Genomic DNA, 168,168 nt, shown 5'->3' with positions numbered 1-168,168 from the left:
ATGGACGGGCAGGACCGACAGGTCAGAACGAAGGCACTCGACCGAGGCCAGCAATGGCTCAGGTCAGGTCCTGCCCGGTGTACCGCCTGTGGCTTCAAACGGTACGACCCCAGACTGACAGCGATGGCTGACCCGACCGTGCCCGACCATGACCCGTACAACCTCCGCTCAGACGGCGAACCCGGGGTGGACGGCTACCTCGGCGACTTCCGGCGCGGGCCGGCGGTGTTCACCCTCTACCGGCTCGGCTCCGACCCGGGCCGGGCGCTGACGGTGACCGACTACCTCCTCGACGTCGACGACGGCGCGGGCCCGCGCGAATGCTGCCGCTTCAACGACGACCCCGAGGGCGTCCCGGAATGGTCCCCGGCCTGGGAAAGCGACGAGTGGTGCCCCTGGCTCATGGAGCAGTGCCTGGCCCTCATGGCCGAACCCGACACCACCTGAGCCCCTGAACCGCTTCGCGCCCGACCGGCTCGGCCGCGGAGCCCCCAAAGGGACGGCGGCGGCGGACCTGCGCACTTCCGCGGCGACAAGTCGCCAACAGCGCCGCCGCCGTCCCCGGGGGCCGGGCCGCCCTGGGACACAGGCCGACGAGTGGCCTGCGGCGGAACGCATCCGGCATGATCAGGCCGAGCCGTCCCGGTGTTCAGCCGGCTCCGCCCCTTCGCTGTCGAGTCCCCGCTCTGTCGCCGCCTTTCGGTACGCTGCTCGATATCCCTCGGCTGCGCCTCCGCATCACGCCCGAATGCCTCCGCGCGGTCTTCTGAGCACTTAGGGGTCGGCCGATGTCGGTTGTCGGAAGAGTCGTCGTCTCGATCCTCGGCCTGGCCGGCGTGCCCGCTGCCTGGCTCCTGATCCGGCAGAACCTCGCCGAGCCCTGGCTCGCCGTCGTCCTCTTCATACTCTTCGAAACCGTCGTCGCTCTCGGAGCCATGGTCATATCCGTCGCCCACCAGACGATCCGCCGGCGCCTCGAACAAGTGGCCAATGTCGTGGACCTCGCCCTGGGCCGCAGGGTCTCCCGCTACGCCCGCCACTACCGCCGCTACGTCCTCGAAGAGAACGCCCACCTCAACGCCCGCGACCTCGCCCACACCCCGAGCCACATCCCCGAGCTCGATGCGGTCTATGTGGACGTCGGCCTCGTTCCGGGCTCACCCTCGGCGAGGTCCGGCGGAATCCTTCCGCACACCCCCGACGACGGTCGCGAGCGCCGCCCGATCCACGAATTCCTCGACCGCAAGGAGCCCACCGTCCTCGCCGTCATCGGGGCCCCAGGCGGCGGCAAGACCACCCTGCTGCGCCACACCGCGAGCAGAGTGGCGAAGGCTCCCAAGCAGGAGCAGCGCCGCCGCATACCGGTGCTGGTGGCCTTGCGCGACTTCGCCGAGCTGATCTCCACCGACCGGCACCTGGATCTGGCCGGCCTGATCCGCGAAGCCGTCGGCAGGCTCGCCGTCGCCGAACCCGACGGCTGGTGGGAAGTCCAATTGCGCGAAGGGAACTGCGTCGTCCTCCTCGACGGCCTGGACGAAGTCGCCCGCACGGTCGACCGCACCGCCGTCTCCGAGTGGATCGAACGGCAGATCAGCAAGCACGCCGCCAACGACTTCGTGATCACCTCCCGGCCCCACGGATACCAGACCGCCGTCATCCCCCAGGCGACGGTCGTCCAGGTCCGGCCGCTGACCACCGGTCAGATCTGGCACTTCGTCCACACCTGGTGCCTGGCGTCGGAGCGGCTCGCCACCGGCAAGACCGGCCCCGAGATCGACCGCCGCGCCTCGGAGGAGGCCGAAGACCTGCTCGGCCAACTCGTCAGCGCCCCCGCACTCCAAGAACTCGCAGTCAATCCGCTGCTGCTGACGATGATGGTCCTGGTCCACCGCGAACGCCGGGCCCTGCCGTCAGGACGGGCCGACCTCTATAACCAGGTCTGCGATGTGATGCTCTGGCGCCGTATGGAATCCAAGAAGCTGGAGGTCAAGCCGAGCGGCGTCGTCCGCCAGCGCATCCTCGCCGCGCTGGCCTACGAGATGATGCTCGGCGAGACCCGCGACTTCCCCCGGGCAGAAGTCGTGGCGGTCTTCGACCGGATGCTGCAGAGCATCGACGCCGAAGTCACCGCGGAAGCCCTCCTCGAAAGCATCGTCGATTCGAGCGGCCTGCTGATCGAACGCGAACGCGACCTCTTCGCGTTCACTCACCACACCCTCTGCGAATATTTGGCCTCCGTCCACATTCGCTCGCAGGGGCTGGTCTCGGTGTTGATCCGCGAGATCGAGAACCCCTGGTGGCGCGAGACGATCCTGCTGTACGTCACGGACACCGATGCGAGTGCGATCGTCGAAGCCTGCCTCGAGCGCGACTCCGGCGCCGCACTCTCGCTGGCGTTCGACTGCATCCGCAACCACGGCCAGATCCACCGACACCTCCGCGAGCGGCTCGACGCGTTCCGGCGACAAGCCTTCGCCGACGACGCCACCCCCGAACACCGCCTCCGCGTCGCCCGGGCGCTGGCGACCGGTCACTTCAGGACGCTGGTCGCCCTCGAGAACGGCACCCTGGTCTGCTCGGAACCGGTCCCGGAGAACCTGTACTGGTTGTTCTGCAGGGACACCGGAATCTTGCTCCCCGATGGACTGCACTCCCTCAGCACCGACACCGACCGCCCGGCCCTGGGCATGTGGCGGGGCGAGGCCGAGCGGTTCGTCGCCTGGTTCAACGAGGCGGCCGCCGAGGAGAGCGGGTCGAGGTTCCGAATCGCGTCCGCCGACGAAGTCGCTGCGGTACCGAAGGAGCACTTCCGCAAGCTGACGGCCAATGCCGTCCTCAGTTTTCCGGAGGCTTCCGGCAGCGGGACTGCAGCGCCGGAGCGCATGCCGTTTCTTCACCAGGCCCGAGCCATCGCCTCGATCGAAGAAACCGAAGCAGCGGAGCTGCTGCCTGATGCGGGCAGGCTTGTGGTGGGCCTCTGTCTGGCCGAGGCGGTCGCACTCGGCCGCCACCTGTCCGATGCGAGATCTCTCGATTTCGATCAGATCGGCGACATCTGCGATCGAATGGACCTCCTCCTCTCCATCGCCAGGGTGATCTGCGGCTCGGAGTGGAATCGCGTGAACTCGGTGCTCGCCGGAAGGGTTCGCAGGTTGAGGGAGCTCAATGGAAGGATCCGAGTACTCTCAGTACAGAGGGACCCGAGGATTCAGGAACGGGTCAGCCAGCTCCTGGCAGGGCTCGTTGATTTCTATGGCGATGTCGATCCCACCGATGTCACCAATATTCTCGATCCGCTGCACCTGGATGTCGCCGACCGTAAGCCGATCAGGTCGGTGATGATGGGCCTGGCGCTGGACAGGGCGCTCACCGAAGTGGAAGCGGCGTATATCGGCGCAGGATCGGGTTCTGGATTCATGCCGAGCCATGATGTTTCGGCGGCGATCGTATCCCGCTTCGCCATCACGCTGTCTACTGCCGCGCGACTCGGTACCGGTCACCGCGACCTGGAGGGGTTGAGCAGGCTCGATCGTGGTCTCCGTGAGGCTCGAACGATCTTGAAATCCTCAGTCGGACCATCTGACTGGGCCGCCGTCGCTGCGGATCGACTGCTGAGCACGGCTCATCCGATCCTGTCGCGCCAGGTCCGCGCCTCTCGTCCCGAGCTCATCAGGATCCGGACCTCAGCGCTCGTGCTCGCCGCCGAATCCGAGCTTCTCGACTTTCCGGAAGAGGCTGAAGAATTCCGAATGGTCGCAGATGGAGCGTCCTTGCTCGAGGACCGCCTTTCAGGCCGAGCGCCGCTGGAGGTCCTCTTTCTTGCGCGCGAGTAGGGTCCTGCCGGAGATCCGTCCGGAGTTCCGTTCTGAGCGCTTCCGGGAACCGGGCGGGAATCGCAGGCAGGCCCGCTCTTCGAGTCGGGCCCGCCTGCGGTGCGGTGCCTTGCTGCGCCGTCAGCCGATCGGCATCACGCCACTGCCGTACCTTCGAGTTCGACCATCTGGCCCGGGATCGCCAGGCGGGTCACGCCGAGCATCGTGGTCGCCGGTGCGGCGCCGGAGGCGCCGAGCTTGCCCGCGAGCACGCCGTAGTGCTGGAAGAGCAGGTCCACGTCGGTGGTGTAGACGTTGAGCCGCACCAGGTCCGCCAGGGACATGCCGGCCTCGGCGAGGACGCCCTCCAGGTTGGCGAGCGCCAGCGCGAGCTGGCCGGCCATGTCGCCCTCGTGCTCGGGCTTGCCGTCCTCGCTCATCGCGGTCTGCCCGGAGCAGTAGAGGGTCCGGGTCTGCCCGGAGACGAGTTCGCCCTGGTTGAAGCCCATCTCCACCGACCACGTGACCGGGTTGACTGCCGTTCGTTCGATTGCCACTGCTGTTCCATTCGGTTCGTTGAAACGACGTCGTCGACGCCGCGTCCACGAGCCTGTCAGGAAATCACGACATCCTCGGTCAGGTTTTCCTGATAGATTTCCGCCATGCGTGCCGATCGTCTGGTGTCCCTGGTGCTGCTCCTGCGCCAGCGCGGCCGGATGACCGCGGACGCGCTGGCGGCCGAGTTGGAGGTCTCGACCCGCACCGTGCTGCGCGACATCGAGGCCCTCTCCGCGGCCGGCGTCCCGGTGTACGCCGAACGCGGCCGCAACGGCGGCTTCGCGCTCCTGCCGGGCTTCCGCACCGAGCTGACCGGGCTCAACCACGACGAGGCCCTCGCCCTGCTCACCGCGGGATCGCAACGCGGCGAACAGGTCTTCGGCCTGAGCGCCGCGCTCGCGTCGGCCATGCGCAAGGTCGTCGACGCGCTGCCCGAGCGCCACCAGGCCACCGTGAACGATGCGGCCCAGCGGTTCCTCGTCGAGCCCGAGACCGATCTCCTCTCGCGTCGGCAGGCCGTCGAGGACGTACCGGCCGAGACGATGATCGAGGTCCGCCGCGCCGTCCTCGACGGACGGCGGCTCCGCATCAACTACGCCGCCACCGGGCAGGACCCGGAATGGCGCACAGTGGACCCGATCGGCCTGGTCACCGTCAGGGACCGCGCCTACCTGCTCGCGACGAGGTCCGGGGCCGACCGCACCTACCGGCTGTCGCGAGTGCTCGCCGCCGAAGCCCTCGCCGAACCGGCCGAGCGGCCGAACCGGGTCGACCTCGAGCGGATCTGGCGCGACCGGTCCGCGCAGTTCCTCTCCGGCGGCGACCACCTCACCGCCCTGGTGCGCGTGAACCCCACCCGGCGCGAGGAGCTGCTGGACACCGCGCTGGCCGTCCGCGCCGAGGAACCGGACGCGGACGGCTGGCTGCGGCTCGCGGTGACGTTCCAAGATGCCCGCCATGCCGAGTGGGCGCTGTGGCAGCTCGAACTGGACGCGGAGGCGCTGTCCCCGAAGGCGCTGCGAACCGCGCTCCGCGACCGGGCCACCGCGCTCGCCGCCCGCTACGGCGGCCTCAGTCTCGGAGGCGAAGGCTCAACCCGAGGTTGACCGCCGCCGAGAGCGTCTGGGCCGCGATCGTCCAGGCGAACGCCTCGCCGATGCCGAGGCCCGGTTCGAGATGCAGGAACAGCGCGCCGAGGAGCGCGAGTCCGGAGGCCATCGCGATCTGCTGGCTCGTGCCCATCGCGCCGCTGCCCACGCCGGCCCGCTCCGGCGGCACGTCCGCCAGGACCACGCGGAACAGCACCGGCAGGTGCATGCCCTGCCCGAAGCCCACCACGGCCAGCGACGGCGCGAGCCAGAGCACCGTCGTCGCGGGCGCGGCCGTCGACCACGATGACGCCACCGTCCACACCAGACTGACGAGTCCGGCGACCTGGACGCCGATGCCGATCGTGACGGCGCGTCCTCCGAGCCGCGGCGCGAGGCGCGGCCCGAGGGTCGAGCTCGCGAAGAACGCGAGCGCATAGGGCACGAGGGCGCACCCGGCGGCCACCGGGCCCAGGCCGAGGCCGTTCTGGAGCGAGACCGCGGCGGTGAACAGGAACCCGCTGAAACCGGCCATCGACAGCATCATCACCGGGACGCCCCGGCGCATCCCCGGCAGCGCGAGGAGGCTGGGCGGCAGCAGCGGCACACGGCCCGACCGCTCGGCCCGCCGCTGCGTCGCCAGGAACGCCCCGGCCGCGACGGGGAACGCCGCCAGGCAGATCCACGACCAGGCCGGCCAGCCCGCGGCCCGGCCCTCGGTGAGCGGCGCGAGCAGCAGCACCATCGCCGCGCCGAGCAGCAGGGCCCCGAGCGGGTCGGGCGGCGCGGGCCGCTCCGAGCGGGTGTCGGGGACGCTGCGCACCAGCAGCACCGCGGCTACCGCCACGACCGGGACGTTGATGAGGAACGCGGCCCGCCAGCCGGTGCCGGCCACGTCGGCCGCCACGAGCAGGCCCCCGAGGATCTGCCCGAATGCCAGCGCCAGCCCGACGGTCGCCCCGAACAGGCCCATCGCGCGGGCCCGCTGCGGGCCCGACGTGGTCGCCTGGATGGTGGCCATGCCCTGCGGCAGCAGCAGGGCCGCGGCCGCGCCCTGCGCGACGCGCGCGGCCACGAGCATCGCCGGCGAGACCGCGAGCCCGCACAGCAGCGAGGCCGCGCCGAACCCGATGAGGCCCAGGACCATCATGCGGCGGCGGCCGTGCGCGTCGCCCAGCCGACCGCCGAGGACCATGAGCGCGGCGTACGAGGTCGCGTACCCGGCGACGACCAGTTCCAGGGCGGCCGGGTCGGCCCCGAGTTCGGCGCCGATCGAGGGCAGGGCGACATTGACGATGAACGCATCCATAGTGGAGAGCGTGGTGGCGAGGAGCACGGCGAACAGCCCCGCGCCGGAGAGCACGGGAGCGGGCGGCGCCTGCGGGGGCGCGGTCGAAATCTGCGTCATGCACCGAGCCTGGACCGCCGCCGGTCCCGGTACCTGATCGCCGTTATCCGGGGACCAGGACCACCTGGCTGCGGCGCGTTCAGCGAGGCATGCTGGAGCGATGGCAACGATGACCGCCGGATCCGTGCACACCGCCTCGCCGCGCCGGCGCGAACTGGCCGAGTTCCTGCGGTCCCGGCGCGAGCGCCTGACGCCCGAGCAGGTGGGCCTGCCGCCGGGCCGGCGGCGCCGCACCCCGGGGCTGCGCCGCGAGGAGGTCGCCCAGCTCGCCGCGGTCGGCGTCTCCTGGTACACCTGGCTCGAGCAGGGCCGCGACATCTCGGCCTCGGCGCAGGTCCTCGACGCGGTCGCCCGCGCCCTGCGCCTCGACCCCTCCGAGCGGGCGCACTTGTTCACGCTGGCGGGCGCGGTGGACCCGCTGCCGCGCGAGTTCCGCTTCGAGGTGCCCGAGTCGGTGCGCACCATCCTGGAGCAGCTCGAGCCGTTCCCCGCGTCGGTGCAGAACCTCCGCTACGACCTGCTCGCGTACAACCGCACGTTCGGGCAGCTCCTGTGCGACCTCGACCGGGTCCCGCCCGGCGACCGCAACTGCATGTGGCTGGCGTTCACCGACGCGGACTGGCGGGCGGCGCTGGTCGAACGCGAGGCGACGCTCGAACTCATGGTCGCGAACTTCCGCAACGCCGGCTCCGCGCACTTCGACGAGCCGCAGTGGAGCTCCATGGTGGACCGGCTGCGGGCGGCCTCGCCGGAGTTCTGCGAGCTCTGGAACCGCTACGACGTGGCCGCCGCAGTGAAGCCGGAGAAGGTCTTCCGCAACCGGATCGTGGGCGAGCTGCGGTTCGCCGCGGAGCGGATGTGGCTGCAGCCCGAGTACGGCGTCCGGATGACGGTCTTCACCCCGCTGGACGCCGCGACGACCGCGCGCGTCGCCGAACTGCGGGCCGCGATCGGCTGACCGCGCCTGTCGGACCCGGGCGGTACGGTCGGCGTATGCACCGATCGGAGCCGACCGTGACCGCCGCCGACGACCTCGCCTACTACACCGAACCCGGGCCCTTCACCGACGCCGGAGCGCACCTCGACGCGCTCCGCGAGCTGCCCAAGGACGTCCCCGCGCTCCTGGACGCCCTCCACGGCCTGCTCATCCACCAGCACCTCACCTGGGCCTACGAAGTGGAGCACCGGTCCGAGCACGGCGAGACCGCCAACCTCCGCCGCGCCGAAGCCCTCCTCGGGCGCCTCCTCGCCGACGGCCGGCCCCTCACCGAGGCCCGCGAGGCCGGCGAGCGGGTCGGAGGGACCTGCCGCGACTTCACCGTCCTGGCCGTCGCGGCCCTGCGCGCCCACGGCGTCCCGGCCCGCGCCCGCTGCGGGTTCGGCGCCTACTTCGGCGTGCCCGCCATGGAGGACCACTGGGCGGCCGAGTACTGGAACGCCGAGGAGCAGCGCTGGATCCTCGCCGACGCCCAGATCGACGCGCGGCAGCGCGAACTGTTCGGCACCGAGATCGACGTCACCGACGTTCCCCGCGACCAGTTCATCGTCGCCGGCGACGCCTGGCGGCGCTGCCGCTCCGGCGAGGACGACCCGAACCGGTACGGCCTCACCGCCGTCGACGAGTTCGGCGACTGGTGGATCGCCGCCAACCTCATCCGCGACGTGGCCGCATTGTCCAACATGGAGATGCTGCCGTGGGACGTCTGGGGCGCCATGCCCGAACCGGAGGACACGATCGGCCCCGACCTGGTCGAACTCCTCGACCGGCTCGCCGCGCTGACCGCCGACCCCGAGCAGGCCGCCGAGACCCGCGGCCTCTACGAGGACGAGCGGCTCCAGGTCCCGGCCACGGTCCGCAACGCGAGCCTCGGCCGCGACGAGCCCGTGCTCCCCGGGGACTGAAGGCAGCGGCCTCGCGCCGCTGGTCGTCTCGACCGCGCTCGACCTCGGCTGCTACGTCGAGCCCAACGTGTGGGTCGACCATCCGCTCGACAGGGGCTGACCCCGCGGCGGCCGACCGGGGGCCGCTCTAAGCTCGGTGCCTGTGACTGCCTCGAATTCGTCCCCCGTCCAAGCCGCCGCCGGCCACAGCGCCTCCAGAAACAGCGCCTCCCGCGACAATGCCGCCCTCAGCAACGCCGCCCGCAACAATGCCGCGCGCAACAATGCCGAGTGGTGCGCGTCGATGTGCAGGGCGCACGCGATGGCAGGAGAGTTCGAGGCCGACGCCTGGGCCTCGCCGGTGCGCACGCCGGTCTTCTACCCGGACGCGGTGACGCTGGCACCGGACGCCGACGCAGCGAAGCTGCTGGCGCGCATCGACGTCGGCGCAGGAGCCTCCGTCAAGGACAGCTTCGCCGACCTCGACCTGCGCCCGCACGGCTTCCGCGTGCTCTTCGAAGCGCAGTGGATCCACCGGCCGGCCGGAGCGCCCGCGGCACCGACCGGCTCGGCCTGGGCGGTGGCCGACGACCCGGACGCCCTGCGCGCCTGGGCGCTCGCCTGGGACGGCGGCGACGGGAACGCCGACCTGTTCCGGCCCGAGCTGCTCGCCGACCCGGACGTGTTCGTGGTCTCGGGCCTGTCCGCCGACGGGCGGGTGGCCGCCGGAGCGGTGCTGAACCGCAGCGAGGGCGTCGTGGGAGTCTCGAACGTCTTTGCGGCGCAAGGCGGCCCCGACGCCGCCTGGCCGGTGGTCCTCGAAGCCGTCCACCGGCTGTTCCCCGGCGTGCCGGCGGTCGGCTACGAGCACGGCGAGGACCTCGCAGCGGCCGTGCGGCACGGGTTCGAGCCGGTCGGGCCGCTGCGGGTATGGCTGCGCGGCTGAGTCGTCCGGACGCTACGCGGCGGCCACGAGCGCGGCGTCGTAGCGCTCGCGCGCCTCGATGATGTCGGGGCGGTGGCGCTCGGCCCAGTCGAGCAGGCCGGTGAGGTGCCCGTAGAGCTCGCGGGCGGAGTCGGTGGCGCTGTACTCGACCTTCGGCGGAACGGTCGGGTAGACCGTCCTGGTGAGGAGGCCGTCGCGCTCCAGGTTCCGGAGGGTCAGCGTGAGCATGCGCCGGCTGATGCCGGGGATGCTGCGCTCGAGCTCGGTGTAGCGGACCGGGTTGCGGATGGCCGCGACCAGGATCGACACGGACCACTTGCCGGCGACCCGGTCGATGATCTGGACGATCGGGCACGCCTCGACCTGGACGTCGGACATCGGGGCGTCGCCGCACTCGTCTTTCATGGCATGTGCTCCACTTCACTGCGAGGCGTACGCGGGGGATGGCCTGGAGAGGAACATCCGTGTATCCCCCGGTACATCAAAGTGCCTTCTTCCGGATTCCTCCATTGGAACACATGATGGCTCCAGGAACAAATCGTTCCCCATGAACGCAAGGAGCCCGCAATGTCCACCGAAACGAGCCGCAGCCGCCGCTGGCTCACCGTCTTGGTCCTGCTCGCCGCGCAGGTCATGATCATCCTCGACCAGAACATCGTGACGATCGCGCTCCCCGCCATCCGCGAGGACCTCGGCTTCTCCCAGTCGAACCTGGTCTGGACCGTCAACGCCTACGTGATCCCCTTCGGCGGCCTGCTGCTCCTCGCGGGCCGGCTCGGCGACCTGCTGAGCCGCAAGTGGGTGTTCATCGCCGGCCTGGCGCTGTTCACGCTCTCCTCGGCGGCCATCGGGTTCGCCGACACGCAGTCCCTGCTGCTCGCCGGCCGGTTCGTGCAGGGCATCGGCGGCGCGATCGCCTCCGCCGGGCTCCTGGGCATGGTCGTGATGCTGCTCCCCGAACCCGCGGAGCAGGCGAAGGGCATCGGCGCCTTCGGGTTCGCCTCGGCCGGCGGCGGCGCGCTCGGCAGCGTCATCGGCGGCGTCCTCACCGAATCCGTCGGCTGGGAGTCGATCTTCTTCATCAACGTGCCGCTCGGCCTCATCGTCGCCGTCCTCGCCTGGCGCCTGCTCGAGAACGACCGCGGCATCGGCCTGCGGGCCGGGGCCGACGTCCTCGGCGCGGTGCTCGTGACCGCCGGCGTCATGCTCGCCGTCTACACCCTGATCGAGGTCGAGCACCAGGGCTGGGACTCGGCCCGCACCATCGGCTTCGGCGCCTTGGCCGCGCTGCTCCTGGCCGGGTTCTTCGTCCGCCAGGCCAAGGCCGCGACGCCGCTGGTCCCGATGCGGATCATGTTCTCCCGCAGCGTGGCCGGAGCGAACATCGCCCAAGCCCTCATGGTCGGCGCCGCGTTCGGGTTCATGTACTTCACCGTGCTCTACCTCCAGCAGGTCCTCGAGTTCGACGCGCTGACCGCCGGCATCGCGTTCCTGCCCGCGCCGCTGGTCATCGCGGCGGTGTCCATGTGGGTCGCCCCGCGGCTGCTCACCCGCGTCGCACCGCGGAAGCTCGCCATCGCCGGCCTCACCGTCATGGTCGTCGGGTTCGTCCTCTTCGCGCAGATGCGCCCCGACGGCTCGTACCTGGTGGACGTGCTCCCCGGCATGATCACCGCCCCGCTCGGCTTCGGCCTGACCATGCCCGCCCTGATGACCCTCGGCATGGCCGACTCCAAGCCCGAGGACGCCGGCGTCACCTCCGGCCTGTTCAACACCGCCCAGCAGGTCGGCGGCGCGGTCGGGCTCGCGGTCATCAGCACCGCGGTCGCCGCCCGCACCGACGCGCTCCTGGACGGCGGCGCCGCCCAGGCCGAGGCCCTCACCGGGGGCTTCCGGCTCGGTTACGGCGTCGCCGCGGTCATGGTGGCCGTCGCCCTGATCGTCGCCATCGCCGTGATCCGCGTCCGCAGCACCGAAGCGGCCCGAGCGGAACCGGTCCCCGCCGCGGTCTGACCGCGCAGCTGAAATGGTCTAGCGCGCAGCGGAAAGGGGCCGCCGTCCTCGCGGACGGCGGCCCCTTCATGTCTGCGGGGCGGTGTCAGTCGGGGAACGCGATCGCCCAGGCCGGAACGTGATCGGTCAGCCAGACGCCGTTCTCCGACCGGAAGAACTCGTGGCCGTCCGCGGCCATGCGGCCCGCGGCGACCACCAGGACCACCGGCCTGCCGCGGCGCGAACCGACCCGCACGGCGGTCGCGTAATCGGGCGAGAGGTGCACGGCGTGGCGGGCCATCGCCTTCAGGCCCTCCTCGCGGATCGCGTCGACGTACCCCTCCGCGGTGCCGTGGAACAGCTCCGCGGGCGGCTTGACCGGCTCCAGGCCCAGGTCCACGTCGACCGTGTGGCCTTGGTTGGCGCGGATGCGGCCGTCGCGGATCGCATACCGCTGCTTGTCGTTGCGGGCCACGACCTCTTCGAGTTCCTGGCGCGTCAGGCTGAAGCGCTGCCGTTCGAGGGCCGCGAGCAGCACGTCCACATCGACCCAGCCCTGCTCGTCGAGTTCGATCCCGAGCCGCTGCGGGTCGTGCCGCAGGTGGCGCGACAGGTACTTCGAGACCTTCACCAGCCGCCGGTCGTCCATCGCGGCCTACTGCACCTGCTGCTGCTGGGCCGCGGTGACCGCCTGGAGCACCGGCGCCGTCTCCTCCGGCCGGCAGAGCCGCAGGTTCACGCGCTTCTGCTTTCCGTTGGGCAGGATCCGCAGCAGGTCGGTGCCGTCGAACCACAGCCGCTCGCCCTTCGGCGGGCCGTACGTCGCCGCCCGGAACCCGAGCGGCGAGTGGAGGTGCACCGCGCCGGTCGCGAAGTCGTACGAGAGGTACGGGTTCGTGAACGTCAGAATGCCGATGAGCAGGAACAGCGGCCCGGTCACGAGGCCGATCGCGAACGCGCCGGTCAGCAGGTTCAACACCCCGACCACGGCCCACACGGCGCCGACGACGGTGAGCGTCACGGGGTACCAGGTCTTGTACCGGACCTTGAGCACGTGCGGTTGGGCGGGCGGATAAGCCATGGGGGACTCCAGTCGTCGAGGGCACATCGCAGAGGGGCGCCGCCAGCCTACAAGATCACGGCTGCGTCACCGAGAAGACCAGTGCGAGCAGCGGAAACAGTCCCTGCTTGAGCGCCGCCGAGGCCATCGAGCGGTCCCGTGCGACCAGGACCAGCGCCGCCAGGAGCATCGAGCCGCACGCCGAGACGACGAGCGTCCAGCCGACCGCGGGCTCGGCCCGCACCAGCGCGGCGCCCAGGAGCGCCCCGATCGCGAGGAACAGGTTGTACCAGCCCTGGTTGTACGCCCACGGCGCGACCGCCGCGAGGTCGGCCGGGTCGGTCTTGAACGTGCCCTTGTGGACTTTTGGGTCGGCGAAGCGCAGGCTCTCCATCACGAAGATGGAGACGTGGACGAGCCCGGCGAGCGCCGCGAAGATCTGAACGACGAGAAGCATGGAAGCAGTCTCGCGGATCGGCGTTCCGAGCGCCGGGAATCGAGTCGAATGCGACGCGCGGCGGGGCCCCGTCGGCCGGGACCGGTCCCGGCCGGGTCGTGGTGTCCTTGGGGGACCGCCGATCGAGGAGTGTGCCGTGTACCCCGAGATGGAGCCGCCGCCTTCCAAGCCGCCGCCTTCCCAGCCGCAGCCGCCCCAGTCCTCGTCGCCGCCGTTCCCGAACGCGCAGGTGCCGCCCCCCGCGTTCCCGCCCTCGCAGACTCCGCCGCCGCTGTTCCCGCCTTCGCGGTTCCCGCCCGGCGAGGAGCCGACGCAGCTGTTCATGCCGGAGGTGCCGACCGAGCCGCTGCCGCCCCGGTTCGAACGGAAGCGGCGCTACGAGCGGAAGCCCCGGCTCGCGCAGCTCGGCAAGCGCCCCTCCGGCCCTCGGCCGGCGGACTCGATCGCCGCCGTCGCGGGGAACGCCACGGCATTCGGGCTCGGCTACATGCTCATGCTCCGCCCGCGCCTGTCCGCCGCGGCGATCACCGGAACGGCGATCCTCCTGCTCCTCCTCGCCACCGACCCCGGAAACCTGACCTGGCGGCTCCTGTTCGGACTCTGGTGGCTCGCGATGTGCATGCATGCCTGGTACCTCACGCGCGGGCACGACTCAAACCTGCTCGACACCGCCGGCCGCCGCCGCGAACGCCACCTCGCGGTCGGCGCCGCCGCGCTCGTCCTGCTCGGCCTCGTCGTACTGCGCACCGACGCCTGGCTCACAGTCCGCGACGCCGAGGGCGCACACGCAGCGGGCGACTGCGAGACCGCCGTCGACACCCTCGAAGGATTCGACGCCGGCCACCGCGTCGCATTCGGCGCCATGGTCATCGAAGGCAACGAGCAGCTCGAGGCGTGCCGCCTCCTGAACGAGGCCCGGGCCGCAGGGTCGATCGAAGGCGCCGCCATCATGGCGACCTACATGGACGACTCCGAAGCACTCTGGGACGGCGCCGGACCCGAGCGCGCCGCCATGCTCTTCGACGCCGCCCTCGACCGCGAGAACACCGAAGGCAGCCTGGACCACGGCTTCCAGCAGCTCGTCGCCACCCTCGACACCGAACCGGGCCAAGAGGACCGCGTCCGCGGCGCGGTCGAGGACCTGATGGCCGGCCTCGACGGCATCCCGCACTGCGACGCCGTCGCGATCGACGACTGGATCCGGACGCAGAGCTGGGAAGCGCCCGAGCTCACCGAGCCGGTCGCCGCGGCCGCCCCGGCCGTGCCCCTGCACCTCCTCGCTTGCGCCCGCGAACGAGCCCGGAACGGCGACCTCACCGGGGCGCAGCAGACCTACGAGCGCTTCCTCGCCGAGCACCCCGACCACGCTGAAACCGCGTTCGCCGTGGACGAGCTCTACGCCGTCGAGTCGCAGATCGAGTTCGAGCACGTCGAAGCACTCCTCGACGCCGGCACCTACTGCGAGAGCCCGGCCCCGTGGCGCGACGCGCCTCCGTACGGCGGACCCAGCCCGCATCCGATGCGGACGGTCGGCCTCTCACCCGACCAGTACGGCCTCCCCGACAGCTGGACCGCCGCGACCCTCGAAGAGACCGAGATCATCGTCTGCGTCGACGGGCCCAAGCGCGGCCGGTACCTCGAATCCTGCTACTACGAAGGCAACTTCAGCCCCTACATCAACGACGAGGTCAGCTTCTACGCCACCCGCTTCGACGTCACCGTCTACCAGCTCCGCACCGGCCAGGCGGTCGACTCGTACACCGTGCAGTTCAATGGGGACCCGTGCCCCGAGATCCTCCAGTACACCTACTACTACACCGATCTCGGCCCGCCCAGCGAAGTCGAGGCCGAGGTGAGCGATGCGGACGTCCGCAGCGTCTTCGAGCGCCTCCAGGACTGAGCGGCGCCCGTCTCCCGGCGCGGCCCCTTCAGTCGTCGCCGAGGATCCGCAGGTCCGGCGGGACCAGGGTCCGGGTGTGCAGCAGCTCGGTGATGAGGTTGTGGTTCAGCATGTTCCCGACCGGCTCGCCGACCTCCTCGCGGGTCAGGCCGGGGACCCCGGCGCCGGACAGGCGCTGGCGGACCTTCGCCACCAGGTGCTCGACCCGCTTGGGCCGCCAGTTGCCCTCGAAGCCGAGCTCGCTCAGCTCGGCCGCGACCTGCTTCCACGACACCGGCTGCGGATACGCCTCGTGCAGCAGGTACCGCTGCGCCAGGCACACCAGTGCGAGCCGCTCGTCGGCGTCGAGCCGCCACGGCCGGTCCTTCAGGGTGGCCGCACCGGGCGCGGGCGGCGGGAGCCGGCCGTCGTCGCCGGAGACGTACACCTCGACGAGGTGGCGGCGGCGGGCCGTACCGCTGATGAACACCGGCGTGTAGCCGGTCGGGATCGGGAACGGCTCGTCCTCGGGGAAGAGCGTGCGCGATCCCGGGAGCTGGATCGGCAGGTGACCGGTGTTGGTGAGCCACCAGTGGTCGCCGCGGCGGGCCAGGCGGCCGTGGCTGCGGCTGACGCGGCGGTCGTCCTCGCCGACGCACACGTGCACCTCGGGACGGTTCCGTCCGAAGAGGACGACCCTTTCCTCTTTGGGCCGGAAGCGCACCCCGCCGGAGACGGAGAGCGCGTAGATCGTGCCCGGGGTGGTGTCGGCGACCCCGAACGCGAGGCTCGCGTGGTCGGCCGGCAGGGGCTCCAGGCCCTCGGTCAGGGAGATGTCGGTCATGTCGTCCCTCCGGATCGCTTTCCGGTTCCACCCTGCCATGCGGTTCTCGGGACCACTCCCGAGCCGGCGGGAGGCGCGTTCTATGGCAGCGACGCCGCCGCGGGCTCGGCCATCGCGACGGCCAGCTCGCACATCGACTCCTGCGTGTCCTCGGCCTCGCCGAAGACCATGACGCGGACGTTCTCGGCGACGGTGGTGCCGTCGCCGTCCGGGCTGGGGTACCGGCGGTTGACGACCGTGACGAGGCACGTGCCCTCGCCCCAGTGGTCGCCCTCGACCACGGCCGTCCGGCCGGCGAGTTCGAGCAGGTCGCCGTCGTCGGCCGTCGGCGGGTCGTCGAAGTCGAAGTTGACGCGGAGCTTCCGGTCGCTCGTGGTCGAGTACCACTCGCACCGCCAGGAACCGAAGCCCCGGTACGGCTCGTGGGCGTTGACGCCCGGGAAGCGTTCGAGCGCCGCGTCGTCGAGCAGGCCGCAGGCGTCGAGGCCGAAGGTCGAAGCGGCATCGGGCAGCTCGGGGCGGCGGGGGACCGGGCCGTCGGCGAGGACCGCGAGCGCGCCGTCGGCGGCGGTGTCGGCGATGGCGCACAGGTCGGCGCCGCCGCTCTCGTCCTGGCCTGCGTCCACGGAGATGATGTTCGACCCGTCGGGCAGGATCAGGCTCCGCTCGCACTCCTCGTGGTCGCCTTCGTGGCGGATGAGGCCGATCGGGCCGACCATCGAGGTCTCGCCCTGCTCGGGCTCCTGCTCGCTGGTGTAGAAGTACAGCTCGACGTCGACGTATCCGGTGTCGGTGTCGATGAAGACGTTGCAGTGCTCCCAGCCGCCGTGGTTGGTGTCGACGCGGGTGCTCCCGTATGCGCCGAGCGCGTCGACGTCGAGCAGTGCGCACGGGTCGGCGGTCGCCGGGTCGCCGATGTAGTCCTCGACGACGCCCGTCGGCGGTTCGCCCGGTTCGCCGCCGGACTCGGCCGGCCGCAGCGCGGGCCACACGGCCGCCGCCAGCACGGCCAGCGCCGATGCGGCCGCCGCGGCCCAGATCCACCGGCGCCGCCGGCCCGGGATCCGCGCGGCCCCGGCCTCCGGCTGCCCGGAGATCCGGCCGAGCTCGACCCGCGCCGCACCGATGCCGATGCGCCGCTTCGGGTCCGGTTCGAGGAGTCGGTCGAGGACCGGCTCGAGCGCTCCAGTCCGCTTCGGCTCGACCCGCCGGCCCTGGGCGGTCCGCCACAGCAGCGAGTGCGCGTTCCCCTCCCCGAACGGCGAGGTGCCCTCGACGGCGTGGAACAAGGTGGCGCCCAAGGAGAACACGTCGGCGGCCGCGGTGTACTTGCCGCCGCGCACGACCTCGGGCGCGACGTACCCGGGGGTGCCGGTGACCGCCCCGGTGCCGGTGAGGGTCGGCTCGGCGTGGACCTGGCGGGCGATGCCGAAGTCGGCGAGCTTCGCCTGGCCCTGCTCGGTCACCAGGACGTTGGCGGGCTTGATGTCGCGGTGCAGGATCCCCTTGGCGTGCACCGCTTCCAGACCGCCGGCGAGCTGCGCCCCGTACCGGGCGGCCTCGGCGGCGGACACGGTGCCGATCTCGGCGAGCGAGCGGCCGCCGACGTACTCCATGACGATCCACCAGTCGCCGTCGTCGGGTTCCTGGAACGTGTCGTGGACGGTGACCACGTTGGGGTGGTTCAGGCTCGCGAGGGCCGCCGACTCCTTGCGGACCTTCGCCGCCGCGGCCGCGTCACCGCCGGTCAACGCCCGCTTGAGCGCGACGGCGCGGTCATGCAGCCGCATGTCCGCCGCACGCCACACCTCCCCCTGGCTGCCCGAGCCGAGGCGCGCCTCGAGCCGGTACCGACCGCCCACAACCTGCCCAGTGCGCAATTGGTCGCTCCCACTGAAAACCGAATCGCCCCCGTGTGACTGGCTCTACCCTAATGCACTGGAGCGACATGGTTACTCCCCAAACATGAGCGCAGGGCGAGCGGCTCGTCACGGGCTCCCGGTGGAGCCGCGGACGACGAGCTGGGTCGCCAGCTCCTCCCGGGGGGCGTCCCGCGGCGGGTCGGCCATGATCCGCAGCAGCATCCGCATCGCGGCCTCGCCCATCTCGGCGATCGGCTGGTGCACCGTCGTCAGCGCCGGCCGCAGCCACTGCACCTCGGGCAGGTCGTCGAAGCCGACGACGCTGACGTCCTCGGGGATGCGCAGGCCCAGCGACTCGGCGGCGTCGTACACGCCGGCGGCGATGTTGTCGGTGCACGCGAACAGCGCCGTCGGCCGGTCGGCGCCGCTCAGCAGTTCGGCCGCCGCCTCCGCCGCGCCGCTCTCGGTCCATTCGACGTGCCGCACCCGGACCGGTCTCGTTCCCGCCTGGGTTGCGGCCGAGCGGAACCCGTCGATGCGGGCCTGGCTGTACAGCGCCCCGCGATCGCCGCCGAGGACCGCGAGCCGGTCGTGGCCGAGTTCGATGAGGTGCTCGGCGGCGGCGCGCCCGCCGGCCCAGTTCGCGGCGCCCACGCTCGCCACGGTGCTCGGCGGCTGCGTCACCGGGTCGAGCAGGACGACCGGGACCTGCGCGGCGGCCAGCGTGGCGAGCTGCTCGGCGGTGACGTCGACCAGCGCGAGCACCGCGCCGCGCAGGTTCCGCTCCAGCAGCCGGGTCAGCCAGGCGCCGTCCCCGCGCGCCACCGAGACCACGAGGTCGACCCCGGCCGCCGTCGCGGCCCGCTCGACGCCGCTGAGCGCCCGGTTCGCCCACGTCCCTTCGACACCGCTCAAGACCAGGTCCACAAGCGAGGGACGGTCGATGCGCGGCACCGCGCCGCGTCCCGAGCGCCCGCGGTAGCCCAGCTCGGCCACGGCCCGCATCACGCGGGCCCGGGTCTCGGCGGAGACGTCCGAGCGTCCGCTGAGGACCTTCGAAGCGGTCGGCACCGTCGTGCCGGCCGCCTCGGCCACATCGGCGAGAGTCGTCCGTCGCTTCATGCCGAGAGCATACCGACCGGCCTGAAATTTGCGCAACATCTGACGGCGGATTGGCGGTGGCTATCGCGCGAAACTCTTGCAATAATGAACGCCAGGCGCCGGACCGGCGTTGAAGTTGCGCAACTTTTGGGAGCTGTCGCATGTCATCAGGCACCAAGCGCGCGCTCGTCGTGCGCGGCGGATGGGACGGGCACCAGCCCGTCGAGGCCACCGACTCGTTCCTGCCGTTCCTCACCGAGCACGGCTACGAGATCCGCGTCGAGGACACCACCGCCGTCTACGCCGACGCCGACTACATGGCGACGGCCGACGTCATCGTCCAGACCAACACCATGAACAAGATCGACGACGACGAGCTCCGCGGCCTCATCGCCGCCGTCGAGAACGGCGCCGGCATGGCCGGCTGGCACGGCGGCATCGCCGACTCCTACCGCAACAGCTCCGACTACCTCCAGTTCATCGGCGGCCAGTTCGCGACCCACCCCACCCGCGCCCCGCGCGAGGAGCTCAAGGGTGAGGCCGCCGACTGCTTCACGCACTACACGGTCAACATCGTGCCCGAACAGGCCGACCACCCGATCGTCAAGGGCATCAAGGACTTCGACCTCCACACCGAGCAGTACTGGGTCCTCTCGGACGAGTACAACGACGTCCTCGCCACCACCACGATCCCCGTCACCGCGTACCACCCGTGGCACCGGCCGGTCACCTGCCCGGCCGTCTGGACCCGCCTCTGGGGCCGGGGCCGCATCTTCGTGGCCACCCCCGGCCACGACATGGGCGTCCTCGCCGACGCGAACGTCCGCACCATCATCGAGAGGGGCATCCTGTGGGCCAGCCGCTGAAGATCGGCATCATCGGCGTCGGAGCGATCTCCGGCCAGTACCTGAGCGCCTTCGAACGGCTCGACGCCGTCCGGCTCACCGCCGTCGCCGACCTCGACGCCGAACGGGCGCAAGCCGTCGCGGCCGCCCAGGGCGTCCGCGCGCTGACCGTCGACGAGCTCCTCTCGGACGTCGACGTGGACGCCGTCCTCAACCTCACCATCCCCGCCGCGCACGCCGACATCGCGCTGAAGGCCATCGCCAACGGCAAGGACGTCTACGGCGAGAAGCCGCTCGCGGCCACCACCGCCGAAGCCGCGTCGATCCTGGAGGCGGCCCGCGCCGCCGGCGTCCGCGTCGGCTGCGCGCCCGACACCGTCCTCGGCACCGGCATCCAAACCGCCCGCAAGGCCATCGACGACGGCCTCATCGGCACCCCCGTCGCCGCCACCGCGACGATGATGACGCCGGGCCACGAGCGCTGGCACCCCAACCCCGACTTCTACTACCAGCCGGGCGGCGGACCCCTGCTCGACATGGGCCCGTACTACGTGAGCGCGCTCGTGACCCTCCTCGGCCCGGTCGCCTCGGTCATCGGCGCGGCGAGCCGCACCCGCGACACGCGCGTCATCGGCTCCGGCCCCCGGGCGGGCGAGACCGTCCCGGTCGCGATCGACACCCACGTCACCGGTGTCCTCCAGCACGAGTCCGGCGCCCTCTCCACCATGGTCATGAGCTTCGACTCGGTCGCCACCCGCGCCGCGAACATCGAGATCCACGGCCACACCGGCTCACTCGTCGTCCCCGACCCCAACCACTTCGACGGCGACGTCCTGCTCCACCCGCTCGACGGCGGATGGCAGACCCTCCCGGTCTCGGCCGGCTACCGCGACGCCGCCCGCGGCTACGGCCTGGCCGACATGGCGGCCACTCCCGCGGGACGCGCCTTCCGCGCCAGCGGCGAGCTCGCCTACCACGTGCTCGAGACCATGACCGCCCTCCTCGACTCCGCCGCCCAGGGCACCGCGATCCCGGTCGCCGGCTCCTGCCCCCGCCCCGAACCCGTGCCCCTCCAAGACGCGCCTCAGATCGGCACGCCCTCGTAGAAGCGGCCGTGCGGAGAAGTGAACGCCACCGGGACGCCGTCGACCGCGAGCAGGAACGGCCGACGGTCCCAGGCGGCCGCCCAGGTGCGGAAGACGGCGCGGTGGACCCCGCGCAGACTCGGTCGAATGGCCACCGCCCATTGTCGACACACCTCGAATGCGTCCCGCTCCGCGAATCCGGCGTGAGCGAAATTGTCGGACCGTGGGTGACCGGAGAGGGACGCAAAGCGACCGGATCGGCTATATGAGCAGGTAATGGGGATTGAGTGCAAGGTAGATCAAAGGCGGTCTATCCGGGTTCATAGACTCGGTTCATGCAGCACACCCCGGTAGCGACCGCGATCGGCGTCGAGCTCGGGAGCTCGAGCGTCACGCTGTCGATTCGACGCGGCGACCAGGAATCCGAGATCCGTTGCCTCGACGGCGAAGCCACGTTGGAGGCCGTCCTCGACCGCGTGCGCGCCGCGCGCGACGAGGCCGGGGGAGCGGTCCCGGTCGGGTTCGCCGTGCCCGCATCGTGGGGCCCGGCGCGTCGGCAGGAGCTCGCCTACCTGGCCGGCGAGGCCGGGCTCGGCGAGGTCGAGATCATGGCCGCGCCCGAAGCCGCCGCGATCTGCTACACGGAAGGGCTCGGGCGCGAACTCGCACCGGGCGCCGGCCTGGCCGTCTGCGACCTCGGCGCCCGCACGTTCGACGTGTCGGTCCTGGTCCGCGGCGAGGAGGAGTTCCAGCACCGCGCCTCCGCGAGCACCGCCGAAGTCGGCGGCCGCGAGTTCGACCAGCTCCTCTTCGCGTACCTCTCCGGACGCTACCGCGACACCGACCCCGAGTTCTGGGACAAGGTCGACGCCCCCGCGAACGCCGAGGAGGAGGCGCTCCGCACCGCCCTGCTCGGCGAGATCCGAGCCGCCCGCGAACTGATCTCCAAGCGCCCCAGGGCAGGCGTACCGCTCCCGGTCGGCGAGCGCGACCTGCACCTGACCCGCGACGAGGTCGAGTCGTGCATCCGCCAGCTCGTCGACCAGGCCGCCGACCTCGTCGTCGGCGCCATCGCCGAAGCCGGCGCCGCCGTCACCGGCCTCATCCTCGTCGGCGGCGCCAGCCGGACCCCGCTGCTCGCGGCCGTGCTCGCCGAGCGGACCGGCCTCGAACCGGCCGTCCCCGCCTTCCCCGAGGCCGCCCTCGCCGACGGCGCCCGGATCGTCGCGCTCGCCAACGCCCCGGCCGTCGAGGCCGACGGACGACCGCGCCGCAAGGCGGCCCGCCGCATCGGCGTCCTCGCAGCCGTCCTGCTGCCCCTGGTCGCCGCGGGCGCCGTGTTCGGCAACCAGCTCGGCGGCGACGACCGGCCCGAAGCGAGCGCCTCGACCTCCCCTGAACCGTCCCCGACCCCGGCGACCAGCGACACCGCGTCCTCGACCGACGAAGCCGGCGGCTCCGGCGTCGGCGGCCAAGAGGCCCCCGGATCGCCCCAGGCCGTGGCCTCTGACGAAGAGGAGGACGAGGCCACCGCGAGCGAGACGGCCGACGACAGCCCCGAGGAGAGCGCCACCGCCGGCACCGTCCCAGAGGTCACCGGCATGACCGCGAACGCCGCCGAGGACGCCCTGAACGGGGCCGGATTCACCGAAGTGGCGCGCGAAGGCGAGCAGGAGGGCCTCTTCGGGCCCTGGTACGACGACTGCGAGGTGATCGAGCAGGAACCGGCCGCGGGGGAGCAGCACGCGCTGGGCGACCCGATCACGATCACCTACTCCTACAGCGGCTCCGACCCGAGCGTCTGCGACTGACGGCGCTCGGCCGGCCCGTCGAGGACCTGAGCGATCATCCCGAGCGTCGCCCAGTCCACGAGGGACCGCCTCCGGATCTCCCCGTAGGTCGCGATCTCGATCCACGTGCGCTCCGAGTCGCCCTCGCCGTGCGGGACGCCCTGCCTGTCGCGGAGCCACCCGAGTTCGGCGTCGGTGATCTCGGCGGCGAACAGGTGCGCGCGATGCGCCGCCACCGTCGCCGCGACCTGCCGGGACCCGATGGGCCGCAAGCGGTCGGCGGCCAGCGTCAGCCCGGTCTCCTCCTGGACCTCCTCCAGCGCCTGCACCGCCGGGTCGGGCTGCTCGCGACTGCTGCCGCCCGGGAGCTCGTGCACGAACCCGTCCGGAGTCGAAGCGGGCGAACGGAACTCGCGCACCAGCACGACCACCGTCTCGTCCACCGCGGCTCCGGGCCGGTAGAGCAGCACCTGCGCCGTGTCCGGACGCGAGATCACGACCTCGTTCGTCTTGACGCGGTCCTCCGCGGTCACGCGGACCTGGACGTGCGCGGCCCAGTACATCACCGCCTCGCGGTCGCGCCCCACCCGGAACGTCCACTCCAGACGGACGCCTTCGAGGACGTTGCCCACCGCCCGCTGTGCGCCGTACCAGTTCTGGAAGCTGTCCGTGCGCCACACCAGCAGCGGCACCGACCGCTCCCCGCCCTCGCGCCGCGACCCGGCCCCGATGATGTCCAGGGCGGCCGCCGCGGCGGCGTCGAGCCGGTCCGCGACCGGCACCCCGCTCGCCTCGGCGAGGTGCAGCAGGTACTCGTTCTTCGGCGCCGACGCGGGCGCCCCGAAGACGACCTTCCCGGAGTCGTACCAGGCACCCCACTCGATGTTGGTCGTGAACGCGGGCATGGTCTCCAGGTCCCGCGGCACCCAGAACAGGATCACGTCGGCGTCGTGCAGCCCGCGGTGCTCCCACTCGACCTGGCCGGTGTAGTCGGCGAGCACGCCCTCGCGCAGCTCCGGCGTGAACACCACCAGCCGCCCGTCATGGCGCCACCGCTCCCGCAGGTGCCCGATCGCCTCCGGGTTCCAGGAAGGCACGTCGGCCGAGCGCGGCAGCGGCCCGGCGAGGAACACCGCCGCGTCCCACCACGGCGGCGGCGTCTCATTGGCGTGCACGACGACGACCTCGGATGCCACCGGGACTCCCCTCAACGCGTTGGGCCGACCCAGTCTACGGCAGCGCCGCAGGTGCGGCCCCTCCTCGAACGCGAGCCCTGAAAGGGCTTTCCCGCCGGGTCTAGGATGGGTCCCGTCGACCATTTGGAGGAGCCATGGAATACACCCAGCTCGGCCGCGCGGGCGTGAAGGTCTCGCGGATCGTCCTCGGCACCATGAACTTCGGTCCCGAGACCGAGGAAGCCGACGCGCACCGGATCATGGACCGGGCACTCGAACTCGGCGTCAACTTCTTCGACACCGCGAACGTGTACGGCCGGGCGCGCAAGGGCTGGACCGAGGAGATCATCGGCCGCTGGTTCGCGTCCCGCCCCGAGGCCCGCGACCGGATCGTGCTCGCCACCAAGGTCTACGGCGCGATGGGCGAGGGCCCCAACGACCGCGGCCTGTCGGCCTACAGCATCCGCGCCCAGGTCGAGGCGTCCCTGCGGCGGCTCCAGACCGACCGGATCGACCTCTACCAGTTCCACCACGTCGACCGCTCGGTCCGCTGGGAGGAGATCTGGGAGGCCGTCGAGGTCCTGGTGGCCCAGGGCAAGGTCGTCTACTCCGGCTCGTCGAACTTCGCGGGCTGGATGATCGCCCAGGCGAACGAGCAGGCCGCCAAGCGCGGCGGTCTCGGCCTCGTCTCGGAGCAGTCGATCTACAGCCTCGTGAACCGCACCATCGAACTCGAGGTCATCCCCGCCTCCCAGCAGTACGGCCTCGGCGTCATCCCCTGGTCCCCGCTCGCGGGCGGGCTCCTCGGCGGCGTCCTCGCCAAGACCGCCGAGAGCGGCCGCCGCGCCGGCGAGCACGTCGCCGCCGCCGTCGAGAAGCACCGCCCGGCCCTGGAGCGCTACGAGGCGCTGGCGGCCGAGAAGGGCATCGCCCCCGCGGTCCTCGGCCTCGCCTGGGTGCTGAGCCGGCCGGGCGTCACCGGCCCGATCATCGGCCCCCGGACGGTGGAGCAGCTCGAGGACGCGGTGGCCGCGCTCGACGCGGACCTCGACGAGAAGGACCTCGCGACCCTGGACGAGCTCTTCCCCGGCCCCGGCGGCGCCGCCCCGGAGGCGTACGCCTGGTAGTCCGCGAATCCTGAACCGCGCCGCCCTGCGCCGAACGGCGCAGGGCGGTCGTCGTATCCCTCGACCTGGAACCCGTCTCTTGAGCCGGGCCTTATCTCTTGACCTGCGGCCGTCGGGATGCTGGAATACATGTCGGACTGAAACTTCCATGGAAAGTAGCCCTGACATGTCTGAAACTTCCGGTCGGATCAAGCAGCACCGCACCGCCGAGGCGACCGTGGAGCTCACCCTCGACGGCGAGCCCCTCGCCGGGCGCGAAGTGGTCGTGGAGCAGACGCGGCACCGGTTCCTGTTCGGATGCACCGGCTTCGAGGTCATCGACCACGCCAACGGGACCGACGCCGACCCCGAGCGCGCCGCCCGCAACGCCGAGCTGTGGGAGGGCCTGTTCAACTTCGCGACCCTCCCGTTCTACTGGGGCCGTTTCGAGCCCGAGCGCGGCAACCCCGACACCGAGCGCCTGCTCAAGGCCGCGCAGTGGTTCGTCGACCGCGGCCACCCCGTCAAGGGCCACCCGCTCGCCTGGCACACCGTGACCGCCGACTGGCTGCTCGACCTCGACAACGAGGAGATCGCCCGCGTCCAGGTCGAGCGCATCAAGCGCGAGGTCGCCCAGTTCGCGGGCGTCATCGACATGTGGGACGTCATCAACGAGGTCGTCATCATGCCGATCTTCGACAAGTACGACAACGGCATCACCCGCCTGTGCCGCGACATCGGCCGCATCCCCATGGTGCGCATGGTCTTCGACGCCGCGCGCGAGGCCGGCCCGAACGCCGTGCTGCTGCTCAACGACTTCGACATGTCCGCGGCCTACGAGTGCCTCATCGAAGGCGTCCTCGAAGCCGGGATCAAGATCGACGTACTGGGCCTGCAGAGCCACATGCACCAGGGCTACTGGGGCGAGGAGAAGACCGAGGCGATCCTCGACCGATTCTCGCGCTACGGCCTCCCGATCCACTTCACCGAGACCACGATCCTCTCCGGGAGCATCATGCCGCCCGAGATCGTCGACCTCAACGACTACCAGGTCGACTCCTGGCCCTCCACCCCCGAAGGCGAAGCGCGCCAGGCCGACGAGATCGAACGCCACTACAAGACCCTGCTCGCCCACCCCTCGGTCGAGGCGGTGACCTACTGGGGCATGAACGACGCGGGCATGTGGCTCGGCGCCCCCGGCGGCTTCGTGCGCGCCGACGGCACCCCGAAGCCCTCCTACGACCGCCTCCACCACCTCGTCAACAACGAATGGGGCACGCCGCCGACCACGATGGCCACCGACGCCGAAGGCCGGCTCCGCTTCAACGGCTTCCTCGGCGACTACCGCATCACCTACCAGGACCGCCGCGCCGACCTCGTCCTCGCCGAACCGGGCGAATCGCACCTCTCGGCGGCCCTCGCCTAGCGCCTGGGCGCGGCTTCGTACACTCGGCGGGTTCCGCCCGATCCGCCGTCGACGTGTTCGACCGCGCCCAGACCCGAGGACCCCGATGCCCCGACCAGTGCCCGGCCCCGGGGCGCTCGTTTCGTACATCCAGACCGGCGCCCGCGAGGCCCGCATCGCCTACCGGGAACTGCCCGACCAGGAGCGCCGCGCCTACCGCGACACGGTGAACCGCGTCTACGACACCGCGTTCGCCCACCACTTCGGCGCGCACCCCTCGAGCGAGGCCGTCCACGACCTCGCCGAACGGGTGGCGGAGCGGCACCCGCAGTACGCCGGAGGGGTGCGGCGGGTGCTGCGCTCGACCGTGAAAGGGGTCGCGGGCGGCGGGATGAACCCGCGGCAGGTCCTCACCGCGCAGCACCTGGTCATCCGGGAGATCGCCAAGCTGCACCCGGGCTTTCGCGGGCGGGCCGACCGGATCGTCGAGGCGGCGTCGCGGACGCCGGCGGCGGTCGGCTCCCGCCCGGTCGAGGACCTGGCCGCGGACCTGGCGTTCACCGGCACCGACGACGGCTCGACGGCGACGGTGACGATCGGCCTCGACGGGCGGCTGCACGCCCTCGAACTGCTGCGCGGCGTGGAGCGCATGGGCGGCAGGACGATCGGCGCGGCCGTCGTCCGCGCCTGGGTGGCCGCCGAGAAGCAGCGATGGGCCCGCGCGAAGGAACTGCGCCTGCACGACGCCTTCCCCGAGATCGGCTCCGGCAAGGGCGGGGGCGACTCGTTCCGGTGCGAGGCGTACTCGGCCAGCGGACTCTGCCGCGCGACCGTGGACCGCTACGGGCGCCTGCGCGCCCTCACCTTCATGCGCACCGCGCTCTTCGCCGAGCACGGGCGGTACGGCCTCGCCGACGAGATCCGCGAGGCGGTCCACGGCGCACAGGACCGCCTGAACGCCTCCTGGTAAGAGGACCGATCGTCGACATCGGATAGCGGAATGCGCTGTCGGAAATGACAAAACTGGCATTCCCGGCCGCCGCCGGAACGTGCGCCGCATTCTGAGCGCGCGCGAGCCTGCGTCCGCGCGCCCCGAAGCTACCGGATTGTGGCGCACGGGCATTGGTTTTCATGCGGATTCACCGATTCGGAGACATGGAGCCGGTTCGTGAATAACCTCAAACCGTCATATTGGCTACTCCATTGGAGGTAGACGTCGATGCAGACGTCAAAGAAGAAGCGAGCAAAGGTCGTGCGGCGCGTCGCGACGGGAGCGATCGCGGCGTCGGCCGTGGGTGTGGCGGTCGCGGGGGTCGCCGTAGCCGCGCGGAGGACCGAGCAGGTCGTCCCGAAGCTTCCGGCGCCTGGCGCGACCTACGAGGTGGATCTCACCTCGAAGGGAATCGAGCTGGTCTTCGCGGGCCAGAAGGTCAACACCGGCCCGCTCAAGGGCAAGGCCACCTTCGAGATCGAGTCGAGCAAGGGCGACCCCTCGGCGGTCCAGACGAGGATCACCGAGTTCTACCTGACGTCGCCGGCGAAGCAGGGCGGCGTCACGATCGCCATCGAGCCCGGCCGCCACAACCGGGAGCGGTCGATCCTGCGGCACGACAAGTCGGAGTCGCCGAAGTTCAACCACACCCTCAAGGCCGCGCTCACCATCACGGTCCGGTATCCCGAGGTCCTGGGTCTGCCGGCCGACACGGAGGAGCCGCTGTCGCTGACGGCGAGGAGCGCGGCCACGCTCGTGGCGAAGCTGAACGGGTTCCCGCCGAAGGGCGCCCGCTACAAGCTCAAGGAGGAGACCCCGCTGTCGCTGCCGGGACAACCCCAGAGCGACGTGGCGACGATCCTGAAGTTCCCCGTGAGGCTGGAGGGCCTTTAGGCCGTTTCAGGAGCATTGAAGGCCTCCGGCCGGATCCGGCCGGAGGCCTCATGCTGTGCTCGTCAGCTCGTCAGCTCGTCAGCTCGTCAGCTCGCGACCTGCGCCGTGAGCGGGCGGACCTTCGCTACTCCGGCCTCGCTCGACTCAAGCGACGGGGCCGCCCAGCCGGCCGATCGCGCCCGAGCATCCCGCTTCCCGTCAGTGGTCGGCCTGCGCGTCGGCGCGTTTCGGCAGCAGGAGCATGAGGGCCGCGGCGAGGACGTAGCAGGCGGCCTGCCAGGGCAGGATCGTCACGAGCGCCCGGCCGTACCCGTCGAGGGGGCCGGCCGCGCCGCCTTCCAGCGCTCCGAAGAACACCGCGCCCAGCACGGCGACGCCGGCGGCGCCGCCGACCTGGGTGACGGTGGTCAGGACCGCCCCGGCCGAGCCCGCGTCCTCGCCGGGGACTCCGGCCAGGATGACGTTGATCAGCGACGGCGCGGTCAGCCCGAGACCGAGCCCGCCGACGAAGAGCGGCAGCGCGAGGAGCCAGTAGCCGGGATCCGCGTCCTCGCGGACGAGGACCAGCAGGAGCAGTTGCGAGGCGGCGAGCACGAGCGAGCCGCCGATGAGCAGGGCCCGGCCGATCCGGGCGGCGAACTGGACGCCGATTCCCGAGGTGATCAGGGCGCCGATCGCATACGGCAGGATCACGAGGCCCGTCTCGAGCGCAGTGCGGCCGGTGCCGAACTGCAGATACATCGCGAACAGGAAGAAGAACGCGCCGATCGATCCGAAGAACAGCGCCGACGCGGCGAGGCCGCCGGAGAACGCCCGGACCCGCAGCAGCGCCGGATCGAAGACCGGCCGGTCCCCGCGGGCGGCGACGCGGCGCTCCCACACGAGCACCGCCGCCCCGAGGGCGGCGCCGGCGCCGATCATGGCGAAGCTCCACCAGGGCCAGTTCCATTCCCGCCCTTGGATTAGCGGCAGCAGGACCAGCGCCGTGGCCGCGGCGCCGGCGAGGGCCCCGGGCAGATCGAGTCGCATGCGCGCGTCCGAACGCGAATCCGGAAGGTACTTGGCGCCGAGCGCGAGGCCGACGGCCGCGACGGGGACGTTGATCCAGAAGACGGCGCGCCAGCCGAGGCCGAACAGGTCCGCGTCGACGAGCAGGCCGCCGAGCAGCGGACCGGCGACGGACGCGAGGCTGAGCACCGCGCCGTAGGCGCCGAACGCCTTCGCCCGCGCGCCCGGCGCGAGCGAGGACCGGATGATGCCGAACACCTGCGGCACCATCAGCCCGGCGGCCAGGCCCTGCAGGACGCGGGTGGCGATGAGCACGGCCGGGGTGGCGGCCAGAGCGCACAGGATCGAGGCGGTCGCGAAGCCCGCCAGGCCGAGCAGGAAGACCCGCCGCCTGCCGAACTGGTCGCCGACCCGGCCGCCGGTGATGAGCGCGGCGCCCATCGCGAGGGTGTAGCCGGCGACCGTCCACTGGAGCGCGGACTCGCTCGCGCCGAGGTCGCGCATGACGTCGGGTGCGGCGACGCTGACGATGGTCGCGTCGAGGAGGTCCATGAAGTCGGCGACGAGCACGACGAGGACGGCGATCGCGGCCGCGCGGCCGCCGATCACTTGCGGGGGAGTACTGGTCGGACGGTGGCCCGACGGTGCGGTGGTGGTCATGCGGGGAAGCGTGCCCGGCTCAGCGGACAGGACCGGTCCGCCTTTGCTGCCACAATCGACCGGTGACGGACACCGCGGCGCGACTCCTCCTGCTCCTCTCCCTGCTGCAGTCCCGGCCCGAATGGCCCGGACCCGACCTGGCCGGGCGGCTCGGCGTCAGCGGGCGCACCGTCCGCCGCGACGTCGACCGGCTGCGCGCGCTCGGCTACCCCGTCGACGCCACGAAAGGGCGCGGCGCGGTCTACCGCCTCGGCGCCGGGACCGAGCCGCCGCCGCTCCTGTTCGACGGCGAGCAGGCCGTGGCCGTCGCACTCGCGCTGCAGCTCGCCCCGCAGACCGTCACCGGCAGCGCCGAGGCCGCGGCCCGGGCGCTGACCACGATCCGGCAGGTCATGCCGGCCCGGCTGCGCCACAAGATCGACACCATGCAGGTCACGACCGTCGCGAACTCCTGGGAGTTCCTCGCCCGGCCCGTCGACGCGGCCGTGCTCGATGCCGTGAGCGACGCCGTCCGCCGACGGGAGGTCATCCGGTTCGACTACCACGGTGACAACAGCCTCGACCGCCGCTCCGACCGCCGCGCAGGGGAAGCGGAGGCATGGTCGCCGCCGCTGCGGGTCGAGCCGCACCGCCTGCTCGTCTGGAGCGGCCGGTGGTACCTCGTGGCCTGGGATCTGGACGGCGGCGCGTGGCGGACCTTCCGCGTGGACCGCATCGCCCCCAAGATGCGGACGGGCCTTCGCTTCACGCCGCGCGCCCTGCCCGCGGCGGACATCGCCGAGTACGTCCGCTGCCAGGTCGACCGGGGCGACACGGCCGACGACTGGGCCTGCTACGGGGAGGCGATCCTGGAGACGCCGGCGTCCCTGGTCGCCCGCTGGGCGCCCGGCGGCGCCATCGTCGAGGACCTCGGCCCCAACCGGTGTCGGCTCACGATGGGGGCGTGGTCGTGGATCGGGCTGGCCGCGCTGTTCGGCACCTTCGAAGCGGACTTCGAAGTGGTCGGCCCGCCCGAACTCCTCGACGCGTGCGCGGCCTTGGCACGCCGGTACGCCGCGGTCCGGGACCGCCCCGACGACTGACGCCGGGCCCGCCCCCCGCGGACCGACGGCGCCTCGCGCCCCGCCCGGCAAGTTCGGAGAGGAGTCCCATCAAATTGATGCCCGTCAATGCTTGACCCGGCCTTGAGAGCGATGTCATAATTCGGACGGATGTTAGCGCGCACATTCACTTCCACCCCTTGCAAAAGACCAAGAGAATGGCCGTCCACATGAACGCATCTGCTCCTCCCGGTCGCCGCCTCCGCCGCCTCCTGCTCGGCGTCCTGACCGCCCTGGCCCTCGTGCCGACCGCAGTCCTCGGCACCGCCTCGCCCGCCACCGCCGCCACGGACCAGTTCCGCGGATTCAACTGGGCGGTGCTGGGCGACAACTTCGTCGAAGGCCCGCTCGTCCTCGACAGGCTCAGCCAGTCCGACAGCTACGACACCGTCCGCGCCAAGGCCGACGCGATCTACGCCGACATGGCCTCGACCATGGGCGCCAACACCGTGCGCCTCCCCGTCAACACGCACACCGTCGGCACGACCTGGTGGAACGCCTACCGCGGCACCATCGACGCCGCCACCGCGCGCGGCTTCAAGGTCATCCTCGCCTACTGGGAGGACGGCGCGGCCTCCGGCGGCCGCATCACGAACATGAACGCCTTCAACAGCATGTGGAACACCGTCACCTCCCAGTACGGGTCCAACAGCCTCGTCTACTTCGAGCCGATGAACGAGCCGCACGGCTACAGCGCGACCGAGTGGACGAACGTCGCCGCCGCCTGGGTCAGCGCCCGCCCCTCGATCCCGAAGGGCCGCATCCTCATCGGCGGCACCGGCTTCAGCCAGGACGTCAAGCCCGTCTGCGCCGACTCCCGCCTGGCCGGCACGCTCCTGTCCTACCACCACTATGCGTTCTTCTACGGCACCAAGGACTACGCCGGGTGGGTGCAGAGCTTCCGCGACGGCCTCGGCTCCTGCGCCTCCCGTGCGGTCCTCACCGAGTTCGGCGCGCCCATGAACAACGGCCTCGACTACGCCAACGCCTCCAGCACCGACAACTTCGTCCGGTACATCCGCGCCGTCACCGACACCGCGCGCGAGCTCGACATGGGCTCGACCTACTGGCCCGCGCTGGGCGGCAAGACCGGCTCCATCGGCTACGACTGGTACTCGATGTTCGCCGTCAGCGGCAGCGGCACCGACCTGAACCTGACCATCCGCAACCCCTCAGGGGCCGACCGGATCCGCCACGGCTGGGGTGACGACGTCGGCGTCCCCCAGGCGAGCGACATCGTCAGCCGCGTCTCCGGCAAGTGCGTCGACGTGGTCAGCGGCTCGACCGTCGACGGCGCCGAGATCATCCAGTACACCTGCCACGGCGGCGCCAACCAGCAGTGGGAACTGCGCGCCGTCAGCGGCGGGTATGTCCAGATCGTCTCCCGCGCCTCCGGCAAGTGCATCGACATCAGCGGCGCCTCGACGGCCAACAACGCCAGGGCGATCCAGTGGACGTGCGGCAGCGGCACCAACCAGCAGTGGCTGGTCCGCGACGCCGGCGGCGGCTACGTCGAGTTCGTCGCCCGCCACTCCGGCAAGTGCCTCGACGTGATCAGCTCCGGCACCGCCAACGGCGTACGACTCCAGCAGTACGACTGCACTGGCGGCACCAACCAGCACTGGACCCTGTAGCCGCACGGACCGGCCCCGGCACCAGTGCCGGGGCCGGTGACTTCTGCCGAGCGGATCACGGCCCTCGGTCGAGGCGACAGCGGGCACCCGCCCGTGAACGCGGTCAGGTGACGGTCCCGCCGGGTGCAAGGAATGCGGGGCGCGGGCGTCAGACCCGGTCCGCGGCGCCGATGACGGCCATGCCGCTGCGCAGGAACGAAGCGGCGACCGCCTCCGGCTCGTCGAGGTAGCCGGCGACCATGGCGCCGTCGCGCAGCAGCATCAGGTCGTCCGCCACGGCGCCGGGGTCCGCCGGTCGCAGGGGGGCGACCAGTTCGGCGAAGGTCCGCTTGCACCACCGCCGGTGCTCGTCGACGGCCTTGCGCACCGGGCTCTCCGGATCGGGGTACTCGGCCGCGGCGTTGATGAACGGGCACCCGCGGAAGCCCGGCTCGCAGGCGATGACCCCCAGCGCCTCGGCGATCAGCCGCAGGACGCTCTCGGGGTCGCCCCCGCCGTGCGCGATCGCCGCGCCGATGCCCTCGCGCTCCAAGGCGGCGCGACGCTCGAGGTACGCCACGACGAGGTCGTCCTTGCTCTTGAAGTGGCGGTAGAAGGTCACCTTCGTCGTCGCCGCGGCCTCGATGACCTTGTCGACGCTCACCGCGCGCAGCCCGGAGGCGTAGAACAGCTGCATGGCGGCCTCAACCAGCCGGTCGCGCATCGAGGTCTTCACGGTCGTGATCATACGTGCCCCCGCCCCCGCCTCCCTCGCTCCGGACCGTCGTGCGTATCATCCCTCAAGTAGAATGACTAGTCACTCTACATCGATTCACCAGCGAAAGAGGACTCCCATGACCACCGACCTCGGCACCCGGCCCGCCGGCCTCGCCATGTCACTGCGGAACCTGTACTACGTCAGGTTCGGCTTCGCCGCCGCCTGGGCGGCCCTGGTCGTCGCCACCGGGGCGACGCTCGGCCCGGCGGCCACCGCGCTGCTGATCCTCTACCCGCTCTTCGACGTCGCCGCCGCGGTCGTCGACTTCCGGGCGTCGACCGAGAACCGCGCCGCACTCGCCGTCAACATGGCGTTGAGCCTGCTCGCCGCGACCGGGCTCGCATTCGCCGCCGCCTCGGGCCTCCCCGCCGTGCTCCGCGTCTGGGGCGCCTGGGCGATCACCGCAGGGATCGTGCAGCTCATCGTCGCGATCCGCCGCCGCAGGCTCGGCGGCCAGTGGCCGCAGATCCTCAGCGGCGCCCTCTCCACGATCGCCGGCACCGGATTCCTCCTCCAAGCCGGCACGGACGCGGCCTCCCTGACCGGCCCGGCCGGGTACGCGACCCTCGGCGGCCTCTTCTTCCTCGCCTCCGCCATCCGACTCCACCGGGCGTCCACGCGGGACGACCGGACCTGACCCGGCCCGAACCCGGCCCCGCTCGCCCGCCGGAGCGGCCGGCCCGCCACCGACCGGGTGGCGGGCCGACCGCATCGGCCCTGTCCGAAACCCGCTCAGCCCTGTCCGAGCGCCCGCGCGGTCGCCGTTCCCCGCATGTCGGCGACCGGGCCCTCGTACAGGATCCGTCCGCCGTGGCGGCCCGCGCCCGGTCCCATGTCGACGATCCAGTCGGCGCGGCGGATCACGTCGAGGTTGTGCTCGATGACCACGACCGTGTGCCCGCCGTCGACGAGCTGGAACAGCACCTCCACGAGCGTGTCGATGTCGCGCAGGTGCAGCCCGGTCGTCGGCTCGTCGAGGACGTACAGCGTCGGCTCGGCGGCGTCCCGCAGCTCCTTCGCGATCTTGACGCGCTGGCACTCGCCGCCCGAGAGGGTCGTGAGCGGCTGACCCAGGCGCAGGTAGCCGAGGCCGACCCGCTCCAGGCCGCGCAGCGCCTTCCGGATCGCGGGGTCCGGAAGCCGCTGCAGCGCATCGGCGATGGTCAGATCGTCCACATCGGCGATGGTGAGCCCGTCGACCCGGTGCCGCAGCGCCTCGGCGGTGAACCGGCGGCCGCCGCACGTCTCGCACACGGTCTCCTGCCCGTCCATGAACGCGAGGTCGGTGTAGACGATCCCCAGGCCCTTGCAGTCGGGGCAGGCGCCTTCGGAGTTCGCGCTGAAGTACTTGGCGGGCAGGCCGCTCGCCTTCGCGAACAGCCTGCGGATCGGCGCGGCGATCCCGGTGTACGTGACCGGGGTCGAACGGCGGTTGGTGCTCACGGGCCGCTGGTCGACGACGACCGCGCCGTGCTGGTCGACGAGTTCGGCCGCGAGACTCGACTTGCCGGAGCCGGCGACGCCGGTGAGCACGGTCAGCACCCCGGCCGGCAGTTCGACCGTGACATCCTGGAGGTTGTTCCGCCGGGCGTCGGCGACCTTCACCGCGCCGTTCGGCTCGCGCGGCGCCCGGTCGGCCGGAGCGCGCCGCGCGAGCGCGCGGGCGGTCGGCGTGTCGGCCTCGCGCAGCCGGTCGAACGCCCCCTGGAACACCACGCGCCCGCCGTCCGTGCCCGCGTCGGGCCCGATCTCCACGATCCGGTCGGCGACCGCCATCACGGCCGGGTCGTGCTCGACGACGAGCACCGTGTTCCCCTTGTCGCGCAAGCGCTCCAAGAGCCCGACCATGGCGTCCACGTCGTGCGGGTGCAGGCCCACCGTAGGCTCGTCGAAGATGTACAGCATCTCGATCAGGCTGCTGCCCAGGTGCTTCACGGTCTTGATCCGCTGCGACTCCCCACCGGACAGGCTCGTCGTGGTTCGCCCCAGGTGCAGGTAGCCGAGCCCGATCCCGTCCATCGCGCGCAGCCGCTCCACCAGGGCCGACACCACCGGCGCCACCGCCGGGTCCTTCACGCCCGCAACGAAGTCCGCGAGTTCGGTGACCTCCATCAGCGCCAGCTCGCCGAGCCTGCGGCCGAGCACCGTGACGGCCCGGGCCTCGGCGTTGAGCCGCTCGCCCCCGCAGTCCGGGCACGTGGCCGAGCGCGTGAACCGGTCGATGGCCTCCCGCTTGCGGTCCGAGAGGTTGTCTGACGTGCGCAGGTAGATCCGCTCGAACCACTCCACCAGGCCCTCGTAGTCAGCCGGCGGCTTCGCGCCGGGCGGCCAGTGCTCGCCGCCGTACAGCAGCGCGAGGCGCTCGCCCTCGCTCCAGTCGCGCAGCGGCGCGTCCACCGGGAACACCCCGATCTCGGTGTACTTGGAGTGCCAGTAGCCGCCGTCCACGAAGCCGGGCAGGAGGATCGCGCCCTCCTTGAGGGTCTTGCCGAGGTCGAGGAAGGCGTCCACATCGATCTCCAGGGCCTCGCCGAGGCCCGAGCAGGTCGGGCACATGCCCGCAGGGTCGTTGAAGGAGAACCGGTTCGACTCGCCGAGGTGCGGCTCGCCCACCCGCGAGTACAGCAGCCGCAGGTACGTCCACGTGTCGGTGACCGTCCCGACGGTCGACCTGGCGTTCCCGCCGAGGCGGCGCTGGTCGATCACGACCACCGGCGACAGCCCGGAGATCTCGTCGGCCTCGGGCCGGGTCCACTTCGGCAGCCGGTTCCGCAGGAACGGCGGGTACGTCTCGTTGACCTGGTGGCCGGCCTCGGCGGCGATCGTGTCGAACACCAGGGACGACTTCCCCGAGCCCGACACGCCCGCGAACACGGTCAGGGTCCCGCGCGGCACGTCGAGGTCGAGGGACTTGAGGTTGTTCGATCTGGCGCCGCGGATGCGGATCATTCGCTCGTTCATGCCTGCGACGCTATGCGCAGATGTGGCCGGTTCCTGACCGCGTTTTGCGGCACACTTGGCGCATGCCCGATGTCACCCGCCGGATGCTCTCGCTCCTGGCGACGCTCCAGACCGGCCGCTCGTTCGCCGGCGGGGAACTCGCCGCGCGGCTCGGCGTCAGCCCGCGCACGCTGCGGCGCGACGTCGATCGGCTGCGCGAGTACGGCTACCCCGTCGAGACCCGGCCGGGCCCCGGCGGCCACTACCGGCTCACGTCCGGCACCGCGATGCCGCCGCTCATGCTGGAGGACGACGAGGCGATCGCGGTCCTCCTCGGACTCGCCGCGCTCGCGGCGACCGGCAGCGCCGACGAAGGCTCGGTCGACGAGGCCGCCACCCGCGCCTACGGCAAGGTCGACCAGTACCTGCCCAAGCGCCTCCGGCACCGGATCGCGCGGCTGCGCGCCAGCCTGGAGACCGGCGGCGTCCCGGCCCCGAGCACCAGCGCCGGCAGTCTCGCCGAGCTCGCCGACGCGATCGCGGCCCGCCAGGTCGTCGCCTTCGACTACGAGCGCAGGGACGGCGCGGTGTCGTCCCGCCGTGTCGAACCGCACCGGCAGATCCACCACCTGCAGCGCTGGTTCCTGCTCGGCTGGGACCTCGACCGCGGCGACTGGCGGGTCTTCCGCACCGACCGCATCGCCGGACTGCGCCTGTCCACGACCCGGTTCGAGCCGAGGCACGCCCCGCCCGCCACCGACTACCTCACCGAAGGCATCGGCAGGAACCGCTCGCCGGTCGCGTTCACCGTCGACGCCCCGCCGGAGCCCGTCGCCGACGCGTTCCGCCACGACACGGTCGAACTGACCGCCCTCGACGACGGCCGCACCCGCGTCGCCCTGCGGCTGGACTCCTGGCAGTGGCCGCTCGTCGCACTCGCGTTCCTCGACGCCGACTTCACGATCGAGGCCCCCGAGCCCTTCGTGGAAGGATTCCGCCGCTTCGCCGAGCGGCTGCGCGCCGCCGCCGACCGGGCCGGCCGCCCGGCCTAGCCTCCGGCGAGGTGGTCCTGGGCGTTCGCCAGGTACTCCCGGATCTCCTGCTCCCACGCGTAGATCTCGGTCTCGCGATCGAGGAACCGCTCCACATACATTCGGGCCCAGGCGTCCTCGGTCCCGTCCCGCAATCCCGACTCGGCGGCGCACCCGGCGAAGTCCAGCGCCATCGCGAACTCGTACGCCACCGGGTCGGCGGCGTCCTCGGCCCCATCGGTCAGCGGCGGGATCTCCGGGCCGCCCTCGCCGTCCGGCACCGGGGCGTAGAGCTGCTGGAGGTAGAACGCGGTCGGCAACCAGCCGAGACCGTCGAACTCCCACTCCCCGTAGCCGCGGTCCTCGACGCAGAACAGGAAGTCCTGCTCCTGGTCGGCGTATCGCGCGGACAGCTCCTCGTACACGGTGCCGTCGCCGACCCAGGTCAGCGGCGTCTCGGGCAGCGGCCTGAACCAGACGTCCTCCCCGTCGGTCTCGCGGTGGCCGGGCCCGTCGTAGACGAACTCGAGCGTCTCCAGCTCGCACCCGCCGAACGGGGGCTGGGGGCCGGGCTCGAACTCCGCGTCCGGATCGGCCTCGTACGCCTCGCCCATCGCCTGATTGAAGGCGTACCGCTCGGGTCCGTAGAACGCCTCCTCCCAGGCGTCCCGGTACTCCTGCTCCTGGGCCTGCCATTCCTCGTGGGCCGCGTCCTCGGCCGGGTCGCTCCAGCCCATGTCGTCGGCGACGAACGCGAGATAGTCCGGATCGGACCGCATCGCTTCGGCCGCAGGCGTCTCGGTGTAGAAGACCCACTGGCCGAAGGCGAACTCCTCGGCCTGCGCGACGGTGGGGATGCGGCTGTAGGGAGAGGCGAACCCCTCGAACCGGTCGGGATACATGCCCCCGTGCAGCAGAAAGGGGTGATGGACCGCGAAACCCCGGTCCTCCATGCACCGGCCCGCGACCCGTGCTTCGGCCTGCACCAGCTCCCACGACAGTTCCGAACCGTTGACCAGCGTCTGCTCGATCCGGGCGAGGTCGTCCGGCGTGGCCTCCGGTTCGCGGTCAGTGCAGGCGGTCAGCGGCAGCGAGCAGACGAGCAGCGTAATCGCGATGCGACGCATCGGCATCATCGCCTTCCATGGGGGTCCCGAACGGCAGACGACACCCTACTCAGCGGCCGCTCGGATCCCGGACGGCGAAACGCCCGCCGTGATCCGGTGGATCACGGCGGGCGTGCGTCGCGCTGCGGGCGGTGCGGTCAGCGTCGGGCGCTGGCCACTTCGCGTTCGATGAAGTCCGCCACCTCGGCGGCGAAGACCTCGGGGTCGACGGCGGTGAAACCGCTGGTGCTGGACCCGACCGCGGCCGAGACCTGACCGGACTCGGTCGAGGTCATCTCGGCGACTACGTCACAGCTCGCGATGCAGAACAGTGAAAGGGTGTACCCTCGGCCGCGGAACGCGTCACGCAGGACCCGCGCGCGAGAAGGCACAATGTCGCTAAGGCCGGGCCAGACGATGACGTTCGGGGTCGGGGTCAGCACATGCAGTCCTATCTGTTCGGTCAGGAACGCATGATGCGATCGTGTGCGCGCTCGAATCTGCGCGACCGTCCGTGCGTTCCCGCAGTTTGAAGGCGACGTTCCTACCCCCATCCTATCTCGCGAAACCGGCTCGCCGGGCCGGAACAACCCGCAGGTCAGAGCTTCATCGCCCGATTCGGACCGGAAGCCGGCCTCCGGCGGCGGCGAGCACCACGGTCCGTAGTGCGATCGTGATCGTGCGTATCCGCAGTGCCTCCTGTGTGTGTTCTCAGGCCGGATCCTCCTCTGACGCCAAGGCGTCCAAGGTCATCGAAAGCTCCCGCAGCAGGCGGTGGACATCGGCGGCCCACTCGTCGCCCAGCGCCTCGCAGAGCCGGTCGGCGAACGCGGCATGCGCGGGGCCGATGCGCCGGACGGCTTCCCGGCCCTGCTCGGTCGGCGCGACGAGTTTCGCGCGGCGGTGGGCGGGGTTCGGCAGGTACTCGACCATGCCGTTCGCCGCCAGGATGTCGGCGATGCGCTGGACGGCCTGGCGGGTGATGCCCATCTCCCGCGCGATGCCGGCCACCGGCAGCGGCATCCTGAGGACGGCGCCGAGCACCTGCCAGTGCGCTGCGGTCAGGCCGGCCGGCCGGGCCAGTCCCTCCGCGACGTGGAGGAACTGGCCGTTCAGCTTGAACACGGTGACCGCCATGCCCGACAGCAGTTCTTGGCGCTCGCTCACGCGGCCGCGCCCATGAGCTCGTAGTACCCGGCCGGGTCGCCGAGGCCGTAGAGCTTGTACCACGAGTCCAGCACTTCGGGCGTGTACAGCTCGAGGGCGGCGAACACTTCGCGGGCGAACTCGACGGGCCTGGTTCCCGACGCGGTGATGAGTCCCCGGTCGGTGACCGCCGGGACGTCGCAGTAGAGCTCGGTCCCCTTGGATCCGAACGCCTCCACGAACTCGGCCGCGTTGCTGGTGTGCTTGCGGTCGTCGAGCAGCCCTTCGGCGGCGAGGCCGCCGGTCGCCCCGCAGATGGCCGCTACCGGGACGCCCGCGTCGAGGAACTGCCGCGCCCGCTTGGCGAAGTCCGCGTTGCCGCCTGTGAGCCACGTGTCGGCGCCCGGGAGGATCAGCATGGCGCTGCCCTCGGCGGTGAGTTCATCGAGCGCCAGGTCCGGCACGACCGTCAGGCCGCCCTTGGTGCGGATCGGCTCGCGGGTCGCGCCGACGGTGCGGACCTCGTACCGTCCTGGCTCGCGCTGCCAGTCGCCGTTGTTGATGTGGGCCGTCGCGTAGCCGACCTCCCAGTCGGCCAGCGTGTCGTAGACCGCCATGTGCACGTACTGCGTCATCGTCCTGACTCTTTCACTCGGTTGACAATATTCTGTCATATTGACAAGGTGTTGTCAACTCGGGTCGGCGTCCGACCGCGACGTCGCGTTCCGGCCGAGTGGCCGGACACTCCTCGCCGACGTCGGGTCAGACGTCAGCACCGGTGTCCCTCAACTTGGCGCGCAACGCATCCGCGTTCGCATGGCCGAGGTCCTCATACAGGCCCAGCGCCTCCCGCCACGCGGCCTCGGCCGCACCGGCGTCCCCCGCGTCGGCATGGACGTCCCCGATCCGGTCGAGGGTCCCGGCCGACTCGAACGGCCGCTCCAGCGTGCGGAACTCCTCCAAGGCCCGCCCGTAGTCCGCGAGCGCCCCCGCGCGGTCGCCGAGGCGGTGGCGCAGGTAGCCGAGGCTGTCGGCCACGTGCGCGGCCTTGCCGCGGTCGCCGAGCTCCTCGAAGATCGCGAGCGCCTCCAGGCACGGGGCGAGCGCCTCCTCGACCCGGTCCAGATGCGCCAGCAGCCAGCCGATCTCGTTGAGCGCGCGGGCCTGGCCGCCCCGGAAGCCGCGCTCGCGGTCGATCGCCAGCGCGGCCTCGGAGTGGCCGAGGGCCGCGGCGTAGTCGCCGAGATGCTCCTCGATGTACGACAGGCTGTGGTGGACGGCCGCCTGCCCGGCCGGATCGCCGTCGGCGCGGTGCAGGTCGAGCGCGAGACGCAGGTGCTCGCGGGCCTCGTCGAGCCGCCCGCCGAGGATCGCCGGGTGGGCGAGGTAGCGGTGGCTGCGCGCGATCGCCTCGGTGTTCCCGGTCCGCTGGGCCGCCTCGAGCGCGAGCCGTCCGAGCTCGATCTGCCGGTTCCACTCGCCGCGCTGGCCGAGGGGGTTCGAGGAGCACCACGCGAGCTGCCACACGTAGTCGTCGAAGCCGGCCTCGCCGGCGTGCGCGGCGGCGGCGAGGACGCCCTCCAACTCGTCCGCGATCCACTGCGCGGCACTGTCGTAGTCGCCGAACGACTCCGGTGCGACGCCGGGGAGGGCGGGGCCCAGGTCGATCGGGTCGCGGCCGGGTTCGGCGGCCATGGTGGCGGCCGCGCCGCTGCGGCGCCAGTGGTCGAGACCGCGCCCGATCGCCGCGTGCCGCTCGGCCTCGTCCTCGAACCGGTGCGCGAGCGCCGCGGCGTGCTCGCGGAGGAGGTCGTGGAAGGCGTACCGGCCGCGCCGGTCGACGGCCAGGAGGTTGGCCTGGACGAGTTCGCGCAGGAGCGCCAGCGTCCGATCGCGCGGCTCGGCCACGACGCTCGCGGCCCATGCGGCGGAGAAGTCGGGTGCCCGGTGGAGCCCGAGGAGCCGGTAGGCGCGCTGGGCGTCCGCGCTGAGGCGCCGGTGCGAGTGGTCCAGTGTGGGGGTCATCGCGGTGATCGGGTCGGACGGGCCGACCGCCAACTCGCCCAAGCGGTCCGAGGCGAGCTCGGCGGTGTACTCGGCGAGCGTCCGCCGCTGCGGGTGGTGGTGCGTCAGGTAGTTGGCCGCGGCGATCTGGAGTGCGAGCGGCAGCCGACCGCACTGCTCGGCGAGGGCGCGCACCTCCTCGTCGGGCGTGTGCTTGGTGGCGAGCCGGCCGAGGAGTTCGCGCAGCAGCGCGGCGGCCTCGGCTTCGGTGAGCACGTCCAGGTCGAGCCTCGTCAGCCCCGAGCTGGTGACGTCGAGGCCGGGCAGGCGGCTGCGGCTGGTGACCACCGTGAGGCAGCCCGGCTCGGTGGGCAGGAGCGGACGCACCTGGGGTTCGCTGTGGGCGTTGTCGAGCATGAGCAGCAGCCGGCGGCCGGTGAGCATCCGCTGGTACAGCGCGGCCTGCGCCTCCGGGTCCGGCGGCAGGCGGCGCGGGTCGGCCCCGGACTGGTACAGCAGCCGGAGCCGCGCGGTGACCGGGTCGACCGGGGCGGCCGCGCTGTAGCCGTTCAGATCGAGGTACAGGCAGCCGTCGGGAAGGGTGGCGCGCACCTGCGCCGACCGTGCCCATTGGACGGCCAGGGCGGTCTTCCCGACTCCGCCGATGCCGGTGATGAGCGCGAGGACGCCGGCGCCGCGAGCGTGCTCGTTCAGGAGCCGGTCGAGCCGGCGCAGTGCGAGGCGCCTGCCGGTGAACGCGCGGTTCGCGGCCGGCAGCGCCCGGGACTCCCACGGGGCGGCGGGCTCGACGCTGAGCGAGGTGCCGGTGAGGCGGCGGCGCACCTCGTCGAGCTGCACCCGCTGCGGGGTGGTGAGGCCGAGCGCGGGGTTGCTGAGGAGCTGGTCGAACCGGTCGGGCTCGTCCGAGGCGGGCGGGGGAGGAAGGTGCTCGCCTTTGAGCCAGTTGTAGACCGTACTCAGCGACACGTCCTCAGTGGACTCCGCGATTTCGCGGACGGTCGCGCCCGAATCGGCGATCCTGGCCCGCAGCCACGCGCCGAGCTTCACGGGCGTGTCGAGGTGGTCGAACTCGCCGGCCTCGACCGGCGCCCGCCGCCCCGCGGCGGAGAGCCAGGCGCGGACCAGGCCGGCGCCGACGCGCAGTTCGCCCGCGACCTCGTCGGCGGTGAGCCGGTGGCGCTCCATGTGGGCGGCCAGCCATGCCGCGAGCCGCGCGGCGGTGTCCGCTTCTCCGGGATTCATACGACCTCGCTTCCGGTCCGGCCCCGTGTCCTCTGGCTTCCAACGTATTCCAACCGGTCCTTCCCGACCGGGCGTGCTCGCGGGTTCAATCGGGTCGTCGAGGCGGCGCCGGCCCACCGGGTCCGGGTTCGCCGCCTCGGATCCGAACGGAAAGGAGACGGCGATGCGCGATCGCGAACACCGCCGCGACACCGGCTGGAACCGCGCCGTCCGCGAGGACGACTGGAACGCCGCCGGCCGGGACGACGACTGGAACGTCGCCGGTCGTGACGACGAGTGGGCGGTCCACCGCCGCGACAACGACTGGCATTAGGTGGCACCACATGCAAGACGACGACTGGCATTAGGAGGAATCACCGTGCGCGACAGCGACTGGCAATAGGCGGAATCACCGTGCGCGACAACGACTGGCAATAGGAGGAACCACCATGCGCGACAACCACTGGCGCTCGAGCGCCGCGCCCGGCAACGACTGGTAGCGGACGGCGATCCGTCCGACCGAACGGAAGGAGCGGCCATGCGCGACCGCGAGTACCGCTGAAGACGCTGCGGAACGTGATCCCGTCCGAATGCGCGCCGGGGCCCGGACACGGCCGGGCCCCGGCTTCCGCGTCCCCGCTCCCGGGTGTCGAGGAGCGGGGGCCGCGGCGTCGCCGCCGGCTCGCGCCGACGGCTCACCACTCGGCCGGGGTCCGGCGCCGTTCCCGGCTGCTGCGGTATTCGCGGTCGCGCATGTCAATCCCTCCTCTCGGCGCTCGTCGGGACCGCGGCCGCGCCCGCCTTCGCGAGTGGCGCGGCCGCGGGAGGCTGAACGGCCGCCGGGTCGCGGCCGATGCGCGCGTACAGGCCGATGCCCAGGGCCGCGGCCGAGCCGATCGCGCCGCAGACGGCGATCGCGACCGCGGGCGTGACGGCCTCGGCGAGCACGCCGGCGACGGCCATGCCGAGCCCCTGGGCGGTCTGGAGGCCGGCGGCGGCGAACCCGATCGCCCTGGCGCGCATGCCGTCCGGCACGCGCTCGGTGAACGCGACCTGCGCCAGGGTCATGTAGGCGCCCAGCAGGCCCGAGAGCGTCCACAGCGCCACCGTCAGCGGCAGGTCCGGGACGGCGACGGTGGCGACCAGCGGAAGGCCGGTGGCGGCCGCGAGCGGGACGGTGAGCCTGCGCCGCAGGACCGGCCGGAACCGGGCCACCAGGAACGTCCCGACCGCCGCCCCGATGACATCGGCGGCCATGAGCCAGCCGACGGCCGCTTCACCGGCGCCGATCTGCGCGGCGTAGGGCGCCGCCAGCGCCTCGGGGACCACGAAGCACCCGAATATCCAAGTGAGCGAAGCCAACCCGAGCAGGCGCCGGTCGGCGGCGACGTACCGGATGCCGGCGAGCGCGAAACCGCTGCGTGAGCCCGACCGCCCGCCGGGCTCGGGATCCGGCACGTGCGGGCGCAGGCCCCAGCGCAGGAGCAGGGCCGAGAGCGCGAACGTCGCGGTGTTGACCGCCAGGGCCAGGTGCGGGCTGCCGGTGGCGGCCACGAGCGCGCCGCCGAGGGTGAACCCGAGGATCTGCGCGATGTTGTCGGTGGCGGTCATGAGCCCCTGCCCGACCGGGAAGAGCGGGCCGGGCAGGACGCGCGGCGTGGTCGCCGTACGGGCGGCCGAGAACAGCGGCTGCGGGCAGGTGACGAGGAGGACCAGGGCGGCCAGGACCGGCAGCGGCAGCGACGGGATGATCATCAGCGCGCTGACGGCCGCCCGGAACAGCTCGGTGGCGGCCATGACGGTGCGCCGGGAGTACCGGTCGGCGATGCCCGCCAGGAGCGGGGCCGTGATCAGCGGCGGCAGCAGCGTCATCGCGTAGACCAGGGCGGTGATCCCCGCGGATCCGGTGCGGTCGAACACCAGCAGCGACAGCGCGACGCGCGCGAACTGGTCGCCGATGCGCGACTGCACCTGGGCGAGCCACAGGACCCGGAACTCGCCGACCGCGAGCACATCGCGGTACCGCGCCGGCCGCTCGGACATGGCTCTCCTCTGGTTCACGGAACAGATGCACTGCGGACGAACGCCATTGCACCGGCCGGCGCCCAGGATCGGAAGGACCCGTTGGAATCCGTTGGAAGCGCGGTCCGGAGACCGCCGGTCCATCCGAGTGCCCACCCGTTCGCGGTGACGGTGCGAACCCGCTGCGTGATGTCCAATAGCGAAGGCGCCCAAAGGGATCGCCGTTCGAACGCGGCGCGCGATCGATGTCGGCCGTCCTCTCTAAACTTCCTGTCATGAATCTGCCCGAGACGCGCCGCCCCGACGAAGACCGCCTCAGCCTCCCCGCGAAATGGCGGCGGCACGTGCTGCCCCGGCGCGGCCACGACCTCGAGAACACCGCCTTCGACACCGCAGTGGACCCCGGCGCCTCCGAGGCGGTGGCGCACCGGATCGCCGAGAAGCGGCCGCTGTTCGACCAGTGGCTCGCCAGATCCCAGGACGACGGCGTCGCCGCGGCGGCGGCCGCCCACCTCGAAGGCCGGCCGGACCCGCTCGGAGCGGCCGCGGTCATGCACCTGGTGGAGACCACCAAGCGGCGCCGCCACGAGTACATCCCGGTCACGATCCCCACCGCGGCCCGGCTCCAGCACCTCGACGCCTGGATCGCCGACCACGGCCTCCCCTTCGCCGCCGCCGCCCTCATCGAGGCGGCGATCGTCTACAACCGGACGTACGCGACCGACGACCGCCGCATCTCCGAAGGCAGACTCGAACGCCCGTGGCGGATCTGGATGGAGGACCTGCCGGCGGCCGCCCGCCTCTGCTCGCTCCTGGCGTCGGCGCCCGAAGCCGAGTACCGGGCGGCCGTCGCCGCGGTCGACGCCCGCCGCACCGACAACCGGCGGCGCATCTGCGCCGCAGTGCTGATGCCGACCGAGGCCGATTGGATCGCGGACGCCGCCGAGGCGGCCCGGCGCGACCACACCGCCGACGACTGGGTGTCCTGCACCATCGCGGCGGGCCTGAATCGTCTGGACCTCATCGAGGGGCACCGCCTCGACTCCCGATACACCAGCGAGCGCACCCTCGCCCCCCTCGTCGAAGGGTTCGGGCCCGACGCGCTGCCGGCGCTGACCCAGGCCGTGGGCCGGGGCTTCGAGCGGATGACCAAGCCCGCTCGCGACGCCGTCATCACCGCGATCGGGCTCATGCCCTCCGACGAGGCCACCGCCTTCCTCCTCGACAAGCCCGAGCTGCCCGGCGTGGTCACCGCGGTCATGGATCACGCCGAGCGGTTCCCCCACCGCATGCTCCGCGTGGTGGCCGCCCGCGCCGCCGAGACCGGGACCCGCGCACGCCTCGCCGACATCGTCAGATCCTCCCCGGCCCTGCTCGCCGCGCTGCCGGAGATCGACGAGCCGACCCGCGAGACACTCGCCGCCCTGCTCGACACCTCGGACTCGGTGCCCGAGGCCGCCGCCGAGACGCTGCCGCCGCTCCTGGTCGACCCGCCGTGGAAGACCAAGCGGCGCAAGCCGGTCGTCATCGACGGCCTCACGCCCTCCCTGGAGGCCCGCGTCGTCTGGGCCGACGCCGACGAACAGCGGCACTGGGCGACCATCGGCGACGACGACCCCTATGCGCGCTACGAAGGCGAAAGCCTCCAGCGGAAGCTCGACTTCTTCGAGCAGCGCCCCGACTACGACTACCTGATGACCTTCCTCGCCTGGGCCGACATCGAGCACGCCGAGCCGCTGCTCGACCGGTGGAAGGGCAGCGCCTCCGACTACGTCCACGGCCGGGAGCTCAAGCGGCTCCTCGGCAGGTTCGGGCCGCGAGTCGTCGACCGGGTCACCCCTTTCCTCAAGGGCCGCACCTCGAACGCCGAGGTCCTCATCCCGATCCAGAGCCTCGACGCCGCCCGCATCGCCGCCGAATGGCTGGCTCGCTCCAAGACCCTCGCACCCGTCGCGAAGCGCTGGTTCGACCGGCACGCCGACGCCGCGGCGCACCTGCTCGTCCCCGACGCGCTCGGCGGCGAGGCGGGACTGCGCCGGGCCGCCTTCGCCGCACTGCGCCACCTGCGCGCCTTCCACGGCGCCGAGCCGGTGACGGCCGCCGCGAAACCGTACGGCGAGGCCGCCGCCGAAGCGATCGGCGCGCTCGTCACCACCGACCCCCTCGACCCGCTCGACGCGAAGATCCCCAAGCCGCCGGCCTGGGCCGCCCCCGCCATGCTTCCGCAAGTGCTCCTCAAGGGACGCGAAGCGGCACTGCCGGCCGCGGCGGTGGAGCACCTGACCACCGCACTCGCCCTCGACACCCTCGAACTCCCGTACCCCGGCGTCGACGTCATCACCGAGACCTGCGACGCCGCATCCCTCACGCACTTCTCCTGGAAGCTGTTCGAACTGTGGACGGACGCGGACTCCCCGTCCAAGGACGGGTGGGCCTTCACCCAGCTCGCCCGCTTCGCCGACGACGACACCGTCCGCCGGCTCACGGCGCTGGTCCGGCGCTGGCCGGGGGAGCGCCAGCACAAGCGCGCCGTCACCGGGCTCCGGATCCTGGGGGCGATCGGCTCCGAGACCTCCTTGCGCGCCATCGACTCCATCGCCCGGAAGGTCGGGTTCAAGGCCCTCAAGCAGGAGGCCGGCGAGCAGATCGAGGCGGTCGCCGAGCGGCTCGGCCTCACCACCGAGCAGCTCGCCGACCGGATCGTGCCCGACTTCGGCCTCGACGACGCGACCAGCCTCGTCCTCGACTACGGGCCGCGGCGCTTCACCGTCGGGTTCGACGAGCGGTTGAAGCCGTTCGTGACCGATGCGAACGGCAAGGCGCTCAAGACCTTGCCGAAGCCGGGCGCGCAGGACGACGCCGCGGCGGCCGAAGCCGCCTACCAGCGGTTCTCCCACTTGAAGAAGGACCTGGCCGCGGTCGCGAAGGAGCAGGTGCGCCGGCTCGAGCACGCCATGGTGGCGGGCCGCACCTGGACGGCCGCGGAGTTCCGCGAGTTCCTGGCCGACCATCCGCTGATGCGCCACCTGACCCGGCGGCTCGTGTGGCTGGCCGAGACCGCCGACGGACCGACCGGTTTCCGCCTGGCCGAGGACCGGACCTTCACCGACGTCGAGGACGACGAATGGACCCTGCCGGAGGCGGCGCAGGTCCGCGTGGCGCATCCGGTCGCGCTGGGGGAGCGGCTCGCAGCCTGGTCGGAGGTCTTCGCCGACTACGAGATCGTCCAGCCGTTCGCGCAGCTCGCCCGTCCGGTCATGGACTTCACCGAGGACGAGCTGCGCAGCGGCCGCATCACCCGCTTCGACGGCGCGACGATCAAATCCGGAAGCGTCCTCGGTCTCGCCAAGTGGTGGGGCTGGCGCCGCGGGAACTCGAACGGCGTGTGGGTCGAGCCGGGCTTCCACCGCCCGCTGCCGGCGGGCGGGTACGTCGTCGTCAGCCTCGACCCGGGGATCGAGGCGTACATGGGCAGGGTCGACTCCGCGCAGATCCAGACCGTCCGCTCAGTGCGCCTGTCCCCGACCGCGGACTACGCCTCGCCAGGCGCAGGCGGCGGCCACCCGACCGACATCGACCCGGTGACCGCCTCCGAGATCCTCTACACGCTGGCGCGGTCCACTGCGCCGGCCTGACCGACGCGCGCGAGCATCACGCCCGAGGCCCTGCCGTGCTCGTTCCTCATAGGAGGGACGCCGCACGGCAGGGCCGTCTCCGTGGGGCCGATCCGCCGCGCTCGCGGCGGTACCGTACGTCCCTTGCCGCCGCCCTGTCGGCCCTCTTATTCGCGCCCGGCGCCCGCCCTGCCCGGCGGTGCAGGACCTCCGGCTGCTCGACGATCTGCGTCGCCGATCCCGCCGGTCCGCCGCTCCGCCCGTCACCGGCGCCGTCAAGGGGTGACGCCGAGGCGCCGTCCGGGGCTACAGTCGATCGTGTTCGCCGGCGCAGCGGGCCGCTTCGCCGTATGGCGGGCACGACTGAAGGGACCCCACATGGAGCCGCGCAAAGACGTCAGGGTGGTCTTCACGGGCGACAACGTCCTGTACCTGCAGGGACTCGACCCCGACGAGGTCGCCCGCCTGCAGCAGGACCTCGGCGGCGGTATCACGTACCGGCATCTCCGGGGCACCGAGGACGACCGTGAGGTCGTGATCTTCCCCGGCAACGTCGCCTACATCGAGGTCACGACCGCGAACCGCTGATCGGCGCTCCCGCCCGGTCACGTGCGCGGGTGCTCAGGGCCTGTCCGCCGGGACCGGCGGGATGCCGCCCTGGCGGCGGAGGTAGGCCAGCACGGCGAGGACCCGGCGGTGGCCGCTGTCCTCGACCGACAGGCCGAGCTTGAGGAAGATGCCGCCGATGTGCTTGTGGACGGCGTTGTCGGAGACGAAGAGCCGCTTGGCGATGGTCGCATTGTCGTGGCCCTCGGCCATGAGCGCGAGCACCTGGCGTTCGCGTGCGGTCAGCGCGTCGACCGGGTCGCCGTGCGCGAGGAGCTGCGCGATGACCTCCGGGTCCATGGCGGTGCCGCCGCCGGCCACGCGCCGCAGCGCCTCGGTGAACTCCGCGACGCGGCTCACCCGGTCCTTGAGCAGGTAGCCGATGCCGCCGCGGGTGTCGGCGAGGAGGCGACCCGCGTACGCCTGCTCCACGTACTGCGACAAGACCAGGATCGGCAGCCCGGGATGGTCGCGGCGGGCCTGGACCGCGGCCCGGATCCCCTCGTCGCGGAAGCCGGGAGGCAAGCGGACGTCCACAATGGTCACATCGGGCCGATGGGTCTCCACGGCCGCGAGGAAGCCCGGCGCGTCGGTCGCGATGGCGGCGATCTCGAACCCCTGCGACTCCAGGAGCAGCTCGAGCCCGGAGGAGAGCAGGACGTTGTCCTCGGCGATCACTACACGCACGGCAGCTCCAATGTGACGACGGTCGGCCCGCCCGGCGGACTGGTGATCTCGACGGTGCCGTCCAGGGCCGCGGCGCGGCGGCGCATCCCGTCGAGGCCCGAGCCCTTCGAGGCGTCCGCGCCGCCGATCCCGTTGTCCGCGATGCTGGTCCGCAGCGTCGCACCATCGCGGGAGACGCGGATGGAGGCGTCGGTGGCGCCGCTGTGCCGGGCGATGTTCGCGAGCGCCTCGGTGACCGCGAAGTACGCGACCGCCTCGACCGCCGCCGGGATCTCGCCGAGCGGTCCGACGTCGAGGCGAACGGGCACCCCGGCCCGCGCGGTCAGCGTCGTGAGCGCCCCGGAGAGCCCCTGGTCGGCGAGGACCGGCGGGTAGATCGTGTGGATGACCGATCGCAGCTCCGTCATCGCGTCCTCGGTCTCGGCCTGCGCCTGGCGGACCAGGGCGGCGGCGGCATCGGGGTCGCGGGCGTAGGTCTCGCCGGCGACCGCGAGCCGCATCGCGATGGCGACCAGCCGCGCCTGGGTGCCGTCGTGCAGGTCCCGTTCGATCCGGCGGAGTTCCGCGGAGTGCGCCTGGAGGACGTCGGCGCGGGTCCGGGTGAGCTCGGAGACGCGCTGGACCAGCCGCTCGGCGGGGGAGGGGGCGAGGAACGCCAGGCACGCCCGGGCGTGGGCGCGGGCGAGCAGCGGCAGGACGGCGGCGGCGAGCCCCGACATGGCGCCCAGGTTCACCGAGCCGAGCAGCAGCGCGGTGACCCAGTCGGTGATGGGTTCGCTGACCACCGGCAGCCACGGCGCCCGCGGAAACGCCCACCACAGTCCCGCGATGATCGGCGTGACCAGCAGACACGCAGCGAGCAGCAGCGCCAGGGCGCCCATCGGCAGGCCGACGGCGACGTGCGTGCCGAGCCAGGCGAGGTTGCGGCCGGCAGTGCGCGGCCGTGGCTCGACGTCCTGCCCCAGCAGCGCGCCCGCCCGCCGGCGGTGCCGCTCCGCCCAGGACTGCGCCGGACCCGGAACGCACAGGACGGGAGCCGCGGCGACGGTGACCAGCGCGTCGGCGAACGTCGCGAGCAGGTACCGGCCGCTGCGCCACGTCTTGACCGCGTGAACGCGGGCCGCGCCGAGCGCGCCGTGCACGTGTCCCGTTCTCCCGCGCCGTGGCAGGGAGGCGTCGAATGCCATGCGGTTCACCATAAGCAGCGGGAACGTCCACCGCACTACAGGTGGCTGTAGGTCGCGGACGGGAGCCCGGGGTAGCGACCGGGAGCCCTTCGTCTTCATAGCGTTCGGGGCATGGAAACGACCAGTTCGACCGCAGTATCACCCGAACCGCGCACTCTCCGCCGCCGCTTCCGGTGGCGGCTCGCCGTGGCCGCCCTCGCCGTCGCCGCCCTTGGCACGGCCGCCGCCGTCTCCCTGCCGGACGACCCACCCGAGACCGCTTCTCCCGCTTATGGACAGGACGACCTTCTGCGCGACACCGAGGCGCTCGAGGCGCTGGGGATCACCGGCGTCCAGGCCCGCGTCACCACCGCCACGGGCCCGGACCTGGTGGCCGCCAGCGGCACCGCCGAACTCGGCACCGACCGCCCGGTGGACCCCGACGGCTACTTCCGGATCGCCAGCACCGGCAAGGCACTCGTCGCCACCGCCGTCCTGCAGCTCGTCGACGCGGGCGAACTCGGGCTCGACGACACAGTGGACGAATGGCTCCCGGGCATGGTGGTCGGCAACGGCAACGACGGGACGCTCATCACCGTCCGCCACCTCCTCCAGCACACGAGCGGCATCCACGACGACCTCCCCGGCTTCGCCGACCACCAGGACTACCTCGAGCACCGCTACGACGTGTACACATCGGAGCAGGTCGTCGCGCGGGCGATGGCGCTCCAGCCCGATTTCGCACCCGGGACCGGATGGAGTTACTGCAACACCTGCTACGTGCTGCTCACCATGATCATCGAGGAGGCCACAGGCGCGCCCTGGCACCAGGCGGTCGAGGAGGGAGTGCTGCAACCGCTTGGTCTGGACCACACCTACCTGCCGGGCGACGACCCCACGCTCCGCACCCCGCACGCCAACAGCTACGAGTTCTATCCCACGGGCGAGCGGCTCGACGTCACGGAAGTGATCATCCCGGACCCCGGCGGCTACATCTCCACCACCGCCGACGTCAACCGCTTCTTCCGGGCTCTGCTCGGCGGCGAGCTCCTGTCCGAGCCGATGCTGGCGGCCATGCAGGACACCGTTCCGGTGAGTGAGGAGTTCCAGACGTACTGGCCGGACGCGGGCTACGGACTGGGTCTGATGAGCCGGCCCCTGTCCTGCGGAGGCGTCTACTGGAGCCATGAGGGCGGCGACACCGGCTATATCACCCTCAACGGCGCCACCGCCGACGGCGGCCGCGCCGTGACCGTGTCCATGACGACCGCCCTGGCCGGCTCTCCCGACCACTTCCTCCTCCAGGAGCAGACTGCCAGCGCGCTCGTCGACCATGCGCTGTGCGGGTCCGCCGGGGACGAGCAGGAGGAGTGAAGGCGGGGGACCCGGCTGCGAAGTGCCGCATCCAAGAGGGCGGACTTCAGGCGCGATAGCAGCTCTGCTCGCGCCACGCAGTCGCAAGGAGCCCAGTCACAAGGAACCCAGTCGCAGGGAGCCCAGTCACAAGGAACCCAGTCGCAGGGAGCCCAGTCGCAGGGAGCGGAGCGGGGAGGGCTCGGCCGGGAATTCCCGGCCGAGCCCGCCCCTGGGCGCTCACTCGATCACCAGTCGCGCGATCTTGTCGCCGCGCAGACGGAACTTCATGGGCCCGGTGCCGTTGAACCCGTTGCCGCTGACCCTGAGCGTGGCGATCCACTCGTCAGGGCCGTCGCCGGCCTCGACTCCGACGACCTCGAACCTGCTCTCCATGCCGATGTTGTCGGTCTGGTTCCACCGCCCGACTCCGTCGATGCCGTTGAACTCGCGCCCCCAGTCGCTCAGGAACGCGTCCTCGGTGAACACCGACAGGAACCGGTCGGTGTCGCCCGCGTTGGTCGCTTCGATGAACTCCCGGATCGGGGCCGGCAATTGGATGTCCGTCATGTCTTCCTCCACGCTCGATTGCGCAACGACCTGACGCTACTGCCGACGCAGGGCGCTGATCCAGAGATCGCCCATCCCGGGACCGGCACTCCGGCGGTCCAGACCCGGTTGACCCGGCCAGGGCCAACCGCCGTGCGCGGCCGAACCGGTGGCATCATGCTCCTCGTGACTTCGAACCCTCGTACGTACTCCGACACCCGCACCGCCACCGGACCGCTGCTCTTCATCTCGGGCCAGGTCCCGGTCGCGGACGACGGGACCGTGCCCGGGGACATCGCGGCGCAGACCCGGCTGGTACTCCGGAAGATCGAAGCCCACCTGGCGGCGCACCGCCTGGACTGGGACGCGGTGGTGAAGGTGACCTACTTCCTGCGCGACATCGGCGACCTGCGATCGTTCCGCGAGGCGGTGCTCGCCGAACTCCCGGAGCCGCGGCCGGCCGCCAGCCTCGTCGAAGTGAGCAACCTGATCGACCCCCGATTCCGGATCGAGATCGAGGCGATCGCCGACCTGGGCGGCGCGACAACCCGGTGACACCGGGCCCCCGCCCTTGCGACCGAGCTCCGCGCGGGGGCGCGTCATCCGAGGAAGTCCTCCCCTTCGGCCACGGGAGCGTCGATGCCGAGGGCGATGGTGGACCCGTCGCGGAACTCCAGGAGGTGGACGACGCCCTCTTCGGACCCCTTGGGCTTCCGCCTTCCGCCGGTCCCGCCCGTGGTCCCGGTACTCGGACATCTCTGGAGCACCGTGCGCGGGCACGGTCCGGCGGCCGGCAGGATGGCGCACTCTGCCGCATGCCGCTGACGACCGTGCCCGCTCACTCGCCTTATTCCGGGACCCTCCGCATGGGAGGGTCGGTTTCAACGGACTTCACGCGCCGAGGTCAGCACCGAATGTATTTCGACGTCTCACGGAACGCGTCGAAGCTTTCACCGATGATCTGCAGCGAGGCGTAGTAGGTCCCGGTCCGGCACGTCACGTTCATGGTGACCACGTAGTTGCGGTCCCCGCGGTAGGTCACCGTCCGCCCGTTGTCCGAGGCCCCTGGGCCGTTGATGTTGCTGTACTCCGTCCAGTACTGACCGGAGCACCCGTCCACGTTGATGCGGAAGCTCACCTGGACGATCGACTGGACCCTGGTGGGCCCGCCGATCCCCGCGGTGACCGAGCAGGCCGCGGCCTCGACCGGCGCCGCGGTGGCGTGCGATGCCGGTATGACCGCTGCGAGCGAAGCGGCGCCGAACACCATCAAGACCGCCGCCATCTTGGCGATCCACCGTCGATACCTCATGGTCTCCTTCTCCCCGTTCATCAGCACGAGCTCACGGTCAGGACGCTGCTTCGCGAGGCTGCGTCGTTGGTGCCCCTTTGGACGATGATCTCGGACCTCCACTGGCCCCGTTTGCAATCCGCGCTGGTGCTGAAGTACGCGGAGTAGGGTGCGTACACGTCCCTGCGAAGCGTCGACTGCGAAATCCATTCGATGGAGTAGATCTGCACGTGCAGCAGGACCTCCCAGGTACCGCTGCAACCGGACGAGAGCGACATGTTGCCCGAGCCGCGAACCCGTGAGCTGGACTTGGTGGGCTTGTTCGCGGCGACCGTGATCTGGCACGAGGCGATCTGGATGTCGGTCACGGTGGCGTTCTCGTACTCGGTGGTCCGAACGAAACCGTCCGGCTGCGACTCGTACTCGACGTTCAGCACCGCACCGTATGCGGACGTGTCGGCGGCCGCGAGGCCTCCGGAGTCCGGACCGGCCGCCGCGGGCCCGGCGACACCGAGCCCCGCCGCGAACACCATTGCGAACGCCGCCGCCAGCGACGCCCACAATCTCGATCTAGTGATCATGAACTTTCCCTTCTTCATGCAGGGTCATGAAAGGCACAACGGACGGCGGCTGGACGAATCGCTCCGCTCAGCCGGGATCGCGAATGCGGATCGCGGTCCGATATGCCTTGAGATCATCGTTTCGAGATGAGACGCCGATCACCAGGCGGCCGACCGGCGGAACACCGGCAAGAGACCGGCGGCGAAGGACTGCGAACCGAACGGGACATCCCGTGCTCCGGTCGCGACCTCGGACGTCCCGACGGGAACGGCTCGGCTCAGCTTCCGGACATCGCTGACGCTCGTCCTCGGGGCGGCCGCGACCGCTCAGGAGGGATGGCGCCCGGCGCGGGATTCGAGGGGACTTCCCGTCACTGCTGGTGCTCGGCAGTCGCGAGGAGCCGGTGCAGGGCGCGGCGAGTGCGTTGTGCGGCATTCGGGTCGGCGAAGAGCTGGATCTCCTGGTTGAGCGCCATGAACAGGCCGACCAGTTCGAACGCGACCTGCTCCGGGTCGGTGCCGCGCGGCAGGTCTCCCGTGGCCACGGCGGTACGGGCCTCGGCGACCAGGCGCCGCCGCCAGAGCTTGTGCAGGCGCGCCACGGCATCGCGCACCGGTCCGCCGCGGGCGTCGAATTCGATCGCCGCGGTGGTGAAGAGGCAGCCGCCGGGGAAGATCTGCCGCTCGTGCTCGAGGTAGTCGATCCACGTTTCGCACACCGCGCGCAGCCGAGGCAGTCCGGGCGGCTCGAGTTCCGCGGGCCTCCACACGATCCGGGCGAAGGCGGCGGCCGCGGCGTCCAAGAGCGCGAGTTGCAGGGCCTCTTTGGACCCGAAGTGGCCGAGCACGCCGGCCTTGCTCATGCCGAGGTCGGCCGCGAGCTGCCCGATGGTCAGCCCCTCGAGGCCGTCGACCGACGCTGCGGCGACGCCTCGTTCAACGATGCGGTCCCGGGTCAGGCGGGTTTCGGCGACGGATCGGCGCGGGCTCATGCCGTGATCCTAGCCGACCGAGCACCCATTAGCGACCGATCGGTTGCTATATTGGCGGTCCGGTCGCCGAACAGAGGAGATCCCATGCCCGGAAGCCGAATCGCCGCCCTCGGGCACTACCAACCGTCCCGCGTGATGACCAACGACGACCTGGCCGGCATGGTCGACACCAGCGACGAGTGGATCCGCCAGCGCACCGGCATCGCCACCCGGCACATCGCCGCCGCCGACGAATCGGTGGCCGACATGGCGTCCGCAGCGGCCGCCGAAGCGCTCGTCGCCGCCGGCCTGGAGCCCGGCGACATCGGCATGGTCACCGTCGCCACGTGCAGCGCGATCGACCGCTGCCCCTCGATCGCCGCGCAGGTCGCGGCCCGGCTCGGCATTCCCGCCGCGGCCACGTTCGACCTCAACAACGGCTGCGCGGGCTTCTGCACCGCGGTGGCGACCGCCGACCACGCGGTGCGGGCGCGCGCGGCGAGGCACGCGCTGGTCGTCGGGGCCGAGAAGATGTCGGATGTGACGGACTGGAGCGACCGCAGCACATGCGTGCTGCTCGGCGACGGGGCGGGCGCGGCGGTGGTCAGCGCCGCCGAGGGCCCGGGGATCGGCCCGGTCGTCTGGGGCGGTGACCCGACCCGCGCCGACGCGGTGCGACTCGCCGGGAGCTGGCGGCCGCGCTTCACCCAGTCCGGTCAAGTCGTCTTCCGCTGGGCCACAACTGAACTCATCGACCTCGCCGTCGAGGCGTGCCGCCGGGCGGGGCTCGAACCGGCCGACCTCGCCGGGGTGGTGACCCACCAGGCGAACCTGCGGATCATCGAGGCGATCGTGCGCCGGCTCGGCCTCGCCGAGGACGCCGTCATCGCCCGGGACGTCGTCGACTCCGGCAACACCTCGGCCGCATCGGTCCCGCTCGCGTTGTCGAAACTGGTCGAGCGGCGGGCGGTCCCCGCCGGCGCCCCGGTGCTGCTCTTCGCCTTCGGCGGCGGCCTCTCCTGGGCGGGGCAGGTCGTCACCGCGCCGTAGGCCGCGTCGGCGTTCGGCACCGCTGCACCGGCCGAACCGGTCGTCCCGTCGGTGGATCGTATGGGGAGCGGGTGGAGACGGTCAGGAGTCGTTCTCGACTCCCGCCGTCCGCCGCTCCGCCGGCTTCGGGTGACCGATGCTTCAGCGGGCTCCTCAGCCGCGACGCTCCGGGGCCGGTGCGGTGAGGATCAGGGTACCGGGCGTCGACGCCGCGAACGGCCCGGGCACGGCCTCGTCGCGCTTGAGGCCGGTGATGTCGGTGCTCAGGTCCAGGTCGGATCCGTCGGGGTCGGTATAGCCCATCTCGGCTTGGTAACTCGTTCCGAGGCGCGCCGTCGTCACCGGGGCGACGACGCCGAGGGCCGCGCCGTCGGCCAGCTCGACGCGGACGGAGCCGGCTGCGGCGTCGTGCACCTCGACGCGCACCGGCGAGGTGCCGACGACGCGGGGCGCGGGCTCCGCGCGGAACGGCTCGGCGCCCTCCGCGTACAGGTTGCCCTCGACCCAGACCGGGAGGCGCGGCCCGGCCAGTGCGCTGCCGTGCTCGTTCGGGTACTCCTCCTGCGTCGGGTAGGCGTCGTACTGCGAGGTTCCGACCGGGGTCGGCACGAAGGCGGCCTGGCCGGGCACGCCGTCGATGTCGATCGCGCCCGACCAGAAGCTCGCGAGCGCCGGTTCGGCCGCTTGCGGTTCGGCGCCTTCCCGGCCGGCACGGTCGCCGACGAAGACGTTGTTGTAGAACCGGTTGTCGCCGCCGAGGATGTTCGAGACGCCGTAGACGGCCGTGGAGTGCGGGAAGTGGTACGGGGTGTACCGCTGGTGCTCGGTGCAGTTCGCGATGCGGCCCGCGAAGTAGTTGTGCACGTACGCGCCGCCGGTGGACATGTCCTTGACCGCCCACGGTGAGAGGAACAGGTTCGAGTCCACAAGGTACGGTCCGTGGCAGACCTCGACCATGAAGTCCTCGGCGGTGGAGGCGTAGAAGACGTTGCGGCGCAGCGAGGTGCCTTGGGCCTGCCAGTCGAGCCACAGGGCCCGGTGCGTGTGGTGGATCGTATTTCCACTGATCACGGTGTCGATGGCGGCGTGCAGTTTGATGCCGGCGACCTCGGCGCCGTGCCATTGCCGCTTCACGTGGATGCGGGAGATGTGGTTGTCGACGATGTGGGAGAACGCCGCGCCGAGATGTCCGACGACGCCCGCCTGCTCGCAGTCCCGGATCGTGTTGCGGCGCACCGTGTGGGAGCCGACGTGGTCCCGGTGCCACGGGTGCGGCTCGCCGGCGTCGGGCCCGCGCAGGGCGAGCGCCCGCTGGATCACCTCGCGCTCGCGCTGCGTGCCGCCCTTGGCGCCCTCGGGTCCCGCGAGCCACTCGTTCTGCCCCGTGCTGGCCTCCTTGCCCAGGGAGACGCCGACGTTCTTCGAGTCGGTGATCGTGTTGTCCTCGATCACCCAGCCCTTGGACCAGTGCGGGCCGATCAGGCCCTCCTGGAGCGCGGTGGGCGGCGCCCACTGCGTGGCGGCCTTGGTCAGGGTGAAGCCGCGCACCGTGATGTGGTCGATTCCCGTTGCCGCAGGCCAGAACACGAACTTGCGGACGTTGATCTCGATCTCGTGGTCGGCCGGGTCGGCACCGCCGAAGTTCGCCGTGATCCGCGTGGCGTCGTCGCCCACCTCGCAGTACCACGTCAGCAGGGAGCCCTCCTGGTCGAACGAGTCCTCGGTGACTTCGGGGCGTTCGACGCCGCCGAGGGTCGGCGACTCGTACATGGACTTGCCGTCGAGGTACACCTCGCCGGTGTGCCAGGTGTTGACCTGGTCGAAGAACCAGTCGCCGCCGATGCGTTCGGCATACGGGTTGTGGTCCCCGAACAGGGTGTTCGGCACCGTCGCCGTCCAGACGGCCGCCGAGCCGGGGTGGGGGCGCCAGTCGGTGATCACCTCGGCGCCGGAGACCGTGACCGGCTCGTAGCGGCCGTCCGCGCCCAGCGCGGCCTGGTAGGTGATCGGCGCGGCGGCCGTGCCGCCGCGAGGCGGGTTCACCCACTCGCGGTACACGCCCTCATGGACGACGACGGTGTCCCCCGGTTGCGCCAGTGCCGCGGCCGCACCGATGCTGAGCAGGGGGGCCTCGGCGGTTCCAGCGGCGGTATCGGACCCGGACTTCGCGACGTGTATCTCCACGCCGCAAACCCTATCCTCCTGCTCGCACCGATCCGCGGCCGATTCACGTTCATTGACCTGCGCGGCGTCCGGCCGGTGACATCGACGGCCGCACTGTTCGACGGCCCCCGCCGGACCGCATGTCACACCCCGATCCGATGATCGCAGGGCGCGGTCGCCGTCGCCGACCGCCGAACGCCCTCAACCACTCCGATCGTTGGGAACCCCATGACCGACACGCGATCCGCCGCATCCCTCGACGAGGACGCCTTCGAGCGATGGTCGTCCTACGCGGCCGACGACCGCCTCCACCTGACCTCGCTACCGCGCCGCGACCGGCCGTTCCCGCCCCCGAACCCGCTGCGCCCGGACATGGTCGAGCACTGGCGCACCGCCGGCCTCGGCCCCTCCCGCGAGTACCTCCGCGCCGCGGTCGAATGCCCGGACAGCGACCCCGCGATCGCCGCCGCCCTCCAGTCGTATCTCGACGGTGCGCCGGACCCGCTCGGGGCCGCCGCGGCCCTCAAGATCGTCGGCTGCGTCCACCCGCCCGACTTCCGCTCGTGGAGCGCCTCCTACCGGCGGATCGACGCCTGGTACGGCGAGCACGGCCTCGAGCTCGCCGTCTGCGCGACGCTGGAGCGGTTCGCGCTCCGCGTGGTCGCCGCCGGCTCCGACGACCACTACTTCAAGCATGTGAACGGCAGCGTGCCCGCACTCGTGTACGCGCCTACCGCACCCGCGGGGTCGAGCTGGAACGCCGGCTTCGGACCCGACTGCGACCGGATCCGCGAACTGCTCACCGCCATGCCCGAAACCGAGTACCGCCGCTACCGCGAGCTGCTCGAACCCTACGGGCGCAGCCACCGCCAGCGCCTGGTCCGCGCGTACTTCATGTCCGAGCCGGACTGGGTCGACCAGGTCTGCGCCGAGTTCGGCGAATGGGAGGTCGACTCCTCGTACGAGAAGGTGTGGATCTTCGCCATGGCCTCCTCCCTCGACCAGATCGCCGCCGCGGGCATCACCTCGATCGGCCCGAACGGCAACAGCTCTCAGCAGATCGGCACCCTCGTCAACGCCTTCGGCGCCGACGGCCTCCCCCTGGTGGTCGAGGACCTGCGCCGCACCTCCCCGAACCGGTGGATCGACGTCCGAAAGCACGTGCTCGCGGCCGTGCCCCACGACGCGGGCGTGGAATTCCTCCTCACCGGCATGGTCGGCGACGCCACCGCCGACCTGGCCCGGCGCGCCGCCGAGCGCTTCCCGCGCCGCACCGTGCGGGTCCTCGCCAAGGTCGCCGCCACCGCCGACGACCCGCACCTGCGCTCGCGGCTCGCGCACCTCGCCGCCCGCGTCCTCCCCGCCGAGGCCGTCGCCACCGCCGAACCGGCCGTGCGGGAGGCGATCGACCGGCTCCTGCGCTTCGACGGCGCCCCGCCCGAAGCGCAGGACCTCCCCGCCCTGTTCACCGACCCTCCGTGGAGCAGCAAGCGCACCAAGGCGAAACGCGAACCCGTCGAGGTACGGCCGGTGGACGCCGCCGTCCTGCGCTGGCGCGACGGCGAGCGCGAGACCTGGGCCGAGGGCGGCAAGCGCATCGACGACGTCCGGCGGCGCCTCGCCGAAGGCGGCGCGGAAGCCGTGCCGGACGTCCTTGCGGCACTGGCGAAGTCCGCGCGCCATCCCCGCGCGCTCCCGCCCGTCGGCGGCGTCGAGGCGGCCCGTATCGCAGCCGACTGGCTCGTGCGCCTCCCCTCGACACGTGCCAGCGTCGTCTTCTGGCTCGCCCGCCACGGCACCGACGCCGTGACCTGGTTGACCCCGGACGCCGTCGGCGCGCCCGGCAAACCCAGGCGCGCCGCCGAAGCGGTCCTGCGGCACGTCGCCCGCAGCCACGGCGAGGCGGCCGTCCTGGACGCCGCGGCCGTCTACGGCGACGACGCCCGGTCCGCGGTCGCCGCGATCCTCGCCGCCGACCCCCTCGAACTCGACGGCCGCAAAGCGCCGCGCGTTCCCGAATGGGCCGATCCGATCCTCGGCATGCCCGTGCTCACCCGGGACCGCCGCCACCGCCTACCGGCGGCGGCCGTCGGCCGCCTGGTCGGCACGATGATGCTCGACTCGCTCGCGATTCCATACGCCGGCATCGACGTCTTCAAGGAGCACTGCGACGCGCAGAGCCTGCGCGAGTTCTCATGGACGGTCTTCGACTCCTGGTCGCTCGCAGGGCACCCGGCCAAGGACGGCTGGGCGCTCACGCAGCTCGCCCGGTTCGCCGACGGCGGAACCGTCGAGCGCATCGAGGCGCTCATCCGCCAATGGTCGCGCGAGGGCGCCTCCAAGCGGGCCCAGAACGCCCTCCAAGCGCTGGGCGCGATCGAGTCGGAGGAGGCGCTGCTCGCCGTCAACTCACTGCAGCGCACCGCCGAGACCAAGGCGCTCAAGGAATCCGCCGCGGACCAGATCGACCTCATCGCGGCCGGCATGGGACTGGACGCCGAGCAGCTCGCCGACCGCCTCGTTCCCGACTTCGAACTGGGCGAGGACGGCACGCTCGAACTCGACTACGGGCCGCGGCGGTTCAAGATCGGATTCGACGAGCGGCTGCGGCCCTTCGTGATCGACGAGCGCGGCAAGCGCCGCAGAGGACTGCCCGATCCGACTGCGGACGACGATGCCGACCTCGCCGCCGCGGCGGCCGAGCAGTACGCGCGCCTCGTCCGAGGCCTGAAGTCGGTCGCGAACGAGAACGGACGCCTGGAACGGGCGATGATCGACGGCCGCACCTGGTCGCTGCCCGAGTTCCGCCGCCACCTGGCCGACCACGCGCTCATGTGGCACCTGGTCAAGCGCCTGGTCTGGCAGGCCGAGTCGGACTCCGGCACCGTGGCGTTCCGCTTCGCCGAAGACGGCACCTACACCGACGTCGAGGAGAACACGATCGAACCGGCCCCGGACTCCCGGATCCGGCTCGCGCATCCGCTCCTGCTGGGCGAGACGGCCCGGGTCTGGGCGGAGATCCTCGCCGACTACGAGATCCTCCAGCCGTTCGACCAGCTCGCGCGGCCGGTGCACACCCCGGACGAAGCGGAGCTGCGGGCCGGGAGGCTGACGCGGTTCGAAGGCGCGAAGGCGAGCGCCGGAGCGCTGTTCGGGCTGACCCGCAAGGACTGGCGCCCGATTCGACGGGAGGGCACGGGCGTCACCGTCGGCGTGGCGCGGCACCTGCCCGGTTCGGGATCGCTCCGGGTGGACTTCACGCCGGGATTCGCCGGCGGCTACCACTTCGACGCGGCGGAACTCCAGGTCCTCCAAGAGATCCACTTCCCCGCCGACGCCGATCCGGTGGCCCTCTCCGAGGCGATGGGGGCACTCTCCCGAGTGACGAAGCAGGAATGAGACCGCGAACTGCGGTACGGAACGCCGCGCCGCGCGTCCGGGCGATCTCCCCGAACGCCCGGACGCGACCGGTTCGGTTCGCCGGTGCCGCCCCAGCCACCGGATCGGCGAGACCGGCGCTGCATAGGCTGTCGGGGTTGCCGAGACTCCAGCGCATCACTGAACCGCATGTGGTTCTAGAGAAAAGCCCGGACGCGAAGACGAAGGAGAAGCGTGGTCGCCCCAACGAACGAGATCACCACGGACCTGGTGCACGCCCTCATCTCCGAGCAGTTCCCCGAATGGGCCGATCTCCCGGTCGAACCGATCGAACGCCAAGGCTGGGACAACCGGACCTTCAGGCTCGGCACCGACCTCTCGGTCCGCTTGCCGAGCGGCGAAGCGTATGCGGCCGCGGTCGAGAAGGAGGACCGGTGGCTGCCGGTGCTCGCCGACCACCTGCCCATACCGGTACCGACACCGGTTGCGACCGGTCGCCCAGGCCGCGGCTACCCGTTCCCGTGGTCGGTGCGGCGCTGGCTGCCCGGCAGGACGGTCGAGTCCGCGGTCGACCTCGACCGCGCACAGTTGGCCCGCGATCTCGGCGGCCTGCTCACCGAACTGCGGAACGCGCCGGCGCAGCACGGTCCAGCCGGCGGCCGCCATTCCCATTTCCGCGGCTGCCATCCCAGCGTCTTCGGCGACCAGGTGCAGCAGGCGCTCGAGATCCTCGGTGACGCCGTCGACGCGACCGCCTGCCGAGCGATCTGGGCGAGCGCACTGACCTCGGCCTGGCCCCACGACCCCGTCTGGTTCCACGGCGACATCGCCGTCGGCAACCTGCTCACAGTGGACGGCAGGCTCTCGGCGGCCATCGACTTCGGCACCTGCGGGGTCGGCGACCCGGCCTGCGACCTCGTCATGGCCTGGACCTACTTCGACGGCGACGAGCGAAAGATCTTCCGAGAGGCCGCCGACGCGCCCGACGACCTGTGGCGGCGGGCGCGCGGATGGGCGCTGTGGAAGGCGCTGGCGACCATGGCCGGCCTCTCGAGCCCTGACCCCGACGGCTTCCAGGCCCGAGTGCTCCTCCGCGTCCTCGAGGAGTAGTCCGCCCGAGTGGGCATCGCGAAGGCCAGGTAGTTCTGCGGTCGTCCCTCGAATACCAACGCGGCCACAGTCTTGCCCGACGCGTTTCGTATGGACTGTTGCTTACCGAGCCGCCGTCAGGGCTGTGATCAGAGGTGCGACGTTCGTCCCCTGCGGGAAGTCGCTGACCTGGCCGTCGCCGACTTCGATGACGCGCCAGGCGCCGTCGGAGCGATGGGCGAGATCGGTGGTGACGAACCGGCACCCGAGCGCCGCCACCGCGTCCCCGATGCCGGTGAGGTCGGTTTCGGGGGCCACCTGCGGGGTGTCGGGGTGGGCGGTGGTCTGCACCGGCGCGCCGTCGAGCCACCACACCCGGGCTTGCTCGGTGCCCCCGGACGAGGTGAAGTCCTCGAAGGCGCGCACGACGAGCCCGCCGTACAGGTCCCCGCCCTGGACTTCCAGGAACCGTGCGACGATGCGCGAGCGCTGCACGGCGTCGGCCAGGTCGGGGATATGGCAGGCGGTGTCCCACAAGTCCTTGCGCGACTTCACGAAGTCCTTGACGATTGCCGATTCCGACCCGAGTTCGATTGCGGCCCAAGCCAGCCAGTCCTCGACCCGGTCGAGGTCGGTGGTGTGGACGCTCGCGGGGGTGTGCTCGGCGAAGACCGGATACCAGCCGGGCAGCTCGTGGGCGCGCGCGTAGGCGTCAGCGGCGGTGGCGAGGACGCAGCCGCGGTCCTCGAGTGCGGCTTCGAGGTCGGCGTACTGGGTGGCGGTGACCATCCAGCCGCGGTACCACGCCGGCCCCAGATCGAGCGGCACCCGTCGCACCGCTGCGGCGGCGTCGCCCCGGACGAGGGCGTCATGGTCGATGACCGCGACGGCGTCGGCGTGCTCGGCTTCTCTGGCGAAGTGCGGGTCCGGCCGTTTCGACCGGGCGGGAGCGAGCGGGTCGGCGCACAACAGCAGTGCGGTCACAGCGGCCTCCTCGAGTTGGAGCCCCCATGATGCTCGGCGCACGCCACGACCCCGCACCGGATGCCGACCTCGCAGTACTTCACGCGCCCTGCGCCTTCCGTCCGAGGAGCCCTGCTCCGCAACCAGGCGATCCTCCGCTGCGGGCCGATTCCAACGAGGAAGGCCCGGTCCCTACCGTGAACGATGGGACCGGGCCTTCGCCTCCTCCTAGAACGGCCAGTCGGCGTCCTTGCCGCGTTCCAGCAGCGAAATCATCGCGAACGCCGAATCGCTCAAACCGCCGAACGTGTGCCGCGTGCCCGAACCGGAAGGAGCATGGCCCTTCGCGTATCCCGCGAGATTCCACGTGTACACCGCCCGGTCGTTCGGCACGGCCGCTGTCACGTCCGGCCCGCCGTGGTGCTGCGCCTGCTCATCGGTGAGGATCACGACGCGGTCATGGCCGGCGTACTGCTTCCCCACCGCGCCGGCGGTGTCGGTGCCGCCGCCGAGGAACCAGCCGCCGTCCTTCCACTCGCCGAGATCGGCCAGGAGCGAACCGCCGCGCGTCAATTCGAACCGCTTCGTCTTCGGGCCCGGCGGGTCGCTGTAGTAGTACTGGGAGCTGGAGAACGAGACCACGTCGGCCTCCTTGCAGCGGCGGCCGAGCGCAAGCCCGAACAGGGCGGCGGCATCCCAGCGCTTAAGCGTTCCATCGCGTGAGAACCCGGCGTTCATCGAGGACGACGTGTCCACGAGGATCAGCGTCCGGCCCGACAGTTCGGGAACGTTGCCCAGACTCGCGTCCAGGGCGCGCTCGAGCGGGTACGACCACCGAAGCGACGGCGCCGCTCGATAGGCCGACAGGAACCGCATGGGCAGCTGACGCGACCGCGCAACCTCGGCGGCGTCGGCGAGCTTCGCCGCGACCGTGGCGGCAACGGGGTCGGACACGCCCGCCTCATCGAAGTTGCGAAGGTTCCGCAGGATTGCCATGTACCCCATGGACGGGATCAGGGCCTCCCACAGGCGGGCCTTCTCGACCCGGTTCCCGGCGAGCGACAGCGCGTCTTCCCACGTGAAGCCGGCGTCCTTCAGAACCTCGGCGTCCAGGAGCAGCTCCGGTGACTCGGCGGCGCCGGCACGTAGGCGGGCGTTCGCTTCGATCATCGGAAGCAGTGACCGTCCTGCGGCATCGCGGCTGCTGCTTTCACGGCCGTAGCGGCGGTCGAGAACGAACTCGAACAGTTGCGACTGCCATTCCGTCCTCGTTTCGGGGTGCACGAGATTGAGCACATCGCCGAATCGGAAGCCTTTGGATGCGGTGTCCCACTTGAGGACGGCGCGCTCGTTGTACAGACGCAGGGCGGCGTCGGCGATGCCGCGCTTGACGGCCTTTGGGACCTTTCGGCCGTACATGCCGGTCCAGTACGCGAGGGCTTCGCCGGGCTCGTCAGCGCGCTGGAGGACGGACGCGACGATCTGCCGGCCGCCGGGAATCTCGGCCGCGACGAGCGCCCGTGCGGCCTCGAGCCCTCCGACGAGCGACGCGGACCGCAAGTGTGCGCCGGTGCGCAGCCATGCGAGGAACCGCGCGGTCCAGTCCGTGTCTGATACCGCGACCTCGTGAACGAGTTCGCGGAAGCGGGAGTCGCGGCCTTGTGCGGACTCGTAGAAGGTCTGCTCGCCCACCATGTTGGCAACAGCGAGCAGGAACAGCTCCGACTTCGCGTCGCGAGCGAATCCCGGGCCGCCTTCGAACGTGGCCCCGGAGGCGACGGGCTCGGTCCGAACGGGAGAGTGGACCGCCGCTCGAGTCGCGGGCTTGTTGAACTTCGCCATGAGGCAGGGGCTCCAATCACACACCGGGGAGCCAGGACAACCAGGAGAGCGAAGCGCCCGAGGTCAAGTCGGCCGCGGAACGTTGGCGCTCTACCACTGAGCTACAGCCGCCGAAGCGGCCGGCAGGGCTCGAACCTGCGACAACCCGTACCCGAAACGAAGTATCCGCCGCCTGCGCACCGGGCACTCCGCTCGCTGGTTGTATGGCACTCCCGAGATCAAGGCGTCTACGGCGTTGAATCAATCCATGCGACAGATGAAGTATCCGTGGACGACGCACCGGGAGGTGCATTCGAATCCTAGTGCACTGAGCCCATTGCAGCGCAACGCATTATATGAGTCCGGGCGCCAACTGCGCTCTGGACTCCGTGCGAAGGGGGACGACCCTGTGCCGACGATGGGAAGCGAAAGTGGAGCGCCCGAGGTCAAGTCGGCGGCGGATACTGTGCTCTGGGCCGCTGAGCTACCTGCCAGAGAGCAGGCCGGGATTCGAACCCGGGTCTTCCGTTTGGTAGACGAAGGAACCGTCACCTGCGCACCAGGCGCTCCACTGTAGATCGAAGTGCCCTCCCGAGTTCTCGGCGGCAGCGGGATTGCAGGGATCGAACCTGCATGAAACGTACCAATACGAAGTACCCGCAGCCTGCGCACCGGGAGTGCGAACCCACCCTACTGGGCGAGCATCATTGCGCGCCAGCGGATATGGCCCTCGAAGGCCCAAACTCTGCCCCGGGGATGCCCGTTCGGGACCCCGGCCCATCCGGTGAGAGTGCCGTCTCCGCAGTACGGGTGGTTCCAGCGGCCCTGGGAAACGCCGCCGGGTCGGCGCGATCGGTCCGGCCCGGCGGTGAACGGATCCGCTAGGTCCACAGTGAGTAGCTGTTGCAGTTGAAATCGCGGCCACCGGCCGACGAGGTGATCTCGAAGCCGAAGGCGATCTCGCCGATGGTCACCCTCGGCATGCGGCCGTTGGCGACCAGCCACTGGGCGTGCGCGGTGATGTCCACCCATGTGTTCGTGGTGTGGTTGCGCGCCAGGAAGCTGTAGACGGCGTTCGCGCCGTTGCTGCCCTGGTAGAGGGCCCAGTTCTGACCGCCGAGATTGACGTCGGTGACGTAGGAGCCGATCGGCCCGACGGCGCCGTGCCACTGCGTCCAGATCATGATCTCGTGGTCGTGGCCGTTGCCCCACACGTCGTAGGTGGTGCAGTAGGCGAGGTTCGAGCCGGTGGGCACGGTGACGTCGGTGTTGGCGGAGACGTTCCCCATGTTCCAGACGTCGCGTCCGAGCTGGTAGCTGACGTGCGGGTAGGACTTGACGCCGCCGGTGTTGGGATGGTCGGCCCAGACGCCCCAGTTGGAGTAGGAGTTCGCCCAGATGGACTGGGCACCGACGCCGCTGCCCCAGACGTGGTTGTTGACCGTGAACGCGCCGTCGGTCCACTTCCCCCATCTGTCGGTCGAGTACCAGGTGGCGGCTTGGGCGGGGGACTGGAGGGCGCCGACGGCGCCCGCGGTGGCCAGCGGTGCGGCCAGCGCCGCGGCGAGGATGGATCTGCGTCGCATGAAGGACATGCCTTTCTCGAGGAACTCGTTTCGGCCGTCGGGATTCATGAATCTAGGATTGTCGATAAGTTAATGCAATCACATTACAAAGTCAACCCTCTACCTCCTTGGGTTTGCCAAACGGGAAGTGGAACGTGTCGGAAAATTCCGCTCAAATCAGTCCCACGACGCCGCAGGCATCAGTGACTTAATCCTGTTGGTTGACAAACATGATGGTCGTTGCGTACTGTGCTGCGCAGGAGTTCAGAGATCCGCATCCCTCGATGCGCCGACGCCCGCTCGCTCGCGGCACGACGAAGCAGACCTGCGCGGTCGCCCTGCCGCGCAGGCCGATCACCAGCCTTTCTCTACAAAGGAGTCACCCATGCGACGACGCACATTCGCCGCCACGCTCGGCGCGGCAGCGGTCGCGGCCGGCGCCCTGCCGGCCCCGGCCTTCGCCAAGCCCGGCCCTCGCGGCGGCGATGCCTACGCCTGGAAGAACGTCGTGGTCAACTGCGGCGGTTTCGTGCCGGGCATCGTCTTCAACGAGACCGAACCGAACCTGATCTACGCCCGCACCGACGTCGCGGGCGCCTTCCGGTGGCAGGAGGAGACGCGGACCTGGAAGCCGCTGACCGACTGGGTCTCCCGCGACGAGTGGGGCTACCAGTACGTGGTCTCCATGGCCACCGACCCGGTCGAGACGAACCGCGTCTACGCCGCGGTCGGGGCCTACACGATCAGCTGGGACCCCAACAACGGCGCGATCCTCTACTCCGACGACAAGGGCGACACCTGGGGCATCGCGGAACTCCCGTTCAAGCAGGGCGGCAACATGCCCGGCCGCGGCATGGGCGAACGCCTCGTGGTCAACCCCGCCGACAACGGCGAGCTCTACCTGGGCGCGCCCAGCGGCAACGGGCTGTGGCGCTCGCGCGACTACGGCCGCACCTGGGCCAAAATCGAGAGCTTCCCCAACCCCGGCGACTTCGTCGTCGACCCTGACAACGAGTACCTCTCCGACAACCAGGGCGTCCTCTGGATCGACTTCGACCAGATCGGCGGCAAGATCTACGTGGGCGTGGCCGACCCGGCCGACCCGCTGTACGTCTCCGAAGACGGCGGCGCGACCTGGCAGCCCGTCCCCGGCGCGGCCGAGGCGCTCGGCAATGCCGACGGGAACCGCACCATCCCCAAACAGTCCGCTGTGGACAACACGAACGGCTACCTGTACGTGATCACGAGCTGGGACCCCGGCCCCTACAACGGCGGGCCCGCGTCCGGCCGGGGAGGCCGGATCCAGCGGCTGGCGACCCAGACCGGGGAATGGACCGACATCACCCCGCCGTACAACCCGGGGCGCCCCATCCCCGGCTTCGGCGCCGTCACCGTCGACCGCCAGAACCCCGGCACGCTCATGGCGTCCACCTGCAACAACTGGGGTCCTGACGAGATTCTGTTCCGCTCCACCGACTCCGGGGCGACCTGGTCGCTCTCCTGGGATCTGGTGAGCGAGAACGTGCGCACCGACCGGTTCGTCATGGACAGCTCGGGATCGCCGTGGCTCGACTGGCGCGGCAGCGACAACGGGGCCTCCTACGCCGTCAAGCACGGCTGGATGATCGAGGGCCTGGCGATCGACCCGCACAACTCCGACCGCATCATGTGGGGCACCGGCGCGACCATCTGGGGCACCGAGTCCCTGACGCGGTGGGACACCCAGGGCGAGCTGATCGGCGAGAACGAGGCCGGCGAACGCGTCGCGCTACCGGTCGACCGGTTCACCGTCGGGGTGAGGGCCGAGGGCATCGAGATGACCTGGGTCCGCGACCTCGCGGCCCTCGGCGGGACCCTGGTGTCGGCCATGGGCGACGTCAACGGGTTCGTCCACACCGACCTGGGCCGGTCCGAGCGCATGTTCCACGCGAGCTGGGGCGGCACCAGCCTCGACTACGCCGCCTCCGACCCGGACGTCATCGTCGGCAGCGGCGATGTCGGAGACACCAACAGCCACGTCATCTACTCCACCGACCGCGGCCAGACCTGGCACGACGCGTCGCGACCCGACGGCGTCCCGAACGGCGCCGGCGGCACCGTCGCGATCACCGCCGACGCCTCGGTGATCGTCTGGTCGCCGAACAACACCGACAAGACCCCGTTCTACACGACCGACCGGGGCGCGACCTGGACCGCCGTCCAAGGGCTCCCCGCGGGCGCCAGGGTCCGGACCGACCGCGTCGACCCTCGCGTCGTCTACGCCTACTCCGGAGGCAGGTTCTACCGCAGCACCGACGCCGGCAGGACCTTCGCCGACACCGGGGCCAGTGGCCTGCCCGCCGAAGGCGTCGACGACTTCCGGGTCGCCCCCGGCAACAAGGGCCACGTCTGGCTCGGCGGGCGCAGCGACAAGGCGGAAGTCGCGACCGGCCTGTGGCGCTCCAAGGACGGCGGCACCACCTGGACGCGCCTCAGCGCCGTCGACCTGGCGATCGGTGTCGGCTTCGGCAAGTCCGCGTCGCGAAGGGGCTACCCGGCGATCTACATCTCGGCCACGGTCGCCGGCCAGGAGGGCATCTTCCGCTCGATCGACGCCGGCACCACATGGTGCCGCATCAATGACGACGCCCACCAGTGGGGCTTCGCAGGGTCCGCCATCACCGGCGACCCGAACGTCTACGGCCGCGTCTACCTCTCCGCCCGCGGCATCGTTTACGGCGACATCGCCTGAGCGAGCGGGCCGCCCCGCCCGACGGGGCGGCCCGACGGATTCACCTGGACTGGTGACGCCGAAAGCCGGGCGCGGTCTCGCTTTCGTGGTTCGCGGGATCGGGACAGGGTGGAGGCCGGTGCCCATGGCGTCGAGCCAGGCCCGGGTTCCGCGTTCGGGCGTTCGCGGGTCGGCGCGGTGCTCGCACGACGAGCGCGGTTGTCGTAGCCGTCCTCTAGTGTCGACATCATGGACAGTGGGGCGTTGTTCGAGCGGCTTCGGGGACTGTGCATGAGCATGCCCGAGGCCACGGAGAAGCCGAGCCACGGCGAGTCGGCGTGGTTCATTCGAGGCAAATCGATGTTCGCGATCTCCTCGGACCGACATCATGACGACCGGGTCGCGTTCTGGTGCGCGGCGCCGGCGGGTGCGGCCGAGGCGCTGGTCGCGCGGGACGGCACCCGGTACTTCGTGCCGCCCTACGTCGGCCATCGCGGCTGGCTGGGCGTCTACCTCGACGTGGATCCAGTCGACTGGGAGGAGGTCGAGGACCTGGTGACCGAGGCTTGGCGTGCCGTGGCGCCGAAGCGGCTGCGGGAGTCGTTCGACGCCGAGGCCGAGCGCGCCTGATCGCCTGACGCCGTGGCGATCGCCCGGCGAGGCATGGGCGCAGCCGCACTCCCCGCCGACAACGCCTGGGACGGCGGTTCCCGGCCCGCTATTCGAGGAGTTCGGCGTCGTGCTGCTCGAAGAGGCGGCGCATCGCCTCGGGCCCGCGGTCGGCAGCGGCGTGGATAGCGTTGATGAGGGCGTTCGTCTTGGCGCCCATGACAAGCAGATACCGCGCGGGGTCGGGGCCCGCGTTCCAGAAGGTATGGGCCGTCCCGCCGGGGACGATCGCGGCGCCGCCGGCGGGCACCACCACCTCCTCGTCGCCGATCCGCACACCGAGCGAGCCGTCGAGGACGTACCAGGCCTCGTCGTCGGCGTGGCGGTGGAGCGGGGCCTGGTAGACCCGCTCACCGCCGGTCGAACCGTCGGCCTCCCACTCGGCGAGCACCAGGTCCGAACCGGGCGGCGCGAGCGTCCGGCCGCGCATGTCAGGGGCGAAGAACTCCGGAACCGACATCTGACCTCACCTCTTCGAGACGGCACACGGGCGACGACCCCAGGCTAACGGCCGCCTCCGACATGGGAGCGCCGATGAGGCGGGCTCAGAACTGGTTCGGCGCTCGGCGAGGAGGGCACACGTCAGAGACGGATCACGGTGAACAACGTGGTCCCGTGAACCGCATCCACCTCTCTTCGCCCGGTCTCGGTGAACCCGAGTTTCGCCAGAACACGACGCGAAGCGGCGTTCCAATCCCAGACGGTGGCCCAGACACGTCGGTGACCGGCCGCTCGCGCCCGGTCCAGGACGGCCAGCGCGGCCTCGGTCGCGTATCCCCGGCCCCAGACTCGCCGCAGCAGCTCGAAAGCCAGTTCCGGCTCCCCTTCGGCTCCTCGTCCACCGTCGACCAGGCCGCAATAGCCGATGACGTCACCGGCGTCCTTCCGCTCGATCGCCAGGAGCGAAGACCGGCGGTCGCGGATGTGGTTCTCCAACTCCGCGATCGTCGGGTGCCCCTCCGCATCGATCCGACGGTGCGGCGGAACTCGCGGATCCCGTTCGGTCCACAGTTCGCGCATGACATCGGCTTCGTCCACTCGCCAAGGCCGGAGCAGCAGTCGATCCGTTTCGAGTGTCGCTTCCGGGTTCCCGCCCATTCGGACTCCCATGACAGGCACTCTCTCACGCACGCAGGTGCTCTCCCATCGAGGGGGACCGACCGACCTGGCCGGCCCGTACCGTGCAAGGGCCCGCAGGAACCGTTTCGCCGTTCAGGTGGAACGCCCAGGTCGCGTGAATCCACCAGGTACACAGACGAAAGGCCCTGGAGACGGGGCGTTGTGGCCGTCCCCAGGGCCCATCGCTCGGCGCTTTTCCGGCCGGTCAGGCCCCGTCTTGCTGTTCGGCCCGGGCCGTCCGGTAGGTCAGGACGACGACGCCGTTGCTGCGGGTGTTGCTGCTGAGCAGCTGCAGCGGGGTCTTCGGGTTCTCGGTGAACGAGCCGAGCGGTTCGCCCACGACGACGGGGTGGACGGCGAGCCGGAGCACGTCGAGCAGGTCGTGCTCGAGCAGTGTGTGGCTCAGGCGGCCGTGGCCGAAGAGGACGAGGTCGCCGCCGCCCTCCTCCTTGAGGCGGGTCACCTCCTTCACCACGTCGCCGCGGACGATGACGGCGTTGTTCCAGTCCACTCGATCAAGTGTGGAGGTGAACACGTACTTGCGGATGCCGTTGATGGCGTCGGCGAACGGGCCGGTCTGACCAGGCCAGCGCCAGGACAGGTCCTCATAGGTGCCGCGGCCCATCAGCATCGCGTCGGCGCCGAGGAGCAGCGAGGTCGCCTCGCGGGTGAACTCCTCGTTGAAGTAGGGCATCGCCCACGAGCCGGGGTCGTTGACGACCCCGTCTGCGGAGATGAGGGTGGACTCGATGACAGTGCGCATGTGCGGCCTTTCGGTGTCGACGCCCGAGCGGTCAGGCGGCTCGGGCGGGCGGTTCCTCGGGTGGATCCCGGCCGCGTCGGAGCGACCTTGATATAGACCGCGGGCGTGGGCGAAAGGAATTCCTGCGAGCGCGATTCCTTTCGGCCCTCCGATCGGTCTACTTCTGGAAGGCCCGCACCGTCGTCCGCCACCGGCGACGCCGGTGGCGGACGCGGTGGACGACGCTGAGGAGAACGATGTCCGGCATGCAGGCACCGGTGACCGCCGGCGAGTTCGCCGACCGGGCCGAGCCGTTCCGAGGGGAACTGCTCGCCCACTGCTATCGCATGACCGGTTCGCTCCAGGACGCCGAGGACCTGGTCCAGGAGACGTATCTGCGGGCCTGGCGGGCCTACGACCGGTTCGAGCACCGGTCTTCGCTGCGGACCTGGCTCTACCGGATCGCGACGAACGCGTGTCTGAACGCCCTCCGGCACAGCGGTCGGCGGGCGCTCCCGTCCGGTCTCGGACCGTCCGGCACCGGTCCGTCGGCGGCACTGGAGAACGCCGGTCCGGGCACGCTCTGGATCGAGCCGATGCCGCACGCGATGCTCGCATCCGAGCACGACGACCCGGCGGCGGTCGCGATCGGCCGGGAGGGCATCCGCCTCGCCTTGGTCGCGAGCCTCCAATACCTGTCCCCGCGGCAGCGCGCCGTCCTGATCCTCCGGGACGTCCTCGCGTGGCCGGCCGCCGAGGTCGCCGAAGCGCTGGAGACGAACGTCGGCGCGGTGAAGAGCCTCCTCCAGCGCGCACGCCGACGCTTGGACGAGGTGAAGCCGCAGATGGGCGACGTCCTCGAACCCAGTCATCCGGAGGCCCGCCGGCTGCTGCGGCAGTACATGGACGCCTTCGAGAACGCGGACGCGGCGGCGTTCGAGCGCGTCCTGCGCCAGGACGCCGTGCTGGAGGTGACCGGCACCGGCGTGTGGTTCGAGGGCAAGCGCGCCTGCGTCTCCTACCTCGTCGAGCATGTCGCGACGGCCCCTGGCGTCTGGCGCACGATTGCGACCGAGTCCAACGGGCAACCCGCGATCGCCCCCTACCTGCACGTCGGCGACGGGATCTATCGAGGCGTCGGCATCGGCGTGCTGACGGCCACCGGCACGGGGATCGCCCGCGTCACGGTCTTCGCGGACGCGGTCCTGCTGGGCCGCAGCGGCCTTCCCGCCTCGCTTCCGGCCTGACTCCGCCGGGCCGGAAGCGCGCGGTTCATCTGGTCTCGGCCCGGATCGCCCTCACTCACACCGGGGCCGGTCCTGGAGAGATCGATATCTGAGGGACCGGACCCGATCGGAGCCGGGTCGCAGCCAAGAACTGCTTGCGAGGGTATTGATCCCCGTCACCGTTCGAGATATCGTTATCCCTCGATGGATAACGATTTCCTGACACGCTCCGTCCACTCTCAGCGAAGAAGGTACCGATCATGACCCCCCTCCGGGCCGCCCTGCGCGGCCCCTCCGACGCCGTCAGACGCGCCCTCGCGCTCACGGCGGCACTCGCGATCTCACTCGGACTGCTCCAGTTCGGGGCCGGCGACGCCGAGCCCGCGGCGGCCCAGGAGACCGGCACCTGCGAGGTGCAGTTCAATTCCACGACAAGCGAAGCCGGGTTCAACCACCCCGGCATCGGGCTCACCGAGCCGATCCTGGAGAACGTGCGCACCCAGCTCGCGGCCGGAGCCGAGCCGTGGGTCTCCGGGTTCGACGCGCTCAAGCGCTCCAGTGCGGCCGGGGAGACCGTGAAGCCCTCCAACGCCGGCTCCGACCCGACGAAACCGCGCACCACCGCGTTCAACGCGGGCACCAGAGGCATGTTCGAGGCGGACGGCCTGAAGTCCTACACGCAGGCGGTCCTGCACGTGCTCACCGGTAAGGAGGTCCACCGCAAGAACGCCCTGGCCATCATCCGCAACTGGGAGCAGATGGACCCCACCAAGTTCGAGTACTACACCGACTCGCACATCCACAACGGCATGCCGCTCTTCCGCATGGCCTCCGCCGCCGAGCTGCTGCGGTACACCACCTGCGGCGACGACCCGGCGCTCGCGTGGACCGAAGAGGACACGCGGTCCTTCAGCGAGAACCTGATCAGGCCCGCGATCGCGACGTTCATGTCCTCTCCGGACCACTTCATGAACCAGCACAACTACCCGCTCCTGGGCTCCATGGCCGGCTCGATCTTCATGGACGACACCGCGCTCTATGAGGAGAAGGTCGAGTGGTTCACCGTCAACGAGACGGCGAAGGACGAGGGCTTCAACGGCTCCATCGCCAGGCTCGCCCGCTGGGTCGACACGAACGACAAGACCGGCGAGCCCATCGAGGACCCCCATGTGCAGCTGGTCGAGATGGGCCGCGACCAGGCCCACGGCGGCGGCAACCTCACGAACTTCGCGGCCCTGTCCCGCATGATGACGGCCCAGGGCACCGAAGTGGACCCCGTCGACGGCACGGTCTCCACCGCCGCCGACGCCGTGGGGCCCTACGAGTTCCTGGACGACCGCATCCTCCGGGCCGCCGACTACTTCTGGCAGTTCATGTCCGGACGCGACCCGGAGTGGACGCCCGTCGGCTACGCGATCTCGCCCGACGGGACGATCCGCGACACCTACGACCACATCGCCGACGGCTACCGCGGCCGATACGCCACCGCGAGCTTCTGGGAGATCTACTACCACTACGAGTACCGGCGCGGTGAAGACGTCGAGGCCATCGCCCCGTTCTTCGCCGAGGCCTACGCCAAACGCCCCACCCCCGTCCAGATCGGCTGGGACGGCCGCGACGGCGGCGGCGACTCCTGGATGTTCGCACCCGCCGAAGCCGCCGGTGAGACCGCCCAAGTGCCGAACGCCGACCCCGACATCCTCGAAGTCGAGCAGCGCTACACGCATCTCGCCGGCGAGGTCGACCAGCACGACGGATTCGTGACCATGGCCGGCGGGTCGAAGATCGCCTATCTCAGCGGCGCGAACACCAGGCCGCAGCAGGGCTTCCTCGTCCGCACCGAAGGCGCTGCCGTGATCCACCTGGGCGGCGTCAGCCACGACGACGCCGTCAGGCGCGACACCACCGTGACCGTTCCGGACACCGGCGGCGAATGGCGCTACGTCACCGTCACCAGGGCCATGGACAACATCGTGTTCATCGAGACCGAGGGCGCCGCAGTCGACCTCGACCACATCAACATCAACGCCGAGGTCGAACTCGACGGACCGGTCTTCCCCGAGGACGCCGCCGACCGGGTCGTCGCCTGGGACGGCGCCGACCTCACGCTCGAGCTCGCCGCCACCGGCCCGGAGGGCATCGCCTACAGCGCCGCCGGCCTCCCCGACGGCGCATCGCTCGACCCCGCCACCGGGCGGCTCACCTGGACCGGCGCCGACTCGGGCACGATCACCGTCGCCGCCGACGACGGCACGAGCGTCGCCGCGCGCACGATCGTCCTCGACGCCGCCGCCGACCGCCCGAGTGCGCTGTCGCTGGCGGCCGAGGACTACGAGCCCGAGGACGGGTACGAGTCGGCGACCGACGCCGCCTTCACCGCGGCGCGTGAGGAGGCCGAAGCGCTGCTCGACGACGGCACCGACGAGGCCTACGCGACCGCCTTGGCGGACATGGTGGCCGCGGCCGACGGACTGCGGCTCGTCTCGCCGAAGACCGAAGTGGACGGCAGCCTCGACTACTCCGGCCTGCTGCACGCCTCCACCGCGGGGGACCGCACCGCGCTGCTCGTCGACGGCGACAACCAGACCGGCACCGCCTACCCGCAGGCGGTGAACATGTCCCACACCTTCGACTTCGGCCCCGACTTCCGGGTGTCGGCGCGGGAGTTCGGCTTCCAGAGCAACATCTTCGCCGACCGCCTCGCCAACTCGGCGGTGTACGGTTCGAACGACGGCGTCACCTGGACCCGGCTCACACCCGGGGTCACGCAGTTCACCCAGGACTTCAACACCCTCGAAGTGGACCCGGAACTCCGGGACGACCGGTTCCGGTACCTCAAGGTCCAGATGGTCGAGCAGCTGCCCGACGTCCTCTACGGGATCGTCCGCGGCGTCTTCGAGATGACCGAGTTCCACGTCTACGGCGAGCGCCACGAGATCGGCAACCAGATAGCGTCGGCGACGATCGCCTCCGAGGACGCCGTCGCCGGGAAGGTCGCCGTCGGCGACACCGTGAACGTCGCGGTCACGACGAGGCGGCCGGTCGACGCCGTCACCGTCGACGTGATGGGCATCGAAGCGGCGGCCACGTCGGCCGACGGCGTCAACTGGCTCGCGCCGGTCGTCCTCGACGGCGTCGAACCCGGGCCGGTCACCCTCGCCGTCGACTACACCGACGACGGCGAGGCCGGGCCGACCCTCTACGGCGCCACCGAAGGCGCGAGCCTGTTCGTCGGCGGGAACCGGAACCTGCTGATCGACGTCGCGGACCTCGCCACGGTCCTCGCCTCCGACAAGCAGTGGCCCGGCAACGGGCTCCCCGCCGACCAGATCGGCTACCTGCTCTTCGACGGCGACGAGAACACCGCCGGCGACCTCAACACCGGCGTCGGCTCGCACTACACAGTGGACTTCGGGGAGGGTGTGTCCGTGCGCCTCGACGAGGTGTACTTCCTGCCGCGGCTGTGCTGCACCTCGCGCTCGGACGGCACGATCGTCCAGGGCTCGAACGACGGGCAGACGTGGACCACCCTCACCGAGCCGCTGACCCGCACCGCGGCCGGCGTCTGGCAGGGGAAGCCGGTCACCGACGACACCTACTACCGGTACTTCAAGATCTACAACCCGAACCGCTGGCACGGCAACCTCGGCGAAGTCCAGTTCTTCGGGCACATCGCATAACAGGAACCGCCTCGGCCGCCCGTCCCGCCACGCGGACCGCGCGGCGGGACGGGTGAGGAACAGGTTCGGCAGGTCGGACAGCAGCGATCCGGCCGGCAGCGGCTCGGGGTCGGCGACGTCGAGGATCGCCGAGATCCGACCGGTCGCCAGCTCGGCGGCGAGTGCGTCGGATCAAGGGATAACGATTTCAAATCTACAGTGAACCGGCGGATCTGTCGAGGCAGGAAACCACCATGCAGGCTCACCCTGACCGTGCGTTCGACGGCCTCATCACCGCTCATGGTCGCGGGAGTCGCGGATACCAAGATACAAGACATTGACAGATCTCGATGCAAACCTTATCTTCGAGTATATGGGATAACGATATCCGTTCGCGGCCCGCGTTCTCTCCGACACTCCTCACCGACGACAGCCGAAGGAGCACCATGACCGACGACCGCACCGGCAGCGCCCGCTTCAAGCGGCGGAACCTCCTCAAGGGCGCGGTCGCCGCAAGCGCCCTGGCCGCCACCGAAGCCGGCGGCCTCGCCGCCGCCCGAGCCGACCAGACCGGCCCGCAAGCCCTCGGCCACCCCGGGATGCTCCACACCCAGGCCGACCTCGACCGCATGGCGTCCAAGGTCGCCGCCGGAGCACAGCCCTGGAAGCAGGGCTGGGACAAGCTCGTCGCCAACGCCCACTCCCAGAGCACCTGGACGCCCCAGCCCGTCGAGGAGATCGTCCGCGGCAACACCGACAAACCCCAGAACTACTGGCTGCTCTACAACGACGCGCACGCCGCCTACCAGAACGCCCTGCGCTGGCGCATCAGCGGCGACACCGCGCACCGCGATGCGGCCGTGCGGATCTGCAACGCCTGGTCGGCGACGCTGAAGTCGATCTACTGGCCGCCCTCCGACTCGCGCCTCGCCTCGGGCATCTACGGCTACCAGTTCGCCAACGCGGGGGAGCTGGTGCGCGGCGCGCCCGGATTCGACCTGGCGCGGTTCCAGCAGATGATGAAGACCGTCTTCTACGAGCTCAACAGCGACTTCCTGGTGCGCCACAACAACACCTGCGACACCCACTACTGGGCGAACTGGGACCTGTGCAACATGGCCTCGATCCTCGCCATCGGCATCCTCTGCGACGACCAGGCCAAGATCGACGAAGCGGTGGACTACTTCCACAACGGCGCGGGCGCCGGCTCGATCGACAACGCGATCCCGTTCGTCCACGGCGAACTCGCCCAATGGCAGGAGTCCGGCCGCGACCAGGCACACTCCATCATGGGCATCGGCCTCATGGGCGCCTTCATGGAGATGGCCTGGAGCCAGGGCATCGACCTGTACGCCGCCCGCGACGACGCCTTCGCGAAGGCGGCCGAATACGTCGCCCGCTACAACCTCGGCTACGACGTGCCGTTCACGACCTACCGCAACTGCGACGGCGTCGAGCACACCCTCATCTCCACGGGCGCACGGGGCCAGATCCGACCGGTGTGGGAGCTCGTCTACAACCACTACAGCGTCCGCCGCGGGATGCGCATGCCCCACGTCGCCCGCATGGCCGCGCTCGCCCGGCCCGAGGGCGGCGGAGGCGACTACGGCTCCAACTCCGGCGGCTTCGACGCCCTCGGCTGGGGCACCCTCGCGCACCTGCGCTCCACCTCGGCGGTCGTCTCCGGCCGCACCTACCTGCTCATGTGCGAGCGCTCAGGGCAGTTCCTCGAGATCGGCCGCTCCACGGTCGACGGCCGCCCGGTGATCCAGTGGGGCGAGAACGGCGGCGCCCAGCAGCGCTGGAAGATCACCGACGTCGGAGGCGGACACCACAAGCTGGTGTGCGAGCACTCCGGCAAGGCGCTCGACAACGGCAACTCGACCGCCGAGGGCGCACAGGTCAAGCAGTGGACCGACAACGGCACCGCGACGCAGCGCTGGAGGATCACCGACGTCGGCGGCGGGGCCGTCAAGCTCACCTGTGAACGTTCGGGCATGGTGCTCGACAACGGCAACAAGGAGGCCGAGGGCGAGCCCGCGATTCAATGGGCCGACAAGGGCTCCGTGCCGCAGCGCTGGCGCCTGATCCGCGTTGCGTGACGAACGAAAGGGGCCGAGCGCAGCAGCGCTCGGCCCCTTCGTGTTTCAGCCTTTGATGGCGCCGGTGAGGACGCCGGAGGTGACGTAGCGCTGGAGGAACGGGGAGACGATGAGGATGGGGACGGTGGCGAGGACGATGACGGCCATTTGGAGGGTGACGCCGGGTGGGGGCGGGGCGTCGCCGGGGAGGGTGGCGCCGGGGATCTGGACGCCGGCGAGGCGGAAGGCCCCGGGGCCCGCTCGGTGCGGGTCCCGGGGCGTGCGGCGGTCTGGACGCTCACTTGCCGGCGTCCTTGAGGGCCTGCGTGTACTCGTCCTTGACCTGCGTTCCTCCCTGCGACATGTAATCGGAGACGAATGAATCGAGGTCGTCGATGCTCTCGCGGCCGGTGATGACCCCGTTCTCGAAATCCGTCCACAATTGCTTGAGCTGGGCGCCCTTGGTGACGAACGTCTGGGAGGCGCCTTCGAGGCCGGTGAGGGGCCGGTCGATCGAGTTCTGGGCCAGGGACTCCATGACGGTGACGAACGAGTCCGCCCACGGCGCCGCGTTCGGGTGGATCCGGTAGGAGTTGTCACCGGACGACACGCCCACGTACTGCACCCCGAGCTCGGTCATGTAGTCCATGTTCGTGACGGGCATGCCGTGCTCGTCGAACTCGTAGTGGCGCCCCTCCTGACCCGAGCCGATGAACAGCGCCTCCTCGGACCCGAACGGCGCAGAGAGGTAGTCGAGCACGTTGAGGATCTCGGTGAGGCGGTCCTCGTCCTCGGCGGCGGCCGCCGAGACGCACGTCGACTTGCCGTAGGGCACGTTGCGCACCACGAGCTGCGAAGAGCCGTCGAAACCGGGCATGTCGAAGAAGTCGAACTTCGCCCCGGGCAGGTCCGCCTCCCACTGCGACAGGCCCGCGGCGCCGATGGCCGCGCCGACCGCGTCGTAGCGGATCGCCGCGCCCGAGACGATGTCGGTCGGGGTGGGGGACATCGAGACCGGGTCGAAGATCCCTTCGGCCCATGCGCGGGCGAGCCATTCGAGCATGAGCCTGTAGTTCTCGGTCTCGATCATGTGGACCAGGTCGCCGGCGTCGTTGTGCTGCCACTCCGGGCCGGTCTTGAACAGACGCTGGAACATCGACGCGGTCCCCGGGTGGGCGTCGTACTTGTTGAGGCCGTAGACCTGCTGGCCGCCGGGGCCGGTGCCGAGTGCGGAGACCTCCTTGAGCATGGTGAACAGCTCGTCGGCGTCCTTGGGGGCGCGGCCGATGGCAGTCTGGTCGACGAGGTCGGCGCGCATGACCGGCAGGTTGGTGAGCGCCCACACGATCGAGGGGACCTGGTAGATCCGCCCGTCCTTGAGGCTGGCCCGCCAGATCTCCTCCTTGCGCGCGGCCAGGTTGGGCCACTTGAGGATGTTGTCGCCCGAAAGCGTCTCGGAGAGGTCGGCGAACGCCCCGTCCCTGATGCCCTGCAGGTTCACGGCCGACTGGTCGTTGACGAACACCAGGTCCGGGACCTCGCCGGAGGCGAGCATCGTGGCGAACTTCTGGTCGAACACCGGCTGGGGCACGAACTGCGGCTCGAAGCTGACGCCGAGGCGCTCGTTGAGCTCCTGCCAGTACGGGTTCTCCTCCAAGGGCTTCGACGGGTCGCCCCACGTGAGCTGGAAGCTGGTGACCGTCCCGCCCGAACCCGGCTCGCGGTTCACCGACTTGAAGTAGGTCTTCGGGTAATCGGTGTAGACGTGCTCCATGCCGGGGGTCTCGGTCGCGTAGTACGGCTGGACGTCGAGATCCGGGGCGGGCTGGTAGGTGGGGATGTCGTAGTCGCCGCCGGCGGCGCCCCCGGTGTTCCCGGAGCAGCCGGCGCCGACCGTCGCCGCCGCGGCCGCCGCGCCCGCGGCACCGAGGAGCTTGCGGCGTGAGAATTCGACCATGAGAGGGGTCCTCCTGATGATGTCGCTGTGAGAGCCGGCGCTGTTGTCGACCACTGGGGGAGGCCGCCGGGTGCCGGAAGGGTCGGGCTCCGTGGCTCAGCGCCGAGAGAAGGTTATCAACATGATCGACGACGGTCAATGATCGACTTGCGAGGACCCGCGAATCAGGCGGAGGTGCGAGCTCAGTTCGATACGTAAGAGCAGTTCAGTGTCGTACATACTCGAGTGGCGGCGGAACGAAATCGATCTCGAAGTCGTCTGCATGATGGGATAACGTTGATCCGAGTGCTCGATCCCGGGCGTCGTCCACACTGACCGTCTCGTATCCTCGAAGCCATGGCCTCCTCGAAGTCGTACCGCGCCCCCGTCCTCGCCGACGTCGCGAAGGCGGCGGGCGTCTCGGTGCCCACCGTCTCCCGCGTGCTCAACGGGACCAAGAACGTCGCCCCAGAGCTGGCCCAGCGCGTCCACGCGGCGGTGAAGGAGCTCGGCTACCGCCCCAACAGCGCCGCCCGGTCGCTGCGGCTGAGCCAGCCGAACCTCATCTCGATCATCGCGGAAGCCACCACCTCGGACTACGGCTACGCGGGCACCCTCCGCGGCGTCGAGACCGCCGCCCAGCAGGCCGGCATGTCGGTCTCCATCACCATCGTCGCGTCCGATGAGGACGAATCGGTGATGCGTGCGATCGATCTCGCCCTGTCGCAGCCGATCGGGGGAGTGATCGTCCTCGAGTTCCGCCGCGCCGGCATCAAGGTCTCCCGGGCCCTGCCCGCGTCGCTGCCGGTCGTCGCCGCCGGCGGCGGCTCGGAACGCACCGATGGCACGCTCGCGGCACTGATCGACGAGGCCGCCGGCGGCCGCCGGGTGACGGAATACCTGCTCCGGCAGGGGCACCGGACCGTCCACCACATCGCCGGGCCCACCGGCGGCAAGGTCTCGGGCCGCACCGAAGGCTGGCGCGAAGCCCTCCGGGACGCCGGCGCCGAGATCCCCGAGGTCATGAACTCCGAGTGGGACGCGCTCTCGGGCTACCGCTGGGGCGAGCGGATCGCCGGGCGCGACGACGTGACCGCCGTCTTCTGCGGCAACGACGAGATCGCCCTGGGCGTCATGCGGGCCCTGGCCGACCGGGGCATCGACGTCCCCGGCGGCATCTCGGTCGCCGGTTTCGACGGCCAGCCCCTGGTCTCCCTCTGGCGCCCCTCGCTCACCACCGTGGAACAGGACTTCGAAGACCTCGGCGCCCGCGCGTTCCGCCTGCTGTCGCGGCTCCTCCAAGGCGAGACCGGCCTCGAGTCCTCAGTCGTCAAGCCCGAACTCGTCGTCCGCGAGTCGACCGCGCCCCCGCGCCGCTGACCCGGCCCCGGACGCGGCCCGGCCCCGAAGCCGGAACGCCCGCAAGGGGTTCCGGCCGCGGGGCCGGATGCGCTACGCCGCCGGGGCGTCGCCGGAATCGTCGATCCGCAGCCGGCGGCGGCCGCACAGCACCGACATCGATTCCGCGCACCGCGCCGCACCGGCCCGGCAGCGCCGCCCCGCGGTGGTCACCGAGGCAGCTCGACGCCCACGACCTCGTACCCGGGCGCGTTGATACGCACGGCCTCGGGCCGGTCGGCGACGACCACGAGCCGGTCGCCGCTCGCCCAGGTGCGGCACCAGTCGCCGGCGTCGACGGACACCCCGGCCTCGTCCTCGCCCGGGAACCGCCGATCGGCCGTGTACGGCTTGACCGCGGTCATCCAACCGGCCACGCCTTCGAGCGTGCGCCGCTGCACCTCGGGGATGCGGCCGGAGGCGTCCGGCCCGACGTTCAGCAGCAGCCGCCCGCCCCGCGAGACCACGTCCGCATAGTGCATGGCGAGCGCGCGCGGGCTGAGCGTCAGCGACTCGTCCTCGACCCGGTTGTAGCCGAAGGAGGATCCGAGCCCGCGGTTGTGCTCCCACCCGACGCCGGTCTCGTGGTCGGCGCCCATCGAGTACTCGCTCGTGCGGTAGTCCCACACGTCCGCGCCCCAGCGGTCGTTCACGATCCCGTCCGGGACGGCCTCGCGGTAGTGCGCGATGAGCGCGTCGAGCGAGCCGTCCTCCTTGCCCGCCTCGGGCCACTCGATGTCGTTCCACAGCACCGACGGCCGGTAGCGGTCGATGAGGTCGCGGACGTGCGCGGTCGCGTAGGCCGCGTAGTCGGCGTCGTTGGGCCGGTACCGCCACAGGTCCGCGCCCTCGACGATCGGCGGGCAGTCGGTCCGCGACCAGTCGAGGCCGGCGGAGTAGTACACGCCGAACCGCATGCCCTCGGCGCGGACCGCCTCCGCGAGCGGCGCGAGCAGGTCCCGCTTCGGGCCGCGGTCGACGGTGTTGAAGCCCGCGGTGCCCGGCGCGTCCCACAGCGCCACGCCGTCGTGGTGCTTGGTGACCGGCACGACGTAGTCCGCGCCCAGGGCCGCGAACAGCCGCGCCCACTCGACGGGGTCGTACGCCTCGGCCCGCCACTGGTCGAGGAAGTCCTCGTAGGGTGCCGACCCGTAGACCTCCGCGTGGTGGGCCGCCGCCGGCGACCCTTCGATGCGGATCGTGTTCGCGTACCACTCGGCGTAGGAGCTGTGCATGAACCAGCCGCCCTCGGGCTCGGCCTCGCCCGCGATGTGCTCGGGCTCGGCCCAGGCCGGGACCGCGTACGGTCCCCAGTGGATGAAGATGCCGAGACTCGCCTCCAGCGCCCAGTCGGGGAGGCGCTCGCGGTGCGCTCCGGTCATGTTCAGTGCTCCTTTCGGGGCGTCACGCCGGCGACGCCGACGGTCAGCAGCAGGTTCGCGTACTGGCGCTGGTCGCCGGTGGCGACGACCACGGCGGTGTCGGTCGTGCGGGCGAGGTCGTAGAAGGCGAACCGCTCGACCTCCTCGAACGGGACGTGCGCCCCGAGCGCGTCGCGGTAGCCGTCGTGGGCGGGCACGGGGTCGCCGCCCGAGCCCATGACGGCCGCGTGCTCGACCGGGACGGCGCCGAGCAGGGGCTCGAGCACGTCGTCCACGGTCAGCAGCCCGGGCCGCAGGTTCAGGTGGATCATCGCGGCAGCCGGGTTCGTGTGCGTCGAGCACGGGAAGTGGCCGTCGGCGATGAGGATCCGCGATCCGTGTCCGGCCGCGGCGAGCGCGGCCAGCAGCGGCGGGTGGATGAGGGCGTAGGTGAGCATGCCGTCCTTTCGATCGACGGCCCGCGGGGCCGCCGTACGTCGAGCCTAGGAGCGGACCGCGGCGCCCGGAAGGGCCGCGTTCACCGTCCGGTGGTCGGTTTTCACCACGCCGTCAGTCGACGCCCGCGACCCGGCCGGCCCAGTACCCGCCGCCGGGGTACGTGAACTCGGCGATGGACTCGGCGCGCATCTCAGCGGAATAGCCGGGCCGGGACGGGAGCACGTAGTTGCCGTCGACCACGACGCACGGGTCGGTGAAGTGCTCGTGGAGGTGGTCCACGTACTCGGTGACCCGGTCCTCGAGGCTCGCCGAGACGGCCACGAAGTCGAACACGGACAGGTGCTGGACCAGCTCGCACAGGCCCACGCCGCCCGCGTGCGGGCACACCGGCACGCCGAACTTGGCGGCGAGCAGGTACACGGCGATGATCTCGTTGACGCTCGCCAGCCGCGCCGAGTCGAGCTGGAGGTAGTCGATCGCCTCGGCCTGGAGCATCTGCTTGAACAGGACCCGGTTCATGCCGTGCTCGCCGGTGGCGACGCCGATCGGCGCGACGGCGCGGCGGACCGCGGCGTGGCCCAGCACGTCGTCCGGGCTCGTCGGCTCCTCGATCCAGTGCGGCTCGAACTCGGCGAGGGCCTTGACCCACTCGATCGCCTCGGGCACGTCCCACACCTGGTTGGCGTCGATCATGAGCTTCGCGTCCCAGCCGATGACCTCGCGGGCGATCGCCAGGCGGCGGCGGTCGTCGTCGAGGTCCGCGCCGACCTTGAGCTTGACGTGCCGGTACCCCTGGTCCACGGCCTCCTGGAGCAGCCGGCGCAGCTTGTCGTCGCTGTAGCCGAGCCAGCCGGCGCTGGTGGTGTAGCACGGGTAGCCGCCGCGGGCCTCGAGCTCGGCGATGCGCGCGGCCCTGGTGGGCTCCTTGGCGCGCAGGATCGCCAGCGCCTCGTCGCGGGTGAGGGCGTCCGAGAGGTAGCGCAGGTCGGCGGCGTCCACGAGCTGTTCAGGGGTCATGTCGGCGAGGAGCCGCCACAGCGGCTTGCCGGCGGCGCGCGCGGCGAGGTCCCACACGGCGTTCATGACCGCGGCGAGTGCGATGTGGACGACGCCCTTCTCGGGGCCGAGCCAGCGGAGCTGCGCGTCGGACTGGAGTTCGCGGTAGAGCGCGCCGGGGTCCGCGGCGATGGCGTGGACGTCGCGGCCGATGAGCTTGACGGCGTGCTGGAGCGCGGCGGCGGTGACGAGGTCGTTCCCGCGACCGATGGTGAAGGTGAACCCGTAGCCGGCGAGCTCGGGGTCGTCGGTCTGGAGGACGACGTAGGCGGCGGAGTAGTCGCCGTCCTTGTTCATCGCGTCGGAGCCGTCCATGGTCAGCGAGGTGGGGAAGCGGACGTCGTGGGTCTCGACCGCGTCGATGAAGGTCATGCGGGTTCCTTGGCGGGGAGAGGGCTGCGGTGGCGGAGGACGCCCGCGAGGTGCGGCCTCCGCTTGCGCAAACGATTGATCAGCCGTCGACGGTAGTCGCCGCACGTCCCCGGCGCAAGGCCCCGCCGGTTCTCAGCGGCCCGGGCCGGCGGTGGACTCGCGCTCGATCAGCACCGGCTCGGCGTCCTCCACGGCCCGGTGCTCGACCGGTCCGCCCTCGATGACCTGCGCGAGGAGTGCGACGGCCGTGCGGCCGAGCTCGTAGAGCGGCATCCGGACGCAGGTGAGCGGCGGCCAGGTGTGCTCGGCGGTCCACGCGTCGTGGACCGCGACCACCGACAGGTCGTCGGGCACCGTGCGGCCCTGGGCCCGCGCCTGCGCGAGCACACCCACGGCGGCGTTGACGTTGGCCGCGACGATCGCCGTCGGCGGCTCGCGGAGCGCCAGCAGCTCGGCGGCGGCGGCCCGGCCGTCCGACTCCCGGTAGCCGCGCCAGGTCACGAGCCCGGGCTCGCCGGGCAGACCGGCTTCGAGCAGCGCCGCGAGGAACCCCTCGGCCCGCCGCTGCGCGCTCGGCGACGCCGCCAGGCCCCCGGCGAAGCCGATCCGGCGGTGCCCCAAGGCGATCAGATGCTCCGTGGCGCGGCGCGCGGCGAGCGCGTCGGGCACGACCACCGACGCGGCCCCCGGGATGCGCTGGTGGATCGTGACCAGCGGCGCGGACCGCTCGCCCACGGCCTCGGCCAGTTCGGCGGTGTCGGCGCCGTCGCGCGGCTGGAGCACGATCCCGTCGACCCGGCCCTCGCCGAGCAGCCGGTCGAACATCCGCCCGCCCGGCTGCATGTCCTCGCTGCGCGCCAGCAGCATGACGCACCCGCGCGTCACCGCCTCGTCCTCCACGCCCCTGGTGAGCTCGGCGAACAGCGCGTTCGTCACGTCGGGGACGACGAGCGCGATCACGTCGGTGCGGGCCAGCTTCAACGCCCGGCCGGCGAAGTTCGGGTGGTAGCCGACCTCCGCGGCCGCCTTCCGGACGCGATCGCGCGTCGCCTCGCTCAGCCGCGCCGCCGGGTCCCCCGAGAGCACCCTGGAGGCCGCCGACACCGAGACGCCCGCGCGGGCCGCCACATCACTGAGCTTCGCCATCGGTCCAGTATCGCCTATCTGAGAAACCGATGATCAAACGATTGCGCAACGCGCGGATGTGTGCGATCCTCATCCGCGACCGATCGACCGACAACCGGAGGAGGCGCCCGTGCTCGCCGCACACTACGCCGGGAACCGCACCATGACCGTGGCGCACGCCGACCCCGCGCCGCCGGGCCCCGGCCAGGTGCAGATCGCCGTGGCCTACAACGGGATCTGCGGCACCGACCTGCACATCCTCAGCGGACACATGGACGCCCGCGTCGACGTCCCCGCCGTCATCGGCCACGAGATGAGCGGCACCGTCGCCGCCCTCGGCGACGGCGTCGACGGCCGGTCCGTCGGCGATCCCGTCACCGTGATGCCCCTCGCCTGGGACGGCACCTGCCCCGCCTGCCGCGCCGGCAACTCCCACATCTGCCAGAACCTCGACTTCGTCGGCATCGACTCGCCCGGCGCGCTCCAAGGCCGCTGGAACGTCGACGCCGGCCTGCTCGTGCCCCTCCCGGCCTCGCTCTCACTCAAGCACGCGGCCCTCGTCGAGCCGACCGCCGTCGCGGTGCACGACGTGCGCCGCGCCGAACTCGAACCCGGCCAGAAGGCCGTCGTCATCGGCGGCGGCCCCATCGGCGTCCTCATCGCCGCCGTCGCCCGCTCCTTCGGCGGCGAGGTCGTCGTCATCGAGCTCGACCCGAAGCGCCGCGAGACCGCCGCGGGACTCGGCTTCACCGTCCTCGACCCCCGCGAGGACACGCTCGCCTGGGTCGAGGAGTGGACCGGCGGCGCCGGTGCCGACGTGGTCTTCGAGGTCTCCGGCGCCGCCGCGGCCGTCCTCGGCGCCGTCGACTACGCCAAGGTCCGCGGCACCCTCGTGGTCGTCGCCATCCACCCCGAACCGCGGCCGGTCAACCTCCAACGCGTCTTCTGGCGCGAACTGCGCCTCCTCGGCGCCCGCGTCTACCAGCGCGACGACTTCGACACCGCCGTCGCCCTCCTCGACACCGGCGCGATCCCCGCCGACGCCCTCATCACCAGGACCGTGCCCCTGCGCGACGTCCAATCCGCGTTCGACGCCCTCACCGGCGGCGAGGCCATGAAGATCCTCATCGACGTCCAAGCCGGGCAGGAGACCGCATGAACCCCTTCGACCTCACCGGCCGCCTCGCCGTCGTCACCGGCGCCAAGCGCGGCATCGGCTTCGCCATGGCCGAAGCGCTCGCCGCCGCCGGCGCCGACGTCATCGGCGTCAGCGCCACCATCGAACCCGAAGGCTCCGCGATCGAGCGGCGCGTCACCGGGCTCGGCCGCCGCTTCCGCGCGCTCCGCGCCGACTTCAGCGACCCCGCGCAGGTCGCCGATCTCGCCGACGCCCTCGCCGCCGAACCGGTCGACGTCCTCGTCAACAACGCCGGCACGATCCGCCGCGCCCCCGCCGCCGAGCACTCGGACGCGGATTGGAACGACGTCCTCCAGGTGAACCTCACCAGCCAGTTCGCGCTCGCCCGCGCCGTCGGCGGCGCCATGCTCGACCGCGGCCGCGGCAAGATCATCTTCACCGCCTCGCTCTTGAGCTTCCAAGGCGGCATCAACGTCCCCGGCTACGCCGCCGCCAAATCCGGCATCGCCGGTCTCACACGCGCGCTCGCCAACGAGTGGACCGCCCGCGGCGTCACCGTCAACGCGATCGCCCCCGGCTACATCGCCACCGACAACACCCAAGCGCTGCAAGACGACCCGGACCGCTCCAAGGCGATCCTCGAACGCATCCCCGCCGGCCGGTGGGGCCGCCCCGGCGACCTCGCCGGGGCGACGGTGTTCCTCGCCAGCGCCGCCTCCGACTACGTCTCGGGCGCGGTGCTCCCCGTCGACGGCGGCTGGCTCGGCCGCTGACCGGAACCGACATGACGAGCGAACCCGAGTACGCCGGCTACCTGTACGCCCACTTCAAACGCGAAGGGGCCGAAGGCGAGCAGATCCACTTCGCGCTCAGCGACGGCGACGACCCGCTGCACTTCGACGACCTGAACGGCGGCAGGCCGGTCCTGCGCTCGACTCTCGGCGAACGCGGCGTCCGCGACCCCCACATCGTCCGCTCGCCCGAGGGCGACCGCTTCTTCATGGTCGCGACCGACCTGCGCGTGGGCGACCGCACCGACTGGGACCGGATGCAGCGCCGGGGCAGCCGGTCGATCATGGTGTGGGAATCGCGCGACCTGGTCGACTGGGGCGAGGGCCGCCTCGTCGAGGTCGCCCCACCCGAGGCCGGCAACGCGTGGGCGCCCGAGGCGGTCTGGGACCCCGACCAGGGCGCCTACCTCGTCCACTGGTCCTCGACGCTGTACGCCGACCCCGAGCACGCGACCGACAGCCACAACCGCATCCTGTGCGCCACCACCCGCGACTTCCGATCGTTCGCCGAGCCGCGGGTGTGGATCGACCGCGGGTGGCACACCATCGACGCCACCGTCATCGAGCACGACGGCGTCTACTACCGGTTCCTCAAGGACGAACGCGGCCGCACCGGCGAGTCGCCCTTCGGCAAGACCGTCTTCTCGGAGACCGCGACCTCGCTCACGGGGGAGTGGGCGCCGCTGGCCGAGGGCATCGGGCTCGGCGCGATCCGCCAAGGCGAGGGACCGCTGGTGTACCAGGCGAACAGCGGAGACCGCTGGTTCCTGTGGATCGACGAGTTCACGCCCGAGCGCCGCTACGTCCCGTTCGAGACGACCGACCTCGCCGGCGGCCGGTGGACGCCGTGCGAGGACTTCCGCCTGCCCGAAGACCCCTGCCACGGCGTCGTCCTCCCCGTCACCGCCGCCGAGCACGAACGGCTTCGGACCGCCTGGTCCTGAACCTCCGACAGGGAACCGCGACAAGAACCGGTTCGCCGCCACCGGCGACGCGCTGATCCGGCGCCTGCCGGCCCGCTCGCACCGACCGGCTGCGGCCGAACGCACCTGGTCTACGAGGCTGCTTCCTCTCTGGTCTGCGTCGCCGTGAGCGCCAAGCGGCGCTTGCGGGTCGGCAGTCCGGCGGCGGGGTGGGCGGCGTTCCACGCCGTACCCCAGTTGACGAAGCGCCTTGAAGTGCGCTGCGGGTCGCGCGCGGAGGCTCCACGTCTTCGGGCTCAGGTCCGCACCGACCGCTTGGAAGACCCCGCGGTTGCCGAGACCGATGTTGTTGCCGAGGTACGGCAGTTTCGCGCCGGGGACCTTGCCGCCGGTGAGGCGGGCGACGATCGCGCAGGTCGCCCGGATCCGGGTGAATCCCGCTGAGGCGGCACTCGGTGCGCTTTGCGGTCGGGATCGATGTCCCTACGCGCGCCCAGCGGAACCCGACCCCGGTGCCGACCGGCCGCGGAGCGGTTGTCGGATTCTCGACAATCGGCGGCAGCCGAATCGGTCGATGGCGTCCCGGTACCCGTGGTCCACTGTGTCGAGCCGAAGGCGCTCCACCTGCTGCAACGCCTTCATTCACCGTCAGAAGGAGTTGCCGTGGGAGGGACGCAAATGAGAGCGACGAGAACGCGCACATCGTCGATGCCGGCATGGGCGACGGGCGCAGCCGCCGCGATTCTGGGTGCGGTGCTCGCCGTCCCCTCGGCGGCCGTCGCCGAAGAGGCCGCGACGACGCAGGCCAAGGAGCCGGCCGTCATCTCCCTGGGCGACAGTTTCATTTCGGGGGAGGCGGGCCGCTGGCAGGGCAACGGCAACACGATTCGGGGCAGCCGGTACGGCACCGACCTCGCCGCATACGCCTGCAACGCGTCGGAGACCTTCTGCTTCTACGACCCGACCAGGGTCTACGGATCGTCGTACGCCAACGGGTGCAACCGCTCCACTGGAGCGGAGATCCACCACCTGAACGCGGTCCGCGTCGACGGGCAGACCTTCGAAATCGCCGAGCGCAACCGCATCAACATCGCCTGCTCGGGAGCGACGACCGACAACGTCCTCCACACCCCGTTCAAAGGCGAGCGGCCGCAGATCGAGCAGCTCGCCGACCATGCCGCCGCCAAGGACGTCAAACTCATCGTGGTGTCCATCGGCGGCAACGACATCGGTTTCAGCGACGTCATCGCGGACTGCGTCAAGGGATTCAGCCTCCCGCGGTACGCCGGATGGCACTGCAGCAAGACCCTGGGACCGCAGATGCCGGCCCGGATCGAGGCCATGAGCGGCAAGGTGAAAGCGGTCCTCGAGGCCGTCCGCGGCACCATGGGCGATGCCGGATACCAGGACTCGGACTACCGCCTGGTCCTCCAGACCTATCCCTCGCCGATCCCGCGAGGAGCCGACAACCGGTACCCCGAGTCCTCGTACGCCCGGCTCGACACCGGCGGTTGCCCCTTCTACAACGACGACTCGGACTGGGCCCGGGACACCCTCATCCCCGCGCTCGCCGAGGCGCACGAGCAGACGGCGGCGAGCGTCGACGGCGTGGAGTTCCTCGACCTCCAAGAAGCCCTCGACGGCCACGAGGTCTGCGCCAAGGGCGTCCAGCAGTCCGCGGGCGGCAACACGCTCGTGAACCCGCTGCCCGAGGCCGAGAGCGAATGGGCGCGGTTCATCGTCTCGGGCCTCTCCCAGGGGCAGCTGCAGGAGTCCATGCACCCGAACTTCTACGGACAGCGGCAGATGGGCGAGTGCCTGAACACCATGTCGGGGACCGCTACGCCCTCCTTCACCTGCCCTGGTCCAGAGTGAACCCTCCCTGAGGGCGGCTCCGGAACACCGGAAGCCGCAGGGAAGTCCGGACGGTACGGGGTCTGCTCAACACCTGGTTGATCCCCAACGACACCCGTAGGCTGACCACCAAACGCAGCGGCCGCAGCGGCGCTCAGCGGTTCACGGACGGGGGCCGTTCAGAGGCGGTTACAGTTCGCCCGTGTAGGACGTCAAGAGCGCCTGTTGGTAGTCGAGGATCTCGCGCATGCGGGGGCTGCGCTCTTCGAAGGCGCGGGTGACGATCGGGTCGGGGCAGATGCGGACGAGTTCGAACTCGTAGCACTGCCCGAGGACCTCGAGGGTCCGGCTGGGGGTCAGAACGGTGTCGAGCTCGTCGAAGCACAACCCGAGCGCGAGCACGATGCCCATCGTGCCGGGCGCTTCGGCCCGGTTCTGCTGCACGGTCAGCTCGGAGAGGACCGCGGGGGTGGCCTCGGCGAGAGTGCGGCCCTGCTGGAGCGCGGCCCGCAGGGTCGCCAGGGTGCGGTCGACGAACGCGGCCAAGTCGGCGTCCTCGATCGGGCGCTCGGTGGTGGCCATCGACCAGCCGAGGGCGTCGACGGCGATGCGGAAGCGGTCCCGAGCCGACACGTCCTCGAGGGGACCCTCGAAACGGCTCATCTCCGCGTCCCACAACTCCATACCCGCATCCCCTCGAATCGGTGCCGCGCAACGACAGCGCGACAGTGTTTTCCCTGGTTAGGGCCACCCTACCAGGTTGACCAAACCGTTCGTCTTCTGCGTCTCGGCGCGGCAGTTCTGCGCGTTCGCCGGTGGCGTGGCCGCGTCGTCGCAGGGTTTTCGCGACGGCGAGATGTTCATCGGCGGCTCGGGCAGGCTCCGGTACGGCTCCTCGCCGATCTTGCCGTCCTTGATCGCCTGGGTGCGCAGGTCGTGGATGTTGAGCGCGATCCGCTCGGCATGGTTCGCGTCCGGCGTGGACGTGCCGGGGCCCATGAGTCGCTTGTAGCCGAGGCTGTCGGCCAGATCGCGGGCGTCCTTGGAGGTGGTGTTGCGGTTCATGACGTAGTACAGGTTCCCGTTCTTGTCCTGAATGGTCGCCACCGTCAGGCCCTGCGAGGCGCGCTCGCCGTACTGCTTCTCGTACGCCTTGTGGATGTCCTCGGCGTCCTTTCGCAGTTCCGGGCCGGTTTTCATGGTGACGCCGTCGCTGGGAGTGACGGTCGCGTCGATCTGCTTCTTGTTCGGATCGAGCCGTCTCACGCGGGGGTTGGGAACCTTGATCTTCTTGATCGCCGGCTTCGCGATCTTCTTGGCGGCAGCGCCGAGCGCGGCGTTCTTCGGGTCTTTCGGCATGAGGAGTGGTGCGGCCCTTCTACATCAGCAGCCGCATGACGGCTTCTTGGACCAGGTTCATGAGGATCTCGCGGCCGATCGCGTAGATGGCCGGCAGCGCCGCTCCCGCGATCCCCATCGTCGCCGCCGCGGCCGCGATCGCCGCGGCGATCTGGACGGCGAGGATCGCCAATTGGACGATGCAGGCGATCTTGAGCGCCAAGACGATCGCGGCGCAGATCATCATCCCCGCACCGGTCAAGTACATCCCGATCGTGCCCTCGGACAGCACCGTCGCCGGCCCGTCCTCCCCGTTCCACCAGGCCGTGAACGCCTCGACCGCCTCGCCGATGTTCTCGTCCCAGACTTTCGCGCCCTGCTCGCCCACCCCCGACAGGACCTGGCCGACCTGGTCGGGCAGGCCCATCCAGGCCTCCCCGATCTGGAACAGCATGTCCTCGTTCGACATCGGCCAGTCGACGCCGCACATGTTCAAGATCTCGCCCAGCGCGGGCGGCAGATTGATGACCATCCGCTACCCGCCCAGGCCGTCGAGGAGCTGCTGGAAGATCTTCGCGACCGCCTCATCGCCTTCAGCATGGGCCGTGGCCCACTCCTTGAGGTCGGCGCCGGCGTTGGCGAGCTCGTCGGCGCACACCGTGATCGACTCCTCGAACGCCCCGAGGATCACGTTGTGGATCTCCATGATCAGCCCGCCGATCTCGTCCCCGCCCGAGGCTTCGGTGATCGATTCGACCTGGCCCTTGAATCCCTCCCAGACGGCGGCGAGGTCCTGGCCGTGGGACTGCAGTCCCTCGGCGGCCTCCTCGAACTTCTCCGGCTGCACCGAGAATCCGGCCGCCATGGCTACCGCTCCTCCCGCTGCTCGGCGCGCGAGTGCGCGGCCATGATCCCGTCCAGGAAGGACGACAACCTCGCGGCTCCCTCGCGCTGGATCTCCGCCAGCTGCTCGTTCAGCTCCTCCAAGTCCACGGCCGCACCCGCGCCGGCCCGCTCCCGCAGCGCGGCGTACGCCTCGTTGACCGCGAGGGTGATCTGCTCGGACAAGGCCTCGGAGCCCAACCGCATCGCGACCGGCTTGATCGACACCTCGGCCGTCCCCGGCGGTTTCACCGACACGGTCACCATGCCCTCGGCCGCCTCCGCGACGATCGGCTCAGCCTCGGCGTCCCCGTTCTGGATCTCCTGGACGCGTTTGGCGGCGGCCATGACCTGATCGAGCGGTCCGGTCATACCGCCGGGGTCGGGGATGGTCATCGAGTGTGCTCCTTGTCCGAGCCGGGGGACGTGGGGTGGCAACAACGATACAACTCGGGCGTCCCCCTTGGCGGCAACCGGAACGCGGCACAGGACAGCTCACACGGGGCCAACGCCCTGGGGCCGCTGCGCGTGCGCCCGAGCCTTCCCGGAAGGCCGGAACCGCTGGCGCGGTCCAGGCCTTCGATCCACTCAGACGGCTCGGCGCTTCCCGAGCAGCCACCGAGCAATTTGGAGGACGGCTCCCAGGACGATCTCGCCCAGGAGGATGTTCAGCAGCACCTCGTCCGCGATGGCGAGCTTCGAGCCCATGTGCGCGCCGTTCCTCCACTGCGGCACCTGAACACTGATCGCGAAGATCGCGCATCCCAACGCGGGCACGCCGTAAGCGATGCGCCGGCCCGGCAGGGGCCAGGCGGCCGCGATGAGCACTGCCGCGGCGGCGACGTACGCAACGGTGAAGCCCAGCGGCGCTGTCTCGGTCGGATCGGCTCCGAGTAGGAAGTACACGGCGGTGACGAACAGCGAGAGCAGCAACGCGGCCAGCGCGCCACCTTCGGCGAGGTACGTCCGCACCTGCGGCCGCGGCATCCGCCAGGACGCCCAGAGCAGCCACGGCACGGGCAAGACCAGGATCGCGATGCCGAGTCCGGTCTGGACCGGGCCGGACAGGTCGGCGTCCATGAAGAGCCAGCCCATGAGCAGGAAGAACCATCCGACAGGGGCAAGCCCCCAGGCGATGGCGGGCGCGACGCCCCTTGAAGCAGCGGTCTGCTGTGTCGTGTTCATGAGGGCAGTGTCGCAACCAAGCGCAAGCGTTCCACTACCGAAATCGCGCCATCGTTGTAGCGTTCCTACAATCAATCCCTGCCTTCCACCCGCATCGCTCTCGTATTTTCTCGGTTTCCTCCAAGCGGTTCGCCGGTCGTTGCAGCGCAATCGTCAGCGCGACAACCCAACGACCCGGATGGCGTTCTCATGAGCCGCGCGCTCCGGAGTGTTCGAAAAACACCGCAGGTGCAGGCCGGTCGCGGTGAACACCAACACCGGGAGCTGGAAATGCGAGGGCAACGCCGAGGAAGTGGGGCCCGCTTCCGCGCCTGAGCACCGGCCGGGGTCGGCGGGCGTCCGATCCAAGGCGTCGATGAGCAGTCGATCAAGGTCGCGTCGGACACGCACGGGCACTTGCCGCCGGGGGTGGAGGACGACACTGCCCCGCGGTGGAGGACATCCTGTCGGGGGTGAATCTGGGGGGAATAGTGGAAAAACCTGGGTGCCCCGGTGTGACCCTGGCGATTCCGGAGGCAAAGAGAAACCCCAGGTAGATGCCGATTTGGCTCCATGACCTGGGGCGGGGAAAGTAGCCCGGGTGGGATTCGAACCCACACTGTACGGGTTTTGAATCCGTCTTCTCTGCCAGTTGGAATACCGGGCCGGGCTCCCGCCGGTCGGGGCGGGGCCGGTGTGAATGATACCCGGCCGGGGCCTCGGGGCGGTCGGGGCCCGGCCTGGCGCGTCAGCGGCCCTGGTCGGCGAGGGTCGCCTCCGGTGTGATCGCCCCGAACAAGGCGTGTGTGCCGGAATCCTGCAAGCACTGAATCAGCCTCGCGCATGCCGGGCGGTCGGGACAGGCACGGTACGTTCATCCGCACAACCGTTGTGCTGCGCCACCCGAGGTGGTGCATGAGGGTCCCGAAGCACGATTCGTGGGGACGCGAGACGATCCTCGATTTCGAACCCGGTCAGCAGGAGCAGTTCGCACACGACGCGGCGTGAGCCGCTGAAACCGGACTGCAGGGATCCGACACGCCTATTTGGTCGAGGCGGGATCGCTGTCGCCGATGTGCCCGGGGGCGTTGGCGGCCAAGACTCGCTGTACGAAAGCGCAGTACTCCTCCATATAGTGGCGCAGGAATTTGGCGGTGCTCTCGTTCGTCACCGACCCGTCCTCGCCGAAGTCATCCGGCGAGTACGTGATGTACGCCTCGGGGGCGTTGAGCTGCGGCGCATCGAGGAAGCTCAGCACACTGCGCATCGACGACTGCATCACCGCCGTCCCGACGCCGCCCGGTGAGGCGCCGATGATGCCGGTGGGTTTGCGGGCGAAGGAGTTCTGTCCCCACGGACGCGAGCCCCAGTCGATGGCGTTCTTCAGCGCCCCGGGGATCGACCGGTTGTACTCCGGGGAGACGAACAGCAGCCCGTCCGAGGACTCGATGCCCTCCTTGAACCGCCTGCCCTCAGGTGGGAAGTCGGCGTCGTAGTCCCAGCTGTAGAGCGGAAGATCGCCGATGGGGATCTCGGTGAACTCGAGGTCGTCGGGTGCCAGAGCGATGAGCGCCTTCGACAGCGTGCGGTTGATCGAGCCTGTAGCGAGGCTGCCGACGAGGTAGCCGATCTGGTAGGTCATGGTGTCTCCGGTACTTCGAGCCGGGCGTCGACGGGCCCGTTGACGCCGAGATCGATTGTCGTAGAGAACCGCCGCGATTACAGACGGTTGGTGAAAGTGCCAGTCAATCGACCGGTACACCACCCACCACCAGGTCGCCATCGACGCTGACCCTCAGGCCGCTGCAAGCCCGAGTCCGAAGAAACGCTTGCTTGAGGGGAGGTCCCGGCTGAGTTCCGCGGGCCGTCACCGGCCATCGGCGGCCTCTTGCACCGCGATGTCCCGGAGGGCGCGGACGGCCGGGTCGTCGCCGGAGTAGTCCAGGTCCTTGAGGAAGACCGCGAGCGCCGTGCCGCCGGCTTCCACGGTCTTCTGGACCTCGCGCCAGGCCGCCAGGTTCGGGTGGTCGTAGGCCGTGCACGCCTCGGCGGGCGACAGGAGCCGGATCATCAGGCCGAGCGACGTCGCGTCGAGGGCGTACGAGCCCGACTCGCCCGTGTGGCCGAGGACGGTCGCCATGACCGCGGCCGGCAGCGGGTGCACGCCGACGTTGGTGCGGGCGAAGGCCAACGCGCCCTCGCCGTCGACCGTGGCGATCCCGTACGCGGCCGGAAGGTGCCAGCCGGGCAGGTCCGCGATGAGCCGTTCCCGGGCCGCACTGATCTTCTCGACGGTCTCCCACGTCTCGCCGAGTTCGGCGAGCAGGGCCGTGACGGTCGCGTCTGTCGCAGTCATCCCGGCAGTCTCGCACCGCCGGGCGAACGCAGGCAAGGGAAATCCGATTCAGCGGGCGGACGCGTCGAGCACCGGTCGGATCGGGCCGCGGTCACCGGTGGACCATCACACCGCCTCCACGGTGACCCGGGCCAGCGTGCGCATCGCCCAGCGGCTCATCTCCGGGTTGGAGTCGACGTAGTACCAGACCGCGCCCATCGCCTGGATGAACGCCCACGCGCGTCCGCGCGCCCACTCGATGTCGCTGCAGCCCATCAGCCCCCGGAAGATCATGCGCGGGCCGGCGTCGAGCAGGTGCCACGCGCCGATGAGGTCCAGGGCCGGGTCCGCCGGGCCGAGACCGCCCACGTCGAGGACGCCGGCGAGGCGGTCGCCGCGCACGAGCACGTTCCCCGGGACCAGGTCGCGATGGCTCATCACGTCAGGGTCGGCCCCGCGAGGCAGGTCCCGCATCCCCTCCCACAGGCGGCGCATGAGCCGCACGTCCAGCAGGCCCTCGCTGTTCTCGAAGCACGTCTCCATCCACGGCTCGTGGGCGAGGATCTCGCCCCCGCGGCCGCCGCCCGCGAAGGCGCGGCCCCCGGTCGGGATCGTCCTGACGCCGAGGACGAACTCCGCCAGGTCCCGGGCGAACCCCTTGGACGGTCCGGGATCGGCCTCGCTCGCCGTCGCGCCCGGCACCCACGTCTGCACCGACCACGGCAGCGGATACCCCGCGCCCGGCTCGCCGATCGCGCGCGGCTCCGGCGTCGGAAACCTGGTGCACCCCAGCAGCTCCCGGGCCGCCTCGGCCTCCGACTCGAGCATGCGCCGCACCGCCGCCGGGTCGTCCGGGCGGAGCGGGAACCGCGCCGCCAGACCCTCGCCCACGCGGAAGATCGCGTTCACCGTCCCCTGCGACTCCACCGGCGTCACCGGCAGCCCCCGCCACCGCGGGAACTGGGCGTCGATCAACTCGCGGACAACGTCAACGTGAACGGTGAGCTGGTCCTCGTGCATTTTCATCCCGAGAGCCTCGCACCGCCCCCGCGGCGGCGGCAACCCGGTATCGGCGCCGGCGCGCGACCGGAGGGTGACGGGCACTGTGGAGGTGTGGCAGCCTTGACGCCGACACCCCTGGACGCCACGAGGAGACCGCAATGTCGTCGGCGCAAGCAAAGGACGAGATCCGGCACCGCGTCTGGTCGCTGCTCGAGCGCGAAGGCGCCGTCGAGGGCGACCCGCACGGGCGCATACCCGCCTTCGAAGGCGCCGCGGACGCCGCCGCGCTGCTCGCCTCGACCGACCAGTGGCGCACCGCGAACGCCGTCAAAGCCAACCCCGACCGCGCCCAGCAGCCGGTCCGCGCGCTCGCGCTGGCCGCCTCCAAAGCCACCTACATGGCCGTCCCGAGGCTCGCCCTCGACCAGCCGTTCTACCTGCTGAACTCGTTGCTGCCCAGCTACACCCCGGACGAGGCCGCGACCCGCGACGCCGCCGAGGCCCACAGCCTCCTCGTCGGCGCCGAGGCCATGCAACGCCTCGACCTGGTCGTCTCCGGATCGGTCGCGGTCAACCGCGACGGCGCCCGCATCGGCAAGGGCCGCGGCTACGCCGACATCGAGTACGGAATGCTCACCCAGGCCGGGCTCATCGACGACGACACCGTCATCGCCACCACCGTCCACGACCTCCAGATCCTCGACGAGGCCCTTCCCGAGGAGCCGCACGACTTCCGCGTCGACCTCATCGTCACCCCGACCCGGATCATCCCCTGCCCGCGCACCCGCCGGCCCCACGGACTCCACAAAGACCGGCTCAAACCCGAGCAGCTCGCCGAGATCCCGTTGCTCGACGCCCTCATGGCCAACACGCCGGAGCACACCGCCTGACGGGTAGCGCGTCTCACGTTTCGGCCCTGCCGTCCGAAACGCTCGGCATAGGAACGTGCGGACGTAACACGCGGCGGCTAAGCTAGCGTCCGGACGTGCCTCGATTCAGCACGCCGCACCGTCCAGACGCGCATGAAAGGTACGGACCCGCATGACGAGCAAGGCCGCCGAGGAGCCGCGCAAGCGCGTGCTCATCGCCGAAGACGAGGGGCTCATCCGCCTCGACCTGGCCGAGATGCTCACCGAGGAAGGCTATGAGGTCGTCGCCGAGGCCGCCGACGGTGAAGCCGCCGTCCGCCTCGCCCAGGAGCACCAGCCCGATCTGGTGATCTGCGACATCCAGATGCCGATCATGGACGGACTCCAGGCCGCCGAGAAGATCGTGTCCGCGCGCATCGCGCCGGTCGTGATCCTCACCGCCTTCTCGCAGCGCGACCTGATCAGCCGGGCCCAGTCCGCCGGGGCCATGGCCTACCTCGTGAAGCCCTTCCAGAAGTCCGACCTGGTCCCCGCGATCGAACTCTCCCTCACGCGCTTCGCCGAGATGACCGCCCTCGAGAAGGAGGTCGCGAACCTCACCGAGCGCCTCGAGGTCCGCAAGCTCGTCGACCGCGCCAAGGGCCTCCTCATGACCCAGTACGGCATGGCCGAGCCCGACGCGTTCCGCTGGATCCAGCGCGCCGCGATGGACCACCGGCTCTCCATGCGCGCCGTCGCCGAGCGCGTCATCGCCGAGGCCGAGCAGAAGGAAGCCCAGGAAGCCGAGTAGGCGACCCGCAGCGAACGGGCCCGCGACCGCACCGGTCGCGGGCCCGCCGCGCGTCCGGGCCACGCCTTCCCCCGATCCTGTCGGACCCACTCGATAGGCTCGGGAGCGTGACCGCTTCGCAATCCCGCCTGCTCCTGATCGACGGCCATTCGATGGCCTTCCGCGCGTTCTTCGCCCTGCCCGCGGAGAAGTTCGCCACCGACGACGGCCAGGTGACCAACGCCGTCTACGGCTTCGCCTCGATGCTCATCAACCTGCTCAAGGCCGAGGAGCCCACCCACGTTGCGGTCGCCTTCGACGTCTCCCGCCAGTCCTTCCGCACCGAGGAGTACCCCGCGTACAAGGACGGGCGCGGCGAGACCCCCGAGGACTTCAAGAGCCAGATCCCGATCATCCAGCAGCTCCTGGACGCCTTCGGGATCCCCTGGCTCACCAAGCAGTCCTACGAGGCCGACGACATCATCGCCACCCTCGCCTCCCAGAGCGAGGCCGCAGGGCTCGACACGCTCATCTCCTCGGGCGACCGCGACGCCATCCAGCTCGTCAACGACACCGTGACCCTCCTCTACCCGGTGAAAGGCGTCACCGAGCTCGCCCGCTACACGCCCGCCGCCGTCGAGGAGAAGTACGGCGTCACCCCCGAGCGCTACCGCGACCTCGCCGCGCTCGTGGGGGAGAAGGCCGACAACCTCCCCGGCGTTCCCGGCGTCGGCCCCAAGACCGCCGCCAAGTGGATCGCCAAGTACGGCTCCCTCGACGGCCTCGTCGCCAAAGCCGACGAGATCACCGGCAAGGCCGGGCAGAGCCTGCGCGACAACCTCGACGGGGTCCTGCGCAACTACCGCCTCAACTGCCTGGTCAAGGACGTCGAACTCGACCGCGCCATCCCCGACCTCGAATGGCGCGGCTGGGACGTCACCGAGACCAACCGCCTCTTCGACGCCCTCCAGTTCCGCGCGCTCGGCGAGCGCCTCAACGCCAACCTGCCCGAGAAGGCCGTCGGCGCCGCCGTCGCGCCCGTCGCCGAGACCCCGCAGCTCGAGTCCGCCGCGCTCGTGCCCGGCGGCCTCGACGTGTGGCTCGCCGCCCGCGAAGGCGACGTCGCCATCGCCTTCACCGGCCAGTTCGCCTCGGGCGCCGGCTCCTTCGACACGATCGCGCTGGCCGAGGGCGGCCAGGCGCTGTGGTTCGAGCCCTCGCAGCTCGACGCCGAGGACGAGCGCACCTGGGTCGACTGGCTCGCCGACTCCGCGAAGCCGAAGCTCGTGCACGACGCGAAGGCGTTCCTGTGGGGCGCCGACGCCGCGGGCTGGCCCGAGCCGGCCGGGATCAAGGCCGACACGATGATCGCCGCGTACCTCCTCAAGCCCGAGCAGCGCTCGTACGCGCTCGGCGACCTCGCGATGCAGTACCTGGGCCGCGAGCTCGAGGCGGCCATGACCCCGGTCGACGACGGCGCGCTGTTCAGCGACAGCGCGCTCGCCGGCCCGGACGGGGACATGTCCGACGACATCGCCCGCGTGCAGGCCGACTGCTCGGCCGCCGCGGTCGTCGGGGAGCTCGCCGCCGTGCAGGCCGAGCGGCTCGAGCAGCGCCACCAGGCCCGGCTCGCCGCGGAGCTCGAGTTCCCGGTCATCGGCGTCGTCGCGCGCATGGAGATCACCGGGATCGCCGCCGACGAGGGCCATTTCGCCGACATCGAGGCGGGGTTCGCGGCCCAGTCGAAGGAGGCCACCGAGCGCGCCCACGAGATCGTGGGCCGCCCGTTCAACGTCGGCTCGCCCAAGCAGCTCCAGGAGATCCTCTTCGACGAGCTGAAGATGCCGAAGACCAAGCGCACCAAGACCGGGTACACGACGAACGCCGAGGCGCTCCAGCAGCTCCTGGTGAAGACCGGGCACCCGCTCCTGGAGCAGCTTCTGCGCTTCCGCGACGTGGAGAAGCTCAAGCAGATCGTCGCCACGCTGCGCGCGACGATCCAGCCCGACGGGCGCATCCACACCACGTTCCACCAGACCGTGGCCGCCACGGGTCGCCTGTCCTCGGCCGACCCGAACTTGCAGAACATCCCGGTCCGCTCCGAGGCCGGCCGCGCGATCCGGGCCGGGTTCGTCGTCTCCGAGGGCTTCGAGTCGCTCATGACGATCGACTACAGCCAGATCGAGATGCGGATCATGGCGAGCCTGACCGGCGACGAGGGCCTGATCGACGCGTTCATCGCCGGCGAGGACATCCACCGGGCCGTGGCCGCGAAGGTCTTCTCGGTCGAACCCGCCGCCGTCACCGACGAGCACCGCCGCAAGATCAAGGCCATGTCCTACGGGCTCGCCTACGGCCTGTCGCCGTACGGGCTCAGCCAGCAGCTCGGGATCAGCACCCAGGAGGCCCAGCAGCTCTCCGACGACTACTTCGCGCGCTTCGGGAAGGTCCGCGACTACCTGCACCGCGTCGTCGAGGAGGCCCGCAAGACCGGGTACACCGAGACGATCATGGGCCGGCGCCGGTACTTCCCGGACCTGACCTCCGACAACCGGCAGCTGCGCGAGATCGCCGAGCGCGCCGCCCTGAACGCCCCGATCCAGGGCAGCGCGGCCGACATCATGAAGACCGCGATGCTCGGCGTCGACCGGGCCCTGCGCAGGGAGAAGCTCGACTCCCGGGTGCTCCTCCAGGTCCACGACGAGCTGGTGTGCGAGGTCGCGCCCGGTGAGGCGGAGCGGCTCGAAGCACTCGTGCGCGAGCAGATGTCGAACGCCGCCACGCTCGCCGTGCCGCTCACGGTCTCCGCCGGCTTCGGCGAATCCTGGGAAGCCGCTGCCCATTAGCGGTGTCGATCGACACCAGCCCCCGGCCCGGACTGGCGCGGCATTATCGCGCACGGTAATCTGGACTGGCCTGGGCTTGTCCGCGTCCTCAGAATGGAGCAGGACGCCGCCGGCGGCAAGGGCGGCCCGGGATTGAACCGCGAGTGCGCGCGGCCGGCCAGGCGGCGTGCGCGAGCCCACGAATGATACGTATCCGGAGCACCAGCCCACATGACGAGCAGCATCGAGGCCACCTCGAGCAACGCTGAGAACAGCACCACGGTCGACGAAACCTTCTCGGACGAGGAACTCCTCGCCGCGATCGACGCGACCATCAAATACTTCAATGACGGCGATATCGTCGAAGGTACCGTCGTCAAGGTCGACCGGGATGAAGTCCTGCTCGACATCGGCTACAAGACCGAGGGCGTCATCCCCTCGCGCGAGCTGTCGATCAAGCACGACGTCGACCCTGAAGACGTAGTGTCTGTGGGCGATCACGTTGAGGCCCTCGTCCTCCAGAAGGAGGACAAGGAAGGCCGTCTGATCCTCTCCAAGAAGCGCGCCCAGTACGAGCGTGCCTGGGGGACCATCGAGAAGATCAAGGACGAGGACGGCGTCGTTCGCGGCTCGGTCATCGAAGTGGTCAAGGGCGGTCTCATCCTCGACATCGGCCTCCGGGGCTTCCTGCCCGCGTCGCTGGTCGAGATGCGCCGCGTGCGCGACCTCCAGCCGTACGTGGGCCGCGAGCTCGAAGCCAAGATCATCGAGCTCGACAAGAACCGCAACAACGTGGTCCTGTCGCGCCGCGCCTGGCTCGAGCAGACGCAGTCCGAGGTCCGCACCGAGTTCCTGCACCAGCTCGCGAAGGGCCAGGTCCGCAAGGGCACGGTCTCCTCGATCGTGAACTTCGGCGCCTTCGTCGACCTCGGCGGGGTCGACGGCCTGGTCCACGTCTCGGAGCTGTCCTGGAAGCACATCGACCACCCGTCCGAGGTCGTCGAGGTCGGTCAGCCGGTCGAGGTCGAGGTCCTCGAGGTGGACCTGGACCGCGAGCGCGTCTCCCTGTCGCTGAAGGCGACCCAGGAAGACCCGTGGCGCCAGTTCGCCCGCACCCACGCGATCGGCCAGATCGTGCCCGGCAAGGTCACGAAGCTCGTCCCGTTCGGCGCGTTCGTCCGCGTCGAGGACGGCATCGAGGGCCTCGTGCACATCTCCGAGCTGGCCGAGCGCCACGTCGAGGTGCCCGAGCAGGTCGTCAAGGTCGGCTCCGACGCCATGGTCAAGGTCATCGACATCGACCTGGACCGCCGTCGGATCTCCCTCTCGCTCAAGCAGGCCAACGAGGCCTACGTCGAGAACGAGGAGCAGTTCGACCCGACGCTGTACGGCATGGCCGCGCAGTACGACGACCAGGGCAACTACATCTACCCGGAGGGCTTCGACTCGGAGACCGGCGAGTGGATGGAGGGCTTCGACGAGGCCCGCGAGGAGTGGGAGCGGCAGTACGCCCAGGCCCGCACCCGCTGGGAGGAGCACGGTACGCAGATCGCCGAGCGCGTCATCACCGAGGCTCCGGCCAAGCCCGCCGAGGGCGAAGCCGCCCCGAAGGGTGAGAAGGGTGCCAAGAAGGCCACTTCCGAGAAGAAGTCGGCCCCGGCGGAGCCCCAGGGCACGCTGGCCACCGACGAGGCGCTCGCGGCTCTGCGCGAGAAGCTCGCCGGCAACTAACACCTGTCACTCTTTAAACTGACAGACCACTGCCCGTCCCAGGCTGTTCGCCTGGGGCGGGTAGTGTTTTAGATGTGCTTAAAGTCGCATTGACCGGTGGCATCGGAGCCGGTAAGAGCACGGTCGCGAAGAAGCTGTCGCAGCTCGGGGCGAGCGTCATCGACGCCGACGCCCTCTCCCGCGAAGTCGTCGCCCCCAACACGGAGGGGCTCGCCGCGGTGGTCTCCCGCTTCGGCCCCGAGGTCTTGACCCCGGAGGGCTCGCTCGACCGCGCCGAACTCGCGAAGATCGTCTTCGAGTCCGCGCCCGCCAGGGCCGAGCTCGAGGCGATCGTCCACCCGCGCGTCCGCGCCCGGGCCCGCGAGCTCACCGATGCCCTGCCCGACGACGCCATCGTCGTCCAAGACATTCCGCTCCTGGCCGAGACCGGCCAGGCGCCCGGCTTCCACCTCAACATCGACGTGGAAGCGCCGCGAGAGCTCCGGCTCGAACGGCTCGCCGCGCGCGGTCTCGACCGCGCCGACGCCCTCCGAAGGATCGACGCCCAGGCGTCCGACGCCGAGCGCCGCGAGGTGTGCGACGTCGTCATCGACAACAGCCACGACGTCCACGAGCTCGAGCGGCGCGTCGCCCTGCTGTGGGACGAGCGGATCAAGCCGTTCGCGGAGAACCTGCGGCACGGTCAGGCCGAGCGCCGGCCCGAGAAGCTCCAGTTCGTCGAGTCCGACCCGGCCTGGCCGCGCCGGTTCGAGCACCTGGCCGCGCGGCTGCGCCGCGTCATGGGCCCCAGCGCCGTCCGCATCGACCATGTCGGTTCGACGGCCGTGGCCGGGCTGCCCGCCAAGGACGTCATCGACATCCAGGTGACCGTGGTGTCCCTGCACGTGGTGGACGCGTTCGCCGACTCGCTCGGCGACGCCGGCTTCTTCGGCGGCGTGCAGTTCGACTCGCCCAAGCCCGAGCACCCGGACATCGCGCAGTGGGAGAAGCGCCTGTACGGCTACGCCGATCCCGGCAACATCGCGCACGTCCACTTCCGCGCGATCGACGTCCCGGGGCAGCGGTTCGCGCTGCTGTTCCGCGACTGGCTCCGCGCCGACGCGCAGGCCCGGGCCGACTACGCCCAGGCCAAGGGCATGCTGGCGGCCAAGGCGGACTCGGTCACCGAGTACGCCGAGGCCAAGGAGCCCTGGTTCGACCGCGAGGGCTGGCCCCGCGCGAACCGCTGGGCGGCCGAGCACGGCTGGCAGCCGCCGCTCTGCTGAGCGTCCGATACCGAGTGACCCGGGCCCGCGGCGACGCCGCGGGCCCGGTGCCGTCTCGTCCGGCCCGTGCGACGGCGCCCGGCACTGGCCACGCGCGGCTGTGCCGACTCGTCCCGTTGCGTATCCGGTCATCCGACCTGTCACCGGTCGTAGCACGGAAGTGACGGAAATGCGGTTATCTGGTCGAGTGCCCGATTCTGTTACGATGAGAAGTCGTGTTCGAATGTCGTTCGAGGGCGGCCTTCCCACCTCGGGTCGCGAACTCCGGCAGTCCGGCCCCGACTCCCATCGGCTTAATCGAGCAGAGAAAGCAATCGACCACAATGGGTAATCCAGAAGGTTCAGCCGCTCCTTCCGCCCCCGCCGCCAGGCCGGGCGGCAGCCTGCAACTGACCCTGTCCTTCGGGAGCCTCACCGCTCCCCTGGTCGCGATCGCGGGCGCCCGGGCATCGGGCAACCCCTTGTCGCCGGGCGAGGTCGCGGCCTGCGTCGCGGTCGGGTTCCTGGGCATGCTCACCGTGCAGATCGCCCGCAACCGCCGAGAACGCCGGCACGGCGCCCGCGGCCGGGTGCTCGGCCGGATCGGCCTCGGCAGGCGGTCAGGCCGGTCGGAATGCGGTTACGTCGACACGCAGATCAGGGATCCGAAGGACGTGCAGCGTGAAGCGCTGACGATCATCCACAGCTCCGGGCGGCCGCGCGAGGAGCGCGATCGCGCCGTGCACGCGCTCGCCCACGGCCGCGCCTCGGACGACGCGTCGAGGCGGACGCTTCGCAACGCCATCCAGGACCGGAAGCTCGACCAGGACCAGCGGTTCGGCATGGCGGAGACGTTCTGCCGCTGCAACCCCGACGAGGCGCTCGCCGCGCTCGACCTGTTCTCGCGGGAGAGCGCCAACGACTCGCTGATGCGGCTGCGGGCGGCGAAGCTCATCAACGAGCCGGTGACCAGGAGCCGGGCGATTCTGGCGATCGCGTTCGCCGCCGACGTGGCGGCCGAGTGCCGTCTCGATGCGGCGATCGCCCTGCAGGACCGCGCACCCTACGACGCGGAGGCGGCGCTCCAGGCCCTCGCCACCGACGTCACCGACGGCGCCAAAGTCGGCTTCCGGGTCCGGATCCAGGCGGCCCAGCAGTGGGCGTCGCTGAACCGGGAGCGGGCGGTCGAGGTCCTGTGGCAGATCGCACGCTCCCCGGAGACCCCCTGGTACTGGCGGATCGAGGCGGCCTTCGAGCTGGCGATGCTGAAGGTCCGCGCGGCGTACAAGCTGCTCCTCGAGTGGGGCGAGAACCGCGAACTGCCCGAAGAGGTCCGCGGCTACCTGTTCTCGGCGCTCAGCAAGCTGGACGCGCAGCGGCCCGTCTGACGGCCGACATGCGCCCCGGTCCGCTCACGCCGCGGGGACCGACGGGACGCCACCCGTTCACGAACGTGCGATGCGCCGCGGGCCCGGTCGGTCGACCGGGCCCGCGGCGCATCGCATTGCGGCTCAGCCGATCTGCTCTTCGAGCTCCCACGGGACCGCCACCATCGGATAGTCCTCGGAGGACAGCTCGGCGCTGCCGACGCCGTGGTAGGTCATCATCTCCACTTCGGCGAGGCGCCCGTCCGCGACGTGGTAGCGGAACGCGGACCTGCCCGGCTGGGCGGGCGCGTCGCCGTTGACCGGGAACTCGACCACGTACACCGGCTCGTCCGCGGTCCCGTCGGTACGCAGCAGGCGCGCCTGCTCGGCGATCGCCTCCTCGTCGTCGGGCTCCTCGGCGGCCATCTCGAGCAGGCGGTACACCAGCGTCTCGACCGGGCCGAAACTCGCCGAGACGTCCTCGTCGTCGAGCTCGTGGACCTCCCATCCCTCCGCCGGCGGCGTCTCCGGCAGCTCGCCGCCGTCGACCGCGAGCGTCGCGAACCCGCCGGGCCGCGCCAGCAGCAGCCGCTGCCCGCTCGCGTCGCTCACATGCAGGTACGCGGTCATGGTGCGCCAGTCGACCGAGCCGTGCCCGGTCGCGACCCGGCCGTCGCCGACCGGGACGGCCAGCTCCACCTCGGCGCTCTCCGACCAGTTCTCGGAGCGCACCTCGGCGATCGTCCCGGCCAGGTCCCCGTCGACGGCGGCCGGCTCGATCATCGGCCCGCCGAGCAGGTCGATCGGCACCAGCCCGGCGGCGTCGAAGGGCACCTCCCGCAGGAAGTCCACCGCCGAGAGGCTCTCGGCGCCCGTGTTGACCTGGAAGCGGCGCAGGTTCCCGTCCGCGTCGAGCGAGTACAGCGCCTCCGGGGCCGCGCCCGCGGTCTCGCCCCCGGGCTCGTCGTCCATCTCCACCATGATCGGGGCCCGGAACGAGTCGACCGCTTCGCCGTCGATGATCCCCTCCTCGCGCCAGGTGGCCTTCTCGGCCAGCTCGGCCGGGTCGTCGGCCTCCGCGGCGGTCAGCGTGAACAGCGAGGACACGAGGATGTCCAGGGTCGTCTGGAGCTCGGTCCCGGTGCCCGAGAGCATCACCCGGGTCGTCCAGCCGTCCTCGGGGACCCGAACCTCCGCGAACGCGGCCTCGTCGTCGGCGCGGGTCGCGATGAGGCCCGGGATGGCCTGGGCCAGCGTGAACCCGCCGCTGCCGTCCGGCACCCGCGCGTAGACCATCGGGACCTGCCAGTCGAGGTAGGCGTCGACGGTGAGCGTCTCGGCGCCGACCGGCAGGCTCATGCGCAGCGCGACGGGCTCGGCGTCGTGGTTCTTCTGCCGCATCTCCGCCAGCAGCGCGGCCTCCTCCTCGCTGACGGGCCGCTCGGCCTGCGAACCGCCGGGGGTGCACGAGACGGCGAACCAGCCGGCCGCCGCGACCGCGGCGAGGATGGCGACGACCCACATCAGGGCCGATCTGAATGAAATCGAGGTAGTGGAGCTCACGCAGGGACCAACGAGTCGGGGCCCGAAAAGTCACCGCCGGAGCCGGGCGCTGTCGGACCCCGGCGCTACCGTTGAGCCGTGGCTTTCGATATTCCCCGCGCCGACGGGCGCTTCGAGGTGGTCAGCGACTACCAGCCGTCCGGCGACCAGCCGACGGCGATCGCCGAGCTCGCCGATCGCATCGACCGCGGCGAGCGCGACGTCGTGCTGCTCGGCGCCACCGGCACCGGCAAGTCGGCCACGTCCGCGTGGCTGATCGAGAAGCTCCAGCGGCCGGCCCTGGTGATGGCCCACAACAAGACCCTCGCCGCGCAGCTCGCGAAGGAGTTCCGCGAGCTGCTGCCGAACAACGCCGTCGAGTACTACGTCTCGTACTACGACTACTACCAGCCCGAGGCGTACGTCGCCCAGACCGACACCTACATCGAGAAGGACGCCTCGATCAACGAGGAGGTCGAGCGCCTGCGCCACCGCGCCACCTACTCGCTGCTGACCCGCCGCGACGTCGTGGTGGTCGCCACGGTCTCGGCGATCTACGGCCTGGCCACGCCCGCCGAGTACCTCGAGCAGGCCACCGAGGTCAGCGTCGGGCAGGAGTGGGACCGCGACAAGCTGCTGCGCCGGCTCGTCGACGTCCAGTACGCCCGCAACGACGTCGCCTTCACCCGCGGCACCTTCCGGGTCCGCGGCGACACGATCGAGATCATCCCGGCCTACGAGGAGCTGGCGATCCGCATCGAGATGTTCGGCGACGAGATCGACCGGCTCTACTACCTGCACCCGATCACCGGCGACGTCATCCGCGAGGTCGACCGGGTCCTGATCTTCCCCGGCTCGCACTACGCCACCGGCGACGCCCGCATGGCCCGCGCGATCGCCGACATCGAGGTCGAACTCGAGGAGCGCCTCGCCGAGCTCGAGTCCCAGGGGAAGCTCCTGGAGGCCCAGCGGCTGCGGATGCGCACCGTGTTCGACCTGGAGAACATGAAGCAGACCGGCACCTGCAACGGCATCGAGAACTACTCGCGCCACATCGACGGCCGCCCGGCCGGGTCGCCGCCGCACACGCTCCTGGACTACTTTCCGCCGGACTTCGTCACGATCATCGACGAGTCGCACCAGACCGTCCCGCAGATCGGCGCGATGTCCGAGGGCGACGCCTCCCGCAAGCGCAACCTGGTCGAGCACGGCTTCCGGCTCCCCAGCGCCCAGGACAACCGGCCGCTGCGCTTCGACGAGTTCCGCGAGCGCGTCGGCCAGTCGGTCTACCTGTCGGCCACCCCCGGCAAATGGGAGCTCGAGCAGACCAAGGGCCAGTTCGTGGAGCAGGTCATCCGCCCCACCGGCCTGGTCGACCCGCACGTGGAGGTCCGCCCCACCAAGGGCCAGATCGACGACCTCATGCACGAGATCCGCGTGCGCGCCAAGAAGGACGAGCGCGTCCTGGTGACCACCCTCACCAAGAAGATGGCCGAGGACCTCACCGACTACTTCCTCGACAACGGGATCCGGGTCCGGTACCTGCACTCCGAGGTCGAGACGCTGCGCCGGATCGAGCTGCTGGGGGAGCTGCGCCGCGGCGACTACGACGTCCTCGTCGGCATCAACCTCCTCCGGGAGGGCCTCGACCTGCCCGAGGTCTCGCTGGTGGCGATCCTCGACGCCGACAAGGAGGGCTTCCTGCGCTCGGCGACCTCGCTGATCCAGACCATCGGCCGGGCCGCCCGGAACGTCTCCGGCACGGTCCTGATGTACGCCGACAACCTCACCGACTCGATGAAGGCCGCCCTCGAGGAGACCGACCGGCGCCGCGAGAAGCAGGTCGCCTACAACGAGGCGAACGGTCTCGACCCGCAGCCGCTGCGCAAGCGCATCGGCGACATCATGGAGGACCTGTACGACTCCGCGGCCGAGACCGCGAAGCTCGTCGCCGCCGAGCGGCCGGTCCGCGGCAAGGCGGCCGACACCAAGGGCTCGGGCAAGGTCCGCTCCGAGATCCTCCAGCAGATCGACGACCGCAACGAGCAGATGCTCACGGCCGCCCGGGAGCTGCGCTTCGAACTGGCCGCGGCCTACCGCGACGAGATCGCCGACCTCAAACGCGAACTGCGCGAGATCGAACAGGCGGGCGGCTGACGCGACCGGGCCCGCGACACCGGTCGCGGGCCCCCGCGCTCACGCCGGAGCGGGCCCGCAGGGCCGCCCGCGCAGCAGCCCCGCGTGCATGCTCACGCGGCGATCATCAACCACAGCGCCGCCACGCTCACGGCCAGGAACAGGAGCGGGCCCGCGAAGTTGTGGAACACGCGCCGCTGGACGTGCAGCACCGTCGCGATCACGAAGAACACCACGAGCCCCGCCGCGGCCGCGATGCCGAGCGGGCGCCAGAACAGCCCCACGGCGAGCCCGACGGCCGCCGCGCCCTTCACGAACCCCAGGAACGGCAGCCAGGAGTCCGGGACGCCGACCGCGCGCGAGTTCTGCTTCACCCACGCCGCTCCCGCGAAATTGGCGACCGACTCGACCGCGTTGGCGGCGATCGCGAGTCCGGTGACGACGACCAGGGCAGCGAACATCGGGAATCCTCCTCAGGACCCGGCGGACCGTCCGCCGGGCGCTCCAAGTCTCGGCCGGGACCCTGCCGCGCGTCCAATACCAGTATGTATAACCTTCGGTTATGGATGTGGACCTGCGACTGCTCCGGTCTTTCGCGGCCGTCGCCGCCGAAGGGAACCTCACGCGCGCCGCCGAACGGCTCTACCTCTCCCAGCCCGCGCTCACCAAGCAGATCCGCCAGCTCGAGCACCTGCTCGGCACGGCCCTGTTCACGCGTTCGAAGACCGGCATGGCCCTCACCGGCCCCGGAGAGGCCCTCGCGGCCGCCGCCCCGGCCGTCCTCGGCGCCTGGGACGCCGCCAGGCGGGCAGTGCGCGCCGCCGACCGCGACGCCTCGAACGTGCTCCGCGTCGGCTACCTCGCGAGCGCCGCCAACGAGCGGACCCGGCCCATCATCGCGGCCTTCCGCGAACGGCGCCCCGGCTGGCGGGTCGAACTGCGCCAGGCGAGCTGGGGCGACCCGGTCGGCGGACTCGACTCCGGTGACGTCGACGCCGCGTTCATGCGCCTGCCGTTCCCGCGCCAGGACGAGTTCGAGCTCGCGGTCCTGTTCACCGAGCCGCGCTGCATCGCCATGGCCGCCGACCACCCGCTCGCTGGGCACGCCGAACTCCGGTTCGAGGACCTGCTCGACGAGCCGTTCATCGCCGCGCCCAAGGCCACCGGCGCCTTCCGCGACCACTGGATCGAGGCCGAGGGCCGCGGCGGCCGCCCGGTCCGCATCGGGGCGGTCACCGAGCTCCCCGACGACTGGCTCAGCGCCATCGCCGCCGGCGACGGCATCGCTCTCGCGCCCGAGAGCGCCGCCCGCTTCTACGCCCGCCCGGACATCGCCTACCGCCCCGTCACCGGCGTCGCCCCGAGCACCGTCGCCCTGGTCTGGCCGAGAGGCGCCGCCGGCGGCGGCGCGCTGGCCGACTTCGTCGCGGCCGCAACGGCGTTCGCGGACTAGTCGACGTCGACGGCGTGCTCGACGAACGGCGGCTCGGCGAAGAACGGGCCGATCGCCTCGCGCCACTTCGGGAACCGGTCGGTCTCGCGGAAGCCCTGCTCGTGGGCCTCGACGGAGTCCCACTCGATGAGGAGCACGAAGCGGCTCGGGTTCTCCACGCCCTGCGTCATGCGCATCGAGCGCAGGCCGGGGGAGACCTTCACGAGCTCGCGGGCGGAGCGGTACGCCTCCTTGAAGGCGTCCTCCTGGCCGGGGGTGATCTTGATTTCGGCGACTTCCAGAACCATGGGCGGAGCCTCCCATAGGATCCCTCACACTCCGTCGACCCGAGGTAGCGTCGAGAGTGAAGTCACAAAGCTGACTCATGACAAGTCGGGCTCCGGCAGGCAGAATAGACGCGTCTGTTCAAAATCAGGTATGTGGGGAGTATCCCGCAGCGTCCAGCGCTGTTAGCGTCGTCGTCAATGCACGGGCCCGCCATCGGGCCCCGGTGACGCTGGTCCGAGAGGATCGGGAGAGACCATGTGACCCTCCAGATGTCAAGGAAGGCAACACATTGGAACTCCCGGCCTGGGCCTGGGCGCTGACCATGGTCGGTCTCGCTTCAGTCGTCGTCTTCGACCTCGTGATGGCGGTCCGCAACCCCCACAAACTCTCCACGAAGGAATCGGCCACCTGGGCCGGTGTTTACATCGGAGCGGCGCTGGCATTCGGCGCTCTCATCCTGGTCACCCAAGGTCCGGCGTTCGGCGGTCAGTTCTACGCCGGCTACCTCACCGAACTGGCGCTGTCGGTCGACAACCTCTTCGTGTTCCTGCTGATCATCCAGTCCTTCCGGGTCCCGGACGCGCTCCAGTCCCGCGTGCTCCTGGTCGGCATCGTGCTCTCGATCGTGCTGCGCGGCGGATTCATCGCCGTCGGCTCGGTGCTCATCGAGCGGTTCAGTTGGGTCTTCCTCATCTTCGGCGCGATCCTGATCTGGACCGCGTGGGGCCAGCTGCGCGAGAAGGGCGGCCATGACGAGGAGATGCCGCAGAACGGCTTCATGCGGTTCGCGGAGTCGCGGCTGCGCGTCTCGCCCGGCTACGACGGCGGCAAGCTGACCACCCGCATCGACGGCGTCAAGTTCGTGACCCCGCTGCTGCTGGCGATGCTCGCGATCGGCTCCACCGACATCCTGTTCGCGCTCGACTCGATCCCGGCGATCTTCGGCCTGACGCAGGAGCCGTACCTGGTGTTCACCGCGACGATCTTCGCGCTGATGGGCCTGCGGCAGCTCTACTTCCTGCTGGCCGCGCTGCTGAAGTCTTTGCGGTTCCTGTCGCTGGGCCTGGCGGCGATCCTCGGCTGGATCGGCGTGAAGCTCGTGCTCCACGGCCTCCACGAGAACCAGCTCCCGTTCATCAACGGCGGCGAGCACATCGACGCGATCCCGGAGATCCCGACCGCGCTCTCGCTCGGCGTCATCGCCGGCGTGCTGACCACGGTCATCGTCGTGAACGGCATCCTCCTGCACCGCGACGGCAAGACCTGGAAGGAGCTGTTCGCCGAGGCCGAGCGCGAGCAGCACGTCGAGGAGCCCGAGCCGGCCGTCGCCGAGACGAAGAAGAAGAAGCTCTACTACTAGGTTCCGCCAGACGACGGAACGGCCCGCCTCCTCGGAAGGGAGGCGGGCCGTTCGCTGCGTACTAGGCCCGGACGGGCAGGCGGCGGCAGCCGGTGATGCCCGCGAGTTCGGCGTCCTTGAGCGGCTCGGAGACGACCTTGCCGTAGACCGGCGAGGAGAAGATCACCTCGGGCAGGTCGGACTGGCTGCGCTCGGCCATGATCGCCGGCGTCTTCGGGTCGCCGCCGTGGTCGAGGAACACCAGGTCGCCCGGGTGCAGGTCGTCGAACGCGACGTCGTCGCCGGACTCGAACAGCGCCCCGCTGAACCGCGGCACGTCGATCCCCAACTGGCGGTAGACGATCCAGACCAGGCCGGGCGCGTCGATGCCGTAGGCGCTGACGCCGCCGTGCAGGTAGGGGATCTCCAGGAGCTGCTGGGCGAGCTTGACGGCGTCCAGGCCCGCGGCGACCATCCCGGTCGACGGCGCGGACAGGTCTGCGGCGGGCTCGGCCGTGAGGTCGCGCTGAGGCACCCAGCCGGGCTGCTGCGGGCCCGGGAGCCCCACGGGCACCCAGCCCCGGTACGGCTCTCCCACGACCCGCAGGCGCGTCCCCAGGGTCACGCCCGGGATCGACACGTCGCCGCCGGGCTCGTCCCGGACGGCGGTCGCGGTCGCGCTCACGAGGTACTCGGTGCCGCGCGTGTCGCCCTCGGCGGGGAGTACGAGCTGGTCGACCGGCAGCCAGCCGGAGGCCTCCTGCGACGGGCACGACACCTCGGCCCAGCCGTCGGCCACCTGGTGGACCTCGACGCGGGTGCCGAGCAGGCACTGGGTGCGCACGCGTCCTTTGAGGCCGTTGGCGCGGATGTCGTTGGTGAGCCGGGCGACCCATTCGCGGATCGCGGACGGCACGCCGAGGGCGAGACGGTCCTCAGGGCCCGCGGCGGAGGGCTGGGCCCAGAGGGTCGCGACTGCCACGGCGATCAACGCCGGTTGTCCAGGTGCGATCGGCACGGTTGGTTCTCTCCGGATGGCTCGGGCGGTTCACAATTCGAGACGCGAACAGGGGGGATCTCCACCAGCCCGCCGCGTCCATTCGCAGCACCGACCACCCACTGTAGCAAGTGTAGGCGGATCGCGACGCTCCGGCCTGAGTGCGGTGTTCGAAGGACATTTCGCTGATAACGCCCGCACCATCGCAGATCCCCTCTCCCGCGGCTGTGGCAAGATCTTGCCATGACCGCACTCCACGACGCCCTCGAACGACTCTCCGCAGCCGCCGACGCCGGCGAGGTGCCCGCCGCGGCCGACCTCGAGGCCGTCCTCTCGAGCACGGACGCCGAGCTGATGGACGTGGTCGCCGCGGCCGCGCGGCTTCGCTTCCGCCACTTCGGGAACACGGTCAAGCTGAACTACCTCGTCAACCTCAAGAGCGGCCTGTGCCCCGAGGACTGCAACTACTGCTCCCAGCGCCTGGGCTCGAAGGCCGACGTCCTCAAGTACACGTGGCTCACCCCCGAGCAGGCCGCCGAGCAGGCGGCCGCCGGGGTCGCGGGCGGGGCCTCGCGGGTGTGCCTCGTCGCGAGCGGCCGCGGTCCGACCGATATGGACGTCGAGCGGGTCGGCAAGACCATCGCCGCGGTCAAGAACGCCGCGCCGGGCGTCGAGGTCTGCGCGTGCCTGGGCCTGCTCAAGGACGGCCAGGCCGAGCGCCTCGCCGACCTGGGGGCGGACGCGTACAACCACAACCTGAACACCGCGGAGGAGACGTACGCGGACATCTGCTCGACCCACACCTTCGCCGACCGGGTCGACACCGTCAACGCCGCGCACGGCGCTGGCCTGTCGCCGTGCTCGGGCCTCATCGCCGGCATGGGGGAGCGGGACGCCGACCTCGTCTCGGTCGCACTGGGGCTGCGCGGGCTGGACGTCGACTCGATCCCGGTCAACTTCCTGCTGCCCTTCGAGGGCACCCCGATGGAGTCCAAATGGGACCTCGACCCGCGACGGTGCCTGCGGATCCTGGCGATGGTCCGCCTCGCCAACCCGTCGGCCGAGGTCCGTCTCGCGGCGGGCCGCGAAGTGCACCTGCGGACGATGCAGGCGACGGCGCTCCAGATCGTCAACTCGATCTTCCTGGGCGACTACCTGACGAGCGAGGGCCAGGCCGCCAAGGACGACCTCGCGCTCATCGCCGACGCCGGGCTCGTGCCGCTCGGGCCGGAGTCGGCGCCCGAAGCGGTCCGCGAGGCGGTCAGACCGCGCCGCCGCGGCGCGGGCACGGACGTCGCGCCGAACGCCTAGGCTATTCGACCGCGGTGGTCGACTCCCGGACGACCAGTTCCGTCGCCAGTTCCAGGCGGGGGGAGTCGATGTCGTTGCCCGCGGCCATCTCCAGCACGGTGCGCGCGGCGAGGGCGCCCATCTCGGCGAGGGGCTGGCGGACGGTGGTCAGGGGCGGGGAGGTCCAGCGGGACTCGGGGAGGTCGTCGAAGCCGACGATGCTGACGTGCTCGGGGATGCGCAGGCCCGCCTGGCGGATCGCCTCGTAGGCGCCGAAGGCCATCTGGTCGGAGGACGCGAAGATCGCGGTCGGGGGCGAGTCGAGGCGCAGGAGGGCGTTCGCGGCGTCGAACCCCGACTGGTGGTAGAAGTCGCCGTCGTAGACCAGGGCCGGGTCGAACTCGATGCCGCCGGCCTCCAGGGCCGCCCGGTAGCCGTCGAACCGGGCGCGCGAGCACAGGACCTGCTTGGGGCCGTGGATGAACCCGATCCGGCGGTGGCCCAGCGAGATCAGGTGCTCGGTGGCGGCCAGGCCGCCGGCCCAGTTGGTGGCGCCGATCGCGGGGGCGTCCATTGTGGGCCCGCCGGAGGGGTCGAGGACCACCATCGGGACGCCCAGGTGGCGAAGCTGCTCCAGGATCGGGGACGCGAGCTGCGAGACGACCAGGATGACGCCGTCGGAGGCGCGCGTGCGGAGGTTGTCGAGCCACTGCTCGGTGGAGGCGCGCCGGCGGTGGACCGCCGAGACGACCGTGCCGACCCCGGCGGCGTGCGCGGCGTCCTCGACCCCGCGGATGATCTCCACGGCCCAGGGGCTGTCCAGCTCGTTGAACACCAGGTCGACCAGGCGCGCGCGGCTGGGCGTGCGGGTGGAGCGGCGGCGCTGGTACCCGCGCTCGTTCAGCAGCTCCTCGACGCGGCGGCGGGTCTCGGGGGCGACGTCGGAGCGGCCGTTGATGACACGTGACACCGTCGGCACGCTGACGCCGGCCTCGTCGGCGATGGCGCGGATGGTGATCCGCCCGTGTTCGGCTTCGCTCAAGGGTCTCCTCCTGGTCCTGATCACAAAGGTTCGCCTGCACATCCTATAGCCCGCGTCCCCGGCTCCCGGAGCGCGTCCGAAAGTTTCGGTGCGCGGGCTCGAATCAAGAGGCTGGGCAAACGCATCCAGGCGGCAAATCACCGCTAGAACTGAGCCTGCATCAATGTTATGGTGTGCAAACCTGTATCGATAACGATCAGAAAAGTTTCAGAAACTATCGGCCCGCCTCGGCGCGTTGGGCCGCTTGAGTGGAGCAGCATGGACACCGACACCCCCGCGGAGAAGGCCGAACGGGCCGCCGGGCTGGTCAAGCGGATGACCCTCGAAGAGAAATGCGCACAGCTCGCGAGCCATTGGCGCGGCGTCGACGCCGACGCCGGCGACATGGCCCCCCACCAGAGCGAGCAGACCGGCGGCACCGCCCCCGGAGACGACGCCCTCGCCCACGGGATCGGCCAGCTCACCCGCCCCTTCGGCTCGGCCCTCGTCGACCCCGTCGAAGGCGCCGCCCGCCTGACCGCCCTCCAGCGCCGGGTCCGCGCGAACAGCCGCTTCGGCATCGCCGCCATCGCGCACGACGAATGCCTCGCCGGCTTCATGGCCCACGGCGCCACCGTCTTCCCCACCGCTCTGGCCTGGGGCGCGACCTTCGACCCCGACCTCGTCCAGGCCATGGCCCGGCAGATCGGCACCACCCTCCGCTCGGTCGGCATCCACCAGGGACTCGCCCCGGTCCTCGACGTCGTCGCCGACTCCCGCTGGGGCCGAACCGAAGAGACCATGGGCGAGGACCCCTACCTCACCGGCGTCCTCGGCACGGCCTACGTCACCGGCATCCAGGACGCCGGCGTCATCGCCACCGTCAAGCACTTCGCGGGCTACTCCGCCTCGCACGCCGCCCGCAACTTCGGCCCGGTCAACCTCGGCCCCAGGCAGTTCACCGAGACCTACCTGACCCCGTTCGAGATGGCCGTGCGCCTCGGGCGGGCCCGCTCCGTCATGCCCTCGTACGCCGCCAACGACGGCGTGCCCTCCCACGCCAACATCCGCCTCCTCACCGGCATCCTCCGCGAGGAGTGGGGCTTCGAAGGCACCGTCGTCGCCGACTACTTCGCCGTCAACTTCCTCAACTCCCTCCACGGCGTCGCCGCCGACCGCTCCGCCGCCGCGGGCCTGGCCCTGGACGCCGGCGTCGACGTCGAACTGCCGGGCGTCGACTGCTACGGCGAGCCGCTCCTCGCCGCCGTCGCCGCGGGCGCCGTCGAGGAGAAGACCCTCGACCGCGCCGTCGAGCGCGTCCTCACCCAGAAGCTCGAGCTCGGCCTCCTCGACGAGATCCCCGATCCCCCCGCCGACGTGGACCTCGACCCGCCCGAAGCCCGCGCGCTGGCCGCGGAGGTGGCCCGCAAATCGATCGTGCTGCTCGCCAACGACGGCACCCTGCCGCTCGCCGAGGCCCCCGCCCGCGTCGCCGTGCTCGGGCCCGCGGCCGGCCGGCGGTCCGTCATGCTCGGCTGCTACTCGTTCCCGAACCACCACGACCGCGTCGACGACGCGGCCGCCGACGGGTCCGGGCCCGAACCCGACCTCGGCATCGCCATCGCGACGCTCGCCGAGCGGCTCGCGGTCGACCTGGCCGGCGCGACCGTCGAACACGTGGCGGGCGGCTCGATCCTCGACGCCTCCGACGCGGAGATCGCGGCGGCCGCGAACGCCGCCGCCGCTGCCGACATCGCCGTCATCGCGGTCGGCGACCGTTCCGGCATGTTCGGCCGGGGCACCTCCGGCGAAGGCTGCGACGCCCCCGACCACTCGCTGCCCGGTCGCCAGGCGGACCTGCTCGAGGCCGTCCTCGACTCCGGCACCCCCACGGTCGTGGTCGTGATCTCCGGCCGCCCGTACGCGCTCGGCACCGCGCCGGAGCGGGCCGCCGCGATCGTGCAGGCGTTCCTGCCCGGCCAGGAGGGCGCCGCGGCGATCAGCGCCATCCTCACCGGCGCCGCCGAACCCGAAGGGCGCCTTCCCGTCGGCGTCCCGGCCCGGCCCGACTCGCCCCCGGCGACCTACCTCGGCCCGCAGCTCGCCCGCCGCTCCGAGGTGTCCACGATCGACCCGACCGCGAAGTACGCCTTCGGCCACGGCCTGACGTACACCGAGTTCGACTGGGACGAGCCCGAACTCCTCTCCGGCCCGAGCGTCGGTCCGGAAGGGACCGTCGAGGTCGCGGTCCGCGTGCGCAACACCGGTGACCGCGAGGGCACCGAGGTCGTGCAGCTCTACCTCCACGACCCGGTCGCCTCGACGGTCCGCCCCGTGCAGCGCCTCGTCGGCTTCGCGCGCCTGCCGCTCGCTCCGGGCGAGGCCGGACGGGTCCGCTTCGCCGTCCCCGTCGACCTGGCCGCGCTCATCGGTCTCGACGGCCAGTGGACCGTCGAGACCGGGACCCTGGAACTGCGCCTCGGCCGGTCCTCGGCCGACACCGCTGCCGCCCTCGCCGTCGAGGTGACCGGCGAGCGCCGCATCGAACCGGGCACGCGCGCATTGGCGACCCACGTCACTGTCGAACGCCATATCGGCTAGTATCGAAGCACGCCGGAAAACGCTTGCTGAACCACGCTCACCGAACCTCCGCGCCGAAGGAGTCCCCTGTGCCCTCCACCTACCGCCTCGCCGTCGTCGGCACCGGCGGCATTGCCCACCTGCACGCCGACGAGCTGCGGAAGCACGTTCCCGGACGCATCGAACTCGTCGCGGCGGTCGACCCCGACGCCACCCGCCTCGAGGCGTTCAGGGACAAGTTCGGCGTCGCCGGCGGCTACGCGTCGATCGAGGAGCTGCTCGCCGACGAAACGCTCGACCTGGTCGACCTCTGCTCCCCGCCGGTGGCCCACGCCCCCGGCGCGATCGCGGCCCTCCAGGCGGGCGTCGGCGTCGTCTGCGAGAAGCCCCCGGCCCTGAGCCTGGCCGAGTTCGACCGCATCGCGGCCGCCGCGGCCGCGTCCACGGCCGACTTCGCCGTCATCTCCCAGCACCGCTTCGGCTCCGCGGCCGAGCGCGTCCGCAACATGATGGCCTCCGGCGTCCTCGGCCGCCTCGCCGTCGCCAAGTGCGACACCCTCTGGTACCGCCCCGAGGAGTACTTCGCCGTCGAGTGGCGCGGCCGCTGGGAGACCGAAGGCGGCGGCCCGACCATGGGCCACGGCATCCACCAGATCGACACGCTCCTGTCGATCGTCGGCCCCTGGGCCGAGGTCGTCGCCACCGCCCACCGGCACCGCCGCACCACCAACACCGAGGACGTCTCGCACGCGATCGTCACCCTCGAGTCCGGCGCCTCGGTCGTCATCACCAACTCCCTGCTCTCCCCCCGCGAGGTCTCCCAGATCCGCCTCGACTTCGACACGGCCACCGTCGAACTCGACCACCTCTACGGTTACGGCGACGACAACTGGTCCGTCCACCCGATCGAGTCCGCCGCCGACGAGGTCAACCAGGCGTGGGCCGGCGAGCCGCGCGGCCGCGGCTCCGGCCACGGCGCCCAGTTCCAGCGGATCGCCGACGCCCTCGACGGCCGGAGCGCCCCGCCCGTCCCGATCGAGGACGCCCGCCGCACCCTCGAACTGCTCACCGCGATCTACGCCTCCGCCTTCACCGGCAAACGCGTCCGCGCCGGCGATATCGACCCCACCTCGCCCTTCTACCAGCGCATGGACGGCTCGGGCGCGCCCTGGCCCGACCTCAAGTGACGGCCCCGGCCGACCGATCCCGTCCCATCGAACCGACTACTGTGGAGAGACATCGATGACGCTGCAACTCGACGACAACGGCACCGCCCTCTCGATCACCAAGGGCGACCTGGAGATCCTGCGCTACGTCTACCGGCCCGACAACGCCCAGTTCGAATCCCCCCGGCCTTACTTCGAGCCGCTCCGCGACCTCGCCGGCAACCAGGTGAGCCTCTACCGGCCCCACGACCACGTGTGGCACAAGGGCATCGCCCTCTCGCTCCCCAACGCCGGCCCCGAGAACTTCTGGGGCGGACGCACCTTCCGACGCGGCCTCGGCTACGTCGACGAGAAGAACGACGGCTCCATGGTCCACCAGGAGTTCACCGAGCTCACCGCCGACGACGGCGGCGTCAAGGCCGCCGAGCGCCTCGACTGGATCACCGAGGACGGCCGCCACTTCTTCTCCGAGCGACGCGCCTTCGCGGTCACCGTCCTCTCCGACGACACCTGGGTACTCTCGTTCTCGACCGCGTTCACCAACGACACCGAGGACACCGTCGTCATGGGCAGCCCGACCACCGAAGGCCGCGAGAACGCCGGCTACGGCGGCTTCTTCTGGCGCGGGCCCCGATCCTTCACCGAAGGCCGCGTCTACACCGCCGACGGCGAAGGCGGCGACGAGCTCATGGGCGTGCGCGGCGACTGGATGGCCTTCCGCGGCGCCCACGACTCCGTCGACGCCGCCTCCACCCTGGTCTTCACCGACCACCCGGAGAACCCCGGCGCACCCGTCAAGTGGTTCGTCCGCTCGACCCCGTTCGCCGCGGTCTGCCCCGCGCCGTTCTTCGACACCGAGCTGCCGATGGCACCCGGCGACACCGTGACCCTGCGCCACGCGGTCGCGATCGTCAACGGCGACACCGGAGTCGACGGCGCCGCCAAGACCGCCGCGCTCGCCTCCGCCGAACTCGCGAAACTGGCGTAGCCGTGGCCGGATTCCCCGGGGGCACCGCCGTCTCGCTCGTCACGGTCTACGACTGGCCCACCGCCGACGGGCAGGCCGGCGGGTCCCCGCACCTGCACACCGCCTCGGCCGAGGGGTACGTCGTCACCGCCGGCACCGGCGCGGTCGAGACCCTGTCCGGCGACGGCTACGAGCGCCGCGACCTGGCGCGCGGCACCGTCCTGTGGTTCACCCCCGGGACCGTCCACCGCCTGGTCAACGGCTCCGGGGACCTCCAGCTCGTCGTGGTCATGCAGAACGCCGGCATCCCCGAGGCCGGGGACGCCGTGTTCACCTTCCCCGAGGACGTCCTCGCCGACCCGGACGCGTACGCCGCGGCCGCGACCGCCCCGGCCGCTCCCGGCCTCACCGAGGCCGAGCGCGGCGAGGCCACCCGGACCCGCCGCGACCTCGCCGTCGAGGGCTACCTCGCACTGCGCGAACGCGTCGAGAAGGACGGCCCCGACGCCATGAGGCCGCTGTGGGACCGCGCCGCCCGGATCGTCGCCGACCGCACCGACACCTGGCGGCGGCTCTGGGCCGACGGGCCCAAGGCCCAGGCCGACGCCACCGGCGCCCACCTGGACGCCCTCGCCGCCGCCGAATCGGCCCACCTGTGCGACGCCCACGTCGGCTCCGCGGGCGACGCCGTCGGCAAATGGGGCATGTGCGGGCGCCTGGAGACCTGGGACCTGCGCCCCTGAGCCGAGGGCCGTCCAGGCCCGACCGCCCGAAGCACCGCCGGGCCCTCCTGACGCGACCGGCATCCGGAGGGCCCGTCCCGGTGCGCGGTGAAACCGCCCGCCGCGGCCCCACGACTGCTTTCCCCGCCATGCGGACGCCTCGCCCGTGCGTGCGCACCCGCTGCGTGTCGCTCCCGCTACGATTGCGGCTGGACACGAAGGAGCGCAGTTGGCCGTGCACAACCCGGCGGAGTGCGGCATCATGATCGACGCCGCCACCACAGTCGACCGCGACGACGCGGTCTGGATCGAGCCCCGAGGCGACGGCTTCGACGTCTGGATCCACATCGCCCGCGCCGCCGACCACGTGCGCACCGGCGGACCCGCCGACACCGAAGCGCGCCGTCGCGTCCACACCCGTTACCGCGCCGACCACACCCGGCACATGCTCCCCGCGCCCGTCGTCGAGGCCGCCTCCCTCACCCCCGGCCGCCCCAACGACACCTTCGCCGTCCACCTGCACATCGACGCCGCCGGGCGCGTCCTCGACGCCGAACTCGGCCCCGGCCGCCTCACCCGCTCCTGGATCATGACCCACGCCGAAGCCGCCGCCGCCTCCGGCGACCCCGGCCACCCGCTCCACGGCACGCTCGCGCTCGCCCTGCGCTTCTCCCAGACCATGCTCGCCGCGCGGCGCAACGCGGGAGCGCTCGCGTTCTACGACCTCCTCAGCGGCTTCGCCACCAACGAGGAAGGCCAGATCGTCCGCCTCGACTCCGCCGAACGCAACTCCGGCTACATCATCGTGCAGGAGTTCATGATCGCCGCGAACGCGCAGATCGCCGCCTGGGCCGTCCGCGAGGACCTCCCGATCCTCTTCCGCAACCACCGCCTCGCCGCCGTCGCCGGCGACCCCGCCGGCCTGCGCGACGAGATCGACGCCGTCGCCTCCTCCGGAGACGGCGCCGCCTTCGAGATGCTGCGCTCCCGCATGAAGATGGTCTCCCGCGCCGCTACATACGGCCCCACCGTCCACGGCCACCACGGCCTCCAGCTGCCCGTCTACACCCACGCCACCAGCCCGCTGCGCCGCTACCCCGACCTGGTCACCCAGCGGATCCTCCTCGCCGCCGCCCTCGGCCGCCCCGGCCCCTACACCGCCGAGGAGCTCGCCGAGACCGCCGCGCACGTCAACGCCTCGCTCGAGGCCGAGCGCCGCGCCAAGGCCGAGTTCTTCAAGCAGCGCGCCCAGGCCGAGACCGAGCGCCAGATGGAGGCCGCCGACTTCGCGACGCTCCCGTACAAGCAGTTCGCCCGCGTCCTCCAGTTCGCCGTCGAACGCGGCGACGCCCCGGCCGGACTCGCCGCCGACACCGCCCGCCGCCTCGACTCCCGCGAGCTCCAGCTCCGCGAGTTCGCGTCCGTCTACCTCTACGGCGGCGACGAGTTCGCGCCGCTGCGCGAGCGCATGAACCGCCGCCTCGCCGGCGAACCCCAGCAGGCCCAGTCCGTCCTCAACGTCTACCTCCAGGACCGCCTCGGCGGCCCGGTCAGCAGCGAGACGAACGTCCACTGGACCGTCGAGCCCGAACCCGCATTCGAGGGCCCGCTCTTCTCCGCCCAGGTCGCGCTCACCTTCGGCGACACCCGCGTCGAGTCGCCCAAACGCTTGCAGCGCAACAAGAAGGACGCCCGGAACCAGGCCGCTCTGGCACTGGCGGCGGCGCTGGCGGGCCTGCCGGACCTCTCGTCCGACGCGCCCGCGAAGCCCCGCGCCGACGTGCAGCGCAAGCTCCTCGTGGACGCCGCGGTCAATCCCGCCGAGGCCGTCCAGATCTACGCCGCCCGGGGAATCCTTGAGGGCTTGACCTGGGACTTCGCCGTCGAGGGACCCTCGCACGAGCGGGTGTTCACGTGCCGCGGCGAGGGCCTGCTGCGCGACACCGGCGAGCAGGTGAGGGCCGAAGGGACGGGCCCGACCAAGCAGGCCGCGAAGACCGCCGCCTCCGTCGAGCTGCGTGTGCTCATCGAAGCCGGGCTCGCGCTCGGGGAGACCGGCAGCCGCTCCCCGGCGTAGGCCGGGCCACGCGCCCGCGCGCACCGCGAAAAGCGTTTCGGCCGGTAGGGCACAATACAGACGTGCATATTCTCGACGATTTCGCATGGCGCGGCCTCATCCAGGACTCCACCGGCATCGACTCCCTCCGCGAGTCCATCGACGCCGGGCAGGTCACGTTCTATGTGGGCTTCGACCCCACCGCCGTCAGCCTGCACGTCGGCCACCTGATGCAGGTGCTCACCGCCCGCCGCCTCCAGCAGGGCGGGCTGCGCCCGCTGCTGCTCGTCGGCGGCGCGACCGGTCAGATCGGCGACCCGAAGGAGGCGGGGGAGCGCACGCTGAACCCTCCGGAGGTCGTGGCGGGCTGGGTGGAGAAGATCCGCGCCCAGGTCTCCCCGTTCGTCACCTACGACGGCGACAACGGCGCGATCCCGGTGAACAACCTGGACTGGACGTCCGAGCTGGGCGTGGTGGACTTCCTCCGCGACGTCGGCAAGCACTTCCCGATCTCGAAGATGCTCGCCCGCGAGGTCGTCAAGGCCCGCCTGGACTCCGGGATCTCGTTCACCGAGTTCTCCTACCAGCTCCTCCAGTCCCACGATTTCTTCGAGCTGCACCGCAGGCACGGCTGCACCCTCCAGTTCGGAGGGTCGGATCAGTGGGGCAACATCACCGCCGGCGTCGACTACATCCGCCGCCGCACCGGCGAGCACGTCCACGCCTTCGTGACACCGCTCGTGACCAAGGCCGACGGCTCGAAGTTCGGCAAGACCGAGGGCGGCGCCGTCTGGCTGGACCCCGAGCTCACCAGCCCGTACGCATTCTACCAGTTCTGGCTCAACTCCGGCGACGCCGACGTGGTGCGCTACCTGAAGTACTTCTCGTTCAAGTCGCACGAGGAGATCGAGGAGCTGGAGCGGGCGACCGTCGAGAAGCCGGCCGCGCGCCTGGCGCAGAAGGCCCTCGCCGAGGAGCTGACGACGCTCCTGCACGGCGCCGAGGAGACGCAGAACGTCATCGCCGCCTCCCAGGCGCTGTTCGGCCGCGGCGAGCTGGCCGAGCTGCCCGAGGCGACGCTGCGCGCCGCGCTCGTGGAGGCCGGCCTGGCCGAGATCCACAAGCCCGACGTCACCGTCGCCGAGGCGATGAAGGAGGCCGGCGTGGTCGCGAGCCTCGGCGAGGCCCGCCGCGCCGCCAAGGAGGGCGGCGCGTACCTCAACAACGTCCGCGTCACCGACCCCGCGGCCGCTATCGACCGCTCTGACCTGCTTCACGGCAAATACGGAGTGATCCGGCGCGGCAAGAAGACCGTCGCCGGGGTCGAGGTCATCGGCTGAGGCATACACTTGATTGGTTTTGTCGCGGTGAACAGAGGGGGAGACGCACGTGGCTGAAGACGGCCGCGCCCGCAAGGGTGGAGAAGACCGACGAGGCGGCTACGGCCGTCGCGAGGGCGGCGGCTACGGCGACCGTTCCAACCGAGGCGGTTACGACCGCCGGGAAGGCGGCGGCGACAGCCGGGGCGGCTCCGGCCGCAGCGAAGGCCGCGACGATCGACCGAGGCGGTACGAGGACCGGGACGACCGGGGTCCGCGCCGCTACGAAGGGAACCGCGACGACCGGCCGCGCCGCGACGGCGATGACCGGGGCGGCTACAACCGGGACGACCGCGGCCCGCGCCGGTACGACGGCGACCGCGGCGGACAGCGCAGCTTCAACCGTGACGATCGGGGCGGCAGCCGCGGTGGTTTCAACCGTGACGACCGGGGCGGCCAGCGCGGTTTCAACCGCGACGACCGGCCCCGTCGGGACGGCGACGACCGCGGCGGACAGCGCAGCTTCAACCGCGACGACCGCGGCGGCTACAACCGCGACGACCGCGGCCCGCGCCGGTACGACGGCGACCGCGGCGGACAGCGCAGCTTTAACCGCGATGACCGCGGCGGACAGCGCAGCTTCAACCGTGACGATCGGGGCGGCAGCCGCGGTGGTTTCAACCGCGACGACCGGGGCGGCAGCCGTGGCGGTTACAACCGTGACGACCGGGGCGGCAGCCGCGGCGGCTACAACCGCGACGACCGCGGCGGGCAGCGGAGCTTCAACCGCGATGACCGCGGCGGCTACAACCGGGACGACCGCGGCCCGCGCCGGTACGAAGGCAACCGGGACGACCGGCCGCGTCGCGATGGCGACGACCGCGGCCCGCGCCGGTTCGACGGCGACCGCGGCGGCCAGCGCGGCTTCAACCGCGACGACCGCGGCCCCCGTCGTTACGAAGGCAACCGCGATGACCGCGGTCCCCGCACGTTCGACCGGGACGAGCGTCCGCGCCGTTTCGACCGCGACGACCGCGGTCCGCGCCGCTTCGAGGGCAACCGCGACGACCGCGGCGGCGGCCGTGGCGGGTTCAACCGCGACGACCGCGGCGGTTTCCGCCGTGACGACCGCGGTCCGCGCCGCTACGACGACCGGGACCGGGGCGACCGCCTCGGTCGCGACGGCCGCGAGCGCCGCGGCAGGGACAACCTGCGTCCGCTCGAGGAGCGCGAGGCCGGCCACGAGGGCCCGATCCGCCTGGGCGAGACCGACGAGGCCCCGAACCTGCCGGAGGGCGTCGAGTACGGTTTCGACCAGCTCGACAAGGAGACCCGCGAGGGCCTGCGCAGCCTGAACAAGCAGCTCGCCGAGGCCGTCGGCAACCGGCTCCTCGCGGCCGCCGCGCTGCTCGCCGAGGACGACGTCCAGGGCGCGCTCGAGCAGGCCCGCTACGCCCGCCGCAAGGCGTCCCGCGTGGCGATCGTGCGCGAGGTGACCGGCGTGGCCGCGTACGGGGCCGAGGAGTGGCAGCTCGCCGTCAACGAGCTCCGCGCCGCGCAGCGCCTCGGCGGCACCCACGACCACGTGGCGCTCATCGCCGACTGCGAACGCGCCCTTGGACACCCCGAGCGCGCGATCGATCTGTACCGCGAGTTCGGCAACGACGAGAGCGTCGACCCGGAGGTCCGGGTCGAGCTGCTGATCGTCGCCTCCGGCGCCCGCCGCGACATGGGCATGGGCGAGGCGGCGACCGCGATGCTCAAGGTCGGTGCGCTCAACTCGCCGAAGAACGAGCCCTGGGTGGCGCGCCTGCGCTACGCCTACGCGGAGGGCCTGCTGGCCGACGGCCGCGAAGACGAGGCCCGCGAGTGGCTCTCCAAGGCCGTCGCCGCCGACGAGGAGGGCGAGACCGGCGCCGCCGAGCGCCTGCTCCAGCTCGAGGGCATCGAGATCGAGGAACTCGAGGACGACGAGTACGAGGACGACGAAGACGACCTCGACGATGACGAGGACGACGACCGGGCCCGCTACGACGGCGAAGCCCGCGAAGCGGATCGCGACGACGACCTCGACGATGACGACGACCTCGGCGATGAAGACGACGACGTCGACCGCGAAGACCTCGACGACGTCGAATACGACGACGAGGACGACCGCCTCGACGACGAAGAAGACGAAGACGAGGACGACGACGAGGGCGATGAGCCCGAGGCCCCCCGCGCTCCGCGGGAGCAGTCCGAGCCGGCGGCCGACCAGGCGAACCCCGACGCTGAGGAGTCCCATGACCCGACTGAAAGGCGCCCCTGAGGCACTCGCCCGCGCCTATGACCTGGCGCTGCTCGACCTCGACGGCGTCGTGTACCTGCTGCACGAACCGATCCCGGAAGCGGCCGCGACCCTCGCGGCCCTTCCGGGCCTCGAATGCGACCCGGTGTTCGTCACGAACAACGCCTCCCGCAGCCCCGAGACCGTGGCGGAAGCCCTGCGCGGCATGGACATCCCTGCCGAAGCAGACCAGGTCCTCACCTCGGCGCAGGTGGTGGCCTCGGGCATCCTCGACCGGATCGGCAAGGGCGGCAAGGTCCTCGTGACCGGCTCCGAGGCGCTGCGCGCCGCGGTGGTCGAGGCCGGGCTCGAACCGGTCGACGACCCGAAGGCCGCCGGCGCGGTGGCCTTCGGGTACACGCCGCAGACGACGTGGCGCGCGCTCGCCGACACCACGATCGCGGTGCGCGGCGGCGCCTACTGGGCCACTGCCAACCTCGACGCGACACTGCCCACTCCGGACGGTCCGCTGCCCGGCATGGGCGCGCTCGTGGGCGCGGTGGCGACCGCGCTCGGACACGGCCCCGACTTCGTGGCCGGCAAGCCCGAGCAGCCGATCTACCGGATCGCCACGGCCCGCAAGCCGGGCGGTCGGGCGATCATGGTCGGCGACCGCCCCGACTCGGACATCGCGGGCGCGAACCGGGCCGGCATGGACTCGCTCCTGGTGTTCACCGGAGTGGTCTCGCCGCGCCTGGCGCTGCGCCTGCCGCCCGAGGAGCGGCCGACCTACCTCGGCTGGAGCCTCGCCGCCCTGACCGAGCCGCACCCCGAACCGGACTGGAACGACGCGGTCGACCGCATCGAATGCGGCGGCTGGACCGCCGCGCTCACCGACGGGCAGATCGTCCTCAGCGGCCAGGGCGACGAGCTCGACGCCTGGCGGGCCCTGTGCGAGTTGAGCTGGGCCGCAGCCGACATGGCCGGCTACGACCCGGCCTCGTCGCCGGTCCCGCTCGGGGAGGCCGCCGAGAAGCTCCTGGCGGGCGACTGACGACGCATTGCGAGGCAAGCGAAAAGCCCGGACCGCCGCGGTCCGGGCTTCGTCGTCTCTGGAGACCTCGGGGGACTAGTCGACCTTGAGGGCCTTGCGCAGCTTCGCCAGGTCCTTGACGGACGCCTTGATCTTGACCTTGCCGGTCAGGAACGCCTTGGCGGGCTTGAGTTCCTTCTTCGACAGGGCGATGAGGTCGTCGGAGGCGATGATGATGCGGACCTCGGCGTCGGCGGCGTCGCCGTCGAGCAGGTCGGTCAGCTTGCCTCCGGCGAGCTTGGCGCTGAACGCCTGGCCCAGGTCGGTGACTTCGACGGCCAGCGTGCGTTCGAAGTCTTCTTCAAGGTTGAGCTCGTCGGACTTCTTGGCGACCTTGCCCGCCATCTTCTCCAACACGTTGCGGACTTCGTCAACAGTGGCCATGCGGTCCTCCCGATAGTGGTACGAAGCTCGACCCGCTCTGTTGCGAAGGTCGGCTGCGCAGAGATTACAACGTGCCTCGAATGCCGTTGCGTCCGACCGGGAGGCATTTGACCGCCTGCGGGCCGCAGGGGGCGGGGCGGACCTCGCGGCCCGCGCCCGCGCACCCTGCGCGCCGCCGCCCGCCCGGCGGCGGCGCCGGGCGTCTCCTGTCACGGAGGGCGAAGCGGCCCTAGAGGACCTGGCGGAGCTTCATCAGATCCATCATGGGGGCCTTGATCTTCACCTGGCCCCCGGTGAACGCCTTCATGAAGTCGAGCTCGCCCGCGACGAGCTTGAGCAGGTCGTCGGAGGCGACGATCATGCGGATCTCGGCGTCGGGGTTGTCGCCGTCGGTGATGCCGACGAGCTTGCCCCCGTCGAAGCGGCCGTTGAACGACACGTCCAGGTCCTTGATGTCGGCCGCGAGGCTGCGCTGGAACCCGGTCAGCTTCTTGACCGTCTTCGGGTTCGACGCGAGGTTGTCGGCGAACTGCTCAAGGGCGGTCCGGCATTCGTCGATGGTGGCCATAGGGCCCTCCTGTTTCGATCGGCGCGGGCGCGGCTGTGCGCCCACGAGAATGTTACCGACCAGTACAACCCTTTGGTCGCGACCGGTCACCGGTAGCTTGGCAGTACCGTTGAACGGAGAGGACCCCGTCCCGGGAACCTGGCACCTGAAAGGAGTGGGATCACATGGCCGACAGCGCCCGCGCCTACTTCGACACCGTCTTCGGCATGGCCGGCGAGCCCGCCCGCCGCGCCCGCGAGTTCGCCGGCAGGCTCCGCGAGGACCTGCGCTCGGGCTCCGAGCAGCTCCGCAGCCACGGCGGCCGCACCGCGCACGACCTCGCGCGCCTCATCCGCGCCGAGCTCGACGCGACCCTCAGCCGCATCGGCGTCGCCACCCAGGCCGACCTCGACGACCTCAACCTGCGCCTCGAGCACAACGAGGAGCAGATCCGCGAGCTGCGCGTCCGCCTCGCCGAAGCCGAGGCCGCCGCCGCGGTCCGGCGCACCGAGCCCTCGACCGGCACCGAAGCGCCCCCCGCCGCCCCGCAGACGCGCGGCGACGACGAAGGGGTCGCATGACCGGCGCACCGAACCCAGGGGCCGTCGCGGCGCGCCTGCGCGGCGACGCCGACGACGTCGAGGCGGAGGTCGAAGAGGCCCTCGGCCGGCTCGAAGCACTCCCGGACCTGCCCGTCACCGAGCACGTGGCCGTCTTCGAAGGCGTCCAGCAGCGCCTCTCGGAGATTCTCAGCAACGTCGACGACGCCTGACGCCACGACCGTCCCTGCGAGCCGACCGACAACTCCGTAGAAAGCACGCGACCGCGCCATGCCCACGCGATACCGGCTCGACGCCGAACTCGTCCGCCGCAAGATCGCCCGCTCCCGCGAGCACGCCCGCGAACTCATCGCGGCCGGGCGCATCCACCTGCGCGGCATCCCCGCCACCAAGGCCGCCACCAGCGTCACCGGCGACGACTCGATCCGCCTCGTCGGCGACGCCGACGACTACGTCTCCCGCGGCGCCCACAAGCTCATCGGCGCCCTCGACGCGTTCGGCGTCGACCCCGCGGGCCTGCGCGTGCTCGACGCCGGCGCCTCCACCGGCGGCTTCACCGACGTCCTCCTGCGCCGCGGCGCCGCCGAGGTCCTCGCCGTCGACGTCGGCTACGGCCAGCTCGCCTGGAAGCTCCAGACCGACGAGCGCGTCCGCGTCCACGACCGCACCAACGTCCGCCACCTCACCCCCGAGCAGCTCGGCGGCCAGGTGGACCTGACGGTCGGCGACCTGTCGTTCATCTCCCTCGGACTCGTCCTGCCCGCGCTGGCCGCCTGCACCAAGCCCACCGGACTCATGCTCCCGATGGTCAAGCCCCAGTTCGAGGTCGGCAAGGGCCAGGTCGGCGCCGGCGGCGTCGTCGCCGACCCCGCGCAGCGCGCCGACGCCGTCTGGAACGTCATCGAGGCCGCGCGGCGCCTGGGCTGGACCACGACCGCGGTCGCCGCCAGCCCCCTGCCAGGCCCCAAGGGCAACGTAGAATTCTTCTGCCGCATGCAGACCGACGGCGAACCCGTCGCCCGCGAAGCGGTCGACGCCGCCTGCGGCGCTTGAGACCGCAAGCGAGGCGGAAGCCGCCACCACAGCCGCCGCCAACCCGACGGCGGGCCCGGATCCCGGCACTTCGGATCGGCGGTCCCGCGGCGCGTATTGCCCTGCACACCGCGACCACACCGACGAACACCCTCCGGCAGGACCCGAGCACCCGAGCGAGCGCGCCGCGGGGGGCGTATCGGGCAGACCCGAATCGGTGACCAAGGTCCGCACTGAAACCGTATCGGTCGAGTTGGACTCTCCAACCCGCCTCGTCCCCCGATCGTGGCAATGACCCCGGCCACAAGCACACACCGCTCCGACTGACTCCGCTCACTCGGGCGGTCGAGCCGGTCACCGACCTGGAATTCGGCCTGAAAGTCGAACCGATTCCCGGAAGACCGGCAGCCGACAGTCGGCCGCGGGTTGCCCGGGGAGTCGCCGATCTCCTTGAATGGTGCCGGGACACCTCGTGCCGTATGGGATCGCATTGGGCGAGTCGCAAAGTGGCTTGCCGCCCAACGAGAGTCGGGTTGCAGATCATTCGCCCGAACCGCTTTGTGCAAGCGTTGTCCTGGGTATGCTCTCCGATACTGCGGGTGAACCTGCCTGGAGTACAGTTCGAGGCCCTGTAGCCGTCAATGAAGGAGCGCGAGTGGGGTCGCAGCAGAAGCCGGACCGCGTCCTGGTCGTGACGCACCCGCTCCGGGTCGACGTCGCCGAGCTCGCCGAGAAGCTCGCCGCCGCGCTCCGCTCCGCCGGCGTCGCGGTCCGCATCCTCACCGGCGAGATCCGCTCGCTCCACCACCCCGACGCGCTCCTCGTCGTCGACGAGGAGACTTCCGCCACAGCCGATCTCGTGCTCGCGCTCGGCGGCGACGGCACCGTCCTGCGCGCGGCGAAGCTCGCCGCCGAGGCCGACGTGCCCCTCCTCGGCGTCAACTTCGGCAAGGTCGGCTTCCTCGCCGAGGCCGAGACCGGCGAGCTCGAGACGGTCGTCTCGCGCCTCCTGGACGGCGAATACAGCGTCGAGGAGCGCACCGCGCTGGCGGTCGAGGCGATCGGCACCGACGGCGAGTTCCACCACTCGTGGGCGTTCAACGACATCGCCGTGGAGAAGGCCGAGCCGGCCCGGATGCTCGAGCTGTTCATCGAGATCGACGGCACCCGGATCTCCCGCTACGGCTGCGACGGCGTCGCGGTCGCCTCGCCGACCGGCTCGACCGCGCACGCGATGTCGGCCGGCGGCCCGGTGGTCTGGCCCGATGTGGACGCCCTGGTGGTCGTCCCCATGAACGCGCACGCCCTGTTCGCCAAGCCGATGGTCGTCCACTCCTCCTCGCTGATCCGCATCGGCGTGGAGTCGGTCGGCACCGAGGGCGCACTCATCGCCGACGGCAAGGAGCTCACCCGCCTGACGGCCGGATCGACGGTGACCATCCGCCGCTCCGAGCGCCCGGTCCGGCTGGTCCGCATGTCCGGACAACCGTTCGCCTCCCGCCTCGTCTCGAAACTCTCTCTGCCCGTTGACGGTTGGCGCCACGGGCGCATCTAGCGCCCGCGTTCCGCTCAGTTGCGCCGTCTGGAAGGGCCGATGTCGGTCCGTGCGAGTACAGTCTTGAACTGTGTTGGAGGAGCTTCGCATCCAGAACCTGGGCGTGATCGCTGACGCCACCCTGCCGCTCGACCCGGGCCTGACCTGCATCACCGGTGAGACCGGCGCCGGCAAGACCATGGTCGTCGCCGGTCTGGGTCTGCTGTTCGGCGGTCGCGCCTCCCGCGCCCCCCTCGGCGGGGACCGCGCCCTTGTGGAGGGCCGCTTCGCCGTGGGCGACGCCGCGCTCGAACTGCGCGAGCGCGCCATCGAGGCCGGGGCCGACCTCGAGGACGGCGAGCTGCTCCTGGCCCGCTCCGTTTCCTCCGAGGGCCGCTCGAAGGCGTGGGTCGGCGGCCGCTCAGCGCCCGTCGGCGTCCTCGCCGAACTCGGCGAGCTAGCGATCTCGGTCCACGGCCAGTCCGACCAGATGCGCCTGCTCCAGCCCGCCGAGCAGCGGGCCGCGCTCGACCGCTTCGCGGGGGCCGACCACGGCAAGCTCCTCGACGCCTACCGCACCGTCTTCCACGAGCTCGGCGCCTGCGCGGCCGAGCTGTCCCGCCTGCGCACCAGCGCCCGCGAGATGGCCCGCGAGGCCGACCTGCTGCGCCTGGGCCTCGACGAGATCACCGCCGTCGACCCGCAGGACGGCGAGGACGCCGAACTCGCCGAAGAGGCCCGCCGCCTGGAGAACGCCGAGGCCCTGCGCCTGGCCGCCGCCACCGCGCACGCAGCGATCACCGGCGACCCGGCCACCGGCGAAGGCGGCGCCACCGACACCGTCGGCGCCGCGGCCCGCGCCCTGGAGCACGACGCCCACGCCGACCCGAAGCTCGCCGAGTTCGCCGAGCGCCTCGGCGAGGCCGGCGCGCTCCTGGCCGAAGCGGCCGTGGACCTCTCGGCCTACCTCGACGACCTCGCGGCCGACCCGCGGCGCCTGGAGGAGATCTACCAGCGCCAGGCCGCCCTGAAGACCCTCTACCGCAAGTACGCCGAGGACCTCCCCGGCGTCCTGGCCTGGGCCGAGAACGCCCGCAAGCGCCTCAGCGAGCTCGACGTCTCCGACGAGCGCGTCGCCGAACTCGAGTCCCAGCACGCCGAGCTCACCGCCCGCGCCGCCGACCTCGCCACCCAGCTCCGCGCCTCCCGCCGCGCCGCCGCCGAGCGCTTCTCCGAGTCGGTCTCCGCCGAGCTCAAGGGCCTGGCCATGCCGCACGCCAAAGTCGTCGCCGCGGTCGAACCGCGCCCGGCCGGCCGCGGCAGCGTCGACCTCGCCGTGGAGACCGCGGTGTCCGGCGCCACCGAGGACGGCGCCGACGAGGTCGAGCTGCTGCTGCGCCCGCACCCGGGCTCGGCCCCGGCCGCCCTGCACAAGGGCGCGTCCGGCGGCGAGCTCTCGCGGGTGATGCTCGCGATCGAAGTCGTGTTCGCGGAGATCGGCGGCCCGCCGGTCCTGGTCTTCGACGAGGTCGACGCCGGCGTCGGCGGCGGCGCGGCCATCGAGATCGGCCGCTGCCTCGCCAAGCTCGCCCGCCGCCACCAGGTCCTCGTCGTCACCCACCTGCCGCAGGTCGCCGCGTTCGCCGACCGCCACCTGGTCGTCTCCAAGGACACCTCCGGCGCGGTCACGGTCTCGGGCGTGCGCGTGGTCGACGACGCGGCCCGCGCACGTGAGCTTGCTCGCATGCTCGCCGGGATGCCCGACTCGCATCTGGGCGTGGCCCACGCCGAGGAGCTCCTGGCCGAGGCTGCGAAGATGAAGTCCTAGGGCCGAACGGCCCGGCCGTCCCAGAGCGGCGCGCCGTCGCATGGCGGGCGGCCACCGGATGGCATGATGATGCACGATGCGTGTACCTAGCTTGCGTTTGCCCGGGCGGAACCTGGAGGGCGACACCTCCGAAGGACGGCTGGTCGGCACCGCCCGCCTCGACCGCCGTACGAAGCGGCTGTGCGGCCGCCTCGAACCCGGCGACATCGCCGTCATCGACCACGTCGACCTCGACCGGGTCGCCGCCGACACCCTCGTGGGCACCGGCGTGCCCGTGGTCGTCAACGCGTCGAAGTCGATCTCCGGGCGCTACCCGAACCTCGGCCCCGAGGTGCTCGTCAAGGCCGGGATCATCCTCATCGACGACGTCGGCGACGAGATCTTCGACAAGGTCCGCGAAGGCAAGACCGTCGCCGTCGAGGACGGCAAGGTCTTCCTCGGCGCCGAGCTGATCGCCGAAGGCGTCGTGCAGACCCCCGACTCGGTCGCCGCCGACATGGAGGCGGCCAAGGAGGGCCTGTCGATCCAGTTGGAGGCGTTCGCTGCCAACACCATGGAGTACCTCAAGCGCGAGCGGGACCTCCTCCTCGACGGCGTCGGCGTCCCCGACGTCAAGACCTCCTTCAACGGCCGCCACGCCCTCATCGTGATCCGCGGCTACAACTACAAGGAGGACATCGACGTCCTGCGCCCCTACATCCGCGAGTTCAAGCCCGTCCTCGTGGGCGTCGACGGCGGCGCGGACGCGCTCCTGGAAGCGGGCTACACGCCCGACATGATCGTCGGCGACATGGACTCCGTCTCCGACGACGCCCTGCGCTGCGGCGCCGAGATCGTCGTCCACGCCTACGCCGACGGCCGCGCGCCCGGCATGGAGCGCATGAACAAGCTCGGCGTCCCCGCGATCCCGTTCCCGGCCGCCGCCACCTCCGAGGACATCGCGATGCTCATGGCCGACGAGAAGGGCGCGGAGCTCATCTGCGCCGTCGGCACCCACGTCACCATGGTCGAGTTCCTCGACAAGGGCCGCGGCGGCATGGCCTCGACCTTCCTCACGCGGCTGCGCGTGGGTGGCAAGCTCGTCGACGCCAAGGGCGTCTCGCGCCTGTACCGCCAGGACATGTCGATCTCGGCGCTCCTCCTGCTCATCGTCTCCGGCCTCGCCGCCATGGCCACCGCAGTCGCCATCTCCACCGTCGGCCGCTCCTTCGTGGACGTCATCGCCGACTGGTGGGACGGGCTCCTCTTCCAGATCCAAAGGCTGTTCTCGTGATCAACTTCCGCTACCACCTGGTGAGCCTCACCGCGGTGTTCCTCGCCCTCACCGTGGGCCTCATCCTCGGCACGGCCGCCCTCAACGGCCCCGCCATGGAGGCGCTCGAGTCGACCAGCCAGGGCCTGCGCGACTCCAACGAGCAGCTCCGGGCCCAGGTCACGCAGCTCGAGGAGCAGCTCGGCGACGAGCAGGAGTTCGCCGCCGAGATCGCCCCCACCTACCTCGCGAACCGCCTCACCGGCCGGAACATCCTCGTGGTGGCGCTGCCGGACGCCGACACCCGCGCCGTCGACGGCGCGGTCGAGATGCTCGGTCTCGCCGGGGCCACCGTCTCGGGCCGCATCTCCGTCCTCGACGACTTCTTCGACCCGGCCCACGCCGACCAGCTCGTCGACCTCGTCGACACCACCACCCCGGCCACGGTCACCACCCCGGTCACCTACGACGGGGTGCAGGCGATGAGCCACGTCCTCGCCGCCGTCACCACCGGCAAGGCCGGCGGGACGACCGTCGCCATCACCCCCGGCGACATCACCACGGTCACCACCGCCCTCGACCAGATCTCGATGCTCACGGTCGAGACCGCCCCCACCGGCGTCGCCGACGGCGTCCTCATCCTCGCGGGCGCCGGCTCGACCGACTCCGACGCCGAGGTCCGCAACACCGGCATGGTCACCCTCACCAACGAGTTCGCCCTCGACGCGCCCACCGTGTACGGCGCCATGAACTCCGCCGGCGACGGCAACCCCATCGCCACCATCCGCGCCGACGACACCGGGACCGTCGCCACCGTCGACAACGCCCGCTTCACCCAGGGGCAGATCGCCGCCGCCGCCGCGCTCGGCGACTTCATCACCACCGGCACCGTCGACCACCTCGGCATCGGGGAGGGCGCTTCCGCTCTGCTTCCCGAGGCCGCCTAGTATCGCGGCCATGAGCCAGTTGACGCGCACCGTCGGTAGGGCGTTCCTCGGAGGGGTCGCGGCCGGAGGCACGATCGCCGCCATCGGCGCCATCCGACGCTCCAAGTGGGCCGCCGACCTGGAACGGATCAACCACAAGGGCGACACCGTGACCCTGGCCGAAGGCCCCGGCATCACCATCGGCGCCACCGCCGGCGCGGTCCTGGGGGCGAACTCCCCGGCGTACGCCGCCGCCGCTGCCGCCTCCGGGCTCACCGCCGGCGCGGTCGGCCTCTACGACGACATGGCCGACACCAAGGGGGAGAAGGCGAAAGGCTTCAAAGGCCACGTCGGCGCCCTCCTCAAAGGACGCGTCTCCGCCGGCCTCGTCAAGATCCTCGGCATCTCCGGTGCCGGACTCGCCTCCGCGGCCCTGATCGACCTCCAGAACGGCGAGCTCACCGACCCGCGCCGCCACTGGCTCCGCCGCGTGTGGAACGTCGGCGTCGGCGGCGGCGTCATCGCCGGCGCCGCCAACGTCGTCAACCTGTTCGACCTGCGCCCCGGACGGGCCCTCAAGGTCGTCACCCTCGCCTCGGCGCCGCTCTCGCGCCCCGTGAGCGCCAAGTCCACCCGCGAGACCGCCGCCGGCGGCGCGAACACCGCGCTCGCCGTCTCCGCCGCCGCGGGCGCCGCCCTCGCCGACGACCTCGACGGCAAGACCATGCTCGGCGACGGCGGCGCGAACGCCCTCGGCGCGCTCCTCGGCCTCGCCTACATCGCCCGCACCGGCATGGTCGGCCGCCACATCGCCCTCGCCGGCGTCGCCGCCCTCATCGCCGCCTCCGAGAAGTGGAGCTTCACCAAGGTCATCGCCGAGACGCCCGTACTGCGACAGCTGGACGAGCTGGGTCGGACGAAGTCTTGACCGAGACCCGACGCGAAGTCGGTCGTGCCGCCTCGGTCATCGGTGCGATCACCGTCGCCTCCCGCCTGGCCGGATTCGGTCGGACGATGGTGTTCACGTGGGCAGTCGGCGTCGGCAGCCTCGGGGCCGCCTACCAGACCGCCAACAGCATCCCGAACATCATCTTCGAACTCGTCGCGGGCGGTGCGCTCGCGGCGCTCGTCATCCCGCTCCTGGCCGCCCCGCTCGCCCGGCACGACCCCGACCAGGTCAGCCGCATCGCCTCGGCCCTGCTCACCTGGTCGCTGACGATCCTGGTCCCCGCCGGGGCCCTCGTGGCGCTGTTCGCCCGCCCCATCATCGAACTGCTGATGAGCGGGGAGAACACCTCCCAGGCCGCGATCGACACGGGCACCGAGATGCTCGTCCTCTTCGCACCGCAACTCCCGCTCTACGGCATCGCGGTGGTCCTCACCGGAGTCCTCCAGTCCCACCGCCGCTTCGCCTGGCCCGCGCTCGCCCCGCTCCTGTCGAGCGTCGTCATGGCCGGCGTCTACGTCGTCTACGGCATCACCTCCGGACGCGACTACAAGGTCGAGAACCTCGACCAGAACGGCCTCGTCCTCCTCGCGCTCGGCACCACCTTCGGGGTCGCCGTCCTCGCCGGATCCCTCGTCCTGCCCCTGCGCGGCCTCGGCCTGCGCATCCGCTTCACCTGGCGGCTGGAGACCCACGTCGCCTCCGGCCTCAAATCCCTCGCGATCGCCGGGGCGATCACCGTCGGCGCACAGCAGCTGTGCCAAGCCCTGCTCCTCGCGCTCGCCAACGACGCCGGCGAAGGCCCCGCCGCCATCTTCACCGTCTCGCAGACGTTCTTCCTCCTCCCGTGGGCCGTGCTCGCCGTCCCCCTCGCGACCGCCGCCTACCCCGTGCTCGCCGAAGCGTTCTCCCTCGGCGAGCACGACCGGTACCGGTGGCGCCTCTCCCAGACCGCCCGAGCCGTGCTCCTCCTCTCCGGACTCGGCGTCGCCGCCCTCGCCGGCCTCGCCGAACCGATCGGCACCGTCCTCGCCTCGGTCTCGCCCGACAGCGACGCCGCCACCCAGCTCCAGTTCCAGGACACCCTCACCGGCCTCGCCTTCGGCCTCTTCGGCTACTCGATGTTCGCGATCTACTCCCGCGGCCTGTACGCCATCGGCCGCAACAAGTACGCCGCCGGAGCGACCTCGATCGGCTGGGCGGCGGGCGCGGTCGCCGCCGTCGTCCTCTCGCAGGCCATGCCCCTCGCCGACCGCACACTCGCGCTCGCGATCGCGTGGTCCGTCGGCATGACCGTCATCGGTCTCGCCCTCACCGCCGCCATCGCCCGCCACACCGGCGCCGCCAGCCTCGCCGGGATCCCCCGGGCCGCACTCGCCGCCGTCCTGGCGGCCGTCGCCGCGGTCCTCGCCGCCCGCGAGCTCATCATCCTGTGGGGCCACGCCGACAGGATCCACACGGCGCTCCTCCAGGGCGTCGTCGTCGGCGCCGCCACCGCGGTCGTCTATCTCGGCCTCGCGGCGCTCATCGGCGGTTCCGGTGTCGTGCGCCCGGTCTTGCGGCGCGCTGGCATAATCCGAGCGTCCGAAGAACCCGATGGAACCGCATCCGACGAGACCCGTGGAGCAGACCAGTGAGCCGCATCCTTTCCAAGCGCCGTCGTGTCGCATTGGTGCTCGGTCCGTCGGTAGGCGGCATCGGCACCCACGTCGCCTCGGTCGCAGAGGGGCTCGTGGCACGCGGCGACGCCGTGCTGGTCGTCGGGCCGCCCGAGACCGAGGAGCGCTTCGGCTTCCGCGCCCGCGGCGCGCGCTTCGCGCCCGCGCCCATCACCGCGAAGCCCTCGCCCGAACTGCCGCTCGCCTGGTGGTCCGCACGCAACGCACTGCGCGGCATCACCGGACGCGGCGTCGACCTCGTCCACGCCCACGGCCTCACCGCCGGGATCACCGCGCTGGCCGCCCGCCCGTCCGGGGCCGCGCTCGTCACCACCTGGCACAACCAGCTCATCACCGCCGGGCTCAAGCGCCGCGTCTCCGACCAGATCGAGAAGCGCCTCGCCCGCGGAGTCGACGTCGCCCTCGCCGCCTCCTCCGACCTCCACGAGCACCTGGTCGACCTCGGCGCGAAGGACGCCCGCCTCGCCCCCGTCGCGGCCCCGCCGCGCCGCGCCACCGGCGAAGCCCGGGCCATCCGCGACGAACTCGGCATCGGCGACGACCGGCCCGTGCTCCTGTCCGTCGGCCGCCTGCACCCGCAGAAGGACTACGACACCCTCATCGCCGCCGCCGCCCGCTGGAGCGACCTCGACCCCGCGCCCCTCGTGGTCATCGCCGGCGACGGCCCCGAACGCGACCGCCTCCAGGGCCTCATCGACGCCACCGGGGCCGACGTGCGCCTCCTAGGGCACCGCACCGACGTCGGCGACCTCCTCGCCGCCGCCGACCTCTCCGTCGTCACCAGCCAGTGGGAGGCCCGCCAGCTCTTCGCCCAGGAGACCCTCCAGGCCGGCGTCCCGCTCGTGACCACCCGCACAGGCGGCATCCCCGAACTCGTCGGCGACGCCGGCCTCTACTTCGAAGTCGGCGACGTGGACGCCCTCGACCTGACCGTCCGCCGCCTCCTCGCCGACCCCGCCGAGCTCGACGGCTACCGCGAGGCCAGCCTCGCCCGCGCCGCCACCTGGCCCGACGAGGCCCAGATGCTCGACGCCCTCGACGCGCTCTACCTCGAACTGACCGGAAGATAGCGGTGTCGCGCAACCTCGACGCCGGGCGGCTGGCCCGCAAGGCCCGCAAATCCCTGGCCCGCACCGTATCCGAGAACCGCGGCCCCCTCGGCGTCTGGGTCGTCGTCGCGATCCTCGCGGCGCTCGCGGTCGTCCAGCTCCTCCCCGACGACGCCGACGAGGCCATCCCCGACCGGGTCGACTCGGTGATCGTCCTCGGCGTCGGCGGCCTGTCCTGGTCCGACATCGACGCCGAGACCACCCCGAACCTCGCCGCGCTGGCCGAGAACGGCTCGCTCGCCGAGCTCAACACCGACTCCGGCCGCAACTTCACCTGCACCCTCGACGGCTGGCTCACCCTCTCGGCGGGCGCGCCCGCCGTCGCCGCCGCGTACGGCGACCCCGCCGACTGCGGCCCCGTCTCCGGCGACCAGATCACCACCGACGACACCGGCACGACCATCGCCGGCATGACCGACCTGGTCGCCCTCAACCGCGACCTCGACCAGGGCGCCGAAGTCGGCATGCTCGCGGCCGGGACCAGCTGCGCCAGCGGCGTCGGCCCCGGCGGGGCCTACGCCACCGCGAACTCGGTCGGGTCCGTCGGCGAGTACGCCGCCACCATGCCGACCGGCCGCGACCTCGCCGCACTGCTCGTCGAATGCCCGCTCACCGTGGTCGACGGCGGCGTCCTGCCCGCCGACCCCGAGCGGCGCCGAGCCGCCCTCGACGCGCTCGACGCGGCGGTGGCGGCCCTCGACGAGGCGCGCGGCGGCGACTCGGCGCTCATCGTCACCGGCGTCAGCCAGGTCGAGGAGCCCAACCGGCTCCTCGCGACCATCGCCGACTTCGGTGCCGACGACGGCCACAACCTCTTCGACCTCCCGGCCGAGCGCCCCGGCTACCTCCGCCTGACCGACCTGACCGCCACGATCCTGACGCTCCTGGACGCCCCGCTCCCGGACTCGGTCTCGGGCACCGCGGCCGGCGCCGTCCCCGACACGCTGTCCTACGCGGAACGCCAGGCGGTGTTCGACGACACCGACGTCCGGCTCATCGCCGCCGCCGACGCCGCGCCCGCGACCCAGTGGCTCCAGATCCTCCTGTTCCTCGCCCTGACGTTCGTGGCCTGGCCGCTGCTGCACCTGCTGCGCCGCGCCGGCCAGCCCGGCGTCAAACCGCCGCCGCTGTGGCTCATGCGGCTCAACATCGTCTCGGCGCTCGTGTGCGCCCTGTTCACCGCCGCCGCGATCCTCGCCGACTTCTTCGACTGGTGGTCCGCCCCCAGCCCCGGCGTCGTCGGCCCGCTCACCGCCCTCGCCATCGCCGCCGTGTGCGCGTTCGCCGCGATCCTCATCCCCGGCCGCCGCGGCCCCGCGAGCCTGATGATCACCGTCTCGGCGTTCGGCATCCTCGTCACCGTGATGGCGATGATCATCCACACCGAGGACCCGCTCGGGACCCTCCTGGGCGACTACACCGTCGCCGACTCCGCCTCGAACGAGCTCGGACCGGTCGCCACCGGCATGTTCATCGCCTCCCTGTGGCTCCTGGCGGCCGCCGCGGCCTGGCGTCTGCCCCGCAGGTACCAGGCGCCCGTCATGGCCGGCACCGGCTCCCTGGGCGTCCTCGTCGTCTCCGCCGGGTTCCTCGGCGACTCCGTGCCCGCCGCGGTCGCCCTCATCGTCGGCACCTGCCTCGCCGCCGCGCTCGCCACCGGCGGCTGGGTCACGTTCCAGCGCGCCGTCTGGTCCGCGCTGGCCGGCGTCGCGGTGCTGTTCGGCCTCTCGTGGATCGACTACCAGCGGCCCGTCGCCGAGCGCCGCGAGCTCGGCGCCTTCCTCGGCGACGTCCTCGGCGACACCAACGGCGTCATCGCCGCAGGCGTCGGCTCGAATGTGGTCGCGATCTTCACCTCCCCGCTGAGCCTCCTCGCGGTACTCGCGGGCGCCTACTGCTGGCTCGTGCTCCTGCGCCCCGGCGGCGGCCTGCGCCGCGCCTTCGGCCTCTACCCGCCCCTGCGCGCCGCGTTCTCCGCCGCGGTCATCGGGGCCGGCATCGCCGGCCTCCTCCTCGGCAAGGGCGCCATGAGCCTCGGCTCGGCCCTCGCGGTCATGGTCCCGTTGGCGGTCATCATGAGCCACCGCGTCCTGGCCCGCGCGCACGTCAAGGACGGCGAATACTCCGACATGATCGTCGACGCACCCTCGTGGGTCGATGAGGAGAACAGCGGCGAAAGTGTTAGTGTGGAATCCCGTGGATGAAGCGATCCACCGGCTGCCTCTGGTGAAGCTTGCGAGCCAGAGCAAGGGCACTGCCTGAGCAGCTCGTTCGCCACGAACACCACGGGAGTCCGCCTTGGCCAGCGCCGCAAATGGTCAGATCCGCACCACGAAGCATCTCTTCGTCACCGGTGGGGTCACCTCCGCCCTCGGCAAGGGCATGACCGCTGCGAGTCTCGGGAATCTGCTGACCGCCCGCGGCCTGTACGTGGTGATGCAGAAGATCGACCCTTACCTCAACGTCGACCCGGGCACCATGAACCCGTACGAGCACGGCGAGGTCTTCGTCACCGACGACGGGGGAGAGACCGACCTCGACATCGGCAACTACGAGCGGTTCCTCGACCGGAACCTCTCCAAGCACGCGAACGTCACCACGGGCCAGGTCTACTCCGATGTCATCGCCAAGGAGCGCCGCGGCGACTACCTCGGCGCGACGGTCCAGGTGATCCCGCACATCACCAACGAGATCAAGGCCCGCCTCGCGGCGATGGCCGACCCGGACCCCGAGACCGGGCGGGTCCCCGACGTGGTGATCACCGAGGTCGGCGGCACCGTCGGCGACATCGAGTCGCTGCCGTTCCTGGAGGCGATCCGCCAGTACCGGCACGACATCGGCCGCGACAACTGCTTCTTCCTCCACGTGTCGCTGGTCCCGTACCTGGCCGCGTCCTCGGAGATGAAGACCAAGCCCACGCAGCACTCGGTCGCGCAGCTGCGCAGCATCGGCATCCAGCCCGACGCGATCGTCTGCCGCTCGGACCGCCCGCTGCCGGACGGCCTCAAGAGCAAGATCGCCGGGTTCTGCGACGTGGACGACGCGGCGGTCGTCTCGGCACCCGACTCGAAGTCGATCTACGAGATCCCCAAGACGCTCCACACCGAGGGCCTGGACGCGTACGTGGTCCGAAAGCTCGACCTGCCGTTCAAGGACGTCGACTGGACCGCCTGGGACGACCTGCTCGACCGCGTCCACAACCCGCGGTCGACCGTGGAGGTCGCGATCGTCGGCAAGTACGTCGAGCTTCCCGACGCGTACAAGTCCGTGGTCGAGGCCCTGCACGCGGCCGGGTTCGCCCACCACGCGAAGGTGAACGTCCGCTGGGTCGTCTCCGACGAGTGCGGGAGCCCCGAGGCCACCGCGAAGTCGCTCGCCGGCGTCGACGCCGTGGTCATCCCCGGCGGTTTCGGCGACCGCGGCGTGCCCGGCAAGATCCAGGCGCTCACGTGGGCCCGCACCCGCCGGGTGCCGACCCTGGGCCTGTGCCTGGGCCTGCAGTGCATGGCGATCGAGGGGATGCGGGAGATCGCCGGGCTGGTCGGCGCCGACTCCGAGGAGTTCGACCGCGACGCCGAGCACCTGGTCATCTCGACCATGGCCGACCAGACCGAGATCGTGGCCGGCCGCGGCGACATGGGCGGCACGATGCGCCTGGGCACCTATCCGGCGAAGCTCACCGCGGGCTCGATCGTCGCCGAGGTCTACGGCGCCACCGAGGTCAACGAGCGCCACCGCCACCGCTACGAAGTCAACAACGCCTACCGCGACCAGCTCTCGAAGGCCGGCTTCGTGATCTCGGGCCTCTCGCCCGACGGGCGCCTGGTCGAGTTCATCGAGCTCGACCGCGAGCAGCACCCGTACTACGTGGCGACGCAGGCGCACCCGGAGCTCAAGTCCCGCCCGACCCGGCCGCACCCGCTCTTCGCGGGCCTGGTCGCCGCGGCGCTCGACCGCCAAGCCGCCGAGCGCCTCGACATCGACGCGGCGTAAGCGAACACGGATGAGGGCGGGACCCGTTCGGGTCCCGCCCTTCGCCGTCTCCGGCTACGGTTTCTCGCGCAGGGCCCGCCCGACCGCGACGGCGGCGACGAGGACCAGGGCCGCGGCGACGACGGCGACCGTGCGCAGGCCGTCGGTGAACGCGGTCCGGGCCGCGGCCAGGAGCGCCTCGCCGGCCTCGGCCGGGAGCGCCGCGGCGACGTGGACGGCCTCGCCGAGCGTCTCGGCGGCCGAGGCCGGCGCCTCCCCGATCTCATTCCGGTATATCCCGGTCGCGAGGGATCCCAGCAGGGCCACGCCCATCGCGCCGCCCAGCTCGTACGCGGTCTCCGAGATCGCCGAGGCCGCGCCGGCGCGGTCGGCCGGGGCCGCCGCCAGGATCGCGTCGTTGGTGACCGTCTGCGCCAGACCCGAGCCGCCGCCGATGAGCGCGAACGCCACCGCCACGACCGCGGCGCCCTCGTCGACGCCGATGAACGCCATCGCCGCGAACCCGGCGATCACGAGCACGAGCCCGCCGAGGATCGTGCGGACCATGCCCGTCCGCTCGGACATGCGCACCGCGATCAGCCCGGTCACGACCGAGACCGCCATGCCCGGCAGGAGCAGCAGCCCCGCCTCCATGGGGGAGAAGCCGAGCACGAGCTGCAGGTACTGCGTCAGCAGGAACAGCGCCGAGATCATCGCGAACACGATGGTGAAGTTCGTGGCCAGCGAGGCGCTGAAGCGGCGCAGCCGGAACAGCGCCACGTCGATCAGCGGGTGCTCCAGGCGCTTCTGGCGCCGCACGAACAGCACCGCGGCCACCGCGCCGACGGTGATCGCGGCGACGGCCGTCCAGGCGAGGCCGTGCTCGGCGATCGTCTTGACCCCGTACACGAACGGGAACATCGCCAGGAACGACAGCGCGACGCTGGGGAGGTCGATCGTCCCCGGGTTCGGGTTCTTCGACTCCGGCAGCAGGAACGGCGCGGCGAGGACCACCGCGAGCGAGACCGGGGCGGCCATGAGGAACACCGAGCCCCACCAGAAGTGCTCGAGCAGCCAGCCGCCGATGATCGGGCCCGCGGCCGAGCCGGCCGAGAACCCGGCGGCCCAGATGGCGATCGCGAAGCGGCGCTGGCGGTCGTCGGTGAACAGGTTGCGCATGAGCGCGAGCGTGGTCGGCATGAGGGTGGCGCCGGCGAGGCCGAGCAGGGCCCGGGCGGCGATGAGCGTCTCGGGGGTCGGCGCGTAGGCGGCGATGACGCTGGCGGCGGCGAACGCGGCCGAGCCGATGACCAGGAGCCTGCGGCGGCCGACGCGGTCGCCGAGGGAGCCCATGGTGACCAGGAGGCCGGCGAGCACGAACCCGTAGACGTCCACGATCCACAGGAGCTGCGAGGCGGAGGGCTCGAGGTCTTCGGACAGGAACGGGACGGCGAAGCCGAGCACGGTCATGTCGATGGAGATGAGCAGCACGGGGAGCACCAGCACGGCGAGGGCCCACCCCTGCTTCGCGGTGAAGCGGGGCCTCGGTTCGGCGCGCGGCGCCAGCGTCGTCGTCATGGTGTCCTCCTCAATGAAGCTCGCGGGCCAAGGGCCGCCTCCGATTCGGGCGGCCCGCAGGTCGGCACCTGGGGCGGTTCGGCGAAGCTTGTGGTCGAATCGACGGTTCGGCGGCGGTCGCACGGCGACCCTGACTGTACCGTCCAGACGGTATAGTAGCAAGCGGGAGGGCACATGGCCAAGGACGAAGTCAGCACGCGTGACCGGATTCTCAACGCGCTGCAGCGCATCCTCGTCGACGAGGGCTCCTCGGGCGTGACCCTCGAGAAGGTCGCCGCCGAGGCCGGCGTCTCCAAAGGCGGCCTGCTCTACCACTTCAAGTCCAAGTCCGACCTGTACGACGGCCTGGCCCGCCGCCACCGCCTCCAGGAGGAGGCCAACATCGCCCGCGCACGCGCCGCGGGCGTCGTCGAGACCTTCCTGCGCGTCTCCGAGGTCGAGAACGCCGAGTCCGCCGCCGGGCTGTGGGCCCTGCTCACCGCCATGCGCGGCAAGGACGAGCTGTCCGACACCGCCAAGGAGGACGTCCTGTTCATCTTCCAGGGCTGGTCCGACGCCATCCACGAGCAGATCGAGGACCCCGTCACCGCCGAGATCGTCCGCCTGGTCGGCGACGGCCTGTTCCTGTCGGCCCTCTCCGGCGTCCCGCTCCCGGCCCAGGAGGTCGTCGACGGCATCCTCGAGCGGCTCAAGGACGCCGCGGGAGAGCGATGACGGCGTCACCGCGGCGGGCTAGGGTGGCCCTCGTGCATGAATACCGAGTCCTCGACAGCGAAATCGTCCACCGCGGCTGGTGCTACGACCTGACCGCCGAGACCGTCGCGATGCCCGGGGGAGGGAGCGCGCGCCGCGAGTTCCTCGACCACTGCGGCGCGGTGGTCGCCGTCCCGCTCGACGAGTCCGGCCGCGTCGGCCTCATCCGCCAGTTCCGCGTCCCTCCAAAGGAGCTCATGTGGGAGCTCCCGGCGGGCCTGCGCGACATCGAAGGCGAGGACCCGGCCGTCACCGCCCGCCGCGAGCTCGCCGAGGAGGTCGACCTCGCCGCCGCCGACCTCGTCAAGCTCGGCGAGTACTTCACCACCCCCGGCATCTCCAACGAGCTCGTCCACTACTTCCTCGCCACCGGCCTCACGCCCGTCCCCGAGGCCGACCGCCACGAGCGCACCGACGAGGAGACCCACATCGAACTCGTCTGGTGGGACCTCGACAAGGCCCTCGCCGCCGTCGCCGACGGCGAGATCCGCAACGGCGTCTGCGCCCTCGCGCTCAACCTCACCCGCCTCCACCTCGAACGAAGCTGAGCCTCGCGAACCCGGCCTTGCGCCTCGATCCCGGCCGGACCCCTGATCACGGCCGGGCATCTGATCACGACTGAGGCGCCCGCCTTCGAGGCGCACGCTCACATGGCCCGTCGCGCGATTGTGCGGCGGGCCTGACTTACGATCACGGCGACGACGCCGTCCGAACCGCAGACCCAGAAGGAATGCCGGGATCGGGTCGCCGCGCGTCTTAGACTGCCCGTGCGGGTCGCCGACCGGCCCCGAACTGGCACAACGCTTCGGAAGGAACCCGCAGAGTGAAAGTCGCCGTCCCCCGCGAGATCAAGAACAACGAGTACCGCGTCGCCCTCACCCCCGCCGGGGTGCACGAGCTCGTCGCGGCCGGGCACCACGTCAGCGTCGAGACCGGCGCCGGGCTCGGCTCGGCCATCACCGACGACGACTACCGCGCCGCCGGGGCCTCCATCTGCCCCGACCCCGACACCACTTGGAGCGCAGGCGATCTCGTCCTCAAGGTGAAGGAACCCGTCCAGGACGAGTTCCACCGGATGCAGCCGGGCCAGACCCTCTTCACCTACCTCCACCTCGCCGCCAGCGCCGAGTGCACCGACGCGCTCCTGGAGCGCCACGTCACCGGCATCGCCTACGAGACCGTGCAGACCCGCGACGGCCGCCTGCCCCTCCTCGCGCCCATGAGCGAGGTCGCCGGGCGCCTCGCCGTCCAGGCCGGCGCCTACCACCTCCAGCGCCCCGAAGGCGGCCGAGGCACCCTCATGGGCGGCGTCCCCGGGACCCCGCCCGCCCGCGTCGTCATCATCGGCGCCGGCGTCTCCGGCATGAACGCCGCCGCCATCGCCGTCGGGATGCGCGCCGACGTCGAGCTTCTCGACCTCAACGTGGACAAGCTCCACGCCGCCGACGACCTCTACCAGGGCCGCCTGCGCACCATCGTCTCCAACCGGTTCGAGATCAAGCGCGCCTGCCGCGAGGCCGACCTCGTCATCGGCGCCGTCCTCGTGCCCGGCGCCAAGGCCCCCACCGTCGTCGACGACGAGGTCCTCGCCGACATGAAGGAGGGCGCGGTCCTCGTCGACATCGCCATCGACCAGGGCGGCTGCTTCGCCCACTCCAAGGCGACCACCCACGACGACCCCGTGTTCACCTACGGCGGCAAGGTCTTCTACTGCGTCGCGAACATGCCCGGCGCGGTCCCGAACACCTCCACGTACGCGCTCACGAACGCGACCCTCCCGTACGTCATGAAGCTCGCCAACCACGGCTGGGCCGAGGCCCTGCGGACCGACCCGGCCCTCGCCGGCGGCCTCAACACTTACGCCGGGCAGGTCGTCAACGAACCCGTCGCGATCACCCACCACCTGCCGCTCAAGCCGATCGCGCAGGTCCTGGCCGAGAACTGAGCACACTTGGGACACTCACGTCCCAAGGCGGAGCGGGGGATCCCACACCGGGCGCCTCGGAGTCTCGCAAGCCGTCGACAGCCTCGATACACTGACGTACAGTCGCTATGACAGGCAATGGTGAGACGCCCGGCACCCGGTGCCGACTCGCACCCGGAGGCGGAAATGAGCAGTGTGGACAGCAGTGACAAGTGGGCCGCTCTGCGCGGAGCCGCGCAGATGCCTCCCACTGACAGCGACGGGGACCTGTCCTCGCCCGACCCCGAGACGTACACGAACAAGCGCGACATCCCCCAGCCGCAGCCGCTCGAACGCCACGGACCGGCCCGCGTCATCGCCATGGCCAACCAGAAGGGCGGGGTCGGCAAGACCACCACGACCATCAACCTCGGTGCGGCCCTTGCCGAGTACGGCCGCAAGGTGCTCCTGGTCGACTTCGACCCCCAGGGCGCGCTCTCGGTCGGGTTCGGCACCAACCCCCACACCCTCGACCTGACCGTCTACAACCTGCTCATGCAGGAGGACGTCGACATCGACGACGTCATGGTCAAGACCAACGTCGCCGGCCTGCGCCTGCTCCCGGCCAACATCGACCTCTCCGCCGCCGAGATCCAGCTCGTCAACGAGGTCGCGCGGGAGCAGACCCTCTCCCGCGTCCTGCGCCCGGTCATCCCCGACTTCGACTACGTCCTCATCGACTGCCAGCCGTCCCTGGGGCTCTTGACGATCAACGCGCTCACCGCGGCCCACTCGGTCCTCGTCCCGCTCGAGTGCGAGTTCTTCTCGCTGCGCGGCGTCGCCCTCCTCCTCGACACCGTCGACAAGGTCCGCGAGCGCCTCAACTACGACCTCGAGCTCGACGGCATCCTCGCGACCATGTACGACTCGCGCACCACCCACTCGCGCCAGGTCCTCCAGCGCGTCGTCGAAGCCTTCGGCGACAAGGTGTTCTCCACGGTCATCACCCGCACCGTGCGCTTCCCCGAGACCACCGTCGCCGGCGAGCCCATCACCACCTGGGCCCCCGCCTCCTCCGGCGCCCGCGCCTACCGCCAGCTCGCCAGGGAACTCATCGCCGCCACCGACAAATAGCGGGACCGACAAGTAGCGACACCGGCGATAAGCGCTACCGACGATCGACGGCACGACAAATGACGGCACCGGCAAGTAGCGGCACCGGAGAATAGCGACACCAACGCACCGACGAACCGCAACCGCCCCAAGAAACCCAGAGTTCACCTCGTGGCCCCTGCGGGGCCCGTCTAAGCTTGCGTGCGTGAGCGACCAGCAGCCCCCCCAGCTCCCGGCCCAGCGGGAGGGCGAACCGGACGAGGCCGAGACCGGCTTCCACGTCCGGCTCGACAACTTCGAGGGGCCCTTCGACCTGCTGCTCCAGCTCATCGGCAAGCACAAGCTCGACGTCACGGAGATCGCCCTCCACGAAGTCGCCTCCGAGTTCATCGCCTACGTCACCGGCCTCGACGAGGCGTGGAACCTCGAGGAGACCTCCGAGTTCCTCCTCGTCGCCGCCACCCTCCTCGACCTCAAGACCGCCCGGCTCCTGCCCGGCACCGTCGTCGACGACGAAGAGGACCTCGCGCTCCTCGAAGCCCGCGACCTCCTCTTCGCCCGCCTCCTCCAGTACAAGGCGTACAAGGAGGCCGCCGGCGCGCTCTCCCACCTCGCCGAGTCGGCCTCCACCCGCGTCCCCCGCAACGTCGGCCTCGAAGAGCGCTACAAGGGGCTCCTCCCCGAACTCGTCCTCGACCTCACCCCCGACGACCTCGCCGCCCTGGCCGGCAAGGCCATGAAACCCAAGCCGCCGCCCACGGTCGGCACCGGGCACATCCACGTCCAGCGCGTCTCCGTGCGCGAGCACGCCGTCATCATCTCCCGCCGCCTCCAGCGCGTCCAGACCGCGACCTTCCGGGCCCTGACCTCCGACTGCGAGACCCACCTCGAAGTCGTCGCCCGGTTCCTCGCGCTCCTGGAGCTCTACCGCGAGGCCCTCGTCGGGTTCGAGCAGATGCAGGCCCTCGGCGAACTCACCGTGCGCTGGCTCGGCGGGACGGGCACCACCGAGATCGAAGTCGACGAGTACGCCGGCGCGCCCGCCGAGCCGGAGACTCCGCCCGCCGACGCGGACGGCGCACGCTCGGAAACAGCACTGACGGGGGAGGAATCGAGCGAATGACCGAGCACACGGGGGAGTCCCTCGAACAGGGACTGGCGACGTGGAAGATGCCCGGCGCGCGCCAGGAGGCCGCGCCGATGCGCCCCGACACGCCCGCCGACGAACCGCCCGGCGAGGACGACGAGTACGCGGCCGCGCTGGCCGCCGCCCCGGCCCCGCCGGAACCCGAGCCGGACCAGGACGACGAGGAACCCCAGGCCACGGCCACGAGCCCCGTCCCCGACGACGTCGATCTCGGCGCCGTCCTCGAGGCGATCCTCATGATCGCCGAGGAGCCGCTGTCCGAGGAGTTCCTCTCCTCGGTCCTGGAGCGACCGCGCTCACAGGTGAGCGCGACGCTGGGTCGGCTCAGCGCCGAATACACTGGTGACGGACGCGGATTCGATCTGCGTCGCCAAGCCGGCGGCTGGCGCTTCTACACCCGGGCCGATTACGCCCGCTACGTGGAGCGGTTCGTGACCGACGGCGCCTCCGCCCGCCTCACCAAGGCGGCGCTGGAGACGCTTGCCGTGGTCGCCTACCGGCAGCCGGTCACCCGCGGCCGCATCTCGGCCATCCGGGGGGTCAACTGCGACGGCGTCATCCGCACGCTGCTGGCGCGCGGCCTGGTCGAGGAGTGCGGGACCGACCCGGACTCGACGGCGACGCTCTACCGCACCACCACCCTGTTCTTGGAGAAGATCGGTCTGGACTCGGTCGCGCAGCTGCCGCCGCTGGCCCCGTTCCTGCCCGACGACGTGACGGATATCGAGGAAGATGAACAACGCTGACGCTGAAGGCATTCGCCTGCAAAAGGTCCTGTCCCAGGCCGGGATCGCCTCCCGCCGCGCCGCCGAGGAGCTGATCTCCCGCGGCAAGGTCAAGGTCAACGGCGAACCCGCCCGCCTCGGCCAGCGCGTGGACCCGGCCAAGGACACCATCCACGTCTCCGGCAAGCGCGTCGTGACCGACGTGGACAAGGTCTACTACGCGATCAACAAGCCGCGCGGGATCGTCTCGACCATGGACGACGACGAGGGCCGCCCCTCGCTCGCCGAGTTCGCCAAGGGCATCGACCAGCGCGTGTTCCACGTGGGCCGGCTCGACACCGACTCCGAGGGGCTGCTGCTGCTCACCAACGACGGCGAGCTCGCGAACCGGATCATGCACCCCTCGCACGGCCTGCCGAAGGTCTACCGGGCGCAGGTCAACGGGATCATGGACAGGCCCACCTGGAACCGGCTGCTCAAGGGCGTCGAGCTCGAGGACGGGCTCGCCAAGGCCGACAAGCTCAAGATCATCGACGAGCACGCCGGGCAGTCGTTGATCGAGATCACCGTCCACGAGGGCCGCAAGCACATTGTGAGGCGCCTCATGGACGAGGTCGGCCATCACGTCTCGCGGCTCGTGCGCACCGAGATCGGCCCGATCCAGCTGCGCAACCTCAAGCCGGGGACGCTGCGGCGGCTCACCCCGAACGAGGTCGGGGAGCTGTTCCGCGAGGTCGGACTCTAGCCTGCTGTACCGACAGGACGGGCATGCGCCGGTTAGGGTTTCGGCATGAAGACGATTCTGAACATCCTCTGGTTCGTGCTCGCCGGGCTCTGGCTCGCGATCGGCTACTTCGTTGCGGGCCTGGTGTTCTGCATCTTCATCGTGACGATCCCGTTCGGCATCGCGAACATGCGCCTGGCCGGGTACGTCCTGTGGCCGTTCGGGCGGACCGTGGTCCACGACCCGCAGGCCGGCTGCCTGACGCTGATCGCGAACCTCCTGTGGCTCATCCTGTTCGGGTGGGAGCTGGCCCTCGCGCACCTGGTGACCGGTTTCCTCCAGGCCATCACCGTCATCGGCATCCCGCTGGCGGTGGCGAACTGGAAGATGATCCCGCTCGCGCTGTGGCCGCTGGGGGCCCGCGTCGTCGACAGGTAGACAACGGCGGATCCGCGAGCGTTCGCCGTGGATATCGAGCTTGACCCGGGATGATGTAGGTTTGCTGGGTTTGCATTTGAAGAACGGAGCCGACAGTGCCTGAGCAGAAGAACGGACCGGTCGTCGCGATCGACGGCCCGTCCGGGGCCGGGAAGTCGACGGTGTCCAAGACCCTCGCGACCGCGATCGACGCCGCGTACCTCGACACCGGCGCCATGTACCGCGCGGCGACCCTCGCCGTCCTCAAGGCCGGCGTCGACCCCACGCAGACCGCGCAGGTCACCAAGACGGTCAAGAACGCCAAGCTCGAGTTCGGCACCGACCCCGCCGACCCGTTCACCCGCGTCGACGGCGAGGACGCCGACCAGGCGATCCGCGGCGAGGACGTCACGAAGGCCGTCTCGGCCGTGGCCGGGAACAAGACGGTCCGCAAGTTCCTCATCGACGAGCAGCGCCGCATCATCGCCGAGGCGAAGCGGGGCATCGTGGTCGAGGGCCGCGACATCGTCGAGGTGGTGGCCCCCGGCGCCGACGTCAAGGTCTACCTCACCGCGGACCCCGTCGAGCGCGCCAACCGCCGCGCCGCCGAACTCGGCGCGGACGCCCAGGCGACCAAGCAGGACCTCGAGCGGCGCGACACCGCCGACTCGAAGACCACCAAGCCCCTGGAGGCCCCCGAGGGGGCCGTGGTGATCGACTCCACGGCGCTGCCGATCGTGGAGGTAGTGGCCAAGATCCTGGCCTTGCTGAACAACAGGGACATCGATGACTGACGAACCGACCTGGGCCGAAGACTTCGAAGAGGCCGCCTTCGACGGCGACGACGCCGGCGAGCGCGGCGCGGTCCCCACGGTCGCCGTGGTCGGCCGCCCTAACGTGGGCAAGTCGACCCTGGTCAACCGCATCCTGGGCCGCCGCGCCGCGGTCGTCCAGGACGAGCCCGGCGTGACCCGCGACCGCATCGCCTACGACGCGGAGTGGGCCGGGAAGCAGTTCAGCCTGGTCGACACCGGCGGCTGGGACCCGGACGCGGAGGGCATGGCCAAGGCCATCGCCTTCCAGGCCGAGCTCGCGATGCGCACCGCCGACGTGATCGTCTTCGTGGTCGACTCCCGCGTGGGCCCCACCGACGCCGACGAGGCCGCGGTCCGCATCCTGCGCTCGACCCGCAAGCCCGTGATCCTCGTCGCCAACAAGGCCGACTCCGAGCGACAGGAGGCCGAGGTCCACGACCTCTGGAGCCTCGGGCTCGGCGAGCCGTTCCCGATCTCGGCGCTGCACGGCCGCAACTCCGGCGACCTGCTCGACAAGATCATCTGGGCGTTCCCCGAGGAGCCGACCGGGAAGCTCAAGGAGCGAGGCCCTCGCCGCGTCGCCCTCGTCGGCCGCCCGAACGTGGGCAAGTCGAGCCTCCTCAACCGCATCGCCGGCGAACCGCGGGCCGTCGTCGACAACGTCGCCGGCACCACGGTCGACCCGGTCGACTCCCTGGTGGAGATCGACGGCGAGGACTGGATCCTGGTCGACACCGCGGGCCTGCGCAAACGCGTCAAGTTCGCGTCGGGCACCGAGTACTACGCCGCCCTGCGCACCGAGGCCGCCGTCGAGGCCGCCGAGGTCGCCCTCGTCCTCCTGGACGCCAGCGAACCCATCAGCGAGCAGGACCAGCGCGTCCTGACGCAGGTGGTGGAGTCCGGTCGGGCCCTGGTGCTCGCCTTCAACAAGTGGGACCTGGTCGACGAGGACCGGCGCTACTTCCTCGAGAAGGAGATCGACCGCGAGCTCGCACAGGTCTCGTGGGCGCCGCGCGTCAACGTCTCCGCCCTGACGGGCCGCGCCGTGGAGAAGATCGCCCGATCCCTCCGCGTCGCCCTCGAAGGCTGGGGCCAGCGCATCACCACCGGCGAGCTGAACCAGTGGATCAGCACCCTCCAGGCGGCCACGCCCCACCCGACCCGCTCGGGTAAGGCTCCGAAGGTCATCTACGCCACCCAGGCCGCCTCGGAGCCCCCGCGCTTCATCCTCTTCACCAACGCGCCGTTCGACAAGCAGTACCTCAAGTTCATCCAGCGCAAGCTCCGCGAGGACTTCGGCTTCCCCGGCACCCCCATCGAGCTCATAGTCAAACCACGCGAGTCCCGCAAAAAAGACAAACGCAAATAGCCCGCCTCACACGGGGGACCTCGCCTCACCCACCCCCGTGCCCATGAGCTAAAGTTGTCACCGCCGCGGCAACGCGGCAGGAACGGGCTGTGGCGCAGCTTGGTAGCGCACTTGACTGGGGGTCAAGGGGTCGCAGGTTCAAGTCCTGTCAGCCCGACATTTAAGCAGGTCAGAGCTTCAAGCTCTGACCTGCTTTCGTCTGTCTGTACGAATTTCCGTGTTTCGGAGTCCACTTCAAATACCTGGGATCCGAGCCGCTCGAGGGACAATGGAATAGGCAAGACTCCTGCTCACTCCATGGCCAAATTCAATTCGGCGGATCGGACCTGGAAGATTCCGGATTGCCGGACGGGTCCGATCTCGATCCTTGCGGGGCCGGGTTCCGGCCCTGCGGGCACGGTCCCGCGACCGGGCATGAAGAGGAAATACCATCTGGGCGAGATCGAAGGGGTACTTCAGCACCCACCGGCGCCGCGGCCGCCCGTGCTGGAGCACCTGCAGCGCCATTCGTAAGCCATCGATGGCCTGAATGCATTGGCGCGCACCGGGCGACAGCGGCTCCAGGCGGTTAGGCTCCGTGCATGGATGCCGTCCGTGTCATCGCCACCGACCTCGACCGCACGCTGCTCGGGCCCGCCGGGACGTTCACTGAGCGGGCCGCAGCGGCGCTCGCGGCTGCTCGTGCCGCCGGGATCGCCGTCGTCGCAGTGACCGCTCGACCCCACCGGGCGTTCGAAGTCTGGACGTGGGCCGCCGACGCGTTCGACGACGTCATCTGCGCCGGTGGCACGACCGTCTACGACCCGCGCACCCGGCGCGTCACTGTGAACCACACGCTTGCGCCGGCGCGCGCCGCCAGCACCGCCGAGCGACTGCGAGCGGCTATACCCCGCGTCACCTTCGCGGTTGAGACCGGGTACGACATCGTTGCCGAACCCGGGTACACGAAACGCGACTCAGTTCTGGACCGGCGCCGCCGCTGCGACTCCCTCGAGGATTCCCTCGCCGCTGCGGCGTCACCGCTGAAACTGCTGGCGCACGTGGAAGGCGGCCGCGCCGAGGACCTCGTTCAGGCAGCGAGCACACTCGACCTTGACGGTCTTCTCCTCCATCAAGCCGGCAGCCAGGACCAGATCGAGTTCGGGCCTGCCGGTGTCGACAAAGCCACCGGGCTCGCCGCATGGTGCCTCAGCCGCGGTGTCGAAGCCGGCCACGTCGTCGCATTCGGCGACTCGCCTGCGGATGTATCCATGCTCGCGTGGGCGGGCCGCTCATACGCGGTTGCGAACGCGCACCCGGCAGCCGCTGCCGCCGCGACCGACCAGTGCGCGGCGAACACGGACGACGGCGTTGCAACCGTCATCGAAGCGCTCACCGGTGAACCAGCCACCTTGCGGCACTGAAGGTTCCGCCGCCATGAACGCCGGCGAATGGAGACTGATCCTCGACCGCGCCGACCGTGTCGATCCGGCCCGGATCACGAGCGGCCACTTAGAGGGCGCACTTCCACAAGAGCCTTGCCGTCGCCGCGGCCGCGTGCGGTGAGCAGGCCCGTGCCGTTGCAGCACTGGAAGAGATTGACCGGACCGTCCCCGGCTTCCTGGCGTACCGGCCGTGGACAACCGATCTTGCGGCAGACCTCATCGGTCCCGTGCAGGCGCAGCTTCAACGGTGGTGCGGCGGGCGGCTCGGTGAAGTGCATGGTCTATGCGGACCCGCTCCTCATCGGAGCCGCGGCACCGTTTGGAGTTCACTGCCTCTCGGCGCAGCCGGCAACTGGTCGAGCAGACCGCGCAACCTGATCGCGAGCGGCGAGTCAGGGAAGGATCAGCGCAGTTCGGCGTGCCGCGACTGTCCGGTCGGCGGCATCAACGGGCTCAGTGGCGTTTTCGCTTGCGCACGAATCAGAAATCGCTATCATTGACGGCTGTCACCAGCCCCCGACAAGACGCGGTTCTGCCGTCGCATCGAACCGTGGACACGAATCGCTGCGGCAGGTGCCGTGTCTGCGAACGGATGCCCATGCCTCGAAGCATTCCTCCCGATCCCTCCCAAGGCAACGTGTTCACCCGATGGCCGGCGTTCATCGCTGAACGGTGGCGGCTGCTCGGCCTCCTGCGGCTCGCGCCGGGAGCAGCGGCCGCGCTCGCCGCGTGCCTGCTCCTGGTCGCCGTCATACCGAGCATGCTCGCGATCGTCCTCGGCTGGTTCGTGTCGAGCATCGAGACCATGAACGATGGGACCGATTGGGGCGCACTGGCGCTGCCGCTCGCGGCGGTCTCGGCGATGTTCCTCCTCGAGGAGGCCTTCCACGCGGTCTCCGGCCTGGCCCGCACCAAGGCCGGCTCCCGCATCGACCGGGCACTGCGCCGCGAGATCCGGGACCTGTCACTGCGGCGCCTTCCGGTGCCCGGACTCGATGACCCCGACCTCGTGGACGACCTCGTGCGCGCCTGCGACCTCGAACAGAAGTGGGTCCGCACGGCCGGATCAGGATCCACCGGACAGCTGCTCCTGCTGTTCCGTTTCGCCGCCGCCGGGTTCGCCACGGTCCTGCTCTCGGTCGTCCTCTCACCGCTGCTCGCGGTGCCGCTCCTGCTGATCTGCCTGGGCAACCGAGCGCTCCTGCGCCGCCAGTGGATGGCGCTGGTCGCCGAGGGCGACGAGCGCGAGCGTTTCCACCGCCGCACCCAATACTGGACCAGTCTCGGCCGCAGCCCCGAGGCCGCAAAGGACCTGCGCATGTTCGGCCTCGGGCAGTGGCTCGTGGCCCGCCGCACCGCCGCCTACCTCGAATACGTGACTCCGCTGTGGCCGAGCCGCCACCGGGTCATGGTGCAGCAGTGGCCGGTCATCCTCATGACCGCAGCCGTCGCATGCCTCACGCTCCTCGTTCCCGCGCTCGCCATGCGCGCCGGGACGATCGACGCCTCCGGGCTCGTCACCTGCTTTTTCGCCGGCTGGGGCATCTTCGGGATCCTCTTCATGGGCCACGAGGCCTTCGACATCGAGCACGGCACCCTCGCCCTGCGGGCCCTCGAACGCCTCCGCGCCGCCGGCTCAGGAAGCGAGACCGGAACGGACGAGCCGGTCCGCTTCGAAACGGCAATCCGCTGCGACGGCGTCGGCTTCACCTACCCCGGCAAGCACCAGCCCGTCGTCTCCGGACTCGACCTGGACATCAAGGCGGGCGAGGTGGTCGGACTCGTAGGCCGCAACGGCGTCGGCAAGACCACGCTCATCCGACTGCTCGCGGGGCTCTATGCGCCCGATGCCGGGCGCATCACCGTGGACGGCCGCGACCTCGCGGACCTGCCCGCGGCGGCCTGGCACCAACGCGTCTCAGTCACCTTCCAGGACTTCGGACGCTTCCCCGCCTCGATCGCGGACAACATCGCCATCGGCGCGGTCGAGCACGCCGCCGACCGCGACGGCCTCCTCGCCGCCGCGCACACCGCCGGCATCGACCGCTGGCTCGCGGACCTGCCCGACGGCATCGACACCCTGCTCGGACGCGAGTTCGACGACGGCACCGACCTGTCCGGCGGACAGTGGCAGGGCATCGCCATCGCGCGGGCACTCTTCGCCGCCCGGCACGGCCGCGACCTCCTGATCTTCGACGAGCCCACCGCACATCTCGACGCGTACGCCGAAGCCGCTTTCTTCGACCGCGTCACCACCGCGATCGACGACGCGGCGATCATCCTCATCTCGCATCGGCTCGGCACCATCCGGCACGCCGACCGCATCGTCATGCTCGGCCCCCACGGGATCATCGAGCAAGGCGGCCACGACGAACTGATGGCCGGCGGCGGTGAATACGCGCGCTTGTTCTCCCTCCAAGCCTCCCAGTTCGCCGACCTCGAACCCGCCGCCGAAACCGACCCCGACCCGCGAAAGGCGACGGCATGAACGCGATCCTGCAACTCGCCCGCCACACCATCGCGCTCGCCTGGCGTGCCGCACCCCGCATCACCATCGTGGTCGGTGCGCTCGTGGTCCTCGAAGCCTTCGCCGCCGTCTGCATCGCCCTGTCGCAGCGGTGGATCGTCGACAACACCGACACCGGGGCCCTCGCCGCCCTCGTCATCGTCGCCGTCCTCGGCGGACTCGCCTACGCCGTCAACGCCGCCGGCAACCGCATCGTCACCAACCTCTCGCAGACGCTCGCCGAGCACGTCGATCGCACCCTCAACGAAGAGGTCATCGCGATCAGTGCGAACGTGCCCACCCTCGAACACCTCGAACGCCCCGAGTTCCACGACCGAATCACCCTGCTCGGCAAGAGCACGTACGAGCTCGCCCACTCCGGGATCGGACTCGTGCGGGCGGTCTCGGCGACCGTGAGCGTGGTCCTCAGCGTGATCCTGCTGTCCAGCGTCCACATCGCCCTCGGCCTGCTCGTCCTCCTCGCGTTCCCCCCGATCTGGACGAGCATGGTCGCCCAGCGCCACCGCGCCGAAGCGCAGAAACGGGCGGCGGCCGAGGAGCGGCGCGACGAAAGCCTGCACCGACTCGCCGTCGAACCCGAAAGCGCCCAGCAGATCCGGGTCATGGGCGCGGCGGACGTCATCGACTCGTGGGCCGACGAGGCTCGCGCGCGGCATCTGCGCACGCGCGACCGCGGCCTCGCGGTGGCGATCGGATGGGAGCTGGTCGGCTGGGCCGTCTACATGCTCGGGTTCGCGGCGACGCTGGCGCTGGCGGCGGGCATGGTCGGATCCGGTGCGGCGACGCTGGGCAGCTTCGTGCTGGCCGTGACGCTGGCGACGCGGCTGCGCGGGGAGGTACGGCGAACCGTCGAGTCGATCAAGCAGGTCGCGCGCGGTGCGACGGCCGCGGAGCATTTCGTGTGGCTGCGCGAGTACGGAAAGGACCAGGCCGCCGCGGCCGGAACCGTCCAGGTGACCGGGCCAGTCCACCGAATCGAGCTGCGAGGGGCCGGGTTCACCTACCCCGGCGCGCCCGAGCCGGTCCTGCGCGCCATCGATCTGACGCTGCAAGCCGGGCAGACGATCGCGCTCGTGGGCCTCAACGGCGCGGGAAAGACCACGCTCGTCAAGCTGCTCACCGGCATGTACCCGCCGACGGAAGGCGAGGTGCTGCTCGACGGCCGCCCGCTCGAAACGTTCGATGCGGCGTCGTGGCGGCGGCGGACCACAGGTGCGTTCCAGGATTCCTTCCGCCTCAAGACGACCGTGGCCGAAGCGGTCGGCGTCGGGAACCTCGACCATGTGGACGACGCCGAGCGGATCCGGCTGGCGATCGAGGAGACTGGCGTACACGCATTCGTGGACCGGCTACCCGAAGGAACCGAGACACTGCTGGACCGCTCGATGGGCGGGCACGAACTCTCCGGCGGGCAGTGGCAGCGCCTCGCCCTCGCGCGGGCCCATATGCGAACCAGCGCGAATCTGCAGGTGCTCGACGAGCCGACGGCGGCACTCGACCCGCAGGCCGAGCATGAGGTGCATGAGCTGTACGCATCCCGCGCCGCTGATGCGGGCCAGCAGATCACGCTACTGGTGTCGCACCGGTTCTCGACAGTGCGCATGGCGGATCTGATCATCGTGCTCAAGGACGGCGCGATCGTCGAGCGCGGGACGCACGCGGACCTCATGGCGTCCGGTGGCGCCTACGCGGCGCTGTACGAAAGCCAGGCAAGCCAGTACCGATGACCGGAGCCCGACCCGCCTCGAGCCGGCGGGCCCGCGACTGCCTGCGGGCCCGCCCAGCGGCGGAGTCAGGACTCGGTGTCGGTCGCGGCGTCGGGGGCCAGGGCCGCGCACTCCTCCATGGCCGCAGCCACGGTGGGATCGCTCTCGTCAAGGGCGGCAGGGTCGTCGCCGAGCTCGACCCCCCGTTCGGCCAGGCAGTCGCGGTAGGCGGCAAGGTCGTCGGCGCTCGCGCCCCCGCCGCCGGAGGGAAGCTCGCCGGCGCAGGCGTCCTGGGCCGCTTGCCAGTCCTCGTCGCTGACGCCCTCAGGGGCCTCGAAACCGCCGCCGCCGAACCCGCCGGAAGGCATGTCGCTGGGCATGTCCGTCGGCATGTCGGTCGGCATGTCCGAGGGCGCGTTCTCGGGGTCGAAGCCGGGCATCTCGCCGCCGCCGCCGAACCCCTCGGCGAAGTCGTCGGGCAGGTCGATCCCCTGCTCCTCGATGCAGGAGACGTAAGCACTCAGCATGTCGCCACCACCCGACGCCGTGCTCTCATCGGAGGTCTCGTCCGCGGTGTCCTCGCCGCCGCAGGCGGCCAGGGTCAAGGCGGCTGCCGCCAGCGCGGCGGAGAGCAGGACAGTTCGAGAGGTCATCGTGCGCATGTCGGGGAACGATGCACCGTTGAGTTCCGAAACGGCTCGAAATGCGCTCAAGTTCTGCTCACAGCCGGTTCTGAGTCGGCTTTGAGGCGTGTCTGACGCCGCACCGAGCGGCGGGCTCGAGACTGCGCGGCATGCGATTCTCTCCCATGCGCGGCGGACGCGCCAGGTCCCTCCTGCTCGGCTCGGCCGCGGCCGTCTCGCCGGATCCGGGGCCGCGGTCTACTACCTCGCCGACAGCGACCCCGCCCTCGCCTAGCCCTCGACGGCACAGGTCGAGCGCGGCGACCTGACGCTCACCGCCGCTGCGCCCGGAACCGTCCGGCCCGCGCGCGCCCAGCCTGTTCTCAAGGATTCCTGATGTTCCTCGAAGCACCCGCTCGGATCCGCCCGGTACCCCTGAGGGGTCCTGAAGGAGGAGCCCCGGTGAACGATTCGCCCCAGCGCAAGGACCGCATCCTGGTCGTGGACGACGAGGAGAACATCGGCGCGCTCATATCGGCCACGCTGCGCCTGACCGGCTTCGAAGTCGAGGTCGCCAAGGACGCTGCCGAGTGCCTGCGCGCCGCAGAGCAGTTCGGCCCCGACCTGGTGATCCTCGACGTGATGCTGCCGGATGTGGACGGCTTCGAAGTCGCCAAGCGTCTGCGGGCCGAGGGTCGCGAAGTCCCCGTCCTGTTCCTGTCGGCTCGCCATGCGGTGCACGACCGGATCACCGGGCTCGCCGTCGGCGGCGACGACTACGTGACCAAGCCGTTCGACCTCGAAGAAGTCGTGCTGCGCGTGCAGGCGATCCTGCGGCGCGCCAAGACGCCCGCCGCACCCGAGCGGCCGGTCCTGGAGTACGGCGATCTCGAACTCGACGAGGCCGCCCACGAGGTGCGGCGGGCGGGGACGACCATCGAGTTGTCGCCCACCGAGTACCGGCTCCTCCAGTACTTGATGGTCAACGCGGGCACCGTCGTCAGCAAGAACCAGATCCTCGACCGGGTCTGGAACTACGACTTCGGCGGGAGCGGACGCATCGTCGAGTCCTACATCCACACGCTCCGCAAGAAGGTCGACGTGTTCGACCCGCCGTTGATCCAGACCGTGCGGGGGTTCGGATACGCGCTGCGGCTTCCGAGGCCGCAGTAGTGGCGCCGCGCCTGCGGCGGTGGCGGTACTGGACCGTCCGGTCCCGCATGGCCGCCGCCATCGTGGGACTGTGCGCGCTCGCGCTGTCGGCGGCGATCCTCATCGCCACGGCCCTGCTCGAGGACGTGCTCACCGACCGCATCGACGGCCAGCTCCGCGCCGCCGCTGAGATATCGGCGAACGTGGTGCCCCCGGCCGACCTGCCGTCCGGCGCCGTACCGCCCGAGGGGCGCGTGCCGAACGACATGCCCGACAGCCCGCGCATCTACCTGTACGACGACACCGGGACGCTGACGGGCACCTTCGGGCAAGGCGAGGAGAAGGCCGAATTCCCGGCGCTGACGGGTCTGGGCGACCTCGCCGAGCGCGCCGGTTCCGACAGCCCGTACACCGCCGAGGACGTCGACGGCAACTCCTGGCGCGTCCTCGTCCAGGCCAGCGAGGACGGCTATGCGGTGCTCGCGTTGTCGGCCGAGACCGTCGAGGCGGCCACGGAGAACCTGCTCCTCATCGGCGGCGGGGTGGTGCTCGCCATGCTCGCGCTGCTCGCGTTGTGCGCGTTCTGGGTCGTCCGGATCGGATTGCGGCCGCTGGACCGCATGGAGTCCACGGCTGCGGCGATCGCCGCCGGGCGGCTCGACGAGCGTGTCGGCGACACCGATCCGCATACCGAGACCGGGCGCCTGGGTGCGGCCCTGAACACGATGCTCGCGCGGATCCAGGCGGCGTTGGACGACCGGGCGGCCTCGGAGGCGAAACTGCGGCAGTTCCTGGCCGACGCCTCGCACGAGCTGCGCAGCCCGCTCACGTCGATCCAGGGGTTCGCGCAGCTCTACCGGCGCGGCGGTGCGCCGCCCGGGCCGGTGCTCGACGAGACCATCGGCCGCATCGAGGCCGAATCGCGGCGGATGGGGCTGCTGCTGGACGACCTCATGCTGCTGGCGGCCATCGACCGCAAACGGCCGATGCAGCAGCGACCGGTCGACCTGCTCGGGGTGTGCGCCGACGTGGTCGGCGACGCCCATGTGCGCGAACCCGGCCGGTTCGTCTCCTTGGAGCCGCTCAGCGGCGGCGACGACGAGTTCCTCGACGCGGTCGCGGTGATCGGCGACGAGCCGCGGCTGCGCCAGGTCGTCACGAACCTCGTGGTGAACGCGCTGCGGCACACGCCGCCCGAGGCGACGATCGCGGTGCGGCTGGGTTGGAGCTACCGGCTCGGGCCGCGGCCTCTGGCGCAGATCGGGGAGCCGCCGCCGGTCCCGGTCGCGGTGGTCGAAGTCGCCGACACCGGGCCGGGCATCCCGCCCGAGCACGCCGAGGCCGTCTTCGAGCGGCTGTACCGGATCGATCCGGGCCGCGCCCGCAGGGCGGGTCCGGACGAGGGCGGGTCCGGGCTGGGGCTGTCGATCGTGGCCGCGATCGTCTCCGGCCACGGCGGCTGCGTCCAATTGTCGCCGACGCCCGGCGGGGGCGCGACGTTCCGGGTGCTCCTGCCCAGCGGCGATCGACTCTGAGGCGACTATGAGCTGGATGGGGAGCCGTGTCGAGCTGCGGCCGACAGCATCCTCTCATGCGAACGCCATCACCATCCTTATTGGTCAACAGCGGCCTCGCGCTGCTGCCGGCCGCCGGCACCGTCATCGCCGTCAACGGCACCCTCGGCCGGAGCACGGCCGGCTCCGGCGGGGCCGCGCAGGGCGCCGAGAATCCCTCGATTTGGCCGACCTGGCCGAAGGAGATCAGGTGACCGTCACCGGGGAAACCGGCGACGACGGATCGGTCACCGCCGAGGAGCTCACGCGCCGAACCGAATGACCGCACTCCCCCTCCGGAGAGGCGCCCAGGTCTCCTGCAGTCGGACCTGGGCGCCTCAGCGTGCATTGCCGTGCCCGCCCAGCGCCGCTCGCGCGCGGCAGGCGCCGGCGAGCGTCACCTCCGCGCTGGGACGGGTTCCTCGTCCTGGAGCCGTCGGTGGGGCAGGAACACCGCCAGGACCAGGCCGATCGCGATGACGGGGACCAGCGCGGCGAAGACCGGCAGGAGCGAGTCGGCGTAGGCGTCGATGACCTGGTCGCGCGCCGCTTCGGGGAGCGATCGCACGATTGCGGGGGTGATCGACTCGGGGCCGGCGCCGCCGAGGGCGCCGGCCCCGGCGGCGCCCTCGAGCGCGTCGGTGAGGCGGCCGGCGAAGACCGCGCCGACGATCGCCACGCCCACGGTCGCCCCGATCTCGCGGAAGAAGTTGTTCGAGGAGGTGACGGTGCCGACCTCGTTGCGAGGGAAGGCGTTCTGCACGGCCAGCACCAGGTTCTGCATGACCAGGCCCATGCCCGCGCCGAGCGCCGCGAGGTAGAGGCACACCAGCGCCACCGGCGTGGACACCGTGAGCGTCGACAACAACCACACGCCGGCCGGGATGACCGCCATCCCGGCGATGACGAAGCCCTTGTACCGGCCGATCCTGCCCACCAGGTGCCCTGAGGCGATCGCGGTGAGCATCATTCCTGCGACCATCGGGATGAGCAGCAGGCCCGACTCGGTCGCCGAATAGCCGTAGACCATCTGGAGGTAGGTCGGCATGTAGCTGATGACGGCGAACATGCCCAGGCCGATCGCGATCATCCCGATGAGCGTCGCGATGCTGAAGACCGGGTTGCGCAGCACCCGCAGCGGGATGAGCGGCTCCTTCGATCGGTGCTCCACCACTGCGAACAGGACCGAGGCCGCCGCGGTGAGGGCGATGAGCCACAGGATCGTCGGCGAGGTCCAGTCGTACTCGCTGCCTCCCCAGGTGCACACCAGGATCAGCGCGGTCACGGCCACGGCCATGAGCGCGGCCCCGAGGTAGTCGAACCTGACCGTCGCCTTCCGGTGGGGGAGTTTGATCGCGTAGTAGCTGACCGCGAACGCCGCGACCCCGAGCGGCAGGTTGATCCAGAACGCCCACCGCCAGGTGGTGTGGTCGGTGATCCAGCCGCCGAGCAGCGGCCCGGCGACGGCGGCGAGGCCGAACACGGCGCCCATGGGCCCCATGAACTTCGCGCGCTGGCGCACCGGCACGAGGTCGGCGATGATCGCCTGCGAGACGATCATGAGTCCGCCGCCGCCCAGGCCCTGGAGGGCGCGGAAGACGATGAGCTGCGGCATGTCCTGCGCGAAGCCGGTCAGGGCCGAACCAAGCACGAAGATCGCCAGCGCGGTCAGGAACAGCTTTCGGCGTCCGATGAGGTCGCCGAGCTTGCCGTAGATCGGCATGCCGATGGTGGCCGCGAGAATGTACGCGGTGGTCACCCACGCCATGTGGCTGAGGCCCTCGAGTTCGCCGACGATCGTCGGCAGTGCGGTGGAGACGATGGTCTGATCCAGCGCGGACAGCAGCATCGTGACCATCAGGGCCGCGTAGATCCACCCGAAGTGCGGCGGGAGCGTGAACCCGGTGCGTTCACGGGGTTCGTCGACGACGGATTCAGCGGTCACGGATCGGCGCTCCAAGGGCGGGAAGGATGACGGTGTCGACGAAGCGCACGAGGTAGTCCTCACCGGCGGGAAGGCCGGTGACCATGCGGCGGGCCAGGGTGGCGGCCATGAGCAGCTCGGGGACGAACTCTCGGGCGGGTGCGGGCGCGGGGATCTCGCCGCGGGCGATCGCGCGGTCGATGAGCCGGTGCGCGGCCTCGGCCATCGGGTGGCCGAGCACCTCGGCCATCGCCTCGGCCAGGTCGCGATCGGTTCTGGCGGCGTGGCCCATCCCGGTCATGAGCGCCTCGTCCTCTTCGGCGACGGCGCTCATCCGGCGGGCGCCTTCGATGAAGTCGCCGCGCAGGCTGCCGGTGTCGATGTCGCTCAACGGCGGCGGCCGGTGGTGGCGGAGGGCCTCGACGACCAGGCGGGGCTTCCCGCCCCAGCGGCGGTAGAGGGTGGCGGTGCTCGAATGCGCCTGGGAGGCGACCTGCTGCAGGTTGAGCTTCTCGTAGCCGTGCTCGCTCACCAGGCGGATCACTGCGGCGAAGATCGCGGCCTCCCGCTCGGCGGGGAGGCGGGACCGTACTTCCACCGACCACTCCTTCCATCGAAACAAAAACGTTTCGTTTCGATGTTAGCGAGTGTCGCCGACCGCCGCCACCTTCAGGATGTCGCCCCGCCCACGCGGCGCGAAGCCGTTGCCGACGGCTTCCGGACCGCGCGGCGGGCACGGAGGCGGGGCCCGGAGCATCCCCATGTCCGGGCCCCGCCGTTGGATCATCCAGTCGCGCCGTCTAGCTGTGATGTTCAGGGACGTTGTTCCGTGGTTGTAGCGGATTCGTCTGACAGGTGAAGGCCTCCGGTTGTGAAGTGGAGCTGCTGAATGCACTGCTTCACGACCTGGAGGCCTTCATGTCCCACGCTAA

Annotated in this window: 143 protein-coding genes and 3 tRNA genes; 84 read left to right on the top strand and 62 right to left on the bottom strand. The window is 71.1% G+C overall.

Annotation, left to right across the window (positions count from 1 at the left end; genetic code table 11):
- Nucleotides 1-123 precede the first annotated feature (123 nt).
- Entirely contained in the window at nucleotides 124-447 is a 324-nt protein-coding gene (locus GFD30_RS10180; protein WP_153025064.1) for a hypothetical protein, read from the top strand.
- 341 nt (nucleotides 448-788) lie between these two features.
- The gene (locus tag GFD30_RS10175; RefSeq protein ID WP_153025063.1) at nucleotides 789-3,833 is read left to right on the top strand and encodes an NACHT domain-containing protein; all 3,045 of its coding nucleotides are present in this window, start codon (nucleotides 789-791) and stop codon (nucleotides 3,831-3,833) included.
- A gap of 134 nt (nucleotides 3,834-3,967) precedes the next feature.
- Here GFD30_RS10175 and GFD30_RS10170 read toward each other — a convergent pair whose 3' ends face one another.
- Nucleotides 3,968-4,363 (bottom strand): RidA family protein, encoded by a 396-nt coding sequence (locus GFD30_RS10170; protein WP_322633133.1) that lies wholly within the window; start codon nucleotides 4,361-4,363, stop codon nucleotides 3,968-3,970.
- Nucleotides 4,364-4,474: 111 nt separating this feature from the next.
- On the opposite strand from GFD30_RS10170, the gene GFD30_RS10165 reads away from it, so the two are divergent.
- Nucleotides 4,475-5,476 carry a helix-turn-helix transcriptional regulator gene (locus GFD30_RS10165; RefSeq protein ID WP_153025062.1) on the top strand — a complete coding sequence of 334 codons (1,002 nt, stop codon included), beginning with the start codon at nucleotides 4,475-4,477 and terminating at the stop codon, nucleotides 5,474-5,476.
- On the opposite strand, the gene GFD30_RS10160 is transcribed toward GFD30_RS10165, so the two are convergent.
- Entirely contained in the window at nucleotides 5,442-6,866 is a 1,425-nt protein-coding gene (locus tag GFD30_RS10160) for an MFS transporter (protein ID WP_153025061.1), read from the bottom strand. The two genes, GFD30_RS10165 and GFD30_RS10160, sit on opposite strands and share 35 nt — an antisense overlap.
- Nucleotides 6,867-6,975: 109 nt before the next feature.
- On the opposite strand from GFD30_RS10160, the gene GFD30_RS10155 reads away from it, so the two are divergent.
- The 3 genes from GFD30_RS10155 (at nucleotide 6,976) to GFD30_RS10145 (ending at nucleotide 9,693) form a co-directional block, all read left to right on the top strand.
- Nucleotides 6,976-7,824, top strand: coding sequence for a helix-turn-helix transcriptional regulator (locus GFD30_RS10155; protein ID WP_456071414.1), 849 nt, complete (start codon nucleotides 6,976-6,978; stop codon nucleotides 7,822-7,824).
- Nucleotides 7,825-7,859: 35 nt separating this feature from the next.
- Nucleotides 7,860-8,768, top strand: coding sequence for a transglutaminase-like domain-containing protein (locus GFD30_RS10150; protein ID WP_153025059.1), 909 nt, complete (start codon nucleotides 7,860-7,862; stop codon nucleotides 8,766-8,768).
- Nucleotides 8,769-9,069: 301 nt separating this feature from the next.
- Complete coding sequence (locus GFD30_RS10145; RefSeq protein WP_227996024.1) at nucleotides 9,070-9,693, top strand: hypothetical protein; 624 nt, start codon at nucleotides 9,070-9,072, stop codon at nucleotides 9,691-9,693.
- A gap of 12 nt (nucleotides 9,694-9,705) precedes the next feature.
- Here the strand turns inward: GFD30_RS10145 and GFD30_RS10140 are convergent, their stop codons facing one another.
- Nucleotides 9,706-10,098, bottom strand: a complete 393-nt coding sequence (locus GFD30_RS10140; RefSeq protein ID WP_153025058.1) for a winged helix-turn-helix transcriptional regulator — start codon at nucleotides 10,096-10,098, stop codon at nucleotides 9,706-9,708.
- Between the two features lie 162 nt (nucleotides 10,099-10,260).
- On the opposite strand from GFD30_RS10140, the gene GFD30_RS10135 reads away from it, so the two are divergent.
- Nucleotides 10,261-11,706: an MFS transporter gene (locus tag GFD30_RS10135; protein ID WP_153025057.1), complete on the top strand. Its 1,446-nt coding sequence runs from the start codon at nucleotides 10,261-10,263 to the stop codon at nucleotides 11,704-11,706.
- An 85-nt stretch (nucleotides 11,707-11,791) separates the two neighbouring features.
- Here GFD30_RS10135 and GFD30_RS10130 read toward each other — a convergent pair whose 3' ends face one another.
- The 3 genes from GFD30_RS10130 to GFD30_RS10120 are packed head-to-tail and all read right to left on the bottom strand — an operon-like array spanning nucleotide 11,792 to nucleotide 13,202.
- Complete coding sequence (locus GFD30_RS10130) at nucleotides 11,792-12,334, bottom strand: RNA 2'-phosphotransferase (protein WP_153025056.1); 543 nt, start codon at nucleotides 12,332-12,334, stop codon at nucleotides 11,792-11,794.
- Nucleotides 12,335-12,340: 6 nt separating this feature from the next.
- Nucleotides 12,341-12,766: a hypothetical protein gene (locus GFD30_RS10125; protein ID WP_153025055.1), complete on the bottom strand. Its 426-nt coding sequence runs from the start codon at nucleotides 12,764-12,766 to the stop codon at nucleotides 12,341-12,343.
- A 55-nt stretch (nucleotides 12,767-12,821) separates the two neighbouring features.
- Nucleotides 12,822-13,202: a DUF1304 domain-containing protein gene (locus tag GFD30_RS10120; protein WP_153025054.1), complete on the bottom strand. Its 381-nt coding sequence runs from the start codon at nucleotides 13,200-13,202 to the stop codon at nucleotides 12,822-12,824.
- Between the two features lie 136 nt (nucleotides 13,203-13,338).
- Between GFD30_RS10120 and GFD30_RS10115 the strand changes: the two genes are divergently transcribed.
- Nucleotides 13,339-15,102, top strand: a complete 1,764-nt coding sequence (locus GFD30_RS10115; protein WP_153025053.1) for a hypothetical protein — start codon at nucleotides 13,339-13,341, stop codon at nucleotides 15,100-15,102.
- Between the two features lie 28 nt (nucleotides 15,103-15,130).
- On the opposite strand, the gene GFD30_RS10110 is transcribed toward GFD30_RS10115, so the two are convergent.
- The 3 genes from GFD30_RS10110 to GFD30_RS10100 all read right to left on the bottom strand — a co-directional run bounded on the left by GFD30_RS10110 (nucleotide 15,131) and on the right by GFD30_RS10100 (nucleotide 18,909).
- Nucleotides 15,131-15,925 carry an FHA domain-containing protein gene (locus tag GFD30_RS10110; protein ID WP_153025052.1) on the bottom strand — a complete coding sequence of 265 codons (795 nt, stop codon included), beginning with the start codon at nucleotides 15,923-15,925 and terminating at the stop codon, nucleotides 15,131-15,133.
- A gap of 80 nt (nucleotides 15,926-16,005) precedes the next feature.
- Nucleotides 16,006-17,805 (bottom strand): serine/threonine-protein kinase, encoded by a 1,800-nt coding sequence (locus tag GFD30_RS10105; protein ID WP_153025051.1) that lies wholly within the window; start codon nucleotides 17,803-17,805, stop codon nucleotides 16,006-16,008.
- A gap of 108 nt (nucleotides 17,806-17,913) precedes the next feature.
- On the bottom strand, nucleotides 17,914-18,909 hold the full coding sequence (locus tag GFD30_RS10100; RefSeq protein WP_153025050.1) for a LacI family DNA-binding transcriptional regulator: 996 nt from the start codon (nucleotides 18,907-18,909) through the stop codon (nucleotides 17,914-17,916).
- Nucleotides 18,910-19,049: 140 nt separating this feature from the next.
- Here GFD30_RS10100 and GFD30_RS10095 point away from each other — a divergent pair, with 140 nt between their 5' ends.
- Together GFD30_RS10095 and GFD30_RS10090 are read left to right on the top strand one after the other, a co-directional pair.
- On the top strand, nucleotides 19,050-19,754 hold the full coding sequence (locus GFD30_RS10095; protein ID WP_153025049.1) for a ThuA domain-containing protein: 705 nt from the start codon (nucleotides 19,050-19,052) through the stop codon (nucleotides 19,752-19,754).
- Nucleotides 19,739-20,839, top strand: a complete 1,101-nt coding sequence (locus GFD30_RS10090) for a Gfo/Idh/MocA family protein (RefSeq protein ID WP_322633131.1) — start codon at nucleotides 19,739-19,741, stop codon at nucleotides 20,837-20,839. The genes GFD30_RS10095 and GFD30_RS10090 overlap by 16 nt, the downstream gene beginning before the upstream one ends.
- On the opposite strand, the gene GFD30_RS10085 is transcribed toward GFD30_RS10090, so the two are convergent.
- Complete coding sequence (locus tag GFD30_RS10085) at nucleotides 20,818-20,973, bottom strand: hypothetical protein (RefSeq protein WP_153025048.1); 156 nt, start codon at nucleotides 20,971-20,973, stop codon at nucleotides 20,818-20,820. The genes GFD30_RS10090 and GFD30_RS10085 overlap by 22 nt on opposite strands.
- A gap of 180 nt (nucleotides 20,974-21,153) precedes the next feature.
- Here GFD30_RS10085 and GFD30_RS10080 point away from each other — a divergent pair, with 180 nt between their 5' ends.
- On the top strand, nucleotides 21,154-22,629 hold the full coding sequence (locus tag GFD30_RS10080; protein WP_153025047.1) for an Hsp70 family protein: 1,476 nt from the start codon (nucleotides 21,154-21,156) through the stop codon (nucleotides 22,627-22,629).
- Here the strand turns inward: GFD30_RS10080 and GFD30_RS26890 are convergent.
- Nucleotides 22,596-23,804, bottom strand: a complete 1,209-nt coding sequence (locus GFD30_RS26890) for a nucleoside 2-deoxyribosyltransferase domain-containing protein (protein WP_322633130.1) — start codon at nucleotides 23,802-23,804, stop codon at nucleotides 22,596-22,598. The genes GFD30_RS10080 and GFD30_RS26890 overlap by 34 nt on opposite strands.
- A gap of 134 nt (nucleotides 23,805-23,938) precedes the next feature.
- Between GFD30_RS26890 and GFD30_RS10070 the strand changes: the two genes are divergently transcribed.
- The 4 genes from GFD30_RS10070 to GFD30_RS10055 all read left to right on the top strand — a co-directional run bounded on the left by GFD30_RS10070 (nucleotide 23,939) and on the right by GFD30_RS10055 (nucleotide 28,179).
- On the top strand, nucleotides 23,939-24,910 hold the full coding sequence (locus GFD30_RS10070; protein WP_153025046.1) for an aldo/keto reductase: 972 nt from the start codon (nucleotides 23,939-23,941) through the stop codon (nucleotides 24,908-24,910).
- Nucleotides 24,911-25,076: 166 nt separating this feature from the next.
- Complete coding sequence (locus tag GFD30_RS10065; RefSeq protein WP_153025045.1) at nucleotides 25,077-26,315, top strand: endo-1,4-beta-xylanase; 1,239 nt, start codon at nucleotides 25,077-25,079, stop codon at nucleotides 26,313-26,315.
- Nucleotides 26,316-26,400: 85 nt separating this feature from the next.
- Nucleotides 26,401-27,264, top strand: coding sequence for a hypothetical protein (locus GFD30_RS10060; protein WP_153025044.1), 864 nt, complete (start codon nucleotides 26,401-26,403; stop codon nucleotides 27,262-27,264).
- Between the two features lie 249 nt (nucleotides 27,265-27,513).
- Complete coding sequence (locus tag GFD30_RS10055) at nucleotides 27,514-28,179, top strand: hypothetical protein (protein ID WP_153025043.1); 666 nt, start codon at nucleotides 27,514-27,516, stop codon at nucleotides 28,177-28,179.
- A 198-nt stretch (nucleotides 28,180-28,377) separates the two neighbouring features.
- On the opposite strand, the gene GFD30_RS10050 is transcribed toward GFD30_RS10055, so the two are convergent.
- Nucleotides 28,378-29,847 (bottom strand): MFS transporter, encoded by a 1,470-nt coding sequence (locus GFD30_RS10050; protein ID WP_153025042.1) that lies wholly within the window; start codon nucleotides 29,845-29,847, stop codon nucleotides 28,378-28,380.
- 62 nt (nucleotides 29,848-29,909) lie between these two features.
- Between GFD30_RS10050 and GFD30_RS10045 the strand changes: the two genes are divergently transcribed.
- Entirely contained in the window at nucleotides 29,910-30,929 is a 1,020-nt protein-coding gene (locus GFD30_RS10045) for a helix-turn-helix transcriptional regulator (protein ID WP_322633129.1), read from the top strand.
- 188 nt (nucleotides 30,930-31,117) lie between these two features.
- Entirely contained in the window at nucleotides 31,118-32,581 is a 1,464-nt protein-coding gene (locus GFD30_RS10040) for an RICIN domain-containing protein (RefSeq protein WP_153025041.1), read from the top strand.
- Nucleotides 32,582-32,729: 148 nt separating this feature from the next.
- Here GFD30_RS10040 and GFD30_RS10035 read toward each other — a convergent pair whose 3' ends face one another.
- Nucleotides 32,730-33,308, bottom strand: coding sequence for a TetR/AcrR family transcriptional regulator (locus GFD30_RS10035; RefSeq protein ID WP_153025040.1), 579 nt, complete (start codon nucleotides 33,306-33,308; stop codon nucleotides 32,730-32,732).
- Between the two features lie 106 nt (nucleotides 33,309-33,414).
- Here GFD30_RS10035 and GFD30_RS10030 point away from each other — a divergent pair, with 106 nt between their 5' ends.
- Nucleotides 33,415-33,975, top strand: coding sequence for a DUF308 domain-containing protein (locus tag GFD30_RS10030; RefSeq protein WP_153025039.1), 561 nt, complete (start codon nucleotides 33,415-33,417; stop codon nucleotides 33,973-33,975).
- A 95-nt stretch (nucleotides 33,976-34,070) separates the two neighbouring features.
- Here GFD30_RS10030 and GFD30_RS10025 read toward each other — a convergent pair whose 3' ends face one another.
- Nucleotides 34,071-36,299, bottom strand: coding sequence for an ATP-binding cassette domain-containing protein (locus tag GFD30_RS10025; protein WP_153025038.1), 2,229 nt, complete (start codon nucleotides 36,297-36,299; stop codon nucleotides 34,071-34,073).
- Nucleotides 36,300-36,361: 62 nt separating this feature from the next.
- Here GFD30_RS10025 and GFD30_RS10020 point away from each other — a divergent pair, with 62 nt between their 5' ends.
- Nucleotides 36,362-37,330: a helix-turn-helix transcriptional regulator gene (locus GFD30_RS10020; protein ID WP_153025037.1), complete on the top strand. Its 969-nt coding sequence runs from the start codon at nucleotides 36,362-36,364 to the stop codon at nucleotides 37,328-37,330.
- Here GFD30_RS10020 and GFD30_RS10015 read toward each other — a convergent pair.
- From GFD30_RS10015 to GFD30_RS09995, 5 genes are all read right to left on the bottom strand, one after another.
- Nucleotides 37,327-38,442, bottom strand: a complete 1,116-nt coding sequence (locus tag GFD30_RS10015; protein WP_153025036.1) for a hypothetical protein — start codon at nucleotides 38,440-38,442, stop codon at nucleotides 37,327-37,329. The two genes, GFD30_RS10020 and GFD30_RS10015, sit on opposite strands and share 4 nt — an antisense overlap.
- A gap of 131 nt (nucleotides 38,443-38,573) precedes the next feature.
- Nucleotides 38,574-38,858, bottom strand: a complete 285-nt coding sequence (locus tag GFD30_RS10010) for a hypothetical protein (protein ID WP_153025035.1) — start codon at nucleotides 38,856-38,858, stop codon at nucleotides 38,574-38,576.
- Between the two features lie 268 nt (nucleotides 38,859-39,126).
- Nucleotides 39,127-39,552 carry a MarR family winged helix-turn-helix transcriptional regulator gene (locus GFD30_RS10005; RefSeq protein WP_153025082.1) on the bottom strand — a complete coding sequence of 142 codons (426 nt, stop codon included), beginning with the start codon at nucleotides 39,550-39,552 and terminating at the stop codon, nucleotides 39,127-39,129.
- Between the two features lie 26 nt (nucleotides 39,553-39,578).
- Nucleotides 39,579-40,196, bottom strand: coding sequence for a type 1 glutamine amidotransferase family protein (locus tag GFD30_RS10000; protein WP_153025034.1), 618 nt, complete (start codon nucleotides 40,194-40,196; stop codon nucleotides 39,579-39,581).
- 127 nt (nucleotides 40,197-40,323) lie between these two features.
- Nucleotides 40,324-42,828 carry a tetratricopeptide repeat protein gene (locus tag GFD30_RS09995; protein ID WP_153025033.1) on the bottom strand — a complete coding sequence of 835 codons (2,505 nt, stop codon included), beginning with the start codon at nucleotides 42,826-42,828 and terminating at the stop codon, nucleotides 40,324-40,326.
- A 163-nt stretch (nucleotides 42,829-42,991) separates the two neighbouring features.
- On the opposite strand from GFD30_RS09995, the gene GFD30_RS09990 reads away from it, so the two are divergent.
- On the top strand, nucleotides 42,992-43,141 hold the full coding sequence (locus GFD30_RS09990; protein WP_153025032.1) for a hypothetical protein: 150 nt from the start codon (nucleotides 42,992-42,994) through the stop codon (nucleotides 43,139-43,141).
- Nucleotides 43,142-43,563: 422 nt separating this feature from the next.
- Here GFD30_RS09990 and GFD30_RS09985 read toward each other — a convergent pair whose 3' ends face one another.
- A complete protein-coding gene (locus tag GFD30_RS09985; protein ID WP_194201915.1) occupies nucleotides 43,564-44,850 on the bottom strand; it encodes an MFS transporter in 1,287 nt (428 codons plus the stop codon).
- Nucleotides 44,851-45,104: 254 nt separating this feature from the next.
- Between GFD30_RS09985 and GFD30_RS09980 the strand changes: the two genes are divergently transcribed.
- Together GFD30_RS09980 and GFD30_RS09975 are read left to right on the top strand one after the other, a co-directional pair.
- On the top strand, nucleotides 45,105-48,464 hold the full coding sequence (locus tag GFD30_RS09980; protein ID WP_153025030.1) for a DUF4132 domain-containing protein: 3,360 nt from the start codon (nucleotides 45,105-45,107) through the stop codon (nucleotides 48,462-48,464).
- A gap of 357 nt (nucleotides 48,465-48,821) precedes the next feature.
- A complete protein-coding gene (locus GFD30_RS09975; RefSeq protein WP_153025029.1) occupies nucleotides 48,822-49,031 on the top strand; it encodes a hypothetical protein in 210 nt (69 codons plus the stop codon).
- A 33-nt stretch (nucleotides 49,032-49,064) separates the two neighbouring features.
- Here the strand turns inward: GFD30_RS09975 and GFD30_RS09970 are convergent, their stop codons facing one another.
- Together GFD30_RS09970 and GFD30_RS09965 are read right to left on the bottom strand one after the other, a co-directional pair.
- Complete coding sequence (locus GFD30_RS09970) at nucleotides 49,065-49,736, bottom strand: response regulator transcription factor (protein ID WP_322633126.1); 672 nt, start codon at nucleotides 49,734-49,736, stop codon at nucleotides 49,065-49,067.
- Nucleotides 49,727-50,923 carry a sensor histidine kinase gene (locus GFD30_RS09965; protein WP_153025028.1) on the bottom strand — a complete coding sequence of 399 codons (1,197 nt, stop codon included), beginning with the start codon at nucleotides 50,921-50,923 and terminating at the stop codon, nucleotides 49,727-49,729. Before GFD30_RS09965 ends, GFD30_RS09970 begins: the two co-directional genes overlap by 10 nt.
- A gap of 111 nt (nucleotides 50,924-51,034) precedes the next feature.
- Here GFD30_RS09965 and GFD30_RS09960 point away from each other — a divergent pair, with 111 nt between their 5' ends.
- Nucleotides 51,035-52,276 carry a serine hydrolase domain-containing protein gene (locus tag GFD30_RS09960; protein WP_153025027.1) on the top strand — a complete coding sequence of 414 codons (1,242 nt, stop codon included), beginning with the start codon at nucleotides 51,035-51,037 and terminating at the stop codon, nucleotides 52,274-52,276.
- 219 nt (nucleotides 52,277-52,495) lie between these two features.
- Here the strand turns inward: GFD30_RS09960 and GFD30_RS09955 are convergent, their stop codons facing one another.
- On the bottom strand, nucleotides 52,496-52,825 hold the full coding sequence (locus tag GFD30_RS09955; protein ID WP_153025026.1) for a nuclear transport factor 2 family protein: 330 nt from the start codon (nucleotides 52,823-52,825) through the stop codon (nucleotides 52,496-52,498).
- Between the two features lie 165 nt (nucleotides 52,826-52,990).
- Here GFD30_RS09955 and GFD30_RS09950 point away from each other — a divergent pair, with 165 nt between their 5' ends.
- The gene (locus GFD30_RS09950; RefSeq protein ID WP_322633125.1) at nucleotides 52,991-53,359 is read left to right on the top strand and encodes a RidA family protein; all 369 of its coding nucleotides are present in this window, start codon (nucleotides 52,991-52,993) and stop codon (nucleotides 53,357-53,359) included.
- Between the two features lie 44 nt (nucleotides 53,360-53,403).
- Here the strand turns inward: GFD30_RS09950 and GFD30_RS09945 are convergent, their stop codons facing one another.
- From GFD30_RS09945 to GFD30_RS09930, 4 genes are all read right to left on the bottom strand, one after another.
- Complete coding sequence (locus GFD30_RS09945; protein WP_153025024.1) at nucleotides 53,404-53,571, bottom strand: hypothetical protein; 168 nt, start codon at nucleotides 53,569-53,571, stop codon at nucleotides 53,404-53,406.
- Between the two features lie 137 nt (nucleotides 53,572-53,708).
- Nucleotides 53,709-54,116, bottom strand: coding sequence for a hypothetical protein (locus GFD30_RS09940; RefSeq protein ID WP_153025023.1), 408 nt, complete (start codon nucleotides 54,114-54,116; stop codon nucleotides 53,709-53,711).
- A gap of 20 nt (nucleotides 54,117-54,136) precedes the next feature.
- On the bottom strand, nucleotides 54,137-54,676 hold the full coding sequence (locus GFD30_RS09935) for a hypothetical protein (protein ID WP_153025022.1): 540 nt from the start codon (nucleotides 54,674-54,676) through the stop codon (nucleotides 54,137-54,139).
- A gap of 350 nt (nucleotides 54,677-55,026) precedes the next feature.
- On the bottom strand, nucleotides 55,027-55,647 hold the full coding sequence (locus GFD30_RS09930) for a TetR/AcrR family transcriptional regulator (protein ID WP_153025021.1): 621 nt from the start codon (nucleotides 55,645-55,647) through the stop codon (nucleotides 55,027-55,029).
- Between the two features lie 84 nt (nucleotides 55,648-55,731).
- Here GFD30_RS09930 and GFD30_RS09925 point away from each other — a divergent pair, with 84 nt between their 5' ends.
- Nucleotides 55,732-56,676: a beta-ketoacyl-ACP synthase 3 gene (locus tag GFD30_RS09925; RefSeq protein ID WP_153025020.1), complete on the top strand. Its 945-nt coding sequence runs from the start codon at nucleotides 55,732-55,734 to the stop codon at nucleotides 56,674-56,676.
- A gap of 153 nt (nucleotides 56,677-56,829) precedes the next feature.
- Here GFD30_RS09925 and GFD30_RS09920 read toward each other — a convergent pair whose 3' ends face one another.
- Nucleotides 56,830-58,860 carry a right-handed parallel beta-helix repeat-containing protein gene (locus tag GFD30_RS09920; protein ID WP_153025019.1) on the bottom strand — a complete coding sequence of 677 codons (2,031 nt, stop codon included), beginning with the start codon at nucleotides 58,858-58,860 and terminating at the stop codon, nucleotides 56,830-56,832.
- A 207-nt stretch (nucleotides 58,861-59,067) separates the two neighbouring features.
- Here GFD30_RS09920 and GFD30_RS09915 point away from each other — a divergent pair, with 207 nt between their 5' ends.
- Nucleotides 59,068-62,238 carry a DUF4132 domain-containing protein gene (locus tag GFD30_RS09915; protein WP_153025018.1) on the top strand — a complete coding sequence of 1,057 codons (3,171 nt, stop codon included), beginning with the start codon at nucleotides 59,068-59,070 and terminating at the stop codon, nucleotides 62,236-62,238.
- Nucleotides 62,239-62,451: 213 nt separating this feature from the next.
- Nucleotides 62,452-63,327 (top strand): aminoglycoside phosphotransferase family protein, encoded by an 876-nt coding sequence (locus GFD30_RS09910; RefSeq protein ID WP_322633124.1) that lies wholly within the window; start codon nucleotides 62,452-62,454, stop codon nucleotides 63,325-63,327.
- 102 nt (nucleotides 63,328-63,429) lie between these two features.
- Here the strand turns inward: GFD30_RS09910 and GFD30_RS09905 are convergent, their stop codons facing one another.
- The 4 genes from GFD30_RS09905 to GFD30_RS09890 form a co-directional block, all read right to left on the bottom strand.
- Complete coding sequence (locus GFD30_RS09905; RefSeq protein WP_322633123.1) at nucleotides 63,430-64,290, bottom strand: ATP-grasp domain-containing protein; 861 nt, start codon at nucleotides 64,288-64,290, stop codon at nucleotides 63,430-63,432.
- Nucleotides 64,291-64,497: 207 nt separating this feature from the next.
- On the bottom strand, nucleotides 64,498-66,111 hold the full coding sequence (locus GFD30_RS27880) for a TROVE domain-containing protein (protein ID WP_153025017.1): 1,614 nt from the start codon (nucleotides 66,109-66,111) through the stop codon (nucleotides 64,498-64,500).
- Between the two features lie 474 nt (nucleotides 66,112-66,585).
- Nucleotides 66,586-66,648: transfer RNA gene (locus GFD30_RS09895), tRNA-Ser, on the bottom strand.
- Nucleotides 66,649-66,971: 323 nt separating this feature from the next.
- Nucleotides 66,972-67,676 (bottom strand): GH12 family glycosyl hydrolase domain-containing protein, encoded by a 705-nt coding sequence (locus GFD30_RS09890; protein ID WP_227996019.1) that lies wholly within the window; start codon nucleotides 67,674-67,676, stop codon nucleotides 66,972-66,974.
- Nucleotides 67,677-68,040: 364 nt separating this feature from the next.
- Between GFD30_RS09890 and GFD30_RS09885 the strand changes: the two genes are divergently transcribed.
- Both GFD30_RS09885 and GFD30_RS09880 read left to right on the top strand, forming a co-directional pair.
- On the top strand, nucleotides 68,041-70,386 hold the full coding sequence (locus GFD30_RS09885) for a sialidase family protein (protein ID WP_153025016.1): 2,346 nt from the start codon (nucleotides 68,041-68,043) through the stop codon (nucleotides 70,384-70,386).
- A gap of 270 nt (nucleotides 70,387-70,656) precedes the next feature.
- Nucleotides 70,657-70,995 carry an MmcQ/YjbR family DNA-binding protein gene (locus tag GFD30_RS09880; protein ID WP_227996017.1) on the top strand — a complete coding sequence of 113 codons (339 nt, stop codon included), beginning with the start codon at nucleotides 70,657-70,659 and terminating at the stop codon, nucleotides 70,993-70,995.
- Nucleotides 70,996-71,083: 88 nt separating this feature from the next.
- Here the strand turns inward: GFD30_RS09880 and GFD30_RS09875 are convergent, their stop codons facing one another.
- The 3 genes from GFD30_RS09875 to GFD30_RS09865 form a co-directional block, all read right to left on the bottom strand.
- On the bottom strand, nucleotides 71,084-71,494 hold the full coding sequence (locus tag GFD30_RS09875) for a cupin domain-containing protein (RefSeq protein WP_227996015.1): 411 nt from the start codon (nucleotides 71,492-71,494) through the stop codon (nucleotides 71,084-71,086).
- Between the two features lie 122 nt (nucleotides 71,495-71,616).
- Nucleotides 71,617-72,132, bottom strand: a complete 516-nt coding sequence (locus GFD30_RS09870) for a GNAT family N-acetyltransferase (protein WP_153025014.1) — start codon at nucleotides 72,130-72,132, stop codon at nucleotides 71,617-71,619.
- 226 nt (nucleotides 72,133-72,358) lie between these two features.
- Nucleotides 72,359-72,916, bottom strand: a complete 558-nt coding sequence (locus tag GFD30_RS09865) for a dihydrofolate reductase family protein (RefSeq protein ID WP_153025013.1) — start codon at nucleotides 72,914-72,916, stop codon at nucleotides 72,359-72,361.
- Between the two features lie 236 nt (nucleotides 72,917-73,152).
- Here GFD30_RS09865 and GFD30_RS09860 point away from each other — a divergent pair, with 236 nt between their 5' ends.
- From GFD30_RS09860 to GFD30_RS09850, 3 genes are all read left to right on the top strand, one after another.
- Nucleotides 73,153-74,142, top strand: coding sequence for a sigma-70 family RNA polymerase sigma factor (locus tag GFD30_RS09860; RefSeq protein ID WP_227996013.1), 990 nt, complete (start codon nucleotides 73,153-73,155; stop codon nucleotides 74,140-74,142).
- A gap of 239 nt (nucleotides 74,143-74,381) precedes the next feature.
- A complete protein-coding gene (locus tag GFD30_RS09855; RefSeq protein WP_153025012.1) occupies nucleotides 74,382-77,801 on the top strand; it encodes a discoidin domain-containing protein in 3,420 nt (1,139 codons plus the stop codon).
- A gap of 425 nt (nucleotides 77,802-78,226) precedes the next feature.
- Nucleotides 78,227-79,882, top strand: a complete 1,656-nt coding sequence (locus tag GFD30_RS09850) for an RICIN domain-containing protein (protein ID WP_153025011.1) — start codon at nucleotides 78,227-78,229, stop codon at nucleotides 79,880-79,882.
- A gap of 277 nt (nucleotides 79,883-80,159) precedes the next feature.
- Here the strand turns inward: GFD30_RS09850 and GFD30_RS09840 are convergent, their stop codons facing one another.
- Nucleotides 80,160-81,818, bottom strand: coding sequence for a type 2 periplasmic-binding domain-containing protein (locus GFD30_RS09840; protein ID WP_153025010.1), 1,659 nt, complete (start codon nucleotides 81,816-81,818; stop codon nucleotides 80,160-80,162).
- A gap of 336 nt (nucleotides 81,819-82,154) precedes the next feature.
- Between GFD30_RS09840 and GFD30_RS09835 the strand changes: the two genes are divergently transcribed.
- Nucleotides 82,155-83,177 (top strand): LacI family DNA-binding transcriptional regulator, encoded by a 1,023-nt coding sequence (locus GFD30_RS09835; RefSeq protein WP_153025009.1) that lies wholly within the window; start codon nucleotides 82,155-82,157, stop codon nucleotides 83,175-83,177.
- A 188-nt stretch (nucleotides 83,178-83,365) separates the two neighbouring features.
- Here the strand turns inward: GFD30_RS09835 and GFD30_RS09830 are convergent, their stop codons facing one another.
- From GFD30_RS09830 to GFD30_RS09815, 4 genes are all read right to left on the bottom strand, one after another.
- On the bottom strand, nucleotides 83,366-84,577 hold the full coding sequence (locus GFD30_RS09830) for an alpha-L-fucosidase (RefSeq protein WP_153025008.1): 1,212 nt from the start codon (nucleotides 84,575-84,577) through the stop codon (nucleotides 83,366-83,368).
- 2 nt (nucleotides 84,578-84,579) lie between these two features.
- Nucleotides 84,580-85,014 (bottom strand): RbsD/FucU family protein, encoded by a 435-nt coding sequence (locus GFD30_RS09825; RefSeq protein WP_153025007.1) that lies wholly within the window; start codon nucleotides 85,012-85,014, stop codon nucleotides 84,580-84,582.
- 112 nt (nucleotides 85,015-85,126) lie between these two features.
- Nucleotides 85,127-86,443: an L-fuconate dehydratase gene (locus GFD30_RS09820; protein ID WP_153025006.1), complete on the bottom strand. Its 1,317-nt coding sequence runs from the start codon at nucleotides 86,441-86,443 to the stop codon at nucleotides 85,127-85,129.
- 132 nt (nucleotides 86,444-86,575) lie between these two features.
- Nucleotides 86,576-87,589 carry a LacI family DNA-binding transcriptional regulator gene (locus GFD30_RS09815; RefSeq protein WP_153025005.1) on the bottom strand — a complete coding sequence of 338 codons (1,014 nt, stop codon included), beginning with the start codon at nucleotides 87,587-87,589 and terminating at the stop codon, nucleotides 86,576-86,578.
- 109 nt (nucleotides 87,590-87,698) lie between these two features.
- Between GFD30_RS09815 and GFD30_RS09810 the strand changes: the two genes are divergently transcribed.
- The 4 genes from GFD30_RS09810 (at nucleotide 87,699) to GFD30_RS09795 (ending at nucleotide 92,295) form a co-directional block, all read left to right on the top strand.
- Nucleotides 87,699-88,727 (top strand): zinc-dependent alcohol dehydrogenase, encoded by a 1,029-nt coding sequence (locus tag GFD30_RS09810; protein ID WP_322633121.1) that lies wholly within the window; start codon nucleotides 87,699-87,701, stop codon nucleotides 88,725-88,727.
- Nucleotides 88,724-89,479: an SDR family oxidoreductase gene (locus tag GFD30_RS09805; protein ID WP_153025004.1), complete on the top strand. Its 756-nt coding sequence runs from the start codon at nucleotides 88,724-88,726 to the stop codon at nucleotides 89,477-89,479. The genes GFD30_RS09810 and GFD30_RS09805 overlap by 4 nt, the downstream gene beginning before the upstream one ends.
- A gap of 11 nt (nucleotides 89,480-89,490) precedes the next feature.
- Nucleotides 89,491-90,441 carry a glycoside hydrolase family 43 protein gene (locus GFD30_RS09800; RefSeq protein WP_153025003.1) on the top strand — a complete coding sequence of 317 codons (951 nt, stop codon included), beginning with the start codon at nucleotides 89,491-89,493 and terminating at the stop codon, nucleotides 90,439-90,441.
- A gap of 657 nt (nucleotides 90,442-91,098) precedes the next feature.
- Nucleotides 91,099-92,295: a GDSL-type esterase/lipase family protein gene (locus GFD30_RS09795; RefSeq protein ID WP_194201914.1), complete on the top strand. Its 1,197-nt coding sequence runs from the start codon at nucleotides 91,099-91,101 to the stop codon at nucleotides 92,293-92,295.
- Between the two features lie 168 nt (nucleotides 92,296-92,463).
- Here GFD30_RS09795 and GFD30_RS09790 read toward each other — a convergent pair whose 3' ends face one another.
- From GFD30_RS09790 to GFD30_RS09745, 10 genes are all read right to left on the bottom strand, one after another.
- A complete protein-coding gene (locus GFD30_RS09790) occupies nucleotides 92,464-92,937 on the bottom strand; it encodes a hypothetical protein (protein WP_153025001.1) in 474 nt (157 codons plus the stop codon).
- Between the two features lie 78 nt (nucleotides 92,938-93,015).
- Complete coding sequence (locus tag GFD30_RS09785) at nucleotides 93,016-93,633, bottom strand: hypothetical protein (protein WP_153025000.1); 618 nt, start codon at nucleotides 93,631-93,633, stop codon at nucleotides 93,016-93,018.
- Between the two features lie 19 nt (nucleotides 93,634-93,652).
- Nucleotides 93,653-94,144 (bottom strand): WXG100-like domain-containing protein, encoded by a 492-nt coding sequence (locus GFD30_RS09780; protein WP_153024999.1) that lies wholly within the window; start codon nucleotides 94,142-94,144, stop codon nucleotides 93,653-93,655.
- A gap of 3 nt (nucleotides 94,145-94,147) precedes the next feature.
- A complete protein-coding gene (locus GFD30_RS09775) occupies nucleotides 94,148-94,477 on the bottom strand; it encodes a hypothetical protein (RefSeq protein ID WP_153024998.1) in 330 nt (109 codons plus the stop codon).
- 2 nt (nucleotides 94,478-94,479) lie between these two features.
- Complete coding sequence (locus GFD30_RS09770) at nucleotides 94,480-94,890, bottom strand: YbaB/EbfC family nucleoid-associated protein (RefSeq protein ID WP_153024997.1); 411 nt, start codon at nucleotides 94,888-94,890, stop codon at nucleotides 94,480-94,482.
- A gap of 192 nt (nucleotides 94,891-95,082) precedes the next feature.
- Nucleotides 95,083-95,679 carry a hypothetical protein gene (locus GFD30_RS09765; RefSeq protein ID WP_153024996.1) on the bottom strand — a complete coding sequence of 199 codons (597 nt, stop codon included), beginning with the start codon at nucleotides 95,677-95,679 and terminating at the stop codon, nucleotides 95,083-95,085.
- A 572-nt stretch (nucleotides 95,680-96,251) separates the two neighbouring features.
- Nucleotides 96,252-96,325 (bottom strand) — tRNA-Leu (locus GFD30_RS09760).
- A 375-nt stretch (nucleotides 96,326-96,700) separates the two neighbouring features.
- On the bottom strand, nucleotides 96,701-97,300 hold the full coding sequence (locus GFD30_RS09755; protein ID WP_153024995.1) for an NADPH-dependent FMN reductase: 600 nt from the start codon (nucleotides 97,298-97,300) through the stop codon (nucleotides 96,701-96,703).
- A 225-nt stretch (nucleotides 97,301-97,525) separates the two neighbouring features.
- Nucleotides 97,526-98,014 carry a hypothetical protein gene (locus tag GFD30_RS09750; protein WP_153024994.1) on the bottom strand — a complete coding sequence of 163 codons (489 nt, stop codon included), beginning with the start codon at nucleotides 98,012-98,014 and terminating at the stop codon, nucleotides 97,526-97,528.
- A 105-nt stretch (nucleotides 98,015-98,119) separates the two neighbouring features.
- On the bottom strand, nucleotides 98,120-99,013 hold the full coding sequence (locus tag GFD30_RS09745) for an aminoglycoside phosphotransferase family protein (RefSeq protein ID WP_153025074.1): 894 nt from the start codon (nucleotides 99,011-99,013) through the stop codon (nucleotides 98,120-98,122).
- A 140-nt stretch (nucleotides 99,014-99,153) separates the two neighbouring features.
- On the opposite strand from GFD30_RS09745, the gene GFD30_RS09740 reads away from it, so the two are divergent.
- From GFD30_RS09740 to GFD30_RS09715, 6 genes are all read left to right on the top strand, one after another.
- On the top strand, nucleotides 99,154-99,885 hold the full coding sequence (locus tag GFD30_RS09740; protein WP_153024993.1) for a 5-formyltetrahydrofolate cyclo-ligase: 732 nt from the start codon (nucleotides 99,154-99,156) through the stop codon (nucleotides 99,883-99,885).
- A 151-nt stretch (nucleotides 99,886-100,036) separates the two neighbouring features.
- Nucleotides 100,037-100,654, top strand: a complete 618-nt coding sequence (locus tag GFD30_RS09735; protein WP_153024992.1) for an ANTAR domain-containing response regulator — start codon at nucleotides 100,037-100,039, stop codon at nucleotides 100,652-100,654.
- 107 nt (nucleotides 100,655-100,761) lie between these two features.
- Complete coding sequence (polA, locus tag GFD30_RS09730) at nucleotides 100,762-103,479, top strand: DNA polymerase I (protein WP_322633120.1); 2,718 nt, start codon at nucleotides 100,762-100,764, stop codon at nucleotides 103,477-103,479.
- A 210-nt stretch (nucleotides 103,480-103,689) separates the two neighbouring features.
- On the top strand, nucleotides 103,690-105,189 hold the full coding sequence (gene rpsA / locus GFD30_RS09725; protein WP_153024991.1) for a 30S ribosomal protein S1: 1,500 nt from the start codon (nucleotides 103,690-103,692) through the stop codon (nucleotides 105,187-105,189).
- A gap of 74 nt (nucleotides 105,190-105,263) precedes the next feature.
- On the top strand, nucleotides 105,264-106,454 hold the full coding sequence (coaE, locus tag GFD30_RS09720; protein WP_322633119.1) for a dephospho-CoA kinase: 1,191 nt from the start codon (nucleotides 105,264-105,266) through the stop codon (nucleotides 106,452-106,454).
- 323 nt (nucleotides 106,455-106,777) lie between these two features.
- Nucleotides 106,778-107,821, top strand: coding sequence for a hypothetical protein (locus tag GFD30_RS09715; protein ID WP_153024989.1), 1,044 nt, complete (start codon nucleotides 106,778-106,780; stop codon nucleotides 107,819-107,821).
- Nucleotides 107,822-107,944: 123 nt separating this feature from the next.
- Here the strand turns inward: GFD30_RS09715 and GFD30_RS09710 are convergent, their stop codons facing one another.
- Nucleotides 107,945-109,324: a hypothetical protein gene (locus GFD30_RS09710; protein ID WP_153024988.1), complete on the bottom strand. Its 1,380-nt coding sequence runs from the start codon at nucleotides 109,322-109,324 to the stop codon at nucleotides 107,945-107,947.
- A 117-nt stretch (nucleotides 109,325-109,441) separates the two neighbouring features.
- Here GFD30_RS09710 and uvrB point away from each other — a divergent pair, with 117 nt between their 5' ends.
- Entirely contained in the window at nucleotides 109,442-111,499 is a 2,058-nt protein-coding gene (gene uvrB / locus GFD30_RS09705; protein ID WP_322633118.1) for an excinuclease ABC subunit UvrB, read from the top strand.
- A gap of 92 nt (nucleotides 111,500-111,591) precedes the next feature.
- On the opposite strand, the gene GFD30_RS09700 is transcribed toward uvrB, so the two are convergent.
- Nucleotides 111,592-111,939 (bottom strand): DoxX family protein, encoded by a 348-nt coding sequence (locus GFD30_RS09700; protein ID WP_153024987.1) that lies wholly within the window; start codon nucleotides 111,937-111,939, stop codon nucleotides 111,592-111,594.
- A 101-nt stretch (nucleotides 111,940-112,040) separates the two neighbouring features.
- Between GFD30_RS09700 and GFD30_RS09695 the strand changes: the two genes are divergently transcribed.
- Nucleotides 112,041-112,931, top strand: a complete 891-nt coding sequence (locus tag GFD30_RS09695; protein ID WP_153024986.1) for a LysR family transcriptional regulator — start codon at nucleotides 112,041-112,043, stop codon at nucleotides 112,929-112,931.
- Here GFD30_RS09695 and GFD30_RS09690 read toward each other — a convergent pair.
- Complete coding sequence (locus GFD30_RS09690) at nucleotides 112,928-113,218, bottom strand: antibiotic biosynthesis monooxygenase family protein (protein ID WP_153024985.1); 291 nt, start codon at nucleotides 113,216-113,218, stop codon at nucleotides 112,928-112,930. The genes GFD30_RS09695 and GFD30_RS09690 overlap by 4 nt on opposite strands.
- 269 nt (nucleotides 113,219-113,487) lie before the next feature.
- Between GFD30_RS09690 and GFD30_RS09685 the strand changes: the two genes are divergently transcribed.
- On the top strand, nucleotides 113,488-114,558 hold the full coding sequence (locus tag GFD30_RS09685) for a TerC family protein (RefSeq protein ID WP_194201913.1): 1,071 nt from the start codon (nucleotides 113,488-113,490) through the stop codon (nucleotides 114,556-114,558).
- A 61-nt stretch (nucleotides 114,559-114,619) separates the two neighbouring features.
- On the opposite strand, the gene GFD30_RS27875 is transcribed toward GFD30_RS09685, so the two are convergent.
- Nucleotides 114,620-115,519 carry a C40 family peptidase gene (locus GFD30_RS27875; protein WP_153024983.1) on the bottom strand — a complete coding sequence of 300 codons (900 nt, stop codon included), beginning with the start codon at nucleotides 115,517-115,519 and terminating at the stop codon, nucleotides 114,620-114,622.
- Between the two features lie 258 nt (nucleotides 115,520-115,777).
- On the opposite strand from GFD30_RS27875, the gene bioB reads away from it, so the two are divergent.
- A complete protein-coding gene (bioB, locus tag GFD30_RS09675; RefSeq protein ID WP_153024982.1) occupies nucleotides 115,778-116,845 on the top strand; it encodes a biotin synthase BioB in 1,068 nt (355 codons plus the stop codon).
- A gap of 1 nt (nucleotide 116,846) precedes the next feature.
- On the opposite strand, the gene GFD30_RS09670 is transcribed toward bioB, so the two are convergent.
- Nucleotides 116,847-117,866 carry a LacI family DNA-binding transcriptional regulator gene (locus GFD30_RS09670; protein ID WP_227996007.1) on the bottom strand — a complete coding sequence of 340 codons (1,020 nt, stop codon included), beginning with the start codon at nucleotides 117,864-117,866 and terminating at the stop codon, nucleotides 116,847-116,849.
- A 258-nt stretch (nucleotides 117,867-118,124) separates the two neighbouring features.
- Between GFD30_RS09670 and GFD30_RS09665 the strand changes: the two genes are divergently transcribed.
- The 8 genes from GFD30_RS09665 to GFD30_RS09635 all read left to right on the top strand — a co-directional run bounded on the left by GFD30_RS09665 (nucleotide 118,125) and on the right by GFD30_RS09635 (nucleotide 129,975).
- Nucleotides 118,125-120,446: a beta-glucosidase family protein gene (locus tag GFD30_RS09665; protein WP_194201912.1), complete on the top strand. Its 2,322-nt coding sequence runs from the start codon at nucleotides 118,125-118,127 to the stop codon at nucleotides 120,444-120,446.
- 68 nt (nucleotides 120,447-120,514) lie between these two features.
- Nucleotides 120,515-121,612 (top strand): Gfo/Idh/MocA family protein, encoded by a 1,098-nt coding sequence (locus tag GFD30_RS09660; RefSeq protein WP_322633117.1) that lies wholly within the window; start codon nucleotides 120,515-120,517, stop codon nucleotides 121,610-121,612.
- A 55-nt stretch (nucleotides 121,613-121,667) separates the two neighbouring features.
- Nucleotides 121,668-122,579 carry a DUF6807 domain-containing protein gene (locus tag GFD30_RS09655; protein ID WP_153024979.1) on the top strand — a complete coding sequence of 304 codons (912 nt, stop codon included), beginning with the start codon at nucleotides 121,668-121,670 and terminating at the stop codon, nucleotides 122,577-122,579.
- 2 nt (nucleotides 122,580-122,581) lie between these two features.
- Entirely contained in the window at nucleotides 122,582-123,301 is a 720-nt protein-coding gene (locus GFD30_RS09650) for a cupin domain-containing protein (protein ID WP_194201917.1), read from the top strand.
- A gap of 214 nt (nucleotides 123,302-123,515) precedes the next feature.
- Nucleotides 123,516-125,357 (top strand): RNB domain-containing ribonuclease, encoded by a 1,842-nt coding sequence (locus GFD30_RS26875; RefSeq protein ID WP_322633132.1) that lies wholly within the window; start codon nucleotides 123,516-123,518, stop codon nucleotides 125,355-125,357.
- A 62-nt stretch (nucleotides 125,358-125,419) separates the two neighbouring features.
- Complete coding sequence (gene tyrS, locus GFD30_RS09640; protein WP_322633116.1) at nucleotides 125,420-126,676, top strand: tyrosine--tRNA ligase; 1,257 nt, start codon at nucleotides 125,420-125,422, stop codon at nucleotides 126,674-126,676.
- 49 nt (nucleotides 126,677-126,725) lie between these two features.
- Complete coding sequence (locus tag GFD30_RS26235) at nucleotides 126,726-128,963, top strand: hypothetical protein (RefSeq protein ID WP_194201911.1); 2,238 nt, start codon at nucleotides 126,726-126,728, stop codon at nucleotides 128,961-128,963.
- On the top strand, nucleotides 128,938-129,975 hold the full coding sequence (locus GFD30_RS09635) for an HAD-IIA family hydrolase (RefSeq protein ID WP_194201910.1): 1,038 nt from the start codon (nucleotides 128,938-128,940) through the stop codon (nucleotides 129,973-129,975). The genes GFD30_RS26235 and GFD30_RS09635 overlap by 26 nt, the downstream gene beginning before the upstream one ends.
- 75 nt (nucleotides 129,976-130,050) lie before the next feature.
- On the opposite strand, the gene GFD30_RS09630 is transcribed toward GFD30_RS09635, so the two are convergent.
- Together GFD30_RS09630 and GFD30_RS09625 are read right to left on the bottom strand one after the other, a co-directional pair.
- The gene (locus GFD30_RS09630; RefSeq protein ID WP_153024975.1) at nucleotides 130,051-130,398 is read right to left on the bottom strand and encodes an SCP2 sterol-binding domain-containing protein; all 348 of its coding nucleotides are present in this window, start codon (nucleotides 130,396-130,398) and stop codon (nucleotides 130,051-130,053) included.
- Nucleotides 130,399-130,627: 229 nt separating this feature from the next.
- Nucleotides 130,628-130,966, bottom strand: a complete 339-nt coding sequence (locus GFD30_RS09625) for an SCP2 sterol-binding domain-containing protein (protein ID WP_153024974.1) — start codon at nucleotides 130,964-130,966, stop codon at nucleotides 130,628-130,630.
- Nucleotides 130,967-131,130: 164 nt separating this feature from the next.
- On the opposite strand from GFD30_RS09625, the gene GFD30_RS09620 reads away from it, so the two are divergent.
- The 12 genes from GFD30_RS09620 to GFD30_RS09565 all read left to right on the top strand — a co-directional run bounded on the left by GFD30_RS09620 (nucleotide 131,131) and on the right by GFD30_RS09565 (nucleotide 145,804).
- Nucleotides 131,131-131,526: a hypothetical protein gene (locus GFD30_RS09620; RefSeq protein WP_153024973.1), complete on the top strand. Its 396-nt coding sequence runs from the start codon at nucleotides 131,131-131,133 to the stop codon at nucleotides 131,524-131,526.
- Entirely contained in the window at nucleotides 131,523-131,717 is a 195-nt protein-coding gene (locus tag GFD30_RS09615; protein ID WP_153024972.1) for a hypothetical protein, read from the top strand. The genes GFD30_RS09620 and GFD30_RS09615 overlap by 4 nt, the downstream gene beginning before the upstream one ends.
- Nucleotides 131,718-131,775: 58 nt before the next feature.
- Nucleotides 131,776-132,558 (top strand): TlyA family RNA methyltransferase, encoded by a 783-nt coding sequence (locus tag GFD30_RS09610; RefSeq protein ID WP_153024971.1) that lies wholly within the window; start codon nucleotides 131,776-131,778, stop codon nucleotides 132,556-132,558.
- Nucleotides 132,559-133,192: 634 nt separating this feature from the next.
- Nucleotides 133,193-134,092: an NAD kinase gene (locus GFD30_RS09605; RefSeq protein ID WP_322633115.1), complete on the top strand. Its 900-nt coding sequence runs from the start codon at nucleotides 133,193-133,195 to the stop codon at nucleotides 134,090-134,092.
- A 70-nt stretch (nucleotides 134,093-134,162) separates the two neighbouring features.
- Nucleotides 134,163-135,899 (top strand): DNA repair protein RecN, encoded by a 1,737-nt coding sequence (gene recN, locus GFD30_RS09600; protein ID WP_322633114.1) that lies wholly within the window; start codon nucleotides 134,163-134,165, stop codon nucleotides 135,897-135,899.
- Nucleotides 135,900-135,990: 91 nt separating this feature from the next.
- Nucleotides 135,991-137,172, top strand: coding sequence for a putative cytokinetic ring protein SteA (gene steA, locus GFD30_RS09595; protein WP_227996003.1), 1,182 nt, complete (start codon nucleotides 135,991-135,993; stop codon nucleotides 137,170-137,172).
- Nucleotides 137,169-138,098 (top strand): copper transporter, encoded by a 930-nt coding sequence (locus tag GFD30_RS09590; RefSeq protein WP_194201909.1) that lies wholly within the window; start codon nucleotides 137,169-137,171, stop codon nucleotides 138,096-138,098. Before steA ends, GFD30_RS09590 begins: the two co-directional genes overlap by 4 nt.
- Nucleotides 138,099-138,108: 10 nt before the next feature.
- Nucleotides 138,109-139,005 (top strand): hypothetical protein, encoded by an 897-nt coding sequence (locus GFD30_RS09585; protein WP_227996001.1) that lies wholly within the window; start codon nucleotides 138,109-138,111, stop codon nucleotides 139,003-139,005.
- On the top strand, nucleotides 139,002-140,660 hold the full coding sequence (gene murJ, locus GFD30_RS09580; protein WP_153024968.1) for a murein biosynthesis integral membrane protein MurJ: 1,659 nt from the start codon (nucleotides 139,002-139,004) through the stop codon (nucleotides 140,658-140,660). The genes GFD30_RS09585 and murJ overlap by 4 nt, the downstream gene beginning before the upstream one ends.
- Nucleotides 140,657-141,772, top strand: coding sequence for a glycosyltransferase family 4 protein (locus tag GFD30_RS09575; protein WP_322633113.1), 1,116 nt, complete (start codon nucleotides 140,657-140,659; stop codon nucleotides 141,770-141,772). The genes murJ and GFD30_RS09575 overlap by 4 nt, the downstream gene beginning before the upstream one ends.
- Before the next feature lie 2 nt (nucleotides 141,773-141,774).
- Nucleotides 141,775-144,015, top strand: coding sequence for a hypothetical protein (locus tag GFD30_RS09570; RefSeq protein WP_153024967.1), 2,241 nt, complete (start codon nucleotides 141,775-141,777; stop codon nucleotides 144,013-144,015).
- Nucleotides 144,016-144,109: 94 nt separating this feature from the next.
- On the top strand, nucleotides 144,110-145,804 hold the full coding sequence (locus tag GFD30_RS09565; protein ID WP_153024966.1) for a CTP synthase: 1,695 nt from the start codon (nucleotides 144,110-144,112) through the stop codon (nucleotides 145,802-145,804).
- Nucleotides 145,805-145,858: 54 nt separating this feature from the next.
- Here GFD30_RS09565 and GFD30_RS09560 read toward each other — a convergent pair whose 3' ends face one another.
- On the bottom strand, nucleotides 145,859-147,361 hold the full coding sequence (locus GFD30_RS09560) for an MFS transporter (RefSeq protein WP_153024965.1): 1,503 nt from the start codon (nucleotides 147,359-147,361) through the stop codon (nucleotides 145,859-145,861).
- 174 nt (nucleotides 147,362-147,535) lie between these two features.
- On the opposite strand from GFD30_RS09560, the gene GFD30_RS09555 reads away from it, so the two are divergent.
- From GFD30_RS09555 to GFD30_RS09500, 12 genes are all read left to right on the top strand, one after another.
- A complete protein-coding gene (locus tag GFD30_RS09555) occupies nucleotides 147,536-148,075 on the top strand; it encodes a TetR/AcrR family transcriptional regulator (protein ID WP_153024964.1) in 540 nt (179 codons plus the stop codon).
- A gap of 32 nt (nucleotides 148,076-148,107) precedes the next feature.
- Nucleotides 148,108-148,662 (top strand): NUDIX hydrolase, encoded by a 555-nt coding sequence (locus GFD30_RS09550; protein WP_322633112.1) that lies wholly within the window; start codon nucleotides 148,108-148,110, stop codon nucleotides 148,660-148,662.
- 275 nt (nucleotides 148,663-148,937) lie between these two features.
- Nucleotides 148,938-150,059, top strand: coding sequence for an alanine dehydrogenase (gene ald, locus GFD30_RS09545; RefSeq protein ID WP_322633111.1), 1,122 nt, complete (start codon nucleotides 148,938-148,940; stop codon nucleotides 150,057-150,059).
- 219 nt (nucleotides 150,060-150,278) lie between these two features.
- Nucleotides 150,279-151,151, top strand: coding sequence for a ParA family protein (locus GFD30_RS09540; RefSeq protein ID WP_153024962.1), 873 nt, complete (start codon nucleotides 150,279-150,281; stop codon nucleotides 151,149-151,151).
- Nucleotides 151,152-151,335: 184 nt separating this feature from the next.
- On the top strand, nucleotides 151,336-152,253 hold the full coding sequence (locus GFD30_RS09535; RefSeq protein ID WP_322633110.1) for a segregation and condensation protein A: 918 nt from the start codon (nucleotides 151,336-151,338) through the stop codon (nucleotides 152,251-152,253).
- Nucleotides 152,250-153,023, top strand: coding sequence for an SMC-Scp complex subunit ScpB (gene scpB, locus GFD30_RS09530; protein WP_153024960.1), 774 nt, complete (start codon nucleotides 152,250-152,252; stop codon nucleotides 153,021-153,023). The genes GFD30_RS09535 and scpB overlap by 4 nt, the downstream gene beginning before the upstream one ends.
- Nucleotides 153,010-153,747: a pseudouridine synthase gene (locus tag GFD30_RS09525; protein ID WP_153024959.1), complete on the top strand. Its 738-nt coding sequence runs from the start codon at nucleotides 153,010-153,012 to the stop codon at nucleotides 153,745-153,747. Before scpB ends, GFD30_RS09525 begins: the two co-directional genes overlap by 14 nt.
- A 45-nt stretch (nucleotides 153,748-153,792) precedes the next feature.
- A complete protein-coding gene (locus tag GFD30_RS09520; RefSeq protein WP_153024958.1) occupies nucleotides 153,793-154,164 on the top strand; it encodes a YccF domain-containing protein in 372 nt (123 codons plus the stop codon).
- Between the two features lie 95 nt (nucleotides 154,165-154,259).
- Nucleotides 154,260-154,937 carry a (d)CMP kinase gene (gene cmk / locus GFD30_RS09515; RefSeq protein ID WP_322633109.1) on the top strand — a complete coding sequence of 226 codons (678 nt, stop codon included), beginning with the start codon at nucleotides 154,260-154,262 and terminating at the stop codon, nucleotides 154,935-154,937.
- Nucleotides 154,930-156,327: a ribosome biogenesis GTPase Der gene (gene der / locus GFD30_RS09510; RefSeq protein WP_153024957.1), complete on the top strand. Its 1,398-nt coding sequence runs from the start codon at nucleotides 154,930-154,932 to the stop codon at nucleotides 156,325-156,327. Before cmk ends, der begins: the two co-directional genes overlap by 8 nt.
- Nucleotides 156,328-156,410: 83 nt before the next feature.
- A tRNA-Pro gene (locus GFD30_RS09505) sits at nucleotides 156,411-156,484 on the top strand.
- A 424-nt stretch (nucleotides 156,485-156,908) separates the two neighbouring features.
- Nucleotides 156,909-157,730, top strand: a complete 822-nt coding sequence (locus GFD30_RS09500) for an HAD-IIB family hydrolase (protein WP_153024956.1) — start codon at nucleotides 156,909-156,911, stop codon at nucleotides 157,728-157,730.
- A gap of 74 nt (nucleotides 157,731-157,804) precedes the next feature.
- On the opposite strand, the gene GFD30_RS09495 is transcribed toward GFD30_RS09500, so the two are convergent.
- Complete coding sequence (locus GFD30_RS09495; RefSeq protein ID WP_153024955.1) at nucleotides 157,805-158,029, bottom strand: hypothetical protein; 225 nt, start codon at nucleotides 158,027-158,029, stop codon at nucleotides 157,805-157,807.
- Nucleotides 158,030-158,388: 359 nt separating this feature from the next.
- On the opposite strand from GFD30_RS09495, the gene GFD30_RS27870 reads away from it, so the two are divergent.
- Together GFD30_RS27870 and GFD30_RS09485 are read left to right on the top strand one after the other, a co-directional pair.
- Nucleotides 158,389-160,239, top strand: a complete 1,851-nt coding sequence (locus tag GFD30_RS27870) for an ABC transporter ATP-binding protein (RefSeq protein WP_194201907.1) — start codon at nucleotides 158,389-158,391, stop codon at nucleotides 160,237-160,239.
- Entirely contained in the window at nucleotides 160,236-162,005 is a 1,770-nt protein-coding gene (locus tag GFD30_RS09485) for an ABC transporter ATP-binding protein (protein ID WP_153024953.1), read from the top strand. The genes GFD30_RS27870 and GFD30_RS09485 overlap by 4 nt, the downstream gene beginning before the upstream one ends.
- A gap of 65 nt (nucleotides 162,006-162,070) precedes the next feature.
- Here GFD30_RS09485 and GFD30_RS09480 read toward each other — a convergent pair whose 3' ends face one another.
- Nucleotides 162,071-162,637 carry a hypothetical protein gene (locus GFD30_RS09480; protein ID WP_153024952.1) on the bottom strand — a complete coding sequence of 189 codons (567 nt, stop codon included), beginning with the start codon at nucleotides 162,635-162,637 and terminating at the stop codon, nucleotides 162,071-162,073.
- Between the two features lie 432 nt (nucleotides 162,638-163,069).
- On the opposite strand from GFD30_RS09480, the gene GFD30_RS09475 reads away from it, so the two are divergent.
- From GFD30_RS09475 to GFD30_RS09465, 3 genes are read left to right on the top strand one after another with little or no spacing between them, the layout of a single operon-like run.
- Nucleotides 163,070-163,780 carry a response regulator transcription factor gene (locus tag GFD30_RS09475; RefSeq protein ID WP_322633108.1) on the top strand — a complete coding sequence of 237 codons (711 nt, stop codon included), beginning with the start codon at nucleotides 163,070-163,072 and terminating at the stop codon, nucleotides 163,778-163,780.
- Nucleotides 163,781-163,827: 47 nt separating this feature from the next.
- Nucleotides 163,828-165,294 carry a sensor histidine kinase gene (locus tag GFD30_RS27865; protein WP_153025066.1) on the top strand — a complete coding sequence of 489 codons (1,467 nt, stop codon included), beginning with the start codon at nucleotides 163,828-163,830 and terminating at the stop codon, nucleotides 165,292-165,294.
- A 56-nt stretch (nucleotides 165,295-165,350) separates the two neighbouring features.
- The gene (locus tag GFD30_RS09465; RefSeq protein WP_194201906.1) at nucleotides 165,351-165,527 is read left to right on the top strand and encodes a hypothetical protein; all 177 of its coding nucleotides are present in this window, start codon (nucleotides 165,351-165,353) and stop codon (nucleotides 165,525-165,527) included.
- A 182-nt stretch (nucleotides 165,528-165,709) separates the two neighbouring features.
- Here the strand turns inward: GFD30_RS09465 and GFD30_RS09460 are convergent, their stop codons facing one another.
- Together GFD30_RS09460 and GFD30_RS09455 are read right to left on the bottom strand one after the other, a co-directional pair.
- A complete protein-coding gene (locus GFD30_RS09460; RefSeq protein WP_322633106.1) occupies nucleotides 165,710-167,257 on the bottom strand; it encodes an MDR family MFS transporter in 1,548 nt (515 codons plus the stop codon).
- On the bottom strand, nucleotides 167,247-167,834 hold the full coding sequence (locus tag GFD30_RS09455; RefSeq protein ID WP_322633105.1) for a TetR/AcrR family transcriptional regulator: 588 nt from the start codon (nucleotides 167,832-167,834) through the stop codon (nucleotides 167,247-167,249). Before GFD30_RS09455 ends, GFD30_RS09460 begins: the two co-directional genes overlap by 11 nt.
- Nucleotides 167,835-168,168: the final 334 nt, after the last annotated feature.

The sequence above is a fragment of the Glycomyces albidus genome, assembly GCF_009451885.1.
Classification (GTDB): Bacteria; Actinomycetota; Actinomycetes; order Mycobacteriales; family Micromonosporaceae; genus Glycomyces; species Glycomyces albidus.
This window is presented reverse-complemented; position numbering and strand designations above follow the sequence as displayed.

What these genes read in the sequence shown, in the direction of transcription:
- GFD30_RS10180 (WP_153025064.1), top strand. Translation starts at nt 124, where the DNA reads ATGGCTGACCCGACCGTGCCCGACCATGACCCGTACAACCTCCGCTCA.
- GFD30_RS10175 (WP_153025063.1), top strand. Translation starts at nt 789, where the DNA reads ATGTCGGTTGTCGGAAGAGTCGTCGTCTCGATCCTCGGCCTGGCCGGC.
- GFD30_RS10165 (WP_153025062.1), top strand. Translation starts at nt 4,475, where the DNA reads ATGCGTGCCGATCGTCTGGTGTCCCTGGTGCTGCTCCTGCGCCAGCGC.
- GFD30_RS10160 (WP_153025061.1), bottom strand. Translation starts at nt 6,866, where the DNA reads ATGACGCAGATTTCGACCGCGCCCCCGCAGGCGCCGCCCGCTCCCGTG.
- GFD30_RS10155 (WP_456071414.1), top strand. Translation starts at nt 6,976, where the DNA reads ATGACCGCCGGATCCGTGCACACCGCCTCGCCGCGCCGGCGCGAACTG.
- GFD30_RS10150 (WP_153025059.1), top strand. Translation starts at nt 7,860, where the DNA reads ATGCACCGATCGGAGCCGACCGTGACCGCCGCCGACGACCTCGCCTAC.
- GFD30_RS10145 (WP_227996024.1), top strand. Translation starts at nt 9,070, where the DNA reads ATGGCAGGAGAGTTCGAGGCCGACGCCTGGGCCTCGCCGGTGCGCACG.
- GFD30_RS10140 (WP_153025058.1), bottom strand. Translation starts at nt 10,098, where the DNA reads ATGAAAGACGAGTGCGGCGACGCCCCGATGTCCGACGTCCAGGTCGAG.
- GFD30_RS10135 (WP_153025057.1), top strand. Translation starts at nt 10,261, where the DNA reads ATGTCCACCGAAACGAGCCGCAGCCGCCGCTGGCTCACCGTCTTGGTC.
- GFD30_RS10130 (WP_153025056.1), bottom strand. Translation starts at nt 12,334, where the DNA reads ATGGACGACCGGCGGCTGGTGAAGGTCTCGAAGTACCTGTCGCGCCAC.
- GFD30_RS10125 (WP_153025055.1), bottom strand. Translation starts at nt 12,766, where the DNA reads ATGGCTTATCCGCCCGCCCAACCGCACGTGCTCAAGGTCCGGTACAAG.
- GFD30_RS10120 (WP_153025054.1), bottom strand. Translation starts at nt 13,202, where the DNA reads ATGCTTCTCGTCGTTCAGATCTTCGCGGCGCTCGCCGGGCTCGTCCAC.
- GFD30_RS10110 (WP_153025052.1), bottom strand. Translation starts at nt 15,925, where the DNA reads ATGACCGACATCTCCCTGACCGAGGGCCTGGAGCCCCTGCCGGCCGAC.
- GFD30_RS10100 (WP_153025050.1), bottom strand. Translation starts at nt 18,909, where the DNA reads ATGAAGCGACGGACGACTCTCGCCGATGTGGCCGAGGCGGCCGGCACG.
- GFD30_RS10095 (WP_153025049.1), top strand. Translation starts at nt 19,050, where the DNA reads ATGTCATCAGGCACCAAGCGCGCGCTCGTCGTGCGCGGCGGATGGGAC.
- GFD30_RS10080 (WP_153025047.1), top strand. Translation starts at nt 21,154, where the DNA reads ATGCAGCACACCCCGGTAGCGACCGCGATCGGCGTCGAGCTCGGGAGC.
- GFD30_RS10070 (WP_153025046.1), top strand. Translation starts at nt 23,939, where the DNA reads ATGGAATACACCCAGCTCGGCCGCGCGGGCGTGAAGGTCTCGCGGATC.
- GFD30_RS10065 (WP_153025045.1), top strand. Translation starts at nt 25,077, where the DNA reads ATGTCTGAAACTTCCGGTCGGATCAAGCAGCACCGCACCGCCGAGGCG.
- GFD30_RS10060 (WP_153025044.1), top strand. Translation starts at nt 26,401, where the DNA reads ATGCCCCGACCAGTGCCCGGCCCCGGGGCGCTCGTTTCGTACATCCAG.
- GFD30_RS10055 (WP_153025043.1), top strand. Translation starts at nt 27,514, where the DNA reads ATGCAGACGTCAAAGAAGAAGCGAGCAAAGGTCGTGCGGCGCGTCGCG.
- GFD30_RS10050 (WP_153025042.1), bottom strand. Translation starts at nt 29,847, where the DNA reads ATGACCACCACCGCACCGTCGGGCCACCGTCCGACCAGTACTCCCCCG.
- GFD30_RS10040 (WP_153025041.1), top strand. Translation starts at nt 31,118, where the DNA reads ATGAACGCATCTGCTCCTCCCGGTCGCCGCCTCCGCCGCCTCCTGCTC.
- GFD30_RS10035 (WP_153025040.1), bottom strand. Translation starts at nt 33,308, where the DNA reads ATGATCACGACCGTGAAGACCTCGATGCGCGACCGGCTGGTTGAGGCC.
- GFD30_RS10030 (WP_153025039.1), top strand. Translation starts at nt 33,415, where the DNA reads ATGACCACCGACCTCGGCACCCGGCCCGCCGGCCTCGCCATGTCACTG.
- GFD30_RS10025 (WP_153025038.1), bottom strand. Translation starts at nt 36,299, where the DNA reads ATGAACGAGCGAATGATCCGCATCCGCGGCGCCAGATCGAACAACCTC.
- GFD30_RS10020 (WP_153025037.1), top strand. Translation starts at nt 36,362, where the DNA reads ATGCCCGATGTCACCCGCCGGATGCTCTCGCTCCTGGCGACGCTCCAG.
- GFD30_RS10015 (WP_153025036.1), bottom strand. Translation starts at nt 38,442, where the DNA reads ATGCCGATGCGTCGCATCGCGATTACGCTGCTCGTCTGCTCGCTGCCG.
- GFD30_RS10005 (WP_153025082.1), bottom strand. Translation starts at nt 39,552, where the DNA reads ATGGCGGTCACCGTGTTCAAGCTGAACGGCCAGTTCCTCCACGTCGCG.
- GFD30_RS10000 (WP_153025034.1), bottom strand. Translation starts at nt 40,196, where the DNA reads ATGACGCAGTACGTGCACATGGCGGTCTACGACACGCTGGCCGACTGG.
- GFD30_RS09995 (WP_153025033.1), bottom strand. Translation starts at nt 42,828, where the DNA reads ATGAATCCCGGAGAAGCGGACACCGCCGCGCGGCTCGCGGCATGGCTG.
- GFD30_RS09990 (WP_153025032.1), top strand. Translation starts at nt 42,992, where the DNA reads ATGCGCGATCGCGAACACCGCCGCGACACCGGCTGGAACCGCGCCGTC.
- GFD30_RS09985 (WP_194201915.1), bottom strand. Translation starts at nt 44,850, where the DNA reads ATGTCCGAGCGGCCGGCGCGGTACCGCGATGTGCTCGCGGTCGGCGAG.
- GFD30_RS09980 (WP_153025030.1), top strand. Translation starts at nt 45,105, where the DNA reads ATGAATCTGCCCGAGACGCGCCGCCCCGACGAAGACCGCCTCAGCCTC.
- GFD30_RS09975 (WP_153025029.1), top strand. Translation starts at nt 48,822, where the DNA reads ATGGAGCCGCGCAAAGACGTCAGGGTGGTCTTCACGGGCGACAACGTC.
- GFD30_RS09965 (WP_153025028.1), bottom strand. Translation starts at nt 50,923, where the DNA reads ATGGCATTCGACGCCTCCCTGCCACGGCGCGGGAGAACGGGACACGTG.
- GFD30_RS09960 (WP_153025027.1), top strand. Translation starts at nt 51,035, where the DNA reads ATGGAAACGACCAGTTCGACCGCAGTATCACCCGAACCGCGCACTCTC.
- GFD30_RS09955 (WP_153025026.1), bottom strand. Translation starts at nt 52,825, where the DNA reads ATGACGGACATCCAATTGCCGGCCCCGATCCGGGAGTTCATCGAAGCG.
- GFD30_RS09940 (WP_153025023.1), bottom strand. Translation starts at nt 54,116, where the DNA reads ATGAGGTATCGACGGTGGATCGCCAAGATGGCGGCGGTCTTGATGGTG.
- GFD30_RS09935 (WP_153025022.1), bottom strand. Translation starts at nt 54,676, where the DNA reads ATGATCACTAGATCGAGATTGTGGGCGTCGCTGGCGGCGGCGTTCGCA.
- GFD30_RS09930 (WP_153025021.1), bottom strand. Translation starts at nt 55,647, where the DNA reads ATGAGCCCGCGCCGATCCGTCGCCGAAACCCGCCTGACCCGGGACCGC.
- GFD30_RS09925 (WP_153025020.1), top strand. Translation starts at nt 55,732, where the DNA reads ATGCCCGGAAGCCGAATCGCCGCCCTCGGGCACTACCAACCGTCCCGC.
- GFD30_RS09915 (WP_153025018.1), top strand. Translation starts at nt 59,068, where the DNA reads ATGACCGACACGCGATCCGCCGCATCCCTCGACGAGGACGCCTTCGAG.
- GFD30_RS27880 (WP_153025017.1), bottom strand. Translation starts at nt 66,111, where the DNA reads ATGGCGAAGTTCAACAAGCCCGCGACTCGAGCGGCGGTCCACTCTCCC.
- GFD30_RS09890 (WP_227996019.1), bottom strand. Translation starts at nt 67,676, where the DNA reads ATGCGACGCAGATCCATCCTCGCCGCGGCGCTGGCCGCACCGCTGGCC.
- GFD30_RS09885 (WP_153025016.1), top strand. Translation starts at nt 68,041, where the DNA reads ATGCGACGACGCACATTCGCCGCCACGCTCGGCGCGGCAGCGGTCGCG.
- GFD30_RS09880 (WP_227996017.1), top strand. Translation starts at nt 70,657, where the DNA reads ATGAGCATGCCCGAGGCCACGGAGAAGCCGAGCCACGGCGAGTCGGCG.
- GFD30_RS09875 (WP_227996015.1), bottom strand. Translation starts at nt 71,494, where the DNA reads ATGTCGGTTCCGGAGTTCTTCGCCCCTGACATGCGCGGCCGGACGCTC.
- GFD30_RS09870 (WP_153025014.1), bottom strand. Translation starts at nt 72,132, where the DNA reads ATGGGCGGGAACCCGGAAGCGACACTCGAAACGGATCGACTGCTGCTC.
- GFD30_RS09865 (WP_153025013.1), bottom strand. Translation starts at nt 72,916, where the DNA reads ATGCGCACTGTCATCGAGTCCACCCTCATCTCCGCAGACGGGGTCGTC.
- GFD30_RS09860 (WP_227996013.1), top strand. Translation starts at nt 73,153, where the DNA reads ATGTCCGGCATGCAGGCACCGGTGACCGCCGGCGAGTTCGCCGACCGG.
- GFD30_RS09855 (WP_153025012.1), top strand. Translation starts at nt 74,382, where the DNA reads ATGACCCCCCTCCGGGCCGCCCTGCGCGGCCCCTCCGACGCCGTCAGA.
- GFD30_RS09850 (WP_153025011.1), top strand. Translation starts at nt 78,227, where the DNA reads ATGACCGACGACCGCACCGGCAGCGCCCGCTTCAAGCGGCGGAACCTC.
- GFD30_RS09840 (WP_153025010.1), bottom strand. Translation starts at nt 81,818, where the DNA reads ATGGTCGAATTCTCACGCCGCAAGCTCCTCGGTGCCGCGGGCGCGGCG.
- GFD30_RS09835 (WP_153025009.1), top strand. Translation starts at nt 82,155, where the DNA reads ATGGCCTCCTCGAAGTCGTACCGCGCCCCCGTCCTCGCCGACGTCGCG.
- GFD30_RS09830 (WP_153025008.1), bottom strand. Translation starts at nt 84,577, where the DNA reads ATGACCGGAGCGCACCGCGAGCGCCTCCCCGACTGGGCGCTGGAGGCG.
- GFD30_RS09825 (WP_153025007.1), bottom strand. Translation starts at nt 85,014, where the DNA reads ATGCTCACCTACGCCCTCATCCACCCGCCGCTGCTGGCCGCGCTCGCC.
- GFD30_RS09820 (WP_153025006.1), bottom strand. Translation starts at nt 86,443, where the DNA reads ATGACCTTCATCGACGCGGTCGAGACCCACGACGTCCGCTTCCCCACC.
- GFD30_RS09815 (WP_153025005.1), bottom strand. Translation starts at nt 87,589, where the DNA reads ATGGCGAAGCTCAGTGATGTGGCGGCCCGCGCGGGCGTCTCGGTGTCG.
- GFD30_RS09805 (WP_153025004.1), top strand. Translation starts at nt 88,724, where the DNA reads ATGAACCCCTTCGACCTCACCGGCCGCCTCGCCGTCGTCACCGGCGCC.
- GFD30_RS09800 (WP_153025003.1), top strand. Translation starts at nt 89,491, where the DNA reads ATGACGAGCGAACCCGAGTACGCCGGCTACCTGTACGCCCACTTCAAA.
- GFD30_RS09795 (WP_194201914.1), top strand. Translation starts at nt 91,099, where the DNA reads ATGAGAGCGACGAGAACGCGCACATCGTCGATGCCGGCATGGGCGACG.
- GFD30_RS09790 (WP_153025001.1), bottom strand. Translation starts at nt 92,937, where the DNA reads ATGAGCCGTTTCGAGGGTCCCCTCGAGGACGTGTCGGCTCGGGACCGC.
- GFD30_RS09785 (WP_153025000.1), bottom strand. Translation starts at nt 93,633, where the DNA reads ATGCCGAAAGACCCGAAGAACGCCGCGCTCGGCGCTGCCGCCAAGAAG.
- GFD30_RS09780 (WP_153024999.1), bottom strand. Translation starts at nt 94,144, where the DNA reads ATGGTCATCAATCTGCCGCCCGCGCTGGGCGAGATCTTGAACATGTGC.
- GFD30_RS09775 (WP_153024998.1), bottom strand. Translation starts at nt 94,477, where the DNA reads ATGGCGGCCGGATTCTCGGTGCAGCCGGAGAAGTTCGAGGAGGCCGCC.
- GFD30_RS09770 (WP_153024997.1), bottom strand. Translation starts at nt 94,890, where the DNA reads ATGACCATCCCCGACCCCGGCGGTATGACCGGACCGCTCGATCAGGTC.
- GFD30_RS09765 (WP_153024996.1), bottom strand. Translation starts at nt 95,679, where the DNA reads ATGAACACGACACAGCAGACCGCTGCTTCAAGGGGCGTCGCGCCCGCC.
- GFD30_RS09755 (WP_153024995.1), bottom strand. Translation starts at nt 97,300, where the DNA reads ATGACCTACCAGATCGGCTACCTCGTCGGCAGCCTCGCTACAGGCTCG.
- GFD30_RS09750 (WP_153024994.1), bottom strand. Translation starts at nt 98,014, where the DNA reads ATGACTGCGACAGACGCGACCGTCACGGCCCTGCTCGCCGAACTCGGC.
- GFD30_RS09745 (WP_153025074.1), bottom strand. Translation starts at nt 99,013, where the DNA reads ATGCACGAGGACCAGCTCACCGTTCACGTTGACGTTGTCCGCGAGTTG.
- GFD30_RS09740 (WP_153024993.1), top strand. Translation starts at nt 99,154, where the DNA reads ATGTCGTCGGCGCAAGCAAAGGACGAGATCCGGCACCGCGTCTGGTCG.
- GFD30_RS09735 (WP_153024992.1), top strand. Translation starts at nt 100,037, where the DNA reads ATGACGAGCAAGGCCGCCGAGGAGCCGCGCAAGCGCGTGCTCATCGCC.
- rpsA (WP_153024991.1), top strand. Translation starts at nt 103,690, where the DNA reads ATGACGAGCAGCATCGAGGCCACCTCGAGCAACGCTGAGAACAGCACC.
- GFD30_RS09715 (WP_153024989.1), top strand. Translation starts at nt 106,778, where the DNA reads ATGGGTAATCCAGAAGGTTCAGCCGCTCCTTCCGCCCCCGCCGCCAGG.
- GFD30_RS09710 (WP_153024988.1), bottom strand. Translation starts at nt 109,324, where the DNA reads ATGTGGGTCGTCGCCATCCTCGCCGCGGTCGCGGCGGCCGGCTGGTTC.
- GFD30_RS09700 (WP_153024987.1), bottom strand. Translation starts at nt 111,939, where the DNA reads ATGTTCGCTGCCCTGGTCGTCGTCACCGGACTCGCGATCGCCGCCAAC.
- GFD30_RS09695 (WP_153024986.1), top strand. Translation starts at nt 112,041, where the DNA reads ATGGATGTGGACCTGCGACTGCTCCGGTCTTTCGCGGCCGTCGCCGCC.
- GFD30_RS09690 (WP_153024985.1), bottom strand. Translation starts at nt 113,218, where the DNA reads ATGGTTCTGGAAGTCGCCGAAATCAAGATCACCCCCGGCCAGGAGGAC.
- bioB (WP_153024982.1), top strand. Translation starts at nt 115,778, where the DNA reads ATGACCGCACTCCACGACGCCCTCGAACGACTCTCCGCAGCCGCCGAC.
- GFD30_RS09665 (WP_194201912.1), top strand. Translation starts at nt 118,125, where the DNA reads ATGGACACCGACACCCCCGCGGAGAAGGCCGAACGGGCCGCCGGGCTG.
- GFD30_RS09655 (WP_153024979.1), top strand. Translation starts at nt 121,668, where the DNA reads ATGACGCTGCAACTCGACGACAACGGCACCGCCCTCTCGATCACCAAG.
- GFD30_RS09635 (WP_194201910.1), top strand. Translation starts at nt 128,938, where the DNA reads ATGACCCGACTGAAAGGCGCCCCTGAGGCACTCGCCCGCGCCTATGAC.
- GFD30_RS09630 (WP_153024975.1), bottom strand. Translation starts at nt 130,398, where the DNA reads ATGGCCACTGTTGACGAAGTCCGCAACGTGTTGGAGAAGATGGCGGGC.
- GFD30_RS09625 (WP_153024974.1), bottom strand. Translation starts at nt 130,966, where the DNA reads ATGGCCACCATCGACGAATGCCGGACCGCCCTTGAGCAGTTCGCCGAC.
- GFD30_RS09620 (WP_153024973.1), top strand. Translation starts at nt 131,131, where the DNA reads ATGGCCGACAGCGCCCGCGCCTACTTCGACACCGTCTTCGGCATGGCC.
- GFD30_RS09615 (WP_153024972.1), top strand. Translation starts at nt 131,523, where the DNA reads ATGACCGGCGCACCGAACCCAGGGGCCGTCGCGGCGCGCCTGCGCGGC.
- GFD30_RS09610 (WP_153024971.1), top strand. Translation starts at nt 131,776, where the DNA reads ATGCCCACGCGATACCGGCTCGACGCCGAACTCGTCCGCCGCAAGATC.
- GFD30_RS09585 (WP_227996001.1), top strand. Translation starts at nt 138,109, where the DNA reads ATGAGCCAGTTGACGCGCACCGTCGGTAGGGCGTTCCTCGGAGGGGTC.
- GFD30_RS09560 (WP_153024965.1), bottom strand. Translation starts at nt 147,361, where the DNA reads ATGACGACGACGCTGGCGCCGCGCGCCGAACCGAGGCCCCGCTTCACC.
- GFD30_RS09555 (WP_153024964.1), top strand. Translation starts at nt 147,536, where the DNA reads ATGGCCAAGGACGAAGTCAGCACGCGTGACCGGATTCTCAACGCGCTG.
- GFD30_RS09540 (WP_153024962.1), top strand. Translation starts at nt 150,279, where the DNA reads ATGCCTCCCACTGACAGCGACGGGGACCTGTCCTCGCCCGACCCCGAG.
- scpB (WP_153024960.1), top strand. Translation starts at nt 152,250, where the DNA reads ATGACCGAGCACACGGGGGAGTCCCTCGAACAGGGACTGGCGACGTGG.
- GFD30_RS09525 (WP_153024959.1), top strand. Translation starts at nt 153,010, where the DNA reads ATGAACAACGCTGACGCTGAAGGCATTCGCCTGCAAAAGGTCCTGTCC.
- GFD30_RS09520 (WP_153024958.1), top strand. Translation starts at nt 153,793, where the DNA reads ATGAAGACGATTCTGAACATCCTCTGGTTCGTGCTCGCCGGGCTCTGG.
- der (WP_153024957.1), top strand. Translation starts at nt 154,930, where the DNA reads ATGACTGACGAACCGACCTGGGCCGAAGACTTCGAAGAGGCCGCCTTC.
- GFD30_RS09500 (WP_153024956.1), top strand. Translation starts at nt 156,909, where the DNA reads ATGGATGCCGTCCGTGTCATCGCCACCGACCTCGACCGCACGCTGCTC.
- GFD30_RS09495 (WP_153024955.1), bottom strand. Translation starts at nt 158,029, where the DNA reads ATGCACTTCACCGAGCCGCCCGCCGCACCACCGTTGAAGCTGCGCCTG.
- GFD30_RS09485 (WP_153024953.1), top strand. Translation starts at nt 160,236, where the DNA reads ATGAACGCGATCCTGCAACTCGCCCGCCACACCATCGCGCTCGCCTGG.
- GFD30_RS09480 (WP_153024952.1), bottom strand. Translation starts at nt 162,637, where the DNA reads ATGACCTCTCGAACTGTCCTGCTCTCCGCCGCGCTGGCGGCAGCCGCC.
- GFD30_RS27865 (WP_153025066.1), top strand. Translation starts at nt 163,828, where the DNA reads ATGGCCGCCGCCATCGTGGGACTGTGCGCGCTCGCGCTGTCGGCGGCG.
- GFD30_RS09465 (WP_194201906.1), top strand. Translation starts at nt 165,351, where the DNA reads ATGCGAACGCCATCACCATCCTTATTGGTCAACAGCGGCCTCGCGCTG.